Origin of the sequence: Paenibacillus xylanexedens, assembly GCF_007680605.1 — a bacterium.
Taxonomy (GTDB): Bacteria; Bacillota; Bacilli; order Paenibacillales; family Paenibacillaceae; genus Paenibacillus; species Paenibacillus xylanexedens_B.
The window spans coordinates 2,042,618-2,273,303 of sequence record NZ_VEIO01000001.1; the positions used below are offsets into that span (position 1 = coordinate 2,042,618).

Annotated in this window: 210 protein-coding genes, 1 pseudogene, 1 riboswitch and 1 other annotated feature (2 of these 213 cut by a window edge); of the genes and pseudogenes, 40 read left to right on the forward strand and 171 right to left on the reverse strand. The window is 45.3% G+C overall.

Features of this window, described 5'->3' with window-relative positions; genetic code table 11:
- Positions 1–41, reverse strand: the beginning of a protein-coding gene (gene glgA, locus FS818_RS08960; protein ID WP_145331504.1) for a glycogen synthase GlgA. The gene continues 1,390 nt to the left of window position 1, outside the view; the window shows 41 of its 1,431 coding nt (coding positions 1–41); it begins with the start codon at positions 39–41; its stop codon lies off the left edge, out of view.
- Positions 38–2,071 carry a 1,4-alpha-glucan branching protein GlgB gene (glgB, locus tag FS818_RS08965; protein WP_145331506.1) on the reverse strand — a complete coding sequence of 678 codons (2,034 nt, stop codon included), beginning with the start codon at positions 2,069–2,071 and terminating at the stop codon, positions 38–40. Before glgB ends, glgA begins: the two co-directional genes overlap by 4 nt.
- 196 nt (positions 2,072–2,267) lie before the next feature.
- Here glgB and FS818_RS08970 point away from each other — a divergent pair, with 196 nt between their 5' ends.
- Positions 2,268–3,494: a glucose-1-phosphate adenylyltransferase gene (locus tag FS818_RS08970; protein WP_145331508.1), complete on the forward strand. Its 1,227-nt coding sequence runs from the start codon at positions 2,268–2,270 to the stop codon at positions 3,492–3,494.
- Positions 3,495–3,607: 113 nt separating this feature from the next.
- Here the strand turns inward: FS818_RS08970 and FS818_RS08975 are convergent, their stop codons facing one another.
- The 5 genes from FS818_RS08975 to FS818_RS08995 all read right to left on the reverse strand — a co-directional run bounded on the left by FS818_RS08975 (position 3,608) and on the right by FS818_RS08995 (position 9,190).
- Positions 3,608–5,161: a sensor histidine kinase gene (locus FS818_RS08975; protein ID WP_260984601.1), complete on the reverse strand. Its 1,554-nt coding sequence runs from the start codon at positions 5,159–5,161 to the stop codon at positions 3,608–3,610.
- Complete coding sequence (locus FS818_RS08980; RefSeq protein WP_090916668.1) at positions 5,158–5,856, reverse strand: response regulator transcription factor; 699 nt, start codon at positions 5,854–5,856, stop codon at positions 5,158–5,160. The genes FS818_RS08975 and FS818_RS08980 overlap by 4 nt, the downstream gene beginning before the upstream one ends.
- 14 nt (positions 5,857–5,870) lie before the next feature.
- Positions 5,871–7,142 (reverse strand): hypothetical protein, encoded by a 1,272-nt coding sequence (locus tag FS818_RS08985; RefSeq protein WP_145331510.1) that lies wholly within the window; start codon positions 7,140–7,142, stop codon positions 5,871–5,873.
- A gap of 57 nt (positions 7,143–7,199) precedes the next feature.
- Positions 7,200–7,925 (reverse strand): phosphonate ABC transporter ATP-binding protein, encoded by a 726-nt coding sequence (locus FS818_RS08990; RefSeq protein ID WP_145331512.1) that lies wholly within the window; start codon positions 7,923–7,925, stop codon positions 7,200–7,202.
- 83 nt (positions 7,926–8,008) lie between these two features.
- Positions 8,009–9,190: an MFS transporter gene (locus FS818_RS08995; RefSeq protein ID WP_145332822.1), complete on the reverse strand. Its 1,182-nt coding sequence runs from the start codon at positions 9,188–9,190 to the stop codon at positions 8,009–8,011.
- A 221-nt stretch (positions 9,191–9,411) separates the two neighbouring features.
- Between FS818_RS08995 and FS818_RS09000 the strand changes: the two genes are divergently transcribed.
- A complete protein-coding gene (locus FS818_RS09000) occupies positions 9,412–10,332 on the forward strand; it encodes an ArsR/SmtB family transcription factor (RefSeq protein ID WP_145331513.1) in 921 nt (306 codons plus the stop codon).
- Positions 10,333–10,395: 63 nt separating this feature from the next.
- Positions 10,396–11,160, forward strand: coding sequence for an HAD family hydrolase (locus tag FS818_RS09005; protein WP_145331514.1), 765 nt, complete (start codon positions 10,396–10,398; stop codon positions 11,158–11,160).
- Between the two features lie 47 nt (positions 11,161–11,207).
- Here FS818_RS09005 and FS818_RS09010 read toward each other — a convergent pair whose 3' ends face one another.
- The 9 genes from FS818_RS09010 to pdhA all read right to left on the reverse strand — a co-directional run bounded on the left by FS818_RS09010 (position 11,208) and on the right by pdhA (position 23,196).
- A complete protein-coding gene (locus FS818_RS09010; protein WP_145331515.1) occupies positions 11,208–13,520 on the reverse strand; it encodes a type IA DNA topoisomerase in 2,313 nt (770 codons plus the stop codon).
- A 124-nt stretch (positions 13,521–13,644) separates the two neighbouring features.
- On the reverse strand, positions 13,645–14,136 hold the full coding sequence (fur, locus tag FS818_RS09015; RefSeq protein WP_090916681.1) for a ferric iron uptake transcriptional regulator: 492 nt from the start codon (positions 14,134–14,136) through the stop codon (positions 13,645–13,647).
- Positions 14,137–14,505: 369 nt separating this feature from the next.
- Positions 14,506–15,993, reverse strand: coding sequence for a glutamate synthase subunit beta (locus FS818_RS09020; protein ID WP_145331516.1), 1,488 nt, complete (start codon positions 15,991–15,993; stop codon positions 14,506–14,508).
- 595 nt (positions 15,994–16,588) lie between these two features.
- A complete protein-coding gene (locus tag FS818_RS09025; RefSeq protein WP_145331517.1) occupies positions 16,589–17,077 on the reverse strand; it encodes a dihydrofolate reductase in 489 nt (162 codons plus the stop codon).
- 37 nt (positions 17,078–17,114) lie between these two features.
- Complete coding sequence (thyA, locus tag FS818_RS09030; RefSeq protein WP_145331518.1) at positions 17,115–17,909, reverse strand: thymidylate synthase; 795 nt, start codon at positions 17,907–17,909, stop codon at positions 17,115–17,117.
- A gap of 216 nt (positions 17,910–18,125) precedes the next feature.
- Entirely contained in the window at positions 18,126–19,541 is a 1,416-nt protein-coding gene (lpdA, locus tag FS818_RS09035; protein WP_145331519.1) for a dihydrolipoyl dehydrogenase, read from the reverse strand.
- 3 nt (positions 19,542–19,544) lie between these two features.
- Positions 19,545–20,870, reverse strand: coding sequence for a dihydrolipoamide acetyltransferase family protein (locus FS818_RS09040; protein WP_145331520.1), 1,326 nt, complete (start codon positions 20,868–20,870; stop codon positions 19,545–19,547).
- Positions 20,871–21,045: 175 nt separating this feature from the next.
- On the reverse strand, positions 21,046–22,023 hold the full coding sequence (locus FS818_RS09045; protein WP_090916689.1) for an alpha-ketoacid dehydrogenase subunit beta: 978 nt from the start codon (positions 22,021–22,023) through the stop codon (positions 21,046–21,048).
- Between the two features lie 105 nt (positions 22,024–22,128).
- Positions 22,129–23,196: a pyruvate dehydrogenase (acetyl-transferring) E1 component subunit alpha gene (gene pdhA, locus FS818_RS09050; RefSeq protein ID WP_095286477.1), complete on the reverse strand. Its 1,068-nt coding sequence runs from the start codon at positions 23,194–23,196 to the stop codon at positions 22,129–22,131.
- A gap of 254 nt (positions 23,197–23,450) precedes the next feature.
- Between pdhA and FS818_RS09055 the strand changes: the two genes are divergently transcribed.
- Positions 23,451–24,185 (forward strand): alpha/beta hydrolase, encoded by a 735-nt coding sequence (locus FS818_RS09055; protein ID WP_145331521.1) that lies wholly within the window; start codon positions 23,451–23,453, stop codon positions 24,183–24,185.
- A 198-nt stretch (positions 24,186–24,383) separates the two neighbouring features.
- Here the strand turns inward: FS818_RS09055 and FS818_RS09060 are convergent, their stop codons facing one another.
- On the reverse strand, positions 24,384–24,854 hold the full coding sequence (locus FS818_RS09060; RefSeq protein ID WP_145331522.1) for a low molecular weight protein-tyrosine-phosphatase: 471 nt from the start codon (positions 24,852–24,854) through the stop codon (positions 24,384–24,386).
- A 6-nt stretch (positions 24,855–24,860) separates the two neighbouring features.
- Positions 24,861–25,556, reverse strand: a complete 696-nt coding sequence (locus FS818_RS09065; protein ID WP_090916699.1) for a trimeric intracellular cation channel family protein — start codon at positions 25,554–25,556, stop codon at positions 24,861–24,863.
- 190 nt (positions 25,557–25,746) lie between these two features.
- Here FS818_RS09065 and FS818_RS09070 point away from each other — a divergent pair, with 190 nt between their 5' ends.
- Both FS818_RS09070 and FS818_RS09075 read left to right on the forward strand, forming a co-directional pair.
- On the forward strand, positions 25,747–26,388 hold the full coding sequence (locus FS818_RS09070) for a thiamine diphosphokinase (RefSeq protein ID WP_145331523.1): 642 nt from the start codon (positions 25,747–25,749) through the stop codon (positions 26,386–26,388).
- A 338-nt stretch (positions 26,389–26,726) separates the two neighbouring features.
- Positions 26,727–27,227, forward strand: coding sequence for a C40 family peptidase (locus tag FS818_RS09075; protein ID WP_145331524.1), 501 nt, complete (start codon positions 26,727–26,729; stop codon positions 27,225–27,227).
- Positions 27,228–27,360: 133 nt separating this feature from the next.
- Here FS818_RS09075 and FS818_RS09080 read toward each other — a convergent pair whose 3' ends face one another.
- From FS818_RS09080 to metH, 27 genes are all read right to left on the reverse strand, one after another.
- Entirely contained in the window at positions 27,361–28,062 is a 702-nt protein-coding gene (locus tag FS818_RS09080; RefSeq protein WP_186375445.1) for a response regulator transcription factor, read from the reverse strand.
- Positions 28,063–28,207: 145 nt separating this feature from the next.
- A complete protein-coding gene (locus tag FS818_RS09085) occupies positions 28,208–29,257 on the reverse strand; it encodes a ThiF family adenylyltransferase (protein ID WP_145331526.1) in 1,050 nt (349 codons plus the stop codon).
- Positions 29,254–30,021 (reverse strand): thiazole synthase, encoded by a 768-nt coding sequence (locus tag FS818_RS09090; protein ID WP_145331527.1) that lies wholly within the window; start codon positions 30,019–30,021, stop codon positions 29,254–29,256. Before FS818_RS09090 ends, FS818_RS09085 begins: the two co-directional genes overlap by 4 nt.
- An 84-nt stretch (positions 30,022–30,105) precedes the next feature.
- Positions 30,106–30,309, reverse strand: coding sequence for a sulfur carrier protein ThiS (gene thiS, locus FS818_RS09095; RefSeq protein WP_145331528.1), 204 nt, complete (start codon positions 30,307–30,309; stop codon positions 30,106–30,108).
- Entirely contained in the window at positions 30,306–31,556 is a 1,251-nt protein-coding gene (gene thiO, locus FS818_RS09100; protein WP_186375446.1) for a glycine oxidase ThiO, read from the reverse strand. Before thiO ends, thiS begins: the two co-directional genes overlap by 4 nt.
- A gap of 76 nt (positions 31,557–31,632) precedes the next feature.
- Entirely contained in the window at positions 31,633–32,385 is a 753-nt protein-coding gene (locus FS818_RS09105) for a thiamine phosphate synthase (protein ID WP_145331530.1), read from the reverse strand.
- A gap of 226 nt (positions 32,386–32,611) precedes the next feature.
- Positions 32,612–32,721: riboswitch (TPP riboswitch) on the reverse strand.
- A gap of 39 nt (positions 32,722–32,760) precedes the next feature.
- The gene (locus FS818_RS09110) at positions 32,761–34,314 is read right to left on the reverse strand and encodes an ABC-F family ATP-binding cassette domain-containing protein (protein WP_145331531.1); all 1,554 of its coding nucleotides are present in this window, start codon (positions 34,312–34,314) and stop codon (positions 32,761–32,763) included.
- Positions 34,315–34,368: 54 nt separating this feature from the next.
- Complete coding sequence (locus tag FS818_RS09115; protein ID WP_145331532.1) at positions 34,369–35,391, reverse strand: hypothetical protein; 1,023 nt, start codon at positions 35,389–35,391, stop codon at positions 34,369–34,371.
- Entirely contained in the window at positions 35,378–35,929 is a 552-nt protein-coding gene (locus tag FS818_RS09120) for a hypothetical protein (protein WP_145331533.1), read from the reverse strand. Before FS818_RS09120 ends, FS818_RS09115 begins: the two co-directional genes overlap by 14 nt.
- A complete protein-coding gene (locus FS818_RS09125; protein ID WP_145331534.1) occupies positions 35,926–36,324 on the reverse strand; it encodes a hypothetical protein in 399 nt (132 codons plus the stop codon). The genes FS818_RS09120 and FS818_RS09125 overlap by 4 nt, the downstream gene beginning before the upstream one ends.
- A gap of 16 nt (positions 36,325–36,340) precedes the next feature.
- Positions 36,341–36,826, reverse strand: a complete 486-nt coding sequence (locus FS818_RS09130) for an ABC transporter permease (RefSeq protein ID WP_090916729.1) — start codon at positions 36,824–36,826, stop codon at positions 36,341–36,343.
- Positions 36,827–36,887: 61 nt separating this feature from the next.
- Positions 36,888–38,954 carry a hypothetical protein gene (locus FS818_RS09135; RefSeq protein ID WP_145331535.1) on the reverse strand — a complete coding sequence of 689 codons (2,067 nt, stop codon included), beginning with the start codon at positions 38,952–38,954 and terminating at the stop codon, positions 36,888–36,890.
- Complete coding sequence (locus FS818_RS09140; RefSeq protein ID WP_145331536.1) at positions 38,944–40,743, reverse strand: ATPase, T2SS/T4P/T4SS family; 1,800 nt, start codon at positions 40,741–40,743, stop codon at positions 38,944–38,946. The genes FS818_RS09135 and FS818_RS09140 overlap by 11 nt, the downstream gene beginning before the upstream one ends.
- A 34-nt stretch (positions 40,744–40,777) precedes the next feature.
- On the reverse strand, positions 40,778–41,608 hold the full coding sequence (locus FS818_RS09145) for a CpaE/TadZ family protein (RefSeq protein ID WP_145331537.1): 831 nt from the start codon (positions 41,606–41,608) through the stop codon (positions 40,778–40,780).
- Positions 41,605–42,318 (reverse strand): hypothetical protein, encoded by a 714-nt coding sequence (locus FS818_RS09150; protein WP_145331538.1) that lies wholly within the window; start codon positions 42,316–42,318, stop codon positions 41,605–41,607. The genes FS818_RS09145 and FS818_RS09150 overlap by 4 nt, the downstream gene beginning before the upstream one ends.
- A gap of 59 nt (positions 42,319–42,377) precedes the next feature.
- Positions 42,378–43,400, reverse strand: a complete 1,023-nt coding sequence (locus tag FS818_RS09155) for an SAF domain-containing protein (RefSeq protein WP_145331539.1) — start codon at positions 43,398–43,400, stop codon at positions 42,378–42,380.
- 16 nt (positions 43,401–43,416) lie between these two features.
- On the reverse strand, positions 43,417–44,904 hold the full coding sequence (locus FS818_RS09160; RefSeq protein WP_145331540.1) for a serine/threonine protein kinase: 1,488 nt from the start codon (positions 44,902–44,904) through the stop codon (positions 43,417–43,419).
- Positions 44,905–45,090: 186 nt separating this feature from the next.
- Entirely contained in the window at positions 45,091–46,140 is a 1,050-nt protein-coding gene (locus FS818_RS09165; RefSeq protein WP_145331541.1) for an SAM-dependent methyltransferase, read from the reverse strand.
- A 6-nt stretch (positions 46,141–46,146) separates the two neighbouring features.
- Entirely contained in the window at positions 46,147–46,926 is a 780-nt protein-coding gene (locus tag FS818_RS09170) for an ABC transporter ATP-binding protein (protein WP_145331542.1), read from the reverse strand.
- Positions 46,923–47,240 carry a thioredoxin family protein gene (locus FS818_RS09175; protein WP_145331543.1) on the reverse strand — a complete coding sequence of 106 codons (318 nt, stop codon included), beginning with the start codon at positions 47,238–47,240 and terminating at the stop codon, positions 46,923–46,925. Before FS818_RS09175 ends, FS818_RS09170 begins: the two co-directional genes overlap by 4 nt.
- Positions 47,237–47,578, reverse strand: a complete 342-nt coding sequence (locus FS818_RS09180; protein WP_145331544.1) for a cyclic-phosphate processing receiver domain-containing protein — start codon at positions 47,576–47,578, stop codon at positions 47,237–47,239. Before FS818_RS09180 ends, FS818_RS09175 begins: the two co-directional genes overlap by 4 nt.
- 18 nt (positions 47,579–47,596) lie before the next feature.
- The gene (locus FS818_RS09185) at positions 47,597–48,445 is read right to left on the reverse strand and encodes a deoxyribonuclease IV (protein WP_145331545.1); all 849 of its coding nucleotides are present in this window, start codon (positions 48,443–48,445) and stop codon (positions 47,597–47,599) included.
- Complete coding sequence (locus FS818_RS09190; RefSeq protein ID WP_145331546.1) at positions 48,435–49,256, reverse strand: Fpg/Nei family DNA glycosylase; 822 nt, start codon at positions 49,254–49,256, stop codon at positions 48,435–48,437. The genes FS818_RS09185 and FS818_RS09190 overlap by 11 nt, the downstream gene beginning before the upstream one ends.
- Before the next feature lie 7 nt (positions 49,257–49,263).
- Positions 49,264–50,073 carry a TIGR01457 family HAD-type hydrolase gene (locus tag FS818_RS09195; protein ID WP_145331547.1) on the reverse strand — a complete coding sequence of 270 codons (810 nt, stop codon included), beginning with the start codon at positions 50,071–50,073 and terminating at the stop codon, positions 49,264–49,266.
- A 72-nt stretch (positions 50,074–50,145) separates the two neighbouring features.
- A complete protein-coding gene (locus FS818_RS28745; protein WP_186331680.1) occupies positions 50,146–50,310 on the reverse strand; it encodes a hypothetical protein in 165 nt (54 codons plus the stop codon).
- A gap of 122 nt (positions 50,311–50,432) precedes the next feature.
- Positions 50,433–51,377: a ribonuclease Z gene (gene rnz, locus FS818_RS09200; RefSeq protein ID WP_145331548.1), complete on the reverse strand. Its 945-nt coding sequence runs from the start codon at positions 51,375–51,377 to the stop codon at positions 50,433–50,435.
- Positions 51,378–51,453: 76 nt separating this feature from the next.
- Complete coding sequence (gene metH, locus FS818_RS09205) at positions 51,454–54,894, reverse strand: methionine synthase (protein WP_145331549.1); 3,441 nt, start codon at positions 54,892–54,894, stop codon at positions 51,454–51,456.
- A 178-nt stretch (positions 54,895–55,072) separates the two neighbouring features.
- On the opposite strand from metH, the gene FS818_RS09210 reads away from it, so the two are divergent.
- Complete coding sequence (locus tag FS818_RS09210) at positions 55,073–55,618, forward strand: cupin domain-containing protein (RefSeq protein ID WP_090916759.1); 546 nt, start codon at positions 55,073–55,075, stop codon at positions 55,616–55,618.
- Positions 55,619–55,752: 134 nt separating this feature from the next.
- Here the strand turns inward: FS818_RS09210 and FS818_RS09215 are convergent, their stop codons facing one another.
- From FS818_RS09215 to FS818_RS09250, 8 genes are all read right to left on the reverse strand, one after another.
- The gene (locus FS818_RS09215; protein WP_145331550.1) at positions 55,753–56,427 is read right to left on the reverse strand and encodes a GntR family transcriptional regulator; all 675 of its coding nucleotides are present in this window, start codon (positions 56,425–56,427) and stop codon (positions 55,753–55,755) included.
- A 105-nt stretch (positions 56,428–56,532) separates the two neighbouring features.
- Entirely contained in the window at positions 56,533–58,167 is a 1,635-nt protein-coding gene (locus FS818_RS09220; RefSeq protein WP_260989816.1) for an ABC transporter substrate-binding protein, read from the reverse strand.
- A 47-nt stretch (positions 58,168–58,214) separates the two neighbouring features.
- Positions 58,215–59,087, reverse strand: coding sequence for a carbohydrate ABC transporter permease (locus FS818_RS09225; protein WP_145331551.1), 873 nt, complete (start codon positions 59,085–59,087; stop codon positions 58,215–58,217).
- Positions 59,088–59,099: 12 nt separating this feature from the next.
- Positions 59,100–60,029: an ABC transporter permease gene (locus FS818_RS09230; protein WP_260984617.1), complete on the reverse strand. Its 930-nt coding sequence runs from the start codon at positions 60,027–60,029 to the stop codon at positions 59,100–59,102.
- Between the two features lie 645 nt (positions 60,030–60,674).
- Positions 60,675–61,466: an HAD family hydrolase gene (locus FS818_RS09235; protein ID WP_145331553.1), complete on the reverse strand. Its 792-nt coding sequence runs from the start codon at positions 61,464–61,466 to the stop codon at positions 60,675–60,677.
- Positions 61,467–61,493: 27 nt separating this feature from the next.
- Positions 61,494–61,958 (reverse strand): hypothetical protein, encoded by a 465-nt coding sequence (locus FS818_RS09240; protein WP_145331554.1) that lies wholly within the window; start codon positions 61,956–61,958, stop codon positions 61,494–61,496.
- 180 nt (positions 61,959–62,138) lie between these two features.
- Positions 62,139–62,348, reverse strand: coding sequence for a DUF896 domain-containing protein (locus FS818_RS09245; RefSeq protein ID WP_145331555.1), 210 nt, complete (start codon positions 62,346–62,348; stop codon positions 62,139–62,141).
- Positions 62,349–62,443: 95 nt separating this feature from the next.
- A complete protein-coding gene (locus tag FS818_RS09250) occupies positions 62,444–62,821 on the reverse strand; it encodes a LysM peptidoglycan-binding domain-containing protein (protein WP_145331556.1) in 378 nt (125 codons plus the stop codon).
- A 293-nt stretch (positions 62,822–63,114) separates the two neighbouring features.
- Here FS818_RS09250 and lexA point away from each other — a divergent pair, with 293 nt between their 5' ends.
- Entirely contained in the window at positions 63,115–63,741 is a 627-nt protein-coding gene (lexA, locus tag FS818_RS09255; RefSeq protein ID WP_090916776.1) for a transcriptional repressor LexA, read from the forward strand.
- A 156-nt stretch (positions 63,742–63,897) separates the two neighbouring features.
- On the opposite strand, the gene FS818_RS09260 is transcribed toward lexA, so the two are convergent.
- Positions 63,898–65,202 (reverse strand): aldehyde dehydrogenase, encoded by a 1,305-nt coding sequence (locus tag FS818_RS09260; protein ID WP_260989817.1) that lies wholly within the window; start codon positions 65,200–65,202, stop codon positions 63,898–63,900.
- Between the two features lie 504 nt (positions 65,203–65,706).
- On the opposite strand from FS818_RS09260, the gene FS818_RS09265 reads away from it, so the two are divergent.
- Both FS818_RS09265 and FS818_RS09270 read left to right on the forward strand, forming a co-directional pair.
- Positions 65,707–66,018, forward strand: a complete 312-nt coding sequence (locus FS818_RS09265; RefSeq protein ID WP_145331558.1) for a hypothetical protein — start codon at positions 65,707–65,709, stop codon at positions 66,016–66,018.
- 52 nt (positions 66,019–66,070) lie between these two features.
- A complete protein-coding gene (locus FS818_RS09270; protein WP_145331559.1) occupies positions 66,071–66,412 on the forward strand; it encodes a hypothetical protein in 342 nt (113 codons plus the stop codon).
- Positions 66,413–66,674: 262 nt separating this feature from the next.
- On the opposite strand, the gene glnA is transcribed toward FS818_RS09270, so the two are convergent.
- The 44 genes from glnA to FS818_RS09490 form a co-directional block, all read right to left on the reverse strand.
- The gene (gene glnA / locus FS818_RS09275; RefSeq protein WP_145331560.1) at positions 66,675–68,003 is read right to left on the reverse strand and encodes a type I glutamate--ammonia ligase; all 1,329 of its coding nucleotides are present in this window, start codon (positions 68,001–68,003) and stop codon (positions 66,675–66,677) included.
- Positions 68,004–68,133: 130 nt separating this feature from the next.
- Positions 68,134–68,547 carry a MerR family transcriptional regulator gene (locus FS818_RS09280; RefSeq protein WP_056689944.1) on the reverse strand — a complete coding sequence of 138 codons (414 nt, stop codon included), beginning with the start codon at positions 68,545–68,547 and terminating at the stop codon, positions 68,134–68,136.
- Positions 68,548–68,629: 82 nt separating this feature from the next.
- Entirely contained in the window at positions 68,630–69,883 is a 1,254-nt protein-coding gene (locus tag FS818_RS09285; protein ID WP_145331561.1) for a methionine gamma-lyase family protein, read from the reverse strand.
- Between the two features lie 86 nt (positions 69,884–69,969).
- Positions 69,970–71,256, reverse strand: coding sequence for a GTPase HflX (gene hflX / locus FS818_RS09290; RefSeq protein WP_145331562.1), 1,287 nt, complete (start codon positions 71,254–71,256; stop codon positions 69,970–69,972).
- Between the two features lie 111 nt (positions 71,257–71,367).
- Complete coding sequence (locus tag FS818_RS09295) at positions 71,368–72,339, reverse strand: AAA family ATPase (protein WP_145331563.1); 972 nt, start codon at positions 72,337–72,339, stop codon at positions 71,368–71,370.
- 114 nt (positions 72,340–72,453) lie between these two features.
- Positions 72,454–73,017, reverse strand: coding sequence for a ribonuclease FAU-1 family protein (locus FS818_RS09300; protein ID WP_090916821.1), 564 nt, complete (start codon positions 73,015–73,017; stop codon positions 72,454–72,456).
- 298 nt (positions 73,018–73,315) lie between these two features.
- Positions 73,316–75,970: a transglycosylase domain-containing protein gene (locus FS818_RS09305; RefSeq protein WP_145331564.1), complete on the reverse strand. Its 2,655-nt coding sequence runs from the start codon at positions 75,968–75,970 to the stop codon at positions 73,316–73,318.
- A gap of 167 nt (positions 75,971–76,137) precedes the next feature.
- Entirely contained in the window at positions 76,138–76,380 is a 243-nt protein-coding gene (gene hfq, locus FS818_RS09310; RefSeq protein WP_090916826.1) for an RNA chaperone Hfq, read from the reverse strand.
- Between the two features lie 498 nt (positions 76,381–76,878).
- Positions 76,879–77,835 (reverse strand): tRNA (adenosine(37)-N6)-dimethylallyltransferase MiaA, encoded by a 957-nt coding sequence (miaA, locus tag FS818_RS09315; protein ID WP_145331565.1) that lies wholly within the window; start codon positions 77,833–77,835, stop codon positions 76,879–76,881.
- On the reverse strand, positions 77,816–78,601 hold the full coding sequence (locus FS818_RS09320; RefSeq protein WP_145331566.1) for a class I SAM-dependent methyltransferase: 786 nt from the start codon (positions 78,599–78,601) through the stop codon (positions 77,816–77,818). The genes miaA and FS818_RS09320 overlap by 20 nt, the downstream gene beginning before the upstream one ends.
- A 17-nt stretch (positions 78,602–78,618) precedes the next feature.
- A complete protein-coding gene (mutL, locus tag FS818_RS09325) occupies positions 78,619–80,859 on the reverse strand; it encodes a DNA mismatch repair endonuclease MutL (protein WP_145331567.1) in 2,241 nt (746 codons plus the stop codon).
- 22 nt (positions 80,860–80,881) lie between these two features.
- Complete coding sequence (mutS, locus tag FS818_RS09330) at positions 80,882–83,743, reverse strand: DNA mismatch repair protein MutS (RefSeq protein WP_145331568.1); 2,862 nt, start codon at positions 83,741–83,743, stop codon at positions 80,882–80,884.
- 202 nt (positions 83,744–83,945) lie between these two features.
- Positions 83,946–85,196, reverse strand: coding sequence for a putative amidoligase domain-containing protein (locus tag FS818_RS09335; protein ID WP_260989818.1), 1,251 nt, complete (start codon positions 85,194–85,196; stop codon positions 83,946–83,948).
- A gap of 216 nt (positions 85,197–85,412) precedes the next feature.
- The gene (locus tag FS818_RS09340) at positions 85,413–85,973 is read right to left on the reverse strand and encodes an outer spore coat protein CotE (RefSeq protein WP_123065763.1); all 561 of its coding nucleotides are present in this window, start codon (positions 85,971–85,973) and stop codon (positions 85,413–85,415) included.
- A 72-nt stretch (positions 85,974–86,045) separates the two neighbouring features.
- Positions 86,046–87,026 carry an aromatic acid exporter family protein gene (locus FS818_RS09345; RefSeq protein ID WP_145331569.1) on the reverse strand — a complete coding sequence of 327 codons (981 nt, stop codon included), beginning with the start codon at positions 87,024–87,026 and terminating at the stop codon, positions 86,046–86,048.
- 354 nt (positions 87,027–87,380) lie between these two features.
- Positions 87,381–88,145, reverse strand: coding sequence for an ABC transporter permease (locus FS818_RS09350; RefSeq protein WP_145332825.1), 765 nt, complete (start codon positions 88,143–88,145; stop codon positions 87,381–87,383).
- Between the two features lie 80 nt (positions 88,146–88,225).
- The gene (locus tag FS818_RS09355) at positions 88,226–89,020 is read right to left on the reverse strand and encodes an ABC transporter ATP-binding protein (RefSeq protein WP_145331570.1); all 795 of its coding nucleotides are present in this window, start codon (positions 89,018–89,020) and stop codon (positions 88,226–88,228) included.
- Between the two features lie 6 nt (positions 89,021–89,026).
- Positions 89,027–90,034 carry an ABC transporter substrate-binding protein gene (locus FS818_RS09360; protein WP_145331571.1) on the reverse strand — a complete coding sequence of 336 codons (1,008 nt, stop codon included), beginning with the start codon at positions 90,032–90,034 and terminating at the stop codon, positions 89,027–89,029.
- A 172-nt stretch (positions 90,035–90,206) separates the two neighbouring features.
- Positions 90,207–91,085 carry an alpha/beta hydrolase gene (locus tag FS818_RS09365; protein ID WP_260989819.1) on the reverse strand — a complete coding sequence of 293 codons (879 nt, stop codon included), beginning with the start codon at positions 91,083–91,085 and terminating at the stop codon, positions 90,207–90,209.
- A 100-nt stretch (positions 91,086–91,185) separates the two neighbouring features.
- Positions 91,186–92,229: a hypothetical protein gene (locus FS818_RS09370; protein ID WP_145331572.1), complete on the reverse strand. Its 1,044-nt coding sequence runs from the start codon at positions 92,227–92,229 to the stop codon at positions 91,186–91,188.
- A gap of 83 nt (positions 92,230–92,312) precedes the next feature.
- Positions 92,313–94,325, reverse strand: a complete 2,013-nt coding sequence (locus FS818_RS09375) for a tetratricopeptide repeat protein (protein WP_145331573.1) — start codon at positions 94,323–94,325, stop codon at positions 92,313–92,315.
- Entirely contained in the window at positions 94,318–96,093 is a 1,776-nt protein-coding gene (locus FS818_RS09380) for a carbamoyltransferase C-terminal domain-containing protein (RefSeq protein ID WP_145331574.1), read from the reverse strand. Before FS818_RS09380 ends, FS818_RS09375 begins: the two co-directional genes overlap by 8 nt.
- Positions 96,090–96,359 carry an acyl carrier protein gene (locus FS818_RS09385; RefSeq protein ID WP_145331575.1) on the reverse strand — a complete coding sequence of 90 codons (270 nt, stop codon included), beginning with the start codon at positions 96,357–96,359 and terminating at the stop codon, positions 96,090–96,092. Before FS818_RS09385 ends, FS818_RS09380 begins: the two co-directional genes overlap by 4 nt.
- 52 nt (positions 96,360–96,411) lie before the next feature.
- A complete protein-coding gene (locus FS818_RS09390) occupies positions 96,412–99,102 on the reverse strand; it encodes a hypothetical protein (RefSeq protein WP_145331576.1) in 2,691 nt (896 codons plus the stop codon).
- Positions 99,103–99,117: 15 nt separating this feature from the next.
- Complete coding sequence (locus FS818_RS09395; protein WP_145331577.1) at positions 99,118–99,777, reverse strand: dTMP kinase; 660 nt, start codon at positions 99,775–99,777, stop codon at positions 99,118–99,120.
- Positions 99,778–100,947 (reverse strand): nucleotidyltransferase domain-containing protein, encoded by a 1,170-nt coding sequence (locus FS818_RS09400; RefSeq protein ID WP_145331578.1) that lies wholly within the window; start codon positions 100,945–100,947, stop codon positions 99,778–99,780. It abuts the gene before it with no gap.
- Positions 100,948–100,982: 35 nt separating this feature from the next.
- Positions 100,983–102,551 carry a bifunctional metallophosphatase/5'-nucleotidase gene (locus tag FS818_RS09405; RefSeq protein WP_145331579.1) on the reverse strand — a complete coding sequence of 523 codons (1,569 nt, stop codon included), beginning with the start codon at positions 102,549–102,551 and terminating at the stop codon, positions 100,983–100,985.
- A gap of 37 nt (positions 102,552–102,588) precedes the next feature.
- Complete coding sequence (locus FS818_RS09410; protein WP_145332827.1) at positions 102,589–103,428, reverse strand: ABC transporter permease; 840 nt, start codon at positions 103,426–103,428, stop codon at positions 102,589–102,591.
- 5 nt (positions 103,429–103,433) lie between these two features.
- Positions 103,434–104,222 (reverse strand): ABC transporter permease, encoded by a 789-nt coding sequence (locus FS818_RS09415; protein ID WP_145331580.1) that lies wholly within the window; start codon positions 104,220–104,222, stop codon positions 103,434–103,436.
- On the reverse strand, positions 104,206–105,210 hold the full coding sequence (locus FS818_RS09420) for an ABC transporter ATP-binding protein (RefSeq protein WP_260984583.1): 1,005 nt from the start codon (positions 105,208–105,210) through the stop codon (positions 104,206–104,208). The genes FS818_RS09415 and FS818_RS09420 overlap by 17 nt, the downstream gene beginning before the upstream one ends.
- Positions 105,200–105,829: an anthranilate synthase component II gene (locus FS818_RS09425; RefSeq protein ID WP_145331582.1), complete on the reverse strand. Its 630-nt coding sequence runs from the start codon at positions 105,827–105,829 to the stop codon at positions 105,200–105,202. The genes FS818_RS09420 and FS818_RS09425 overlap by 11 nt, the downstream gene beginning before the upstream one ends.
- 4 nt (positions 105,830–105,833) lie before the next feature.
- A complete protein-coding gene (gene pabB / locus FS818_RS09430; RefSeq protein WP_222128812.1) occupies positions 105,834–107,231 on the reverse strand; it encodes an aminodeoxychorismate synthase component I in 1,398 nt (465 codons plus the stop codon).
- Positions 107,212–108,102: a phosphatase PAP2 family protein gene (locus FS818_RS09435; protein ID WP_145331583.1), complete on the reverse strand. Its 891-nt coding sequence runs from the start codon at positions 108,100–108,102 to the stop codon at positions 107,212–107,214. Before FS818_RS09435 ends, pabB begins: the two co-directional genes overlap by 20 nt.
- Positions 108,103–108,115: 13 nt before the next feature.
- Positions 108,116–108,832, reverse strand: coding sequence for a DUF2461 domain-containing protein (locus FS818_RS09440; protein WP_145331584.1), 717 nt, complete (start codon positions 108,830–108,832; stop codon positions 108,116–108,118).
- 42 nt (positions 108,833–108,874) lie between these two features.
- Positions 108,875–110,047: an aminoacyl--tRNA ligase-related protein gene (locus FS818_RS09445; protein WP_145331585.1), complete on the reverse strand. Its 1,173-nt coding sequence runs from the start codon at positions 110,045–110,047 to the stop codon at positions 108,875–108,877.
- Between the two features lie 69 nt (positions 110,048–110,116).
- Positions 110,117–111,532, reverse strand: coding sequence for a class I adenylate-forming enzyme family protein (locus tag FS818_RS09450; protein ID WP_186375447.1), 1,416 nt, complete (start codon positions 111,530–111,532; stop codon positions 110,117–110,119).
- Positions 111,513–112,559, reverse strand: coding sequence for an aldo/keto reductase (locus FS818_RS09455; RefSeq protein WP_145331587.1), 1,047 nt, complete (start codon positions 112,557–112,559; stop codon positions 111,513–111,515). The genes FS818_RS09450 and FS818_RS09455 overlap by 20 nt, the downstream gene beginning before the upstream one ends.
- Positions 112,544–114,193: a carbamoyltransferase family protein gene (locus FS818_RS09460; protein WP_145331588.1), complete on the reverse strand. Its 1,650-nt coding sequence runs from the start codon at positions 114,191–114,193 to the stop codon at positions 112,544–112,546. Before FS818_RS09460 ends, FS818_RS09455 begins: the two co-directional genes overlap by 16 nt.
- A 34-nt stretch (positions 114,194–114,227) precedes the next feature.
- Complete coding sequence (locus tag FS818_RS09465; protein WP_145331589.1) at positions 114,228–115,076, reverse strand: PEP/pyruvate-binding domain-containing protein; 849 nt, start codon at positions 115,074–115,076, stop codon at positions 114,228–114,230.
- A 69-nt stretch (positions 115,077–115,145) separates the two neighbouring features.
- Positions 115,146–116,153 (reverse strand): hypothetical protein, encoded by a 1,008-nt coding sequence (locus tag FS818_RS09470; RefSeq protein ID WP_145331590.1) that lies wholly within the window; start codon positions 116,151–116,153, stop codon positions 115,146–115,148.
- Positions 116,146–116,472, reverse strand: a complete 327-nt coding sequence (locus FS818_RS09475; protein ID WP_186331636.1) for a PEP-utilizing enzyme — start codon at positions 116,470–116,472, stop codon at positions 116,146–116,148. Before FS818_RS09475 ends, FS818_RS09470 begins: the two co-directional genes overlap by 8 nt.
- A 5-nt stretch (positions 116,473–116,477) precedes the next feature.
- On the reverse strand, positions 116,478–116,738 hold the full coding sequence (locus FS818_RS09480; RefSeq protein ID WP_145331592.1) for an acyl carrier protein: 261 nt from the start codon (positions 116,736–116,738) through the stop codon (positions 116,478–116,480).
- 5 nt (positions 116,739–116,743) lie between these two features.
- Positions 116,744–118,027: a coproporphyrinogen-III oxidase family protein gene (locus FS818_RS09485; protein WP_145331593.1), complete on the reverse strand. Its 1,284-nt coding sequence runs from the start codon at positions 118,025–118,027 to the stop codon at positions 116,744–116,746.
- Between the two features lie 472 nt (positions 118,028–118,499).
- Positions 118,500–120,014, reverse strand: coding sequence for a carboxypeptidase M32 (locus tag FS818_RS09490; protein ID WP_145331594.1), 1,515 nt, complete (start codon positions 120,012–120,014; stop codon positions 118,500–118,502).
- A 224-nt stretch (positions 120,015–120,238) separates the two neighbouring features.
- Here FS818_RS09490 and FS818_RS09495 point away from each other — a divergent pair, with 224 nt between their 5' ends.
- From FS818_RS09495 to FS818_RS09510, 4 genes are all read left to right on the forward strand, one after another.
- Positions 120,239–120,814 (forward strand): beta-class carbonic anhydrase, encoded by a 576-nt coding sequence (locus FS818_RS09495; RefSeq protein WP_090916851.1) that lies wholly within the window; start codon positions 120,239–120,241, stop codon positions 120,812–120,814.
- A gap of 173 nt (positions 120,815–120,987) precedes the next feature.
- The gene (locus tag FS818_RS09500; RefSeq protein WP_145331595.1) at positions 120,988–121,554 is read left to right on the forward strand and encodes a PadR family transcriptional regulator; all 567 of its coding nucleotides are present in this window, start codon (positions 120,988–120,990) and stop codon (positions 121,552–121,554) included.
- Positions 121,555–121,652: 98 nt separating this feature from the next.
- Positions 121,653–122,153: a hypothetical protein gene (locus FS818_RS09505; RefSeq protein ID WP_090916855.1), complete on the forward strand. Its 501-nt coding sequence runs from the start codon at positions 121,653–121,655 to the stop codon at positions 122,151–122,153.
- 5 nt (positions 122,154–122,158) lie between these two features.
- Positions 122,159–122,440: a YxcD family protein gene (locus tag FS818_RS09510; protein WP_090916857.1), complete on the forward strand. Its 282-nt coding sequence runs from the start codon at positions 122,159–122,161 to the stop codon at positions 122,438–122,440.
- A gap of 99 nt (positions 122,441–122,539) precedes the next feature.
- Here FS818_RS09510 and tyrS read toward each other — a convergent pair whose 3' ends face one another.
- From tyrS to FS818_RS09535, 5 genes are all read right to left on the reverse strand, one after another.
- Positions 122,540–123,802 carry a tyrosine--tRNA ligase gene (gene tyrS / locus FS818_RS09515; RefSeq protein WP_145331596.1) on the reverse strand — a complete coding sequence of 421 codons (1,263 nt, stop codon included), beginning with the start codon at positions 123,800–123,802 and terminating at the stop codon, positions 122,540–122,542.
- A gap of 349 nt (positions 123,803–124,151) precedes the next feature.
- Positions 124,152–124,394 (reverse strand) — a binding site (T-box leader).
- 145 nt (positions 124,395–124,539) lie between these two features.
- On the reverse strand, positions 124,540–124,986 hold the full coding sequence (locus FS818_RS09520; RefSeq protein ID WP_145331597.1) for a DMP19 family protein: 447 nt from the start codon (positions 124,984–124,986) through the stop codon (positions 124,540–124,542).
- Entirely contained in the window at positions 124,983–125,450 is a 468-nt protein-coding gene (locus FS818_RS09525) for an Imm63 family immunity protein (RefSeq protein ID WP_145331598.1), read from the reverse strand. Before FS818_RS09525 ends, FS818_RS09520 begins: the two co-directional genes overlap by 4 nt.
- A 127-nt stretch (positions 125,451–125,577) precedes the next feature.
- Positions 125,578–127,047 carry a protein adenylyltransferase SelO gene (locus tag FS818_RS09530; protein WP_145331599.1) on the reverse strand — a complete coding sequence of 490 codons (1,470 nt, stop codon included), beginning with the start codon at positions 127,045–127,047 and terminating at the stop codon, positions 125,578–125,580.
- 159 nt (positions 127,048–127,206) lie between these two features.
- On the reverse strand, positions 127,207–127,515 hold the full coding sequence (locus FS818_RS09535) for a Dabb family protein (RefSeq protein ID WP_145331600.1): 309 nt from the start codon (positions 127,513–127,515) through the stop codon (positions 127,207–127,209).
- A gap of 211 nt (positions 127,516–127,726) precedes the next feature.
- Between FS818_RS09535 and FS818_RS09540 the strand changes: the two genes are divergently transcribed.
- A complete protein-coding gene (locus FS818_RS09540) occupies positions 127,727–128,578 on the forward strand; it encodes an AraC family ligand binding domain-containing protein (protein ID WP_145331601.1) in 852 nt (283 codons plus the stop codon).
- A 5-nt stretch (positions 128,579–128,583) separates the two neighbouring features.
- A complete protein-coding gene (locus tag FS818_RS09545; RefSeq protein WP_145332829.1) occupies positions 128,584–129,513 on the forward strand; it encodes a DMT family transporter in 930 nt (309 codons plus the stop codon).
- Positions 129,514–129,645: 132 nt separating this feature from the next.
- On the opposite strand, the gene FS818_RS09550 is transcribed toward FS818_RS09545, so the two are convergent.
- A complete protein-coding gene (locus tag FS818_RS09550; protein WP_145331602.1) occupies positions 129,646–130,368 on the reverse strand; it encodes a pseudouridine synthase in 723 nt (240 codons plus the stop codon).
- A 310-nt stretch (positions 130,369–130,678) separates the two neighbouring features.
- Between FS818_RS09550 and FS818_RS09555 the strand changes: the two genes are divergently transcribed.
- The 4 genes from FS818_RS09555 to FS818_RS09570 all read left to right on the forward strand — a co-directional run bounded on the left by FS818_RS09555 (position 130,679) and on the right by FS818_RS09570 (position 135,195).
- Positions 130,679–131,896 (forward strand): MFS transporter, encoded by a 1,218-nt coding sequence (locus tag FS818_RS09555; protein ID WP_145331603.1) that lies wholly within the window; start codon positions 130,679–130,681, stop codon positions 131,894–131,896.
- Between the two features lie 108 nt (positions 131,897–132,004).
- Entirely contained in the window at positions 132,005–133,243 is a 1,239-nt protein-coding gene (locus tag FS818_RS09560) for an aspartate aminotransferase family protein (RefSeq protein WP_145331604.1), read from the forward strand.
- A 73-nt stretch (positions 133,244–133,316) separates the two neighbouring features.
- Positions 133,317–134,354, forward strand: a complete 1,038-nt coding sequence (locus tag FS818_RS09565; RefSeq protein WP_145331605.1) for a zinc-dependent alcohol dehydrogenase — start codon at positions 133,317–133,319, stop codon at positions 134,352–134,354.
- A gap of 85 nt (positions 134,355–134,439) precedes the next feature.
- Entirely contained in the window at positions 134,440–135,195 is a 756-nt protein-coding gene (locus tag FS818_RS09570; protein ID WP_145331606.1) for an HAD family hydrolase, read from the forward strand.
- Between the two features lie 167 nt (positions 135,196–135,362).
- Here the strand turns inward: FS818_RS09570 and FS818_RS09575 are convergent, their stop codons facing one another.
- The 5 genes from FS818_RS09575 to FS818_RS09595 form a co-directional block, all read right to left on the reverse strand.
- Positions 135,363–135,545, reverse strand: a complete 183-nt coding sequence (locus FS818_RS09575) for a YjfB family protein (RefSeq protein WP_145331607.1) — start codon at positions 135,543–135,545, stop codon at positions 135,363–135,365.
- Positions 135,546–135,678: 133 nt separating this feature from the next.
- Positions 135,679–135,939, reverse strand: a complete 261-nt coding sequence (locus tag FS818_RS09580) for a hypothetical protein (RefSeq protein ID WP_145331608.1) — start codon at positions 135,937–135,939, stop codon at positions 135,679–135,681.
- A gap of 37 nt (positions 135,940–135,976) precedes the next feature.
- Entirely contained in the window at positions 135,977–136,837 is an 861-nt protein-coding gene (locus FS818_RS09585; RefSeq protein ID WP_186331635.1) for a Cof-type HAD-IIB family hydrolase, read from the reverse strand.
- 51 nt (positions 136,838–136,888) lie between these two features.
- Positions 136,889–137,065 carry a hypothetical protein gene (locus tag FS818_RS09590; RefSeq protein ID WP_260984581.1) on the reverse strand — a complete coding sequence of 59 codons (177 nt, stop codon included), beginning with the start codon at positions 137,063–137,065 and terminating at the stop codon, positions 136,889–136,891.
- 84 nt (positions 137,066–137,149) lie between these two features.
- Positions 137,150–137,686 carry a GNAT family N-acetyltransferase gene (locus FS818_RS09595; RefSeq protein WP_145331609.1) on the reverse strand — a complete coding sequence of 179 codons (537 nt, stop codon included), beginning with the start codon at positions 137,684–137,686 and terminating at the stop codon, positions 137,150–137,152.
- Positions 137,687–137,885: 199 nt separating this feature from the next.
- Here FS818_RS09595 and FS818_RS09600 point away from each other — a divergent pair, with 199 nt between their 5' ends.
- Positions 137,886–139,046: a S8 family peptidase gene (locus FS818_RS09600; RefSeq protein WP_145331610.1), complete on the forward strand. Its 1,161-nt coding sequence runs from the start codon at positions 137,886–137,888 to the stop codon at positions 139,044–139,046.
- Positions 139,047–139,182: 136 nt separating this feature from the next.
- Here FS818_RS09600 and FS818_RS09605 read toward each other — a convergent pair whose 3' ends face one another.
- The 10 genes from FS818_RS09605 to licT (FS818_RS09650) form a co-directional block, all read right to left on the reverse strand.
- Complete coding sequence (locus FS818_RS09605) at positions 139,183–139,581, reverse strand: RidA family protein (protein ID WP_123065790.1); 399 nt, start codon at positions 139,579–139,581, stop codon at positions 139,183–139,185.
- Between the two features lie 299 nt (positions 139,582–139,880).
- Positions 139,881–141,323: a 6-phospho-beta-glucosidase gene (locus FS818_RS09610; RefSeq protein WP_145331611.1), complete on the reverse strand. Its 1,443-nt coding sequence runs from the start codon at positions 141,321–141,323 to the stop codon at positions 139,881–139,883.
- Between the two features lie 62 nt (positions 141,324–141,385).
- Positions 141,386–143,299: a beta-glucoside-specific PTS transporter subunit IIABC gene (locus FS818_RS09615; protein WP_145331612.1), complete on the reverse strand. Its 1,914-nt coding sequence runs from the start codon at positions 143,297–143,299 to the stop codon at positions 141,386–141,388.
- Positions 143,300–143,642: 343 nt separating this feature from the next.
- Positions 143,643–144,482 (reverse strand): BglG family transcription antiterminator LicT, encoded by an 840-nt coding sequence (gene licT / locus FS818_RS09620; RefSeq protein ID WP_145331613.1) that lies wholly within the window; start codon positions 144,480–144,482, stop codon positions 143,643–143,645.
- A 155-nt stretch (positions 144,483–144,637) separates the two neighbouring features.
- The gene (locus tag FS818_RS09625) at positions 144,638–144,943 is read right to left on the reverse strand and encodes a hypothetical protein (protein WP_145331614.1); all 306 of its coding nucleotides are present in this window, start codon (positions 144,941–144,943) and stop codon (positions 144,638–144,640) included.
- Between the two features lie 186 nt (positions 144,944–145,129).
- Positions 145,130–146,218 carry an acyltransferase gene (locus FS818_RS09630; protein ID WP_145331615.1) on the reverse strand — a complete coding sequence of 363 codons (1,089 nt, stop codon included), beginning with the start codon at positions 146,216–146,218 and terminating at the stop codon, positions 145,130–145,132.
- Positions 146,219–146,314: 96 nt separating this feature from the next.
- A complete protein-coding gene (locus FS818_RS09635; RefSeq protein ID WP_145331616.1) occupies positions 146,315–146,896 on the reverse strand; it encodes a 5' nucleotidase, NT5C type in 582 nt (193 codons plus the stop codon).
- A gap of 137 nt (positions 146,897–147,033) precedes the next feature.
- Entirely contained in the window at positions 147,034–148,497 is a 1,464-nt protein-coding gene (locus FS818_RS09640) for a glycoside hydrolase family 1 protein (RefSeq protein WP_145331617.1), read from the reverse strand.
- 16 nt (positions 148,498–148,513) lie between these two features.
- Entirely contained in the window at positions 148,514–150,439 is a 1,926-nt protein-coding gene (locus FS818_RS09645) for a beta-glucoside-specific PTS transporter subunit IIABC (protein ID WP_145331618.1), read from the reverse strand.
- A gap of 197 nt (positions 150,440–150,636) precedes the next feature.
- Positions 150,637–151,479 (reverse strand): BglG family transcription antiterminator LicT, encoded by an 843-nt coding sequence (gene licT / locus FS818_RS09650; protein WP_145331619.1) that lies wholly within the window; start codon positions 151,477–151,479, stop codon positions 150,637–150,639.
- A 268-nt stretch (positions 151,480–151,747) separates the two neighbouring features.
- On the opposite strand from licT (FS818_RS09650), the gene FS818_RS09655 reads away from it, so the two are divergent.
- Positions 151,748–152,764 carry a hypothetical protein gene (locus tag FS818_RS09655; RefSeq protein ID WP_145331620.1) on the forward strand — a complete coding sequence of 339 codons (1,017 nt, stop codon included), beginning with the start codon at positions 151,748–151,750 and terminating at the stop codon, positions 152,762–152,764.
- A 72-nt stretch (positions 152,765–152,836) separates the two neighbouring features.
- Here the strand turns inward: FS818_RS09655 and FS818_RS09660 are convergent, their stop codons facing one another.
- The 4 genes from FS818_RS09660 to zwf form a co-directional block, all read right to left on the reverse strand.
- A complete protein-coding gene (locus tag FS818_RS09660) occupies positions 152,837–153,940 on the reverse strand; it encodes a metallophosphoesterase (protein WP_145332831.1) in 1,104 nt (367 codons plus the stop codon).
- A 280-nt stretch (positions 153,941–154,220) separates the two neighbouring features.
- The gene (gene gndA / locus FS818_RS09665) at positions 154,221–155,639 is read right to left on the reverse strand and encodes an NADP-dependent phosphogluconate dehydrogenase (protein ID WP_145331621.1); all 1,419 of its coding nucleotides are present in this window, start codon (positions 155,637–155,639) and stop codon (positions 154,221–154,223) included.
- Between the two features lie 66 nt (positions 155,640–155,705).
- Positions 155,706–156,371 (reverse strand): fructose-6-phosphate aldolase, encoded by a 666-nt coding sequence (fsa, locus tag FS818_RS09670; RefSeq protein WP_090916923.1) that lies wholly within the window; start codon positions 156,369–156,371, stop codon positions 155,706–155,708.
- A gap of 45 nt (positions 156,372–156,416) precedes the next feature.
- Positions 156,417–157,940, reverse strand: coding sequence for a glucose-6-phosphate dehydrogenase (gene zwf, locus FS818_RS09675; protein WP_145331622.1), 1,524 nt, complete (start codon positions 157,938–157,940; stop codon positions 156,417–156,419).
- Positions 157,941–158,052: 112 nt separating this feature from the next.
- Here zwf and FS818_RS09680 point away from each other — a divergent pair, with 112 nt between their 5' ends.
- Complete coding sequence (locus FS818_RS09680; protein ID WP_123065806.1) at positions 158,053–158,958, forward strand: LysR family transcriptional regulator; 906 nt, start codon at positions 158,053–158,055, stop codon at positions 158,956–158,958.
- Between the two features lie 120 nt (positions 158,959–159,078).
- Here the strand turns inward: FS818_RS09680 and FS818_RS09685 are convergent, their stop codons facing one another.
- From FS818_RS09685 to FS818_RS09710, 6 genes are all read right to left on the reverse strand, one after another.
- Complete coding sequence (locus FS818_RS09685; RefSeq protein ID WP_145331623.1) at positions 159,079–161,085, reverse strand: chemotaxis protein CheA; 2,007 nt, start codon at positions 161,083–161,085, stop codon at positions 159,079–159,081.
- A 14-nt stretch (positions 161,086–161,099) separates the two neighbouring features.
- The gene (locus FS818_RS09690) at positions 161,100–161,525 is read right to left on the reverse strand and encodes a chemotaxis protein CheW (RefSeq protein WP_145331624.1); all 426 of its coding nucleotides are present in this window, start codon (positions 161,523–161,525) and stop codon (positions 161,100–161,102) included.
- A gap of 21 nt (positions 161,526–161,546) precedes the next feature.
- Positions 161,547–163,139, reverse strand: a complete 1,593-nt coding sequence (locus FS818_RS09695) for a methyl-accepting chemotaxis protein (protein WP_145331625.1) — start codon at positions 163,137–163,139, stop codon at positions 161,547–161,549.
- Positions 163,140–163,695: 556 nt separating this feature from the next.
- Complete coding sequence (locus FS818_RS09700; RefSeq protein WP_145331626.1) at positions 163,696–164,370, reverse strand: hypothetical protein; 675 nt, start codon at positions 164,368–164,370, stop codon at positions 163,696–163,698.
- 171 nt (positions 164,371–164,541) lie between these two features.
- Positions 164,542–165,126, reverse strand: coding sequence for a cupin domain-containing protein (locus tag FS818_RS09705; RefSeq protein ID WP_145331627.1), 585 nt, complete (start codon positions 165,124–165,126; stop codon positions 164,542–164,544).
- Between the two features lie 191 nt (positions 165,127–165,317).
- On the reverse strand, positions 165,318–166,385 hold the full coding sequence (locus tag FS818_RS09710) for an ankyrin repeat domain-containing protein (RefSeq protein ID WP_145331628.1): 1,068 nt from the start codon (positions 166,383–166,385) through the stop codon (positions 165,318–165,320).
- A 130-nt stretch (positions 166,386–166,515) separates the two neighbouring features.
- Here FS818_RS09710 and FS818_RS09715 point away from each other — a divergent pair, with 130 nt between their 5' ends.
- Positions 166,516–167,523: a serine hydrolase domain-containing protein gene (locus FS818_RS09715; RefSeq protein WP_145331629.1), complete on the forward strand. Its 1,008-nt coding sequence runs from the start codon at positions 166,516–166,518 to the stop codon at positions 167,521–167,523.
- A gap of 181 nt (positions 167,524–167,704) precedes the next feature.
- On the opposite strand, the gene FS818_RS09720 is transcribed toward FS818_RS09715, so the two are convergent.
- The 5 genes and pseudogenes from FS818_RS09720 to FS818_RS29480 form a co-directional block, all read right to left on the reverse strand.
- Entirely contained in the window at positions 167,705–168,727 is a 1,023-nt protein-coding gene (locus FS818_RS09720; protein WP_145331630.1) for a serine hydrolase domain-containing protein, read from the reverse strand.
- 10 nt (positions 168,728–168,737) lie between these two features.
- Positions 168,738–169,454, reverse strand: coding sequence for a DUF1361 domain-containing protein (locus tag FS818_RS09725; protein ID WP_145331631.1), 717 nt, complete (start codon positions 169,452–169,454; stop codon positions 168,738–168,740).
- 233 nt (positions 169,455–169,687) lie between these two features.
- Positions 169,688–170,632, reverse strand: coding sequence for a sigma-70 family RNA polymerase sigma factor (locus FS818_RS09730; protein WP_145331632.1), 945 nt, complete (start codon positions 170,630–170,632; stop codon positions 169,688–169,690).
- Positions 170,633–170,687: 55 nt separating this feature from the next.
- Positions 170,688–171,134 (reverse strand): carboxymuconolactone decarboxylase family protein, encoded by a 447-nt coding sequence (locus tag FS818_RS09735; protein WP_145331633.1) that lies wholly within the window; start codon positions 171,132–171,134, stop codon positions 170,688–170,690.
- 574 nt (positions 171,135–171,708) lie between these two features.
- Positions 171,709–172,225 (reverse strand): annotated as a pseudogene (locus FS818_RS29480) (cupin domain-containing protein); the annotation flags it as partial.
- A gap of 182 nt (positions 172,226–172,407) precedes the next feature.
- Here FS818_RS29480 and FS818_RS09745 point away from each other — a divergent pair.
- A complete protein-coding gene (locus FS818_RS09745; protein ID WP_145331635.1) occupies positions 172,408–172,725 on the forward strand; it encodes a hypothetical protein in 318 nt (105 codons plus the stop codon).
- A 112-nt stretch (positions 172,726–172,837) separates the two neighbouring features.
- Here FS818_RS09745 and FS818_RS29485 read toward each other — a convergent pair whose 3' ends face one another.
- From FS818_RS29485 to FS818_RS09780, 6 genes are all read right to left on the reverse strand, one after another.
- A complete protein-coding gene (locus FS818_RS29485) occupies positions 172,838–173,923 on the reverse strand; it encodes an SMI1/KNR4 family protein (protein ID WP_313960462.1) in 1,086 nt (361 codons plus the stop codon).
- 23 nt (positions 173,924–173,946) lie between these two features.
- Positions 173,947–175,248, reverse strand: a complete 1,302-nt coding sequence (locus FS818_RS09760) for a hypothetical protein (RefSeq protein WP_145331636.1) — start codon at positions 175,246–175,248, stop codon at positions 173,947–173,949.
- A gap of 26 nt (positions 175,249–175,274) precedes the next feature.
- Positions 175,275–176,006 carry an SMI1/KNR4 family protein gene (locus tag FS818_RS09765; protein WP_186375450.1) on the reverse strand — a complete coding sequence of 244 codons (732 nt, stop codon included), beginning with the start codon at positions 176,004–176,006 and terminating at the stop codon, positions 175,275–175,277.
- A gap of 77 nt (positions 176,007–176,083) precedes the next feature.
- Positions 176,084–176,644, reverse strand: a complete 561-nt coding sequence (locus FS818_RS09770; protein ID WP_145331638.1) for a hypothetical protein — start codon at positions 176,642–176,644, stop codon at positions 176,084–176,086.
- On the reverse strand, positions 176,641–177,291 hold the full coding sequence (locus FS818_RS09775; protein WP_145331639.1) for a hypothetical protein: 651 nt from the start codon (positions 177,289–177,291) through the stop codon (positions 176,641–176,643). Before FS818_RS09775 ends, FS818_RS09770 begins: the two co-directional genes overlap by 4 nt.
- A gap of 31 nt (positions 177,292–177,322) precedes the next feature.
- Positions 177,323–177,931 (reverse strand): FmdB family zinc ribbon protein, encoded by a 609-nt coding sequence (locus tag FS818_RS09780; RefSeq protein ID WP_145331640.1) that lies wholly within the window; start codon positions 177,929–177,931, stop codon positions 177,323–177,325.
- Between the two features lie 499 nt (positions 177,932–178,430).
- Between FS818_RS09780 and FS818_RS09785 the strand changes: the two genes are divergently transcribed.
- The 3 genes from FS818_RS09785 (at position 178,431) to FS818_RS09795 (ending at position 180,700) form a co-directional block, all read left to right on the forward strand.
- Positions 178,431–179,423, forward strand: coding sequence for a multicopper oxidase domain-containing protein (locus FS818_RS09785; protein ID WP_145331641.1), 993 nt, complete (start codon positions 178,431–178,433; stop codon positions 179,421–179,423).
- A gap of 44 nt (positions 179,424–179,467) precedes the next feature.
- Positions 179,468–180,151 (forward strand): Crp/Fnr family transcriptional regulator, encoded by a 684-nt coding sequence (locus FS818_RS09790; RefSeq protein WP_145331642.1) that lies wholly within the window; start codon positions 179,468–179,470, stop codon positions 180,149–180,151.
- A 123-nt stretch (positions 180,152–180,274) separates the two neighbouring features.
- A complete protein-coding gene (locus FS818_RS09795; RefSeq protein ID WP_145331643.1) occupies positions 180,275–180,700 on the forward strand; it encodes a YlbF/YmcA family competence regulator in 426 nt (141 codons plus the stop codon).
- A 153-nt stretch (positions 180,701–180,853) separates the two neighbouring features.
- Here the strand turns inward: FS818_RS09795 and FS818_RS09800 are convergent, their stop codons facing one another.
- The 5 genes from FS818_RS09800 to FS818_RS09820 all read right to left on the reverse strand — a co-directional run bounded on the left by FS818_RS09800 (position 180,854) and on the right by FS818_RS09820 (position 186,282).
- Positions 180,854–181,579 (reverse strand): ZIP family metal transporter, encoded by a 726-nt coding sequence (locus FS818_RS09800; RefSeq protein ID WP_145331644.1) that lies wholly within the window; start codon positions 181,577–181,579, stop codon positions 180,854–180,856.
- 191 nt (positions 181,580–181,770) lie between these two features.
- On the reverse strand, positions 181,771–182,766 hold the full coding sequence (locus FS818_RS09805) for a glycoside hydrolase family 43 protein (RefSeq protein ID WP_145331645.1): 996 nt from the start codon (positions 182,764–182,766) through the stop codon (positions 181,771–181,773).
- Positions 182,767–183,684: 918 nt separating this feature from the next.
- The gene (gene rsiV, locus FS818_RS09810; RefSeq protein WP_145331646.1) at positions 183,685–184,569 is read right to left on the reverse strand and encodes an anti-sigma-V factor RsiV; all 885 of its coding nucleotides are present in this window, start codon (positions 184,567–184,569) and stop codon (positions 183,685–183,687) included.
- Positions 184,569–185,081, reverse strand: a complete 513-nt coding sequence (locus tag FS818_RS09815; protein WP_145331647.1) for an RNA polymerase sigma factor — start codon at positions 185,079–185,081, stop codon at positions 184,569–184,571. The genes rsiV and FS818_RS09815 overlap by 1 nt, the downstream gene beginning before the upstream one ends.
- Before the next feature lie 478 nt (positions 185,082–185,559).
- Complete coding sequence (locus FS818_RS09820) at positions 185,560–186,282, reverse strand: YwiC-like family protein (protein ID WP_145332833.1); 723 nt, start codon at positions 186,280–186,282, stop codon at positions 185,560–185,562.
- Positions 186,283–186,365: 83 nt separating this feature from the next.
- Here FS818_RS09820 and FS818_RS09825 point away from each other — a divergent pair, with 83 nt between their 5' ends.
- Positions 186,366–187,067 (forward strand): Crp/Fnr family transcriptional regulator, encoded by a 702-nt coding sequence (locus FS818_RS09825; protein WP_145331648.1) that lies wholly within the window; start codon positions 186,366–186,368, stop codon positions 187,065–187,067.
- 185 nt (positions 187,068–187,252) lie between these two features.
- Here FS818_RS09825 and FS818_RS09830 read toward each other — a convergent pair whose 3' ends face one another.
- From FS818_RS09830 to moaA, 6 genes are read right to left on the reverse strand one after another with little or no spacing between them, the layout of a single operon-like run.
- On the reverse strand, positions 187,253–188,764 hold the full coding sequence (locus tag FS818_RS09830) for a nitrate/nitrite transporter (RefSeq protein ID WP_145331649.1): 1,512 nt from the start codon (positions 188,762–188,764) through the stop codon (positions 187,253–187,255).
- On the reverse strand, positions 188,765–189,478 hold the full coding sequence (narI, locus tag FS818_RS09835; protein ID WP_145332834.1) for a respiratory nitrate reductase subunit gamma: 714 nt from the start codon (positions 189,476–189,478) through the stop codon (positions 188,765–188,767).
- A gap of 14 nt (positions 189,479–189,492) precedes the next feature.
- Positions 189,493–190,149, reverse strand: a complete 657-nt coding sequence (gene narJ / locus FS818_RS09840; protein WP_145331650.1) for a nitrate reductase molybdenum cofactor assembly chaperone — start codon at positions 190,147–190,149, stop codon at positions 189,493–189,495.
- Positions 190,150–190,166: 17 nt separating this feature from the next.
- The gene (gene narH / locus FS818_RS09845) at positions 190,167–191,639 is read right to left on the reverse strand and encodes a nitrate reductase subunit beta (RefSeq protein WP_145331651.1); all 1,473 of its coding nucleotides are present in this window, start codon (positions 191,637–191,639) and stop codon (positions 190,167–190,169) included.
- The gene (locus tag FS818_RS09850) at positions 191,629–195,345 is read right to left on the reverse strand and encodes a nitrate reductase subunit alpha (protein WP_145331652.1); all 3,717 of its coding nucleotides are present in this window, start codon (positions 195,343–195,345) and stop codon (positions 191,629–191,631) included. Before FS818_RS09850 ends, narH begins: the two co-directional genes overlap by 11 nt.
- Before the next feature lie 41 nt (positions 195,346–195,386).
- Positions 195,387–196,388, reverse strand: a complete 1,002-nt coding sequence (gene moaA, locus FS818_RS09855; protein WP_145331653.1) for a GTP 3',8-cyclase MoaA — start codon at positions 196,386–196,388, stop codon at positions 195,387–195,389.
- 325 nt (positions 196,389–196,713) lie between these two features.
- On the opposite strand from moaA, the gene FS818_RS09860 reads away from it, so the two are divergent.
- From FS818_RS09860 to FS818_RS09875, 4 genes are all read left to right on the forward strand, one after another.
- Positions 196,714–196,947: a DUF2249 domain-containing protein gene (locus FS818_RS09860; protein WP_145331654.1), complete on the forward strand. Its 234-nt coding sequence runs from the start codon at positions 196,714–196,716 to the stop codon at positions 196,945–196,947.
- A gap of 126 nt (positions 196,948–197,073) precedes the next feature.
- On the forward strand, positions 197,074–197,727 hold the full coding sequence (locus tag FS818_RS09865; RefSeq protein ID WP_145331655.1) for a DUF2249 domain-containing protein: 654 nt from the start codon (positions 197,074–197,076) through the stop codon (positions 197,725–197,727).
- Between the two features lie 13 nt (positions 197,728–197,740).
- A complete protein-coding gene (locus tag FS818_RS09870) occupies positions 197,741–198,973 on the forward strand; it encodes a hypothetical protein (protein ID WP_145331656.1) in 1,233 nt (410 codons plus the stop codon).
- A gap of 25 nt (positions 198,974–198,998) precedes the next feature.
- Positions 198,999–199,298: a metal-sulfur cluster assembly factor gene (locus tag FS818_RS09875; protein ID WP_145331657.1), complete on the forward strand. Its 300-nt coding sequence runs from the start codon at positions 198,999–199,001 to the stop codon at positions 199,296–199,298.
- Between the two features lie 245 nt (positions 199,299–199,543).
- Here the strand turns inward: FS818_RS09875 and FS818_RS09880 are convergent, their stop codons facing one another.
- The 6 genes from FS818_RS09880 to FS818_RS09905 all read right to left on the reverse strand — a co-directional run bounded on the left by FS818_RS09880 (position 199,544) and on the right by FS818_RS09905 (position 207,951).
- Complete coding sequence (locus tag FS818_RS09880; protein ID WP_145331658.1) at positions 199,544–199,885, reverse strand: cupin domain-containing protein; 342 nt, start codon at positions 199,883–199,885, stop codon at positions 199,544–199,546.
- 194 nt (positions 199,886–200,079) lie between these two features.
- On the reverse strand, positions 200,080–201,099 hold the full coding sequence (locus FS818_RS09885; protein WP_397351732.1) for a diacylglycerol kinase catalytic domain-containing protein: 1,020 nt from the start codon (positions 201,097–201,099) through the stop codon (positions 200,080–200,082).
- Positions 201,092–201,295 carry a hypothetical protein gene (locus FS818_RS09890; protein ID WP_145331659.1) on the reverse strand — a complete coding sequence of 68 codons (204 nt, stop codon included), beginning with the start codon at positions 201,293–201,295 and terminating at the stop codon, positions 201,092–201,094. Before FS818_RS09890 ends, FS818_RS09885 begins: the two co-directional genes overlap by 8 nt.
- Entirely contained in the window at positions 201,292–202,335 is a 1,044-nt protein-coding gene (locus tag FS818_RS09895; protein ID WP_145331660.1) for an SPFH domain-containing protein, read from the reverse strand. The genes FS818_RS09890 and FS818_RS09895 overlap by 4 nt, the downstream gene beginning before the upstream one ends.
- A 186-nt stretch (positions 202,336–202,521) precedes the next feature.
- A complete protein-coding gene (locus tag FS818_RS09900) occupies positions 202,522–206,892 on the reverse strand; it encodes a glycosyl hydrolase 53 family protein (protein ID WP_186375451.1) in 4,371 nt (1,456 codons plus the stop codon).
- A gap of 339 nt (positions 206,893–207,231) precedes the next feature.
- The gene (locus FS818_RS09905) at positions 207,232–207,951 is read right to left on the reverse strand and encodes a YceI family protein (RefSeq protein WP_145331662.1); all 720 of its coding nucleotides are present in this window, start codon (positions 207,949–207,951) and stop codon (positions 207,232–207,234) included.
- Positions 207,952–208,143: 192 nt separating this feature from the next.
- Here FS818_RS09905 and FS818_RS09910 point away from each other — a divergent pair, with 192 nt between their 5' ends.
- On the forward strand, positions 208,144–208,830 hold the full coding sequence (locus FS818_RS09910; protein ID WP_090917028.1) for a response regulator transcription factor: 687 nt from the start codon (positions 208,144–208,146) through the stop codon (positions 208,828–208,830).
- Positions 208,815–210,293 carry a HAMP domain-containing sensor histidine kinase gene (locus tag FS818_RS09915; protein ID WP_145331663.1) on the forward strand — a complete coding sequence of 493 codons (1,479 nt, stop codon included), beginning with the start codon at positions 208,815–208,817 and terminating at the stop codon, positions 210,291–210,293. The genes FS818_RS09910 and FS818_RS09915 overlap by 16 nt, the downstream gene beginning before the upstream one ends.
- Positions 210,294–210,364: 71 nt before the next feature.
- On the opposite strand, the gene FS818_RS09920 is transcribed toward FS818_RS09915, so the two are convergent.
- Positions 210,365–211,177, reverse strand: coding sequence for an AAA family ATPase (locus FS818_RS09920; protein WP_145331664.1), 813 nt, complete (start codon positions 211,175–211,177; stop codon positions 210,365–210,367).
- A 351-nt stretch (positions 211,178–211,528) separates the two neighbouring features.
- On the opposite strand from FS818_RS09920, the gene FS818_RS09925 reads away from it, so the two are divergent.
- Positions 211,529–211,681 carry a DUF1540 domain-containing protein gene (locus tag FS818_RS09925; RefSeq protein WP_090917035.1) on the forward strand — a complete coding sequence of 51 codons (153 nt, stop codon included), beginning with the start codon at positions 211,529–211,531 and terminating at the stop codon, positions 211,679–211,681.
- A 193-nt stretch (positions 211,682–211,874) separates the two neighbouring features.
- The gene (locus FS818_RS09930) at positions 211,875–213,332 is read left to right on the forward strand and encodes a 4-hydroxyphenylacetate 3-hydroxylase family protein (protein ID WP_145331665.1); all 1,458 of its coding nucleotides are present in this window, start codon (positions 211,875–211,877) and stop codon (positions 213,330–213,332) included.
- A 62-nt stretch (positions 213,333–213,394) separates the two neighbouring features.
- On the opposite strand, the gene FS818_RS09935 is transcribed toward FS818_RS09930, so the two are convergent.
- From FS818_RS09935 to FS818_RS09945, 3 genes are read right to left on the reverse strand one after another with little or no spacing between them, the layout of a single operon-like run.
- On the reverse strand, positions 213,395–213,961 hold the full coding sequence (locus FS818_RS09935) for a nitroreductase family protein (RefSeq protein WP_145331666.1): 567 nt from the start codon (positions 213,959–213,961) through the stop codon (positions 213,395–213,397).
- A 45-nt stretch (positions 213,962–214,006) separates the two neighbouring features.
- Entirely contained in the window at positions 214,007–214,870 is an 864-nt protein-coding gene (locus FS818_RS09940) for a hypothetical protein (RefSeq protein ID WP_260989821.1), read from the reverse strand.
- Positions 214,819–215,271 (reverse strand): flavodoxin, encoded by a 453-nt coding sequence (locus FS818_RS09945; RefSeq protein ID WP_145331667.1) that lies wholly within the window; start codon positions 215,269–215,271, stop codon positions 214,819–214,821. Before FS818_RS09945 ends, FS818_RS09940 begins: the two co-directional genes overlap by 52 nt.
- 255 nt (positions 215,272–215,526) lie before the next feature.
- Between FS818_RS09945 and FS818_RS09950 the strand changes: the two genes are divergently transcribed.
- The 3 genes from FS818_RS09950 (at position 215,527) to FS818_RS09960 (ending at position 217,644) form a co-directional block, all read left to right on the forward strand.
- A complete protein-coding gene (locus FS818_RS09950; RefSeq protein WP_123066097.1) occupies positions 215,527–216,390 on the forward strand; it encodes a class I SAM-dependent methyltransferase in 864 nt (287 codons plus the stop codon).
- A gap of 2 nt (positions 216,391–216,392) precedes the next feature.
- Complete coding sequence (locus tag FS818_RS09955; protein WP_145331668.1) at positions 216,393–217,124, forward strand: RluA family pseudouridine synthase; 732 nt, start codon at positions 216,393–216,395, stop codon at positions 217,122–217,124.
- Positions 217,125–217,287: 163 nt separating this feature from the next.
- On the forward strand, positions 217,288–217,644 hold the full coding sequence (locus FS818_RS09960) for an MGMT family protein (RefSeq protein ID WP_145331669.1): 357 nt from the start codon (positions 217,288–217,290) through the stop codon (positions 217,642–217,644).
- A 140-nt stretch (positions 217,645–217,784) separates the two neighbouring features.
- Here FS818_RS09960 and FS818_RS09965 read toward each other — a convergent pair whose 3' ends face one another.
- The 10 genes from FS818_RS09965 to FS818_RS10010 form a co-directional block, all read right to left on the reverse strand.
- Positions 217,785–219,302, reverse strand: a complete 1,518-nt coding sequence (locus FS818_RS09965) for a DHA2 family efflux MFS transporter permease subunit (protein WP_145331670.1) — start codon at positions 219,300–219,302, stop codon at positions 217,785–217,787.
- Complete coding sequence (locus FS818_RS09970; protein ID WP_260989868.1) at positions 219,299–219,688, reverse strand: MarR family winged helix-turn-helix transcriptional regulator; 390 nt, start codon at positions 219,686–219,688, stop codon at positions 219,299–219,301. The genes FS818_RS09965 and FS818_RS09970 overlap by 4 nt, the downstream gene beginning before the upstream one ends.
- 425 nt (positions 219,689–220,113) lie before the next feature.
- On the reverse strand, positions 220,114–222,600 hold the full coding sequence (locus FS818_RS09975) for an FAD-dependent oxidoreductase (protein WP_145331672.1): 2,487 nt from the start codon (positions 222,598–222,600) through the stop codon (positions 220,114–220,116).
- Positions 222,593–222,910, reverse strand: a complete 318-nt coding sequence (locus tag FS818_RS09980; protein WP_145331673.1) for an ArsR/SmtB family transcription factor — start codon at positions 222,908–222,910, stop codon at positions 222,593–222,595. Before FS818_RS09980 ends, FS818_RS09975 begins: the two co-directional genes overlap by 8 nt.
- A 286-nt stretch (positions 222,911–223,196) precedes the next feature.
- A complete protein-coding gene (locus FS818_RS09985) occupies positions 223,197–223,643 on the reverse strand; it encodes a MarR family winged helix-turn-helix transcriptional regulator (RefSeq protein ID WP_145331674.1) in 447 nt (148 codons plus the stop codon).
- 226 nt (positions 223,644–223,869) lie between these two features.
- Positions 223,870–226,332 carry a DNA gyrase subunit A gene (gyrA, locus tag FS818_RS09990; RefSeq protein WP_145331675.1) on the reverse strand — a complete coding sequence of 821 codons (2,463 nt, stop codon included), beginning with the start codon at positions 226,330–226,332 and terminating at the stop codon, positions 223,870–223,872.
- A 12-nt stretch (positions 226,333–226,344) separates the two neighbouring features.
- The gene (parE, locus tag FS818_RS09995; RefSeq protein ID WP_145331676.1) at positions 226,345–228,324 is read right to left on the reverse strand and encodes a DNA topoisomerase IV subunit B; all 1,980 of its coding nucleotides are present in this window, start codon (positions 228,322–228,324) and stop codon (positions 226,345–226,347) included.
- A 76-nt stretch (positions 228,325–228,400) separates the two neighbouring features.
- The gene (locus tag FS818_RS10000) at positions 228,401–229,390 is read right to left on the reverse strand and encodes an ABC transporter permease (protein WP_145331677.1); all 990 of its coding nucleotides are present in this window, start codon (positions 229,388–229,390) and stop codon (positions 228,401–228,403) included.
- Positions 229,383–230,348 carry an ABC transporter ATP-binding protein gene (locus FS818_RS10005; protein WP_145331678.1) on the reverse strand — a complete coding sequence of 322 codons (966 nt, stop codon included), beginning with the start codon at positions 230,346–230,348 and terminating at the stop codon, positions 229,383–229,385. Before FS818_RS10005 ends, FS818_RS10000 begins: the two co-directional genes overlap by 8 nt.
- Positions 230,349–230,686, reverse strand: partial view of a GDSL-type esterase/lipase family protein gene (locus tag FS818_RS10010; RefSeq protein WP_145331679.1) — the final stretch only. The gene runs 538 nt beyond the window's last position; the window shows 338 of its 876 coding nt (coding positions 539–876); the start codon falls outside the window, past its right edge; the stop codon is at positions 230,349–230,351.

Here is a 230,686-nt window from a genome sequence, read left to right on the forward strand (position 1 = left end):
ATAAACGGATGGGCCTCTGCTGCTGCAAATAAAATATTCATACTTGTGTCCCCCTATTCGGTTTAAGCGTGCTGTTCCCTTTTTTTTCTGTATTTTTTTCTGTATTTTTTTCCATCTTTTTTCTCGATTTCACGGAAGCGCTGCCTTCAGCGACGGGCTCCGTTTTCCGGCGTGTATTCTTTTTTAAAATAACGATACTTAGCGGTGGTAAGTCCAGTTCCAGGCTGTTTGCATGCCCGTGAAATGGAATCTTTTCCGTAGGGATCAGCATATCATTAATTATCCCTGAACCACCGTAATCCGAATGATCACTATTCAATATTTCGGTATACATACCGGGACGCATGACGCCAATCCGGTAACGCTCCCTTTTGACAGGCTGAAAGTTAATGAGCACAAGGAGTGTATCCGCAGGTTTTTTTCCTTTGCGAACATATGAAATGACACTTTGGCCCTGGTCATCCGGAGTGATCCACTCATAACCGTCAAAGGAATGATCAAGCTCCCACAAAGCTTTTTCACGGACGTACAGCTCAGATAGCTCGCGCTCGAATTTGTGCAGGCTACGGTGACTATCATAGTCCAGCAAAAACCAGTCCAACTGATCTTCATCTTTCCATTCGATGAACTGTCCGAACTCTCCACCCATGAACAACAGCTTTTTGCCCGGAAATGTCATGAAATAACCGAGAAACGCGCGCATCCCTGCGAATTTTTGCTCATAACTTCCTGGCATTTTGTTCAGAAGGGACTTTTTACCATGCACGACCTCGTCATGAGACAGAGGAAGCACATAATTTTCAGAAAAGGAGTAAACCACCGGAAATGTCAACAAATGATGTTTGGAAGCACGTTCATGAAAATCAGATTCCATGTAATCTAACGTATCATTCATCCAGCCCATGTTCCATTTATAGTTAAAACCCAGACCACCTTTGTCCACCGGCATGGTAACCATCGGCCATGCACTGGATTCTTCAGCCATCATTAAAGCATAAGGATAATATTCGAAAACAGTTGTATTCAACTGTTGTAAAAAAGCGACAGCTTCTTTATTCTCCAGGCCGCCTTCATCGTTCGTACGATATTGTCCTGGCTGCTTTTCAAAATCAAGACGAAGCATACTCGTGACCGCATCAACACGAAGTCCATCAAAATGATACATTTCCATCCAGTACAGCGCGTTCGAAATAAGGAATGAGCGAACCTCGGGTTTGGAATAATCAAAACTAAGTGTTCCCCATCCCGGTTTCTCGGCTAACATTGGATCTGCGTACTCGAACAGCGCTGTACCATCAAACAGACGTAAACCATGCTCATCTTTGGCAAAGTGAGCCGGTACCCAATCCAGCAATACACCAATGCCAGCCTGATGTAGCGTATCCACCAGATACATCAGATCTTTGGGTTGCCCGTAGCGGCTTGTAGGTGCGTAAAAGCCCGTATTTTGGTAACCCCATGAAAGGTCATATGGATGCTCACTAAGGGGCATCATTTCGACGTGGGTATAATTCATCTCAAGCAAATAAGGAACGAGCAAATCCGCCATCTCACGATAGCTATACAGGCTTCCATCGCCCTTGCGCTTCCATGTACCCAGATGCATTTCGTAAATATGTAAAGGTTTGTTGTACATCGAGCGTTGTTTACGCCTCCACGCACCGTCATTCCATTTGTAACCTTCAAGGGAACTTGTGATTGACGCTGTCTGGGGACGGACTTCTGCTTCAAATGCATAAGGGTCTGCTTTAAGGATTTCAGTTCCGTTTTCCGTTAAAATGCGAAATTTGTATAAAGTACCTTCTTCAATTCCCGGAAAAAAACGACTCCAAAATCCAGATTCGGGTATCTTATATAAAGGTTCCTTTTCCCCTTGCCATCCATTACGGTCCAGAGCCAGTCCGACTTCTACGGCATTGGGAGCCCACACGGTAAAACGGAACCCTTGACGGTGATCGCGAGTCTCAGGATGCGCGCCCAACATTCGATAACTGTGATGAAGATTGCCTTCATGAAATAAATAAATAAGATCAGATAACTTATCCGGTTGTGCCAACGGTTCAATAGCCAAGGGATCACCTTCTTTTCTCCAGAAAATAGATATAACGCTAACCATTACCCCATTCTAGCCAAGTTGAAAAGAAAAATGCGTTGTTTTAAAAAATGATGTTTTTTTTCAGAATTTTTACAATAGCTATCGTTTCAGAGGCTTCGCTTTCGTTTACTAATGTACTACACTGCACAAATATTTTGGGAGGGAAACGATCATGTTTAATAAAGATTGCATCGCTATGCTGTTGGCGGGAGGAGAAGGAAAGCGATTAGCTCCTTTAACCTCAAGGATCGCAAAACCCGCTGTACCGTTTGGCGGGCATTACCGGATTATCGATTTTCCTCTCAGTAACTGCGTCAACTCAGGGATCGACACTGTAGGTGTTCTGACGCAGTACCAAGCGGAATCACTGCACGAACATATTGGTCAAGGAGAGCCATGGGCACTTGGCGATTCAAATGAGACTGGAATCTCCTTGCTTCCATCTTATCATACAGGAAATGACGAATACTTGGGAACTGCGGATGCCATATATAAAAATATGGACTATATTGACCAGCAAAACCCCGAAAATGTTCTAATTTTGTCGGGTGACCACATATATCATATGAATTACCGCGAGATGCTTGAATCACATAAGGCTAATCATGCAGCAGCAACTATTTCCGTAATGGAAGTGCCTTGGGACGAAGCTCACCGCTTCGGAATTATGGCTGCAGATGAAAACATGCGGGTAACCGAATTTGCCGAAAAACCGGCTGAACCAAAAAGTAACTTGGCCTCCATGGGCATATACATGTTCAATTGGCAATATCTGAAACGTCACTTGCTTGAAGACGCTGCGAATCCACATTCCAGTCATGACTTCGGAAAAGACGTCATTCCACAGATGTTAAAAGAAACCAATTCACTTTATGTATATAACTTCAATGGTTACTGGAAAGATGTCGGCACGGTGAAAAGTTTATGGGATGCGCATATGGATCTGTTATCCAACGAAGAGAACTGGAGCCTGCAACGAGAAGACTGGCCTATGTTCACCCGCGAATGGCGCTCCAAACCAAGCGCGATCAAAGCAAGACAAACTCAAATGGAACATCTGGCTTCCATGGTTCATGACTCTTGCGCTATTGAAGGCCGTGCTGAACGCTCCATTATTTTCTGCGGTGCCGAAGTTGGCAAAGGCTCTGAAGTGCTTGACAGTGTCATTATGCCTAATGCACGCGTAGGCCGCGGTGTTCATATCGAACGCGCAATTATCGGCGAAGGAGCCATTATCAAAGATGGTGCCATTGTTAGAGGTACAGCCGATGAGATTGTTGTCGTTGGCCCGAATGAAATTGTCGCACCTAAACCAGCCGTACGCACGCAACCTGTACGTATTCTCAAAGAAGTATATGAAAAAAGCGGTCGTCTTCGTGCTGGTGAGTTATCCTCATAATTTCTTTAGGACGTACCATAAATGTAAAAAGGCGAGCCATGATGGCTCGCCTTTTTGATTTCACTATATACGATGTTCGTTATCTGCTACAGCAGTGTCCGTGGCCAAACGAATTAGCGCTTCTCGCCTTCAGTTGATGGGTCATGAGCCTGTATTTGCTCATTTTGGTCTGGCTCCGTAGTGGTATGTGCCGGTTTTTCCGGTGTATCAGCTTCATTCAGTGCTTCCTCATCCGTCATATCTTGTCCAACTGAAGCTATCTCCTGATTAAGCATAGGCAAGGATACGGTCACCGTTGTCCCTGAACCAAGCTCACTTTGCATCGTAATGGTGCCCTCATGCAGTTCCACAAGCTCTTGAGTAATGGCAAGACCAAGTCCCGTGCCTCCATTTTGGTGGTTTACCTGGAAGAAACGATCCCTTACCTTAATCAGGTGTTCTTCGCTGATCCCGATACCTGTATCCTGCACAACAGCCACAATCTGACCATTCTCTTCTTTGACCGTAAGGAATATCCACGAGTTCTCATGGGAGAACTTGATCGCGTTGTCCACAATGTTTAAGAACACCTGCTTCAAACGATTCCCATCGCCGTATACATTGTAGGCACGTGTTTCGTCTGTCTCTAACTTCAGATGTACCTGCTTTTGTTCAGCTTTGGCCCATACGTTCAGCATGGTCTCTTGTACAACCTCACGGATATTAACCGTGCCTTTCACAAGCTTCATCTGGTTCTGCTGCAGTTTGGAGAAATCAAGCATCTCTTCTACCAACCCGATTAGCCGCTCTGTTTCCTTCGCGATAATCCCCATGCCAATCCGTGTCTCTTCCGGATCGTATCCACCTGAATCAAGCGTTTCACTCCAACCCTTAATACTGGTCAGCGGTGTGCGCAGTTCATGGGAAATGGACGAAATAAAATCGTCTTTAATCTGGTTACTACGTACGATTTCATGGGCCATGAAGTTAAGCGTTGAAGCGAGTTCGCCCAGTTCATGTTTATAATTCCCTTTGACCCTGACATCGAGCCGTCCTTTCGCCATCTGAGCAGATACCGCTGTAATACTGTTAATAGGCCTTACAATGGAGTTGGCCATTCCAATACTGATAATTAGCACGATGGCGAGTACACCAACGCCTACGGCAATAGCCAGTAACCCCATGACTAGTAATTTAGAGTTTACAGATTCGAGCGAAGTCAGATAACGTACAATGTACGTATTTTCACCACCAAGGTCGAATTTATTGGCAACTGCCATCACCGATTCGCCGGTGTTGGGTTGTCTGCCAATCCATCGTCCCATATCCCCGTTCAAAGCCTGCATAACGTCGCTCGTTTGTAACATCGCCCGATCTGATTCAAATGCCGTCGAACTCGCCAGCACGCGGCCGTTCAGATCCAGAATCTCCAGTTCAGTATTGTCTAATGCAAGTCGAACAAGGAGTCTGGACAAGTTGTTGTTGCCGTCTTCTCCATTACTGGCTCTGGCTATTGGCTCAAGGAAGTCTCTGTTATTGGTAATGTGCGTGCTAATGGTATTGTAAATGCTCTCGTAATAATACCGCTGCACAGCTAGCATAAACACAAACTCAACAAGCACCAGAGCGAGGAAAACGACAATAAAGTAGTGTAATACGATCTGCCGCGTGATCCCCTTTTTGATCATTGATCCCGGCCCTTCCATTTGTACCCGTGACCCCATACAGTTTGCAGGTATTCAGGCTCGGAAGGATTGTTTTCAATTTTTTGACGTAGACGACGGATGTTCACATCAACAATTTTAGGATCACCCATATATTCTTTGCCCCACACATGGTCCAGTAGCAAGTCACGGCTCAGCGGCGTATTTTCTTTTTCCAGGAAGAACTGAATTAAAGAAAATTCCGTAGGTGTTAATTCAATGGCTTCATTATTCTTTTTAAACTGTTTGGAAATCAGATCCAGTGAAAACGGCCCCGACTGGAACGTTACTTTAGCCGCAGTTTCACGATGTACATTGACACGACGAAGAAGCGATTGAATCCGTGCAATCAGTTCAGTCGGGCTGAACGGTTTGCTTACGTGATCGTCTGCCCCTACTGAAAGAGCGTATACTTTATCCTGCTCCTGGACTTTGGCTGTCAGGAAAATAATACCGAGCCGTTCGTTCGTTTCACGAATCCGTCTGCATACTTCAAATCCATCAATGCCAGGAACCATAACGTCCAGCAGGGCAAGGTCAATATCGGGGACAGATTGCAAAATGCGTAAGGCCTCATGACCATCGCCCGCTTCCAGCACTTCGAATCCGTTTCTTTTTAAATTAATGACGATAAAACTGCGGATGGATTCTTCATCCTCAAGAATAAGTACTTTACTCATCAAGTTCTTCCTTTCTATTCAGCTGAGAAGTTTTTGCTTAATGCATCCTTGCCCGCCTCAGATTGTGCAACACGCGATGCAATCACCCGATCTTTTGTTCGAGTAATTTCCTTCCAGCTCTTTCCCTTTTCAAGATCCCACTGAGAAAACGTGAAATATTTGATTTCGGCCACGGTTTCATCCGTTTTGATCATCTTAAACCGAATGTATTTTTCCTTCTCCGATTTGGTGTCAATCGTGATCTTGCCATACCATTCAGGCTTCAAGTTCAAATGGAACAAATCCGCATCATCCCGGAACTGGAACGACACAAACTTTTTCCCCTCTTTGCCATCCCACTGGTAGAATGTATAAAACCACATGCGCGAATCAAATACGTAGTGCTCCCAACCTTTTGGTGTTTCTTTTAATCCAAACTCAATAATACCATCATTATTCACATCACCGCTTAAAATTTTGTCATCTCTGTACGTTTGATCCGGTGATTTAAAAGCACTAACGAGTTTATTGTCTTTCACATACATGATCTGTGTAAACGAACTGCGATCATCCAGATCCGCATCAAGTACAATTCCCATTTTTCCATCAGCGATCTCACCGCCAAGAGCGTTGTACACTTCTTTAACCGTATAGTCGGTAACAACACGATCCATTTCCTTAAAACTGTCATCCTGATACTGATACAATGCTATGCTGGAAAAACCACTGGCGTTTAGCGAAACAACAACAAAGTCACTCTTGCCATCTCCGCTTAAATCCAGCGCGTTACCCTGCATATCATCGATAATCACCTGATTGTAAGGCACGCCGCCCAGCACTTGTTCCAGGACTCCGCCTTTATATGAATATGCTGTTAAGGCTTTCTGATCCTGCAGGCTGACACCAACGATAATGTCCGGGTTCCCGTCATTCGTTATATCCATCACTTTGAACGATTCAAGCTCATTGCCTGGTACATCAAACGTCAGTTTTTTGACCCAGGTTCCACCCTGCTCTTCCAAAATCATACCGTGGATACGTACATTCTCATTGGGCGTCTCGTAAAAAACAATGGCCTCGCGAATACCGTCACCGTTCAGATCTTCCACACGAATCATGCTGGTATTGCTCATATCTTTGGGCCGAATCAATTTACTTTCAGGCGGTGTTTCCTTCTGCACAATATTATACAGTTTCTCTTTGTCCGTAGACATCATCGGCGGCTTCATTAGAAGCTTGGGGTCACTGATCACTGTACAACCACTTAGCACGGTTCCGAGCAGAACAGCCATTGAACCCGCTACCATGTAGCGTCCCCATCGCGAATTAAGCAATTTCATCACTCTTTTCATTAAGCACTCATTTTAAATCTGATTTTTCTCCTGCTGTGTCAATCTCCGTCCTCGTATATCAAAAGCGATCCTGCCTTCTGCGATTCCCCAGATTCGCGAAGCATGTTTCTCTGCTAGTTCAATCGGTAACACGGCAATGACCGTAGCTCGTTCCTCTTCACACAATTTGCGTAACGTTTCCAGCACGGCATCAGCCGTATGAGGATCAAGTCCGATGACAGGTTCATCCGCCAGCACAACCTTGGCACCATGAGCAAGCGCCCTTGCGATAGCAACACGTTGCTTCTCGCCGCCGCTCATTTTTTCAGCAAGCTGATGCGCTTTATCCAGTAAACCTAAACCTTCGAGGTGGTCCATCGCTCCCATGTAGTCATCCGAACGCACCATGCCCGTTGCCATCCTCCATAATGGAGTCTGGCCAAAACGGCCGATAAGTACATTCTTCAGCGCCGTTTTTCTGGGATATAACTGCGGGTTCTGTTCCAAGTATGCCCATTCCCGCCGGATTTTCTGTTTACCGCTCCAGCCCTCTTTCAAAATATCGATGCCGTCAACGGTAAAACGCCCCGAATCCCACGTCTCCTTCATCGCCAAACATTTCAGCAACATGCTTTTGCCGCTCCCGCTGGAGCCGACCACCGCAATCATTTCCCCTTGCTGCATATCAAAACGAATATCACGTAGAATCGGAATACGATCCGCTCCAACGGATTTACTCAAGTTCTCCACTCTGATCATCGCGATGTCTCCTCTTGTCCATGTTTTTCCCTACTACTAGTGTACTCGGAAATGGACATCAATTTCCATGCGAACACCAGCTTCTATTTTAACACAAATTCCGCTTCGCGTTTACGCCGAAATAATAGACCTGTGATACCAAAAATCAAATACATTGAACCAAGCATCGTAAACATACTGCCAGGTGAAACCCAGTTGATCAACTGACCTCCCAGATTCGGTGCCACGATACTTCCGATCGTAAAGTGAAAGGACGCTACCACATTGGCTGCAGGTAACAAAACTTTGGGTAAAATATCTGCGGCATAAGCGAGTCCCAGCGAGAAAAATGAACCTACGAGTCCTCCCGCGATAAGCAACAGTACAAGTGTCAGCCAGAAATTCGTACCCGCTAAAGGAACCAGCATAAAAGCTAAACCGCCGCCCATTCCGGCTATCATTAGAATTATTTTTCGACCATATCGGTCACTTAATATGCCGAGCGGAAGCTGAAGAAATAGTCCACCAATCCCTATAAAAGGAAGCAAAGTGGCAATCTGATCGGTATCATATCCCACACGAAGTCCGTAAACGGGAAAATTGCTGTTCATGCCCGCTTCCATATAACCGTATAAAAGAGCTGGCAACAGTGCGTACCATGCCCAAGCGAAACTGCGCCGAAAGCGTCTCTCTGGAAAATGAGCATGTCCTGCTTTTTCCGGCTTGGTATCCGGTAGCTTCATCAGCACCAGAATGAGTACAGCGGCCATGCCAACAAACAGTACCAAAAATGGAACAGCATCACCATACCTGAGCAGCTTGATTCCTAATGGCCCGATACTGAAACCCAGTCCGTAAGACATGCCGTAAAGGGATATATACCGTCCTCTCTTCTCTGGCGCAGTGACTAACAGTACCCACAGCTGGGCTGCATAATGTAAAGCACTGTCTCCGATGCCGACAATCAGGCGTAGCACAAACCAAATTTTAATATCAGGAAAATACGGGAACAGGATCAAGGGAAGCATAACCAGAATTAAGCCGCCAACAATCAGTTTTTTGAATCCAAGTGCTCCCAGTAAACGTTCGGCTGCCAGTGTCATTGCGAATGATCCAATGTAGAGCGCAGCGGCATTTAACCCGTTTAACCCGGGAGAAACCCCTTGCTGTTCCAGAAAAATGGATAAGACAGGTAGCAACAATCCCTGACTGATCCCCGCCGCAACGATCACGGTAATTAAAATCAAATAATTAAAAGTTGAGGGTGATATTTTAAATTTGAACATCAATGCCACGGCATTTCATTCCTCCTGCAAGCGCAAACAAAGAAAAATCGCCATTGCTGACGATCTCCAGGCTGTTATTTATATGGGTGTATACTTTCTTTATAAATCGGGTCTAAACTCCGAACTTGAACATTATAGTGGACAACGCCCGGTAAAACAAGCCATAATAGTACATAAGTCGCTGTGAATACCTAGATGTGACGGGAGGATTCTGCATCATTATGGCTTATCACGTTAAAATTGATGTTTCACCGATATATGAGATGCTCAACAGCTTTTTGGTTTATGTCACGAAAAAGTGGATCCAGCATCTGGACATTGGTCCTGAATGGATTCTGGACGTTGAGCGCAAGCTAAGTTCCAACGTACGTGCTGCGCTTGCACCCGCTGCTACGTGGCCTTTTGACGATTTCGATGTCCTGTTCGCCTGGGCAGCATATAAGAATAACACTTTAGAGAATCAAGACTTTCTGGACATGCTCACAGAGCTTTCGGCTGACGAATTATTTGCGCGCGTTTCTTCATTAATGCCTTCACTTACGATAGAAGAATCGACGCGTATTCGGAACAGCTACGTCCCATTACTGCGACTATGGGATCAGCACTATTGCCGGAACATTAGCGAAGATCATCGTGTATGGCTTGAAGAGGATGCCGAGGAGAAGCGCATTTTGCTCGAAAAAATGGGCCCTGAACTGTTGATAGAATATGCCACAGCAGGTGTTATTGTGGAACCCATCGCTGGATTAAACGAAGTGATTCTGTTCCCAACGGTGCATAACCGTCCTATTAACATGTACTGCTTCTATGAAGGTATGATGATTATTCAGTATCCCGTAGATATACCGGAAGAGAGCGAAGATGAGCCGCCAACGTGCTTGCTAAGATTCACACATGCATTGGCAGACCCGGAAAGACTTCGCCTGTTAAGATACGTTTCGGACGAACCGAAGTCACTCTCGGAGATGTGTGAGGAGCTTGGCAAAGAACAAGATCCTGTCAAAGATCAGGTTACAGCTCTTCGCATTGCAGGTCTACTGCGTACACATTTATTAGGAAGCAATCGTAAAGAAAAATATAGCATCAGACCTGACGGAGTATCTGAACTGAATATGTTTTTAGAATCCTACATTCGCATCTAACGAATTAATTGATCAAGATAGTGAATGATCCGCAGGCAAGCGTAAGCAAGGAGTGAACTAGCGTTGACCTCATTTAAACAACATATCTTGTTTGACCTTGATGATACACTCGTATATTGCAACAAATATTTCAATCTCGTTCTGGGAGAGTTCTTTGAGAACATGCAGCAATGGTTTGACGGACATGCTCTGACCACGCAGCAGATTCGGGAGAAACAGCTCGAAATCGATGTGACCGGAGTGAACAAAGTCGGATTTGCAAGTCACCATTTTCCACAGTCCCTGATTGATACGTATCGATATTTTGCTCGAAAATACGAGCGTGCGACATCAACCGAAGAAGAAACATATTTAAGCAAACTGGGCATGAGTGTTTACACCCAGGAAGTTGAGCCTTATCCGCATATGGTAGAAACGTTGGAAGAACTGAAATCTGCCGGGCACTCTCTTTACTTGTACACTGGCGGTGAGACCGTCATCCAGCAACGGAAAATTGATCAGATGAAGCTTTCTATCTATTTCGATGATCGAATCTATATTCGTCAGCACAAAAATATTGAAGCATTGGAAGGCATCCTGTCCAAAGGGCCGTTTGACCGGCGAGCAACATGGATGATTGGCAATTCGCTCCGCACAGATATTATGCCTGCCGTGAATGCAGGAATTCATAGCATCTATATCAAACAACCCAATGAATGGCAATATAATATTGTTGAACTGCAGCCGAATCCGGAAACTTCGATGTATACCATCACAGCACTGGAAGAGGTCCCCAAAGTCATTCATGAGGATATCGAGCAGAAACAACAAAAAAGAACCCTTGGGTAAAGGGTTCTTTTTTTACTTTCAACTATAATAACTACAGCCGCCTATGGCTATACTTCCTGTTTTTCACCGGATAATTGACCCGTGACCACATCTTTTAAAATAATACGTGCCTTCACCGTGCTTCCATCCTTGCGTTTGAACGAGAGAACTTGCGTACTGCCCTTCTCTACCAAAGACTTCAGCATCGTACTTGTTATTTTTTTGCCGGCGTATTCTTTCCAAACGACAAATGTACATCCTTCTTTGAAACGGGAACAGCCATACCCCTTCTTGCCCTCAATAATATGCCCGGAACAACCAGGTGAAGGACATGAAGCAAGCACTTCACGTACACCAGAACTTGCAGTGCTCGATTGCGCAGTTGTACCTTTGCTTGAAGTAACGTTTGCTGTTGAAGTCCTGGTCGCTTTGCTACCACTCGTTACCTTGTTACCTGCTTTGTTACCTGCTTTGTTGCCAGCTCCTCTCCCTTTCCCCTTACCTTTGCCTCTCGCATCTTCACCAAAGGCATCAGCAGCAGCGGGAGCCTGGACACGCACTTTTTCAATGATGGATAACGTGAATTTCTTGACGTTTTCCATGAACTTGTCCTGTCCAGCTTCACCTTTAGAGATTTGATGTAACCGACGCTCCCATTGCCCCGTCATCTCAGGCGAGGTCAACAAATCTACACCGGCACGGCGGATCAATTCAATCGCTGTTCGTCCCTTGAGCGTCAGTTGCATCTTTTTCCCTTGCATCGTAATGTAACCTACGTTTTTGAGACGTTCGATCGTAGCCGCTCGTGTAGCCGGGGTTCCCAGACCGCTATCCTTCATCGCATCACGGAGTTCTTCGTTCTCGATCTGTTTGCCTGCACTCTCCATTGCTTTGAGCAGTGTGCCCTCGGTATAACTTTTGGGCGGTTGAGTTGCTTTCTCCTTGAATTCACTCTTCGTACATTGAACAGGCAAGTCAGGCTGTACAGCAAAAGCTTTGTCCGTCCATTCCTCTGCTTCCTCTTCTTCATTGCTATTTTTTTTCGCTTTTTTCTTACCAGAAGCACCTTGTTCCTGATCGCCAGAACCCAGCACTACTTTCCAACCGATGGATAATAGCTCCTTTACAGACGTTTTGAACTGATGTTTCTCGACCTCCGTAAGTACCGTATGCTGTTTATACTCGGCGGCGGGATAGAAATGAGACAGGAAACGTCTCACGATTAAGTCATATATATTCTGCTCTTCCTTGGACAGTGTCCCTGGTCGTTTCAGTGTTGGCAAAATCGCATGGTGGTCTTCCACTCGACTGGGATTGCAGACCCCTTTGTTATTTTTATGCACCAATTCCGGTTTTGCGCCCAAAGCCAGCTCACTGTACGTTCCGTTTTTAAGCAAATTCAACGTTTTGTGCATGCCTTCAATGTTCTGCTCGGTTACATAGTTGGAATTTGTACGCGGGTACGAGATCACTTTATGTTTTTCGTACAGGGCCTGTGCAATATCCAGTGTTTTTTTCGCCCCATAACCGTATTTTGCATTTGCTTCACGCTGTAAAAGAGTCAAGTCATACAACCGGTATGGATACTCCTTGGTTTGTTTGGCTTCATATTTAATAATCTGACCTGTCTTACCCTTTACACTGTTTGCAATAGCCTCTGCTGTTGCTGCATCCGTAAGTTTATCTCCTTGACGTAAACCACGGTATTCAACACCTTCCTGCCGAAACCAGGCTGCCACTTCATAGAACGTCTGTGACTGAAACGCTTCAATCTCCATCTCACGGTCATAGATGAGAGCCAACACAGGTGTCTGCACTCGTCCAACAGACAGTAGTGCATTATGCCTTGTTGTAAACGCCCGTGAGGCATTCATGCCAATTAGCCAGTCCGCTTCACTGCGTGCACGGGCAGCATAAGTCAGATTTTCGAATTCTGCGGCATCTTTCAATCCATCAAATCCACGCCGAATACTTTCAGCTGTCAAATCCGATATCCACAGACGTTTTACAGGCTGGCGCAACTTCAATTGTTGCTGGATCAGCGCAAAAATATATTGTCCTTCCCGCCCTGCATCACAAGCGTTAACGATCGCTGAAGCACGCTTTGCGAGTTCTCCGATGATTTTGAGCTGATCCTTTGTCCGCGGATTCGGTACAATTTTGAATTGATCCGGAATGATCGGCAAGTCCGCAATATTCCAGCGTTTGTATTTCGAATCATAGGCATCCGGTTCAGCCAGTCCAAGCAAATGCCCAATCGCCCAGGTGATAATGTACTGTTCACCTTCCAGATACGTGCGATTATTTTTGGCTTTTGGTTCTATGACGGCGGCAATGGTTCTCCCCATATCGGGTTTCTCCGCAATAACCAGTGTCTTCATCCGTCCATCTCTCCTCCTAAACCGCCACTATGACGGCAAAAAGGGGCCTTCCGCCGACGGAAGCCCCTGCTTCTGAAACTTATTATATCAGATTTTGGATTCAAGAGCACCTATTCCGGATGAATTAACCAGCCGCCGGCTCATCAAGCTCATGTTTTTGTCTGCACTCTTTACACACACCTTGAAAATCAAGTCGATGATCGGTCACAGCAAAACCATACTGACGCAAAACCTGTTGCTCCAATCGAAGCAATCCATCTTCCATAATTTCTTCCACACTGCCACATTCCGTACAGATCAGGTGATGATGATGGTGAGAGCCGTCTGTGCTACGCAAATCAAAACGTGCAGCTCCATCGCCGAAGTTAATTTTCTCTACAACCTGCAAGTCACTGAGTAGCTCTAACGTACGATAAACGGTTGCGAGTCCAATCTCCGGAAACTTTTCTTTTACCAGAAGAAATACTTCTTCTGCGCTAAAATGATCTTTCTCATGTTCCAACAACACACGCACCGTCACTTCGCGTTGCTGAGTTAACTTGTATCCTTTATCAACCAATTGGCTTTTGATTTGGTCAATTTGCTCTGAAATGGACTTGTCCCGATTACTTGCCATACGGGTGCACCTCCGTTACATGTTATGTTACCTGTTCTTACTTAAACGTATTTGTAATCATGTACTCAATTCATTGTCATGTTTATAAGACAGCATCGTCAAAGTTAGAATTCTATTTCCCATTATGAATCAATTCGACTTTGGCCTTATTTATAATAATTATAATCTAATAATAAGTCTTTATCTTAGAAAATGCAATGCTCTTATTCACATTGTCATCAGAAATGGAAAAATTCACGGAAGATATATTGACCAAAATATATAGCAAATACCCCTCGCGTATACGAGGGGTATTCATCGCTTTGTTCATAATGTAAATACTTTATGACGTAAATTAAGAAGACACAAAGATTGAACGATGGTACTGGTTTATACCAGTACTGTTGCTCCCATCAAATATTTATCCACTTCACGAGCGGCTTCACGCCCTTCGTTGATTGCCCATACCACTAAACTTTGACCACGGCGCATGTCACCAGCTGCAAATACTTTATCAACGTTGGTGTTGTATTTGCCGTAACGCGCCTTCACGTTCGTGCGGCGATCTGTTTCAAGTCCCAACTGCTCAACCAGTGTTTGCTCCGGTCCGTCAAAACCGATCGCAATCATCGCCATCTGCGCAGGGAATACACGCTCTGTACCTGGAATTGGTTGATAAATTTTGCGGCCTGTCTCATCAACAATACGTTCGATTTGAATCGTGTGAAGTTCTTTAAGATTGCCTTCTTCATCACCCACAAATTTGGTGGTCATGATGGAGAATTCACGTGGATCCTCCCCAAACAAAGCTTTTGCTTCTTCTTGTGCATAATCCAGAGTATAAACATTTGGAAATTGCGGCCAAGGATTGTTAATTGGATCACGCTCAAGCGGAGCCTGAGTATGTGTACCAAATTGCGTGATCGTACGGCAACCATGACGCAACGATGTAGCCACACAGTCAGAACCTGTATCCCCGCCACCAATTACAATGACATCTTTATCTTTTGCAGAGATGTAGTTGCCATCCTCCAGGTTGGAGTCCAGGAAGCTTTTGATGCTTCCATTCAGGAAATCCATCGCATAGTGCACACCTTTCAGGTTAGCACCTTCAATGTTAAATTCGCGTGGCTTGGTTGCACCGCCACACAGAACAACAGCATCGTAATCATTAACAAGTTGCTCAGCCGGAATATCTTTTCCGATCTCTGTATTCGTAATAAACTGAATTCCTTCGGCTGCGAGCAGGTCTACACGGCGTTGTACCACTTTTTTATCCAGCTTCATCGTTGGAATTCCATACATTAATAATCCGCCGACACGGTCTGAACGTTCATATACCGTTACCTTATGTCCAGCCTTGTTCAATTGAGCCGCTGTTGCAAGTCCCGCCGGACCTGAACCGACTACGGCTACACGCTTGCCTGTGCGCTTCTCCGGTGGCTGTGGTACAACCCAACCTTCTTCGAAGCCTTTTTCAATAATAGCTTCTTCAATCGTTTTGATCGTTACTGGCTGACCAATCAGGCCCACTGTACATGATCCTTCACAAGGAGCTGGGCAGATACGGCCTGTAAACTCCGGAAAATTGTTCGTTTTGTGAAGACGCTCCAGCGCTTCCTTCCACAAACCGCGATAAACGAGATTATTCCATTCTGGAATCAGGTTATGAACCGGGCAGCCTGACGTACCGCCAGTCATATCTATACCTGTATGACAATAAGGGGTACCACAATCCATGCACCTTGCACCTTGTGTTCTGAGTTCTTCTTCAGCCATATGTTTATGAAACTCTTCCCAATCCTTGATGCGCTCCGCTGGCTCTCGATCGGCAGGGAGCTGCCGTTTGTATTCCATAAATCCAGTAGGTGTAGACATCTTACGTTTCCCCCATCCGTTCTTGTCTTAATCCCTTCATGCGTATGCTCTATATGAAATGGATTACTCTTTTACTTGAGTTTTTGTCTATTGTATCACAAAATCTACTCAAAGATATTTCAATTATAGTAGCATTTACGACATTGAATATTAAATGGATTATCCGCATAATTATTTGTATTTTATACATCATAGCGTTCAACTGAACGTATGGTCAATAGCTTAAATTTGGTCTTAAACCAGAGTATAAAGTTTTTTCACAAGCGAAAGTTAAGAATAAAAAAAGCAATAACGTCATATAAATGTAAGATAAATTGTCATTAAAATCAAGCTTTTCAGTGAAATTTAAACTCATTTACGAAAATCAAACTCGATTTAAAGCTTTACAACGTTGAAATCCTACAGTTTTTAGACTATTCAACCATAAACGCAAGCTGATCCAATGTATATTATGCAAAATCCACCAGTCGTTGTGTCACATTGATGTAATGAAATAACACTTGAAATAATTGTTCACATTCAATAGAAAAACATTGTATTAAAAAAGACACTGCTCACGGAAAATTTCTTGTGATCAGTGTCTTTACATGTTTTTCTAACGTTTACGCTCGTAAAACTCGAATGTAAAAGGATATACGTTTTTCTCATCCTGCTCGCCTTCGATCTGCTTCTTTAACTCCCATTCGCTCCAGTTCACTTCCGGGAAAAACGTATCTCCCTCAAATTGCTCATGAATCTTGGTGACGACGAGCCGATCTGCAAACGGTAGAAACTCCCGATATACCTGAGAACCTCCAATTACGCAAAGCTCTTCACCTTGAGCAGCCTTCAGACCTTCTTCAATCGTATGTACGATCTCTGCTTGATCCGCTCTATAATTCAAGTCCCGAGTCACAACAATATTACGACGGTGAGGGAGTGGCTTGCCGCCGAATGATTCCCACGTATTACGTCCCATAATAATCGTTTTGTTTATCGTTTGCTGCTTGAAAAAAGCCATATCTTTTGGCAATCGCCAAGGAAGAGAATTATGATGTCCAATCACACCATTCTCTCCCATTGCCCATACCAATTCAATACTCAAAGGCCGCACATCCCTTTCATTGAATACGTTATTGTGTTCATACTGCAATCGGTGCTTTGATACCTGGATGATGTTCATAGTTTTCAAATTCAAAATCTTCAAATTTGTACTCAAAAATCGAATCAGGCTTACGTTTAATCACCAGCTTAGGCAAAGCAAACGGCTCACGCTCTAGTTGCGTTTTCACCTGCTCCACATGATTGGAATAGATGTGCACATCTCCACCAGACCAGATGAAGTCGCCCACTTCCAGGTCACATTGCTGTGCAATCATATGTGTCAGAAGGGCATAACTGGCAATATTAAATGGCAGACCAAGGAACGTGTCCACGGAACGCATCGTCAGCATACAAGATAGTTTACCCTCAGCCACATAAAACTGAAACGCAAAATGACAAGGCGGTAATTTCATGTTGTTAATTTCGGCCACATTCCACGCACTCACCAGATGACGACGGGAATCGGGATTATTTTTAATGGAATCTATAACAGCAGCGATCTGATCTATTTTCTCCCCGTTTGGTGCTTCCCATGTTCGCCATTGTGAGCCATACACCGGTCCAAGATCGCCATTTTCGTCTGCCCAATCATCCCAGATCTTCACACCATTTTCTTTCAAGTAGGCAATATTCGTATCTCCGCTCAAAAACCACAGCAACTCATGAATAACTGACTTCAGGTGAATTCGTTTGGTCGTTACAAGTGGAAAACCTTTGGATAAGTCATAACGGAGTTGCCTACCAAAGACAGACTGTGTCCCTGTTCCAGTTCGATCTCCTTTGTGAACGCCGTTGTCCAATATATCTTGTAATAAATCGAGATAGTTTTTCATGTTGGTGTCTCCTCGCATCTCTATATATGTTACGTACCCATACCCAACTGGGCCACAGACTTCTAGAGGTCTGATCATTTAATTAGTTTACCATACTGAGCAGATTGGCAAAAGACTCGAAACTTGATCAAAAAAAGAGACAAGCAACGCGATTAGCGTCACTCGTCTCTTTCGAATCTACATATAATGCCGGACGAATCCGTTGCTTCGATGATCTTAACGGGAGATGATGTGGATCGGGTGACCCATTACCAATTCCGCTGCTTCCATCACGATTTCGCCCAGAGTTGGGTGAGCGTGAATAGTAAGCGCCAGATCTTCCAAAGTTGCGCCCATCTCGATTGCAAGACCAAGCTCAGCAATCAAGTTGGAAGCTTCCAAACCAACGATTTGGCAACCCAGAACAAGGCCGCTTTCTTCGTCAGCAACGATTTTTACGAAGCCTTCAGCATGGTTCAAAGATACGGCACGGCCATTACCCGCATAAGGGAATTTACCTGCTTTTACTTTATAACCTTTTTCTTTAGCTTCTTTCTCCGTATAACCTACGCTGGAGCACTCAGGATCTGTGAACACAACAGCTGGCATACATTTGTAGTCAACTACAGATGGTTGTCCAGCGATTGCTTCCGCAGCCACTTTACCTTCATAAGAAGCTTTGTGTGCCAGAGCCAGACCAGATACGATATCACCGATTGCGAAGATGTGTGGAATGCTTGTGCGACCTTGGTGGTCAACTTTAACGAAACCACGCTCGTCAACGTCAACACCGATCATGTCCAGACCAAGTTCTCCGTCTGTATTAGGACGACGTCCTACAGTAACGAGCAGGTAATCTGCAGTTACTTCTTTGGACTCACCATTTACAGAATACTTAACAGTTACATCTTTATCCGTTTGCTCAGCGCTTTCCGCTTTTGCACCCGTTACGATTTCGATGCCTGTTTTCTTCATGTTTTTAGCTACAAGGCTAGTCATGTCTTTATCGAATCCTGGCAATACCGTATCCAAACCTTCGATGATTGTTACTTTAGCACCGAATTTGGAGTACATTTGACCAAGCTCAGCGCCGATATAACCGCCACCGATTACGATCATGCTTTTTGGTACTTCAGGCAAGTTCAATGCTTCTGTAGAAGACAGAATGCGTCCGCCAAATGGGAAAGGTTTCAGTTCGATTGGACGGGAACCTGTTGCAATGATTGCATTTTTGAACTTGTAACGTGGTGACTCGTGATCGTTGAATACACGAGCTTCGTTTTCGTTGATGAACATACACTCACCGTTGAAAACTTCAACTTTGTTGCCTTTGAGCAAACCAGCTACGCCGCCAGTCATTTTCTTAACAACGCCGTTTTTGAATTCTTGAGTTTTAGCAAAATCTACTTTTACGTTCTCAGCGGAGATACCGAAAGCATCGCCGTGAAGAGCGGACTCATATTGATGTGCAGCAGAGATCAGAGCTTTGGATGGGATACATCCACGGTTCAAACATACGCCGCCCAGCTCGGATTTGTCTACGATCAATACGCTTTGGCCCAGTTGTGCAGCACGGATGGCAGCTACATAGCCGCCAGGTCCTGCACCAATTACTAATGTGTCGATATTGAGAGAAGCGTCGCCTACTACCATATCTTACACCTCCATAACAAGCAGCTCAGGGTTAGCGAGCAGCTGTTTAATGTAATTCATAAAGTTTTGTGCTGTTGCGCCATCGATGATACGGTGGTCGAAGCTCAAGGACAATGCCATTACAGGTGCTGCAACAACTTCGCCGTTTTTGATAACCGCTTTTTCGCTGATGCGTCCTGTACCCAAGATAGCAACTTCTGGGAAGTTGATGATTGGAGTGAAGAACATACCGCCAGCAGAACCGATGTTACTGATGGAGATTGTGCTTCCTCTCATTTCATTCGCGCTCAGTTTGCCATCGCGTCCACGAGCTGCCAGATCACGGATGGAATCAGCGATCATCCAGATGGATTTACGATCAGCATCTTTGATTACAGGAACGATCAGACCGTTATCTGTATCTGTAGCGATACCGATGTTGTAGTATTTTTTGTACACAATTTCATTTGCTTCTTCATCAATCATTGCGTTCAACGCCGGGAATTGACGGGAAGCTGCAACCAATGCTTTAACGATGAATGGCAAGTAAGTAACTTTTGTGCCTTTTTTCTCTGCAATTGGTTTCATGCGAGTACGGAATGCAACCAGTTCAGTTACGTCCACTTCGTCCATGATTGTAACGTGAGGTGCAGTGTAAGCCGATTTAACCATTGCATTGGAGATCGCTTTACGGATACCTTTGAAAGGTACGCGCTCTTCTTCAAGGCGTTGATCAGCTGCTGCAGCCGCAGGTGCTGCGGATTTTTTCTCTTCTTGAGCCGGAGCGTCGGAAGAAGTTGCCGTTGCAGAAGAACCGCCACCGTTTTTGAAGGATTCCACATCTTCTTTGGTTACTTTACCGTTGTTGCCAGTGCCGTTAACCTGAGCGATGTCTACACCTTGCTCACGAGCAAATTTGCGAACGCTTGGCGTAGCCAAAACGTCTTTTGCAGGAACAGCAGGAACGCTGTTGTTGCCGCCTTCTTGAGCTGCATTGGAGCTTGAAGTTGCTGCAGAAGAACCGCTAGTGTCAGCTCCACCTTGTGCTGCGTCTTTCTCTTGTGCACCTTGGTCTTCAGCAGGAGCGTCGTCTTGCTCAGGCAGTTCGCCTTCTGCGTCGATAATCGCTACAACTTCACCAACGTGGCAGATTTGACCGTCTTTGGCGAAAACTTCAGTTACTGTTCCGTTTACCGGACAAGGAACTTCAACAACCGCTTTGTCGTTCTGTACTTCCATGATGATATCGTCGTCAGTTACTTTGTCCCCGACTTTGATGTGCATCTTGATGATTTCGCCTTCGTGAAGGCCTTCGCCCAGTTCAGGGAATTTATATTCAAATTTAGCCAACTGAAAAACCTCCTTGATTATTTGCTCCATCCTGAAAACAACCCTTAGCTCCACAAACCAACTGTTACTGCGAGTGCAAATAACTGTCAATCAAGGGGCTAATGGCTGTTTACAGTGCAGCTGTGCTGCGATGTGAATCACCATACTGCGCCTTGCGGCATGTCAGATGATTGAATTAGAAGTTCATGACTTTGTTAACCGCAGCAACGATACGCGCCGGGTTAGGCAACCATGTATCTTCGATTTGTGCAAAAGGATATACTGTATCCGGGCCAGCTACACGCAGAACCGGTGCTTCCAAGTGCAGGATTGCTTTTTCATTGATTTGCGCAATGACTTCAGCTGCAACACCTGCGCTCTTTTGAGCTTCTTGTACAACAATGGCACGGTTTGTTTTCTTAACGGAAGCAACAACTGTATCGATGTCGATCGGGCTGATCGTACGAAGGTCGATAACTTCAACTTTGATACCTTGTTTTTCAAGCTCTTCTGCAGCTTTTACAGAAGTATGAACCATCATACCGTAAGTAACGATGGTAACATCGGAACCTTCACGAACAACGTTCGCTTTACCCAATTCAACAACATAATCTTCTTCAGGTACTTCTGCACGGAAAGCGTGGTACAGGTTCAAGTGCTCCATGAAGAATACTGGATCGTTGTCACGGATGGAAGCGATCATCAGACCTTTCGCATCGTAAGGGTTAGAAGGAACTACCACTTTAATACCCGGAGTTTGCGTGAGCAAACCTTCCAGAGAATCTGTGTGCAATTCTGCCGCTTTTACGCCGCCACCAAATGGTGTACGGAATACGATCGGAGAATTGTATTTACCGCCGGAGCGGAAACGCATACGAGCAGCTTGAACTACCATTTGGTCAAGGGCTTCGAAGATAAAACCTACGAATTGAATCTCAGCTACCGGACGGAAGCCTTGAATACCCAAACCTACAGCCAAACCGCCGATTGCGGACTCAGCCAGTGGTGTATCAAATACACGCTCTTCGCCAAACTCTTTTTGCAAGCCTTCCGTTACACGGAAAACGCCGCCTACATTACCAACGTCTTCACCGAAAAGCAGAACGTTAGGATCACGTTTCAACTCTACGCGAAGCGCATCACGAATTGCTTCTTTCATGTTCAATTGTGCCATTTGCTTCATTTCCTCCTTAAACATTGACAGTTCACATTTGAATTCATACATGTATACCGAGACACCAATGCTGGCGCCGGACGTTTATGCTTTATCGGAAAAAACTTATTGGAAATCAGCTTTTTGCTCTTCCAAGTGCTTAGGCGTTTGTTCGAACATGCTGTCGATCAAGCCTGAAATCGTCATTTTCTCGGTTTTTTCCGCTTTTTTGATCTCTTCGTTCACTTTTGCTTTTGCTTCTTCTTTCACACGTGCTGTATCTTCTTCAGTCCACAGACCTTTTTTCTCCAGATATTTAGCAAAACGTGCGATTGGATCTTTTTCGCTCCACTCAGCCTCTTCTTCTTTCGTACGATACTTGGAAGCATCATCGGAAAGGGAGTGTGGACGGAAACGATAAGTTACCGCTTCGATCAAAGTAGCGCCTTCTCCATTACGTCCGCGTTCAGCAGCTTCCTGAACCGCTTTGATAACAGCGAAAATGTCCATACCGTCAACTTTAACACCTTTGATCCCTGCTGCTACCGCTTTGTGAGCGATGGACAGAGCTGCCGTTTGTTTAGCAAAAGGAGTTGTGATGGCATAACCATTGTTTTGTACAAAGAAGATCACTGGCAGTTTGTATACACCAGCGTAGTTCAGACCTTCATAGAAGTCACCTTCGGAAGATCCGCCATCACCTGTGTACGTGATAACTACTTGTTTTTGTTTCTTCAATTTGTAACCCATAGCAATACCCATTGCGTGCAGAATTTGAGCACCAATGATGATTTGCGGCATCAATACGTTAACGCCATCTGGAATTTGTCCACCATGCTGGTGTCCACGGGAGTACAAGAATGCTTGATAAAGAGGAAGTCCGTGCCACACGAGTTGCGGAATGTCGCGATAGCCTGGAGCGATAAAATCTTCTTTTTCAAGAGCAAACTCACTACCTACCATTGTAGCTTCTTGACCAGATACTGGAGCATAGAAACCAAGACGACCTTGACGGCCGAGGTTTACTGCACGGTCATCCCAAGTACGGGTAAATACCATGCGATACATAATTTCTTTTAATTGATCGTCGGAAAGCTTAGGCATCATGTCTTTGTTAACAATTTCGCCGTCAGGAGACAGCACGGACAGAGCTTCTACATCCTCCGTGTATACTTCATAAGGAACCTTGCTCATTTTTTTCTTCACCTCAACAAAAAATTTGAATATCAAGTTCCGCTGTTATATTATTATTATACACCTGTTTCACTGCATACGTCAAAGAAATCCGTAATATTTTTATGTTTCCTTTTGGATTGTATGTATAACAGGGGTTTAATATTGGTATAACAGCATAATACATGATTGCGTGTTTGACCCATCCCCGCACCAGGTTAATCTTACCGTATTGCGCGGGTGAATGCAAAAATAACCCGGAAAGGTGACGTTTTATGACGGATTCCCGCTATTTGAAACGTACAATTGTTAAGGAAGAGATTGAAAGCCGTTATCTCGGCGAGAAACGAACCTTGCGTATTTATCTTCCCCCAGGCTATAACGAACTGCTTAGCTACCCTGTCGTATATTGTCAGGATGGCGAAGAGTTTTTCAACTTTGGCCGAATCGCTACCACCGCTAACCGCATCATTTTGGATGAAGGTGCCGAACCTTTCATTATTGTAGGGGTTCAAGTGGACGTTTCTGTAAGGACGCAGGAGTATGCTCCCTTTGGCAGCCGCTTTGAAGCTTATACGAAGTGCTTTGCAGAAGAGATTATTCCCTATGTAGAAGAGAAATATCCTGTAAGACGCTCGCCGCAGGAACGTGTTCTTGCTGGTGATTCATTGGGAGGCAGTGTTTCATTGCATCTTGCACTGAAATATCCTGAGCTGTTCACCCGCGTTATCAGCATGTCCGGTGCCTTCTACTCCGCTTCTCAGGAAATCTACGCTGCAGCCGAAGACTTGTCCTGGTTGTCGATCTGGATGATTGTAGGTTTGCAGGAGACCGCCTTCGAAGCCGATACCGGAACCTATGATTTTGTACAGCTGAACCGGGATACGCGTGATCTGCTGGAGAAACGTGGTGCTCTCGTCTCCTATCAGGAAAAAGACGGGAATCACCAATGGGGCTTCTGGCAAAAGGAACTGCCTGATGCCTTGCTTTACTTTTTGCAAGAAGGCTAGTAGAAAATAGTTTAGTTGAACAGGCGGCTGTATAGCCGCTTTTTCTTTTTTAATATTTAGTGGCCAATACGTTGTTACCGCTTACATTCATGCCCTGAAAAAGAAGCAGGAGTTCAACATGTTCCGTTCCTGCTACTTTGCCATTTCACCAATCATAACGGGTTGCTCAAATCTGGCTTGTGTTTTATCTGAACAGGATCAGGTTAAAGGATGCTCTTCTTCAATTCTGTTCAGCAAGACATCACAACCTGCATTCACCAGCTCGTACACTTCTTCAAAGTTCCCTGTGTAATACGGATCAGGTACTTCTCTCAGCTTTTCGTGCGGTAGCAAATCCATGAACTTGATAATCTCCGCCTCTTCTCCTCCTGGCAGGCTACGTACATTCTCTGCATTAGAATTATCCATACATATAATGTAATCAAATTCAGTGAAGTCTGCACTCACGAATTGTCTTGCCGTCATGTTGGCATAAGAGATTTGATAACCGTCAAGCAACTTACGGGTACCCTCATGCGGAGGTTTGCCCACATGCCAGTTGCCTGTACCAGCCGAATCAATCCGGATATGTTCGCCAAGCCCCTTCTCCATCACCTTGTGGCGCATCACTGCTTCCGCCATAGGAGATCTGCATATGTTACCGAGACATACAAAAACAACGTTAATCATAATAAGTTACTCCCCCTTGCTCAAAGTCCCTTGAATTACGGATGGTGCATGTTGCGGAATAAGTTTCTCCGGCTTCAAAACAACGGTTTCGTTAGGCGTCAACGAGCGGCGCGGCAGCTTCCATTTGTAGTGCACAGAACACATCCGGAAAAAGACGACTGTTGCAAAACAGATGAGCAAACCAATGTTTGTTGTAAACCACCCCATTCCGATGGCAAACCCCGCTGCCATTGCCCATACCGCATAGATTTCATCACGAAGAACAAGTGGTTTACGCCCAGCAAGAAGATCACGAATGATACCTCCGCCAATACCCGTCAGTACAGCTGCAACGATTACGGCACTGATGGGATGACCCATATTAGCCGCATACAATCCGCCCTGAATTGCAAAGGCAGCCAGTCCAATTGCATCAAACAAAGCTTCCGTCCTTTTCCAGTGGCTGATCCACTTCAAAGGCAACACAAAAGCAACAGCTACAGAAACCAGCGCAAGCATGATTAACGAGCCCTGACTCCATAATGTTGTTACAGGCACACCAATAAGCACATTCCGGATGACTCCGCCTCCGAATGCTGTCACGAGCCCAAGTACCAATACACCCAAAATATCATATTCCTCTTCCATAGCTACAAATGCACCAGACATTGCAAATGCGATCGTACCGATAATGCTGAATACTTCAAAAATGTGTAAGTCCAACCTGTTCAAACCTCACTTTTCAAGTCATCTCCATGTCGCTCTCCCCATTGTATCCGCGACTACGGAAATTGTGCAACCACATTTTGTCGATTATACTGGTTTGGTGTATAGTTTTATAGCTTAGCGCAGGATTAGCTTCAATTAGAAAATCAAATAGTTTCCCTCTATAAATAAGGAAGGATGAAATAGAATGGACTATAAACGGATTGTCATCTTCACAGGTGGTCAACTCACGCAGGAATTCCTTCAGGAGATTCAGCCCGATGACGTTATTATTGCGGCAGACCGTGGTGCCTTGTATTTAATTGAGCATGGCATCAAACCACACATCGCAGTGGGCGACTTCGATTCTATAACTGAAGAAGAACGAGAGATCGTAAACAGTAACAGTGTAGAATTCATTGCTTGTGATCCGATCCATAAAGATCTGACAGATACCGAAATGGCTTTTGAAACTGCTCTGGATCATGAACCCACTCATATTCTCATCTTTGGTGCAACAGGCACACGAATGGATCATACCCTCGCGAATGTTCATATCATGGTTCGTGCTATGCAACATCATATCTCCTGTGCGCTTCAGGATGAGCACAATTTTATGACGTTAACTACTTCCAGTGCTGTTGTCGAGCAACGCGGGTTTACCTACGTCTCTTTGCTACCATTAACACATGAGGTCACAGGGATATGCCTGGAAGGATTTATGTATCCTTTGGATCACGCCACCATACGTATGGGACAATCCTTAGGGATCAGTAACAAGCTACTGGACACTTCAGGCACAGTAACGATTGATAGCGGCCTGTTGCTCATCATTCAAAGCAAAGACTGAACACTAAAATACGAATATAGCAAGGAATTCTAAAGATTTACGAAGGTCGAATTCTACAGCTCCATGTTCAGTTATTACGTTTTTGTAACCTTTTTTCGTGTTCTGAATCAATCAAAATGAAGAAATCTCCTTGATAATCAAGGGGATTTTTGTTTTATAACTATTTCTGGATTCGTCAATGATTAATTTTTTGACATTTTTAATCGTATTTTAATAATCACATCTAAAGTACTGTCCTATCAGCTTTTTTGCTTATGTATCCAATTTCTAGGGTGTTACAAACCTGTTATACTCGCTCTAGCAACTTAACGAAAACGAATTTTGGAGGTACTAACTACATGAAAACAAACTTCTTCATCCAAAAGGCCGTAACCGTCGGGTTGTGCGCTACACTAGGTTTTGGAGCTGTATTAATGACAAATGCACCTGTTGCACAAGCCGCAACGGCATCCGTATCAACAGGACAGCAAATTGTAAACTATGGTAAAAAATTCACTGGAACTCCATATAAATTTGGTGCTTCAACAACGACAACCAGATACTTTGACTGTTCTTCTTTTATGAAGTACATTTTCAAAAAATATGGTGTAGATCTTCCGCGCACTTCCGCACAACAATCCAAAGAAGGTAAATTCGTCTCTAAATCCAATCTTCGTGTTGGTGACATGGTATTCTTCTCGAGCGGCAGCCGCTCTACGGGTTCTAATGTTACTCACGTTGGTGTTTATGCTGGAAACGGCAAAATTCTTCACACGTACGGCTCTCCAGGTGTAACCCTGTCTGATCTGAACTCCGGTACGTGGAAAAGAACGTACATTACAGCTCGCCGCGTCCTGTAGTCCATCTGACTCTATAAAATCTAAACTGACGACCGGATCAATTGATCCGGTTTTTTCTTTTCATATCATCCTATCTTTTAAATACCCGGATTAATCCTTGTTTCAAACTGGAGAATGGTGGAATATTTAAAAATCAGTTATCCACCAACATATAACCTATCCCTCGAACCGTCCGAATTAACTTTACTTCTCTGCCTTTATCCACTTTCACCCGTAGATGTTTAATGTAAACATCAACAACGTTTGTATCCATGGCAAACTCATACCCCCACACCTCGCGTAAAATATCTCCCCGTGTGCACGCTTCATTTAAATGCAAAGCTAAAAACTCCAATAATTCATATTCTTTCGGAGTCAGGTTCAGATACTGTCCTCCACGGCTCACTCTTCGCGAGCGCAGATTAAGTCTGAGGTCTTGAACTATAATGATTTCCTCGCCTTCATGAGAAGCACTTGCAAACAACCGAAGCAGGCTACGAATTCTCGCAAGCATAACCTTCCAATGAACAGGCTCCTCCATAACATCATTCGCTCCGAAATCAAGCCAATCAATGACCCGCTGCGGCGAAACTTCAGGAATAATTACGATTAGAGGCGTGGATACACTCGGATTCATCCAGCGCTTCAATGCAATTTTATCCTGTTCACTGTGATGCATATCCTCAGACGCTCGATCCACTAAAATAATCAGATGCGGACGAACAGCCTTAAAATCCATTAAGTCGTTCAATTCATACCATTCTACATGCTTTACCTCATAACCCTCGTCTTGCATAACATGCTCTATATGTCGCACTAATTCCCCAGTACCCACTACTATGATCGCTGTTTTCATCATTTCTCACCCGGCCCGTCTGGTTTCCGTTGCTACTTGGCATGGATTGTACCGTTAGGATGCCATAAAAAGAAAAAGTCCATCCCCACGGGGAACAGACTTTGTCAATGAATGAGTTTTAATATTTCACATGATTGACTGAGGTTTAGCCGAAATACCGATGAACCAACGTACGTGCCTCCGACGTATCTTTTGTGCCATGAACAAGCACACGCCCATCCTGAAAAATGACCAACCGATGTTGACCTGTTGTGAATGACACCAGAAAAGGATTCATTTCCACTTTTCCTTCACCAAGACGTTCCAATCGATCTGCTGTCTGCGGAAGGTCCAGTTGTATGCGGCGCGCAGGACGAATCTGAACAGTATCCCTACCACATAACACATCGGTTTTCTCCAGATTGGATGCAGAAAGAAACGGGTAGGTAGCTGCCGGGCTACATGATGCACATTCTTGCTTTTTGGCCCCATCTACATTAATGGATATGTACTCGTTCCTCCACACATCGAATGACAGCAATTTACGCCGAAGAGCAGCTGTGTTACCACTTAGCAACTTCATCGCTTCCGCTGTCTGATTGGCCGTCACCATTTGCACCGCTTGAGGAATGATGCCCGACGTATCACAAGTATCCCCACCAAGTGGTACTTCTCCTAAGAGGCAGTTTAAGCAAGGTGTTTCCCCAGGCAAAAACGTATACGTAATGCCATAGCTACCCACACATCCTCCGTAGATCCAAGGTATATTGTGTTTCTGTGCCATATCATTAATTAGTAATCTTGTATCAAAATTATCCGTTGCATCCATGATTAGATCGGCATGCTCAACTAGCTCTTCAAGTTCATCCACGCGCACATCCATTACTTTGGCTTCGATGCGAACGGTTGAATTGATTGCTGATAAACGTTTGACAGCCGCCATCGCTTTGGGCATGCGCTCAATCGCATCCTGTTCAACATAAAGTTGTTGCCGCTGGAGATTACTCCATTCCACATAGTCCCGGTCTACAATGGTAATTTGCCCGACACCGGAACGCACTAACGTTTCTGCAATACCCGTTCCAAGTGCGCCGGCTCCGATAATTAAAACATTGCTGTCTTGTAACTTCGCCTGACCCTCTTTGCCGAGCGGAGCATATCGTTCCTGTCTGGAATAACGATCGCTCTGCTCCGCATGATGTAACTGATCTGTCATAAATGAACCATTCCTTCCGCCGGACTGCTTGCTGCTGCATAACGTTTCACCGGAATCATGCCTGCCGTATACGCCAGTCTGCCCGCTTCGACCCCGAGCCGCATCGCTTTTGCCATGACAACCGGATCGTTTGATCCAGATACGGCTGTGTTAAGCAATACACCATCCGCCCCGAGTTCCATGGCATAAGCGGCATCTTTGGGGGAACGTAACCCTGCATCTACAATAACAGGCACTGCCGCTTGCTCTATGATGATTCCGAGATTATAAGGGTTAATAAGCCCTCTACCTGCTCCAATTGGTGAAGCTCCAGGCATGACTGCATGTACACCAAGCAATTGAAGGCGTTTAGCTAAAATTACGTCGTCGGAAATGTAAGGCAACACGGTGAATCCTTTTTCGAGCAAAATGCTACAAGCCTTGTACGTTTCAAGCGGATCAGGCAGTAACGTTACTCCGTCTCCGATGACTTCGACTTTTATCATATCACAAAGCCCCGAAGCTCGCGCAAGCTCAGCGATCCTTACAGCTTCTTCCGCAGTCGAAGCACCCGCCGTATTGGGTAGCAATGTGTATTTGCCCAAATCCAGCGTATCCAGAAAATGTTGCTTGCCCGTATCCTCCAGATTCAGACGACGTACAGCAAAGGTCAGCACTTCAGTACCTGAAGCTTCCACGGCCTGACTCTGTACTTCCATATCGCTGAATTTGCCTGTTCCAAGCAACAACCTTGACTCAAACGAGTATTTACCAATCGTTAACATCTTCTAACCTCCTAGGTTTTAACAACTTCCCAATACCAACTACCAGATCAACAAGATTCGACTCTCGCCTGTGAAATCCTTTACTCAGCCCCCTCCGACAAAATGAACAATCTCAATCCGATCTCCTTCTCTTAGCGTGGTTGTTCCATGATGATCTTTGGTCAAAATATTGCGATTCAACTCAACTACCACGGTTTTCACTTGCAAGTTGAACGATTGCAGTAATTTGTCGACACGATTTAACCCATCGTCAACCTCCATCTTTTGGCCGTTCACAATAATGTTCACAGCATAACCTCCCTTCTGTTCATTCGATCCGGCGATAACGCCTCAATCCCAATCTCTTCAGCACTCTTGCCCTCCAGCATATCTGCGATCCAGCGACCTGTTATTGCACTAAGCAATATTCCATTACGAAAATGTCCATACGCTGTATATAAGCCAGGTATTTGCTCGTATTTCCCTATATACGGAAGCCCATCAGGGGTAGAAGGTCTTATACCTGCCCATGCACGCACAAAGTCCGCCTCCTTGATTCCCGGTACCCAATAACTTGCCGCTCCAAGTAATCGTTGCACACTATTCGCCGATACGCTGTGATCTTTTCTTCCTGGCAAACTGGTTGCGCCAATCCATACCTCTCCGTTGGCTTTCGGAACAATATAGACATCTTCTGCATATACCGTGCGATCGGGTCTGCCTCCGGCCTGATCTGTAAGGAACCGAACGGCCAACATTTCACCTTTCACCGGACTTGAAGGCAAAGTGCCCCCCACTTGATGCATGAGTTGCTCCCCTTGTAAACCAGCAGCTATGATGATATGTCTGCAACACACCTCTCCCCTAGCCGTCATAATCCCTTGAACACCATGCTTATCTACGATCAGCCGAACATCTTGAACTCCCTCCAAAATGCGGGCACCCATCATTTCAGCCGATCTCGCATAAGCTCTTGTCAATGACACGGGCAACGCTTCGCTCTCCAATGATCGGTAATAAGCGCCGTACGTATCCCGATTCAACCATAACGCTTTTCGTTGCACCGTGCTTCGATCCCACCAAAGTTGTTGCACTCCCGAAGTGGTATTTCGTCTATCCTTGTATTTACTTAGATCACCGTATGAACGAAACGGTGTGATAAATCCGTTGCGCCGTAAGCCAAGATCCATACCTGTTAAAGCGGATATTTGCTCTTTGTGCTTATGCAACAACTCCCTGCTTTCATGTGCGGCTTTTGCCATGAGTGGATGAGCAAAATCCTCACTGTCTGCTGCCAGCATGCCGGCAGCCGCACAGGAAGCTCCGCTAGCAATTTCCGACTGCTCAACAAGCAGTACTTCCCGACCTCTGGATGCCAGTTCAAAAGCAATCGCACAGCCTATGACTCCACCGCCTACAATGATTGTTTCTGCATGACAGGTTTCTTGTGTCTTGGATAAATTCGAATTTTCAGATAGAGCCAGCAGCTCAAACTTATTTTGATCATACGATGAACCTATCACTTCCTCAGGTTGACTCGCTTTGCTCTGCACCATTTTGTCATCTCCTTGTTTGAACAACATTCACATTTTCTCGGGTTGGCATCATTTCCGGCTCTTGACCGGGAAACATTCACTTCACCGCGTCCACGGCCTGTTTAAGAAGCGCAGCAGCATAAGCAGGGTTCGCATGTTTTAACACACTTGAGATCACAGCAGCACCCCTGGCTCCCGCAGACCTGACAGCCTGAATGTTACCCGGATGAATCCCCCCTATTGCAATAACAGGCACCTTTACACTGGAGCACACTTCCGACAATGCATCTAATCCCCTCGCTACAGAATCAGGTTTACTTGCACTTGCGTACACATGCCCGAAAAAAAGGTAATCCGCGCCATACTCTTCGGCAATTCTCGCTTCATGCAACGAATGCACCGATATCCCCAACCTGAGCCGTGGATCACGCTTGTTCTCCGGCGTTACCATTACTTTTGCCCTTTCCAGCATATTTTGGCTCCAATGTACCCCTTGATAAAAATGACCTGACGAATATAGGTTCGCACCGTTGATTACAATGCGGGAAGCCGGAACACCCGCTTCTGCCATCAATTTGGCCCAGTTAAAACATTCCTGTTGCGAAAGTTGCTTTTCCCGGATATGAATGTAATGCACATAAGGCCAAATATCTTTGGCTGCTTTCAACATGGCTGACTGTTCCGCATTATTCGTAGATATCACATGTAACTCAAAAAAGTCTTGCTCTTGTCCACACATTGGTACAGATTTATCTGTCCGCTGGTGCCACTGGTTTGTTGAAGTTTTACCTGATTCATGAGCTTCATAATCAAACATCAACGTATGCAACCTCGTTTTCGCTCCTTTCATCTACAGGCTTGGAGGAGTTGTAATGACAAATATAAATCAAAAAAGCCACTCCCGTAGGGGAGCGGCTGCGTATAAACAAAGGTTCAGTTCAATCACAAGCGTGTGACATATACCTTTTAAACAGTTTGATAGTCAAGTTGATAACTGTCTATTCGATATTGAAACGCTTGGCATCACGATGTAAAAAGATCCTATTCTTACGTTAAGAATCATTTATTATCGTTTTCGCTGAAACGCGCCACTTCCCTACGCTGGTATGATCCAGATCAGGTGCAAAGGGTCCGGAATCGCATTTTTCCATCTCAGCCGCATCGTGCGGCCCCCCTAGTGTTCATATGAAGTTGTAGCCTATATTACCACAACCGGTTTTTTTTGTCATCGTGCTTTTTCGGACCACTCTTCTACATTCCACGTTTTAGTGACCCAGCCTTCATAAAAATCCGGTTCGTGCGATACAAGTAAAACGGTTCCCTTATATTCTTTCAACGCACGCTGCAGTTCAGCTTTTGCCGTGACATCCAGATGGTTCGTCGGCTCATCAAACAAGACCCAGTTGCTTTCACGCATCAACAGTTTGCACAGTCGGACTTTGGCTTGCTCCCCACCGCTAAGCATGTTAAGTGGACGCGTAATATGCTCATTTTTGAGCCCGCAACGTGCAAGATGTCCTCGTACCTCGTTCTGCGTTAGATGTGAAAACTCGTTCCATACATCATCGATCGGTGTAATATTTCCGGCTCGCACTTCCTGTTCAAAGTATGCCGTCTCCAAATAATCTCCAAGAAACGTTTTTCCGCTAATTGGCGCTATTTTACCCAGGATCGTTTTGAGCAGTGTCGATTTACCTACACCGTTACATCCCACAATCGCGATCTTTTCTCCACGTTCGATCGTCATGGTCATCTTAGGTAGTAATGGATACGTATAACCGATCTCAAAATCAATACCTTCAAAAACGGTTTTGCTACTTGCGCGGGCATCCTTGAACTTAAATGTTGGTTTTGCTGCTTCGTCTGGTCGATCGATTCGCTCGACCTTTCCAAGTTGTTTTTCCCGGCTTTTCGCCCGGCCAGAGGTCGAAGCTCGAGCTTTGTTGCGTTGAATGAAATCTTCCTGTTTTTTGATGTATTCCTGTTGCTTCTCGTAGGCATCGATATGCTGTGCTTTCTGCATATCTGCCATTTCAAGAAATTTCTCATAGTTGGCCGCATAACGCGTCAATTTTGCAAATTCCAGATGATAAATGACATTAACCACTTCATTCATAAACTCTGTATCATGGGAAATCAATAGAAAGGCATAGGGGTAGTCTTTCAAATATCTTGTTAGCCACTCAATATGCTCTACATCCAGATAGTTTGTCGGCTCATCCAATAATAGGGCGGTAGGTTTCTCCAACAACAACTTCGCGAGCAGGACTTTCGTACGTTGTCCACCACTGAGCGTAGCAACATCCCGATCAAGGCCAATTGCATTTAATCCCAAACCGTTTGCCATTTCTTCCACTTTCACATCAATCAGATAAAAATCGCCCTGTTCGAGCTGCTCTTGAATATCGCCCATTTCTTCAAGTAACTGCTCAAGTGTGTCAGGATCAGCATCAGCCATCTGATCGGTAATTGCCATCATTTGCTTCTCTAGTTCCAGCAGCGGCTGAAAAGCATCTTTAAGCACATCACGAATAGTCTTGCCTGGTGTTAACTTGGTGTGTTGATCCAGATAACCATATCGAACTTTGGGCGTCCATTCCACTTTACCGCTATCCTTAAGCAATTTTCCGGTGAGGATATTCATTAATGTTGATTTTCCGGCACCATTAGCTCCAACCAGACCAACTCGTTCTCCAGCAAGCAGACGAAACGAAACATTTTTAAATAACGTACGGTCTCCAAAATTGTGACTGACGTTCTCTACTGACAATAAACTCATAAGATGAGACTGCTCCTATCTATATACATTACTTTTAGTTCACGTTCCAAAACCCTATTCTAGCACAGGTTCAGTCTTTTCTGAAAGTAATGACACATGGGCGGAGCAATCATATTCGAAATAACCTCCGGCGGCTGCCTGCCTTGCAGTTGTAAACACCTCTTCAGCACGAAACCCAGGGTTACAGGTGGCAGGATAATGATATTTTATGCCAGTTGCGGGGTCAATCCCGCCAACAACAGCCGTTTTTTTGACCAGCCGGCCTCCACCAATGGCATAATTGTTAATCCTCTGACCCCCTACAGCGATCCCCTGTATAAAAGCCATAATGCCCGTATCATTGATTGAGTTGTACCAATCTTCCTGTGGGACCAAAGGCATCGTGAATATATAAGAGACACCATTTTTTCTGGCAAACTCATTATGTCGATTGATTACGCCTGCAAGCTCTTCCTGTATTCGGGTCACGATCCGGCTACGCCGAACCTGTTCAAAAGTTGTAGAGTCCTGAAGCAATGTAATCGTGGAATCAGAGGCCAGCTCCTGCTGAAATCCTTCGATCCATTTTCCTGCACCAGCATCATAAGCATACACATAACCGTCAAGTGTGAAATTAATGCTATTTCCGTCTGAATCTGAATATGTATAAGGTTTTTTTGGACTCCACACATGGTTATAAGACTTTTCTATCTCCCCGGTCATCTCGGTTTCCTTGGCAAAAATGTAATAACCATCGTAATCCAGAACTACAATCGCTGGAATATAATCAAACATATGTTGGATCGCCGCTTGGTCATCCTGTATCCCCATGTTTAATGCCATCGTTTGAGTAAAGGTGGTTAACGCCAATTCCTTATCTGCTTTAACAAACTTGGCAGAATCATAACCTGCTTCAGCATGTTGTTTTTCATTCTGGTGCATGACCGCGCCAGCATCCATCACTGCGGTTTGTAACGCTGTTTTGTAGCGATAAGCCAGTTCATTGGCCTCTTGGGCATCTTGCGTATGAAACGAGAGGATATAAAATAACGGGAAGAAAATGAGTACAAACACGATAGAAAGCTCAGTAATCTTCATTCAGTACCATACCTCCATAAGAAGCAAAAACCGCAGAAGCCTGAACTGTACCTTGTAACCATTCTCGTATCATCATGGAAGGTGTGCGATTGGTACTTTTTAAACTGACGGTGAAGAAGTCACCCATACTGAGAGTATATCTGCGCCCAGGATCATCAATGGACAATGTGCTGGACAACGGATATAACCGCTCCTGAATCTGTGACGAGTAGTATGCATCATAAACAACCTCGTATGTGCCCGTGAAGCTGCTCTGAATCATCGGATCTGAATACTGGGGGACATATTTTTTGTGTAAATGTTCCATCGATATGTCATAGTTATTACCCGTTTGGGCTAACTGTTCTTGAAACTCCGCTTGCATTCGAGGTGAGATATATCCCTTGGTGCGGACAGCATCCACAAATCGTGTAACACTCTGAGTCGCTGTCAAGCGTGCAATATCATCCTGACGTTCAGCAGTCTCGGCCGCTGGATACACATAGAGCAGTAAAACGGCAAGCAATACCGCAAACAATTTGGATACTGCATTAATCACTGCCTCTCTACCTCCTTCCAAAAAGAAAGCTTTAACAATTCACCGGATGCACTTCGGTTATATTCAACTCGATAATTCCTATACAACTCAACCGGAATCATAGCTGATCGATGTTCAAGTGGATTAATCACGTACTCATGACCGTCAACCTCAACCCGAACGCCCGTGCCTGTCATTTGCCGCACCGTATGCAGAACCTCAGCTCCGGTGTATGCGACCAAACCATCTGTGAGAAGTGTCGTATGAACTCTTCCTTCCATAGCCGCATTTGTTTTCACCCTCTCGTTCAAGGCTTCGTTTAAAATACGGATGTTCCACTGCCCGTACAGGCAGGCTGTCACAAAAAGGACAACCGCCGTACAGAACAGCATCAGATGCTGCGTGTTCCGGGACATATTCAACCAGCTCCAGTCAGGATTGCTGGAAAATCAGACCTCTAACCACATTGGATCGGTCTTTAACGATAATGGCCTTAAATTTACCGCTAGGATTAACATATTGATTGTCCTTTTCACTCATTGTCTGATTAATACTGCCTACTTTGTCATCAGGTGCAATGACAGAACCATAGTCCGCGTTATTCACATCCTGAGAGATGTTGAGCTGATTACCGTACCACTGTCCGCCTTTGTTTTTCCCCGTAATAACCTGGATGCCAAACTGGTCCTTATCCGCATATTTACGTAAAGCATTGGTCACTTGTGATCCACTGATGGTTGTTCCGTCATACACCGTAAATGCTGCCTGAGAAAGCTCGGTTTGAATATCTGCAAAATTATTTTGCGCTGTTTTGGTTGCCTCCTGTGCCGAAATAAATAACAAAACTACAATCGTAATCAAAGCAATCGTTAAAAATATCCCCGCTGCCACCTTTAAAGCACTTGATGCATTATTCATACTAAATACCCTCCTAAAGTGTTATGAATGATTACTTTCAGTTCTTCGTAAAAGCCAAGCACTACAGTTTCTGGATTTGTTCATAATACATGCTCATCTGCACAAAACTCATGCCTACCAGGGGAATAACGAGGTACATGAAGATCAATGCATACATAGGTGTAAAACCAATTGCCCTTCCCCACCCTGCCTTGATATCAATAATTCTGCTATACTCCTGTTTGCGCTGTTCAAAATAAAAGGCCATCATGCTTTCTAAATCATCAAAAGCTTCACGAATGGATATTTTACCTAAAGCCAGCTGCAGTTTATCAATCAAACGTTGAAATTCAGGCAAACCCACCTCCTCTTTTAATTGTTCAAGTGCTTGTTCAGGGCCATGTTCGAAGTGCAACAAACACTTTTGTAGTGGCCTTTTAAAAATGACAGCGAATCGATTAAGCCATTCTACGATTTCCTCGACAGACATCCGATCCATCTCTCGTAAAATCGAAATGACCGTCTGAAATTGATAGATTTCATGCTTCATATCCAACCTTCTCATTTTGCGCTGGAACAACATGAGCCAAACGGGCAAATTATAGCCCCCTATCCCTATGAGCAGCGCCAAAATAATCTCCCACCAGCGCACATATTGGTTGTTATATGCTTCAATCTTGTCTATAATCCGCTGAATTGTTGCTGTCTGAGCATCATGATCAAGCTGGGCTGGTGCAAGCTGCAACAGCGCATTCGAAATATCTGCGTATGTGGCTGCCCGCTTCATCTCAACATACGCCATAACTTTTCCATCCAGTGCCGTCTTCTCTCGGGCAACTTTCAAATCTGCCTCTGACATTGCACCAAACATGCGGTCATCCCTGATTGGATCGTGTAATATATGATTACGCTCGACTTGATGTAGCAAAAGAATCAAGCCCACTGTCAGAACCAGACCACTAGCGAATAGCAATAATCTGCGAATAGCTAACCATTCATATTTCAGCTCGGTACTGCTCTCTCTCATTAACCTGATCGTCTGATTGTAAGGAGTTGTTCCAGGCTTGGCTGCAAAAAGCATCGCCAGCCTCCGCAAAAAAAGTTGCTTATACAAAAAGCGATCCAGACTGGATTGTTTCTTCCCGGAGCGGTAGCGGGTTTCATCATATTGCTGAAGACGCTGTAATAGCAAGTAAGCAACAATGATGATAATGTATATGGATATTTTAGTGATAAAACCAAGTTTGCTACGATAAAAATCATCCATCGTCGGGAAACTGACCCGAGCCCAACGCTCAATTGGCCCTGTAAACAGTACAGGTACAAGAGCGATCACGTTTAATCCTTGTAGCAGATAATCAAGCCTGTCACGCCTTAATATCTCCAGGTGTATCTCCTGAGTCAGATTACCTAAACCTTGCAGATAGATGGAGCCCTGCTCCTTGTCCTTATCTCCGAACTCCATCACCATATAAGATACACCGGCAAAACCTTTGAGAAAGCGGTTAGGTGCCACTTCATAATATCGTTCAAGTGCTTCATTGGGGTCGGGAGAAGTCAACGCTTCGTATATTAGCCTCACTTGCTCGGCGGCTTCTCCTGTACCTGCTTCGGACGCTTCATAGAGCGCTTCCTCAACCATGCCATGCTGATGATACCGATGTCTTACATCGGCGAACAAATCTAGCATTTGCACCAGCAGTTTTTTCTCCATACGGCTCAGGCACATATCTAACACAAGACTGTTCAGCACGATAGCACACAGCGTAGCCAGAAGAATAAAAGCGATACCTGGCTGTAACCAAAACAACACTGTACTAACACTTCCGTACCCGCCCATAATCATCAGAACAACAGTCATCGTGACTCTGCGAAGCGCTGGTTCATCACTGGCATAACGATATGAGATTCTTTTTTGCACTTGCAAAATATACGTTGAAAGCAAGGGTATCTTCATCCCGACTTGATATGCCTGCAACAGGAAACTTCCCCAATCTCTATACTTCTTACCTTGAATATTCACGATTTTTCCCGCAGCGTACATCAAGGTTGACTCTCTTTGCCTCAGCATACGAAGAATGATCAGCGTGATGACTAAACCAACTACACAAAAACTGATTACAAACAATAATAGCCATTTAATGCTCATAGGTTTCACCCCAGTGTTGTCCAATAAACCGCCCAAAATTCTCGGCATCTGGTAGCGTCATCTGCTCCTGCATATCTACGATGCTAGAAGCCGAGATCGGAGCAGTAGCCACATATTTTCCTTGGCGATACTCTACGACATTTTTAAATGTGAACCCGGTCCTTTCTTCCATACTTTCCGCTTCAAGGGAATGGGGAATACATTCCGTAATCCGCTCAATATATCTGCGGCCCTCTGCGTCTTTTTTCATATGAACATCAAAGTTAATGACGCTGACAACCTGTTCTTCGGCAATATGTTCATGCTGAAACATGCCTGTTTTAAGTAATGAATTCCGGAGTGAAAACACCAGATCACGGAATGTCTTGGCGTGATGCGTAAACAGGGTAAACAAACTCGCCACCTGTGACATCTGAATCATCCAGGCAGCCACCTCATCACTCGCAACCTCACCAAGAATGTTTACTGTACCATCTGTTTTTTTCTGTAAATCCAGTCCTTGCTGACCCGATATATGTTCCGTTTCCCGAAAACTCAGAATGTTACGGCGACTGTATATCCGTCTTAATTGCAACTCAAATGCCATCTCCTGTACACGCAAAGTATAGGAAGCATAGATATGTTTTACCATCGCCATCAGCAATGTTGTTTTACCGGAGCCCTGTGCACCGGTTACTGCCGTGATCCGGCTACCTTTCATCAAATATTGCAATAGCTCTATTGGTAATTGTGCGTTGTTACCTGTAATCAACTGTTCTAGGGAGGCGTTGGGAATATCAAACTTCCGAACAAAGAATGCCCAGGATTCCGCAAAAGGAGGACGCACAACGACAACACGCGAGCCGTCTTTCATCTCATTCACTTTATAACCACTTGCTTCCGATAATTGACCAGGATAATTGTATTTATATATGTTCTGACACACTCGTTTCAACTCCCGGATACTGCCAAAGCTTAAAAAAGACAAATGAATAGACTTCCCTTTATAAAAAATCCATACACTCTCCATCCCGCTTAGCGGTTCCTCGTTATGCTCATCCTCAAAAGCATGTTCCAAAAGATCATTCCATGAAGCGGGTACATAATTTCCCGTATGTGGCAGTGTTTCAAGAGCACCGCTTACCCCTCCGCTGACACCATCGATCCGCTGATCCCTGATTTCATCCACTACCGAGAATCCTTTATATTGTTGATAGATACGCTGCACGATAATTTCTACCTTTTCTCTGAATCCCAATTCCCGGTATTCACAATCAAAAACATGCTGGATATCCTGATCGGAAATATAGTAACTTCCGCCATCTTCCGAGCCTTCTTCCAGCCTTAGTTTACCTAAATCATAGGTATCAATCATTCTGGAAAGAGCATCTACCCCAAATTGCTCACGGTATAAATAAAAGATGATCTCAAAGCGATCTTGCACGCTTAACCGTTCGGGTTCAGCAAACATCATCACTTCGTCGACGTTGGATTTATTCAAACCAATACTTCGTGTCAACAAGTCACTAATCAGGTTTTTGACATACGTCTTGTCACTGATGCTTCCTGATACACAGTTTTTGAGCGCTTTTCTCATCTCAGCACGTTGATTGATTCTACGGCGATACTCTTCTTCATGTAAACCAGCATCGGCAAGCTGACTATGGCTTATTTCATGCAATGAATTTTTCACTTGTTCAATCAATGTCTCAATCGTAAAGGACTCCTGCTCAGGTATACGTTCATTTTTTTCCCGCATATAGGCTCGATACTTGAAGCATACATACCATATACTTGTAATTAGAATCATTGTGATGAAAATCGCATTCCAGACCACTAGAGATTCAGGCTCCCCTTTCCAGCCTCTTCAGCACAGTACGCTTCCCCGTACCATCCATAATCAGGCGAGCGAGTTCAGCCATACCTGAAGCAAAACTCCCTTTTTGAACTTGTTTTTTCTCAGTCAGACTCTCAAGTTGCAAGTATCTGGCGACATCTCTTCGGTTGATGGCATCCAGATACCCGGTCGTATACGGGACTGCCGAAAGACTTCCCTTGTATCTGAAACCACGCTTTATATTGGAGAGTGTAGCACGAGAATGCGAATCATATTTATTGATAAGTACATGTAGCTTCCGTTCCGTTATTTGTTCAGGCAGGATCTCTTCGAAAAAGTGTTCCAGATTCCTCATATTCTGATTCAGAACAACGACAACATAATCTGCCTGCTGCACGATAAGCGGTGAATCATCATTAGATTGCCCTGCATCCAGAAGCACAAGATCATAACATTGATTAGCAGTCTCCAGCAGTTTTTTTAACAACTCCCCTTTTTCACTCACAGAGCGCTCATTTCTATACACGCTCCCAGTCAGTAGATCAAGCCGATCTTTCAACAGCGGTTTGGTGTAATCCTTCAAATTGTGCTTGTTAAGGCTACCACTAATAAACAGCCGTTCGACAGCATCCCAACCATTTTCTTCGAAAGAATACGAGACATCGACTGAACTCTTCTCATCCCGAAATATGCCTGATTCCACACCATAATTTGCCGGACCTGTGTTAACAAGCAATACTCTGGCTCTATATTTTAATGCTGTTGCATATGCACCCATTAATGCACTTGAGGAACATCCCGTTTCCGCAAATGGACTCCAAAAAGCAATCGTACTCATGCCCTCATCCTCCCCGCTTCTTTGATCGCACGACGGCTCCGAACACTCTCCCACCCGGTCAGTTGTTCCACAACACGACATAAGGATTTTTTGTAATTTCTGGACAGTGGGCCAAGATGCACACGGTGATAATGTTCATTTTCAAGCCTAACCGCAGTGCTAAGCTCATCCCACGGGAGGATGAGGGACTCCCCGGTCCACCGAAAAGGACCACCCTCAAGATAGGCCCAAAGATAATGGGCTTCAAGTTTACAATCCACGCCATTAATCAGCATTCGTTGAAAAGCCAGCTCTTCAGGAAGCTCCTGCTCGTTGAATAACTGTTCTAACCAACCTTTACCCCGTTCCAGATTATATCGTTCATAATCGCTCACCCAGACGCGAACTTCTGCGGTATGCCATAAATGACGTGAAGCAAAGTGCAAGGTCTCGATGTCATATAACACATAGTCATAATTATCAAGACTCTCACCGTTAATCTGCAGATGCTGCTCTACCGCCATTGAAGTAACAAAATGACACGCAATATCAAATCCCTCGAATTCCACAACTCGTAAGGATTGCTGATGATCTCCAACACTGTATCCATATTTTTGTTGCAACGTACCGTCCACCAAGAGAACCCGCTTACCTGTTGAAGCCAGTATTTTACTCAGATATAACATCAGATCATTTTTCTCACATAAACCTGCAAAAATCCAAATGTGCACTGATCAGCGCCCCTCAATCTCATTTTAATGTTGTTATAAGAATCAATGATCTAATCGATTTACTCGTTTCCCGTCAGCAATTGCTGTTGGTCGTTCAGAGTTGAAGATTCGATAGCGTCTGATTCCTCTCCCGTATAATCTGTTTCCCTATTGCCTGATCCGTCGTTCCAAATCGTTCCGTTAGCTCCAGATGAATCTTGAACTTTTGGCCTTTTATTATACGTAACAGAAGATTGTGCCACATCTTGTTCGACACCATTAGATGGAGCTGACATGGAGGCAGCTAGAGAACTTTCGAGTGAACTTCGAACTTGTCTCGACAATTCCTGCTCGGCATGACGCACAATGTTGGGATCACTCTCCAGTAGCTTTAACACTTCGGAATTGGCTGGATATGTCGGAATAGCTGCAGTCTGGAATTGTGGTTCTACATAGGTTAGAGCGTAGATTGAAGCTTTATGTAAATAGGCATCCACGATTGCACTGGATAACGACAAAATTTCTTCTTCTGTCATCGTAATCCATAGTGTTGCTGCGTTTAACCGTTCCACCTTTTTCTTGGACAAGAGAATGTAGTCTTGACCTGTAGGAAACTGAATACGTACGTCGACCATGTCTCCTTTGGCAAGCGAAGATGGTAGCAATACCACTTGCAACTCTCGATTTCTTAAATCAGGCGACGCAGGTGTTCCTTCATACACCATCTCCGTTGTAATCGCCGTTCCTTTTTTTAGCTCAATTTTAGCTGACTGCCCTTCCAGCTTCTTCGAACTAGACCATAGATTGCGTGGAGCCTGAGCGTCCGGTATCGCAATCAGTTTCAGATCCTCTGGTGAGATAAGTTCTCCCGCTTCGATATCCCTGATGGTTACCCACCCTTGGGCACCAGAATTCCACTGCTGCAACAATTTCGCTTCTTTCTCCTCATACGCTGACAGATAACGGGCCTCCATTGCTGACCTGACATCCTCTTTTGTGCTCATCTGATATACAACGTAACCTCCAAACATCATACCAACAGCTCCTGCTCCAATCAGTCCTGCATAAATCAGTTGACGACTTTGTTTTCTTAATTTGGACAAAAGAGGCTCTCCTTTCCTAATCTCCTCTACTCATGTACTTTTTAAGTGAAAAAAATGAACGTTTTGAGGTCTGCCTTACCATTAAGTGCCCTAGAATTTGTGAGAATACCTTATCCATATGAACATCCTTGTCAAATGGGTCCAGCTGCAGTGGTAATCCGTATACGTGGGATGTATCCAGTGTTCTACGTACACGCTCCACTGCGTCTGTTGCGGCGAGCGGAAGGCAGTAGATCCATTTCTCCCGGGGAAAGCGATAATGTGTGCGTACAAAAGCTCCAATCTCTGCTTGTTTCCATTCAGCACCAGAACCAATAATGATAGGCAGATCTGCACGCAAAAACTCCTCTAGTCGATTCTGATCCTGTCCGCTTCCTAGATCCATCACAATAAATTGATAACTACCGCCCAGCAGGGATAAAATATCGGCCCGGCCAGACTGCTTCCAATAATGCACGCCATCCACCGCAAACTGCCTGCTTGACGCTACAGGTTTACCACCTAGCGCAATGTGCTGGATACGTGTAAATGATTGAGAGCGAGGTGACATTTCGATCACCGCGACCTTAAAGTTCTTCCTCTCCAGATAATGACTGATCGCTATCGCTGTATGAGTAACACCAGCACCAGCGGAAACCCCCGTAAGAGCAATCACTCTCGTGCCCCCACCAATCGTTAGCTGTTGATCTGCAGGCGAGGACATCATTCCCGGTATTCGAAGTAGCTCCTTTCTTACCTCATTCGCCGTTTGAAACCGTTCATTCACATCATATCGCAGCAACCGCCTAACAACAGGGATATATGTTCGCGGGATATCGCTTCGTATAGAACTTTCCACGCCTTGAATCCATTCTGTGTATGCCCCACTCGTCATCAGGTACAGCATCAGGGCTCCAAGACCATATAGATCTGAACGGGCATCTGACTGCCCGGAGCCGTATTGTTCTGGTGCCGCAAATCCCGCAGTCCCGAGTTTTACCGTATCTTCAGCATGATTCGTTTTATAACTGCGGGCAATACCAAAATCAATCAAGCGCACTTCATGCTCTGGTGTAATCATAATGTTGGACGGCTTCAGGTCCCGGTAAATAACAGGAGGATCCAATTTATGCAAATAACTTAGAACATCCAGTAATTGAAGCACAAATTCCATCAACTGCTCCACCGGAATTTTACCCCGGCACTGTTTGAAGTAGTCACTCAGCGTTAACCCTTCAATATATTCCATGACAAGGTACGTATAACCGTCATCGTCAGGAGCAAAAAAATCAACAATCTGCGGAAGTCTCGGATGGCGCAATGATGTCAACAGAGCCGCTTCTCTCTCCATACTGCCTTCATAGGGCATCTTCGTGACACTTTCCTTCACAGCCCAGATCTTCCCTGGCAGCTTCAAATCCTCTGCCTCATACACATGGCTCATTCCTCCTGAACCAAGAATCGATAGGATACGATATCTGCCTCCCAGCAGGCTCCCGCGTTCTAGCCTCGCCGGATGTCTCATAGGTATACCTCCTTCCAAACAACATAAAAAGGGAAAGCTTCACCGATAATGAGCACACTGGACTTCCAGTCATGTTCACTTCGGGATGCTTTCCCTCAAATTTATTGTCGTTATGGTTAATATTGGTATCATTATAGTACACATAATCAACCGTTGTAAAGCAGAATATTTTACAAGTTTAATGACTTAATATTTAATCATATATAATGTGATCTCTTCACGATTATGAAACAGCTGCTTAGAACGCTGAATCTGCATCCGTGAACGCTCAAACGTATCGATCACTTCTTTTATAAGCGCAAGTGGTTTCTTGTGAAGCAATTTCACCGTAACAATGGCTGTCCCGCCGGATTGGAGACTATACAGAAGGTCAGATACCAGTCTGCTCATCAGCTTCGGACTCCAGCTCATATCACATACAAGCAGATCGAATTCACCTTCGCGGAAACGCACATCACCTGCATTTTTTTTCAAAAACGTCAATTTAGGTGAAGCGAGCAAGGTTGCATCCATCTTCGCCGGGTCTACTGCTGTTACCTCAAGCCCGCGCTCAAGCAGGAATGATGTCCATCCCCCGGGTGCTGCGCCAATATCAAGTGCCTTGTGAAACGAAGTAAAATCAATACCAAACGTTTGCTCCGCTTCAAGCAACTTAAATTTGGCTCGTGAGATTTGTCCTTCTTCCTTCTGAAAACGGATCGCTCCACCACTCCAGTCGGACAGATTCTGTTCCGGTCTGGATACACCTGCATATAACATATCATTAGCAGCAAATACCGAAATGACATATTCCGCATCCCGAATAACCCATTCACAGCCCAGATCACCCAGTTTTTCTGTCAGCATTTGTTTCAATGAAGCTGCGTTTTCGCGCCAAAAAGAACCCTCCGTTTTGCGAGTTTGCAAAACGACCTGCGCACCAGACAATTCCTTATGGTTCAGAATAAATGCAATCAATTTCTCCAGTGACTGCTCTGCATCCTCTGTATTCTCTTGAAATTGAACAGGCTGGATGTGACGCAAAAACGTCGGAGACTCTTGCAGAAGTCTAATCGAGACTTCTTCCTCTGCAACTGGTAAACCAGCCAGTAGAATCTCGCCTGGAACCAGAACCGTGCTCTTCACTGCTCCAAAAGTGCGGCGCAATTCCTCCTGCGCATAAGGTGCAAAGCCGTGATTGGCCGTGCATATAAAACGGGAAAAGTCTGTTTCTCCCGAAACCGATTGTGTACTCAACTTGTGTTACCCTCCAGAACGTACGCGTATCCATGGACGATCCTCATGCCACTGGACTTCCACCGGAATATCATACGTATGCTTAATTGTATCTTCTGTTAAAATCTCGTGTTTTGGCCCCGCCGCAGCAATGCGTCCATCACGGATCAATGCGACATGAGTAAACAACGGCACGATCTCTTCCACATGATGGGTGACGTACACCACCGTCATATTCCGCTTGCGCAGACGATCAATCTCAATCAGCATCTTTTCACGTTCATACAGATCAAGGCCAGCACAAGGCTCGTCCATAATAAGCAACTTTGGTTCTGCCATTAACGAACGTGCCAACATGACTTTTTTGCGTTCTCCCTGGGATAACGTTCCCAGCGAGTGATTTGCCAATTTTGCGAAACCCATCTCATCCAGCAGTTGCATCGCCTTTGTTTTCACTTCATCTGGAATCGTCTGATAAAAGCGCAAAAAGGCATAGGCTCCTGTAGCGACAACCTCCCACACCGGATCACGTAAGGTCAATTTTTCGATCAGTGTTTGGCTGATATAACCGATCTCTTTGCGTACCTCCCGGACATCACATTGCCCGTACACGTTACCGAGCACTTCAATGCGTCCCGAACTTGGAAACATATATCCATTCATCATTTCCAGCAGTGTGGTTTTACCTGATCCATTACGCCCCAGGATAACCCAATGTTCCCCTGGTTCAATGCGTAAATGAACGTCATCAAGTATTTGATTTTCTTCGCGACGAAGCGAAATGTTCTCCATCACTACAACACTCATTTTAATACCGCCTTCCGAATCTCATTGAGCAGATGCTCAACCGAGTTCATCCGATAGACCATCCTGGGTACATCTTGCTCACCATCAAACAACATTAAAGCCGGTACACTCGAAATCTGGAACTGCTGCACAAGCTCCGGAATATCATGAATATTCATCTCATATAAAACACCTTCTGGCAACATATGCTCAGCAACCTCCAGCATACGGCGTGCCGCTGCACACGTTCCGCATAACGGAGTATAGATAAATACAGCTTGAGGCAACCCTTCCCATACACCGCGCATTACCATTTTAGACGTAATCGGCTTCATAACTTCTCAGCCTCCGCAGCCACCCGCAACATGACTTCACCTGTCATCGGACCGTTATGAATTATAACGGATTCAGGTTTGTTGCTATACAACATCTCGTACATCTGGCGTTTTCCATACATACTCGACGTATGTAAATAGATCTCACGCGGATAGAGCCCTTCCCGTACAATCGCCGCAGCTACTTCACCGCCATTCATCGAATCCGGCCCAAGTTCATAGTCCAGTGATAGAATGTCTACTTCGCCATCTCGCAATAACAAAAGGCATTCCTCAGCATTGCTAGCCAGAACAAACCCTTTTGGACAAGAACGATAGTCATCCAGAAAAACATGCATCGCCTCGCACCTCCCCACTTATAACCAGGAACGCATGAGCTGTATATCGTCACTGTGCGTTCCGTCTTCTCCTGTTTCCGTCTCCATTACAACAACCGCTTGCATAATATTTGGTGATTGCAGAAGTCTCTGCATCGATTCATAGCCAATCTGTCCATGACCAATTCTCGCATGTCTGTCTTTGTTCAGACCGGATGCATATTTCGAATCATTGAAATGAACAGCCGCCAGGTCATCCCAATATCCCAGCTGCCTGCCTTTTTCCAACAAAACGTTCTCATCTCCAGCCTTCCACATCCCCGAAGCAAAAGCATGACATGTGTCGAAACAAAATGCAATATGTTCAGGGTATCGACTCAGCTTGCGAATCTGGATCATTTCTTCCATCGTTGTCCCCATGGGTCCATGATCTCCTGCCTGATTTTCAAGCAAAATCTTGGATTCGCCTTGCCACCCTTCCAGTGCAGTGTCCAGACAGTGAATCAAATTACGATACCCCTCTAGCGGATCTTTCGTTTGTATATGGCCAAAATGAACAACTGTTCCAACCGAACCACATGCATTAGAAATCTCAAGATCATTGCGAATCGATGAAACAATAGCATGAAACCCCGCCTCTCCACGGGTCATGCCCAGTGCCGGATTCGTAGGATAAGGTGAGTGAGCAATGGATGCCATACCATGTTCTCCACACCAGTCCCTGCACAATGCAGCATCTTTCCGATCAAGACTTTTCAGACTAAGACTGCGCGGATTTTTCGGAAAATACTGAAAAGCCGTCGCTCCCATCTCATATGCTCTCTTGGCCGCCTGTAAAAATCCGCCTTTAGTGCTGACATGTGCGCCGATGCCGGTTTTAGGCCTCATGCTGACATTGCGGACAGAAAAATGCCTTTTTGCCCGTAATTTCAACTCGTTCAATAGTTCCCCCGCAGCGAGGACAAGTTTCACCCTCCCGGTCATAGACCCGGCACTGCTCGTCAAATTTTCCTGTTTTGTTGTCTCCCTGCATTAGCGGCATTTCCATATAACCGCCCTCGTGCGCTGCCTCGCGTAACACCGATTGCATAGAGTGATACAGTCGCTCTGTCAGTTCAGTTGAGTTCGCAATGTTCTGCGTTTTTGAGCTTGGTCTAAGTCCCGCTGCGAAGGCGATTTCATCTGAATAACAATTGCCGATGCCAGCGATAATATGTTGATTTACCAAGGTTGTTTTGAGTGTTCCCCTGCGACCTTTAAGCAACGTAGCAAAACGTTCTTTGTTCATGCGACGATCCAGAGGCTCCGGACCTAAATCAGACATAGCTTCTTCCGTTTCCTTGGAAGACATCAGATGCAGATACCCAAGACGCAAACCGATGAAGAACAGAATATGTTCTCCGAATTGAATCTCTACCTGTGTGGTGCGGTCAGGACGCTCGTCCTCAGTCCCCCAGAACAACATGCCACCCAGCATAAGATGCAACACAAGACGTTTGCCGTTTGCAAGGTGAAAGATCAGATGTTTAGCGCGCCGTTCCACAAATATAATCCGATTGCCTGTTAACTCATCTATAAACACATCAGCGGTCGTATTGATCGTCTTTTCACGGTTCACAACTACCCCTGTAATCGGTAAATCAAGGATATGCTCGGACAATAACGTCCTGTAATTTTCCATTTCCGGTAACTCTGGCATTCTTTATCTACTCCTTCTTGGAAGCCTGGCCTGCCTTTTGGGCTAACCATGCAGTCAGTGTATGCAAATCTTCAAAAATATGATCTGGACGCGCCTTCGCAGCTTGAATATGTCCATCCATATTTTCATGTGTAGTAATGCCTGTAAGAACAAGTATCGTTTCACAGCCTGCTGCCACGCCTGCAGCAATATCCGTGCGCATATTATCTCCGATAACAGCCACTTCTTCTGCCTTCAAGTTCAACCGGCGGATGGCTGATCTCATAATAATGCTTGAGGGTTTACCGATCACCGTTGGCTGCACGCCAGTAGCCGCCTCAATCGCAGCCCCAATCGTGCCCGCGCCGGGCGTTAATCCATCATCAGCCGGAAGCTGAAGATCAGGGTTAGTCATAACAAACTTAGCTCCCCCATTAATCCAGCGGAGTGCCTTCGTTAATTTTTGATAGGTAAATTCGCGGTCGATTCCTTGGATCACAACATCTGGCTCAGCCTCCGTCAGAATTAAACCCGCTTCTTCAATGGCCTGTAACAGCCCGAGTTCCCCGATACATGCCACCTTCGCGCCGGGAAAATCTGCAGCAACATATTCGGCCGCGGCAACCGCAGAGGTACATACCTCGGAAGCATCCGCTTCTATCCCCATGCCATTCAAATGATCAGCCACACCTTGGGGTGTACGGGAAGAATTATTCGTTACAAACAAATAAGGAACTCCCTGCTTTCGCAACGTTCGAATCAGCTCATCGGCTCCATCAATACGATGCCTGCCATGATACAATGTACCATCCAGATCGATCAGATAGGCCTTAATCATACATTGCACTTCCTTTCTCCATTCTGTTAACATTTCATCCCCTTAACAAAATCAGGCGATGCAAACAAACCTTTATACTATGTATTCAAACATGTAGGATGGTTCAGTCTCATAGTAAGGAGCACACAACAAGTCGAACCGGATCGAACACGGACGTTTTAACTCGCGCGCCTTCTGTACAAGCTTGTCATTTCCTGCGCTTTCCCGGAAAATAATTCGGAAAATTTCCCTACTCATATTGCCCATCCTACACGCTTTCTGAACAGATTGCAAAAGGGACCTCGGGAACGTTTCTCCCTCAGTCCCGTCTCACTCGCCGGTTGTTGATATAGCCTGCGTCATGAATCAAGGCCACCGCTTTATAGCGAAGAATCATGCTTCCCATGAACCACAGAAATCAGTTGGTGCTCGTTCGCAAGTCTTGTGTTCGGGAAGATACTCTTGGCTTCTTCGAGTAATGGCTGAAGCTGTTCCTCATCTTTATAACGGGAACTGAAGTGAGTCATAATGAGCTGACCCACATTTGCCGCTAGAGCCGCTTCCGCCGCTTGTCTGGACGTACTATGATAGTACTCATGAGCAGTTTCGGCCAGATCATGCATAAACGTCGCTTCATGTACAAGAACATCCGCATTCTGAGCCAGAGGTTTCACGTTTTCGCAAGGACGCGTATCACCCAGAATCGTAATCACCATTCCACGTTTCGGTGCTCCCAAAACATCCTCAGGACGAACCGTATCACCACTATCCAGTGTAATCGTCTCTCCGCGCTTTAACCGCCCAAACAATGGGCCTGGTTTCAGACCGTACGTTGCTAGTTTAGCCGGATCAAGACTACCTGGACGATCTTTCTCCGTAATCCGATATCCATAGCTGTCAATACGGTGTTCGAGCAGGGCCGATTCGACGATAAAGCTGTCATCTTCAAACAGTACCCCGCCTGTATGCTCCACAATATTCAAATCATAATTCAAACGAGACTGGCTAATCTCCATCGTTGTTGCAATCATGCGCTCCGTCCCTGGTGGTCCATACACCGTGAGCGGAGTCGTTCCGCCCTGATATGCCCTGCTTGACAGCAAACCAGGTAATCCAAACACATGGTCACCATGCAGATGGGTAATAAATATTTTCTCCAATTTGCTTAGTTTAAGCGGAGAACTTAAAATCTGGTGCTGTGTCCCTTCTCCGCAGTCAAACAACCACAGCGCTCTGCGCTCATCCAACATGCGTAGTCCGATGGACGTTACATTCCGTTGCAGCGTAGGTACACCAGCATTAGTTCCCAGGAAATATAGTTCCATTCTGGATCGCACCTCTTTCTGTTGCCAGCAAAAAACCTCCGACCATGCGGAGGGCTTGCCTGAACAACTTATCAATTTATGCTTTTTCGACGTTAAAATATTTGGCCTGCGGATGGCTGAATACCATGGCGGACACCGATGCTTCAGGTTCCATCATGAAACCTTCCGTCAACTCTACTCCGATATCTTCAGGCTGCATCAGCTTGAATAACGGACCCTGATCCTCCAGATCCGGACAAGCCGGATACCCAAAGGATACTCGAATCCCCTGATAACGTGCGCCATGACGTTGTTTCATCGTCATATCAGCCGGGTCTGGGAAACCCCAGATATCCCTCATCATGTGATGCACACGTTCTGCCAGCCCTTCCGCCACTTCCAGTGCTACAGACTGCAACGCATGCGAGCGTAGATAATCCCCTTGATCCTTCCATGCCGTCGAAAGCTCGCGCACACCATGTCCCGCAGTGACAACGAGGAAGCCCACGTAATCCATTTCACCGGATTCAACTGGCTTCAGGAAGTCGGAAAGACACAGGAACGGCTCCACCTTCTGGCGTGGGAACGTAAAGGTATGCAGGATATTGCTCGTATCTTGCGGATCATAAATGATGACGCTATTGCCGCTCGACTGCGCCGGGAAGAAACGATACATCGCATGAGCCTGAATGATTCCGTCACGAACCGCTTCTTGCATAATGCCATCAACGACCGCCTTCAAATCCGTTGCCTTAGGATCACCCGCAGCGAGCAATTGCTCTACTGAACCACGAAGTCCCAAATGATGCCCGAGTAGCATCTGCATGTTCACATAAGGCAGGATGTGTGATAACGGGTAATTCCGCAATGTATGACGCTCGAGATCAGGGGGTACAAGCACTGGATGATCAGCTGAAATGGCTGAGCGTTCTACCCGGGTTAACTCGGGTAGTGCTTGAACCTCTCCCGCATTTGAAGCATCGGCTTCTTTTTCCGCATCCATCTCAGCCTGCATCACTTCCCGAGTTACTGGATTCATCAGCTTATTGGCCAGATCCAGACCATCCATTGCATCCTTCGCATAGACTACCATGCCGTTATATTCAGGGCGTATCCGGTTTTTGGTAAACTTACGAGTCAATGCCGCTCCACCTACCATGATTGGCACATCAATACCAGCCGTGCGCAGATCCTGAGCGGTAAGGATCATCTGCTGAGCAGACTTAACGAGCAAACCTGAGAGGCCAATAGCGTCCACTTTTTCTTCTCTATATGCCTCAATAATACGCTCTGGTGGTACTTTTATACCCAAATTAATGATCCGGTAACCGTTGTTGGACAAGATGATCTCTACCAAGTTTTTACCGATATCATGTACGTCCCCTTTAACGGTGGCGAGAATGATCTTACCTTTAACAGAAGTTTCGTTCTTCTCCATGAACTGCTCCAGATATGCGACTGAAGCCTTCATAACTTCGGCACTCTGAAGCACCTCCGCGACAATTAACTCATTGTTGTTAAAGAGACGTCCGACTTCTTCCATGCCCCGCATCAACGGACCGTTGATGACTTCAAGCGCTGAATATTTGTTGAGAGCCTGCTCCAGATCGGGCAACAAACCCTCTTTGCTTCCTTCGACTACATAAGATGCGAGACGTTCTTCTAATGAAAGGTTCGATATTTTTTCTTTTTTCTCTACCTTTTTGTTACGGAAAGCGGCTACGAACGCAGCCAGCGTATCATCATTCGTATTATATAAAAGCTCTTCCGAGAGTCTGCGTTCTTCTTCCGGAATGGATGCGTAACGCTCCAGCTTTTCTGTATTCACGATGGCATAATCCAGACCTGCTTTGGTGCACTCGTACAGGAAAACAGAGTTTAACACCTCACGACCTGCCTCAGGCAGACCAAAGGAAATGTTACTAATACCCAAGATGGTATGGCACTCTGGTAACGCTTCTTTAATGATACGTATACCTTCGATCGTTTCTTTCGCAGATCCGATGTACTGCTCATCCCCCGTACCTACCGGAAAGACCAGTGTATCAAAAATAAGGTCTTCAGGCTTCAAGCCGTATTTATTCACCAGTAAATCATAGGAACGTTTGGCTACTTCAAGCTTGTCCTCGCGGCTGATCGCCTGACCACGCTCGTCAATCGTTCCGACAACTACGGCTCCGCCATATTTATGCAACAAAGGTGTTACGAGCTCAAATTTCTCTTCTCCATCCTCAAGGTTAATGGAGTTAATTATTGCCTTACCTTGAGAATATTGAAGCGCTGTATCAATAACCGCCGCGTCTGTCGTATCAATCATCAGCGGAACCTTAACCTTTTTGACAACAAGTTCAAGGAACTTGATCATATCTTCTGTTTCCTCGCGGTCAGGGTCCTGTACGCAGACGTCAACGATGTGTGCTCCGTTTTTCACTTGAGCCCGGGCAATTTCGGAAGCTTCCTCATACTTGCCCTCGACAATTAGTCGTTTGAATTTCCGTGAACCAAGCACGTTGGTGCGCTCACCAACCATATAAGGACGATTGTCCTGTTCGACATATACCGGTTCAATTCCTGACAATGCAGGCGGGTGTGTTCCGTTCAATTCCCTTGGGGGGTACTTGGCAAGTGTATCACGCATGGCACGGATATGCGCTGGGGTTGTTCCACAGCATCCTCCTGCAATGTTCAACCAGCCCTGTTCTGCAAAAGCACCAATCTTCTGCGCAAGTGAATCCGGTGATTCATGATAGTTACCATTCTCGTCAGGCAGACCTGCATTCGGATAACAACTCACAGCTACAGAAGCCATGCCAGACAAAGAACGAATATGGTCACGCATAAACTCCGGACCTGTCGCGCAGTTTAGTCCCACCGAAATTGGGTTAAGGTGTTCTAGGGATATATAAAAAGATTCAATGTTCTGACCGGCCAGAGTCGTACCCATAGGTTCAATCGTTCCTGAGATCATAAGAGGTAGCTTAATGCCACTTTGATCAAACGCTTGCTGAATGCCAATACTTCCTGCTTTGACATTGAGAGTATCCTGTGAGGTTTCAAGCAGTAGCGCATCAACGCCTCCCTCTATTAAAGCAAGGGCCTGCTCGAAATAACTGTCCACCAGCTCTTGGAATGTCACCCCGCCAGTCACAGACAACGTCTTGGTTGTTGGCCCCATCGCTCCGACCACATATCGTGGTGACTCAGGTGTGGAGAAACGGTCTACCGCAGCTTTCGCGATTCTGGCCGCTTCGAGATTTATTTCGCGTGCACGATCTTGAATATCGTATTCAGCTAGTACAACTGAAGTTGCACCAAATGTATTGGTTTCGATTAAATCGGCACCAGCTTCCAGGTAATCCTCATGAATACGCTGGATCAAGTCTGGGCGGGTTAGCACCAACATTTCATTACATCCATCCAGATCTTCGCCGCCGAAATCTTCGCTGGTCAGATCCACTTGTTGAATCATTGTCCCCATTGCGCCGTCGAGGATTAATATTCGTTGTTTTAATGCATCGTGTAGACTAAGCTTATCCAATATCTTCACCCCCGCAAAACGTTAAATCTTAGTTTAACAGAAACTTACTTAATGTGAAAGATCGGTTTTGCTCCCGAAAGGTCGCGGATTTGCAGGAATGAAGCAGAATTGTGAATCGACAAATTTTGAGCAATCCGATATAATATCAATTAATCCAAGTGGAAAAGAGGGAAAGCGCATGGCTGAAATTGTTATCCGAAATACGAACGAACGAATCACTGGAGACGAGAACGTTCGAAATTTCTTGAACAAATATGACGTATTATATGAGAAGTGGGACGCTTCCAAATTAAACACTGAACTGCAGAACAACTTCGGCTTAACGGATGATCAGAAGCAAGAAGTTTTAGAAACCTTCGATTATGAGATCAAAGACCTGGCGGCACGCCGTGGTTATCAAATCTGGGATGTTATCACCCTTTCCGAGCAAACACCAGACATCGAAGAGAAGCTGGCCAAGTTCGAAGAGATCCATACACATGCGGAAGATGAGATTCGTGCAATTGTTGCGGGTAAAGGTATCTTTGTCATTAAAGCAACTGATGATACAGGTTACTTTAATGTAGAATTGTCTCCGGGTGACGTTATTTCCGTTCCTGAAAACACACCGCACTTCTTCACCTTAATGGAGAACAAACAGATTATTGCGGTTCGCTTGTTCATTGAAAAAGATGGCTGGATCGCCGATCCGTATCCTGATCCAACGTTTATCAAAAACGCCTAACTTTTATTAAAAAGTTAACATGCTTAATTAACCCCCTGCTCATAAGAGTCGGGGGTTACTGTGATGATGCACTCTATTCGCTATTTAAGTGTAATCCGTTGTTTGCACTGGAGTTACTGCCTCTTAATTAAGCACTAGATGAAATAGTGAGGATACTTGTCCTTTAAAATCTCCTGCTCGTATACTACAAGCCTGAGATGCGCTTCCATGACCTGTGCCGCTTCCTCCGTCTGACGCTCTGTAACCAGCCTTAGAATGTCTTTATGCTGAGAGATAATCACTTCAAGATTCGAGTCTTCTGCTAAACGGAGTAACCTTAATCGATTAAATGGCATGTTCAACTGTTGCAACATTTTCCACGTCCGCAGCTTTCCAGTGCCCTGAAACAAAATCTGGTGGAATTCCTCATCCAATTCGAACAGTCGATAGAAGTTCTTTTTCCCAATGCAAACTTCCTGCATAGCAATGTTGGTTTCTAATTTGAACATGTACTCTTCATCAAACGAAGTACATGCTAACATGACAATTTCCTTCTCCATCTTCTCGCGCATAAACCTGCCTTCTTCCACATGGTCCAGGTTAATATGCGAAACAATAGTGCCACTCTGTGGAATGATATCCAGTAGTTCTTCTTCGGCAAGCTTCATAAAAGCTTCTCGTACTGGTGTGCGGCTCACCTGTAATTCATCTGCGATCTCTTTTTCAGAAATTTTAGTACCTGGTTCAAGCTCCAGATGAAGAATTCGTTCTTTGAGCAAATTATAAGAATATGCCCTGGTAGAGCCTCTTGTTTTCTGATTAAATGCCATGCCTTGACCTCTTTCTCTCAGCCATATTCCTTTCATATTAGCACAAACTACCGCTCCACATAAATAACTTTAGCGAAACGGTAGCTCGGCTTCCAATCATATAAATTATTGTTTATTTTCCTTATACGTCTTATAAGTGTCGTTCGCCATCTTCACATAATTGGACAAGCCCTGACTCTCCAGCTCCTTTAGGAATGTATCATACTCGGATAACTTTCTTTCACCTATTATGAACTTCAACGTATTCTGGTCTGTGTAGTCTTTAAGCGGCGTGCTCATTAGTGTTACACGTTCACGATCTTCGGAAGAATATGGGATAGGCGGTTCAGCCGGAATCACTTCTTTGATCTCTTTCATATTTTTCTGGAACACAAGTTCTTCTTCGCTAAACATGGATTGAAGCAGGTCCGTTGTACCTCCGTAAGCAAATACGCCGCCAGAGAAGCCAAAGTCAACGCGAAGGTCTTTCGTGCCTTTAGGGTTCAAACCATTGTAATTAATATCATCAGCCAACTTACGTTTGCCGCCTTCTTTGGTATACGTTTCGTTCTCTACGCCCCATTTCGCAAATTCCTGCCCTTCATCACTGTAATACAACCAATCGATAAATTGTAAAATAGCTTTGAAATTGTCACTATCTTTAATCTTCCCGGAAATCATCACACCGTTTTCGAGTCTGGAACCCGACATCAACTGCCCTTTCGGCCCTCCCGGAACTGTGATCTTAGCAATCGAGAATTTCCCTTCACCCAACGTTTTATTCATATCATTTCGATGCAGTACAAGTGTCTGTGAGTTACCGTTAATAATAAATGATTTACCCGAAACGAATTTTTGAGTAGCTTGATCATCGTCTTGCGTGAAGCTTTCCTTATCAAGGAGTCCTTCTGCAACCATTTTGTTAAAAAACGTCAGCAATTCCTTGTACTCTGGCGTCGTTGCCGTGGACACAAATTCATCCTGGTCGGCTTTGTAGGTCAAGCCATTTCCATATCCCCATCCAGCCTTAGTCCCAAAACCCGTAGCTGCTATGCCAAGTGTACTGTTGAATTTGAAACGGTCTGAAAATGGAATGGAGTCCGGATAGATTTCTTTTAATTTTTTTGCCGCGGTATACAGTTCATCCCAGGTTGTAGGAATGGCAATATTATTTTCTTTAAAAATATCTGTTCTTATGATCAGTGTATAATCAGGCCATACTTCCTCATGTAATCCCGGTAAGACATAATACTTGCCGTCCTCCTGACGCAGTCCCTCAAGTTCAGGTTCGAGTTTCCACTTTTCAATTTTGTCCTTGAAGTTTGGCATCAAATCAATGTAATCACTGATCGGCAGAATCGCTCCAGAAGATACGAAAGCAGACTCTTCACCCGGATAAGTCTTTGGAATAACGAGCGGAGCGTCTCCAGAACTGATTAACAGCGATCGCTTCTGTGGATAGTCACTCATCGGCACGATGGTTGGCTCCAACGTAACTCCTGTCATCTCCGATATTTTTTTGAATAACAGCCAGTCTTTTTTATAAGGATACGTCGGATGATCACTATACAAAATAGAAAGATTAAATGGTTCCGTCGCCTTGAATGTTTCGCCCACATTATAACTCTCCATGGCTGATTTCGTGCCCACTTCGGTAACATCCGGGCCAGTCCCGGCACCACTGCTACAAGCAGTAAGTACAGCCGACATGGTCATTGCCAGAATCATCTTACCCATCAGTTTACGAGGCTTTCTTTTCAATCCATTCATCCCCTTTTGTTTAGTTTCCAAACCTATGTGTGAAAAGGTTACTGCTTAACAGAACCCAGCATGATACCGGTTACAAAATATCGCTGTACAAATGGATAGATGGTTAAAATAGGCAGGATCGTTAACACCATCGTTACCGATTTGATGTTGGCAGCAATCTGCGTGAGATTGTCCGCAGAGGTCGCTCCCGCAGTGGCACCACTCGTTGCTCCGGCAATCATATTACGCAAATAGATCGTGACCGGAAACAGCTCTTTTTTGTCCAAATACAAGAAGGCAGGGAACCAGGAGTTCCAATGTCCAACAGCGTAGAACAGCACCATCGTGGCCATGACCGCTTTACTGAGAGGCAAAATGATACGAAGCAAAATACCGTATGTGTTCAATCCGTCAATGGCCGCTGCTTCCTCTAACTCTTCTGGCATGTTCTCAAAAAAGGATTTCATGATGAGCATGTTATATATGCTGATTGCACCCGGGACAACCAGTGCCCACATGGTGTTATTAAATCCAAGGGAATTGATCAGAACATAGTTAGGAATAAGACCCCCGCTGAAAAACATCGTAAACACGGCAAACATGGTCAGAAATTTACGCCCCATCAATCTCTTTTTAGATAATGCATAAGCAAAAATCGTCGTCATAAACATCGAGATTATAGTCCCTACCACTGTGTAAATGATCGTATTTTTATAGTTCAACCAGAACATGTTGTCCTTTGAAATGGTTTTATACGTTTCAACATTGAACCCTCTCGGGAACAAGCTTACCTTACCTGAGTTAATGTACGCTTCACTACTGAAGGATTGCGCAACAACATTCAGGAATGGATATAGTGTAATAAAAACAATAAATAGCAAGAATGTTACATTAAACACCTTAAACACCTTGTATGATCGTGATTCTCGCATAGTGTTCCTCCTTTACCATAAACTTCGTTGTGTCAGTTTGCGTGAGATAGCGTTTACAGTGAATACCAGAGTTAGTCCTATGACCGATTCGAACAAACCAATGGCCGTAGCATAACTGAAGTTGCTGGATTCAAGACCTACACGATACAAATAAGTCGATATTACATCGGAAGTCTCATAAATAAGCGGATTATACAAAAGCAAGATTTTTTCAAAGCCTACAGCCAGGAAGTTCCCCATGTTTAGAATCAGTAACGTAACAATCGTTGGCAAGATGCCTGGAATGGTTACATGGATCGTTTGCTTCCAGCGATTCGCTCCATCGATTCTTGCTGCTTCATACAAAGATTCATCAATCGTAGTTAGCGCTGCCAGATATAAAATAGCTCCCCAACCCATACCCTGCCAGATTTCAGAAGAGATATAGATAGTTCTGAACCACTCTGCACGTTGCATGAATGGAATGTGATCGCCAGTAAAAAATGCAACCAGACCGTTGATCGAACCATTCACTGCCGTTAATTGCAGAATCATACCGGCTACAATAACAATGGATAAAAAGTGAGGCAGATACGATGCTGTTTGCACAAATTTTTTGAATCTTTTGCTCTTCACCTCGTTAAGCATCAGTGCGAAAATAATCGGCACGGGAAATGTAAATAACAACGAAAGCCCGCCAAGCATAAGTGTGTTACTGAAAACTCGCCAGAACGTTGGGTCCTCAATGAACATTTTGAAATATCTTAACCCAACCCAGGTTTCTCCAAAAATACTGCCACCCGGTACAAACCGTCTAAAGGCGATTATATTGCCTAACATCGGGCCATATTTGAAAATAATCAGATAAATGATGGGAAGAACGAGTAGCGAGTACAACTGCCAATCTTTACGAATCAATATGGTAGCTGTTCGCAACTTGCTTTCTTTGCGTGAAGATATCATCGGTATCGTTGCCTTAGATGTTTCTGACTCCATGTGTCCTTCACTCCGATCCATACTTGATTAAAAAAGATGCTTTTGTCGTTGTTTGACAAGGATTTCTCTCTCCACGTGTTGTAGAGGATATCTGTCTATTCGGTTCACCTCCCACTACGAAATCAGAAATGTAAACGGTATCAATTTGAAATATATGTATATCCAAGCATATTCAATCATGCGAAACCTGAATGAACCTACATTTCTTGAATGTCGTTGAATTGATCAGTTATTATATAAAGCGCTTACAAAATGATGATTAAATCATTCGCCTTTTTCTTCTTTCATGCATAATTCAATTTCGTTCGTTTTGTCATGCATCTGAAAATGTACTTTTAGTTTAATCAGTGAATGGTATCGAAATATTGTAGAAATATAAAACTAGTTATACTAGTATGTTAGTTGTATTCTAAAGCAGCTTTTTTTTAATTTCAATAACTTTTCATTAAAATTTTAAATAATCGCCCCTAACAATGCATTAAAAACACTCTTAAATGGATTGAATTAAAACAAAAAAACATTGGTTACGATACATGAACAAACGATCATTCATGTTATAACCAATGTTAATTGAACAGCTATTTGCGCGAAGATTTTATGTCATCTATGTTTTTAAAAATTTGCGATAAGCCCCTCTAATTCAGACAAATGTTTAATCTCGTGGTTTGGTGAGTAATTTTCATTATTTATTTTGTTCTCGCGGTTAATCCATACTGCACGAATACCTGAAGACAACGCACCACGAATATCTGTTGTTAACTTATCGCCCACCATCATACTTTCTTCTGGCTGAACACCCAGTCTACTTAGCGCGTGCTCAAAAATAGATGGATCTGGCTTACCTTTACCAAAGCTACCTGAGATAATAATCTCATCAAAGAAAGGAGATAACTCCGGAACACCATCAAGCTTCTCTTGCTGTAAAGCAGGACATCCATTCGTCAAAAGTAACAATTTGTACTTTCCTTGCAAATGACGCAACGTATCCATCGTTTCTTCATATACATGAGGTCTCGATCTACGTTCTGCACCAAACTGTGAGGCCAAGCGCTCCGCAAGCTCCTCTTGATCGACACCCAGCTTTAGTAAACCGCGGCGCCAAGACTCCTTACGATACATTGGAGCCAATTGTTCAAGCTGACGAAATTCCGGTTGTTCTCCTCCCGTAAAGTTCGCCCAAAGTCCTTCAAATGGGTTAATCCCAATCATTTTGGTAAAAGGAAACGTTTCGTAAGATTCATATAGTTCACGTGCTTCGTTACGAACAGCTTCTTCAAGAGCTTCAGCATTAACACCTGTTTCTGCAGTTGCAATTAGACAAGTTTCATGAAAGGCTTCTCGAACACTGCGCTCGTCCCATAATAAAGTATCATCCAGGTCAAACATAATTGCTTTCAACGCCATTCCGATCATCCGTCCTTTACACGTTAATTACTTATCAATCGTTTCTACGGTAATCTGGTGTGCCTTTGCAAATTTCAGCAAGCGCTCGGTAATTGCTTCTGTATCGTAACGATTTAACAACTTTGTGAAAACCCATCTTTTTCCACGGCTGTTGTGTTCAATAACAACAGTGCCCGGCTCAAATCGGAACTTGATAATATCGTCAACCCCGATAGACCTCTCACGATTCCCCTTTGTTGTAATGATTCGGTTACTGCTAATTTTAATGTAAGGACGGCGCAACATAAAAATGACAGCCAAAAATACATAGAGAAGCATTGTAACCCAATCCCAGGTTGTCATCGGTGCTTTTACTAAAAAAGTACTCATGAACAGATACAAAAACGCCAAACCAATTAAAAAGATGGGGAACAAAAGGCTCCTGCCTTTATAAATATCCTCACCTGGATTTCCTGTGATTGGTTGACCGCTTTTTTTACGTTGCTGATTCAATTGCTTCGAATTTTTCCGAACCGTTCTCTCGAACGAACGCCGCGACATGTGAATCCCCCTTATGTGTCTTGTATCGGCTTACACAATTACTTTGCAAACCGATGTTCCCCCTTATAGTAAGCATCCCCAGCTAACATGAAGAAACCTAAATATCATAAAGATATGTTTAGGTTTCATAAATTAATGTTTGAGTTTGCCTTGGTGGCCTTGGCCTTTGTCGTCGTCAACAATCTCAATTGAATCGAGTTGCTGTCTGAAGTTGTTACGAATGTTACCCAAATAAATCTCTCTCAACTTGGCACGTTCAGCAAGTTCTTCCTCTGAGAGTCCAGCGGATTTCTGCTTGCGAGCTAATTCGTTAATACGTGCTACCAGACTATCTATATCCAAGCTTGTCCCCTCCAAAAATACAAAGTCATATTAACTTTGACATGAGAAAGGCGGCTTGTCAAGTTGGTACGCGATAACCCACAGTGATCAGCATCTTATTTAACAAACTGAGGTAATATTAGAACTTGTCCTGTCTGGATTGTTGCTGATTCAAGCTGATTCACTTTTTTAATTGCTTCTATATATACACGTGTATCCATCGACGTTGGTTTATGTTCCAAAGAAATACTCCACAATGTTTCTCCTTGTGATACAGCAATCTTACCGCCAGGTAGTAGATCATTCTCGTTACCAGCAAAGACAGTTAGCACTGTACTACATCCAATAAAGATAATTAATGAAGCAATTGCCAGTTTAATCAATCCCTTAGTGAACTTAAGACGTGTCACGAACGTTCTGAATTGCCCTATATTAGACTTTACTGCTTCTGAATTTACCGGTTCGTAAATGCTCTGATACGTAGAATATCTCATTTGCCCCGCCTCCAAACGTTTGTTCCTATCTCTTGAAATCAATATAACACGAACATTTGTTTTGTTCAAGACTTTTTTAGAACAATTGTTCGCTCTTTTTCCGACATTAAAACATCTTTTTTCGTATTGAAAATTTTCGTAAAGAACAATTAAACTCTCTTTTCCAAAAAACTAATGAGTCTGAATCGAAAATAATATAAAAATAGTATGATTTCTTTAGAACTTATGTTTGTACGAACGGAGGTTCTATGTTATAATTTTCCCAAACGTTACTAAAATGGGGTTGATACGGTATGTCGAAGATATCCAGCAGGCAACAGGCTATCCTGGAGTTTATACGAAATGAAGTCCGTTTGAAGGGGTATCCTCCTTCCGTAAGAGAGATTGGCGAAGCCGTTGGACTGGCTTCCAGTTCCACAGTGCATGGACACTTGGATCGTTTGGAGAAGAAAGGGTTAATTAGACGTGACCCAACCAAACCAAGAGCGATTGAATTGTTAAGCCAGGAAGAGTCTGAGCATTCTCATCAGTTCGCCCACAGCGTTGCACGAATTCCGGTCGTGGGTAAAGTAACAGCTGGTGTGCCGATTACGGCAACTGAAAATATTGAAGACTATTTCCCTCTTCCTACACATTATGTAGGGGAACAGAAAGTATTTATGCTTTCCGTTGTTGGAGACAGTATGATTGAAGCCGGTATTGTTAATGGAGACTATGTAATCGTTCGTCAGCAACAAACTGCTGATAATGGGGACATTGTCGTTGCCATGACTGAGGACGATGAAGCAACAGTGAAGACTTTTTATAAGGAAAAGGATCACATTCGCCTTCAACCGGAAAATGCAACATTGGAACCATTGCGGTTGAAACACGTTAGTATTCTAGGCAAGGTTATTGGTCTTTTCCGCGATATTCATTAATGCATATTAGTTTAATAAATTGCTAATACGTTCTACCTGATAGAATACGAAAGAGGTTGCCCTGATCAACAGGACAACCTCTTTCTTTTGCTTTAATAGTTGCAGTCATATCATTTACTAACAAACTACTCTAATAATTGAATGCGGAACAAGAGATCATTTAGTGCGTTTCAAAATGCTTTTGTGATGTGAGAATACTTCAAAGCTTTGTTGTCCATGGTAAGAACCCATGCCACTCTCTCCCACACCCCCAAATGGCAAATAATGCGAGGTCATGTGAGATAGAGTGTCATTAACACAGCCTCCACCAAAAGAAACCTGATTCAATACCTGCTCCTGTAATGCTTCATTCTCAGTAAACAAATACAAAGCGAGTGGTTTAGGTCGACGTACGATTTCATCGAGCATTGGATTCAAATCACGATACGTAAATACGGGCAGAATAGGTCCAAAGATTTCTTCCTGCATTACTGGCGAGTCCCAATCAACATCGCCAATAACTGTCGGTTCAATCATAAGCTGATCCCGATTTGAACGCCCCCCCATTAAAGTCTTGCCATTCGTAAGGAAAGCGGACAAACGATCAAAGTTACGTGCGTTAACGATATGGGGAAAATCTTTATTTTGCATCACATCATCCCCAAATTTATCGCGAACCTCGGCTCTGATTTCCTCCATGAGTTGATCATGTACCAGTTCATCTACTACTAAATAGTCCGGTGCAACACAGGTTTGACCTGCATTCAGAAATTTACCACGCACAAGACGTTGTGCTGCCAGTTTCAGATCAGCATCCTGATGCACAATGGCTGGACTTTTACCGCCTAACTCTAACGTCACTGGAGTTAAGTGCTCTGCTGCAGCTTTCATGACAATACGACCAACCCCTGTGCTGCCTGTAAAGAAAATATAATCGAATTTCTCATTAAGCAGTGCTGTACTCGTTTCAACCTCTCCTTCCATAACAGCAATGTACTCCTCAGGGTATATGTCCTGGATAAGATCGTTCATTAAACGAGACGTCGCTGGTGTAAGCTCAGAAGGTTTGATCACAGCACAGTTCCCTGCAGCAATTGCACCGATTAGCGGCCCAAACGCCAGTTGGAACGGATAATTCCAAGGTGCGATAATCAGAGCAACTCCATAAGGCTCAGGGTAAATCGTACTAACCGCGTCTGGCATTGCCGAGCTCGTTGGGACGTTACGTGGTGTAGCCCACTCACGCAGATGTTCCAGCGTGTAATCCAATTCACCCAATACAATGCGAATCTCCGAGCCATATCCTTCAGCCTCTGATTTATTAAGATCAGCACGAAGCGCATCCAGAATACGTTGCTGGTACTTCTCAATCCCTTCTCTCAAGTTTTGCAAAGCCTGAATCCGATACTCCACTGGTTTAGTCTGTCCTGTATTAAAAAACGTACGTTGTGTAGTCACAAGTTGTTTCGCTTGGTGTTCCAAAAATATCATCTCCAATTAATTTATAAAAATTATATTGTTCAAAATTAAATCAATTATATCTTTTATATATGAAACTATCAACATAGTTTTGAAACAGGACACATGTCAAAAGACAAAATAAGTGGAAAGCATGACGCATACTTCTTTATTTTTTCAGCGATTGCTTGTATGTTCTTAACTCTTTTATGAATTTTTCAGACATTGAATTTATCATACTTCTGACTCTCCATGTTCTTATTTGAGTTTAGTTTTCATTTAGAGATTTCACAATAATATAACTATTTACTTTGCACAAATATAAATCATACCTTCTAATTTATTTAATGCAGAGGCTTGACATATTGATTTTTGACTTTCTTATTTTATCTTCATATATGTTTGGATGTTATCTGAGGATAAATATAGTAAACCGTGTAATAAATGTTATTATTTTACATTGAATAATATGGTAGTTTTTAAGAGTGAATTTTCATTAATTCATTACAAATTTTAGGAGGTATTTGTATGAAAAAGAAAATGTATTCACTTGGAGCTTTAACTGTTATTGTGGCAATCGTCGCTGTTCCAACATCATTTGCTGCCGCTTCACCTTCTTCTCAAGATTCATTAACTTCACAAAGTATTACGATTCAGGCAACCCAGAAATATGTACGATACTCAGACGTTAACAATAAATATGGAAATGCAAGTTATGTTCCACAGACCTACACTTATGCTGATGGGGTTTGGTATGGAAGACTAACATTAACATCTACTACCTTTTCAAACGGATTATATTATGGAAACTATGAGGGTTACGTAACTAAGATGGAATAATTTATTCTTTTAAAATGAATTTATGAGCATAATAAAAGGGAGCGAAGATTGTATGATAAAGAAATTACTTGCTAGCTTATTAGCTGTATCTGCATGTGTTTCAATTGGTTCTACGTCCTTCTCTGCGGATACTAGTATTTCAGCATCTGTTTTATCGCTATCGGAAATTTCCCAAGTGACAGCACCTCAAGCGTTTTTCGAGCGAGACATTTACCTAAAAGTAGGCCAGCCTGGTCAATGGTATAGCGGCTACACTTATGATGTAATCTATAGTGATGGCGCTTGTGATATTGGCCCTGATTTTTTGGTGACTCCTATTCAACCTGGGCTCACAGTTGTAAGTGCAAACCATGGTAGCTATATCATTCTTTTTAAGTTTCATGTAAGCTATTAGCTATTAACGAACAAACAAAGTGGGGTTATTTTAATGCCCCTGTGTCGAGTTTATTAAAATAGAGTAGCTACTGCTAGATAGCCCTCAATAGAGTAAATTAAATGCAAGAATAGCGCTCCTATGAGGAGCGCTATTCTTGCATTTTTCCTGCATCTTATTGGATGCGGGCATTTTGTGGGCACTCACAAATTATTTCACCTAGAAATGTTTTACCCACAAAAAGAAAAACCCCTCACGCCAGGTGGCGCAAGGGATTCGGGGATTAGTACAACGTGATATATTGATCGCGTTCCCATTGGTGGACTTGTGTTCTATACATGTCCCACTCAATTTCTTTCAGCTCGTAGAAGTGAGCCAGGGCGTGGTCGCCGAGAGCGTCACAGATGACTTCGCTGCGAATCAATTCGTTCAATGCTTCTTTCAGGTCAGCTGGCAAGCTAGGAATGCCTTCTTCCACACGCTCTTCTTCTGACATGATATAGATGTTGCGGTCAATCGGAGCTGGTAAGGAAAGCTCACGTTTGATTCCGTCCAGACCCGCTTTCAATAAAACAGCCAAAGCGAGGTAAGGGTTAGCGGCTGGGTCCGGGTTACGAACCTCAACACGAGTACTCAGACCGCGTGAAGCTGGAATACGGATCATTGGGCTACGGTTACTTGCAGACCATGCTACGTAACATGGTGCTTCGTAACCTGGCACAAGACGTTTGTATGAGTTCACAGTCGGGTTAGTGATTGCGGCAAACGCACGTGCATGCTTCAGCGTTCCAGCCATGAAGTGACGTGCAGTGCTACTCAGGCCCAGCTCGTCCGACTCGTCAACAAAAGCGTTCTCATTGCCACGGAACAAGGATTGGTTACAGTGCATACCGGAACCGTTCATACCAAACAACGGTTTTGGCATAAACGTAGCATGTAATCCATGCTGACGTGCAATCGTTTTAACAACGAGTTTGAACGTTTGGATCTGGTCTGCCGCTTTCAATGCATCCGCATATTTGAAGTCGATCTCATGCTGACCAGGAGCTACCTCGTGGTGAGAAGCTTCGATTTCAAAGCCCATTTCTTCGAGCGTAATAACGATATCACGACGACAGTTTTCACCAAGATCAGTTGGTGCAAGGTCGAAATACCCACCTTGGTCATTCAGTTCGTTTGTTGGATTTCCTTTTTCATCGGTTTTGAACAAGAAGAATTCTGGTTCAGGACCAACGTTAAAGGAAGTGAATCCCATTTCTTCGGCTTCCTTCAGGTTTCGCTTCAAGATGCCACGTGGATCACCTGGGAATGGGTTGCCATCTGGCAGATATACGTCACAGATCAAACGTGCGACGCGATTATCCGATACCCATGGGAAAATAAGCCAAGAGTCAAGATCCGGATAGAGGTACATGTCGGATTCTTCGATACGAACATAACCTTCAATGGAAGAACCATCAAACATCATTTTGTTATCCAAAGCCTTAGTTAACTGGCTTACAGGAATCTCAACGTTTTTAATCGCTCCCAGCAAGTCGGTGAATTGCAATCGAACGAATCGTACGTTTTCTTCTTTGGAGATGCGGAGAATGTCTTCTTTTGTGTAACTCATGATTCCTCTCCCTTTCTTATCTGCGTATTTGGCTTGCATGTTATATTTGTACATTAGAATGTTCCACGGGTCAAGGAGTCTGACATCAGAAGTTTGAAATTTACCTCACCCGCCTCGTTAGGTGAACCGATTATTTTTTATTAAAAAAACGAGAAAGTTCACCTTGGATGAGAGATACTTGACCTGGTCTTTTGCCTGACACCAGCTGTTGCTTCAGCAAGCGGTGCAGTTGCGTATCGGACAGTTCTCTACGTTTAACTTCCGTATCCGGCGTAATCACCGTTGCTTCTTCAGACTCTTTCGAGACAGGATTCATCACTTGCTTAATACCTGCAATGTTAACTCCTTTTTCAATCAGAGCTTTAATCTCTAGCAATCTCTCAACATCGTTAAAAGAAAACAAACGCTGATTCCCTGAAGTTCTTGCAGGAACGATCAGACTATGCTGCTCATAATAACGAATCTGTCTCGCGGACAGATCGGTAAGTTTCATTACGATACCGATCGGGAATAAGGCCATATTTCTGCGAATTTCGTCGCCCATGTTCATCAACCTTCCAGTCATCTATTCTTGACCCTATTGTACATTTAGTTGTTACAAAGTGTCAATGACATGTTAGATAAACTCACAATAATTTACGATCTTTCATCGCTTGTAATGCCATCAAAACGCCATATTTAACATGAGAGTAAGTCAATCCACCTTGCATATAACCGATAAAAGGCTCACGAATCGGTGCGTCAGCGGATAACTCCAAGCTTCCTCCTTGGATAAACGTACCTGCCGCCATAATGACAGGATGCTCATATCCAGGCATATCCCAAGGCTCAGGCACAACATGGCTATCCACAGCTGCTGCTTGCTGAATGCCTTGCACAAAGGCGATTAGATGCTCCGCAGAGCTGAATTGCACCGCCTGAATCAGGTCAGTACGCGGCTCATCCCACGCAGGCTTGGTGACGAATCCGGATGCAGCAAACATTGCCGCAGCAAAAATACTTCCTTTAATCGCTTGACCAACAATGGTTGGAGCCATGTAAAGTCCTTGGTAGATGCCTCGGGTTGTCCCCAGCATAGCACCGACCTCTCCCCCAATACCAGGTGCAGTCAAACGATACGCTGCCAGTTGTACATACTTCTCTTTACCACATATGTATCCTCCGGTTTCTGCTAGCCCACCACCAGGATTTTTGATCAACGAACCTGCCATCAAGTCCACACCTACTTCTGTAGGTTCGCGTTCTTCCGTAAATTCGCCGTAACAATTATCTACAAATACGATAACGTCTGGTTTCAACGATTTAACACGTGCCACCATATCTGCAATTTCCGCAATTGTAAACGAAGAACGCCAGTCGTAGCCGCGAGAACGCTGAATGCCTATAACCTTCGTTGCTGGCGTAATAGACTTCTCCACCGCTTCCCAATCCACTTGCCCTGCATTTGTAAGTTCAGTTTCAGCATACCCAACCCCGAAATCACGGAGAGACCCCGTTCCATCACCAGGTTTGCCAATTACTTTGTGTAATGTGTCATAGGGTTTACCTGTGATGTACAATAGTTCGTCTCCTGGACGCAATACGCCGAACAGAGCCGTACTTATCGTGTGTGTTCCTGAGGCAAAATGAGGACGCACCAGTGCCGTTTCTGCACCAAACACATCCGCATACACCTCGTCGAGGACCTCACGTCCGCGATCGTTATAGGCATACCCCGTGGAGCCGGCAAAATGATAATCACTTACTTTTCTGCGCTGAAAGGCATCAATTACCTTCCATTGATTGTGATCTACAATACGATCAACCTGCTGAAGTTGTCCCTCAATCTGACGTTCCACCTGATGTTGAAGTTCTAGAATAGTTGAATCAAACCTTGCCATCTTGCTTCATTCCCCTTTTATAGCACGAAACTGACGCATTCGAATCAATTCTCGTGTCGACTTATCACATTAATATGTCATGAATATTACAGTTCGATGAAATCTTCGAGTAAATATGCATACTTCTTATACTCACCTTTTTGTAACTCGACTTGATAGATGACATCGTTCTCATCATATTCCGTTCCTACAACGTCTCCGATTTTATAGAGTACAGATGTCAGATCCCCACGTTCCGCCGGAATACGGAATTGCTTCGTATCGCCTGTCAGTTCGGCCTGAATCAATTCACGAACCTTGATCAAATCCGATTCATCAAGTGCACTTATTTTAATATGCTTTTTATCCAAAGGAAGCATCTGCAGTTGTTCCGGCGTGCAGGCATCTTTTTTGTTATACAGAACAAGCTGAGGTTTGTCCCCTGCACCAAGTTGCTGCAAAATGGCATTAACTGTGCTCATCTGATCGTCACGCATTTCGGATGAAGCGTCTACAACATGTAAAATCAGATCAGCTTCATTCGCTTCTTCCAGTGTCGCGCGGAAAGCCGCAACCAGATCATGAGGTAAATTCTGAATAAAACCAACGGTGTCCGTCAGTACAATTTCTTTACCACTCGGTAGCTCCATCGTACGTGATGTTGGATCGAGCGTAGCAAACAGCTGATCCTGAATATATACATCCGCAGCGGTTAACTGCTTCAACAACGTTGATTTACCTGCATTCGTGTAACCTACTAAAGCAACTTGAATAATCCCTGCTTTTTTACGGCGCTCTCTGTGCAGTTTACGATAACGTGTGACCTCTTCAAGGTGACGCTTTAGATCATCGATTCGTCCCCGGATATGACGACGGTCTGTCTCCAGCTTGCTCTCACCCGGGCCTCTTGTCCCGATTCCGCCGCCAAGTCGTGATAGATTTTTACCGTGCCCCGACAAACGTGGCAACAAGTAGCTGTGTTGCGCCAGTTCCACCTGAATAATGCCTTCTCGTGTACTGGCACGCTGTGCAAAGATATCGAGAATCAGCTGTGTACGGTCAATAATTTTCAGATCCAAAGCCTCTTCCAGATTTCGGACCTGGGCGCCAGATAATTCCTGATCAAATATTGCTGTCGTTGCTCCCAACTCGTCCGCAACCAGACGAAGTTCCTCCACTTTACCTTTACCGATAAACCATTTCGTATCCCTTGTTTCCCGGTTTTGAGTTAATATACTGAGAACTTCAACTCCTGCGGTTTCAGCCAGCTTCACAAGCTCCTGTACTGAATACTCGTGATTAATGCCTGAACGCTTCACTTCATCGGTAACCAGGCTGACTAATATTGCTCGGTCCTTTTTGGTTGTATCTGTATCGTGCGTACCAATTGTCATATATATCCCCACTCCCCTGCTCGTATAAATACATTAAACCACGAAAGCTCCGTGGCATAGTCAAAGCCGAACCGGTTAGCCCGGCCGGCTCTGTTAAAAGGTTATTATCGCTTACTTTCGTTCAAACTTCAAATCCTCCGTACGAATAGTCATCAGCTCCAGCTTACCCGGACTTCCATCCGAGTACTGCTCCAGCAAACGAACCGCCTGATGCCGAATTGATCTCTCGATTGCATTCCTTACATACCTTGCGTTACTGAACGCATGCAACGAATCATTCTTTTCCTGAAGAAGATGTTGCTTTAACTTGAGTATGGTCTGCGGCATCAAAATATAATCACGCTCTTTGGCCATAATCTCCGAGATTTGGATCAACTGGTCAATCGTATAGTCTGGAAATTCAACCTGAATCGGAAAGCGGGAAGGCAAACCCGGATTCGTTTGAAGAAAAAAATCAATTTCTTCCGAGTATCCCGCCAAGATCAGAATAAACTGGTTTTTATGGTCCTCCATTGATTTTACAAGTGTATCGATCGCTTCCTTGCCAAAATCCTTCTCCCCGCCGCGAGCCAGACTGTATGCCTCATCGATAAACAAAATGCCACCAAGGGCTTTCTTAACTAAATCTCTGGTCTTCTGAGCCGTATGACCAATATATTCCCCCACAAGGTCAGCACGTTCCACTTCAATAAGATGTCCTTTGTTCAAAACGCCCATCTTCTGAAACATTTTGGCTACGATTCTGGCTACCGTGGTTTTACCCGTTCCGGGGTTGCCTTTAAAGATCATATGATACACGTGTGCACCGCTTAGCAGACCTGCCTCGGAGCGCATCTGCGCAATCTGAAGAAACGCATAAATTTCGAACACCAAATCTTTGATATTTTCGAGTCCAACCAGTTGCTCAAGTTCACCCTGAATTTCCTGAAAATGCGCATGCTTTGTTATACTTTTAGCCGCTTGCACCGAGAGTGCTTCATCTCTAGCGAGTATTTGAGGTTCTTGGTTACGCAATACCACATTAATTTGCCTGGATGGTCTGCCTCCCGGTTGCCCTCCTGCAGCCATGACCCGTCCGTTCATTCGCCATCACCTCTATTTTATCGGGCTGATCTCTCCTGATTATTAATGTATTCTATCAGGTGTCCAGATATTAGAAGGATGTACAAGAAAAGTTCCGGTCAGAAAAAATTCGTTTTAGACCTGGATGTTTTTGCGAAACTCACCGTTCTCAAACAACGTTTGTCTGTGCTTCAGTGATAACTGAAAGTATGGGAACACATGAGCATCAATGGCATGAAGCAGTTCCTTCGCCGTTTTGTTCGCGAGATCATAATCTCCGGTTGTAATATGTTTGCGAGACAAGGCATCCTCAAGTTCATCCTCATCCAGCAAAAAGATCTCGCCGTCCTTCAGCACAACAACGTCCAAATAGAGATCATCAAACCACGGAACGCCCTGGTCCGTAATTCCCTGGCTACGGCAAGTATCAATGTACCATTCTACAATTTGCTGCTGATCATCAAACATCGCTGTAACAACAAAGTGTTCTCCCTTCGGATAATACTGTAGCCAGGAATATCCCTTGTCAGCGATACAGAAAGTTGTACCTCCATACGTCTTCCACAGAGGTTCTTTCAAATCCTGTATGGTGTACAGCGTAATGTAACCTGTGAAAATTTTGGACTGAACGAACCGGCATGTAAATTGTCGGTTCGTAATCCGGCGCCAGTTTGCGCGATCCCCGAATTTCCGTTTCATACGAACCCCTCTTTGCCGACTGCAGATCTATGATCTGCATTTTGGATTGGTGAACATTTATACGTCTGCTAGAGAACTATGAATATGCTCTATACAACGTATTACGAATAGCTACAGCTTACCATATTTAAAGGATACACTCAAAACTAAGCTTGTTATGTCGCTATTCATGTGTATCACATGATCTTGGATATTGAATTGCAACCTTCCTTTTGTTCGTGCAAAACAAAAAACGGCTTCACCGGCGAACCGGGAAGCTGTTTTGAGTACACATATATACTATTGTGAAATAGGTTTCTTATCCTCCCGAGCCGGATTGAGGGGCAGAAGGAGCTTCTGCTCCTCCGCCGTCTCCACTGGTTCCACTATCTGGGGGTGTAACGACTTGACCCGGTGTACTCACTCCACCATCACTTGAGCCGTCACTTCCAGGATCAGTCGTTCCTTGCCCTGGCGGAGTACCACCACCGTCCGGTTGACCATTGCCAGGACCCGATCCACCATTGTTACCATTGTTGCCATTACCATTACCATTGTTGCCATTCTCGCTTCCATTACCATTGTTACCATTCGGGTTACCATTATCGCCCGCGCCCGCTCCATTGTCCGGATTATCCGTGCCTGGCACTTCAGGATCAGTACCTGTTTCAGGATCTGTACCCGGATCTGGTTGCTGCGGATCAATCTCCTGAGCCTCGATCATAAGCGAAATGGTATTAGATGGACTGGTTTCCTGTGCGGAAGCCGTATCATAAGCCGTTACATAATACTCATAGGTTAGCCCCGGTAGCGCACTTAAATCCTGCGCACTTGTTGAGCCAACAGCGTCGATTAGATGAGTAAACTGAGCTTCCGAAGTCTCCTTCCGGTAGACACGATACTGCGTATTCGCATCTCCCGTTCCAGTCCAGCTAAGTGAAACGGTCTGCGTAGATGGATCATAAGATCCATTCAATCCGCTCACTGATAATGTCGGTTGCTGTGGTTCCTCCACGGGAGGAGGTGCCTGACCGCCGGCTGGCGTTTTGAACTCTTTCACAGGGACACCTTTTAATGCATCTCCCATGACTTTGGCAAAAAACGCTGCCGACAGCTTACTGCTGTTCTTAAGCATATGTTTTGCATCCGGATTGTCATATCCCATCCAAACAGCACCAGTCCACTCAGGGGTGTACCCGACAAACCACACGTCACGGTTCGAGCTGTTACCGGCAATACCACTTTGCACCGTTCCCGTTTTACCGGCTACTGGCCGATCCAGACGAGCGGAGCGTCCGGTACCGTCATTTACTACGTTTTGCAACATCTGTGTAAGCTGATATGCGTTCTGTTCGCTCATTACACGTTTGGTTTCTGATTTATCATGTTTGTAAATGGTTTTATCGCTACTATCCACAATACTTTTTATGGAATAGGCTTCCTGATACTCACCAAGGTTAGCAAAGGAGCTGTAAGCTTGAGCCATCTCCAGTGTATTCGTACCTTTGCTGAGACCACCAAGAGCGATTGCCAGGTTTTTGTCCTGGTCCGTCAGCTGAATGCCTACGCTTTTAGCAAAATTAACTCCGGTATTTACCCCGATCTTATCCAGCAACCATACAGCTGGAATATTTTCCGATTTTGTTATGGCATCGGTCATGCTGATCGTAGAAGAGTATCCATGCAGGTTACCCGGACAATAGTTTCCGAAACACTGCTTCTCATTGCTCAGCGGCGAGTTCGCACTGTATTGTCCTGTCTCGAGAGCCGGAGCGTAGGATACAATTGGTTTAAACGCTGATCCTGGCTGTCTCCGGCTTTGCGTTACGCGGCTATACCCTTTGGTCTGATAATCTCGTCCGCCTAACAAGGCAACAAGACTGCCATTTTCATGATTCATAATGACCATCGAACCTTGAACCTGTTGATCATCCTTGCTTGCCTCAAACAAACTGTCATCCGAGAAAGCATTCTCCACAGCTGTTTGAGCCTGTGCGTCCATTGTCGTATAAATTTTGAAACCGCCAATATTGAGATCGTCTTCTGTCATGCCCGTTACACGCTCTGCTTCACGGAGCACATAGTCAATGAAGGCTTGATACTTTCGATCTTTCTCCGGTGGCGTATATTTATAATCGACGGCCTTCGCTTCGTTCATCTCCGCCTCAGTAATGTAACCTTGCTCATACATTAATTGCAGTACTACACCACGGCGAGTCTTGGAATCATTCGGATTGCTCAGCGGATTATAAGCAGATGGGCCTTTAGGCATTGCAGCCAGTGTAGCAATCTGCCACAATTCAAGATCCTTCAGGTTGCTTTTCCCAAAATAAAACTCCGATGCTGCCTTGATTCCGTAACGCTGATGGCCAAAGAAAATCCGATTCAGGTACATCGTCAAAATTTCATCTTTTGTAAACGTACGTTCTAGAGCAGTTGCAATAGATACCTCTGTAGCTTTTCTGAAAAATGTCTTGTCACGTGATAGGAACATATTTTTGGCCAGCTGTTGGGTCAGCGTACTACCGCCCTCTACCATGGAACGTGCCATGATATCTTTGACGGCTGCACGACCAATGGACCAGATATCTACTCCTTGGTGCTCATAGAATCGTTTATCCTCTGTAGCCACAAAGGCTTCTTTGACCAATTTCGGAATATCATCGGATTCCACAGGTTCGAGCTTTTTGATTGACAATTCGCCCATAATATTTCCATTGCGATCATATACCTTTGATGTTTCGTTAATCGTTGTTTTATTCATGTTAGCCTTAAGCAATTTTTCACCATTTATCAGAATAAACAAATACCCCGCTAATGCAAAAAATATGGCGATTGCCACGGTGAAAAACAAAGTCCATCCAACGCGTTTTCCCGTAATTTTTTTCTTTTTAGAGGTCTTAGGTTTCGCTTTCTGGTTTGACTTGTTATTGGTGTTGCGATTATTAGACCTCGATAACGGATCGTTTGGCATGTTACCTCCTGACTCCCTTTCAGTTGCATGTTTTCTATTTCTCTGGCGAGCACAAGCTTATATTAAACCTATTTTGCCCGGAATGAAAAGAACAACCCTTATTAGGTTGCTCTGTTTCAATACCTATACTTGTAGACGAAATGGTGTGTGAAAAGGTTTCGAATTTTTTAAGCTTCGCCGCCGTTGTCTTGCTGCATCAGCGATACGCTGCGTTGCGGCGTGAACGTGGAGATGGCATGCTTGTAGACCATTTGCTGGCGTCCGTCGCTGTCAATGACGATCGTAAAATTGTCAAATGCCTTGATCGTCCCGCGGATTTGGAAGCCATTGGTCAGATAGACCGTAGCCGGAATGTTTTCTTTCCGCAGTTGGTTCAAGAACGTATCTTGGATGTTGATGGACTTGTTCATTAGCCGTACCCCCATTGGTTCATTTGAATTCGTAGTGTAAGTATTATTCAATATCGCTGAGTAGCTTTCGTGCTATTATATCATGAACAGTTTCATATAATCCACAAAAACCCCTTGTCCCTTTTTCACATCTTCTAGAGGAGAGGCTATGAAATTAGTAGACTTATCCATTATACACTGCCTTACAGATTTGCAAAAGAGGAACAAATTTCACGTAATAACTGTATAAACAGCCTCCACTAAACAAGTTTTGGTGCGTTATACCGTGTTAAGTAATATCACACTACTACTAAATGGTTCCAAACAGGAACAGACAAGTCCCTCCTACCTTCGATCTCAAAACCTCAATTTTCCGAAGAATGATCACTTAAATCTTATCCTGAAATCAGCGATTTGAATCATATCGAGAGATTACTTTTTTTCATATATGGGTACCTACTTAAAAAAATAAAAAACCTCCAGCTTTTCATCGAAAGTAGAGGTTTCGTCTGACTAAGTTTAATTCCATGTATGTGTAATCAATTCACTTACTTGCTTATACTGGCCTTCGAAATTTCCCGTGTCCGTCATGTCCACCCACTGAATATCTTTCATATGACGGAACCAGGACAGCTGACGTTTCGCAAAGCGGCGTGTATCCCTTTTAAGCCATTCCACTGCAGCATCCCAGCTAACTTCGCCTTGCAAATATGCTGCAATCTCCTTGTATCCCAAGCCCTGCATAGAAATATGACCTCGCGCGACTCCGCGGTCTATCAACGCTTTTACCTCATCGACCAGTCCTTGCTCGATCATCAGATCGATTCGTTCTTCGACTCTTGCGTATAACTTCTGGCGATCCATCGTCAACCCGATGATGAGCAGATCATAAGGAGACTCTTTTTTCTGAACAGCCAGCTGCTCCGACCATTTCTCTCCTGTAAGGTGGAAGATTTCGAGCGCACGTACAATTCGCCGCTGGTCATTCGCATGGAGACGATCCGCACTGGCTGGATCAACTTCCCTGAGCCGATCATGAAGTGCCTGCGCCCCATGCTTCTGAGCATAACTAAACTGCTCTTCCCTGAAAGCTTCATCTGAACCACTGTCCGAAAATTGGAAGCCATAACAGACCGATTCCACGTACAACCCCGTACCACCCACGATAAAGGGCAGTTTACCCCGTGCATGAATTTCAGGAATCAAACGTGTGCAGCTTTCCTGAAACTCGGCTACGGAATACGGATATTCCGGCTCATGAATGTCAATCAGATGATGGGGAATGCCCTTCATTTCTTCCGTCGTTATTTTCGCCGTTCCGATATCCATCTCACGATAAACCTGCATGGAATCTCCCGAAATGACTTCACAGTTAAAAGCCTGTGCCAGCTCAATGCTCAATCTTGTTTTGCCTACAGCTGTCGGTCCAACCAGCACCAGCAGCTTTGGCTTTGTTTTAACTTCCGGTTTCAACATTAATCACTCCGTACAAGGTTTTTGCATTCGCCCGATCCAGCACCTGGAATCCAAGCCTCTCAAACTCTGCGCTGCCGCGTTTTTCTTTCATGACCACTCGCTTGCGGGCGACTCTCTTCGCCTCTATAATGCTATCTTCCGCTAATGCATGGGCATTCGCATAGTTCCGTAAAGGCTTGATTGCACTCGAATCCAGCATCGGTTCACGAAACATTGGATCAAAATAAACCGTATCACAGCTATGGTCAGGCAAGGAACGAAGCATTTCCAGATGATCCTGATTTCGCAGTTCAATGCGCCGGAACGCCTCGTCTATGGATGGTTCGTTGCTCTCATAATGAGACATGCCATCAAGTAGAAGTGTATAGAGCGGCTCGGAGCTTTCACAGGCTATCACACGCCCTTGAACACCTGTCGCCACCGCAAAAACGAGTGAATCCGAGCCGAGCCCTGCGGTACAATCCACAACCGTATCTCCTTCACGTACAGCACCCGCTTCCAGCATCGGATCAGGTTCTCCCCGTAACACACGTTTGGCACGTACGAATCCCATGCTCGGATGAAATTCAAGCTCGGATGCATCTTTCCGGAACAAGCGCGCTCTCCCTTTCAGCACCACCAGAATCTCCTGAACCTTATACCGCTCAAGCAATTTGGGCAGAGATGTTCTGTTACGTGCTACATAGGTGCCGCCAGTTGCAGCAGCCAGTGCACGTGCACGTTCCACGAGAGAAGCCGCTTCCTTGTCACCCGTTGTTATATACATAATATCCCCCTATAAAACTACATCACTCGTTTAAATAATTTTTCCAGATCATATGTGGAAAAAGAAATCACAATCGGTCGCCCATGCGGACACGTATATGGTTGCCGGCATGAACCTAAACGCTGAATCAAAACTTCAGCTTCCCGGTCGGTAAGCTTTTGATTCGCTTTGATGGAGGCTTTGCAGGAGCACATAATCGAAGCGGCTTCACGCATCTTAGCCACATCAATGCTACGCTCACTTAGAACCCATTCCGACATTTCCTCAATTATGTCTTTTTCATCCCCTTTGGGAAACCAGTAGGGGTGAGAACGCACACGGAAGGTTTGGCCGCCGAAATGCTCCAGATATACCCCCGCTTGTTCAAACCAGGCGAGTCTTGCTTTTAGCTTTTCTGTCTCGGAAGGTGTGAATTCAAGGGTAATTGGTAACAACAACTCCTGTGAGGCTTGAGCCGGATTGCCAAACTTCTCGTAATAGTACTCGTAATTTACCCGTTCATGCGCTGCATGCTGGTCGATCAAATATAAACCTTCATCGTTTTGTGCAATCAAGTACGTTCCGTGATGCTGACCAATCAGACTAAGTTCAGGGAACGCAGGCATAGAAGGATCTGCATGCATGGCAGCAGACAGTTTGGCTGGATCAGGTATCGATGCTTTTTTCCAGCTTCGTTCCCCTTTTTGACCTGCCGAAGTGTAAGGCGTACGGTTTTCCCTTACTGGAGCGCTGTAGGATGGCGCACGATACGCTTCGGTTTGACTCTCGCTAGCCGCTCGGGTCCCAGTTGTGCTCGTGGCAGCTACTTCGCCGGCATGAACATCTGCACTTTCACCCGTATTGTTCCGAGACTGTTGGCCTGGGTGATCGCCGCTCAGGATCTCCTGCTCAGAATCATTCCTTTGATCAAACTGGGCTCCATTCAACAGATCGAGCGAACCATACGCTGGAGTAGATTCCGGTGGTGCTTCGGGCAAAGGAGCCGATTGCGAGAAATCGGAAGAACTTTGCTGTAATGCTGGTTCTGACCCATTTCCTGCACCCGCTCCTGTTCCTGCAGGTATTCCTCCTCCTGGTTCAATTTCCGCTGGTGCATCCAGGTCAGAATGATCATCTTCTGAAACCGGTTTTCCAAGCGGCCCTTGTTGGCCATATCCTTCACTTACTTCCTGCTCTTTCACGGGTCCACGAGGGAACAAAAATTGTTCCTGGATAAATGAACTGTCATCTCCACGTCTAATTTGCTGTTTCCGTACTTGCGGAATCAATACCTCTTGCCTTAATATCCCACGTAGCGTGGTTTCCACAAACTCGTATAGCTCCGCCTCTTTGCTAAAACGAACCTCCAGCTTCGCCGGATGAACGTTCACGTCCACGAGTGAAGGATGCATTTCCAACTGCAGTACCACGAGTGGAAAACGATTAATAGGGAGCAACGTGTGATAGGCTTTCAGAATCGCCTGATTTAAGCCATAGTTGCGAATATATCGTCCATTCACAATCGTTGACATCCCCGCACGATTCGCACGTGTCCATTCCGGCAGACTGATCAGACCGCTAATTTTGTAATCCAGATTTTCGCCCTCAATGGGAAGCATCGCTTTTGCCGCACTTGTACCATAGATTGCCGCAACGACTTGTAACAGATCGCCATTACCCAGCGTTTGCAGCAGCGTATTCTCATTATGGCGAAGAGTGAACGAAATATGCGGATGCGACATTGCCATCCGATACAACACATCCGAGATGTGCCCCAGCTCGGTCTGAATGGTTTTCATATACTTTAGTCTTGCAGGGGTATTGTAAAATAACTCCTTTACCACAAACTCCGTCCCTTGTGGCGATGTTGCATCCTCGTGCGTGCAGAGCTTTCCGCCTTCAATCACGATTCGCCGCCCTCTTCCGTCGTCTCCACTAGCGGTCAGCACTTCCACCTTGGAGACGGCTGCAATACTTGGCAGTGCCTCTCCACGGAACCCGAGACTTGTGATCTGAAACAGATCACGTCCGTGGGTTATTTTACTGGTCGCATGGCGGTAGAAAGCTGTCTCCAGATCATCCGGCTCTATGCCTGAGCCGTTATCCTTTACCCGGATGCGAAGCAGACCGCCTTCCTCCACTGCCACTTCAATCTTGGATGCCCCTGCATCCACTGCATTCTCCAGCAGTTCCTTTACGACAGATGCAGGCCGTTCAACAACCTCACCTGCCGCAATCTGATTGGCAATATGTTCATCAAGCACATGAATTTTCGCCACAGATTCTCCTCCTCCCGGTTACTCAGGATAATTGCTGTGCCTTTAATTTAAGTTCATTTAATATTTGCATCGCCTGTAAAGGCGTCATATTCATCACATCAATCTCTTTCATATGACGGATCAATTCGCGTGCAGGTTTATCCTCTACCACAACTGTTCGTGAAGGCTGCACAGCTGCGGGCTCCTCGTCATCGAAAATGGATAACTGTACAACCTCCTGCTGCCCTTGACCGGACAAGTTTTTCGTACCGGACTTGGCAATGTTGTCTCTGCTGGCACTCGCGTACGCTGTCGTCTTTTCCTCAGAAGAGGCCTTCTCTTCTACCGCCGCCGTTTCCATTACGGCAACATATTCACTTCGATTTTGTTCCGGAATGAACGGGTCGTCCGCAGCATTGGAAGATTCCATACGGCTCGCTGCTTGCGCTTCTGGCAGCTGTCTAGATGACGTTCTGCTGTCACTCACAAACTCACTGCCGACCGCTACCTGAGAAGCCGCTTGTTCGAAACCATGCAGTAGTCCATTAGCACGCTCAATAATGCTATCAGGGAGACCCGCAAGCCTTGCACAATAGATGCCGTAACTGCTACTTGCAGCACCCGCAATCAGCTTGCGCAGGAAGTTAACTTTGTCTCCGCTCTCCTGAACCGCCATCGAGTAGTTCGCCAGCTTGTCCAGACTTTCCTCCAGGTGAGCCAGCTCATGAAAGTGGGTGGATACAAGCGCCTTGCAGCCGATCACGTCATGTACATATTCAATGACTGATTGTGCAATCGCCATGCCTTCACTCGTGGAAGTCCCTCGGCCCAACTCATCGATAATGATGAGACTGCGTGGCGTTGCTTTTTCGGTCATGACCTGGATGTCAGCCATCTCCACCATAAACGTACTCTGACCGCCGATCAGATCATCCGCAGCACCGATCCGTGTAAAGATACGATCCATGATCGGAACTTCAGCTTGACCCGCAGGTACAAAACAACCAATCTGCGCCAGAATCGAGATGAGCGCCACTTGTCTCATGTACGTACTTTTACCAGCCATATTGGGTCCGGTAATCAGCAGAATACGTGCCTCTTCCTCAGTCATCGCTGTATGGTTTGCAATAAACGCCCCATCACGCATGACGGCTTCCACGACCGGATGCCGTCCTTGCTCAACGACCAGATTATATCCATCCGTCAGCACGGGGCGCACAAAATTACGCTCTGCACTAATGACTGCAAACGATTGATATACATCAATTTCAGCCACTTGCTCAGCAAGTTTCTGTAACCGTGCAATCTCTTGATTAAGACGTTCACGTAGCTCTGCAAACAGACCGTACTCGATATCGACCATTTTGTCCTGAGCTTCAAGGATGAGTGTCTCCTTCTCTTTCAGTTCAGGTGTAATATATCGTTCTGCGTTCGCAAGGGTTTGTTTTCGCTCATAACGTCCTTCAGGAAGTGAAGCAAGATTTGATTTAGTGATTTCGATATAATAACCGAACACTTTGTTGTACCCGATTTTCAGCGAGCGAATGCCAGTAGCTTCACGTTCTCTTGCTTCCAGCTCGGCAATCCACTGTTTGCCATTCACCGAAGCTTCCCGCAGCTCGTCCAGACGTGCGTGGTATCCTTCCCGGATTAAGCCCCCGTCTTTGACCGACACCGGGGGTTCATCCACGATAGCTTGTCCAATTGCATCGCGCAAATCAGCGCAATCATCCATCATTTCAGCGATATGCTGAAGTGTTGCAGACGAAGATGAAGCACAGTGGTGGCGCAGACTAGGTATTTTGTCCAGTGACGATTTGAGTGCATTTAGGTCACGACCGTTCGCATTACCAAAAGCAATACGTCCCACCAGACGTTCCAGGTCATAGATGTCTTTCAGCTCAGCTCGCAGATCCTCACGCAGAATAAACTGGTTATATAAGGTGTCCACTGCTTCCAGTCGTTCATTGATCTTTCCTTTTTGTAAAAGAGGTTTATCCACCCAGCGCCGCATCATGCGGGCACCCATGGACGTCTCCGTGCGATCCAGCAACCACAGCAGGGAGCCCTTCTTCGAACGTTCTCGCACCGTTTCTACAAGCTCCAGATTGCGACGTGTAAACGGATCAAGAATCATATAATGATCCGGCTCATACGTAGAGATTTGTGTCAATTGTCCGAGCGAGCGCTTCTGCGTTTCACTTAGATACGAGAAAAGACGCGCTACACATGCTTGACGCTCCGGCTCCAGCCTTGCCCACACCGACTCACCAAACTGCTGACGCACGAGGTCTTCCTTGCTTTTAGTCCATGCGGTATACACTACCGGACGCCCGATCGGCGATGATTCGGATTCTACGAGCTCCAGCAGAGCTTCGTCTCCAACAAGTTCAGACGGCTCATAGATGCCAATTTCGTCCTTAAGCCACTCCTTGGAATAGGGGACAGATGTGACGTAAAGTTCTCCTGTCGAAAGGTCACAGGCAGCAAGAGCGAGCGTGTTTTGGTTACCCGTTAGACATACCATGTAGTTGTTAGACTTGTCCCCCAGCGTCTTTCCTTCCATCACCGTTCCGGGTGTAACTACACGAACAATCTCGCGGCGTACCATGCCTTTGGTTACTGTCGGATCTTCCATCTGCTCGCAGATGGCTACTTTATACCCCTTCTCAATCAGACGCTGTATGTAATTTTCAGCCGAATGATAAGGCACGCCACACATCGGAATTTTGTCGTCTGTTCCTCCGTTGCGCGCTGTTAAAGTGATTTCCAGTTCTCTTGCAGCATTGATTGCGTCATCGAAGAACATTTCGTAGAAATCACCTAATCTGAAAAAAAGAAATGCATCCTGTGCTTCGGCTTTTACTTGCAAATATTGTTGAATCATTGGCGTGTACTGAGCCATGATATCGATCCACCATCCGTTCCTATGATGTCAGGAAGAATGTTCCCTGGAAGGCAATAAGGCGGTCAGGCACCAAGATCACGCACCTCCGCCTTATGTTCGGCTATCCGCCTCTTCCTTCATGGGCTTACTGCTTCATATCTTCCGTATCTTAACGTATTAAAAGTCCTATATTTCATTATAACAAAAAAACGCTGCTTCTTCATGAGCCTGCCCGAATATTCCAGAGTTTACGGATATCCCGGCTCTCATCCCAGGTATGGCCCCGTTTGAATTGCCGCATGAGAGGCGCCGCATATCGTTCATACCTAGCGTATCCGGGTAGCTGTTTCAGATCATCCATCAGTGACGGGATACAGGTCATCATGACATCACGCTGTCCTTCGTAAAACGCGGAATGAACATTCTCCTCTGCTAAAGGACGCTGTTTTAACAGATCGTAGTGGCATGCAATCAGACCCGCAAGAGCAACAACCCCTTTCGCCACAACCGGAGAGACAAGAAAACTCGGCAGTGTCCGATATTCGAATCCACCATAGGATTTCAGGCGAAAGTCACCTAACGTTCCGTACCTTGGTCTTCTTCCTGATCCGCGTGGATCTTGCAACACTGCCAGTGGTAGTGCCAAATAATTATCCAGAGCACGGAGTAATCCCCCGGTTAGCTGCAAGCCACTAAAATGAATGTGACCACCCAGCGGCAATCCCCGTTGCGGCATTCCCCCTGCCTGCCAGATCAAAGAGGAGTCACTGATACTGCGTGAGGCAGCCGCGAAGGCTCGCAACAGATGCGACAACAATTCACGCGGTTCTGCACTCGGAGCTGGACGAAGCTCGGCAACGGGGTACACCCGTCTGCCACCAATCGTTACTGAATCACAGCCTGCGATACCCGTGCGTTCGAGATAACGCGAGGCAGGTACTATTTTGGACTCAGGCATTTGTACCAGTAGAAACTCTGGGTCCATGCCCAGCACAGGAACCCGGTTTTCCTGCCGCTCTTGATCCAATAAACTTAGATGTTGCTTCCAACTTGCCTTGTATAAGGAACCGAGGTCTGCCGAACCTTTCCAAGGGCTAGGCTCCATGGCAATGACTGCACACCCGCCATTTCCCGAAGCTTCCAAACGGACGGCCCCGTGATCTAGTCCCAATGTATACAAAGTCTTGATCGCAAGACGCTCTACCCGTTTATAAACAGATGATGACGCTTCACGGTCCAGTTCGCTTTCCTGTCTCGCTCCCATTCCGCTCGTGTCTCTGCGTATGATCCGAATGGCCTGAAGGCAGCTAATATGCACATCATACCGCACACGGAGTCCAGCTTCCCGCTTACGCTGCTCACTCATGGACAGCACTTCGATCCCTGCCTGTTTTAGCCGCGTTATCCGTTCGCCAGCGCGCAGACGTGTATAAGCCTGAACATCCTTTTCGGCTTCTTCCATGACGTCCATTCCGTCCCTCCTTCCGCCATGTTCTTGCTTATCAAAAATAGACCCCGCAACTGCGGAGCCTTCCCGTTAAACTCTTCAGGCACATAATCAGGCTCGTCACAACCCATTTTTTGTACTTTATGAAAGAAAGAGGGCTTACGCCCTCTTCTCCGCACCTTATGGTGCATATGATACCTTAGGTCATGAACATTCACTTTCCCTTTTCGAATGAGCGATTCACAATTCATCATCCAGCAGGTCTGGATCGAGATCATCATAGTCTCCATCCGCGCTGCCATAGTCATAATCCTTGTCTTCGTAATCACCGCAGCCATCTGTGCATACCTTGACACAGACTTTCGTTTCAGCCACAAGCTCTACAGCGAATTCCCGCTCAACCCGGATAATTACGCTGCCGCCGCCCGCGGACACTGTGGCTTCCACACAGCTAGGCTCCTGCGTTGCATCCGCAGATACCTCTACAGTGGAAGTCCGGTGTTTCGGGTCCAGATAGGACAAAGGCACATGTTCTACATACGATACCGTTTCTTTAGCTACATCTGTCTGCGAATTTTTGTCGTAGGAATACCAAATGTTGATATCGTAAGTACCAATAACTTCAATCCCGTCCCCCGCTGATACGGCTTCATACTGGTGGTTGATAATCCAAGCCCCCAAAATACTGGTCGGACCATTTGGCGGAGTCACGGTATGTGTTACGGTAGAGAACTTACGACCTTTGCCGCAGATCGCCTTCGTGATAATCTCTCTACATTGATGTTTATGACTCAATGACATCTTTAAACCTCCTCCATACAATCATTCACTACAAGTGTATGCAGGACATCCGTCTAGGGTGACAACTATTTTCTATGATTCGTTTACAGATTGGGAGCGATCCGAGATTGGAGAAGGCGCTTTGTCCTTCTTGGCGATTTTCAGGTACATGGAGAGCTCCCGGCACAGCTGGAGAATAGCGGAACGCATTTCGAATTCTTCCCTAGTATCCGGCAATTCCATTTGTCTGAATTCTTCCTGCACATCGGCAAGTAACTTTTCCGTTCGTCCCGTATATGATTCGGTCAACACATCCTGACTAAGCTGGTCGAACAGCTCCGCCACCATCTCGGCATGCGGCATTTTCTGATAGACCTGGGATACAAGGTGCATCATGTGCTGTATGGAATCCAGCTGGGTTTTACGCATATAAAAGTACACGCTCCAGCCCTCATTGGGATGAATGACCTGGTTCTCCAGTGAACGTTTGGCCGCTTCAATCCCCCCGAGTACGGCTTTATCCGCTTCGATTAATTCTTTGCCTGCCCATACTTCATTGGGATTACGCAAAGTTGTCGCGAACTCCCGGAAAATTTTCGAGAACAATTCATCAATGCGTTTGCGTATCCTGAACATCTGTGGATCTGCCGCAGGCATATAAGCCAGATTCACAACCATCGCTGAACCAAGGCCAATCAAGAGCAGCGCAATCTGTACAAGAATGACATGTACATCCATCTCTCCACCGCTAAACACCCGAAACACCACGACTGAACCGGTCACAATGCCTTCCTTAAATCCGACCCGAACAATCACCGGAAAAGCCGTGAGTATGTATACTGCCAGCACCCAATAATGGAAGCCGAGAAAGTGAAAAAGTACACTTGCAAACAAAAGACCAACCACGGATGCAAAAAAACGTGCCGATATCGTTCGAATACTCCTTTTTCGTGTGACATCCACACCCAGAATCGCGAGCAAGCCTGCTGACGTTGGGCCTGGCAAACGGCACCAGTCCGCAATGAGAACAGCCATCAGCGCCGCGATTGCCGTTTTAATGACTCTAAACCCCATTTAACATTCCATCTCCTCTAAGCTGTACAAAAGTTCGTGGCCCGTATGTCCCCTGTTTAGTATGACTCAACTGGTTACAAACTAGACGACATCAACCGGCATGCACAACACATGCCGGTCACAGAAACATGCCACGAAGAAGAAACACTGCCCTTTCAATGGCGATAACAGAAAGAGCCTAAACCTGATACCGACCTATACTCATCCCCTGTTTTTCTGCCCGGCATGAAGGTTTTCCTTCCATCAAATATCCTACTTGATTTTACAATTGGGAGCAACGTGACACCTCTTGTGAAATTGTAAACATATGATGAACATTTGTAAAACCGTCCTGTTCGTTAACCTAATTTCGAGCTATGATCTGCGACCAGAAGATAGAAGCTTGCGTTCTGCATATACAACCAGTTGATACATCGCGGTAGCTACGGCTGCAATAATAAGCAGGCTTGATAATACAAGGGTGAAGTTGAACACCTGGAAGCCGTAGATGATTAAGTATCCCAGTCCCTGTTTGGCGACCAGAAATTCACCGACGATGACCCCAACCCAGGCCATACCCACATTCACTTTTAACGTAGATACAATTGTGGGGAATGAAGCAGGAAATACAACTTTGGTAAATATTTCAGATCGTTCACCGCCAAACGTGCGAATAACCTTCACATAGTTGGGATCAACTTCATTAAAGCTGTTGTACACAACAAGCGTTGTAATGATTACCGTAATAGAGAGAGTTGTCATCACAATGGCTGTAAATCCCGCCCCGAACATGACGATAAAAATCGGACCGAGCGCGACTTTGGGCATACTGTTGAACACAACCATGTAAGGATCAAGCACTTTGGACAAAAAAGGGGACCACCAGATCAGAACAGCAAGCAACGTTCCGACAAGTGTCCCCAGTAAAAATCCGACGACCGTTTCACCTACGGTTACCCCGACATGTGCCCATATTTCGCCGCTGACGACATCCTTGCCAATCTGGGCAAAGATTTTACTTGGATAACTGAAGAGCAATACATCAATCCACCGTAATCTGCCCGCCAGCTCCCAGAGTATAAACATAGCGACTAACATGGACAGCTGAACCGCAAAAATATGTTGCCGCCATCTGACCATTTTACGGTTATGGTCATGATGAAGTTCCTCCAGCCAAATTTCACGAACTTCCTGCTTTCCTTGATCTGGAATTTTCTGACTCACGTATCTTTCTCACCTCCTCCAGACTGAACAAGTTCATCCCAGAGTGACTGGAACAACTCATTAAACCCTGCCTGCTCTCTTGCATGGAAAGGCTGTGCCAGCCTGATCTGTTCAGGGATATCGAATTCACGCCGAATGCGTCCGGGGTTGCGATCAAGTACGATAACCCGGTCGCTAACTGCAATGGCCTCAGACAAATCGTGTGTGACCAGCACGGATGTTTTGCCATACTGTTTTAACGTATCCGATACAAGATCTTCGAGTTGCAGTTTGGTTTGATAATCCAAGGCAGAGAACGGCTCATCAAGCAAGAGTATTGCTGGGTCTGTCGCCAATGTTCGAACGAGGGCCACCCGTTGCCTCATGCCACCCGACAATTCGGATGGGTACTGCTCTTCTGTCCCGCCAAGACCCATACTGACGAGAAGTTCACGGGTACGATCTCTGTGCTGCGCGTCCAAATTCCCTGTCAATTCAAGCCCAATCAGTGCATTATCCAGAATCGTACGCCATGGGAAAAGATAGTCCTGTTGCAACATGTAACCGATGCGGGCAGAAGGTCCCTGAACACGCTTGCCTTCGACTTCAACCTCTCCTCGGGTGGGCTTCAGAAGTCCAGCGATGATTGACAATAACGTCGTTTTGCCACATCCGCTGGGTCCCACCAGACTGACGAACTCCCCTTGCTTGATCTCCAGATTCAAATCCTCGATGACTAGTGAGGCCTCGCGTTCATTGACATACACTTGAGAAATATTTTCCAGTCGGATCACATTCCCGGAATCAGGCACCGCCGCTCACTTCCTCCCCTGGATCGCCTGTTCTGCAAAAGACGGATTAACAATGGTGTTCAATTCAACCCGCTCTTTTAATTCTCCGGCGGCCTTCATGACACTCAGCAGATTGTTCCACTCATCCCCATCAATGATTGGATCTACAGCATATGTGGCTTGTTCCTTATACCGGTTTACACTGCTGGTTAGAATGGCTGGATCAATGTCTTTGAAAAACGGGGTAATCACTTGTGCAATCTCCTCCGCTGTATGGGAATCCACCCAAAGTTGAGCCTTGTGCAATGCATTCGTGAATTTTTGTACGAGTTCCTTGTTATCGTTCAGATAACTTTGTTTGGCCATAAAAACCGTATAAGGCAGATTCCCGCTTTCCGTTCCGAACGATGCCACCACTTTACCTCGGCCCTCCTGTTCAAAGATCGATGCCTGCGGTTCAAATAGCTGTACGTAATCCCCTGTGCCTGAAGCAAAGGCAGATGCAATATTCGCGAAATCCACATTCTGAATCAGTTCCAGATCACTTGACGGGTTAATGCCATGTTTGTTTAAAACAAACTCCCCGGCCATTTGCGGCATGCCACCCTTGCGCTGTCCGAGAAATACACTTTGCCTCAATTGTTCCCAATCAAAGCTGTCCTGGGCATTTCGAGCGAACAAAAACGTTCCGTCCTTCTGGGTGAGCTGAGCGAAGTTAATGACCGGGTCTTCCGCTCCCTGTTGATAGACATAGATGGACGTTTCTGCACCTACCAGTGCAATATCCACCGAACCCGCGAGCAATGCTGCCATCGTTTTATCTCCACCAGCCGTTGTTTGAATATCTACTTCAAGCCCTTCTTCTGCAAAAAAACCTTGAGCCGCAGCTACATATTCCGGTGCGTAAAATACAGAACGAGTCACTTCACCAATCGTAATCTTGGCTTCATTCTCTTCCCTATTGCAGCTCGTCAGCGCTACAATGAGAATCAACAAAATTACAATACCCCGGACAAACCATGGCGTATATTTCATTCAATTTCCCTCCTTTTCTGGGTTCAGCAGTTTCTCTTTACTATGAATATGCCGAGGCCCAGTAAAAGGTTAAGAAGATTTATCCAAACGACGAATGTAATAACAACTGAAGATAAATATCCGGGTTCTCATAAGTCATCTCATGATAGCAACAGGATGCAGGCCTCCTTGTTTAAGATTTGAGGTATCGATTCAGAAAACGGATGACCTCCTGATAAGCTGACTGTACTTGAGCCGTTGAAAAGTCCACATCAAAACCGTGACCTGCTCCTTCTATCGTTACAAGCTGGCTGGATATGCCGGATTTAAGCAACTGGTTGTGCATCAATTGCGATTGCTCATAGGGTACATCCGTGTCTTGTGTGCCATGAAGAAGCAAAGTTGGCGGATAGTCAGGATGGACAAGTTCGATCGGATTGAACTTATCCTGCCAAGGCTTGTTCTTGTCGAATTTCTCACCAGTAACTTCCTCAATCCAACTCCCCTTCTGTCTACAGTACTGATAATAGGCATAACGCCTCCATCCGCTTTCGGAAATCGGACGTTCAGACAATGCAGCAATCGCCTTCTGCCGATCAATCGTGGGCAGGCTGGAATAATATGTACTCGGTTGTGCAATCCAATCTTCCGTTATACTGCCATATCCGTAGAAAGATACGATCGCTGCTGGGGCCAACTCCCGCATGGTACCGATCATTAGACTTGCGTAAGCCCCTGCTGAACTGCCCATGACTGCAAAGCGAATCGTATCACAACCCAGCAACTGAGATGCCTGATGCTTGAACCACACTACAGCATCACGAAGATCCTCTATGATTTCATGAAGCTTCACTTCTGGGGCGAGTCGGTAATCGAGACTAATTACATGAAATCCGGATTGATGAAATAACAAGATTTGCTCCTTCGTTAACCACTCACGAGTACCAAATATGAATCCTCCACCATGAAAATATAATATTGCAGCTGTTGAACGCTCCGATTGGCATTTATAGATGTCCGCATAAATCTGGCACCCGTTTGCCTCCTTATACATCACTGTTACTTTTTCCAAGGATTTGCACCTGCCTTTATGGATTGAAATCAAAAAAAGAGAGCCGTATGCTACCACCGCCCTCTTTCTAATGATTAACTCCGTTTTGGTATAGACTCTGCTACTGCTGTTGCTGCACACCTGTATTCACAATTAACCCCCAGCCAAAAAACTCTTGCTGTGAGACCTCGGCACGAATCGTATTTTGGCCCCCTATCCAGCTTATTGGGATCTCTACAAAATGATCTCGTATTCGACCGTCGCTTGATGGCGGGTTCCAGTTCCAGCCCCCTTCGTAGACTAGTTCATCATTAATCCACATACGCAGGTGATCACTGAATCCGAAAGACAGCATGCTTTCCATAGGCTCGGCTATATTCACTTCGGCCTGTACCTGTACCTTACTTCCGGGCTTGACCTTGTACAACCGGTTCAGATTAAGAACCCCGTTCTCCTCGACCATTGCCTTTTGCCAAGTTTGTGCATCTCCTGATTTCAATTGATCCTGATACACATCGGAAACCTTCCATTCTTGAACGACAAAAGGACCCGTGCGTTTAGAGTCGGCTTCCACCGTTCCCGTTAATAATGACGTATCGCTTGGAAGCTGTGGTAACGGTGCAGTCTCAATCTCCTCTACGGTGAGATTACGGATATAGCTATGCAGGAAATTCCATACACCGACACGACCTGCTTCTCCTCCATGTTGCAAGTTGCGTATGACTAACTGGGGCTGGGGATCTTCATCCAGATACACAATAGCCCCTTCGGGTTGAACCTCCACGGTGAACGTATGCCAACCCCCCGTTGTATTCGGAAGTGGCTTCTGATATTCCGGACCATTGTAGATCTGCCAGGTCATTGAGCCGTTCATCACAGGATCATATTGAATCTCAACCGGAGCAAGATATACAAGCTCATAATTCGCTTCATCTCTAGCCCCAAACACAAAGCCGATGAACCCTACCTCTTCCGGTAAAGCAACCTCTGCTTGCATTCGAAAGGATGGAAAAGGAATCTCATCACGGAGAAAGATGGCTGTGTTCATCTGCTCCATATACAACGCAGGGCTCCCTTTCCATTCACCAGGTCTAGCCCCAGATTGCCCCAGATCCAGTTTGTTCAGATCGTTCCACATGGGATAAAAAAGCTTGGTCATGGTCATACAATGCACTCCTTACATAGAATTGGGTATCTACCGTGAGCGACAGATTACACTCTTCGTTACTATTGGATGAAGCACATCCCTTATCCTTCTTTCAAAGGATAAATATTACAAATTTCCAGTTTGAAAATATCCCCGTAAACCGGCCTCGCACGCTGAATAATCTGCTCATACGGATCGAACTTTGCCTGGATGGCACTGGCCATATCTTCAACAACCTGATCGATGTTTGGCCAATGGAACGTGATTTGATTAACCCCGCTGTCCAGCAACAGTCCTCTGTCCAAGGAAAAGGAATGACTGCTCCAGTGCTCATTCAATAATGTCTCGAAAACCGTAACTCCATTCACTTTGATTAATACCTGATTGTCATCTTGAGGGATATGTTGTCTTCGAAGCGTCAGATTTACCAAAAGTTGCTGTTTGGGATCAGCGATGAGATAAAAACTTGAGGTATGACTCCGAGCACTGTAATAAATTTGGTTACGATGGTTGTAGTCTACTGACTTGGAGCCCGCAAAAACATTAAAATAACTATTTTCTCTGTAGTACGTTTCAAGCAAATCCACTGTTTCCCCTAACTCAGGCGCATGTTCTCTGATTCGCAGATCATTAATCTCTGACTCGATATCCCTGCCTGCTTCCTTTAAACATTGCAACATCGCTTGTACGAGATCCATGTCCATGACCATACAATCCCGAAATTGACGTAAAATCACATATTGAGGGGTGCATATCGTCTTGTAGCTCTGATTTAACAACCAAGGCGTCTTTCTGGCAGACAAATCGGCAAGAGCAACGAACCAATCCGCGATCCCTGACCAGTGCTTCATCGCCTCACAACAATGCCAATACAGCACTTCATAAGGTTGATCTCCGATATGAGCACTGTGGATTGCTGCATAAAAATGAGCCTTGCTTTGGGTCTTTGCTTCTGGTTTTATCCGATTATTGAGGATAGAACTTGGCAGTTGATCATGACCAAGAGCCTCACAGATGGTACTGGCGATCTCACTGACCATGAGATGTATCCCTTCCGGATTCAGATGACAATAATCCAGAAACAGATTAAATCCAGGTAGACCCCCATTCAACTCGCGGTTAAACACAGCTGGCAGGTCAATGACTTTCATTTTATATTTATGGGAATACGTGAGCAGTTGATCTCGAATGAAAGAAGTACAGGCAGGTGGAGGACCTAGACGGTATACACTTGTATCCCGTGCCCGCTCAAGCCATTGACGCGCTTCTCTGGTTTGACCTTCTCCATATTGTAATCTGCCCAGCAGTTCGTAACCTTTCGGATTAGCACGGTTTAGCTCAATGAAACGATCCACCAGCTTCTGCACTTCTTCTAATTGACCTGAATGGACATAGCGATCCAACTGGTTGCTCATTTCCAGCCAAAGCCTTTGTTCTCCCTGAGGCCAAACAAGTTCCCGATCAGACTTGCTACTTCTCCAATCTTTCAGATTGAATTCGGGAATGACCAAAATAACCGGGATGCCTTGAAGTACATATTGCTGATGAAGCTGTTCCAAAAAAGAGACAATAAACCCTTCGCTCTTATGTTCGAAAACAGCCTGAATGCCTTGAAACCGTTCCTCGCCTCCGCGATTCAATACATCCAGAACCTGATGCTTTTCTTCATCTGTTAAACCCCATAATGACTTCCGCCAGTTATCACCTGCATATACAATGAGCACGTCCGGTTCCAGTTGAATGCATTCTGTGCAGACCTTCATCAGATCTTTCAACTTGATACTGACTCGAGCAAGATCAATCACTTCTACTTGTACCGACTCTTCCACCTGTGACAACATTTGCTCCAGATAGGCAGAGGGCCTGAAGAACGGATCGAGTAAAAAACCTCTTGCTCCTGACTCTCCAGCATACACAATCCGTTTCCCACTTTTACGGGCGGTAATCCGGTCCACCTGTGCCCAATGACAGAATTCATTTGCAAAACGGGGATCTCTTCTGTAAACCATACCTTCCGGCTCCATCGTTCTTCTCCAAATGCCTACCATAGACTCCGGTAATTCAGACAATAACGCTGAAGTTCCTTGCTCTATACCTGCTGTCACTTCAGACATATAAGCTCTCCCCATTATTCAAAATTTGAAGTACCTCAGGTGAAAATCTTCTTTCCGTCCTCTGAACCACAGGCCGAAGCGCCTGTATGGAGCTTTGGTAAAAATCCATCGCATTATCATTACATGCCCGCTCAACAATGTATCTCCCACATACAAGTACATCCAGTTCACTGGTAAAGAACAATGCAAGGGCATCTGCCTCATTGACGACCTGTGGTTCTCCTTTTCGCTGCATTGGAACCTGCATCAAAACTGAATAACCACTCCAATGCTTGAATCTGCTCAAGAGTTCAGCGTATCCTGAATCATCTGTTTCCTGGATGTCACACGCATCTGCCAATTGGTCTGCATACATAATACCTGGCAAGTCAAAGCCTCTACGTAAAGATACTCTGGACTTCATGGATAGCGGAAACTCACGAAGGTCAAAAACCAATTCGCTATCCCCTTCCAGAACAATAGCCCTCAAGGGAATAGGCACTCCTTCCGAATTCAAAAGCTTATGCACCCGATTTCGCAAGCCGACTCGCCCTGGGTCACCTAAAAGGACAAACTTATCTGCTTCATGTACACGCTTACGAGCACAAGAGGCAGACCAGCCCACAAGCTTACCTTGATGTAATAACGCTGCTAATTGTTCAATCAAATCAGATGTTTGCAAGCAGTAGGTGTATTTCAAACCTGTGGCCTGAAGCAATTTCTCGATCTGACGATCCTTCCGAGAGCCAAAAGAAGCCTCAGTCTCCCGAATCTTGGAATCATTAAACGATCCACGCGAATCCTGTGTATACTCTGTGCTAATCGTCATTGCTGCTCCGATTGCAATACTGGAAGAATGACTATAATTTTCAGTGAGAACCTTACGATAAGGTCCGTTTCGACGAATATATTCCATCAGTGCAGGTTGATTAGCTCCGCTCCCAGACCAGCACAACGTTTCTGCAGGTCTTCGATAAAATGACAATTCCACAATACTCAGCACGCGTTCTTCAATTACTTGCCATAAGCTGCAGGCAATGTTGCAGTGCTCCAGTGTAATTTCTCCATTGATATGCCAATGAGAGCATCCAAACAGTTCCATACATAACGTTACAAACCAGCTTTGAACCTGGAGCGGATTCAAGTATTCAAGTTGCATTTCATAATGACCGTTAGCGAAGTTGTCAAGCAATTGACGGCATTGCTCTACATATACGGGTTTGCCCAGCCTTGCCAGACCATCCAGTTCACTAGATGCCCTCTCTGTATCTATACCAAGAAACGTATACAGAAATAGTGACAGCCTGTCTAAAAAATAAAGTTCATCCGATTGATGCATATGAATTTCTTGCGCCCGGGTTCCTTCTCCTAAGTAGACTGAACCGTTTTCCGAACCAGCTAAGCCCGGCCAATGGGTATATAACAGGTTTGCTTCTTCATATCCGGAATGAACATATACTGACATTGCTGAAGCAAGAGGAGCAGAACAATGGTGAACAGGGCCGGTATATCCAAGCCATTTGCCGATATCCATCTCGGCCTGTTGTTGCAACCTCTTCTCCGAGTGTACTTGTCCAGTTCCATCTACCCAGACTAACCTGTCAATATCGGTGATGGAGAGACCCGCATGGTCCAAACAAGCTCTGAACGCTTTGCCTGGTATCCCCCCATGGTCAAAGGTACCTCTCAGTTCAGCTTCTTCGTATACGGCACGAACCGCTCCATTTTGAATCAGACTGCATGCTGGTTCTCTACCATACAGCGTTATACCAATAATGTTGAGATTCATCCCACTTTCCCTAGCTTTTCATGGACAAATAAAGAGATCTTCTCCACATTTGTGAAGTTTTCAAAAACGAGCGCATTTTGATCCACAACAATACCAAATTCATCTTCCAGATCAAACAATACATTCACAATTTTCAACGAATCAATGCCGTGGTCATTTTTGATATGTGAAAGAACAGATACCTTATCCGGATTATATAGAGCGTTGCGACTTACAACCTCGATTACTCTCAATTTAATCTCATCTACAGTTAAAACGATTGACATGGATATTCATCTCCCTCATTTATATCAGTTTGGCCTGGTCTTTTCACCAGTTTTAATCCATATAGATGTACTTCTCCTTATGCCAAATAATCGCCTTGTAATAAAATGCCGGATCGGTATCGAACCGCTCCAAAAGATTAAGCAAATGAGGCTCTACAATAGCATCATTCCAGATAACCCATAGCAGAAACTTTCCGGGATTGTGGGGATGGACTGTCCGTAACAAGCCAAAATAAGGGCCAACATACGTGACGTTTTGCCAAGTCAGCGATTCTTGATCTGCGCTCAGGTCAGAAAATAAAAAACTGTTGCCCCATCCGGAATCCGTCATGTTCCGTAAACAAACGATATGAGAATGATGCAAACTCTCCTGGGTAGCTTCCTCAGGTTTGACCCATGAATATCTGTAATTTCTGGCTCGCTCACGCAAAGGCTGGCGTAATAGTTGAAGCAGTGTGCGATGTGCCCCTGCCCCTGGATTCCCGGTTGTTCTTGGCGCGCCCGCAACAATCGTGCATTCTTCAGCATATAAGGCTTTAATGCCAAGAGCCTCACGATCGGGTCCCCATTGATTTCGATGTAGGTCGAATTGCGCTGCTGTAAGTTCCTCAACCCAGCTTGATATCCCTTGCTGATTTATATGAATGCGGACAAGAGTGTATAGAGAAACTTCGATCTCGATCGTTTGTTCAGGCAGATCAAGATGAACCACCTCTTCAAGCTCCATGTCCTGACGTTCAAGTAACAAACGAATCACAGTGGCTTGTCCAGGCTCAATACGAATCTTATCAGGACTCAAGATGTCTGCCCGCACTGTTGTTGGCTGAGTCAGGTTTCGAACCTTCTCCACTTTTAGCCAAGAAGATGTATTATAAATGGGTTCTTGCATATGGAATATCACATTCCGGGGATTTCGTTCTCTGCGCAATTGACTTATCCGTTGAATCAGCTCGTTGGACAGGAATACTTCGACGGATTCTTTATGTGAAAAATGATCAAAGCACCATACGCTGGAATTGCCGATATGTTTTGCTGAATCCAGAAGCCTCGTTGTATTGAAGATATCATCTTCCACATTTAACAACTGGTACACCGGTGTCTTGCCCAGATTTTGCAGCATAGTATAATCCGGTTGATTTATGTCGGCGCGCGGCGCACCAACAATGTTAGCTACAGCGGCGAATGTGCCTGGGAAGCGGGATGCTAGTCCAAAAACGCGCAAGGCTCCAGAGCAGATCCCTACCAGATATACGCGGTCACGATCCACATTGTATTCTTTGATCAGCGCTTCGACACTCTCCACAATTTCCATCTCATTAATGTAATCCTTGTTAAAACCACCACGAGCATACATACACCCAATGATCACATCGTCAAAACGGTTTCGGTACAAATCATCGGTTCCTTCAGGTATGGTGTTCACCATTGTTCCAAAAGGCATGTAAAACACCAGCGGCATGGACTGCCCCCTGTTGTAATTACGAGGCAAAAAGACATTATATGCTACGTAGGCGCCATCCACCGGACTGGAACGAAGCACCGTGCGTACGCCGCGTGGTTCTGGCTCTATCGGTTCATCCGGCTGAGTCAGCTGGCGCGCTGTCTGGCGAAACTGCCGTAACAAATGGTCATAGATACGATCATAGTGCAACTCCAGTTTGCCATGATTCAAGCCCCGGTCATTCTCGCATAACCCGGCCAAATAAAGAAAATGTTCACTCATTGGCTCCGTCAGACCCTGTTCACTCATCAGTCTAAGAAGCTGATCCTTTGTTGCTACATAATCACCTGCAAAAATAAAGGCATTGGATACTACAGCTACGGCGTTGTCTTCAAGTCCCTCATGCCATGCAAGTTCATCAGGCACCCTTTGCACTCTCAATTCGATGACTCCGTCAGGCACATGCCGCAAATCCAGCCTAAAGTGCTGATAGGTGGAAATATAACCGTCGTACTGTACCTTCCCATAGGTGTCCAGCGCTTCAATATAGAGTTTCTCCAAACGTCCGTTGCCTTGAACATAGGGGAAAACAAAGCAATTCACCATTTTATCCGCATTAAATGTTCGTTCAGGCAATACATAGAATTGTGCAGACATGTTTTCTGTTTTTTCCCTGCTGAATACCATCTGGGTAGAATCTGTCTGATACAGTTGCTCCACGGGTTTGCAGGACAATGTGAAGCCGTACTCCCCTTCAGGCATGCTTCTGGAAGCCTGCGTTACTTTCCTTTCAACCAGAATCGTATTGATGCCTTTTCGAAACGTGCATATGGTCTGAACCGGCTTGATGTGCCGCCAAGATGTACTTGTGAGCACAAGCCTGCCATTTAGCCATAAGGTCACGGGAAGAGATGAGCGCGTAAACATATAGATGTCTTGTTCCGTTGAGCAGTATACCGAGCACAAGGCATACAAGCGTTTGTCTGTTCCATGATCAAACAACGATTCGAGTACATTTTCTCTGCCATCTGAAGCTTTGTAATATCTCCAACGTTGCTCTCTCTCCTCTTCTGAGGTAAACGAAAGTTCATGTTCAAGCATTACGGCACTATCCAATCCGGATGTGCACAGACGCGGAGTTTCTTCTGAATCATGTTCTGGTAGACCTGTGCTCCTCACAATCCAGCGATGTAAAAAGCAAGGCTGGTCACCTGAGAACGTAACCGGATAATGGCAGCGAGCCAAAATTCGTTCCAGCGTAACTTCCATTTCTTCTGTATCTGCCACCACATCTATATACATTTCATCCCACCTCGCTTAATGTTCAACGAGCATTATGTCGCGAATATAAGTGTCCATCCAGATCTTCATATCCAGGCATCCTTCATTCATAGTGGACACTCTTCCTTCTGTGAGAGGGTTCGAAGGATGGAAGAGACATAGATAGATCCGCCGGCAACGCCGAAGATAGAATAGCTCTTTGTTACGAATATTCACACTGCTTATCAATGCAGCATTTGTATGGAACAGTTTTTTGCCACGGGTTGCAATTCGTTTCTGGCACAGTTCGGGCATCTGATCTATAAAAAATATGAGGTCTGGTTTGCGCACAAACTTTGATATGCATCTTCCCAGATAAGGTTTGGCTCCATTTGCACGGTCTCTGACTAGTCCTGTATACACATAACGATCACAGAGTACGATATTACCCATCCATAATCTGGGAATAATGATAAAGAAATAATCCAAAATGAATCCCCACCACTGTAGCAGACTGTATAAGGACGCCGGGATCGTCTGTTTTAACCCAAGCCACCGGGTAAGGGCTCTTAACCATCGATTTGAATTCCACTCGTACACATACACGCCATGCCCCAATGATTCAACATATTCCTGAAGCTGGTTTATGGAGCTGCTCTTCCCGCATCCACTAATTCCTTCCACTACAATCAAGCCTTTGCCTTTTTGAAAAACCATTTATCGGCCCGTTACTTGCTCATTCCGTGTAGTCCAGAACTGATTGCGTGCTGACATCACCTCGTCATTCACACGAAGAATTCTCGCAGTGTCAAACAAGCGGGTGAAGAAGTCGTCCTCCCAGCGGGCTGTGCTCTGGTTCTCCACGCCATATTCATCCAGATAGGCATGATCCCCCGGATCAAGCTCATCCATAACAGCTACTGGAATCACGTCACCATAGATAAAATTCACATAATAGAACGCGTAATACACAACCTTCTCACAACCATGTTCGTGGCAGAACTCAACCAGTTTCGTCCAATTGATGTCATTGGCATATCGTTCTACATACATCAGGATATCTGCGAACTTATACAACTTGAGATCTCTCAGATCAGCAATCCAATTCAGCATGACCGCTTCCTTATAAAGGTGACAGCTGAGCTGGATGAGAAAATCCTCATAGTCCAAAACATGACAAGGATAACCGAGCACTTGAGTTGCACGAGCACGAGATAACAGATCAGGAGTAGATATGTGGTACGGGCAGTTTCCTTTCCACAATACGTCATGGTTCAGATCCACCTGAAGCAGACTTACAAACGGATGATCCGTCTTTTTGAGGCACTCCTGCAACTCATGTGTTGCCATCTGATGCATCATCTTCTGTTTACGAGAGCCTGGTATAATTTCCTCCGTATTCCTGTCATACTCTCCCTGAATATAACCCATGCTCTCAAGTACACGAACAAACTGCTCACTTTGCTCAACGGAAATAAGCAGATCCAGATCGTTGAATGTTCTTGTCTCAATCGATGGATACACGTTCGCGGCTAAATAATTTCCTTTCAAAATGACAGCATGAAGTCCTTGCTCTTCGAATTTTTGATATATGGCTCCGAGCTCCTCGAAATAAAACTGGTTGCGCATGGAGAACACTTGACTTTGGTTTTTCATAACTTTAAGCACTTCTTCCTCTACCCTGTCCAGCATTCCAATTCGTTTCAGATGATAAAACATCATATTCAGCACCCGGTGTGTAAGACCTTGATAGAGAATGTCCTTCCATTCCAGATAACCGCTGAGCAGTTTTTTTGCTTCATCCTCATGCTCCTGTGTCCAGACTCCACGAGAACATAGAATCACCAGTTGTCTTTCAGGGGTCAGATCTTCAAACTGTGTCACCATATCACGGCCTCCTCTAAAGTTTAAGTTTTATCGCACTACTCATACCTCTGATTGGTTACCTGGATTCTGCCATCCGTTCCAGGCTCTATAACCTTGTGTTTGCGTAAATAATCGGCCAGTACATTCATCAGCAATTCATCCACACTGAGCAGAGAAGCATCCTTAAACTCTTCGAAATTGTCACCGCCATTGTATAAATAATCGCTTAAAGCAACCTTGTATTTTCTATTCAGATCTAGTGGTTCATCGTTGAAGGTCACGCTGATGACCCGTTTGCCTGCGGGCCTCGAAGCATCAAATGCATAACGAATACCCGATACCTGGAGAAAAGCCCCATTCGTACCATTGGGATAGGCGTTCAGACCACGCTCTATTGCTTTATAGATTCGATCTCCTGCAACCTCTGCCACAACCAGCGTATTGGAAAAAGGCAATGATCGGTTTAGCTGGTATAGGTTAATCTCACCTGCACTTATACTTTCACGAATTCCTCCGCCATTAATAATGGCAATCTCTGCTTGACTTCTTTCTTTCATCGCATCGGTTAACACATTAGCAAAATTCGTTTCTCTTGTTCGAATCGAAGTCCGCGTACCGTCCAGCTCCACACTCGATGTACCCACGACTTCTTTTGTTTCTTCCATCGCCATTTGATAGTATTTTTCCACCACTGACATCATCGCTGCATCCCCTCGACTACCATCACTCAGGGAACGTACATTCCACGAAATATCTTGTAACTCTCCTCTGTTAAAATACAGTGTTGCGTATCCGACATGAGTGGTCCATGCCCCCGCCTCAGCAATCCAGGTTTTTCCCACTCGAACTGGATGTGTATAAAGGTTGTGCTTGCGCCCGCTCAAGATCAGATCGATGCCTTGCACTTCGCCAGCTAATGCAACATCCGCATCGTCTCCCAAGTGGGACAGTAATACAATGACATCGGAGCTTTCTTTCAGCTCATCGACTAGTCTTTTCGCCTCTTCAACAGGATCAGTAATCTGTATTTCATCCTGATGCTCCGTACTGAAGCTTCGCTGCGCACTTGGGGTTAGCAATCCGATAAACGCTATCTTTTTTCCAAGCACCTCTTGCATGACATACGGCTTGAACAACCGTTTTCCATCTTTATAGACGTTGGCAGCAACCATTGGAAAATCAAGCTGTGACTGTATCTCCATCAGACGATCGAATCCAAAGTTAAAATCATTGCTTCCGGGAACCATAGCGGTGTATCCCATCATATTGGCAACTTCCAGAACACCCTTCCCCTGTTCCACATTGGCTTCATTCGTTCCATGAAACATATCTCCCGAATCCACGATTAACGTATTAGGATCACTGGCCTTCTCACTCTCAAACATGGCTTTGACCAAGGGCATGCCCATAACGCCATAAATATTTTCCGTCGTATATTGTCCCCAGGCATTATCTTCAAATCTAAGGTGTCCATGAATATCAGCCGTGTTCATAATGGTAATTTTCTCGTCATAATAGCCAGAGAGCAGCTTCACTTCGTTCCAGGAAACATTTTTCACGGCATAATAGATGCCAAACGAGATAACCAGAACCCCCAGCAGAATCAAATTAATATATTTTTTCAACGCTCTGTCCTCTCCCGGTATGCACTCTTACACCGAATTAATAGAGCGCATTACCTGTACTTGAATATCTACGAAGTCCTTGTTTCCAGACCAGAAAAACGATGCCAAACATGACAGCTGCCACCAAAGGATTGAGAAACACCATATCCTTCCAATAAACGTCCATCTCGGGTTTCTCCAAGTAAAACTGGGCCGGAAAATAATTCACAAATCCAAACGGCATCACAAAGATCAATACCTTCTGAATGATGCCCGGATAAAAACTGAGTGGATACGCTGCAATTTTCCTTGAATTAAAAAAAAGCATATTACGCAAATTGGTAACTTTTACAGTCCAGAAGCAGAAGCTAGATGCCAGCATGAAGATCGAGGCCTGAATCAGCGCTCCCCCCATGAGCATCACCAGGTAAAAGCCAATTTGTCCTGCCGTCCACTCAATCTGAAGTTGTGACGCTGTGCTGCGAAGCAGGATGATGCCAAGCACTCCATGTCCTAATGCCGCAGTGTAGTCAACACGCGAAGCCACAACCTGAAATAGAATGCCTACGGGTCTAACCAGGTATCGGTCGAATTCTCCGGAATACACCAGATCCTCGAAGTCACGAATCCCTGTAAAAAAGAAAACAAACAAACTATAGGATAAGAACAAAAAGCTATATAAAAACAGAACCTCGTTAATATCCCATCCTCTAATCTCTACAAAACGGTTCAAGAGCAGAATTAAAATAATGACACCGGATAATTCCCGAATAAGAACCGCGGCTGCAATTAGACTGCGATCGAACTTGTATTGCAACGTCACCTTTAACGTCAAATGAAAGTATTTCAAAAATAGCTTTACGTCCCCAATTCCCGGGAACCCACGTGAGCGCTGCATCACGATTAGCCCCCCTGAACAACTAATTTATATGAAGCACGTTTCCACAAAAAGTGACCCGCTACCGTTAAAAATAGTAGCCAGAGTACCTGTTTCATCAGGCTTTGCCACATTTCTCCGGCTGGCATCTGACCTAGATAAATAGAGATTGGAATAAAAAATATCGTATCGAACGGAGTCAGTTTGATATAGTCCACCAGCCATTCTGGAAAGTACCACAGTGGAATTACAGCTCCGGACAGAACCATAACCGCGGTTTCCTTAATGGTGATCAGACTGAATGTTTTGTAGAACCAGAATGCGCTTACCCAAATGATAAAATTAAGACTATACATCACCAGATAACCTAGCATGATACTGATCAGGAAGATGCAAAACATAAACCACGAGAATGGAGGAAGAATCTTGTAAACAACCGTATAAAAAAGCAGTGTAGGAAGCAATAACAAAATGATGCGGTACACCAGCCCTCCGAGATGGTAGGAGAAGGTATAGAGTCGAAAACTGATCGGACGTAGCAGGTCAGAAGTAATCAGCCCTGACTTGATTTTCTTTTCAATGACATATTCATCCATTGTAAAAATATGAAAAAGAGACAACGCCAAGATGACATACGTGACCGTCATACTGAATTGCAGATGATCCAGTGTGCCCTCCTCATCATAAATGGCTCTCCAGATCGAAATATTGACAAAAATGGTGACGATCGCTCCGAGAAGACCAGCAAAATATTCCGTACGAAAGACCAGGTTGCTTAAAAAGGACTTCCTGGCGACTTCAAGATACGCCCTCATAAGCTTGTACACCTTCGCCTTCTTCGTATAATTTCTTAATGATTGTCTCGATATCTGTCTCCTGAACAGTCAAATCCATCACCACATATTCACTCATCAGACTGGAGATCAATTCAGAAGTTGTAATTTCATGAGTATGAAATGAAAACGTCTTACTGTTGCCCTCCTCATGTACAATCTGAGCTTTAGCAACATGTATGGATGGGTAGGACTCGGCAAACTTTACCGTCAGACGACGCTCATGATCATACAGACTTCGTATTTCGGTTAGTGCGCTATCACAGATGATCTTACCTCGATCAATCACAATCATCCGTTCACATGTTTTTTCAATATCCTGCATGTCATGTGTCGTGAACAACATCGTGATGCCCTTATCCCGGTTCATCGCTTTAATACATTCGCGGATCTTTTCTTTGGCTACAATATCAAGTCCAATCGTCGGCTCGTCAAAAAAAAGAATCTCTGGATCATGCAGTAATGAAGCTGCAATATCAGCACGCATTCGTTGCCCGAGGCTCAGTTGTCTGACAGGACGAGACATAAAATCGTCCAGATCAAGCAGTTCACGATATATATTCAGATTTTTCCTAAATGTGGCATCCGGTATTTTGTAGATTGCTTTCAGCAAATCAAACGTATCCTCCACGGGAAGATCCCACCATAACTGCGTTCGCTGACCGAATACAACGCCAATGTGGGATACATACTTTTTCCGATTCCGAAAAGGGTCCATATCTCCAACTGTAACTCGGCCTGAGGTTGGCGAAAGAACGCCGGACAGAATTTTGACGGTTGTCGATTTGCCTGCTCCATTGGGACCAATAAAACCAACCATCTCGCCTGGCTGAATGGAAAAGCTGATATCATCTACAGCCCGTTTTTTCAAATACTCAGGCATAACCAGATTTTTGACGGCTTGTAGGAACCCTTTTCCATTTTTATGAACCTGATAGTCCTTGACCAGATGCTCCACCTTAATGAGCACGATTCAACGCCTCCATTTCAGAGCCACCTCTTGGGTTGTTCAGCCGAAAGACTCCAGCCATTTCCAGAAAATTATGAATCAGTACCTTCCCATACTGGGACAGAATGGATTCAGGGTGGAATTGCACGCCTATCGTGCAAAATTCACGGTGTCTGACGGCCATAATCGTGCCATCAGCAGTAGTAGCCTGAACTTCCAGACATGCTGGTACTGTCTCTGGAGAAATACATAGAGAATGGTACCGCACGACCTCGAATCGCTTCGGCGTTCCTGCAAATATCCCTTGACCATCATGGTGGATCATCGATCTCTTGCCATGAACGACATCGGGAGCAAGATCAATGGAGGCGCCTAGTGCTGCTCCAATAGCCTGAAGCCCCAGACATATACCAAAAATCGGAATCTGACCATTAAAAGCACGGATAATGTCAAGACTAATTCCTGATTCGACTGGATGACCTGGTCCTGGTGAGATGATAATACAATCCGGTTGCAGGCGTCTGACATCCTCAATCGCAAGTTTATCGTTTCGAACAACCTGAACATCTGTACACATCTCCCCGATATATTGGTAGAGATTGTAAGTGAAAGAGTCATAATTATCAATTAACAACACCATAGCCTCACCTCTCCAATAACGCCTTTTGTAATGCCCGTCCTTTAAATAACGTTTCCTGATACTCGTTCTCCGGGATGGAATCCCATACAATTCCCCCACCTACTTGATACCGAGCCTGTTGTCCCTTGACCAAAATGGTACGGATGACAATGTTCATGTCCATATCACCATCAAACCCGATGTATCCGATGGAGCCGGTATATACGTGTCGGCGAGAAGGCTCCAGTTCATCAATGATTTCCATTGCACGAACTTTGGGCGCACCCGTAATGGAGCCCCCAGGAAATGTAGCCGTCAAACAATCTACGGCGTCTTTCCCGTCTAACAGGTTACCCGTAACCGTGGAAACCATATGAAACACACTGGAGTATGCCTCTATGGCAAACAGCTCGGGCACTTCCACCGAACCGAACTCGCATACACGCCCAAGATCATTTCGCATCAGATCTACAATCATTAGATTTTCGGCCTGATCCTTAACACTTTCTGTAAGCTTTTTCCGATTTAATTCATCTTCCTCAGGCGTATCCCCCCGAGGCATCGTACCTTTAATAGGACGTGTCTCAACAACACCCTCTCGCAATTGCAGAAACCGTTCAGGCGAGCTGCTTACAAGCTGAAACTCTTCGAGATCCAGATAAGCTGCAAAAGGAGCAGGGTTAATCTTGCGCAACGTATCGTATAGATTCAGCGGATGACGATTCAGCGGCGCAGTAAAACATTGGGTCATATTGACCTGATAAATGTCACCTTTTCGAATATAGTCCTTGATCTTACAGATCGCCTGATCATACTCCTCCGGAGTAAAATTAGCTTCAAGCTGTACTTCATTACCAAGATAGGCGTCATCCCATGTCGACGTGTCCGTTACACTTCCGTTGATAATGCGCTCTTTCAATTCCTTAACTCGCTTACGTGCAGTGTCCATATCTCCTTCAGGCAAACCTGCAGATACCGCATAACATTTTTCAGCATGATGATCCATCACGATGATTCCGTCGTAGAAACCCATCATCATCTCTGGAAGATGTAACTCGTCGACCGCTGTTTTGGGCAAATCTTCGATCTGATGGCAAAGATCATAGGATAAGAAACCTACAGCCCCGCCAACAAACGGAAGACCTGTGCGATGTTCAATGTGATAACTTTTCAGCGCTCTCTTTAACTCATCGAAGGGATTACCTTCTCTGATAGAAACACCGTTCTCATCTTTTATTTCAACGAGAGATGACTCTGATTGAATAACGAGAAAAGGGTTCGCACCGATAAAAGAATATCTTCCCAGCCGATCATCTTGTTTTGAACTGTCCAGCAAGAAACTGTATCGTTCTTCACAAAATAGCTTATAGGTGTCCAATGCGTCATACGGATTATCAACCTCTTCAAGATACACTTGATCCATTGCTCTTGCTCCTTCCAGGTACACACTTCGTCACGGAAATGTTTAATACCGTATACAACAGCGGAATCATCAGAAAAACCAGGGTTACATGAATCATTCCCTCAGCAAACTTACCTAAAGGACTCCCGCTGTAGAACGGTTCGATCCACCGGTTCAGCATGACATAGATGCCATACCCCACCACAGCTGTTGCGATCCGCACCCAGTAGGATACAGGCTGCCTGAAATGTAGCCATCGCTGATCCAGATAATAAATAACCAACACACCGATGATATTTCCCCCCGCCAAGTAATATCCTTTGTTACTCATCATCAACATGCCAGACAGAATCACAGCAATTATGGCAAGCAGTTTCCACTCCTGCCGACCATCTCTCTTTTCCAAAGTTCCGAAGATCCACTCGCCTACGATGACACCACCTATACCCGCAGCCATAGCACCAACAACATCAACGGGCGTATGGGCTCCCAGATATAGCCGGGATACTGCTACCAGTAAGATGACAGCTGCACCTGCCAGATAAACTGCTGTATAGCGATAACGACGCATCATGGTAGTCGAATAGGATACTGCGCTCTGCACATGACCGCTTGGGAAGGAATAGCCGCCAATGGGAACCTCATTTAAGGTGCGGATATCGATCTGTCCGAATGAACGCGGTATACGAAAAATATTTTTTAACACCGCATTGAGCAAACTGTTGAGATAAAAAGAAAAACCCATACGGTACGCCAATTCCTTGTGGATACACCAGTAGCTGAAGATCAACAAACAAGCAAAAAAATAATCATCGCCAAGCTGAGTAACCAGTACGAAAAATCGATCCCAAAACGGCGAGGCAAAAGACTGCACCCATCGAATCATTTCCATAGCAATTTGCCCCCTAGGATCGATTCACTACTGAGCTTGCCATTTTTTGCTCTTCCACTTTGCACAAATAATGATAGATTGGCTCCAGTTGTTTGAAGCCTGTTAACAATTCATCTGCAATAACAGAAGAAAACAATCGCTGTATATCCGTGCTGTTATGTACCAGATACAGGTTTTTACGATCAATCCACTCCTTCAGCTCACTAGGCAAATCGGGATGGAGCGAGCGCTTATACTTGTCCCCTTCAATTTCATACCTGCCTTCATCGCTCATTGGCTGAATCGTTTTGTAGAATACATCCAAATTAGCAAGCACCTTGGCTCGGAATATATCCATAGACTCCCTGTTCGCGCTGTAGTACCCCATACCGTATCGGAATGAAAGAGGCGAGATTTCAAAAAAGAAGGAAGGTGCCTCCAGCCAATCTGCTTTGGGACGTTTGAATGTAAACCACATGGTTGAACGATATAACGATTTATCTTTTGAAAAACGGGTATCCCTGTACAATCTCGAAATCGTTTTGTTCACTGAAGGAGTGACTTCGAACAAGGGATCAATCAAGAGCAAGTCAGGGGCGAGCCCGCTGACCAGTTGCTTGAATGGATCAAGTAGCAATTTCTCATATCGGGGTTTGTTTTCCTCATACCACGTCTTGCTGTCGTTTTCTCGAACCTGTTCCAAAAATTGAAGCGCCTCTTCTGTAAAACCTTGAAATTCCGGTCTGTTCATTGACTCACTCCTTGTCGTATCATTCGACTTAACCCAGCAGATCTATGTTCGAATTGCCATGCAGGATGTAATTCGCTCTATCATTTCCTCAGCACGTTCCAAACCGATCTGAGCAAGAATGCCGTATACAAACCTCTCCAGACCGAAGGCAATACAGCCCGTGTGCACGTTGCGTCCATCAACTGCTTCGATGCTGAAGGATTCGGCAAAATGAGTTCCATGATAGTTGAAAGAACCTACTGACAATTCCTTTTTGTTGTAAGGTAAATATAGATTTAACTCGTATTTAAGTTTTAACTTTTGTTGCAGCATTGCTTTTGGACTATATTCATTTGTAAAAAAAGGATCATTCCCCGTTTTGATATTGGTCTCAACCTGAATCGATTGAATCAATTGCTGAACCAGTTCGATCCATTCCTCCCTCACCTGCAGAACCTGCTCATGTGAACCAATGATGACAATCTCTCTCATTGAAAAATCCAGCAGACGTTCCACCCGGTTCATATTCACGGATTCATAACGCTTGCACTTGCCAACGGAGGTTACAATAATCGGCTCTTTCAGATCGATGATTCGTCCCTCATATTGTTTGAATACATGAGGACATACTGCGAGTTTGTTTACGAGCCGCGGTTCAGCAATGTATTCACTGTGATAACAGTCGCATCCATCAGCGGCTTCTCGAGAGAACGTTTGAATCAAATCGATATCCTCTCTTAAATGGGATGCAAACATGAGATGATTGGGGAACTGCGATACATAGTCATACTGATTCAGCGTATCGATGCCGATCAGATCTGGATAGATGTACTCGGCGGCCTGGTATCGATTAGACCAATGTACGATGAGGTGATCTAATGCCTGATACATTTTTAGAAACTGCTTTCCAAACCCGACAAGTCCCTGCTCGTACGGCACGACCCATTGTTGATCTACCAAGGCTTCGTACACATCATACGTCGGATAAGCTAGCGGATTTTGTTGTTTGAAGCGTATCTCTTGGGGTACATCTCTGTATCCGCCCTTCATTTCTTCCATCATTCTCTTAACAATGGCCTCTGTCTCATCTGCCCTGGCAGAGGGCACCTTAAAAGAAAGAGTCGAGCCGTCATCTTCAATATCCCTGATCTCACTGGATACATAGGCAACCTTGTAACGCAATGTTTTGATAAAGTCCTCATCCTGAACGGGAATTAGCAATTGTACTGTTCGCATCGCTATACGCCTCCATTTCTTCTGGCATAGCTGTGATAGACCAAAGCCCTCGCTACCATTGAGAACCTTTTATTTAGAATGATTCTGTTCCAAATCGAGCAAATATTTAGCTTGTATTTTGCCTGTTTCCGACTTCGGAATTTGCTTCACGATTCGAACATGACGGGGTACCTCCAGAGGCAATAACGCTGACTGACAATGTTTTCGCAATTCCTCTACCGTTACTCTGCTGTCAGGCCGCAATTCCACAAATGCATTTACACTTTCATAAAAACCTGCATTAGGTTTACCCAGCACAACCGCCTGCAGTACATCAGCATGCTGTAACAAAGCCTCTTCCACGACGGCTGGACTAACCTTAATGCCTCCCACATTAATGACTGGCCTGATTCTTCCTGTAAGTTCAACCGAACCGTTTTGTCGAAGAACCCCCTTGTCTCCAAGCAAGTACGGGCTAGAACCTCCAGACACAGAAGCATTAGTCCAATATCCTCGCATAATTCCTTTGCTATGCAGAAGCATCCCGGCTTCCGTTAATTGAATAGCTCGGCCCGGCAACAGCCAGCCTGCGCAGCTCTCTGTTTCGTGGACAGGCATGTCCCGATATATACAAATGGTGCCGGTTTCGGTACTACCATAGTTGTTAGTTAGCAACATCCCAAGATGTTGGTTAACCTTCTCTCTCAGGTTACGAGTGAGCGGTCCGCCAGCTGAAAACGCAATCTCCGGATATGGAAGATCTGCCCCGGGAGCACTTGCAATGAATTCATATTGAAAAGGCAGACCATATACTACGACAGGCTTCAAAGCGGCCCATTGTTTCCGACAATTGGATGGATAAAAATCACGAGCCGCAAACACCGCTGAACCACGAACTAGAGGCCAGATCAAGCCTCCACAAAATCCATACGAATGATGGAATGGAGCCATGTTGTAAAATATACCTCCCGTCGAAACGGAAGAAGCTTCTTCCAGCGCGTTCACTTCATCTTCAATTGAACTCCAGCTTCGAATCACGAGTTTGCTTCGTCCAGTCGTGCCCGAAGTAAACTGGCCAATCCAGTCCCCTTCGGGACTATAGGTTTCAATCACTGTTTCAGGCGGACGGATGAAGACGTGGAAACCATATACTTGATAGGCATTCCACTCCACAGTCCGTTCATCCAAGTGAATGGGATGGTCCGAGATCAGCACAGAGCAAGGACTCTCATCAAGGGCTGCTTTGAGTTCAGATATTGGCCATTTACTGCTAAAAAAGACAGGGGGCCTGGAGACACGAATTGCGCTAAACATGGCAACTGTGAAGCATATCCCGCCAGAGCAAGATATGCCTACAGCACCCTTCGGAGCTTCGCGAAGCAATGAATACAGCGGCTCTGTTCTGCGTTTCATTTCCGTCCCACTGATCCAGTTCCCCAATTCTTCTGAGAGAAGTTGCTGTTCAGTCTCCAATCGTTCAAGAAGCTTATGGAGAATCCACTGCATACACAGCACCCTTCCCTTCGTTCTCATCAGGTTGTGTATTCAGCGTAGCCCAGTCAGGCAAGGCATTTACTTCTTCGATCAGTCCCGTCGGCAGTTGATCACCGATCCCTCGAATGGTTTGCTCGAACTGCTCCTTGCTACTGAAACCGCACAGTGCACTTGCCACATTGTCCTGTGCAAGCAACCACCCTATCGCAACAGATATATAGTCAAGGCCAGCACTGTCGCAAACGTCGAAATATCGCTCAAGGGCTGTCATTTTCGTAGGGTCATCGGTAATTTTCTTCATCCACTTATTGCGATAAGAAATCATGCCACGGGAGTGTTTCTGCGCCTGTCCTCGATATTTTCCGCTCAATAAGCCTTGAGCAAGAGGAGAGTAAGCAACCAGTCCAATGCCTGTTTCGCGGCAAATATCCAATACCTCTGTTTCAGGACGCTGGAGAACGTTATACTGAACCTGATTGGCGACAATCTGGACACGCGCTTCTTGAGCAAGCCGAGCAAATTGCCGAATTGCTTCCGCAGGCCACATACTGATCCCAACATACAGAATTTTGCCCTGATTCTTCAGCGTGGCCAGAGCATCCATCGTTTCTTCCAGAGGTGTGTCCGGATCATAACGATGACAATAGTAGATGTCCACATAATCTGTTTTGAGCCTCGACAGACTTTTACTGCAACTCTCCATCACATGTTTGCGTGAAAGCCCGGCATCATTCGGCCATTTTCCGACCCGAGCATGGACTTTCGTGGAGAGGACATATGAGGAACGACTAATACCTGATAGCGTGTCGCCGAGAAGCGTTTCTGACCACCCTGGTAATGCACCGTACATATCAGCCGTATCAAAATGGCATAATCCGCGTTCAATCGCTGCCTGAATAATAGGCCTGTGATCTTCACTTTTGGAGAAATTGAGCCAGGTACCTATGCCAAGGGTGGACATTTTCAATCCCGAAGCACCTACATTTCGGAAGGGTAGCAATTGCTCCATTTGCTTCCTGTATATCAATTTCCTTTCCATAACAGATGCCCCTCAATATATAGAAATTCTAGCGGTGACGCGTAAAAAGAACGGATTGCTTCCTCTGGACGACACACAACAGGCTCCCCGGCAATGTTAAACGAAGTGTTAATTACGGCCGGGAACCCTTGCTCTCTTTTTAATACAGACAATAAATAGGCATATGGATCTGCTGAATTGTCTGCAACCGTCTGCACACGGGTCGTTCCATCCACATGAGTAACAGCCGCCAGATTCTGCCGATCGCCTGTTACAGGTAACGTAAACAGCATATATGGCATATTGAGTCTTTCGCCGAATACATTGTCCGAGTACTCTTCCAGCATGCTAGGTCCGTATGGTCTCCAAGCCTCTCTCTTCTTCACATTAAGATTGAGGGAGTCTTTGTTGTCCAGAATAGACGGATTACCGAGGATGCTTCGATGACCAAGAGCACGTGGACCCAGCTCAGCCCCCCCGGAGAACCATGCGCCTAGCTTACCCTGTGCAATCCATCTGGCTGTTTGTTCGATGCTGTTGCCTGATATGTATTTCAACCCGAGTTGATCAAGGAGTCCACGAACAGCTTGAGGACTGAAACTCGGTCCAAGACCAATATCCTTCATCGGGCGCAGGGATCTGCCTGTCTCCCTGAACCATACCTCTGCAGCAGCACCTATAGACGCGCCCGTATCATTTGCAGGTCCAGGGACAAAGATGTCTTCAAAAATCCCCTCTGTCCACATTTTCCCATTGGAAGTACAGTTAAGCGCAACCCCTCCAGCAATACAGAGCTTGTCCTCTCCGGTCCATTTCTTCATCAAACGCCCCAAATGCAAGATCACGTTATCCAGTGTTAACTGTACACTCGCTGCCATTTCGATGATGCGTTCATCAAACTCCGTTGTCTCAATGGCCCGACAAGAAGACAGATCATACTGATGCGACCTGCGATTAGGAGGACCAAAATCCGCAATGAAACGCTGTACCCACCATTGTGTGATATGCTCTTGCGTAGGTAACTCGGGCACATCCATCTCATAACCTTCTTCGGTCAATCGAATATACGGCAACACACTCCCCTTTCCATAAGGCGCCAACCCCATTAACTTGCCAGCCTCCAACTTGGAAAAGCCCGCATATTGAACGGCTCCTTCATAAAACAATCCAAGTGACAACAGATTAGACATCGTTGCCAGACATGTAATGGTTCCATCCGCTTGCCCATGAAAGAGAGAGGTTCCGGTTTGTTCCCCCGTCCCGTCCAAAACCATAATGGCTGCAGATTCAAACCCGGAAAAGCGGAAGGCTGAAGCCGCATGAGACAGATGATGATCTACATCAACAATACGCTCTGGCCCTAGCTTTGAACCGAACAAGTCTGAGGGGAAAAGCGAGCGTGGGCTAACATCATGACCTAACAACGTATGATCCGTAATCCTCTTTCTTTCCCATGGGTAAGCCACAACATCCACATCTGACAGTGACAGTCCCCTGCTCTCAAGACACCATTTGGCAGCATGAACCGGGAACTTCCCCCAAGCCCGCTTGCTTCGAATTAATCGCTCTTCCTCTACCGCGCATACCAATTCTCCGTCTTCAATCAGACAAGCAGAACTGTCATGATAGGGCGCAGACACTCCCAAAATTCTCAAAACAGATCACCACCATGTGTTAAGTTAGATTGCTTCATGACTCACAATCACTTCGGAAAGCCGATGGAGAGGCGAAGGGTCTTGATTGAATAAGCCACAACTTGCCATTCTTGTCTTCTGCCCATTCCACTTCCTGATCATTGCCAAACATTTGTCTGACAGCCTGTGCCATGCTAGCAAGGCTCTCTAACAACTCTGGATAAAATACAGGACCTAGACGTTCTTCTGTTGTCAACGGCCGTCGCTTCACACCATTCCCCTCTTCATCAGGTACACAGACTTCGGTTTGCGTGCCAGGCCGCATCTGTGTGCAAGTGCCATCCGTTATGGAAGCGGTGATAAATTCGGGATTTACCAGACCGGATACAATATCCGTTGCCAGTCCCCATGCTCCTTCAGCCATAAATAGCTCCGGTTGCGGACGTCCCGTGATCATCACCCCGGCGCGGCAGGGACTTATCAACTGCTGAATAATAATATTCATTTTCATTTCGGCAACACCGATCTGTTTAGCATATTTACGTGCCAAATCTGAATGTAGTGCCTGTAAGCAGACCTCCACAGCATCACAAAGGGCATCGATTCCCTTCACTCCGAGAATGCTCTCAAAGATGCCAGCCGCACTGGCATGAAGATTGTCCTCGGCCGACGAGCTAGACCTCACTGCCAATGTGACTTCTTCGGATGGAAAACAGGTTTCCATTATTCGCACCAACTCTTGCCTGAGTTGTGAACGATGCTTCAAAATCCACTCATGAGGAATCACGATAAACGGCGGGACTTCTAAACCGCCTGCTGACGCAACGCCGAGGCGCCAGGCTTTTCCGCCAATATGCTGCATGACTTCCTTCGAAGCCATTTCCATTGTAAAAATCCGAGCCAATGCCTGATGCCCCCTTTTCCCAAAGACACGCCTTCAAGATGAATCCAGGTCATGTTCAGTGAAAAACTTCTATACACCTAGCTGGATGAGCAGAGCAACTTCCCTTGAAGTGAGACTTCTGGAGCGTCCCTCATTCGGCTTGCCACTTCGAATCTGTTCGTAGACTTGCTGTGGAGGCAACGTAGGTAAGCCCCGATAAGCACGAAGGGGGGATTTGCGAAACCAGAAAATCTGCGCATACTTTTCTGCTTTCTGTTGCCAGTCCCACTGATCTACCATGCCGCTAACCTGCCTTGTACGGCGGATTATATCATCCACCATCTGTTCCAGAACTACCGGATCATGGACTGACACACCATCTACTGATACATGCCAGGACAACATCGACTGGTTCAGTCTGCCAGAATGATAAATATGATCGTAACAGTCCACTTTGACATCAGCTGACTTGTCATATTCACAACAAGTAGTTATTTTACCCGTTGTCATAAGAAGTTCTTTAGGCCATACCTCTTGTGGATGTAAATTATGAAACTCCCGTATCACCAACATCGTATTTTGTTCAGTCATATAAGGTCCATGGACTGATTTGGCAGCATCATGTCCACGGAATAATACAGCTTCCGTGTACATAAACAGAGCAGCCTGCAATTTGTGGATAAGACTTGAATGTCCTGTGTTCCGCTGTTCTGCTTCAGGCAACGATGGGCGTTTTAGAACATTAGAGCCCTCTCTGTTAAAGACATCACCGGACTTTAATGTTTCTGCTGCACGAAGCATTTTTACAATGAAAGCTCGTTGTTCCTCAAGCGGCATACGCTTCCGGCGCAATCCAAAAAGAACGACATCTATCAAACGAAACAATCTGCCAGGATAACCAAAAATATTGGCCAGCCGTTCGGGCCCTTCTTGATCATCCCAGATTACATTCAAATCCTCTATGAATTCCTCGGCAAACACATCTGCGAACAAATGCATAATGGACGAGATCCGTAAAGGCCAGTCATCATAATCATTGTAACCCCAGGCCACTTTGAGCGATTCGCGATAACCTGACAGAAGGGAATCGTTATCCAATCACGACCACCTCACCCTGATCGGCATTTACTTCAATGTAACTTCCGTCAACAATCGCAGAAGTGGCTTCACTTACCTGAGTCAGGCAAGGAATTCCAATTTCACCTGCCACAATACATATATGTGCCATAACTGCACCGCTTTCACAAATCAATGCCCCTGCATCTAGCAGCATTAACGAGTACTTGGGGTTGCTGTGTGGAATTACAAGAATATCGCCCTTTTCGAATTCGCGTTCATTACCAGGACCCGCAACATAAGCTTTCCCTTTATATACACCTGGATTAATCACAATCCCCTGCAATGTTGTTGTCTTCATCCCCATTACCTCGCATTGACTTTATTCAAAATATAGTTACAGAGCCGATCATACTTATCAAACAGGTCTGGGCTTAGATCATCATCAAAAACGGCTACACCAAATCGCTGCTCGATGGCAACAACCAGTTCAATTAACTGAACAGAATCCAGCCCGATGTCCCGTAGCAAAGAGGTATCATCGTGCAATTCTTCCTGAATCTGAGTGGAAGCAAGTCCATTCGATAGAACTTCTCCCAATTCTTTTTTGACATCCATGAGTAACATAACAATCAACCCTTTCGGCTAATATGGGCAAGCATGTCTTCCTGAAGATGCTCAGGGTAAAAAAATCTGGCTACATCATCAGCAAAATCATAATATTCGGGATCAATATAAAGCTGCTTTTCATCTAGATGAATTAGTCCTTGACTGGTTAACTCCTCGATTTTGGCTGGCAATACACTTGTTATATCCAGTCCAAAATTTTCAATAAAATGCTCCCGACTCAACGTCAGATTTTTCAAACTCATGACAATGTACCGTGTAATCTGATCCTGCTTACTCAATTTATAGGATCTGGAGATCGGCAGTTCCCCTTTGGAAATTTTCTCAACATACTCATTCATATCTGCCGTATTTTGAAACATGGAATCTAGAAAATAGGAGTGCGAAGAGAGCCCTATACCGAGCATTTCAGCCCCATACTGAACATTTTGACGATGTTTATGGATATATTTCGGACTGGTAACAAAACTGGAATTATTCCACATAAAGTAACCTTCGGCTTCAAGAAATTTTCGAGCCCATCTGAAATTGGCAGCCTCTGCATCATCACTGACTAACATATCCGGATTCTGTCTCAGTTTGCGAAACAGTTTGGTATTAAAAAAAACCTCCATCTTATAAATCGAGATGTTTTCCGGTCTAATCTCGGACAGCAAACGGACCGTGCTTTTCCATGATTCCTCGGATTCGTGCAACATGCCCGACATAATATCACAGTTCACCCAGTCAAATCCTGCCTGACGCACCCGCTCATAAGTTCCGTAAAACATATTACTCAGATGGTTTCGCCCATTTTCTTTCAGTACAACATCATCCAGGCTCTGCACTCCGATGCTGACCCGATGAACACCGAGTCTTTTGAGCGTATCCAGCTTCTCTTGCGTAGCCTCACCCCCGGGTCTTACCTCGACATTAAATTCAAAATCAGGCGTTTTAGGAAATACCTGCTCAAGCGCCTCCATAATCTGAATGAAATGTTCCGAGGAGAGCATTGTGGGTGTACCCCCACCGAAATACAAGGTTTGCATGGAGCAGGATTGGATTTCCGGTTTGTCCCGTAACAAAGCAATTTCTTGCAATAAAACGTTCACATAGGCCGTAACTTCATCTCCACCTTTGGACTCTTCAATACGGTAATAGCAGAAGTTACAGCGCTTTGGACAAAACGGTAAATGAACGTAGACGTTAATAGGCCGTCTTTCCCAGATCGTACTCACATTTTTAGCCGACAGCACACTGTACGGCGGATACGTTGTTACAAACGTTTCACGCTTGAGCGTAAGCTCCATACTTTCCCCACTCCCTGAAATTAACTTTTCGAACCATTTAGATTTAAAACCGCAAAAAAATTGTATAATTCATGTTGTTATAAGAACTATCAATCTAAACACAACCATGTTTTCACATGAAATTGATAGCACTTTTCAGTGACGATAAAAAACGCAACGTACAACAAAACGCCAGAAGAATGCAACGTTCACTTCTCTTCGGCTGGGTGTGTTCACTCGGAAGTATAAAGAGGAGTACCAACAAATTGTTATGTGAACCATAAGCATAAATTTCGTATGTATTCCCTGAGAGAATATTACAATATATTCTATTTAATTACAATAGTTTACTTTTATTTTTTTATCTGACTTATGTCAAGTACTCCCTGAAAACATTGAGGAAACAAAAACACTCCACAGATCGGTTTTTTAGACCGGCTTTGGAGTGTTTCTGTGTAATGCCACAAGCTTTACTCTTGTATTTGCTCGTCCATTACAGTTGATAAATCTCAGCATACTTGGCTTCCAAATAGTCCGCCAAATAATCCGGATTCAGTTCTTCCCCTGTTACGGCAACAATTAATTCAGAAGGAGTGCGGCTCTTGCCATAACGATAAATCTTGTCTGTAAGCCACTCTTTAATTGGAACCAGGTTACCTTCGGCAATCAGACGATCAAGCTCCGGCATCTCCTGACGTAACGTATGCATAATCTGTGCAGCATACATATTGCCCAAAGAATACGATGCGAAATAACCAAAATCTCCACCGGACCAGTGTACATCCTGAAGCACACCCTCACCATCGTTCGTCGGCAGAATTCCGAGGTATTCCTTGTATTTGGTGTTCCACGTTTCTGGCAGATCCTTCACTTCCAGCCCTTCATTAAACAGCATTTTCTCTATCTCATAACGAATAATGATATGCAGATTGTAAGTCAACTCGTCCGCTTCAATTCGGATCAGCGAACTCTCCACCCGATTGATTGCACGATAGAAGTCTTCCAGCTTCACTTCGCTTAGCTGCGGGAAATGCTGCTGTAAATCTTTATAATAACGCGTCCAGAAAGGAAGACTGCGTCCAATCATATTTTCCCAAAGACGGGACTGAGACTCGTGGATCCCCATCGATGTGCCTTCAGCAAGAAGCGTACCGGCGAGACCCTCATCAATATTTTGCTCATACAGGGCATGTCCGCCTTCGTGCAGAGAACTAAAGATCGCACTGGTTACATCATGCTGTAAATAGTTAGTCGTTATTCGAACGTCACCGGGATTCAAACCTGTAGCAAATGGATGTACACTTTCGTCAAGACGGCCTGCTTCAAAGTCATATCCCATCTGTTCCAGAATAAACAGACTGAACTTCTCCTGCTGTTTGGTGTCAAAAATTTGATTCAGAAAATCAGTATTAGGCTTATTCTCCGCCGCATTGATTTTCTCTTGTAGTGGAACGAGACGCGCTTTGAGGCGGGCGAATACAGCATCTACCTTTTCCACAGTCAATCCGGGTTCGTACATGTCCAGTAGTGTATCATACCTTGTATCCTGGACACCCCAATAGTCGATAAACTCCTGCTTGAGCTTCACGATGTCGGTGAGATATGGCGAGAATCCGGCATAGTCACTGTTATGTTTGGCATCCTCCCAAGCCGTCTCCGATTTGGCAGTAAGTACAGTATACGCCTGAACTTTCTCAGGTGGAACCGACTGACTGCGATCATACTCCTTCTTGCACTCCTCCACTTGGCGGCGGTCGGTGTCTTCGAGTTGCTCCAGCACATCCGGCTCAGTCAACGTATCTAGATATGCTTTCATCTCAGCGGAGGTTTGCAGTTTGAATGCCTCAGTAGAGAGCAAGCCCAGCGTCTCCGAGCGAGTTGGAACGCCTTTTTTCGGTGCTCCTGTGCGTAAATCCCAGTGAAGCAAACCAATGGCTTCGTGATAACTTTTTATTTTACGGGCCAGAATAAGGAAAGATTTCAAATGTTGCTGTGTTTGTTTGTCCATTGTTACCGCTCACCCCTTCAAAAAAATTTGTACACCCTATTGATGATACTTTTTGCATTGCGTATAATCAACTTTTGACAGAAGTATATTGCATTATGCTTCTAAAAAAAGGATACCGTGGTCTGATGACTGCGATATTCTAACTAAATCAAAGGCGTGTAGGACAAGCTGCATCTCATGCAAATGGCCGTGCTCGTCGTATTGGATAACAGGAGGCAATGGACATGAACAACATTCAAGAGATTTTGGCTTACAACAAATCATTTGTCGAGACTAAAGAATACGAGAAGTATACGGCTAGCAAGTTTCCAACCAAAAAGATGGTAATCATCACTTGTATGGATACCCGTCTTGTAGAGATGTTGCCGAAAGCGATGAACCTGAAAAATGGCGATGTAAAAATCATCAAAAATGCAGGTGCGATTATCTCCCAACCTTTTGGTAGTGTTATGCGTTCTGTATTGGTTGCTATCTATGAATTGGGCGCTGACGAAGTGCTGGTAGTAGGTCATACAGAATGTGGTATGGCTTCCCTGCATGCCGAAACGATGATTGGTCACATGACAGAACGTGGAATTTCCGAAGAGGTCATGTCTACGCTTGAAAATTCCGGCATTCGTCTGCAAAAGTGGTTGCGCGGGTTTGATAGTGTTGAAGAAGGGGTAAAAGGAACTGTGGACGTAATTAAAAAGCATCCATTACTTCCTCCCAATGTACCTGTTCACGGCATGGTGATTGACTCTGCTACAGGCGAGCTGGATCTTGTCGCTGACGGGTATGGACAACAGGCATCTCTCTAAATGGTTTGGAGTGCGGACCTTCTTGGTTCGTACTTTTTTTTGTCTAAATTAAGGCAGTTATCCTGTCAGGTTGTCAAACCATACAGTTTCAGTGTACACTTTTATGAAAGCGGTCAACGAAACAAGAAAGGGTTGTTTCGTTGGCCCAGCCCTAATATTAAGGAGACATGTGCATGAACATTCTTTCCTACGGATTGCTCGGGCTGCTTACCCGCGAGGAGTCTTCCGGTTATGATCTAATGCTGAAGATTCAGCCGCATTGGCAGGCCAAACACAGCCAGATCTACCCACTCCTGTCCAAGATGGAAAACGAAGAGTTACTCGCCTCCCGCTGGGTACAACAGTCTGACAAACCGGACAAAAAAATGTATGCAGTTACGGAAAAAGGCATTCAGAAGTTACTGGAGTGGATGGTTACCCCGGTTACGGCGCCCGTTACGCGCGATGAATTTAATCTTCGCATTCTTTGTGTAGGTATTGCCGAAGATGGAAGCATGAGACGTATCCTGAATGAGCGGAAAAGCTGGTTCATGGAGCGTATACGGTATTTCGAAGAATTGAAATCACGGATACCGCAGGATAATCTTCGGGTAGGCAACCGGGATTTTGGAAGTTACATTTTAGTGCAAAAAGGGTTAATGCATGCCCAGACGGGGTTGGAATGGTGTCATTGGGTCACCCAGCTTCTCGATGGTCAAGCGGCTATTCAAGACCCGAGCCCAAGTATTTCAGAAATTTAAATTAATTTTGAAACGTTCCAGCAGGTTGACCCGTATTACTAGAGTAAGGCCCATTTTGGGAGTTAAACAAATTTAATCAGGGGGTTACGATCTATACAATGAAGAAAAAATTCGGAATTAAACATCTAATGATGGTTTTCATGGCATTCACACTACTGTTCGCAACGGTTGGTGTTACGAATCCGGACAGTGCTGATGCAAGACGAGGCGGCGGTGGATTCAAATCCGGTACGAAGAGTTATACGAACACCCCTAAGAAATCAGACAATAACGTAAGTCAGTCCAATTCCCGTAACAATTCCAATACTGGCGCAGCGGCAAATAACCGTGGTGGATTCTTTGGCGGTGGCGGCGGCTTCATGAAAGGTATGATGCTGGGTGGTCTGGCAGGTATGTTGTTCGGCGGACTGTTTGGCGGTATGGGAGCACTGGGTAACATTCTTGGATTGCTCGTGAACGTAGCTGCAATTATGTTGATTGTTATGCTCGCTATGGCATTGTTCAGAGCCATTACAAATCGTCGCAAACCTGCTGCGGATGGTCGTTATGACCGCCGTGACGATCGTGATGATGATCGTAACAGAAACGGACGGTACTAAGCTCTATGGTTCTAAGTATGGACGAGATTGTGAATGCAATCTGCATTCACATGGCAGAACGTAAAGGCGTACGTCCTACGGACGTAAATGTGGAGCTAAGCTGGGAAGAAGATACCGGTTATTCCGCAGAAGTCTGGATTCAGGGTCGCAGTCAGTTCCTGGTGGAATCCAACATGATCGAAGCGATTCTTCGCTACTTGCACAGCGAGTACAATATTCGTGCGTATCGCGAAGATGTTACTCTCGATCTGGATGAAGAGATCACTGCGATTGTCAATCAACATTAAAATACGGCTAGCTACTAGCTTGTTATACAAAAGACCGTCTCCCCTCTGTCATCTGACAGCATGGGAGACGGTCTTTTTGGTTGCTTGATCTGAAAATAACTATGATTGAAGCTTAACCAGGCTGTAGTTCTTTTTACCTTTACGGATGATGATAAATTTGCCGCCAATCGCGTGCTCTGCAGATACCGTAAATTCAAGCTCCGTAATTTTTTCGCCGTTCATAGAGATGGCGCCCTTGGTCACATCCTCACGAGCTTGACGTTTCGATGGCTCCAAACCAAGATCCACAAGCCAGTCTACAATATTTTTAGCTTCACCGTCTGTTTCGTATGTTGGCATTTCCTTGAAGCCCTGCTCGATCTCATCTGCTGTCAGGGAACGAATATCTCCGCTGAACAAAGCTGCTGTAATACGTTTTGCCTGTTCCAGCATCTCTTCGCCGTGAACGAACTTGGTCATTTCCTCTGCCAAGGCTTTCTGCGCTTCACGTTTATGCGGCTCTGTCTCCACTTTCTCAGCCAAGGCTTCGATTTCTTCTTTGCTCAGGAATGTGAAGTATTTCAAGTATTTAATCACATCTCGGTCATCTGTATTCGCCCAGAACTGGTAGAATTCAAACGGCGTCGTTTTATTCGGATCAAGCCAGATCGCACCGCCAGCTGTTTTACCAAACTTCGTACCGTCCGACTTCAGCATCAGTGGGATGGTCAAGCCGTAAGCTTTGGATTCTGAGCCTTCTTTTTTACGAATCAGATCCAGACCGCTCGTAATGTTACCCCATTGGTCAGATCCACCAATCTGTAGTTGTACATCCTCCGTTTGGAACAAGTGAAGGTAATCAAGAGATTGCAGAATCTGGTAGGAGAATTCCGTGAATGAAATTCCGCCTTCAAGACGGCTTGCTACGACATCTTTTGCCAGCATGGTGTTCAGGTTAAAGTTTTTCCCGTAGTCACGCAGGAACTCGATGACGTTAATCTTATGTGTCCAGTCGTAGTTGTTAACCATGCGAACCTGATTGTCGCCTTCGGTAACAAACAACTTTTTCATCTGTGCCGTTAACGCGTCTACATTCTCTTGCACTTGCTCCAGCGTCTGCAAAGAACGTTCGGACTGACGACCACTCGGGTCACCAATCGTACCCGTTGCGCCGCCAATGAGGATCACCGGACGGTGACCGGCCAGCTGGAAACGTTTCAGCATCATAAACGGAATCAAGTGTCCGATATGCATACTGTCACCTGTCGGGTCTACACCGCAGTACAGGGAGATCGCTTTGCTCTCCGTCAGTTCACGTAGCCCTTCCGCATCCGTTTGTTGATTAATGGCGTCCCGCCACTGTAGTTCGTCAATAATGTTCATTGTTATAACCCCTTTTCTATCATCAAAATTCAGTCATGACTTACGTTATATAAGTTGAACTAAAGATTTTACACCGTCCACTTCGATGACAGAATAACCTGGAGAGTAGCGGTTATCCCCAGATTTTTTTGGATTCCCTTTGCCAAGGGGAAAAATCCGGTGATAAAGGCGAAGCGTATGCTTCCGATGCTAGCTTTCTTTCAGAAAGCTTTTAGCTTCGTTTTTTCAGGTTTTTTCTGTCCTCTCCGTTAAAGTGTTAATAAATAGTCAACTTATATAGTGCAGACACACCCTAACATTGCCAACGGTATTTTTGGACACAAAAAAATCGCCGCCTTGTCTTCACAGACACAGGGACGATTAGAATAACCGTGGTACCACCCAAATTGCATGGACAACCTCTCCGAACATTCATATGTTCAAAAAATAGCGATCCATACCACTTTCAGCAAGTTATCGTTTGCCCATCCGCTTGGCATTACCCAAGTACTCCAGAGTGTAATTCGCAGCCCTTGTATGTATCAGGTTCCATCACCCCCTGACTTTCTGTAACAGGGACAAAGCCGCTACTGCGCTCTATCAACGTAATTCATGTATTTAATTATAGCCAGTATAGCGAAACGTTCCGCACATTGCAAGCGCTAGTATTCCGATAATGAACAGGTCCATATCAAAGATATCGTACTGATCCGGGAAAATAATGCATGCTGGAAGGCAATTTATCCTGCCAAAATAAATTATAACGTGATTTGAAGCTGATCATGGTAATAAGCGTAAGCCTTCGTTGCAACCTGATCTTCGTTATTCCAGAGCTGCTGATCCAATTCATCAAGAAGTTCTTCTTGCTCCGTCTCCAGATATTTCGGGATGTCCCATAACCCCGTTAGTCTAGAATCGTTTTCCAAATGCTCAAAACAAGCATACTGCTGCTTCACATTACTCAAAACCTGGTTCGCGCCGATCGTTTCAAGTGCCTTGCAAGCGATCTTATACGCCTCTTCTCCCCAGTTGCAGAAGAATTGCATAAAACCACCGTTATAAACATCTGCCTCAAACAGCCACAACGCTGCAATCTCTTGTTCCGTCTGGGAAAGCGCAGTCCATCCTTGCACAGACTGATTCTTTTTCTCCACAAAAGTCAATGCGTAATCATACCACACATCCTGAATATCCCGTTCGCTCATATCGAAGATTTCCCCTTCCTGGGATGAACCGTTTCCAGTTCCCTTCGTTTACCCTCTAGATGCCAGGTTAAGTATGGATCACCGATCGCTTGAAAAGCTGCCCGTACATTATCTTCGATCTCTTGCCACACTTCAGTTGTATAATCGAGATGAGTGTTAACATTATCGACACCATACTTCTTAAGCAGGCTCACATGTGCGGCTGTAAAAATCATATCTTCCAGCAACCAGTAGAGGACCTCCTCCACGTGCTTCAGCTTTTTAATCAGGGACGGTACACCGCGTTCATAGATTGTAACAATATAATCTCCACCGCCTATTTCGACATAGGGTGCACCTTCCCATTTGAACGACTCATCCAATCGGTTCACATAACTTTCCATCTGTTCCATCGGGTAAGAAGTGCGTGATAACAACTCAAGGAGTTGCTGGGCTAGCTCCTCCATGCTCAACAGATTGGACACAAGATTCACCTTCCTTCTCTAACATTTAAGGTGTGAGATCAACCTCATATAATCGATTATAATGGCTCCCAATGAAAAAGCTGCCTCTTGGCAGCCCTCACCTTTTCCTCTCAGGTTCACAGAGATGTTAAGTCCCGCAGAACGTCTTATACGAAGGGTCACAGGACACTGGAATCGCACCAAATGCTTCCTGTTCCGGCGTATAAGCATAAGGACGCTGGAGAATATCCAGCAAAGGCTGGATCAAGCTGTAGTCTCCGTCCTGCTCGGCTCGTTGCAACACCTCCTCTACCTTCTCGTTCCTCGGAATCACAACGGGATTGTTTCGTTTCATCTGCTCCAACACTTCATCGCTGGATTCCGGTTGTCTACCTAATCTGTCTTGCCAGCGTGAATGCCACTCCTTGAAATCAGACTCGTCACTAAGTGTGAGGGTTTCCAGTCTGTTCAGTGTCAGAGCCACAAACGTATTCGTGTAGTCCGCAGCATGCTTTTCCATCAGTTCAAGCAGATCCTTAATCAAGGTCTCATCTTCCGCTTCTTCCTTAAAAAGACCGAGCTTGGCACGCATCCCCGATAACCAGTGGTGGTGATACAATTCAGAGAACTGTGCAATGGCATCCTGAGCGATTTGTACAGCCTGCTCTTCATCTTCATGTAGCAACGGCAGTAATGTCTCAGCAAAACGAGCCAAATTCCAGCCCGCAATGTAGGGTTGATTGCCATAAGCATATCGGCCTTGCCTGTCAATTGAGCTGAACACCGTCGCCGGGTTATACGTATCCATAAAAGCACAGGGACCATAATCAATCGTTTCCCCGCTAATTGCCATATTGTCCGTATTCATGACCCCGTGAATAAAACCTACGTGTTGCCATTTTGCGACAAGCTGCGCCTGAAGTTTGATCACTTCCTGCAGGAACCTTAGATAACGCTGTTCGTTACCCTCTACTTGCCGGAAATGACGACGTATAGTGTAGTCTGCGAGTGCACGTAAATCCTCTACTGAACCAAATTGGGCTGCATACTGAAAAGTTGCAACTCGAATATGACTGGCCGCGACTCGAGTGAGAATAGCCCCCGGGCGCTCTGTTTCACGATAAATGTTCTCTCCTGTGGAGACAACAGCCAAGCTTCGTGTCGTAGGAATTCCCAGACCAACCATTGCCTCACTGATAATATACTCCCGAAGCATCGGACCAACGGCAGCGCGCCCGTCCCCTCCGCGGGAATACGGCGTCCGTCCTGAACCTTTTAACTGAATATCAACTCGGTCCCCTTGCGGAGTAATCTGTTCACCCAGAAGTAAAGCACGTCCATCCCCAAGCATATTAAAGTTACCAAATTGATGACCTGCATACGCTTGTGCAAGGGGCTCGGCTCCGTCCGGTATGTTATTCCCCGCAAAGATAGCTGTGCCTTCGGGGCTGTGCAACACATCTGCGTCCAACCCCAGACTGACCGCCAGTGTTTGATTAAAAATGATCCAATCTGGAGACTGGACAGGCATAGCTTGTTGTCTTGTATAGAATGTTTGAGGCAGTTCTGCATAACTGTGTTCCAGATTCCAGCCTGCGTTTAAATCGCTTTTTTCCATGGGTCGCACTCCTTCTCCTAACTAAGGAAATTTTCCTTTTATCTTCATGTAGCATTTGTGAACCCATGCTCATTTATGTCGTCGCATGAAAATTTCAAAGTAATAACAGTTCTTGTCTGACGTGATCATCCGGCATGAAACCAAGTGCTTATTGGTATTTTACTTCGCAGGGATCGGATAATCTGTTACAATCACGTTCTCAATCCAGCCATCCAGAGAGGCTACGAATGCCCGATGTGCAGGGTGCGGACCGTATGCTCGCAAGGCTTCCTGATCTTCAAATGTCACTCTTAATCCAAGGGTGAATCCTTGAATGCGATCGGTTTCCTCCGTTACATTCACGCCAGCCGTCAGATCAACAATCCCGGGAATTTGATCCTGTAACGCAAGTAACTGAGCTACAAACTCCTGTTGCTTCGCAGGTGTGATTTTATCGTTAAATTTAAAAATAACCAAGTGTTCAAACATATCAGCCCATCTCCTTATCCATTGAAGGAAAACCATTTATTGAATTGGCGGAAAATCTTTCATCTCTACCCTTCTTATTTTAAATTAAACATAACCTGAACTCAAATAGATGTTCTCGATTCACCGCTCCGGTATAATAGCAATATTGTTCAAGAATTCAGCCTCAGGTGCACGTTATAATCACCTAAACATACCAGAAGGAAGGTGCATCATGAGTCGAGAAATGCGAACCGTCGTTTATGATCCAGATTTGCAACTGGAAGCTTATCAGTTTGAAGGCATCATGCAGAAATTTCCCAATCATTTTCATGACTATTATGTGATTGGATTTATTGAAGAAGGGAAACGGCATCTGATCTGCAACAACGAGGAATACCTATTAAACAGCGGTGACATCATTATTTTCAACCCCCAAGATCCTCATGCCTGTGAGCAGGTAGATGGAAGAAAATTGGATTACCGTTGTATCAATATTCAGCCAGAAGTTATGCTGGAGTACGTGCGTGAAATTACTGGACAGACTTATCTGCCGAGATTTACCACCCATGTTCTATACCAAAGTGAACTGGTCTCCTCGCTCCATGAGCTGCATCAGCTCATACTTGAGGAGCAGCCTGACTTCTGCAAAGAAGAGATGCTTTTCTTACTACTTGATCAACTCCTGAAAGATTACACGGATACAGAGACGGCTGAAGCTGAACAAAATATAACGTTGGAGATTCGGCAACTGTGTGATTATATGGAAGTCCATTACTCGGAAAACATCAGCTTGAATGAATTATCCGAGCTCTCGGGCATAAGCAAATACCATTTACTGCGACAGTTCGCTCGTCAAAAAGGCATACCTCCCTACCGCTATCTTGAAACGATACGGATCAATCAAGCCAAACGCCTTTTGGAACAGGGACTACTGCCTATAGATGTTGCTGCTCAGTCGGGCTTTAGTGATCAAAGCCATTTCACCAATTTTTTCAAAAAACTGATTGGTCTAACGCCCAAACAATATCGCCGTATTTTTAATCACGGTGCCGAGAGTACACGATTGCAGGAAAACAAGCGATGACTTTAATGCGTAATCACAACCATGTTGCCGGACACCTGCTTGCCTTATTTACCATTCTCATCTGGGGAACCACCTTTATTTCAACAAAAGTGTTGCTGAAAGACTTTACCCCTGTTGAAATCTTACTGTTCCGTTTTCTGATCGGTTATCTCGTCCTGTGGATGATCTATCCACGTACTCAGAAAGTTGTTTCTTGGCGGGAAGAAGCATTATTTATGGGTGCAGGTTTATGTGGAGTGACCTTGTATTTTCTCATTGAAAATATGGCTTTGGTATATACGACAGCGTCCAACGCTAGCATCATTGTATCCGTCGCTCCTTTCTTCACTGCTGTACTTGCCCACTTTTTTCTGGACGGAGAAACGTTAACTCGCCGCTTTCTAATCGGATTTGGCATCGCGATGTGTGGTATTATTCTTGTTACACTAAACGGAAGCTATATGTTACAGCTTAATCCCTTAGGTGACTTGCTTGCCTTTATCGCTCCTGCTGTGTGGGCAGTGTACTCGGTTATGATGCGTAAAATAGGGTTACGAAACTACAATGTTATAGGCGCAACGCGTAAAGTGTTTTTCTATGGTCTGCTATTCATGTTACCAGCGTTCGGTTTAGTTGAATTTGACCTGAATGTCGCAAGATTCACACAACTCACCAATTTATTGAATTTTCTCTTTCTCGGTGTAGGCGCCTCAGCCCTGTGTTTTGTGACATGGAATCAAGCCGTTAAGCTACTGGGAGCGATTCCAACAAGTGTATACATCTATCTCGTACCTGTGATTACCGTTGGTTCATCTGCATTCTTTCTTCATGAACGCATCACCTGGGTGAGCATACTAGGCGCATCCCTTACGTTGTATGGATCTTACATTTCGGAGAGCACGGCGAGAAGGAAAAAACACAACCTATTTTCGGCAAAATTACGCCGCGACATATAAATCACTTCTCGTTAGAAGTTACGTAAAAACGTGCACAATGTAAAAACACGATCCCTGGCAAACGGGGTCGTGTCTTCTGTGTCTTTTTCTATGAAAATTAGCTTATACCACAGAGATTGGGCAAGCCCATCACTACTCATCCCCTGCTTCATCTTGATCTAGATCTAATTGAGACATGAGCAAATCCAACTCCTGTTTCTCCAAATGTCTCCATTCCCCTCTTTTCAGTCGTTCATCCAAACTAATATTCATAATGCGAATGCGCTCCAACTTTAAAACCCTGTACCCCAGCGCTTTGCACATTCGGCGGATTTGCAGATTAAGCCCTTGTGTCAAAATAATTCGAAAGACGTTCTCGTCTTGTCTATACACCTCACATGGTTTGGTAACCACATTCAGAATTTCCACGCCTTGTGACATCGATTGTAGAAATGCATCAGTGACCGGCTTGTCCACGGTGACGACATACTCTTTCTCATGATGATGCTCCGAACGCATCATTTTGTTCACGATATCTCCGTTATTCGTGAGCAAAATCAACCCCTCTGACGCTTTATCCAGCCGGCCGACTGCAAAAATGCGTGAAGGATAATTCACAAACTGAATGATATTGCCCTCAACCTGTTCAGCTGCCGTACAGGTGATGCCAACAGGTTTGTTCAGAACGATATACACGTCCTCCGGATTCCGCTCCGGAATCTCCTCCCCATCCATCAGCACAATGTCTCCTGGTGCAACCGTATCTCCTTTTACACACACCCTGCCGTTGATTGTAATTCTTCCGGCTGCAATACGCCGAGTCGTTTCCCTGCGGGAGAAATGTCCCGTCTCACTTATGTATTTGTTGATTAACATATTTCACCGCTTCTCATTATTTAATCTGTATTTCCCTAAGTCTTTCATTATTTTGATCAATCATTCCGTTTACCTTATTAAGCGCTGAACCTCATCTTCTCATGAAATGAAAAGTGACGCAACTGAGTCATCTTCGACATAAATCTTGTAGTCGGACAGGATGAACCAAAAAAAGAATGGCCTCGCCAAACTTTAACATAATTTTACAATAAAAAGCTTGTACAATTTCAAAATTATGGTATAAGTTAAATATAAAATAAACATTTATTTCAATTTATAAAAATGTTATCCACTTCGAGGAGGTAGACATTTGAAAAGAATATTCGTTTTAAGCTGCGGATTCTATCTGTTGATTGGCATAACCAGCGTCGTACTTGGTGCGCTTCTACCCGTTTTGCTACCCCATTATGAGCGCGGTTACAGTGACGGGGGATTTCTACTATTTTTGCAGTTTCTCGGGTTTCTTGTCGGTGTACTTGTGTCCCCTTCCATGACGGCCAGAATTGGTCGACAATGGATGCTCACCCTCGCGTTGATCTGCATTATTGCAGCTTATATAGTGCTCGGATGGTTGCCTTCGTGGAACGTCCTGCTTCTGTTGACCATTATTGTCGGGTTTGGCTCAGGCATCATTGAACCTTCCGTCGGCGCCTTCACGATCGAATTTACAGAAAATCAGAAAGCGGTTGCCATGTCCAAACTGGATGTATTTTTTGCCCTCGGCGCACTGCTCATCCCCGCGGCAGCTGCCCTGTTCATCTGGCTGGATCAGTGGCACCTGACGTTCTTCACGGTTGCTACATGCGCGCTCATGCTCATGATCCCGTGGGTCACCATGCCTCGGCCTGCTGCACAATACCTCGAACAGGCTGGAGAAAATACGACACAACAGGGGAAAAACGGGACAAACAAAGCCAGTTATTCCAAAAAACATCTGGGGTTGCTCTCCCTCTTCGTTGTCTTTTTCTTTGTTTATATGGGACTGGAGCTCGGATTGATGAATTTCCTGCCCTCCATTCTGGTAGAACGTTTGGAACTGAAAGAATCTATCGCCTCCCTAAGTGTATCCATTCTGTGGATTGCCATGATTGTCGGACGCCTTTTCTCTGGCAAAATCGCTGAAGCCGTCAATTATATGCCCTTCTTGATCTGGAGCACGATAGGTACATTGCTGTTTACGGTATCTATGATATTCGTGTCCGGTCAATGGGTAACATATGGGCTAATCTTTGGCACAGGATTATTTATGTCGGGTTTATTCTGCATCGCACTCGTCTATGCGAATGTGCTAATTCCTGGCATGACGGAAAGGACAACGAGTATATTGATTGCCTCCGGCGGTATTGGCGGTGCCACGTTACAGTATCTCACGGGTTGGAGTATGAGCGCATGGCCGATCGTCGGCACCATCATGATTTTAGCGGGATTTTGTTTGCTTTTATTGCTGACGTTGATCCTCTCCCACCTGTGGAACACTCGAAATGAATCATTGAGCTCTGCATTCCCACAACAAACCAAAGAAATATAACTTGTAAAGCCTACTGACTTCAACACTTGAAAGGGGGGATGCCCAAACCGTCCGGTATGAATCATATTGTTCACCTAGCTAGTACACTAAACTATTGGAGGAATCCGAATGCAAACTTTAACCAATAACCGCTTTACAGTCGGAAAAGGGATTAAGTTGATTGACGATGCAGGTGTGGAATATCTAGATGGCGTCTCGGGCACGTTTAATCTGTCCTTGGGATATAATCATCCACATGTAGTCAATAAAATTCAGGAACAAGTCGGCAATCTTACGCATATGTCTTCCTCCTTCACGGAACCTTACGTCAATGAAGTATTGGAACACTTGATTGAGTATGCTCCGAACAATATCGATGCCGGATGGATGCGGGATATTACCGGGTCTACGGCCAATGAGTGTGCAACTAAAATTGCCCAGAAGTATACAGGATCAACGGACATTATCAGCTTGTACCTTTCTCACCATGGACAGACCCAATTCGCAACGGGCATCTCAGGTAATGCCTTTAGACGCAAGCGTTTTCCCAACTCTTCAGCTCCTAATGCGGTTCATGTACCCGCACCATATTGTTATCGTTGCCCGTTCAAAAGTGAAAGTAGCGAGTGCGGATATCAATGTGTTGAAGCGATATCTGATGCTATAGAGTATGCCAGCTCAGGCTCGGTCGCTTGTATGATCATTGAGCCCATTCTCGGAAATGGCGGCAACATCGTTCCACCGCTAGGATATTTCAAGCGCCTTCGCCAATTATGTGATGAGAACGACATGCTTCTCATTGCTGATGAAGTCCAAACGGGGGTCGGACGAACGGGTACGATGTTTGCGAGCGAATTATTTGATATCCAGCCCGATATGATCACACTTGCCAAAGGCCTTGGCGGTATCGGTGTGCCTGTAGCTGCAGTTCTGATGCAATCCCGATTAAATGTACTGGAAAAACACGAGCATTCTTTTACCTCAGGCAGTAATCTCATCTCGGTCACCGCTGCCAAGTCCACACTGGAAGTTGTCTCAGAACCGGGATTTCTGGATGCGGTCAAACGAAAGGGAATTTTGCTTGGCGGACTGCTACAGGAGCTCGCTCTGAAATATCCTAGCATCGGAGAAGCCCGCGGAGTGGGACTCATGTGGGGGCTCGAAATCGTAAGTGACCACAACGAGCCCGATACTCCTAAAACCAATGCAATCATCGACCGGGCCTTTGAAGATCAACATTTGATTCTGCGCAGTTCACGGTACGGCTTCGGCAACGTCGTTAAAGTACGCCCTTCTCTGACAACGACCGAGGACGAACTGGTCGAGATTGTGGATCGATTGGATTCTGTCCTCGCCAGCGTTCATTAATGATCGGAAGTTATTTTAGCATCGAAATGTAGTTTGAAAAAATGTAGTTCCTACAAAAAAAGGAGGTTCCATCATGCTTGCATTAGTATATAAATCGGCATGGGATGTCGCACTCGAGGAACGACCTGTTCCCGAAATTACCAGAGATAATCAGGTGCTTGTGCGTATACGGGCAACCGGGGTTTGCGGAACAGATTTAGGCATTGTTAGCGGAAAATATCATGCGATTCCTTCCGTCATTCTTGGACATGAATCCGCAGGTGAAGTAATTGCTGTCGGCTCCGCCGTCACCACTTTGCAACCAGGAGATCGTGTTGTCATCGATCCCACATATTACTGTGGTCAATGCGACATGTGCAGGACAGGAAGGCAGAACCACTGTACTCACAAGTCTGTTACGGAAACGGGAGTAAGTGCAGATGGCACGTTCACGGATTATTACGTGACAGAAGATCGCTTCTTATATCCATTAAAAGATCATGTTAGCTACGAAGAAGCTACCTTAACAGAGCCGCTAAGCTGTATGTTGACAGGCATTAACCAGATTCACTTGTTGCCGAATTTCAGAACGATTATCCTTGGGGCTGGACCCATTGGCATTCTGTACAGCTACGCACTCGCTTCCAAAGGCGTAACGGGAAGTCTTGTCGACATCTCCGAAGAACGCTTAGCTATTGCAGGCTCCATTGCACCAGAACGCTGGCAAGTTCATGCTTCCTTTGAGCAAGCCATTACAGATATCGCTCCGACAACCGGACAAGTCGATATGATTGTAGATACCACTGGTGTTGTAGGCACTCAAGTATTATCACAGCTCGCCAGTGGCGGTTATTTGATGCTGGTTGGTTTACGGGATGGAAATACGTCCTTTAACCCGAAGGAAGTTGTGGATCGCAGCCTGAAAATTATCGGCTCTATTGACTCGCTTGGAACGTTTGCCACCGCACATTATATGATTGAACAACAGATTATACCTGCCAAAAAAATTATAACCCATTCTTTTCCGCTGGAAGATTATGAAGAAGCATTCCGCACACTTGGATGCGATATACAGGAACGCACCTTACAGGCCTCCTCTCATGCCATCAAGGTTGTGTTGCAGTCCAATTAATTCATTTTTCATAGCTTGCTGGAATGCTGCAGAAAAAGCAGTTACACTAAAACATATGGGACATCATTCAGAGGAGGAATGCTGCATGACAGCAGATCAAGTGGCTGGACGTCTGGACAGGAATCAAATAGAGGATGAACATCGTCACGTTTCGATTCAAGGGGTCATCTTTGATATGGATGGCGTTCTCATCGATAGTGAGCCGATTTATTTCGAGATAGAGCGGAGTTCATTTGATCATTTCGGGGCCGCTGTGACGTTGGAAGAACATCATTCTTTTGTCGGTGTCACGCTAGAATCCATGTGGCAACAAGTCATCGACAAGTATCAGGTCAAGGTGCCGCTGGAAGAGATTCTTGCGTATCATCAGCAACATGTCATGGAAAAGATGTTAGCTCATGCCAAGCTTGTGGCTATGCCTGGGGTAGAACGGTGGATTCGCTGGCTACATGAGCAACACATCCCGATTGCCGTTGCTTCCTCTTCTCCTCGGGCACTCATTGATCTAATCATGGAGAAAACAGGATTGGGTGCGTACTTTGATGTTCGCCTGACTGGTGAAGAGGTTGAACACGGCAAACCGGCGCCGGACATTTTCCTTGCAGCAGCCAGCCAGATCGGCATTTCTCCAGCCCATTGCCTCGTTATAGAGGATTCACGCAACGGGGTTCAAGCTGCCAAAAGTGCAGGCATGCGTTGCATCGGCTATCATAATCCGGGCTCGGGCGATCAGAATCTCTCCAAAGCTGATGTGCAGATTTCCAGTTACGATGAGTTATGGACTTTGAAGGATACGTTGCCTTTTGAAAGCTCTACACCGGACTTATCCAGATCAGTTTAAGATAGGTCTTGTTATAGGACCTGTTTATTGATTCAAGCTTACTGAATTTATCAGGCAAAACAAATGAGAAGCAGCTCCAATTCCCGCGAATTGAAGCTACTTCTCATTTTGCTTGTTGCACGTTTTGTGTAACACATCCATAATTGTAAGCTTTAGCTCAAACTCACTTATACGGAAATATCAAGACTTCCGCCCAGATTAGGGTGGGGAGCTGGGGCCGACTTCAACATCTCAGCCATTTGCTGACCTTGCTGCTGTGCCATATCTTTGGTCATTGACATCACTTGCAGACTTGCTGCCTGAGCTAGCGAAGCCTGACTCTTTGCCATAGACAATGCTGCGATATCCATCAAGTACACTCCTTTCGCCTTGTCTTATGATTTCGTATACCTCTTCATATATCGGTCAAAGAAAAAACAAATGTTATACGATATGTAATAACGTTCAAAGTTATTCATCCGTACTATTCCTCATCGCATATTCCTACCCTAGATATGTGAATAATCCACCTGTTTCTTTGGCCCTCATTGTAACTTTGACCCCCATTTGCTCAGGCTCTGGATAAACCGATTTAATCTCAGCGATCATGTCCTTCGCCATTTGTTCAACCTGCTCTAGCGTAGTATCCTTAGGTAAAGTTCGTATTCTCAGAATCTCATGTTTTTGAAAAAAATCTCCATGATTCTGAGTCGTTTCATGACCCCAAGCACTAATTTCAAATTCCACTTTGATTATTTCTGACATATACTCTTCTCACCTCTTCAATTCAAAGTGAATAGAATTATACCTCTATTAACCCATGCTTCACAAAACTATGATATAGTCCATCCTCTTCCACGGAGCCAGTGATATCGTCAGCAATAGCTTTCAGGCCTGGCTTCGCATTGCCCATCGCAATCCCCACAGCACAGTACTCCAGCATCTCGGCATCATTCATGCCATCGCCGATGGCCAATGTGTCTTCTCTCGACATTCCCAGATGCTCTAACAGATCCGCAATCGCAATCGCTTTGTGAATTCCCGGAATCATCAATTCCCCGCTACCCTCTCCAAACACAGGTACGGTACACTGAATCACTTCAAATTTGCCTTCAAACTCCTGTTTGATTTGTTCAAAGGGAACCACCGGGCTTTCCAGAAAACAGACCTTGTTTACGTCGTCTTTATACAGATCGGCTTCACCGTAGGTTAACCCTGCAATAAACGGATGAGGTTTAGTTTCCTTTTTCTCCCGGGCAACTGGATCATTCTCGATATCACCATAGATACGGCGTTCCAAATGGGATTGAAGATTACTGCTTGCGTACAATGCTGAATTGGATTCAAGATAGAAATCAATGCCGTGCCCATTGAAGAAATCAACCATATGACGAACATCTTCTGCCGTTACTTTTTTATGATATAACACGTCAGAACCATACTCCACGTATCCGCCGCCTGCTCCAATCAATCCGTCGAAGCCTACATCCCAGATCGAATCATAGATCTCAGCCTTGGAGCGGCCTGTGCATAAATACAGCAGATGTCCATTCTTACGCGCTTGTTTACAAGCCTCTTGAGCAGACAAAGGGATGTTACCGTCATCGTCTACCAATGTGCCGTCAATATCAATAAATACGATTTTTGGTTTTATGCTACTCATCTGTCATTCCCCCAGTTGTATTCTCTGTCTGAAACCTTCCGTTTCAATGTGCTATGCGTTCCGAGGTGTTCGTTGATCAATCAACTTTTCCAGAAATTCGGCAAAAGAATCGGCATATACTTCCGGCTCTCCATTAAAGTAATCTAAACGCATCACCTTGAACTCTCCGTGTTCATCAGCCATTCGTGTATCAAAATAGTAATATTCATCCTCATCCGGGATAAACATTCCAGCTTTCCTGAACTTGATGGTTCGGGAACCATTTTAACGCCTTTGTGTGGGCTAGTTTCTCAATCAGACTTGTGTACATTCTTACATCTCTCCGATCTGAAGGTTGATGGGTTGATCCATATGCACGATTTGCCATTCATTTTCTTCTTCCGTAATACATGTAAACCCTTGACGTTCCCAGAAATCCACGGCTCCAGGCAGAAAACGATGGGTATGCAAATATAACGTTGTATACTGCATTTTAGTCACGATTCGCTTAAGTTCTTCTACCATCAGTGAACCGATGCCATACCTGCGGTAGGCAGGATCAACGTAACATTTTACAATCTCAGCTGCTATGCGTTTAGAGTAACGACCTTCAATAACCTGAATTCGCCCATCATAAGGAACAATGCCAATCGAGCCGATAATACCTGCTTCGCCCGCTCGTGCAATCACAAAAACAGTATCATTCCGGTTCATATAATGTTCGTTGAACTGCTCAAAATCCTTAGGCAATACGCTATGATCCATCATCGGAAACACTTCACTACGCACACGCATCGCAAAATCAATCGTTTCCTGAATCTCATGGGATTGAACAGGTCTTACTTCAGGCTTCATCTGATGTTCTGTCAACCATATCACAATCCTTATTTTCGATTATAAAATACTCCTCTTCATCTTAACGAATTCTAATAAACCTATCAATTGAGCATATTTCAAACCTACGAGTCTAGCTATACTTACGACCAATTTGGAAGCAAGCCCGCGCATTTTCATAGATTCCGCATAGGATAAGGCGTGTCAGAATCCAATATAGAAAGGGGTAAAGCCGATGTGGTTATGGTTAGGCATCTTGGCCGTTTTCATTTTGATTTCCACCTGGGTTACCCTTCGTTATGTCGACCAAAGGGAAGCAAATAAATTCGATCCTCACGCCCCCCATCAACTGTTACTCAAGTTCAAAGAAGGTACAACCCCTGATCAGATGCACACCCTTCATCGAAAAACGAAATGCAAAGTCGCCGAAACCTATGAAGACCTCGGGTGGTACCGAATCGAATCTCGCAAAAAAATGCACCGGATGCTCAAGCAGTACAAGCATCATAATCTCATAGAACATGCACATCCCAACTATCTGGTTGAAGCTTCATTTATACCTAACGATCCCTTCTTCCCTTATCAGTACAATCTCACCAAAATCAATGCGCCTGCTGCATGGGATATCAATCAGAGTAACAGCTCGATTAAAATTGCCATCATTGATACGGGTGTACAGTTAAATCATCCTGAACTTGCATCCAAGCTCTTGCCCGGTTACGATTACGTCGATTATGACAACATTCCGGAGGATGGAAACGGACATGGCACCCATGTTGCCGGCATCGCTGCTTCCATTACCAACAACGGTGTTGGCATTGCAGGTACAGCACCTCTCGCTTCCATCGTTCCGCTTCGTGTGCTGGACAACAACGGGCAAGGAACCATTGGAAACGTGGGCAACGGGCTTGTTTTTGCAGCCAATAACGGGGTTCAAGTAGTCAATCTTAGTCTGGGTGGACCGACAGGAGATGCTTTCCTTCAAGCCGCCGTTCAGTATGCATGGGATCGAGGAGCTGTCATTATTGCAGCAGCAGGTAACGACAATACGTCATTCCCGATTGTTCCTGCGTCGTATGCCAACGTCATCGCTGTTGCATCGACCAACTCTTCCGACTTGAAATCAAATTTCTCCAACTATGGCTCCTGGGTGGATATGGCTGCACCGGGTGATACCATCCTCTCCACCTATCTTGGTGGTTCGTACGCTTACCTTAGCGGAACGTCTATGGCCGCTCCTCAAGTTGCCGGTGTGGCTGCTTTACTCGCAGCTCAAGGCAAAACAAATGCCCAAATCCGGGATGCACTTTGTTTCGCTTCAGACCCCGTATCCGGTTCAGGCATCTATTGGACGTACGGAAGGCTGAATGCTTATCAAAGTGTGCAAGTCCCTTAATGATGCGTGTGTTCATTTACCGCTAACATAATTGGTCGACCCGTGTTGACTTATATTTGATCGCCAATATGCAAATAAAACGATAGAGCTTCTACAAGATAGAAGCTCCATCGTTTTTATAGAAATATTATTGGTTTTACAGCTTTGCAGCCCAAATTTCAATTTCAATCTTGATCTCAGGTAGACCTAACTCTGTAATATATCCAATCGTCATTGCCGGATAATCATGATCGAATAATTGCTCCCATTCGCCGTACAGGTAATCCCAGTCTATTTTCTCCGTTGCCCATACATTCACTTTTATAATATGTTCAGCATGCAAATCTTCGGATTGCATAACGGTTTTGATATTGTGAAATGTATTGGTAACTTGTTCATTCAACGTATTCGGAAATTGACCATTCACATCTACGCCAACCTGCCCTGATGTCACAAACAACTCTGCATTCCTCGGAATTTTTGTGATATGCGTATAATTCCCTACAGGGGATGGCATATTGGTTGGATTTTTTCTCGTAATTTTTTCATTTGTCATGTTCATTACCTCATCATTCCTAAGATTTTTCTGCGGTTTTTTATTGTTTTAATCTCCATTTGGGCAGACTTCTCCCGTGTTTTGGATTCTAAAAAAATACCGCAGTGGAGTATCCATATCCTGAAGATATAAACGCAAGTGATTTTTTCTTCATGGCTGATGACTCCCCCTTCTTAGTTGACAAGATTTTCTACATTAATAAATTATAATAAAAAACATAACACGAGTCAAACGGACGTCAAGCCAATGATTCCTTATCAAACCAAAAACAATCCCGTACGAACGGGATTGTTCTTGGTCTAGAAGTATTGTGCTCCATTATTTGCAATAACCTCTTTGTACCAATGGAAACTTTTCTTTCTTACGCGGCGAAGTGTTCCGCTTCCATCGTTATTTCTGTCTACATAAATGTAGCCATATCGCTTCTTCATCTCACCCGTGCCTGCACTAACCAGATCAATGGGACCCCAGCTGGTGTACCCAATAAGTTCTACCCCATCCTGAATCGCTTCGGCCATTTCAGCGAAGTGGCTATTCAGATACTCAATGCGATAGTCATCTTCAACCGTATCATTATCCAGCAACACATCGGTTGCACCGAGTCCATTTTCGACAATAAACAATGGTTTGCCGTAACGATCATGAAGCTGGTTACACGTAATACGAAGCCCTTTGGGATCGATGGTCCAGCCCCATTCAGACGCTTGAAGATAAGGATTCTTCACTGATCCAAACACGTTGCCTTCGGTGGAATCCTTCAACACTTCAGGATCAGCACTTGTACAACGGCTAGCATAATAGCTGAAACCAATGTAATCAACGGTATGTTGCTTCAAAATTGCGGCATCTTCCGGTTGCATCTCAATACGGATATTATTCTCTCTGAAAAAACGTTTGGTATAACCCGGGTACTCTCCTTTGGATTGTACATCAATAAAGAAGAAGGATTCCCGGTCTTTATCCATCGCTTTCCACACATCTTCCGGATGTGAACTGTAAGGGTAAACCATACCTGCAGCCAGCATACATCCAATTTGTGCACTTGGAATAATCTCATGACAAGCTTTGACCGCCAGCGCACTTGCAACGAGCTCATGGTGAGCCGCCTGATACAATACCTGATCTTTGTCCTCGCCTTCCTCAAGCACAATTCCTGCGCCGATATAAGGAAGATGAAGCAGCATGTTGATTTCGTTAAATGTCATCCAGTATTTCACTTTATTTTTGTAACGAGTAAACAGTGTTTTGGCATAAGTCTCGAAAAATTCGATCATCTTGCGGTTTTTCCAGCCGCCATAGTTCTTCACCAAGTTCACAGGCACATCAAAGTGACAGATGGTCACGACGGGTTCAATGTTGTACTTCAACAATTCATCAAACACATCGTCATAAAACTGAAGTCCCGCTTCATTGGGTTCTGTATCATCGCCATTCGGGAAAATCCGTGCCCAGGCTACCGAAAGCCTGAGGCACTTGAATCCCATCTCGGCAAATAATGCGATATCTTCCTTATACCGATGATAAAAATCAATCGCGTCATGGGAAGGATAAAACTCTCCTTCTTTGGGTTCAAACGAATCCAGGTTACCTAGTGCAATCGGAAAACGATTGGCTCCAATCGGGATCAGGTCAACCGTCGTTAACCCTTTCCCCCCTTCAAGATATGCACCCTCCAGCTGATTCGCCGCGGTTGCTCCTCCCCAGAGAAAACCATCCGGGAAAGCCTTCATTTTTTCAAACATCGAATTACTCCTCCTATTCATCATAGGTATTTATGATCCGCTTCGATCAGTTCAAGCACGTATTAATTGAGTACTGTCAGCAGTTTATCCTGCTCGTTCACAGTCTGGCTTTTGGTAGGGACAACGTCAAGATAACTGGAAGTATTGGTGATGATTACTGGAGTCACGATTTCGTAACCCGCATCTTTAATCGCTTGCAGATCAAACTCCATGATCAGATCACCTGCATTGACACGGTCACCATCTTTGACATGTGCAGTGAAGTGTTGGCCTTTCAATTGCACCGTATCTTGACCAATGTGAATCAGCATCTCTACTCCATCATCTGTCACAAGACCAATTGCGTGTTTGGTACGATATACGGTTTGCACAACGCCTGTAATCGGGGACACCACTCTACCACTGGTTGGACGAATGGCAATCCCTTTACCCATATGTTCCCCAGCAAACGTAACATCGTTAATTTCTTTCAGTTCAACCACTTCACCAGCCATTGGGCTAACAATTTCATAACGGTTATTAGGGTTAGGATCAAGTACAGGTGCCGGAGCAGCTGTTTTTTCAACTGGATCTTGGAAACCCACAACATAAGTCAGGATGAAACCAAGAATGAATGCGATAATTGTAGCTGCAACAACCCAGAAGAATACGGAATTCATTCCTTCTGTAGGACTTACATAGCTCGGATAACCGAAGATCCCAAGACCGCCAATGATGTAGCCTTTTGCTCCGAACAATCCAAGGATACCTCCACCAATACCACCAGCAATACAGCTCATGATAAATGGTTTTTTAAGTGGCAGTGTCACACCGTAAATCGCTGGTTCAGTAACACCGAAGATACCGGAAATGAAAGCAGGTGCACCGAGTGTTTTAATCTTTTGGCTTTTCGTTTTCAGCATAACTGCAAGCACTGCACCGATCTGAGCAAAGGACGCTGCAAAAGAAAGTGCCAGAATCGAATCATAACCAAGCGTCGCAAGGTTAACGAATACCAATGGAACGAGTCCCCAATGAAGTCCGAACAAGACGAACACTTGCCAGAAACCACCGATTACAAGACCTGTAAGTAACGGACTCAGTCCGTAAATGGAAGATGTAAATGCACCTAACAGTTGACCTGCCCATGTCGCAACCGGGCCAATAACCAAAAATGTAAGGGGTACAATAACGAGCAACGTACAAAATGGAACCAGGAAATTACTAACTACTTTAGGCATAACCTTTTTGAAGAAACGTTCAATTTTGACTGCGAAGAACGTGGCTATGATAATCGGAATAACGGATGAGGCATAATCCATCAAAATGACCGGTATACCTAGAAATTCGATCCGAATCGGTGATTCAAACAAGGTACCTGTAAACAATGTGTATAACGGCTCACCAGCGCGGATCCCCGCAAGTGTCGGATAGACTAACGAAGCACCGATGGCCATACCCAGGAACGGGCTTCCGCCGAATTTTTTAATGGCTGTGTATCCTAGGAAGATCGGGAAGAAGTAAAACAAACAATCTCCAATAGCGTTTAACAACGCATACGTACCTTCCGTATTATTAATCCACCCTAGGGACACGAACATCGCTGTGAAACCTTTGATCATCCCTGTCGCCGCAAGCAACCCGAGTACTGGAGTAAAAACACCGGAGATCATATCTACGAAACGGTTAAACAAATTGCCTTTTGGACCCGAGTCTGCATCATCCGCATCGACTTGACCTTCAGCAGACAAATTGCCCGCTTTAACCACTGCTTTATATACATCCGGCACTTCATTGCCGATTACAACCTGATATTGCCCTCCACTTTGCATTACAGTGATGACTCCTGGCATATTTTTCAGTTCTTCTGTTTTGGCTACGCTTTCATTTTTTAGTTTAAACCGCAATCTGGTTACACAATGGAATACACTGTTTACATTTTCAGGCCCACCAACCCGTGACAGAATGTCCTTTGCCAATTGATCGTAGTTGCTCATTGTCATTCTTCCTCTCTAAGTAGACTCCCCATGCCTGTGAAACAAAGAAAACCTGAACTACTGAACAATCACAACGTACCGGAAATCCGGAAATCAGTCATGTTATTCAGCAATTCAGGTTTTGCCCTTAACGGTTGCAACCCTGTAAGGCTGTACACATTGATATTTGATTAATATTGCTTGGCAAGCACATTAATTCATCCTTAAACCTTGCGGTGCGGAATTGCCTGATTGAACAGTAACAATCCGTTTGATGATGTATGCGCTTACTTCTTGGAATCATCATAGTACATCTGAACTACATTTGCAAGCACTTTTTTATTTGTTAAGTTAATCCGAATAATTACTCAGAGGTAGCGTTGACTACTCTCTCAATATGAATCGTTAAATACATCATTTCTTCGTCAGTCAGTTGATAGGTGTAGTTACTTTCAATAAATTTTTTGATTTTAACGGAACACTTGTATGCGTCCGGGTATTTTTTTTGAATCATCTGGAACAGTTCGTCATCATTGTTGCTCTTGTAATGCTTCCCTTTAACCATCCTTTGAGCGAAGTATTTTAGATGAGTAACGAAACGGGTATAGTTTAAGGCATTCTCGTCAAAATCCATTTTGAAGTGATATTTGATCACGGTGAGAATCTCCTGCATGACCTGCGTCATGCTACGGATATTCGGCATCTCTTCGTTAAGTGCTGCATTCACAAAATGCAATGCCATAAATCCGGCCTCATCCTCCGGCAAAAGCACCCCAAATTGATCACAGATCATATTTAAAGCTTCAAGTCCTACTTCATACTCGTCCTTATACAACTGCTTGGTCTCCCATAACAACCCATTGCGAATTGGAAGATTGTTACGATAGCGCTCGATGGCAAAGTGAATGTGATCCGTCAGATGCAGATAGATGCTCTCGTTTAACTTCTTTCCGAGCTTCAGCTTGGCATAAGCAATAATTTCTTCGGACACTTTCATATATTCAAGCGGAATACTGGAAATTAATGCCTTAAAGTTTTCCTGCATATCTTCATTCTGTAAAGTAAAGATCTTGTCAACATGCTGGTCAGAGATCAGATCACCCGTCTTTTTTTGAAAAGCGATACCCCGGCCAATAACAATAACTTCCTGTTCATCTTTGATGGCGACTACCGCATTATTGTTTAACACCTTCTCGATTCTCACTTCATCACTCCAATATACAGAAAAAGGCAAACCATACCTGCGACTTAAGGTTACTGGACATGCCCTTATCTCTTCAATGTGAACTATATGTGCGTTCATGGTATTACATTTCACTGTTTTATGCAACTAAAAAACGCGAACGGCCTGGATTGGGATTATGTTTTTTTATGTTTGTTGTCCCGCTCCAATACCGCTTCAATCTTACGATTAATAACCTCCATTCTCTCGGATGAGATTCGATCTATATCTTTGTATTCCTGATCCGCCTCGTAATCTTCTGATTCTTCCCTGCTCATTAATTTCAAATGATTCTTGATCGCCTGAATATCTTCACGCATATACATCGTCTGCCTGTATTGATCTATAACCACTGCAAAGATGATACCACCAACAATGATGGGGCCGTAAGGAAACCAAAAACATAAAACGACACCAACTAACAAAAGCATTAAAAAGTACATCCTTTTCCTCCTGTTTAACACAGTATATATTCATTCTATTTATTTCATTCATTTCTTTTGAAGGGTATTCTCTAATCATACCTGTCTCGTAATCAATAAAAAAGAGATTTCCAAATCTCCTTGTTAATGGGATTGAAATCTCTTTGTACTTTTTCACATATTTTATTTAAAGTGATGAACGTATATTTATCGTCCGATGAGCACCCATCCCCATTTTAATCGACGCAGACCCATAGCACAGAGCCAAGAGAATAACAGTGCTGCAATGTAAGATAACACAATTCCGAGACTGAAGTGACGGGCAAGATCATCAGTAAGCTCGCGTCTCCAGAACAGTAAAACCAAAGGATGAATTAAAAAGATGCCAAATGCCACGGTGCCCAAAGAATCCATAAATCGAGATACTCTATACTCCTTACGTCGTGCTCTTGTACCTACCCGTTCACTCAGAATCAGGAGCATCAAACAAGCAGAAAGTATAAATATATTTCGAATAAGAAACAGCAATACATAGGTCACAATCGGCCATTCTGCCAGTGTTGTTTTAATCGTTCCGGTGGCATACATGGAAATCGTTGCTCCACATATTAGTGCGACCATCAGTGCATAACGGTAATGAAGTATTTTTTTCGTCGCCCATTCGAAGTTCAGGCCAATCCAGGCTCCAAACCCAATCACAATAAGATAACTCGGAAGCAAACTGCCTGTTCGCTCGAAGTGAAACTGCAAGTGCAAGGCATAGAACAGTGCTTGACCCGCTATAAAGTATAATGGCATATAACGTCTAAACCAAGGGTGTTTTGTTAAGGAAAGTAACCAAGGAAAAACAATGTAAAATTGAAGAATAATCAAAAAAAAGTATAAATGAGTATGTGCCGTTCCTTGTACCAGCTGTTTGACAAGCTGCATACTGCTCTCCAATGGTTCTTTGCCAGCCAGCCACTTTTTGATGACAAAATAGATTAGAGACCAAGCAACGTACGGTACAAATATATAAAATAATCGCTTCTTGTAAAAAGAAGCCGTCCAGCCCTTCTCGTTTAGCTTGGCACTATAGTTATAGAACAAAACCAGTGAAGATAAAAACAAAAAAGCCGGAACTGCAAATTGCAAAAATGTATTCCAAAAATAAAACAGATCATGATCCCATGTATTTTTGGGATAATGCGCAACAGCAGTTGATGTTGCATGGATCGCTACAACTGCCATAATCGCGATAGCACGATAGAGATCGAGATACTCTATGCGCCGGGGGCGATTAACCGGTTGACTCATACTTGTAACCTCACTTGTGTCTGATAATAGAAAGATAGTCTCCGGCAATTCAGATTCCAAATCTTATTTTAATCACCTGTCCGAAAGATTACAATCCTATTTTTTATCGTTTTCGACAAATGATTTATGTAGAAGTTCATCTATGAATATTTTCGCTTCTTTCCAGGAAGACATTTGAGGAAAATCATGCTGCTCACGATGTTTTTTGTTCCAAGGGTGGGGAATGCAGATTACTTTCCGACCACTTTCCATTGCTGGAATCAGGTTATGCGGCCCGTCATCGATTAAAAGATCGAATGTGAGCAAGTTTTTTCGTTTGCACGTAATAAATTGCTCTAGCTTGATAAACGGCATATGCATCTGCAGCCAATTCCACTTCTCATTGACCGTTCTCGGTTCCGCTGCTGTAACAATAATGAGATCGTATTCTTCGTTTAACTTCTGCATCTCTTCTACGACATACTCGTCATATAATTCCAATTCTTCAAACAGACCAGGACGCCCGTAAAACACCTCATGGGTACTATCAGGGTGACGCAAGTGCGTTGTGTCCCAATCGACCATATCCTCATATTGGAGCAGGTGTGTTGGGAAGCTCCTGTTGTTATGGTAGATGGCCCGCTTCACCAGTTGGCAAATGGTGTCATCCATATCTACAGCGATAATCGGTTTTCTCATGTTCATTCCTCCCTGATACGAACACAGTATATCATCTCATCCGGGATTCAGTCATTCATTTTCATAGGAACAATGATAAAAGGCTTTGCTCCGTAGCAACATTCTACGAAGCAAAGCCCGTTACGTTCATATCAGGATCAATCCAGATCCTTACCGTTAGAAGCAATTACTTTTTTATACCAGCCAAAGCTTTTTTTCTTATACCGGTTCAATGTCCCCTGTCCGTTATCATCCTGATCCACGTAGATTACCCCATAACGTTTGGACATTTCCGAGGTAGATGCACTGATAATATCAATGGCCCCCCAGTTCGTGTATCCCATCAGTTCTACACCGTCCATAACCGCTTCCTTCATTTGTGTAATATGTTTACGGAGGTAATCGATTCGGTAATCATCCTGAACAGTACCGTCCTTCTCTGCCTTATCTTTCGCGCCGAGCCCGTTTTCAACAACGAACAACGGCAATTGATAACGATCATACAGCTCCTTCAGTGCAATACGCAGTCCAACCGGATCTAGCTGCCACCCCCATTCTGTGCGTTCCAGATTCGGGTTTTTGATGGTACTGTACAAGTTGCCGCCTGTAACCCCGTAATCCTCGGGATTCACCGCAGAGACCAGCGAAGTATAATAACTGAATGAGATAAAATCTACTGTGTGCTCACGTAATATTTGCTCGTCTCCAGGCTCCACGACCACGTTAATTCCATGATCTGACCAGTAACGAGCCATAAACGCAGGATAACTGCCGCGAACTTGTACATCCGTATGCAGCAGGTTGAGTTGATTGTCGATTTGAGCTTGTAGCACATCTTCCGGATTGGACGTCGCCGGGTAATGGATCATACGGGCCAGCATACATCCAATCTGGAACTCCGGGTTAATCTGACGTGCTCTCTCAGTCACCAAACTACTGGCTACAAACTGATGATGAAGCGCCTGATAGGACGCCTGCATAACGTTATCCACCCGATCCTCAATGATGCCACCACCTGTAAACGGCTCAATAATCGTCGTGTTGATCTCGTTGAACGTCAGCCAGTATTTCACCTTATCCTTGTACCTAGTCATGACGGTTTCCGCATATCTCACAAAATGCCCAATAACCTCACGGCTTGTCCAACCGTTATATTTGAGTACAAGTGACATTGGCATCTCGTAATGTGAGAGGGTTACCAGTGGCTCAATATTGTATTTCCGAAGCTCGGCGAACACCTCATCATAAAAACGAAGTCCTTCTTCGTTTGGCTGCTCATCATAACCGTTCGGGAAAATACGCGGCCAGTTAATGGACAGACGGAATGTCTTGAAGCCAAGCTCGGCAAACAGGGCAATATCTTCTCTGAAACGGTGATAAAAATCAATACCGTACCTTTTCGGATAACCTTCCGAACTGTGATGTGCCATCGCCTTCTCTACCTTGGCAGTTGTGACATGCATCAATTCCCGCAGATTCGTGTAGTCCTTCTTCTCAAAATAAGGAACCATGTCTGCCGTAGACCATCCCTTACCGCCGACATCAAACGCCCCTTCGGCCTGGTTGGCAGCAATAGCGCCGCCCCACAGAAAACCTTCGGGAAAACCTTGCCGATAGTTCATATCCATCTCTCCTTGTTTACAGATTCGCTTTTAGAACCTTCTCACCCATTTTGATATCTCCCAGCAGTACGGGAGTAATCTCTTGATAATCGGCTGTATTCGTCACAACCATGGCGGTTGTTATGTCATATTCCTTGGCAATCTCATCCAGTTCAAAGGTTAGCAATAAATCACCAGCTTTTACGCGAGTCCCCGTTGTTACATGGGCTTCGAAATGTTGCCCACGCAACTTCACCGTGTTGATCCCAACATGAATGAGCAGCTCCATACCCTCATCACTGCGGAGAACAATCGCATGTTTTGTTTTGAATACATTCATCACGGTGCCTGTAACCGGGGATACCAGTTCACCCAATGACGGAACAAACGCAACACCTTTTCCCATCAATTCATCACCAAAGGTTGGATCGTTTACTTCTTGCAGCGGAATGGATCTGCCTGTCATCGGCGCATAAGCGATAGCGTCACCCGTTGGTGCAGGGGCACCAGGTTCTTCCACGTTAACAGCTGCTTGGACTTTAGTTGCCTTATCTGTTGTCACGTTAGCGTTAGACGCACCTGGCGTGAATTTGGCCAATTCCTCGGCATCCCCCTGCTCTTCTTTGATTCCGAAAAGGATCGAGACAATCGTACCAACAACAAATGCAATAATCATGCCCCCGAAGGAATACAGGAACGTTTGTCCAACAAGAGATGGAAGTCCGGGAAGTCCACCATTTCCTGCAAGTACGTAGGCTTTGGCGCCAAAAGCCAAGGCGAAACCTCCACCTACTGCACTACCGATCATCGCAGCCGCAAATGGCTTTTTATATTTCATGTTAACCCCGTACATCGCCGGTTCGGTTACACCCATCAGAGCCGTGAAACTCGTTGAAAGAGCAACGGTTTTGAGTTTTTTATCTTTGGCGCGGAAGAATACACCAAGAGTTGCACCAGCCTGACCCATGTTAGAGATGAATGTCAGAGGCAGGAATTTATCAAAGCCGAGTGTCGCAATGTTACTCAAAATGATGGGTACAAGCGCATAATGCATACCTGTCATGATAATCAGTGCCATGGCACCGCCCAGTACGATACCAGCGATCAAGCCACCTTCGTTCAGCAGCCAGTTAATGCCACCGGACAATCCGTTACCCACAAATGTACCTAATGGACCAATCGCAATCAGAGTGACTGGAACCATGACCAGAAGCGTAATCAGCGGCACAAGCAAGAGCTTGAGCGCTGCGGGGATCATGCGATCCACCCATTTTTCAACATAAGACATCAACCATACCGCCAGCAAAATCGGAATAACGGATGAAGCATAGCTTACCGCTGTGACCGGAATGCCGAGAAACGCCACTGCTTCTCCGCTGGAGAGCAAGGCTCCCATGTCGGGATACATCAAGGCTGTGCCCAGTGCAATCGCTACAAATGGATTACTTCCAAATTTGCGGGCAGCGCTAACTGCAATTAGCAGTGGCAAGTAATGGAACACACCGTCACCAATCGCGGACAGGATACGGTACGTATCTGTTCCAGCGGACATCCATTCCAGCGAAACGAACAGGGCCAGTAAGCCTTTTAGCATACCTGCTGCTGTTATGGCCGGAAGCATGGGAGCAAATACACCTGCAATCGTTTCGAAGATGTTCAGGATCACATTTTTGCTTTTATCCGATTTAGCTTGCTTGTTGTCTGCGTTTTGCTGAATGGACGGTTCTTCCTTCACCATCGCATCAAAAACGTTGGACACGTCATTACCGATAATGACCTGGAACTGATCCCCCGAAATGTTGGTGCCCATTACTTTATCCAGCTGTTTGAGCGCGCCGTTGTCGACTTTTTCATTGCTTTTCAGATCAAAGCGCAGCCGAGTAACACAGTGATACACGGAGTTGATATTTTCTTTTCTACCAACGGCTTTGATGATTTGCTGTGCCGTGTCTTGATGTTTCATCTTCATTTCCTCCTTATTTTCCCCATAAAAAATACCCGAACAAAAATACGCAGATGTACCTGCATACTTTCATTCGGGTATTGCCTGATTGAACAGTAACAAGCCCAGTGAATATGAAACTAAAAATGAAACGGAAATATGTGATGCTCAAACTGCACAATCTCATGACGCTACCCATCATGGCGTTTAGGAAAAAGTCACGTTTCCCGTTTGGTTTTCATGAGACGCTCCAGATGCAGGGTAAGGTACAGTTGCTCCGAGTGAGTCATATCGTATTGATAGTTTTTATGGATAAATGTCTCGATTTTGCCGATACATTTGAACGTCTCCGGATAGTTTTTCCTTACCACCTCATACAGATACTCTTCCGCATCATCATGAGTCGAATGAGTAATAACTCGCTGACAGAAGTATTTCAGATGTGTGATAAAACGGAAATAGTTCACGCTATCCTCATCCAGTTCGACATTAAAGTGATATTTGATAATGTTCATAATTTCCTGAAGCAACTGCATCAGATGTGTAACATCATTCATGGAGTCGTTGACTTCCGCATTGATGAAATGCAGAGCAATGTTACATATTTCATCTTTAGGGAATTCGATATCCAGTCTTTCCTTTAGCAAGGTCAACGCTTCTTTGGCCACATCGTATTCTGCCTTATAGAAATGTTGCACTTCCCACGAGAGCGGATTGCGCGTAATCATTCCCTTCTCCATACGCTGAACAGCAAAATGAATGTGGTCAGACAAGGAGACATAAATCCCGTCACTGATCGTTTTACTCAGCTGCGTTCGTGCCAGCGTTACGATGTCATCGGTTGCCTGCAGCATTTCAATCGGGACTTCAGCTACGATGGATTTGAATTTCTCATAAATCGATGTATCCTGAAGACGAAACACCTTTTCAATTCGCTCTTCGTCAATCTCATCGCCAGCTTTGAACTTAAATCCGATACCCCGGCCGAGGATCAGCAATTCCTGATTTTTGTCATCCACCGTGCTGACGATATTGTTATTAAATATCTGTTTAATAATCATAATGGACCCACCTGGTTTTTTTTGAGACATAAAAAAGGGCAAAACCAAAACAGAAATAATAAAAATCATTTCCATTGTGGTTTTGCCCGCTTTACCGGTAACAAGCCTCGGAAGTAGTTTAGCATAAGCTGAAAACGGTGTCAACTAAGAGCACAAGGTAAAAATATAGAGTATGCAACATTTTCCTTTTCATCCACGTTAATAGTGTATCCAATTACAAATATCTAATGCAATTACAATTACATTAACGTAACAGGAGGAATAACCCTTGAAAAAATTGGTCTCAATCACCGCAACGATCACTTCGATGTCACTATTATTATCCATGGCTCCTGCCGCTTGGGCAGAATCAAAACCCACTTCGGTCGTTCAGGATGTTTCAAATACGCTGAATCTGGATCAAAAAGTGACGAAACAATTAACCGATGCCATCACGGCACTGGCTGGAAAGCAAACCATTCAATTCACATCGGCTGACACTGCATTTGAGGATTGGATTGTCAACAGTACATTAACTGGCGCAGCCGAGGCTGATGTCACTCAGAATTATAACTCCAAAAAGGCAAAAGTTACTTCTACCTTAATCTCTTATAAAGCCGATGATCTTAACAAAGTAATGGATCAAGCTTTGTACAACAAAATACAATCGTTCCTGAAGTCGTTTGATAAGGACAAAAAATTTAAAGCGGATGCCTTCTGGCGTGTTAAACAAGATGTAAACGACAGCGGACTCAAAAACTACTGGGTGATCTGGGGACATGACCAAAGTTTATACGTCGATGTGGATCATAACAACGAATTGTCAGCAAGCATTCAATATAACCTGAAAGATGCACGAGCTGCGCTTACGAACAAAGCTCGAAACTCACTCAAAACCCTTGGCATTGCATCCGTTAAGGCATTTGATTATGCACTTCTTACCAAAGAAAACAAAGATACGCTCTGGATTTACAAGGATGACAGCAGTGTGAACTCAGTGCACATTGGAAGTAGCACCGGCAAAGTGTGGAAGGTAGACAATGAATTCGGCAAGGACTGGAACAATGATGCAGATTTCAAAAAATCTTTTGCCAAACCTAAGCTAAGCAAAAGTAAAGCCCTCTCTGCCGCGGCTCCCAAAATAAAATCAATTTTTGGACTTCAGCTGAAAGGATATAGCGTTCGTATACAGGATAACCAGTACACCTTTACAAAAAAAGGAGCCACCACCCTCATCGGTAAAATCAATAAAAAAGGTGCTTTTTATTCGTTTGAAGCCATTCCCGTGAATGGAGTAAGGAACTAACGGTACGTTTTGTAGAAAAAAGCTTTGTAGGAGAAAGCAAAGAAGCCCCTTCTACCACGAAGGGGCTGTTTTTTATTGCGCAAAGGTCACGTTAATCTGCACAATCTCGGAACGACTGCTTGTCCGGATTGGCGGTCCCCAGAAACCGTATCCTGAGGTTACAATCGAGTGCATGGAGCCCTTTTGCAGATAACCCCAATCATTTTCATAGATCGCTTGTGTTATAAATTGAGCCGGTGCAATCTGTCCCCGGTGGGTATGGCCCGATACGACTAAATCTACTTTGTTCTTCTCGGCAATATCCAGATCGTACGGCTGATGATCCAGCATGATTACTGGCTGATTCAGATCTGTATTTTGCATAAGCGTTGCTACGTCTGCCCGATCTTCTTCCGTTCGGTCTTTCCGTCCGATCAACGTAATTTTGTTATCCAGTACGATCTTGTCGTCATACAGCACCTGCATATTGCTTTTTTCCAATGCGGCGATCAGATCCTGAATAGGTCCATCAAATTTGTCATGGTTCCCCAATGAAGCATATACGCCATAAGGAGCCTTGATTTCACTAATAATGTCGGCAATGCCACTCTTCTCATACATCGCCAGATTGTCATCGATTAGGTCACCCGGATATAAAACAAGGTCTGGCTTGAGGGCGTTGATCTCCTCTACCATCCGTCTCGCATGAGCTGGACCAGATAACAATCCAAAATGCATATCCGCAGCCATGACAATATTCAGCTTGTCGATGCCTTCCACCTTTTTATCAATCTGAATGTTATATGGTCTGACGACTGGACTGTACGCGTTGAAAATTCCGTATCCCATTGTAGAGATCAGTAAAACCAGCGTAACTACACCCGCCCATTTATGAGCGTGATGTCTAGGAATTCGCGTCAAACGCAGAAGCCACAACGTCAGGTGTACTACAGGTAAGATGAGCAATAATAGCGAGAAAACCGCCAGCCAATAGGAACCGATGACACCGAGAAACGAAATATTGCCAAATATGCGTGCCAGAATAAAGGAAGCCGCTAGAAAAACCAGTGCTACGATATACAACCAGCGAAATCTGGTTGCCACTACGGGTTTCATCCAACTCCAGCCGCTCCAGCCTATGTAGAAGACTAATAATCCATATACGAGCAAAAACAAAATACCTACGAGTACAAACATGCCTGGCCTGACCTCCACCTTCAAAAAGTTATATACTGCAATTTTAACGGATACAGTTCCGTCTGAACCAGTATAACGTAAATGGTGGTGTCTCAGCATCTTTTACAGACTCCAGATGCGTACATTTTATTACAATTTGATGATAATAAATTTTGAAGAGTCTCCGCCTCTTTATTATCAACCATACATACAGAAATTTTGCCAAAATAAAAAACACCTCCGCAACCCTCCCCTGAGTAGACTCAAAAGGATTGTTGCAGAGGTGCTTATATTTTAAAAATTACTCGTTGGTATCCATCCATTGGAAGTGGAATGAACCTTCTTTGTCCACACGTTGGAACGTGTGTGCGCCGAAGTAGTCACGTTGTGCTTGCAGCAAGTTTGCTGGCAAACGCTCTGTACGGTAGCTGTCGTAGTAGGACAACGCGCTGGAGAAGCCTGGTACCGGAATACCTTGTTTCACCGCAGCGGCTACCACTTCACGCCATGCATCCTGGTAGGATTCCACGATGTTTTTGAAGTATGGATCAAGGAGCAAGTTTTTCAGGGCTGCATCTTTGTCATATGCTTCCTTGATGTTTTGCAGGAACTGCGAACGGATAATACAACCGCCGCGGAAAATCATCGCGATGTTGCCGTATTTTAGATCCCAGCCATATTCGTCGGATGCGGCACGCATCTGTGCGAAACCTTGAGCGTAGGATACGATTTTACTTGCGAACAGCGCTTTGCGCACGCTCTCGATGAATGCTTTTTTGTCACCGGAGAATGCTTCTGCCTTAGGTCCGTTCAGAATTTTGCTTGCAGCGATACGCTCGTCTTTCATCGCCGACAAGAAACGGGAGAATACGGATTCCGTAATCATGGACAATGGTACGCCGAGATCCAGCGCGCTCTGGCTTGTCCATTTGCCTGTTCCTTTTTGTCCAGCGGCATCCAGAATGACATCAACCATCGGTTTGCCTGTTTCCGGATCGTATTTGGAGAAGATATCCGCTGTGATCTCGATCAGATAGCTGTCAAGTTCACCTTGGTTCCACTCTGTGAAGATTTCATGTAATTCTTCTACGGAAACGTTCAGTACGGATTTTAGCAAGTGGTATGCTTCACCAATCAACTGCATGTCACCATACTCGATGCCGTTATGCACCATTTTAACGTAGTGTCCCGCACCGTCAGGCCCGATATACGTACTGCACGCATCATCGCCTACTTTGGCAGAGATTGCCGTCAGGATCGGTTCTACAAGCTCATATGCGCTTTCCTGACCGCCTGGCATAATTGCAGGACCTTTCAGTGCGCCTTCTTCACCACCGGACACGCCGGCACCGATGAAACGGAAACCTTTGGCTTCCAGCTCTTTGCTACGACGCTGTGTATCAGGGAAGTACGCATTACCGCCATCGATAATGATATCTCCTTGATCCAAATGAGGAAGCAATTGCTCGATAGTCGCATCCGTTGCTTTACCCGCTTGTACCATGATCAGAATTTTGCGTGGTGATTCCAGAGAAGCTACGAACTCTTCGATGGAAAACGTTCCGATCAGGTTTTTACCGTCTGCTTCTTTCAAGAGATCATGTGTTTTCTCCGGTGAGCGGTTAAATACCGATACCGAGAAACCTTTACTTTCAATGTTAAAAGCCAGGTTTTTCCCCATTACTGCAAGTCCAATGACACCAATCTGCTGTTTACTCATTATGTCCTCCCGAGACTCCATGATTTATATATATATATTGATAAGCCTTTTCCACACGTAACGCTGTTATTGTACTGTTTTTTTCCAGTCTGCTGCAAATTTCTCCATCCCTTGATCTGTCAACGGGTGTTTGGAGATTTGTTCAATGACTGCAAATGGAACTGTTGCAATATGTGCTCCAGCCATCGCTACACGTGTAACGTGATCCGGATGTCTCACGGATGCAGCGATGATCTGTGCATCCAGATTATGTGTGCGGAACAGTTCAGCTACTTTGGCTACCAGTTGTACGCCGTCTTCGGAGATATCGTCCAGACGTCCCAAGAATGGAGATACGTATGTTGCACCTGCACGAGCCGCAAGCAACGCCTGATTCACAGTGAAAATCAAAGTCACGTTTGTTTTTACACCTTTTTTGGTCAAGTAACGGCAAGCCTCCAGACCCGCAAGCGTCATTGGCAATTTAATGGTGATGTTTTTGTCATTGTTGTTGATTTTGATCAATTCGTTCGCTTGAGCAATCATTTCTTCAGCAGTCAGCGCATCTGGCGTTACTTCAGCGGAAACAGACTCCACTTCAGGCACAAGCTTCAGAATTTCTTCGATGCGGTCTTCGAATTTCACGCCTTCTTTGGCTACCAAGGAAGGGTTAGTTGTTACACCAGACAATACACCGATTTTGTATGCTTTTTGAATGTCTTCCACGTTAGCTGTATCGATAAAAAATTTCATGATTAGATAACCTCCGATTAGTTTGATTTTTTAAGTTGTTTTGAATTAGATGTTGCCGTTAACTGCCATCGGCACATCACTGTCTTGCTCAGAAATCAGTTCATTCGGTTCGTCGAACCACCAATGGTGACCTTCCGCCTCAAGCATGGCATCCGACTCCGCTGGTCCGTAACTTCCTGCCGGATATAAATGAAGTGGTAGCAGGTTTTCATTGAATGCATCCAGAATCGGTTGCACCCAAGCCCAGGATAACTCAACTTCATCCCAATGTGCAAAGAAGGTTGGATCACCATGCAACGCATCGCGAATCAAGTTCTCATAAGCTTCAGCCAGATCTCCCTGATTAGGAGCAAGATCAATATGAACGGGTTTGAACTCCCCTTTATTCTCAGGATCACTTGCGTTCAGTTGCAGTGTCATGCTTTGATCCGGGCTCATCTCAATAACAAGTAGGTTAGGTTTCGAACCGTTGTTCTTGATCAGGTGACCTTGGCCTGAAGGTTCTTTGAACTCAATCACGATTCGTGTTGATTTCTCCTTCATTCTTTTACCCGTACGGATGTAAAACGGAACACCTCTCCAGAAGAAATCATCAATTTGCAGCTTCGCGGCAATAAATGTGTCATTCATGGTGTTCTCGGCAACACCTGGTTCATCTGTGTAGGCATGTACCGGTTTTCCTTGAATGCTACCTGCAGCGTACTGTCCACGAATGATGCTTGCACCGACTGTTTGTTTCTGCAGTGGCTGAATGGACTCCATAATATGTTTTTTCTTCTGGCCCACTTTTTCGGAAGTGCTGTTATATGGAAGCTGAATAGCCATCATCATAAGCAATTGCAACATATGGTTCTGGAACATGTCACGCACAGCACCTACATGATCATAATAGGATGCGCGTTCTTCAACACCTACAGTCTCATTTGCTGTAATTTGCACGTTAGAGATGTAACGGTTGTTCCAGAGAGCCTTCATAATCGGGTTGCTCTGATGAAGTGTCTCCAGCTTCTGAACCATCGGTTTACCTAAGTAATGGTCGATCCGATAAATCTCTTCCTCTGTGAATGATTCGCTCAGCTTGCGGTTAAGGTCGCGAGCCGACTGCAAATCATGACCAAATGGCTTCTCAATGACGAGTCGTTTCCATCCTTGTGTTGAACCAAGCCCGCTTGCCTGAATATTTTCAGCGATCGGTTCGAAGAATTCCGGACCAACCGAGAGATAAAACAAGCGATTGGACGGAATGCCAAGTTCAGCCTCTCTTTGCTCAACCAATTGCAACAACTTTATATAATCTTCCTTATGTGTGATATTCAATACACTGTAGCGAAAAGCTTTTACAAATGATTTAACTGATTCATGATCTCCTTGACGTCTGGAGAACTCATGCAAAGATTTTTCCACTTGCGCTTGGAAAAATTCATCCGACCATTCTCTGCGGCCCATGCCGATCAGGGAGAAGGTTTCGGGAAGCTTTTTCTCAAGGTACAGATTATATAGGGCAGGATATATTTTTCTTTTGGCTAAATCTCCAGTAGCACCAAATAAAACAATTGTTGTTGGTTCCATCTTACCGTGCTCCTTCCAAGTAACTCTGGTTTCTTTGTTGTAGTTACACTATAATACGTTTTATAGCTATACAAGTAATTAATATATTTCACAGGAGCTATAGACGATATCTATGACAACAAATTATGAATTATATAAAGTCTTTTACTGGGCTGCCAAAACAGGCAGTCTGACCCAAGCCGCCAAAGCCCTTTACATCACACAACCCAGCGTCAGTCATGCGATCAAACAGTTGGAAGACAGCTTCGGACTAACCTTGTTCTATCGAAATTCCAAGGGGGTTGCGTTAACTCAGGAGGGTGCCAGCCTGTACTCCTATATTGAACAATCCCAGATTCTCATCTCGCTTGCAGAAGAAAAAATGGCTGCGCTAAAAAATCTGGATAACGGGGAACTTCGGATTGGCGGTAGCGACTCCCTCTTCAAACATTACATGTTATCGTATCTGGAGGAGTTTCACATTCAGTACCCTAACATCAAGCTGCATCTAAGCCATGGAACGACGCCGGAGGTCATTACGTTTCTGAAAGAAGGCAAAATCGATCTTGGCGTTGTCCGCATGCCCATCGTTGACCCGCAGCTGGAAGTACGTGAGAGCATTCAACTGAAGGATTGTTTTGTTGCCGGTGAACGATATGCCCAACTGAAGGGAAAAGTGCTAACCCTCGAACAGTTGCTTGAACATGAGCTTATTCTGTTTTCCCGGAACAGCCGGGTCCGGATGGCAATTACGGAACTTTTCAATCATTATAATTACACGTTAAAACCAGAAATCGAGGTCGGCAGCGTTGACCTTCTGATTGAATTTGCTCGCCGGGGCTTGGGGATCTCTTATGTCACACGAGAATTTATCTCCAAAGAGCTGGAAGAAGGCTCTCTCTTCGAGATTCAGCTTGACGTTCCTCTTCCTCCTTCTCATGTGGGGATCATGACGAAACGGAATATGCCGATCTCTTCGGCTGCGAATCACTTTATGGACTTGATTTTCAAAGGGCAGGCGGACAGCCCGAGAACATGATCATCCGTTGAGAACAAGATAAAGAGCATCAAGGCCCTGCATGCAGGATCTTGATGCTCTTTATCTTCTTTATTTCAAAAAAATTATAGTGAGTACTGGATGAAGTAAGTTCTTTGACTTTTAATGGCTGACTAGATAAGAAGCGTCCAGAATGAGCGCCACTTTACCGTTGCCCAGAATGGTTGCGCCAGAGAGATGATTCATTGCTCCGAGGTATGTTCCAAGCGACTTAATGACCACTTCCTGATTTCCGATGATCTCATCCACTGCATAAGCCGCAATTTTATCGACAGAACGCACAATGACGAGTGGAATCGTCTTGGACTTACGGTCGGTTCGCGGGTACTGCAACTTGTCGCACAGTCGGTAGAAAGGCACAATACGTCCATGATTCAAAATGGATTGCTGTCCCTGAATCATCTGAATCTCTTCCGGTTTAATGCGCACGATCTCGGCTACATTATACATCGGGAGAATTAGAACCCGACCAGATACGTTCACCAGGAGACCCTTAATAATCGCCAAGGTAAGCGGCAACCGAATGGTGAACGTCGTTCCGACACCAACCTCTGTATCAATATCGATGATGCCATTCAGCCTTCCGATCTGGCTTCTTACGATGTCCATGCCCACACCGCGGCCTGATACATCACTAACGGTTGAAGCCGTGGAGAACCCCGGTTCAAAAATCAGATGAACGGCTTCATGTTCATTTAAACGAGCCGCTTGCTCTTCAGTTATAATACCTTTTTTCAGTGCGGAAGCCTTAATCTTCTCCCCATCAATCCCCTTACCATCATCGGAGAAACGTATGACCACATGATTTTCCTCGTGGTATGAGGTCAGTTTGATTCGTCCTTTGGCAGGCTTGTTCTGTTTGGCACGAACATCGGCACTCTCAATGCCATGATCCGCACTGTTGCGAATCAGATGGATTAACGGATCACTGAGTTCTTCGATAATCATGCGATCCAGCTCAGTCTCTCCGCCTTTAATGACCAGTTCAATATCTTTCCCCAGCTTCTGCGATAAATCCCGAACCAGCCTAGGAAACCTGTTCAACAATTGATCAATAGGCAGCATCCGCGTCTTCATAACTCCGTCCTGCAGTTCCTTGATGACCCTGCCCATATGATCGGACACCCCGCCAATACTCTGAATCACTGGGGAAGGCTCCTTACGGGCACCCGTACGGCTCAAATCAGCAAGAGAGGTCTGATCAATAAGCAGCTCACCGACGAGGTTCATCAAATGATCCAGTCGCTCCACACTTACGCGAACCGTAGGCTGGGTTGACTTCATCTTGTCTTCCTGAAGAGGCACTGACGTGTCGGGTTTTTCTATTCCAGCTGTCATTTCGGTCTCTATTAATTCAGATGTTACAGCAACCTCTTCTGTCGCCAAAACATATGGCCCGACATCCACACTCCGAATATCCGAATCTCCGGATAACGCACTCTCAATCTGAGCTTGATCCAGAGAAGAAGCTGTAATGATCACGAACTCGTTATAATGCGCCTCTCCCAGTTCCTCATCAAGCCCCTGCTTTTCAATGGATGTCGCTAGTACACTTCCACATACATCTTCAACCCGTTTGCACAAAATATGATATCTAGCTGCTTTCATCAAACAATCCGAGCTTAATACAATGCGAATGGAAAAAATCTGCTGACCTGGTTCAAGTGCCTCATTGAACAGATTCGACTCCACAGATTGTAGAACGGGTGACTTGGCTTGCTGAGCCGAGGCCGGTTGATGAATCATGTCCTGTATTTCTTTGACCACTGCACGGAAATCAGTATAACTTTCGCCTTGCACATATTGATCCCTAAGCACTCTCATAGCATCCAACGAACGAAAAAGGGTGTCGATGAGTTGTGCGGTAATTTCAGGTTTCTTAGATCGAACCCATTCCAATGCATATTCGACTTCATGTGTCAGATCACTTAATTCACGAAAATCCATAGTCGAAGCCGAGCCCTTAATCGTATGAGCCGCCCGAAATAAGGTCTGCACAAGCTCCACTGACGGTGAAAGTTCAAGTGCAAGCAAGGACTGGTCCATCCGTTCCAACTGATCATTCAGTTCTTCGATAAATATGTCGCGATAGGCGGACAAATCCATCATGGGTGCATTCCCTCCTAACCGCCCAATATTTCATCCAGCTTCAAAATACCAACCAGATTCTCTCCTTGTTGCCCAACGCCCTGAAAAAATGTTTCGAGATGACGTCCATGACCTCCAGTAGGCGGATGTATTTCCGAATAGGTTGTGACTTTGCTGACTCGGTCTACAATCAAACCGATATACTCATCCTGATAACGTACCACAATGATTCGGGTTGCCCGGGTATCCGATTCATCCGCCATGCCGAGCAAGTTACGCAGGCTCATGACGCAGACAACTTTACCACGCAGGTTCATAACACCTTTGATTTCGGTACGACTAAACGGAATATCTGTAATACTTTGCATTTTTATAATTTCATGAATTTCTTCGATTCGAATGGCACAGGTCTCTGCGCCGACGGACAGTTCGATATATTGTTCTTTCTGAAGTGAAGACATCGTTTCACCCTCAATTCCTTATTATGACTGGGTTTTGAAAGCTGACGCAGATTCAGCCAACTCTTCTGCAAGATGTGCCAGTGATTGGCAAGTGGCCGCCGTTTCTTCCGATGCCGCCGCAGATTCCTCACTGGATGCAGAGATCGACTCTACCGAGCTCATCACCTCAGCAGCTTGTGCCGCCTCTTCCTCACACGCAGCCGCGATTTCATTGACCTTCTGGGAAGAATTGTTGACCATTTCAATGATCTGATCAAAAGCTTGTCCCGTTTTGGACGATTGCTCCACACTATCCGAAACGGCTTGCACGCTTTGTCTCGTATTTTCCTGCATCACTTTAATGATCGTTGTAATTTCTTTGGTCGCTTCACCACTGCGTTCAGCAAGCTTGCGAACTTCATCCGCTACAACAGCAAATCCTCTTCCCTGCTCTCCTGCACGCGCTGCTTCAATCGCTGCATTCAATGCAAGCAGGTTCGTCTGCTCCGCGATGTCGTCAATCACTTCGATGATGTCACCAATTTTGCGTGAATCTTCTTCAAGCTTCGCCATTTTCATATTCACGGCTTGCATACCTTCCAGGGAAGTCTGAACGACATGACCACCTTCACGTGCCGTTTTCACCGTATCATTGGACAACTCCGCCGCTTCTTCAGCACTCGCAGCCACAGAGTTGATCGCCAGGGACAACTCCTTAAACAATTCGGAGATATTCGCCGCTTCGCTCGATTGACTTGTGCTTGTACTTGCAATTTCCTGTGTACTTGCAGAGATTTGTTCAGACGATGCTGCAACGCTCTGTGAATTCATGACAATGTTATTAATTAATTCTCGCAGATTATCTACCATGCGATTAAGCGCAAAGGCCAGTTGCCCAACTTCGTCTTTCGAAGAAATATCGGACTTCAGAGTCAGATTTCCATTAGAGACTTCTGTAGCTAGACCAAGCATAGCCATAAGTGGTCTGGAGATGGAACGGGAGATGATAAATCCGAGGATAATACTGAAAACAATAGACCCAACGACCAGAGCTACGGTGACTTTGAATGCACTTGCATATGCTGCTTCAGACTTGATATTGTTCTGTTCCGCCAGTTTTACGTTTAAATCTACCATTTCACCCATCGTAGCGAGGGCTTCATCACCAGGAGGTTTGAGTGTATCTTTCAAGAAAACGATAAATCCTTGATCATTATCGTTTTTCGCGAGCTCTATACCTTGCTCAAAGATTCGCATGTAATTTGAGTACTGTGTATCGAATTTGCTAAGTAGCTCGCTTTCTTCGGGGGTCGTTGCCAGAGGACGGTAGCCATCAATTTGATTCTTAATGTTATCTTTAATAGTACTAATATTATCGACAATACGGTTTTGCTCTGCGGCAGTCTTCTCAAAGTTGAGATCACGAATGTTAACTCGCATTCTCTGGTAATTCATTTGGGCTCCGCTTAATTCTTTTACTGAAATTAGATTGCTGTTATACATTTCTTTCATGTGCTCATTGGTACTTCTAAGTGTCGTGATTGAATACACTCCCAGAATCGCAAGAATCAGAGATACTACCAAAAATGCTGAGATAATCTTTGTTGCTGTTTTCAAGTTGCTAAACCACTTCATTTTATCTCCCCCTAAGTTTCTTCGTGTCTAGTTATGTAAATAAAGTTTGCTAATCCATTCTATGGATCGCTCTCCAGACAACATACGATGTATTTCGACATAAATATTAGAAAACTGAATAGATAAATTTTAATTTTGTAAACTTTCGTTTATATGTAAAATTTAAATGATAAATAAGACTCTTGTTTTTATAATATTAAGCACTTTAAATTTAAATGTAATAGCACAATCATTCATATTAACGAAATTTATATATACATTTTTGTACATATCTCTTTTTTTTGATGATGTGATCTCAATGTTATCTTTTTTACTTGGACCTATATGTTAGTTCATAGTTCTTTTGACTAATTCTTATGATATCTAATCAAGATAGTTCTACTCACCTGTTCAAAATATGTAATAAACACGACTTAAGACTAATAATAAAATTAAAACATATGATTCAATTGAACTAAAAAACAATCAAATTCACTATACAGGAGTTTGATTGTTTTCTAGATTCATATGCAATTTTTAAGCTACTTTGATCCAATCGAAATACGATTTATTCATATCATTCCATCTGCTCCAGCTCTGTCAGACGGGCTTTAATTCGCTGTGGAATAAGTTCAAATAGCTTGTCCCATGTCATAAACATCTCCGGTTTCAACAAATACTCTTCAAACTGCATCGAGGGTACAAATGCTTTGGTTTGCAGATATTTTTTGACTCGCGCATCGATCTGTTCACTGGTTTGAAAAAACGGTTCAAACATTTCATTTACAAGCAAGCCATCACATCCCGCCTCAGCGCCTGCTACACTATACAGATTAGGCAACAACTCAAATACAACCGGCAATGGTGAAAAGGCGTGTTTCCCCGGCTGGGAGTACAGGCACACATGATGACCAACCAGATTAACTCTATCTTTTAACAGCCCTCTTAATACTCTCCCATGAAAGCTGGCTTCGCAATCCACGACTTCTCCATCATGTCCCACATACACCCATACATGCTCCAGCTCATAGAGATGTCCGATCTCGTAATCCCACCATATCGCATATTCGATAACATACTTTACTGCTTCAGAAGGAAACTGTAGCTCTCTGCGAAAAGATGGAGACGGCCCAGAATGCTCAAGCACGGACACGCCAACGAAATCCGGATAAAAAGGCTCATTCTGATCAAACATGATTACTGGTGCATAACTTAATGCTGTTTCCAGCCATTCATTTTTAGCAATAGTCATAGAAGAATCCTCCATTTTCATTGTTGTTACTCCTATAGTAACAGAGAGAGGGCGAATGGCGTCAACTTATGCAAATATAAAAACCTGCAACCGAATCCACGCAGCTGCAGGTTAAGGAAGGATATTCAATTAAGACAGGTTAATCAGCCCGGATGATTTCGGTTATTAACGTTATTCCCTTGTCGCCTTAGAAGCCTTGGAAGCTTGAACGGAGGTATCCGAAACGTCTGTTCCACAACCAATATCAGGGCCAAGAATGGCATCATTTTGGATGGACGCAACCGCTTTGGCATAAGCTTCTTCATCCAGACAATATGCGCGGTGAGCGACCTCCGGCGGTGTAGCCGCAAGAAAATCTGCCCCAAATACAATATCTGGTGTCGGTTGATCAAATATGGTCAGTACATATACGCCATCGGTCTCCGCAACAAACCAATGAAACCAGCCTTTTGGAAAAACAACCACTTGCCCCGGCTTCAAACGATACGTTATCCGTTCACGTGTGAACGGATTAAACACGGATGCGGTAATCTCACCGCTGATGACTACGACCATCTCGGTTACATTGGGGTGCCAGTGGGGCTGCACAATAATTCCTTTACTCAGATAGACATTAAAAAAACCATTTTCAATCGTTGGTAGCTGCTCTCCAAATAACTGAGTCACGTAGTTGTTTGGATCTCTCCGGTAATTCACCACAGCGTTGGAATCTGCGGCTAGTGGAACATTGGGGGATTTCAAGATCGGATTGATCATCAGTTATATTCTCCTCCTTGGGCAAACATCTCGTTGTTGTACTGTATGCTCAAGAATGTTGAGATAATACTGTATCCGACTATGAACGTTTAATTAAGATAAGCTGTCCCGTCTGTGCATATGAAGAATCCAAGCATGTTTTTAACTAACCATAGTTGAAATTAGTTGAAATTTCATGTAATTTAGATGGATTAATTAAAAAGACGTTCGATGTAAACCTCAGGCTCGTCCAGAAATTGTTCGAATGTGCATAGCGTGCCCTGTTCCTGATGTTCGATATCGGCATATCCTATCATCTTTTTCCTTGGATTCCAGACGATGAGCATATGAGAGTACTGATCCAGATCAGAGGATAAACGAAGCAGCTTCTGCCTGCCCATCTTCATCTCCACCGTATCTGTTAACGAAAAGAATTCAATATAACCAACGCCAGCGGGACAGCTTGGCAGGTCTATTCGGCGTGAACCTTCGGTCATAAAACGGATTAACGTTTCGGGGAGCTTGTAAGATTTTAATGCATGCAGTTTATTGCTCAGATTATGGAACTCCTCAGGCTCGTGTGATTTCAAGTATTCAGCCATTTCATTATTTTTCTGACTGACCGCAATCGTGTAGGCCCGCTCCCCGTCCTTCTCCTGCAACGTCACATCCGCACCTTGTTCGACCAAATATTTGACCATTCGCATACTGTTCTGGCGTGTAGCTACGGTGAGCGGTGTCGCCTTGTATGGATAAACCATATCCGGTTCGTTGTAGTTGATGTCCACACCCTCATCCAGCAGGTATTGAACCGTTTTCATATCATGATCCGATACTGCTTTTCGTAACGTTTTGCCGCCATATTTCCGAATGTCCAGCCCAAGCTCGTTCAGCACCGAAATATTCTTTTTGTTCCCGTAGTAAGCCTCGTCATATGCACTTGATTTTAACCGGCTTACTCCGTTCAATTTGGCTCCTTGCTCAACTAAATAACGAATCACATCTGCTCCACCGTAGCGCGCCGCATATAAAATGGCTGGATGGTCTTTGGCATTGATCTCGGCCCCACGCTCCACAAGAAGTCTGACAACCTTCGACTGATTACAGATCAATGCCAGGTCAAGCGGACGAAGCGTAATGTTTGAGCTCAATGCTATTTTTTCTTCCAGATCCATACCTTGCTGTATACATGCTTCAACGCGGGCAACATCTCCTTGATAGATAGCCAACGCTTGGTCAGGCAAGGTTTTAAACGTGCCTTGATTACCGATTTTGTACACAAGGTTCCCTCCTTTACAGCGATAATAATGAAATCCATGTTTGTTGAGCTACCCAAATGAATATGCTAACATAGTGGTCAACCCTTTGGAATCTACATACTAAATACACAACGAACCCGGAAAGGACACTATGAATTCCCTAAACCTTCATCATACATTGCAACAGATCATTCCACCGCTGGATCTTAGAAGCTGTCTGGTCAGTGTAGGCGGGGAGATCGTTTACAAGCACTACCGGAATGCACAGGCTGAGACAGATATCGCTAAAATTAATTCATGTACCAAGAGCATCATCTCTGCGCTCATATGTATCGCCATGGATCAAGGGCTACTGCCTGATGCAGGCTCGCCCATATCTGCCTTTTTCCCGCAGCTCACTTCTGATCCTGACCCACGTAAACCAGCAATTACCCTGGAGCAACTGCTTACGATGACAGCCGGATTTAACTGGGATGAGTTCGGCGGACAAAATTCGTTTCCACGGATGACACGTACGGATCATTGGGTCAATTTCGCTTTAGAACAGCCTTTGCGACATGAACCCGGCACACATATGGAATACAATTCGGGAGTTTCCCAGATTCTATCCTCAATATTAATGCAACATGTCGGCATGAGTGTAGCAGCGTATGCAGAGCGTTATCTATTTGGCCCACTCTGCATTCAAGATTATGAATGGGAGCAAGATCCCCAAGGTGTACACACGGGTGGATTTGGTCTGAGACTGCTGCCAACCGACTTGCTCAAATTCGGACAACTCTACCTTCAGGAAGGGAATTGGGAAGGACAACAGCTTATTTCCAGCCAACTCGTCAAACGTTCAACGCAGCCCTTCATCACGGTCCCTCCGCCAAACCATGGCAGTTACGGCTGGCACTGGTGGGTGGACCAATATGGAGATGAACATCTCGACGATAACTCGGTACCCCAACACCAACCCACGGATTCAGAGCGTCTCAAATCACTAGATTATTACTACGCCAGAGGATTTGGAGGTCAGTATGTATATATTGTTCCCGAGCTGGAACTTGTGACCGTGCTGACCAATGACAAGCGCAAGAAGGAAAAGCCGCCCATCGACGTATTCCCCAGATTCATTGTGCCTGAATTGTGGAAGCTAGCTAACTTTTCCAATTGAATTGACAATGATTCCGACTGAAATATTTTAAACATAAACCCTTGCCTACATTGTGTGATCGTTATGGTTAACGGCAAGGGCAACTTAGACATTGGGAATTAACCTGTTACGGCATTCTGCCTTCTGTCCGTTTCTGGGCAATGGTCTACGATCCCCATATTTTCCAACCTCACCACTCCTCTTACACCATGGCTTCCTCTACAGCCAGCGTTATCGGATAAGGCCCTGACTCCTGATTCGAAATAACCACAAGTTGAATCCCATGCTTGGGATACACGCCAGACATAAACGAAACACCTGGGTCAAAACCCATAACATGAGCCTTAAATATTTCTTTTTCACGCAACTCCAGCCATATCCCCAACCCATAAACCTCCTCGTCCTCATCGTGCGCGTGGGGTGTCAACAAATACCGTGTCATCTCCTCACCAAGCAACGTATGCCCCAGCAGAGCATCCCAGAAACGAATCATATCTGGTGCGGTTACATAGGCTCCACCATCTGCTCCACCTTGAACGGGGACGGAAAAAATATTACTTGTCCACGTCCCGTCGTCAGCATCGATATATCCAATAGCTGTGTTACGCGGAAGCTGATCTGTCAGGAAATAACCTGAATCTTGCATGCCGGCTCGTTTGAAAATATGTTCCTCCACGTATGTTGTAAAGGCCATGCCGGTGTATTGCTCCACAATGAGTCCGAGTACGATAAATGCCGCATTGTTATAATGAAACTTCTCACCCGGAGCAGACTTCATGGGCAGATGTTGAAACATGGGCAGAAAATCACTAAGCTGTCGCATCGTGTACACGGGTCTGTCTTTCCACAACGCTGAAAAATCATCCATCACGTCCTCATCAAAATAATCCGGTACGCCAGAATTATGGGTCAGTAACTGGTGCACTGTAATCTCTGAATCCCACGACGGAAACGTAAGGTTTAGGACATCCTTTAATTTGGAATCTAACGTAAAATGTCCTTGCTCAATCAACTTACATATACTTACAGCTGTAAAAACCTTACAGCCCGAAGCAATACCAAAACGTGTATTCACATCATTCAGCAGTTCATCACTACGGTTCGCATACCCTCGCACCATCTGAAAAAGGGTCTCACCCTCCTGTTTGCACAGCACAACACCCGAAAAATCCTTTTGTTCCATAACCTCTTTGACTTTTTCCCTGACTTTTACTGCATCCAGCATATCGAAGCACCTACGCTTTCTTATCATTGGTTTGTAAACTTCGTTGATCTGGCCCAGACCCTCTCGCATTCAGCAAATAATATAACGTGAGATAGATAGTAAGAAGAAACGTTCCAAAGAACATACAAAACGCCAAGGAGGGCCGGCTAACACTTTCGTGCATCAGCCTGATTAACAACTCGCGATTGGTCAATGCATCCCAGCTGTTTAGCCGGTACACCCGTCCAAGCAGAACACCATAACTGCCAAGAGCTGTTCCACCCAGTACAAATATCCATGACGCCGCACGTCCCAACCGATCATAGATGACTTCCTGAATCTGATACATCGATAGGAAGCCGATCAGCAGTCCTGCCCACACAAACATCAGCACAACCATCAGATCGTACCAGTAGTGAAACTCGGCAAGGCTTCCGGACAAATACCTTGAACTCCTAGATGTTAGATGCAGTAAATCCGTAACGATATACGAAGAGTTGGGGAAAAACAACAGCCACATCATCGCACTCGGTATCCCGATCCATACGGCTCCTTTCCATTTCAAACGGCCCAAACCATAGGTTAGGGATGAGAATACAAATGGAATCCAGCCCAAAAACAAATTCCAGATCAGGAAACGGAAATACCGCTGATCCAGCCAATCGGCCGCTATGTAATACAACCCCAGCGTAATAACCGTAACTGCACTAAGAAAAACAAACATGTGCACATAATTTAGTTTTCTCAATACGTACAACCTCACTTGTGTTGAATTCAAAATCTACTTCATTCATGGCATATATTTACTATTTATGAAATCTATTAGATCATACCATGTATAACCGTAGAATCAAATTTATGATAGATACAATAGAATCGATTACACGGTATATAAAATAAAAAAACGACAGCCCTTTTTACAGGATCATGTCGCTTAACTTTTGAGAGGTTACAGTTAATTATTTCATTACTATTATTAGTTCATGATTGCACAGTTGTCAGTTTGTTTGGATTGACAATAAGATACACGCCATGGATTCGCTTCCCTGAAGCATCCATTTCCAAACATAACACTTCATTGACCTGCCCGTCTTTCATTAAGGTGAGCTGAAGTTCTCCATTAATAAATGCAGGTTGCCACTCTCTTTCTCTTAACGAACGAAACACGCTAGGAGAGGTAAGGATCGCGAGCACACCCTTGTGTACATGCATTGTTCGCATAATCGTGCGAACTACGCCGCCACCATCCGCTGTGAATACAGGCTCATCTGTCAGCAGCTCCAGCATAGCTGAAACGTCATGTTGTAGAAACGCCGTGGTGAAACGGCTAAGCACTTCTTTTTTAGTGTTCCAATTGGCGTTCGCATGCTCCATCGCGGGAAGTTGTTCAGGCAAATTTCGTCTGGCACGACTATAAATCTGTCGACAGTTGCTTTCCGTTTTCCCCAGCCATCCAGCTATCTCCGAATAGTCATGCTCAAAGGCTTCACGTAGCACAAAAACGGCCCGTTCCAGGGGTGACAGACGTTCAAGCATCACCAGATAAGCGTACGAAATCATTTCTTTTTGCTGTATCGTTTCCTCTGGCGTATTAACTAATTCATGAACACCAAGCGGCTCGGGAAGCCATTCCCCGACATAATGCTCCCTCTGGTTACGAGCAGAGTTCAACAGATTCAAACAGCGGTTCACGATGAGTTTTCCGATGTAAGACTTGGGTTGGTGAATAAGCTGATTCCTCAACCTCTGAAGTTCTGCGAAGCAGTCCTGAACGATATCTTCCGCCTCAGTCACACTGCCCAGCATACGATATGCAATGGAGAAGGCATATTTTTTATACTGTATATACAATGCACCAACATCCAGAGAAGACGGTTCCGGCGTATGCTTATGTTGATTAGAATCAGAATTAAGATTGGACTGCATAGAATCGCCTCCTCTGGCTTGGTTCGTCTATCGTTTATTTTTCTCGTTTATCACGTTAGTTAAAACATCCTGGATACATACCTGTCGTAATGGCAATACGGTTCCAACTGTTGATTGAATTAATCGCCATAATCAAATTAACGATTTCTGTTTCGCTGAAGTGTTCACGAACTTTATTATACAGCTCAAGCGGAACTCCCTGCTCCGATATTCGCGTCACAACTTCGGCCATCTCAAGCATAACACGTTGTTTCTCCGTAAATATAGGCACTTCATGCCACACACTGAGCAAAAGAATATGATCCCCATAATCGCCCAGCTTCATCAAGTCTTTAGCATGCATATCTATACAAAAGGCACAGCCATTGACCTGAGAGACACGGATTTTCAACAACTCATATAACACCTTATCTTCAAATTGCCCGGATACATATTGCTCCATCGCCATCATAGCCCTGAAAGCTCCATGGTTGGCCGCTCTGTAGTTCATACGTAAATTCATATTCATTCTCCTCCATTATCTGGTCTACATACTGAAGACAAATAACGAATGGAGTTTGTGACATCTCGTGAGAAAAAATAAAAAAAAAAGCGCTCTGAGTTGAACGCCCTTATCGTTATGATACTGCATTATGATACTTGGATACTTCATCATAAGGATTATGCAATCATACCAGATTTGCTCATCAGAAAGCACACGGTAGTGAGAACAAAATCGGAAATAGATTCATACAAACAGGAGTAATTAGAGGACTATTATTCGATTCAGACCTTATCATCTGAGTTCAGTTGCACCGGGAGTTCGCTATAGTAAGGGCATCCTGGTTCGTGGATAATACGCGGATCTACCCAAGTACCCCAGTGTGGAAGACGGTTTACATAAGGGGGCATGTTGGGTTGCATGTTGGGTTGCATATTAGGCTGCATATTGGGCTCGATGTTGGGTTGCACATTAGGCTGTAAGTTTGGTTGCACATTCGGTTGAATGTTTGGTTGGAGTTGAAGTGGTTCGATGTTAGGTTGAAGATTCGGTCCCACATTAGGCATATGGTTGGATACAGGCGCGATCTGCGTTTTACAGTCTTTTGGCGGGCCGATAATTACCGTTTTCTGAATGGGGGCCAATGCTTCCTGCACTTTATGTTCATCCAGACAATAGGTGTGTGCCAGCACTTTCGCAGGAGTCAGTCGCAAAATATCAGAGCCGAAGATCGCTTCAGGCACAGGAGCATCAAAGATCGCGAGCAGATGTGTGTGATCTTTCGTCGCCACTTCATAGTGCCACCATCCTTGCGGTACGTTAGCGGTTTGCCCTGGTGTAATGGGGAAATGAAGCAGTTCATTCGTGAACGGGTTAATGAGGGAAACAACCGCTGCGCCGCTGATGCAATAAACGAGTTCAGTTGCGTTTTGATGAATGTGAGGTTCAACGACATTGCCTGCACTCAGAAAAATATCCAATAAAGAGGTATTGCCCAACGTGTTGAGCTGTTTTACCGAAAGTGCATTGATGTAATTATGCTCATCTTTCTTGAAAAGAGGATTGTTGCTCAGATCATACGTAAACTGTGTGGTCGGTAAAGTGAAATCCATGTACGAGGTTGCCAAAATAAAACGCCTGCCCTTCGCTCTCGGTTTAGGTGATACCCTATACCTCAGCGTATGCCCAGCGCCCAGATTGGTGAGCCCATTTCGACTGGGCTAAATCGTTGTGTCAGCGAAAGACGAATCCGCATAGGCTGATATCATCAATCCAGACATTGGAGGCTTGTGATATGTCATATGTTCCGGGTTCCACATCAACCCAGCAGTCTGTAGGCTATCCTTATCCTTATTATCCGCCACCTCCCCCACCACCACCTTACCCTTATCCGTATCCCTATCCTTATCCACCCGTAGTGCCTTTTCCTCTTCCTTTTCCTATAGGGGGGATTGGACCAGGACCATGGTGGCACGGTGGTTATCCAGGGCATTATCCGGGATATCCGGGAGGCCCGCACGGTGGCGGTCCAGGAGGCCACGGGAGCCATGGCGGACCCGGCGGGCCTGGAGGTCCCGGCGGATTTCATGGTCACCGTTTTTTCCAGTGGTAGAACCTGAAGGATTTACGTTTTAGCCAAAAGGCAGGACTGCTTCAACAGCTCCTGCCTTTTGGTTATTTGATCTTTTTATATCCATAGTGGCGTACAACGAATATCTAGAGCCCTAGTATTCAATCTCATCCATTAGATTCAAATTGCGGATAGACATCCGGAGAAGCTCCGTAAACGATGATGTAACGTAATAAACAAAGTCTGGATCATGCACATACATAATAATCTGTCCGTATGTCCCCGCCTCTGCTGGATCAAAATCAAACATCAAGTAGAGCGAACCTCCAGCCATTGTGGCAAAAGGAATCCATGATTTATGGAACAAATACGGTTTGATCTCAGGATCTAACTGGCGAATCTCTTCATCCCCGTAATGCTCCTCCAGCTTCTCATCCACATCACAGAAATATTGTTTGGTCTCCACAATCTCATCAAGTGACATTAGATAGAACGGTTGACAAGACCCCTGCTCCACATCCCCCGGGTACAACATATGCAGACCATAACCACTGCCATCCGTATGGCGGTAAAAAGCGCGGAAATCAACGGGCAGACGTACCCCATACTGTTTCTCGAACTGATCCAGTTCAGTCTCGGATACTCCTGCTAATTGAAGATACGTGTCATACAATGACCGGATCTCTTCATCTTTTATTTTCCGGTCTAACAGATGGTTCAATTCTATCCGCAGATCATTGATAACCGTATTCCCTCCAGACTTCATATCCCCGTCACCTTCCCCTTTCTCCGCACTTCGGTCCAACACATATTGTTCATATCCCCAGAACGCTTCTTGTTCATCGCCGCCTTCAATAAGGATCATAACTGCATAAGAGAACAGATTAAGCCATTCCTCCATCACTGCAACCTGCTCATCTGAGATGAGATGATTACTGCGAAGCATACCCTCCGGTTCTACAGCCCAAGCCCTGGCCAGATGAGTAATGCTCCATAGGCAAGCCATCACTTCCCGATCCAATGCAGCATTCGAAAGATCTGTAGAGAACACGCGTAAAATACGCATTAATTCATGGAAGTTCTCTTCAATTAATTGACCGCGAAACGGACGTAAGCTACCAAGAAAGCCATGTTGCATTTTCGGATGATTCACATCATCGTGAGCAAAGGCGTGATATTTTAACAACACTAGAGCCTCTTGACGTTCCATCTCATCATCCTTTAGCAAAATCAAATTCATTCATTAAAAACTGCCAGTCTATGCTACCAGCGTAGCGGCTCCTGCTCACGCCATAATACGTAACGCTCCCGTTCACGCAGCGTACCTGTGCCAATTCCGTATTCGTCCATCCGTTCCGAACCCAGTTCAAGGATATGCAGCATACCGCCATATGTTCCCACAGCAAGCTGGGACTGCTCCGATGATATAGCCAGGGAACAGATCGTTGAGCCTACAAAATGACGCCACAGTTCTTGTCCTTCACGGTTGATGCAATACAAATAACCGTATGCATCACCAATCACCATACCTGCCTCCATCTCAATCATGGTATACACACGTGCATTCTCTTCCATAATAGGCCACTCTTCATTCTGTTTACGAACAGCAATACTGTCTAGCGGAACCTGAATCGTTACTCCATTGTAGAAATGGCAGGCATTAAACCAGACAACCTGATTGTCCTGACTGAATGCCGCACAATGCGGATAACTCGACTCCGGCTCCACCTGATACGTCTTGTTGTTTTCCCGATTCAGCACCATATGACTACTCATCTGGCTCCCCCAGGCAATCCAGCGCTCATCCGAAGATACTGCGGCATGTCCCATAGAAAGCTGGGTGTCTTCATATTCGTACTCCTCAATCTCCGCCATATCGGGATGAAGAATAATCACCTGTTCCTGCTCTACCAGATAGATGCCGTACCGGGATTGAAGCAGCAGCGCCTGTCCTTGATCCATGGGGGTCAGCTTTTCAATCGTGTTCTCGGGATGTATCGTATCTGCCAAGGATTCAACTTCAGGCAATTGAGCTTTGATCCGATCCTTGATCTTGTGCCAAGGGTAGAATGTCACCTGCTCTCCCTCCAGCTTGCGATCCGGCTCACGAATGACGCGAACACCTTCATGATTCGCCAGAGCAACGTAAGGGCCGCCTTCTGAACAGCCTGCAAACGTGTAATCCGGACTACACCACCATCCCTGCTGACCCATCGTGTATACCTTCCCGTTATTCGACAACACTCCTGTATTACAGAGCATCGTATCCTCATTCAAGTAACCTACAACTTGCACGGCCTGCATCGAATCCTGAAAATGATTGCTCAGCGGCCACGTCGCCGCAGGCAATTCTTCTCGAAGTCGCTCCACTTCACCCTGAAGATTAGCCTGTTTCACCATTTTCATCACTTTGGAACCGAGCGAATAACGGGCATCATCTGCCAGCTCAGATTCATCCGGGTGCTCTCCCTGAAGCATTTTATGTACAAATGCATTTACATCGCTGGCATACCGCTTGCCTTCCTTACGCCACTGTTCTGCAATTTCTGAATCCAGCCAATCCATAAAATCCCCTCGCCCTCTGCTGTTCTCTACCTCAATGCAGTGCAATGATGTGCCTGCAAAAACTGTTGTATCGCCTGCACCTGCCTCTGCGCTTTATGCGCCTCCGTGGCATGATTATTTTTTTCATAAAATAAAGCAATTTCCCGCTCACTCGCCATATTAAAACGAACATACCCGCCAATCATGGCGCTGAACAGCTTGCATGTATATTCATTATCAATAACCAGGTCCCATGAAAAGTGCGACTCGCACAGATCTGCCAGTTCTTTCATTGATACTCCGTGCTCTTTTCCCGTAAAATGATAAAAAATATGATGCCGCTCCTCGTTCCACGGTTCGAAATACGCTGGTCTGAACGGCTTGTCCCTGCGGTAATATCCACAGTAGATATGGTCAAGAATATCAGCGAAAGACGCCTCGTTCGACGGCCATACCGTAATCTGTTCATCATGCCGCGGGAGCCAGATCAGACCTTCCACATCTGCATGAACAACCAGGAAATCGCCGTCTACTGAACTTCCAATGCTAATGCACTCTTGCAATTGGGACTGGCTAATGACAGTTGCTTCTGTATGCTCCCAAAGATCATAATCTGCAAATGGTTTTAAAACTTCAGGATCAGGCCGCTGAATGTTCATCCAGCCTGAATAAGTCCCTTCTCCGTATTGTTGCAGCCAGCGTTGATAAGCCGAAGGCAGACGAACAGCTTGTTCTTGCTCCACTTGTTGCAACTCCTGATGAGAGACAGGCTTTAACATGTGAGACACGATATACATTCAGCATCAGCCCCTAACATTAGAATCATCAAATTCATAAGATCGATGGGCAAAACACATTAGGCCAACTCTTCCTGTACGATTTCAGTCTCTACGCCTTTACGATTACGAATGCGGATGGCAAAAGCATCATAACCATTACGCTTCACCTCATTGAAATGCACACGTTCACCTGTAATCAGCTCATACGTCCCATCCGGCTCAACATCCTCGCCAAACTCTTCATCCCATGCCACGTTGTAATATGCCGTCAGAAAGACTTCAAATGTATCCTCACCCTCAACGTCAAGATAAGGACGAAGCGGCCTGTTGTTCAATTCTTCCTCGGGATACGTCTCACACACCATCGCATCGTAACCATGCTTCGCCGCATCAATGAGCAGATAACGTTCTCCAGTAACCGCGTGTTCTGCGTAAACCAATAACGGTGTCATATCATGCCACATAATCAGATCATCTTCATCCAGGTCACCATAATAAAAAATATGAAACTGATCATGTCCATCGCCGGTTTGCAGTTTTCCTTGCCATTCCACTTCATGCGTTTTTTCTGCCGCCACGCTCTTTGTCAGCCCTTGCAGATATACAGGTCCATGCTCTACACCATACATATTCATCATTTTACCTCCGCTTTGTTCATTCGAATGGTGACAACCTTATGCTCATCATCCACGGTCAATTTGGCATCAATGCCCAGCTTTTCACGAAACAACGCCGTAATATTCAGGTAGGGATCACGGGCGGCTTCCGTGCCGCGATTGCTGGACCGGCTCATGCCTTGATGAATGATAGACTTCACCAGCTTATCATCCCCTTTACCCGTTTGTTCATAGGTATAGATTATCTTTCCCTCGCGGTCCAGCAGCGTGATTACCGTAACAAAGTCATTGGCATTGGTGTATTTGTTTTCACTTTGCACATACACATGATCGCTTTGCGAGTAATCGATCTGACCTGCTAAATACGGGTTATCTCCCCCTGGTTGAACTTCGTACTCCTTATAAGCCAATTGAAACAAATACTGCAGACCGCTCGTGTCAATACGGTAATACAGCTGGCGATCGTCTCCTCGTTTGTCCATTGCTGTATATCCGTTGATCAGCGGCCATGTCTGATAAGATTTACCTTCGACATCCACGGCAACGGCGTAGCCCGATAACACCTTTTCTTTTTGAAACACACCATATGTCTGCATTATAAAATAAGCAGGTATGCACAGCATGGCAAATACAAGCAGAAAAACACTCCATTTAATTCGCTTATTCATCTTCTTTTCTCCTGTTCCTGATGGTTATCATTTATCTGACGTTATGTTGCATTTTGGTCAACACGCGGGTTACAGCTTCCCTGTTCTTGGCCTCCTTGATGTAGACAGGGATACTGTGTGATGCGGTCTTCTGAGATCTGCCCCCATATTTCACACGTAAATCAGCCGATACATACTGCAGAAGATAATTCAGATGTTTCCGATTGACCGCCCAGATCTGCTTGCCTCGGATGTAATCCAGAAAATAAAGTTCCAGACCAAAAAGCGGGTCCCTGCCCTTTTGAATTTCGTTGTAATAACCTCGACTGACCTGCCTTTTGTGCAGTGTAGCTCGATTGTTCGCCCCGCAGTGTGGACATGTAATATGGACTAGCGGATGAGGTGTCATCTTCTCATCCGTTACCAGCACCGTAAACCACCGCTCACATACTGTACAATATCCCTTAGCTGCATACTCGTAATCAGCTTCTTTGACTGCATGAGCGTAGCACTGACTACATCTCCACTGCACTTTTCCATTAGAGCGCTCGATATAAGCGTACCCGCCGCATTCTGGACATTTGACATCAACTCGCTCTCCCCGGTAAAGCACAGAATAAAAGCTGTATTTGTATGCCCCTTCGTCTTCGAAACGTTTCAAATCCAACCTCTCCCTTCCATCTAATCTATTGATATATAAGTTAAACTATTTTTTTACACATTAACGGAGAGGACAGAAAAAACCTGAAGAAGCGAAGCGGTCGCCTGAAAGCTTTCTGTAAGAAAGCTGCATCGGAAGCATACGCTTATCACCGGATTTCCCCCTTTGGAAAAGGGAATCACAAAAATCTGGGGATAACAGCGATTGGAAGGTTATTCTGTCTTTGGAGTGGCCTGTGTAAAACCTTTAGTTTAACTTATATAGATCCCATATCGTTCCATTTAACCATCTATAAAATTATATGAAACTCTTTACCCAAGCACAACAAATGCAGGCGCCCTGTCTCAAAATACGTCCTTAGTCCTACACAAATGTGTTCTTCATCACACCGAACATCCCATTGATAACGTAATCTGGACTTAGGAGATTCATGAAATATGACTCGCACAAGTTCGTTTTTGTGAAAATCATCACTTGCTAATCGAAAGGTAGTGAATCTATGCTCTCGTTCCCCAATATTTATAAATACACGCTGATCCTGACCATCTTTACTGCTGCACTCTCTCATTGCAGTTCGACAAGTCCAACTCCGCAGAGCCAAAATGAAGAAGCCTTTTCAAGCACTGCGCCCAGTCAGCCGCCCGTTGATCCGGTTATTCGTAGAGATGGCCAAACCGTATATATCGAAATGACCTCTCAAGTGACAGATATTGAAATTTCAAAAGGAGTCATCTATAACGCCTGGACGTTTAATGGAACGTCACCTGGCCCAGTCCTGCGTGTGAAGGAGGGCGATACGATCGTTTTTACGTTGAAAAATAAAGATACGCGTATGAATCACTCGATGGACATGCATGCCGTTCATGCTTCTCCGAGCAGTAAATTCATTGATGTCATGCCGGGGGAAGAAGGTACTTTCACTTATCCGGCCTCCAATCCTGGCGTATTTATGTATCACTGCGGTAGCAAACCAACTCTAGCTCACATTGCCAATGGCATGTACGGCATGATCATTGTTGAGCCCAAAGCAGGATATCCTTCGGATCACCTCGTTGATCGTTCGTATACCCTTGTGCAGAGCGAATGGTACAAAGAGCACGATTACAATTCTTTTGTTAACGGGGAACCCGAGTATGTTGTTTTTAATGGCAATACCTACACTTTGAAAGAACATCCGCTACTTGCCAAAGTAGGAGATACCGTTCGCATTTATGTTAGTAACGCTGGTCCAAACGAAGTCTCTTCCTTCCATGTTGTAGGTACAATTATGGATCGGGTATACAAGGACGGTAACCCCAGAAACATGGAGTACGGAATCCAGACGGTTATGCTACCTGCCAGCGGAGGCGCAGTCGTTGAGTTTACTGTCACTGAGGAAGGTGACTATCCCATCGTAACCCACCAATTCAAACATGTAGACAAAGGTGCTTCTGCCGTGCTCCGTGTCACGAAAGATGGTAAAAATCACGGTGGTAAGACCATGGCTCATTAACAAGCAAAAACATCCATCATTAAACATAAAGAGGTGACTAAGAAATGATTTGTACCCATGGAAAAAACGATGCTTGTTTCACCAAAGTTTCGCTTTTTCAGCATCTGGACCCTGCGGACGCTACATTGCTGACCTCGCTTCTCCATACCCAAAAATATCATAAAGGAGAATATATCGTTCAAGAAGGCGAACGTTCAGACACCCTCTTTGTGATACATCAGGGCAGTGTGAAGCTCTCCAAGTATAATGAGAATGGTAAAGAACATATTATTCGCTTTCTGTTCTCCGGTGATTTTTTCGGACAGAATTCATTACTACATCAGACACCGCATCAATCCAATGCGGAGGTTCTTGAGACCTCGTCGATATGCTCTATCCGCAAAGAGGATTTCGACCAATTACTTGAGCAAGACCCCAAACTTGCTTACCATTTCCTGCTTGCCATCACCCGTCTGCTCAATGAGACCGACGAGTGGAACAGCTCTCTCAGCGCTATGACGACGGAGCAAAAAATCGCAAAGCTTCTTCTCGATTTTCATACCCGGAATCATGCTAATCCTGAGATCCGACTGCCTGTTTTCAAAAAGGATATAGCCTTGCTCTTAGGAATTACTCCTGAGACGTTAAGCAGAAAATTAAACATGATGCAACATCAAATGCTGCTTCAAGTAAACAGCAATGAGATTCGGATTCTGCAGCTACAGGAGTTGAAAGATATGATCTCCTGATCGATTCATCGTCTGCTTGCATATGTAAACTATTTAACCCAGGTTGTGAGTATCGTCACAGTGAACGTCTGATTTACATTATAAAGTGATTAACAAGAAGAGAATTTTCAGGAGGCTAACCTTATGACGACTACCGTTGTTAAATTGGACAAACAACTCATTATGCATAAAATGCAGGAGCTTTGCTCCCTATTGTTACAGGATGAAGGCTACAAAGAGATGCGTGAGATGATCGACCAATTTGCCGCAGATGAACAAGCGACAGAGCAGTATGAACGCTTCATGGAGAAACATCAGGCACTCGAAGAGAAAGAACGTCAAAATATGGAGTTGCTCGAATCGGAGATCAAAATCTATGAAGAAGAAGAACGTGCGCTCTACGATCATCCGCTGATTCGCAGATTTATTTATGCACAGCGTGAGTTCAGCCAATTGCACCAGCAGATCAGCCACTATTTTACAAAATCCGTTGAATTGAATCGACTGCCAGAAGCCAAAGAACTAGGTAAGGAAACCTGTGGCTGCGGTGGAAGCTGCTCGGGTCATTAATTTCAATTTAAAGTTGAAACTTCGTCAATCTATAAGAAAAGAGTATCCCATTCAGAATTGAACTGATGAGGATACTCTTTTGCTTTGATAGATCCAGACTTCGGTTGGATACGATCTCAGAGTTTTATATGATGTTCCAGAGCACACCCCAAACTAAATATCCAGCAACAAGGACACCAGCAGTCCCATCGATGCGATTAACCCTACCACAGGGCCTCCTTCTTCAAAAGCCTCAGGCATCATCGTAGAACAAAGCATGGCTATAATGCCCCCTCCGGCAAAAGCACCAATCGCTGCTCCCATCTCCTTAGGAAGTTGCTCCAGGAACAGATATCCGCCTAAAGCGGCAAGTGCAGAAATCAGTAATACACCCAGCCACATCAATAGAATTTTACCTTTGCTATATTTACTATTCTTCAGTCCAACTGTACTCGATAAACCTTCAGGAATATTACTGACAAAGATCGATACCACCAGCACCACACTGACTCCTTTACCGGCCAGCAAACTGGCACCCAGCATGATCGATTCGGGAATGGCATCCATCACTGTTCCTGCGAATATACCGAGCCCGCTTTGCTGGCTTGAATCCTTCTTGCTGGAACGTTTCCGATCAGACCCGCCTTTGGCTGAGATCAGCCAATCAAACAAGGTGTACACCACAGCTCCTGCGGTAAAACCAATCGCGGTTGGCAACATGCCTCCATCATTCAATGCATCTCCAAGAAGTTCAAACGTTGCTGCACCAATCAGCGTGCCTGTTCCAAATGCCATAATCCAGCCGATAGCCTTTTTGGGAATCTTCATGAACAATGCGGCAAGGGCTCCAATTACAACCGCCGAGGCGGAAATGCCGCCCCACATCAATGCAGTCCACATTCGGGTAAGCCCTCCCTTGTTTCGGATTGTTTTATCTCACATTAACCCGGAATGGCAGATTAAAAACAATCACCTGCTTCAATGGATTTTATGTTCAAACTGCGCTGTATGCTAAGAAAGCAGCCCCGTCAGGAGCTGCCTCATGTCATGCCGTATCTTGTAATCTGATCTGATTGAGCTAACCCGCCGGCTTACTCGGCATCCGGATAAGGATTGATCTTCTGGATCGTGCCGTCTTCGTTGTATTTCAGCTCGGAATATTTAACGCAGCGCTTGTGGTTGACGCCTTCCGACAGGGAGCTGTCGTGATAGAACAGATACCACTTGTCTTCAACTTGCACAATGGAATGGTGGGTTGTCCAGCCGATAACCGGAGAGAGAATCTCACCCTTGAACGTGAATGGCCCCATCGGGTTCTTGCCGATCGCATATACGAGCTTATGCGTGCTTCCTGTAGAGTAGGAAAGGTAGTAATAGCCGTTATATTTATGCATCCATGGGCCTTCAAAATATCTCCGTTCCTCATCCCCGGCCAGAATTGGATTCCCGTCTTCATCGACAATCGATATCTCGGCAGGTTTACCCTGGAAGGACAGCATGTCTTCGCTAAGCAGGGCAACTTGCGGTCCAAGCGCCGGCTGGTCAGGAGCAGGTCCTTCTGCATCTGGCACGAAGCTTCCGGTCTGCCATTTCTCCAGCTGGCCGCCCCAGAGTCCGCCGAAATAGATGTATGACTGATTGTCGTCATCCACCAGTACGGCCGGATCGATACTGAAGCTGCCTTCCATGTAATTCGGCTGCGGCGTGAACGGCCCTGCTGGAGACTCCGATGTTGCCACTCCCAGTCGGAAGATGTCGTCATGATCACGTGCCGGGAAGAACAGGTAATAGGTATTGTTCTTATAAGCGGCATCCGGAGCCCAGAGCTGCTTGGAAGCCCACGGAATATCTCTCAGATGCAACGCTTCGCCGTGGTCGACCACCGGGGAATCGAAATTGTCCATCGAGAGCACATGATAGTCTTCCATTTTATACTGGTCACCATTATCGTTGCTCGGCTCGTCATGATCGAGGTCATGGGAAGGATAGATGTAGATTTTGCCCTCGTAGACATGGGCGGACGGGTCCGCAGTGAAGATGTGGGTTACGAGCGGCTGGTGGGGCTTAGGTAAATGTTGTTGATTCATAAGGCATCTCCTTTGGTATTGGAATAATAGAATCCTTCGTAATAAGCAGGGCTGGCGTTATCTGTACCGTTGTCCGAGGGGTGAAGTTCAGGACAAAGCCCGTCTCCATTATGAGATGGTACTGGCTGAGGCAGGCGAACATGGGAGGCGCCTCATCGTCCAGCGTATAGGACTTCCCGCCCTCGGTCCGGAAATAGCGCTCAAATATCCGGCGATTACGGGATTAAGGTAATTCTTTGAATGCATCGTACCTCCCTTTGAAATAGAAGCAAGCGCTTACAATATCTAATGTAATTGTACTAGCTCTGCTTGTTCTTTCCTATACTCATACTAAAGATCTTCCCCCGAAAAAATGTACAATTTCCCCTATTCGATTATACTGGAAATATGCACCAATCGCTCGTTTTTTGTAGCTGAATCTATTTTTTAGATTATGTTCGATACAGTTCTGTCAGAGGCCTTTTTTTACCCTCTATGCATGCCTTAAGACCAAGATCAAAAGACCGCTGACGCAAATGATTGCGGGCGGCCTTTTGCTGTAATCAAATATGAGTGCGTGCAGAAGGAGCAAAGCGCGTTGTTTAATTTCCTGCGTGAGAGATCGTGATCTGACCGTGCTTGTCTTCGATGACCTTCAAATTCAGAATTTCAGTCGGAAACTCATGCCGGAAGCGGACACCCTCAGAATGCCTGCCAAGCCGGCAACGGCTAAGGTTTTGGTCCAATTTGTTTTATATTGCATCGTTTTCATTGTAATTACCTCCTGGTGATTAAATAAGATTTAGTCGGTTGGGATCATTATCGAGCGGGCTCACTAGAGGCAATTTTCTGCTCTCTTAGATGGGGCTCGTGTCGTTGATTTCCAAAATGCGTACCCGCACAGTTCGCTAAAGAGAGATTACGGGAGCAAAACAGCTTTTATTGGACATATTTGTTGCTGATGAGCAAGTTCTGGATCGCCTCCGTCGGAATCGTAAACTCGACAACGCCCATAGAGCCGGGCGCCACGTCGTATTCATCGAAGCTGATGACCAGCTTGCCGTCCCGATTAATGTAGAAATTCTGGTCTTTCGCGATGTTGTGGAACAGATCATCCTCCGGTATATCCGGCTCGATCCCCGGCTGATGAACCCAATAAACCTTGCTTGGGTCATCCTTCATCTGCTGACGCATTTGCTCTTTTATATTGTCGCTGATCACTTGAATATAGCGGTCATCGCTGAAGAGGCTCGGCAGCGTGATAACGATATGGTTGACTTTGTCGATCGTATCGTAATTGCGGGATTCGGCGGAGGATCCGGCTGATTCGACGACATAACGGGAGAGAGTCAGAAGCCGATCCGTATCGGTGACGACTTCATAGCCGCTTTCCAGCGCGAGATGCCCACCTCCGGCTTTTTCCAGTTGGGCTACTTTATCCTTGAAGCCCTCATACAGCTTCTTATTTTCCTCCAGATACTTGGTATTTAGGGACTGTTCCAATTCAGGATCGCCGGTGCCGGCAATGCCGGGCGTTTTAAGATGCACATCGGTCTTTTCGTTCTGTTCGGTATATTCCCGGATGGTGATCACCTTGACAATCTGCCCGAGCACCGGAACTTCAGACAGCGTCTTGGCGAAGGCCGGGCTGGCGTTTACGCTGACAAACAGCAGGATGCAGGCAGCCGCAGCGCTTGCGAGCCAGGGCATCGCCTTTATTTTTGTTCGCCGGGAGGCGATCGTTCTGTTCACCATCTGATTTAATTCATCGGGAATAGGAATGGACTCATACTCCTGCTTCATCCTATCGAGCTTGTTATGCATTATCGTCTCTCCTCTTCTTCATCTTCCTCGCTCATATTCACCCGAAGCTTCTGCAGTCCTTGATAGAGCCTTGTTTTCACGGTACTGAGATTCTCGTTAAGCACTTCGGCAATTTCTTCGATCTTCATATCTTCAAAAAAGCGGAGGATAATCAATATCCGGTATTTTTCCGGTAGCTCATCCAGTGATTTTGCCAGATCCAGATCGGTATAATGGTCTTGGCTGTTTGGCAACACAACCTCCAGTTTTTCTTCGTCCATGATTTGGATCTTCTTCTGTTTTCGTATGAAATCCAGGGACGTTGTCACAATAATCCGGAAAAACCAGCTCTTTAATGAACCCGTATTCTTCAGGTTTTCGATGGACATGAACGCTTTGTGGATGGCATCCTGTACGATGTCAAGGGCATCTTCTTTGTTACGAACATAGCTGTAAGCCAGTCGATACGCCCTTTCCTGGTTTTCAGTGATGCATTGGATTAGAAGCTTTTCCAGCTTCCGGCCGACTCTCATTTAATCAGACACTCCTTTGGGCCCGCGCGGGCAACCATCAATTGCAATTGTCTTACGGAAGCAAGACGGGCAAGTTGTTCGAAAAGTTTGATTTTCAACAAAAAATTTCAGCCACCGTGATTTTTTCTGCGAATTGGCGGGCCAATCAAGCCGCGTAACAAATAAAAGACCCCAGCTTCACCGGGGTCCTGAGCTCATTTTATTCACTTTCATATTCTCGGATATGTAATGCGGAATTATGCCCTCGAAGCCAAACGAACTTTTGTAGCAACAGATACTAACCCGTTTTGACCTAGTCTTCATCTGCTTTTTAGAGATATACTCTATTTCATCTAATCGGTAATGGGAACAACTTCTTGTCCCTTGACATGTCTTCATGGTTGGTAAACGTTCAGCATCATTCCATGTCAATCCGATGACGATGTGACCTATGTCACCTGATGTAGACTTAAATCACGTTATGATAACATGATGTGATTTATAGCAGGATGAACCAGAGCAGGAACTGCACCGCTCCAATGATCTCAATGATGCCCACCTTCATAGGACGTAGCGTTTGACCTGCATATCGAAACGCTCTCGCAGCAGAATAGACGAAGGCCAGCCCCATCCATGGATACCCAACGATAGCCGGAATGAATAGCAGTATAACATGCACAAGACGTGACAACCTGATCCAGCGAGGATTGTTGCGTTCCCGAAAGACGGATTTCACAAAGAACGTACTTCCCGTAAAATGTAAAAAGGAAAATAATACAACGATCAGCATGCCATAATCCCATTCACCACTGCCAATTAAATAAGCTGCTGCTCCGCCAAGGGAGAACACTAGCATCGCACAAAGGTCATTGGTCAGTGACCTTTCTGCCTTATGTCTCACATGCCAGATGTTAACCAGGAGTAGTCCTACCAGCACAGGTCCAAACCATAACAGCGAGGATTGCCCAACGACGGCCGGTATAAGACAGACCAAAGCTACCGTGCCGTATATGGCGGCCCATGTATATAAGCGATGCCGATTCGCGTTTCGTTTGAGCGACTGTAGCAAAGGATATGCGGTCAGATATAGGCCAAGCCAGGCTATGAACAGAGGCACATGAAGCCACTGGGGGCTACTTGCCGCCACACCTACGAGGAAAGGCACACTGACCATCGCCCACCCACCGTGCTCATGAGGGATAACGATTGATTTTAGGTTCATACTTGCGTTGATTTTCAATTCAATCATAACCTCCTATCCGATTTATCATTACAAAATTAGAGCTTTAGAGAGGATGAACTCGTATGACCCGTATAAATAAAGAAAACGCAGCAGAATTCCTGCAGCAATTCCCTATTTTTCAGGATCTCAGCCCTGAAGAGTTGAAACAAGTTGAAGAAATCGCCATATCCCGCAGCATCAGCAAAAAAACAGTGATCTTTAGTGAAGGCAGTGAAAAAGAAGCGGTGTTTTTCATCCGTACCGGCATTGTCAAAGCGTACAAAACAGACGAGAACGGACATGAACAGATTGTCTCCTTTCTCAAAACAGGAGATATGTTCCCACATACCGGATTTTTCAATGCGCATCCCTATCCCGCTACCGCTGTTGCGATCACGCCGACAAGCCTGCTAGCGATTCCCGTCCGGCATTTTGAACGTCTTATGCTCAGCACACCTTCGATTGCCATCAAAATCATGCGTGTACTTGGCGATAAAATACGAGAATTACAAGACAAATTACAAGTGCTTTCCGGTCAGGATGTGCGTAATCGTGTGCTCTCCTTTCTTCTCATGCTGGCAGAGCAGCATGGTCAGAAACAAGCAGATAAGATTGTCATTAATCTGCCCGTGACCCACCAGGAATTTGCCAATTCCATAGGAACAACAAGGGAGACAGCCAATCGACTGCTGAACCAGCTTGCGAAAGATGAGTTGCTTGAGGTTGATCGTAGTCGCATCATCATTCATAACCTGCAGGCTTTAAAGGAGCAACGAGACGCCTGAGCATAACGATAAGGCGCTACATGCATTTTGCTTATTCTTTCTTCTTGCTTCTTTCCTCTTCTTCTATCCGAGTATGGAGACTGCTACTTGGGCAAAAAGAGACCTTAACTACTGTAAATCAAGTTAAGGTCTCTTGCTGTATGTTGGATCACTTTTACAAAACCTGTTCCGTTTATGTGATTCGCTCAGGCAATCGTAAGATCGGGTTTACTCATGTCACTGAACATACCGGCGTAATATTTGACTTCCCCAGCTTCATTACGAATCGCTGTAATACTAAGCCATTCCTGATAGACCTCACCGTTTTTCTTCCGGTTCCAGATCTCTCCCTGCCAGTATCCTTTGTCACGCAGTTCCTGCCACAACTGATCATAGAACTTTTTATCCTGCTTGCCTGATTTCAGCATGCTTGGCTTCTGTCCGACCGCTTCTTCAGCCGTATAACCTGTAACTGCCGTGAAGGCTGGATTCACAGAACGAATAATACTGTTCGTATCCGTCACCAGAATCGCTTCAATCGTATTCTCTAAAATGCTGGCAGACAATTGAAGTTTCTCCTGATAGAACATCCAGATGACAAGCACGAGACTTACCAGTGCAACCTGGGATAACGCCATGAATCCAATCGCATAATGCCCTGTCATACTGTACAACAGTGTCAGCATCAATGGAGGAAAGAAACCACCCAAACCACCCATAGCTGAGATCATACCATTCGCGATACCTGCTTGTTTAACGAAATACATTGGCACCAATTTGAAAATCGTACCGTTACCTGTCCCCGCGCAAAGCGCTACAGTCAGACAGCCCACTGTATAGATATAGAAGGATGGCGCGAAAGATAACACAATCGCCGCTACCGTCAATCCGCCAAATACAAACATTAATATTTTGAACGGATTAAATTTGTCACCCAGCCATCCGCCAACCGGACGCATAATTGTTGCGACCAGGATGAATCCTGCGGTGCGAAGTCCGGCATCAACCTTATCCATCTGGAAATTGGTTACCAGGAAATTCGGCAAGTAGACGGTGAACGCCACGAATGAACCAAACGTTAGGAAATAAAAAAGACACAAGAGCCACAGTTTATTATTGCGTGATACTTCTTTTAGCTGCTGCATCAGAGGAAGCGTGACACGTGTTTCTTTTTTGTCTCCCAAAGCAAAGTTGAGTGCCGCCATACCAATTAAAAGAATACTGTAAAATAATACGGTCTTGGACCAACCCACTTGAGCAGCAACCAAAGGAGCTCCAAACGCCGAAAGCGCCGTACCCAGGTTACCAATACCATAGATCCCGTTAACAAAACCGTGACGCTCTTGGGGATAATACTTCGGTAACGAGGTTACTCCAACAGAGAACACAGCTCCACCGATCCCGAGGAAAAATCCCCCAATGACCAGATCACTGAAAGATGTTGCGCGGCTTACCCACCATACTGGAGCGAGTAACAATACAAAGCTGATCATGAAAATGTTACGTGCCCCGTAGCGGTTCGTCCAATACCCAATCGGAATACGGGCAACCGAACCGATCAATACCGGAATGGCCGTTGCCCAAGCCAGCTGTGATGACGTAAGTACGATGTCTTCTTTAATGAAAGGCATGAGTGATGACAGAATCACCCATACCATGAAACCGAGAATCAGACTTGCGGTTTGCAAGGGCAGTTGAACTTTACCTTTTTGCTGCATTTACATCGCCCTTTCCTTATTTTGTTCTTGATTCTGATTCGGATACACGGCTCCGTCTCTTCTGCGATACAGCACGTAGCTACGTCTGAGATAGCCGAGAGGCATACTCAGCATGTGAACGAGGCGTGTGAATGGGAACACACAGTACAGCACAAATGTAAGTAAGATATGAACTTTGAAGTTCATTGGCACAGTTTGCATTAGAGCCGGATCAGGTTGGAAGACCAGAAGTCCGCGCAGCCATGGATTAATTGTTGTACGATAATCAAACCCACTGTGGTTTACCGCATTAGCGGATGTTGCCAGAATGCCAGTCACGATAACAATGATCAACATGGCGAGGGCTAACCAATCCCCAGCGCTGCTTGTTGCGCGCACTCTACGAGCCGTATAGCGGCGTACCAACAAAATAACCAAACCGGCAAATGCAATAATTCCTGCCGGTAATCCGCCGAACACAGCGCCCATATGATAGGCTTCGTCACTCAGACCGATCCAGTGGTAAAATTCGATAGGTACTAGCAAACCTGCAATATGTCCGCAGATGACGGCGAAAATGCCGATGTGGAAGAGTAAACTTCCCCATCGTAGCAACCGTTTCTCCAGCATCTCACTTGATTTGGATGTCCAACTAAACGGATTGGTTACATATCTCCAGATGGTCGCCGTGATACAAAACACGATGACCATATACGGGAGAGCACCCCATAACATGAATTCCAGTGTACTCACCGACTGCCCCTCCTCATCAGCTCAACGATCTCGTTCAGACCGCCAAGCGGTTGTTTCTGTTCTTCTTTGCTTAGTTCAGGTACGTCCGAAACTGACGGCTCGGGTATCACCTGTAACATCAGCGTAAGGAGCGGCCCGTATGGACTGTTTTGTCCTGCAATGCTTTCGGTCATCGATACCAGTGCTTTATGGCAACTATCCAGAACTCCAATGGCATCTTGCTCAGGAGCCTCGGCAATGAATTCAAGCACCATGGGCAAGTAATCCGGGAGTTCGGTAGCTTCCATATAGAAACCAGCCGCTTCATATCTGCGCTTCAAATCAATTAGTGCTGGCCCGCGATCCCTCTCATCGCCATACAAAGCATAGGTGAGATAGAGATTCGATTTTTTATCAAAGTCAAACGAACGAACATAAGCGTCCTGCCACCGAATAGCATCTAAAGCCTGCGCACTACTGATGAAGGTTAACACGGTCTGCTTCACTTTTTCATCAGAGATTGAATGAACAGCTTCCTGTACGCCATGTAATCCCTCTCTCCACTCGGTATCTGGATATTGCAGCAGATAGGAGATCAGTTTGCAGACCATTCGTCTTGTTTCCGTGTCGTACACCGGCTTTACGATTGGTTCTGGATCGATATCAATTGTCATCGTTGTTGTCTCCTCTCCTATGAGAATACGCCGCAAGAACCCGGGCCGCCTGCAAAGTCAAGACCGCAGCTGCCTTGTTCACTGAAGAGATCCGCCACTTCCTCACGGTGAGCTGGTGGGATCACAAAACGATCATCGTATTTCGCTATAGCGAGCAGACGGTACATATCTTCAACTTCCTGCGCACTCATGCCTACCATATCCAGCAGGTCGGACTCACTTGTTTTGCCGGTTTGCTGGTTACGCATATGAATCCGCATGACAGCCATTTTGCGCAGTACTTCACGAATACGTCCTGTATCTCCAGCAGTAAGCAGGTTTGCCAGGTATTCAACAGGAATACGCATGTTATCAATCGCCGGGAAAATATCGTTTGCTTCGAGCGAACTTCCTTGGCCTTCTACCCGGTTCGTGATCGGGCTCAGCGGCGGAATATACCATACCATTGGCATTGTGCGGTATTCAGGGTGAAGCGGCAGTGCGATCTTCCAGTCAATCACCATTTTGTAGATCGGGGACTGCTGCGCTGCTATAATCCAATCCTCTGGAATGCCTGCTGCCCTTGCTTCACGGATGACTTCAGGATCATTCGGATCAAGGAAAACATCCATTTGCGACTCATACAGATCCTTTTCATTCTCAACCGATGCCGCCGCTTCAATGCGGTCTGCATCATAGAGCATCAGACCGATATAGCGGATACGTCCGACGCAAGTTTCGGAGCAGATCGTTGGCAGACCCGCTTCAATCCGCGGGAAGCATAGTGTACATTTCTCGGCTTTGTTCGTCTGCCAGTTGAAATATACTTTTTTGTAAGGGCAACTGGATACGCAGAATCTCCATGCTCGACAAGCATTCTGGTCGACCAGTACGATACCGTCCTCTTCCCGTTTGTACATGGCACCCGACGGACAAGAGGACACGCAAGACGGGTTCAGACAGTGTTCACAGATTCGCGGCAGGTACATCATAAATACCTGTTCAAAATCCATTTTGATCGATTCCTCGACACCTTTCATGTTCGGGTCTTCCATCCCCGTTATATGAGCACCGGCGAGGTCATCTTCCCAGTTTGGACCCCATTCCAGTTTCATGTACTCTCCGGTGATTTGGGATTTCGGTCTTGCGACCGGCTGGTGTTTTTTCTCCGGACTGTTGGTCAGTTTTTCGTAATCATAAGTCCAAGGCTCGTAGTAGTCGTCAATCGTTGGTTGATCCGGGTTGTGGAAAATGTTAAGCAAACGTCTAGCACGTGTACCGGATTTCAGCTCCAACTTGCCATTTTTCATCTCCCAGCCGCCGCGATAACGCTCCTGATCCTCCCACTGTTTCGGATAACCGACACCTGGTTTCGTTTCGACATTGTTAAAATACATGTACTCTGCACCTGGACGATTCGTCCAGGTGTTTTTGCATGTAACGCTGCATGTATGGCATCCGATACATTTATCCAGGTTCATGACCATACTGACTTGTGCTTTAATCTTCAAGCCAATCCACCTCCTGCAGTTTTCTAATGATGACGTTCAGGTCACGCTGGTTGCCTGTCGGGCCATAATAGTTGAAACCATAACTTAACTGGGCATAACCACCGATCATATGTGTTGGTTTCACGTGAATACGAGTTGGACTGTTATGCGTACCACCGCGTGTCTGTGAAATTTTCGTACCCGGAACGTTAATGTGACGGTCCTGAGCGTGATACATAAAGGCTACTCCGCGCGGAATCCGGTGTGTAACGACTGCTCTTGCCACAACGACCCCGTTACGGTTGAAACATTCGATCCAGTCATTATCCGCCAGACCGGCGTCCTCAGCATCTTCATGATTCATCCAGATCGTTGGACCACCACGGAACAAGGTCAACATCGGCTGTGCATCATAGTACATACTGTGAATGGACCATTTATTATGTGGTGTCATGTAGTTCAGCACGATTTCTTTGCCGCCCTCAATCGGACGTTTACTGTTTGGATGGAACGGTGTATGTTTCAAAATCGGTTTGAAGGTCGCCAGCGTCTCACCGAACTCACGCAACATCGCATGGTCGATATAGAATTGCTGTCTGCCCGTTAATGTACGCCATGGAATCAGACGTTCCACGTTGGTTGTAAACGGTGAATACCGCCGTCCGCCTTTTTCCGATCCGCTGAATGCAGGCGATGTAATGACTGTTTTCGGTTTTGACGTAATCTCGTCAAACGTGAAACACTCCTCCGAGCGCTCTTCTGCCAGATCCTTCAAGTGAAGTGCCGTCTTCTTCTCAAGCGACTCCCACGCACGTACAGCCATCTTGCCATTTGTGGTGGTAGACAGCGTCAGAATTGCTTCAGCGACGTTACGATCTGTACTCAGATCTGGACATCCTTGTCCAATACCATCTTTTCGGTTAACACCAAGAATGCCTTTCAACTTCTCATACTCCTCGGTTGCAGACCATGAGATACCCTTCGTACCAATCGGTTTATCCTTCACATTAGGCCCGAGGCTGATCATTTTGTTGTAAACCGCAGCATAGTCACGTTCCACGACCTGAATATGCGGCATCGTTTTGCCCGGAATAGCTTCACATTCTCCAGCACTCCAGTCTTTGATCTCACCATACGGCTGCGCGAGTTCATCCGGTGAATCATGCAACAGCGGTGTAGTCAAAATCTCCTTCTGCGGTCCGTCAAATTGCTGTGCAGCCATGTCGGAGAACACACGAGCAATCTCCTTGAACGTATCCCAGTCGGAGCGGGATTCCCACTGTGTGGCTACTGCCGGGTTGAATGGATGCACAAACGGGTGCATATCCGTACTGCTCAGATCGCTTTTTTCATACCACGTGGCTGCTGGAAGTACGATATCGGAATACATTGCTGTACCCGCCATCCGGAAGTCCATATTGACCATAAGATCCAGCTTGCCTTCCGGAGCATGTTCCACCCACTCCACATGCTCTGGACGAAGTCCCAGATCATCATCATTCAGCAATCCGTTCGTGGCACCAAGCAAATGCTTGAGGAAATACTCATGTCCCTTGCCTGAGCTTGAGATCAAGTTTGCTCTCCAGACAAACAGCACACGCGGGAAGTTCGCCGGGTCATCAGGCTGTTCAATGGAGAATTTCAGATTTTTATTTTGCAATTCGGATGCCACGTAAGCCCCGATCTCTTCATTCGTTTTTGCTCCCGCATCCAGTGCATCCTGATGCAAATCAATCGAATTGCGGTTAAATTGCGGATAAGATGGAAGCCAGCCCATGCGTGCAGCCATAACATTATAGTCAGCAACGTGCTCGAAGCGCGAATCACCCTCAAGTGCCGAGGTCAGCTCTCCGACCTTAGTCTCCTCATATCTCCATTGATCTGTTGCAAAATAGAAGAATGATGTTCCGTTCTGCAGACGGGCAGGTCCGCTCCAGTCACGGGCAAACGCAATCGTCTGCCAGCCTTCCGCCGGACGCAGTTTCTCCTGACCTACATAGTGGGCCCAGCCGCCGCCATTGACACCTTGACAGCCAGTCATCAAAAGCAGGTTGATAATGGCACGATAGATGACATCGGAGTTGTACCAGTGGTTGATCCCCGCACCCATAATAATCATGGAGCGTCCCTGTGTATCGACGGCATTTTGTGCAAATTCACGTGCGATCTGAACGACGGTATCCCGGTCAACCCGGGTGATTTTTTCCTGCCAAGCCGGTGTAAATGGTTTATCCTCTTCCGTTTCCAGAACGACGCCTGCAACGATTTCATTAGAGTCTGCTGAACAAGTCATTTCACGGTCAACCCCGTACTTCGCCAGCACGAGATCGTATACCGACGTAACCGTAATCCAGCGATCATCAACCCAGATGCGGCGAACCGGGATTTGACGTTCCATTACGTGACTTCCTTCGTCATCGAAGTAAGGCAGTTGCACGGTTACGAGATCATGGTGCACACCGAGCATGGAAAGTCTTGGATCGATCGGCTCGCCGGTATCCACCTGCTCCATTTTGAGATTCCATGTACCTTCTTCACCCCAGCGGAAGCCCATACTGCCTTTTGGAATCGCATAAGATGCCGTATTTTCGTCATATACAAGGGTCTTCCATGCCATGTTGTTGCCCTGGATGCCCAGGTCTTCCCCTAGCAAGAAACGGCCTGCAATGTTTACGCCATTCTTTTCTTCGACAATCAATAAATTCGGAAAGTCCGTATATTGCTTCGCATAGGACATGAAGTAATCTGTAGGATGATCCAGATAAAATTCTTTCAGGATAATGTGTCCCATTGCCATGGCAAGCGCGCCATCTGTACCTTGTTTTACGGACATCCATGTGTCTGCAAACTTCACATACTCCGCATAATCCGGACTGATGGATACCACTTTGGTTCCTTTATACCGTGCTTCTGCCAAGAAGTGGGCATCCGGCGTACGGGTCATCGGCAGATTGGAACCCCAGACCAAAATGTATCCAGAGTTATACCAGTCGCTGCTCTCCGGCACGTCGGTCTGATCTCCCCAGATTTGCGGAGATGCCGGCGGCAAATCCGCGTACCAGTCATAGAAACTGAGCAGCGGTGAACCGACTAGCGATAAGAAACGTGATCCTGCAGCGTAACTGACCATGGACATCGCTGGAATCGGGGAGAACCCAATGATACGGTCAGGGCCGTAATCTTTGATCGTATGAATCATGGAAGCAGCAATAATCTGTGTTACTTCGCCCCATGACGCGCGAACCAGTCCTCCTTTGCCGCGTACCGATTTGTATCTCTTCACTTTGACCGGATCATTCGCGATACTTGACCATGCTTTTACTGGATCACCTTGAGTTTTCAGAGCCTCACGCCACATTTCAAGGAGCGCACCACGCACGTAAGGATGTTTCACACGTAATGGACTGTATAGATACCATGAGAAGCTTGCTCCACGCGGACATCCACGCGGTTCAAAATCGGGCATATCAGGTCCGGTTGATGGATAGTCCGTCGCCTGTGTTTCCCATGTCACGATGCCATCTTTCACATAAATCTGCCAGCTACACGAACCCGTGCAGTTCACGCCGTGTGTAGAACGCACCACTTTATCATGTTGCCAACGACGGCGATATACTTCTTCCCAGTCCCGGTTTACCGGGGACATCTCACTCCAGCCTTCTGCGTTTTTTTCACGTTTGGCAAAATACTTCAGTTTGCCCATCCAGGGCATGCTTTTGCTGCTCATTGTTGTCCTCCCACAATTGTGACCTGTTGATGCTGGTCTTCCTATCCTCCAATCTGCGACATATGCCGCAGCGTAGGTGTTCCGTTAATCTCTTGCCCTTTTAAGGCTTTTACCATGTCATGAGTTTCGGGTTTGGAGCCGAGCGCCTTGTAAAATAAATCCTGCACCGCTTTGTCGTTACCAACGAGCGGGCGAACATTGTACTCATCCGACCAGTACAAACAAGGCTTAATGTTACCGTCGGCCGTTAACCGGAGCCTGTTACAGCTACCGCAGAAATGGCTGCTGACCGGATGAATCAGACCGAATGTTCCAGCGGCTCCAACGATCCGGTAACTATCGGCCGGACCATTGCCGTACACATCCCCGCATCTTTCGTAGTTCCACTTGGCTCCACAAGTGTTCAGTACATGTTCAAGTGGCAAATAACTCGACTTCCAACCGGTTCCACTGTCTCCGATAGGCATGTACTCAATAAAACGAACATCAATTGGATCTTCCAGCGTCATGCGTAGAAAATCCTCCACCTCATCGTCATTTACACCCTTCATCAGTACAACGTTTAGCTTGATTGGCTTGAATCCAGCCTTCTGACTGGCTTTGATGCCCTCCAGTACGCGATGTACCTTACCACCCCGCGTAATACGCGCAAATCGCTCCGGCTTGAGCGAATCCAGACTAATGTTCACGCGTGTCAGACCTGCAGCTTTCAGCATCTCGGCATGAGCCGCCAAATATATGCCATTGGTTGTCAATGCAATGTCTTCAATCCCCGGAATAGCGGATAACATGGCAACCAGTTGATCCAGCCCCTTTCGAACCAGAGGTTCTCCGCCGGTCAATCTCAATTTCCGTATGCCTAGCGGAGCAAGTGCCTGGACAATCGATGTAATTTCTTCATAGGACAGGATACGTTCCGTCGGTTCAAACTGCATTCCTTCTTCCGGCATGCAGTACACACAACGCAAATTGCATCGATCCGTAACCGATATACGCAAGTAATCATGTACACGTCCATACGGGTCTATTAGCTTTGATTCCATTCACGTACCTCCTTTCTCTCGGGTGCTGTCATGACATCGGCTGATGGAAAAACACTCGTTACCTCACATGTACTGTCAATCATGGGCTTAAGCATAATGATGTCCGGCTCTGCTAACTGTGCAAAATATCACAAGAGCTGAAACATAACGCATAGTTGCATATTTACGAAAGCTCCGCAAATCTTTTCCGAACTGGATTCCAGATCAAATAAGGCGAGATTATGACAAAAAATAAAGGTGTGAGCAGGCTCACACAGCTCCCCAGTCTGCTTTTCTATAATCAAATTGCAACAACCACACTAATACCAATCTGGAGGAATGCCCCATGAACACATACGTTGCAACGATTAATGCCACAGAGTATCCACCTCATTTGAAACATAAAGTCATCTTTGAAACGTTCGAAGCTCTTCAGCCCGAAGAAGCGATGTTGCTCGTTAACGATCACGATCCAAAACCGCTCCGCTTCCAGTTTCAATCGACACATCCTGACGGCTTTGACTGGGAATATATCGAACAGGGTCCTATAACGTTTCAGGTCAAAATCACTAAACGATAGATTGGAGTTGAACGGGAATGGCGCACCAGTACGGAGGAATGGCCGTTTTATATGAATCTTCGATCAAGGTTGTTCAGCAGACGGAAGCAGCTACGGCAGTCAGCATCGAAACGGATGTGAACGTTCATGCTTGAAACCGACGTTAATATTGTTGAACTGGACGTACGCCCTCATCTGAGCAAAAAACTGGAGCCTTTTCAGCTCATTATGGCTACCGTTAAAGAACTGAAACACGAAGACGTATTGCTCCTGCATGCGCCGTTCAAGCCGACTCCACTACTTGGCATTCTGAAAATGAAAGGATACTCCAGTACATCGGAGCGTCTTGAATCCAATCATTGGTTGACCACATTTGTTCATAAAAAAAATAAAACCGCTGCAGCGAAAGTCTCTGCGGCGGTTCAATCCCATACTTTGGCTCGATATGAATTAACTTCATCGTCGATTGAGGATTCGGGTTCAGGGAATGCCGTAACTTCCTGTGAAGGGCAACCTCCAGCAATAGCTGAAACTTCGACATCCGAGGTTTTGTCAGATGAGCCCATAACAGAGGAACTGAAAGAGCCGACCATTGTACTCGACAATCGCGGACTGGAGCCGCCTCAGCCAATGATGCGCACATTAGCTGCACTTGAACGTTGCAAACCGGGAGAAGTTATCCTTATTCATAATGACCGCGTGCCCGTTTTTTTGATCGAGGAACTGAATCAGCTCGGTTGTCTCTACACGGTTGAGGACCAAGCGGATGGCACAGCCAAAGTCAGAATTGAAAAAGGGTAAGGGGGCAAAAGCCATGTCCAGGTTGCCGTTTCTTTTTATCATCACGGGCATCGTTGGATTTGTAATGTATCACGCCTTCTCCTTGCTCTCATTGACAGGCTGGCTAGGGGATGAATTGAGGGGACCCGAAGGCTGGTTTCATGCACATTTGTTCGTGCTTGGGTGGGCCACCATGCTGGCGATGGGTGCCGTTTATCAATTGATACATGTCATTTTGCAAACGAATATATATAGTACATTGCTTGGTTACTGTCACTATTTCTTGTTCACCGTCGGTGCTACAGGCATGTTGATTGGTTTTACTCGCACAGATGTAATCTGGATTGCAGATTCAGCAACGATTGCACTATCCGGCATCTTATTATTTGGCGTGAACATGGCTGTCACCCTCTTCCGGGCTTCACAATGGAATCCGGTGACGATTAGTGCAGCATGTGCCTGTCTGTACCTTGTACTCACCGGATTATCCGGCATGCTGATGGGACTGAATTTTGCTTTTGGCGACTGGAATGGTCTGCATCAACGATTGTTTGGCGCACATATATGGATGGGAACCCTTGGGTGGTTTGGCATGTTAATAACCGGATTCAGTTACAAAATGCTGCCGATGTTTTATTTGTCCCATGATTTCTCTATCCGACTTCAAAAAATCGTACTAATCTTGTGGAATGCCGCTGTTATCATCGGAGTAATCGCATTCCTCACGGGCATCCAAGGAGCCTTACTCTGGTTTGCGCTTTTGCTTTTGACAGGAGCACTGATCTGTTACGTATACCATCTGGAACAAATTCAAGAAAAACGCCATAAAAGCAACCCTGGCCCCGGAATCCGCTGGACGGTTTACGTAAGCCGTGCCTTGCTCGTATATTCCATGGCTCTGTTAATCTATAGTGCGCAAGATGTAGAGCTGCTCCTTGATTCACGCGTTGTGCTTCTGACTGGCTGGGTATATCTTGGAGGCTGGGTATCTCTGACGATCCTCGGTTATGCTTCCAAAATTGTGCCTTTTCTATGGTGGACCCACAAATACGGCAAGCTTGCCGGACGTCCAGGCACTCCTCTCATGGCTGGCATGTTAAGTGAAAAAAGGATCAAACGGGGAATACTTGCGATGGTCGCAGCCAGTCTGCTCTTAGTCAGCGGTATTCTAATCGATCTGGCGGAAGTGATGATGGTTGGCGGAACATTATTGTCTATGATCTCTATCGTGTATATTTCAAATATCGCCTTGGTATTCAGACGTTAACAAGATGGATTGGAGCGTGGAAAAGATGGAACAGACCTCACAATTGCTTGAGTATTTAAAAGAAGTATATGACCCCGAGCTTGGTGTCAACATCGTTGACCTCGGCCTTGTGTATGAAGTAAAGGAAGAACCTGAACGCATTCAGGTGCGAATGACGCTGACTACACCAGGCTGTCCGCTACATGACACCATCGTTGGTGCGGTGAAATGGGTTTTACAAGAAAATACCGACAAGACCGATATTGACGTGGAGGTGGTATGGGAACCGCAATGGTCTCCGCAGCTGATGTCCAGAGAAGCCAAAGAAATGCTCGGATACTTTTAAACCGTGCTGATCATCAAGGATGTTGGCCAAAGCATTGACGTCCAAACAACGCAATCTAATCGACAACAAGAACAACATAAACATAATCACCGATACTAAATGACGTACTCAAGTGCTGAATCGATCAGGGCATGGGTACGTTTTTGTGTTTGTTTTTCAGCACAAAAAAAGAGACCCCTAGCGGAGTCTGCAATTACTGATTACCTATTTATTTTATTCTGTTCTTTTCTGTTCTTTTCTTTATATTAGATATCTTTAGCGTAAGAAGCTTCCGGCACTCTACTCAGTACCACAAATAAGCGAACTTCCGTATCACTTGTGTTATGAAATGCGAATTCCGTCTCTCCTCCGCAGGATACCACATCTTCTGCCTGAATCTCATGCTCTGCTCCGTCCAGAATGAGTGTACCCTTGCCTTCAACGACGAGCAACGTGAGGTCTGCACCGGGATGTTTGTGAACGGGAAGCTGTTGTCCTGGCAGAAAATGAAGCACGAAGGTTACACCGCCTCCTTGTTGAGATAACACCCTTTTCGTGAAACGTTCCGTACTGTAGGCTTTAACTTCTTGTAATGACGTGATACTCATGGTATTCATCCTCCTGTATTTGTTCTGGTTATGTGTTTATCTTAACGTGAAAAAACCTGCAACTCCTTGATTCAAATCAAGAAAACACAGGTTTGGATTTAGGATTTACATTTTCAAATATCACTGGTTTTATATATGAGCAAATACAAATATCAAAATAATAGAGATGAACGTTATATATAGAAGAAACTCGATCAAATCACCAGGCGCCCTCTCTTCTCTGCCAGACCAATCGTTGCGTGCACACCCGAGTTAAATTCCAGAAAATCCTGCTCTACCCCGTCACTGAAAATAACTCCATCCTCCGGCATCTGTGAAACGATGTGCAGTGGCTGCTTCCCGTGTATCTGTCCAAACACAAGATTGGCCGCTGTTGTTCGGCTTGGGAACGGTTCACGCACTGTAAAATACAGATAAGGGGCATCCCACGTAAATTCATTCTTTCTCTCCCCTCTTTCAGGCATCGTTCCTGTTATTTCAAATGATCGTTCTTCACTGGTCAGACGCTCCCCATCTACCGTGCTTATTTGCTGCCAAGCCGCCGAATGGACAATACCTGAAGCACCAGCCAGCACACTCTTGAACCATCCGGTTGATCCCATACCTGTAGATACAATAATGCCACTGGACGATTGCTGTTCCACCTTGGCTCCCAATCGCACTTCATAACGTGCAGACACATGTGTCTTCCGACCAATAAATAAATCATTGACCCCGTACAGCACCTGTCCGTCATTTAACTCAACTTTGGCGAGTGTAACTTCCTTAAGCGCGCGCCGTCTAAGAATCACGTCTGGAACAATGAAGCTTAAATCCTCCACCGTAAAAGGTAATAACACGCCGTCCCAACGCATCGGATCTGGATTCACACCAATGAGAGGCTGCTCGGTAACATATTTCAATGTATTGGCAACCAGACCATCCTGTCCGACCACAACCACAATATCTTGCTCTCCAAATATAAAGTTTGGCACATGCTCTCGGTCAATCATCTGAACACGTCCAAGTTGGCTCAATTGCTGCTGTGCAAGCTGTATCGATTGCTTGTAACGTCGATCTTCTTCGACGTAATCGCTAAAGTCAGCACCAAGACGTTCAATGTAAAACTGAGCTTGCTGTACAGTGTTGTAACGTACAATCAATTCTTCCAGGCGGGTTCTGCGCTTAACCAAAATCAGTTTATGCTCACTCATGGGTTCATTTATTTTAACCATCTGTGATTCCACCTCCCGCCTTCCCTTTGACTCGAAGGTAACCTTTGTTCGTTTTTTTGACTGTTTGACTGGCCTCACTGACTTGTTTCACCAGAGTGGCTTGATTGTCAGACACGTTCTGACTAACTCGACTGGATCGTATAGCCCGTGTTCTGGAAGCGGTAAGATTGGTTTGTTTCCCCCATCCAACAATCATCGTGTTGCCCCTCCCTTGCCTCTTCCTTCTGCTGGTGCCATCAGGCCCTGCAGCAGATCTGGTGAAATATTAAGTTGCCCGATCTTGCCCGCATTCTCAGCCAGTTCCTGGAACGCAAGTGCAATCAGTTTATCCGAGTTCATGCCCATATTGGCCATGGCCTGTAATACGTTCGGCTGTACATGCTGTAGCGAATTCATGACCGCTGCAATCTCATACGCTTTGGCATCTGCTTCGGCATTCTGATTCGCGATGGTGAGCTCGATTAACTGCTGCTTACGCTCTTCCATCGCGGTATTAAACTGAAGCTGCTCCTGCTCCATCTCGTTCTGCTTCTGTTTCACCGAGCGCTCTGCCTGTAATTGAGTTTCCCGAATCTGTTGTTTCTTCGTCTCCACCGCAATCTCGGTATTCAGTTCATTTTCCTTCACACGCCGTTCCTGCTCAATCGAAGCATTACGCCGTACATATAAAGCCTCATCTGCCTGTTTTAAAATTTCTTCCCTCGCCTGTGCCTCCAACGCGCGCATCGTTTCCTTATTTGGCAAAATAGCCAGAATGGATAGATTCATCAGCTCTACGCCCAGCTTTTCCAACTCTTCATGCTGTGCGACTTCTCGTTTCATATTGCTGGCGAGCCGTTCGCTGGATTGAATCGCTTCTTTTAACGGCAACTGCTCCAAATATTTCTTCGTGAGCACTTTTGCAATGGTAATCACCCGCTGATCCAGCTTGTGAGGATCGTCGGACATATATTGATTTTTTCGCAAATTATACGTGTAATTCAGGCTCTGTGTAATTTTGTTGTAATCCATAATGCGATAGCTCAGCTGCCCCTGTACGGTAACCGTCTGATAATCCGCTGTAATCTCTTCAAACATAAACGGCACATCCACCGAAGAAACAGGCAATACAACAACCGAAGTCGTTGGCTCGTAATAATAAAAGGATAAACCCACACCTTCACGTTGTACCCTGCCGTTCTTCACTTTCATTACATATTCACTCGGCTGAAACTTTACAAATCGGAATCCAAACATGGCTCATTCCCCATTTCCCATTAATGTCGTTTTGATATTATCGAAATGATAACAAATGATCTTGATATTGTCAATACGACATTAACGAATTCCATACGAAAAAAGAGACCGAATCATGGATTCGACCCCTTTCTTCTCTACATGTCATTTGCGTCTCATTAAATCAAGTTACCGTTGTTTCAATTTCTAATACAGCTGTTCCATCAATCTCGCTACTGCAACGGCGCCTTGCGCACGATTAGCGGTTTGTTTGGGAGCAAATGTGCTATCAGGCAAGCCGTTTAGTAGACCGAGTTGTGACATGAATGCCACGGCGTCTTTGGCATACTCGGCAATATCTGCTTCATCTTTGAACTTCATCTGGCCGGTGTTTACAGTAGCAGAGTTGTTATTACGTTCTGCTGCTTCCATCGCTCGATGTAGCATAACAGCCATATCCTGCCGGGAAATGCGATCATTTGCACCGAATGTTCCGTCAGCTCTACCTTGAACAATGTTCATCTCAAGACCTGCGCGAACCGCATCCGCATACCATTGATCTGACTTGACGTCTGTCGGTAGTAGTATAGCCGAAGAATCGGTGTGATTTGTTTTTCCAATCCCTTTAACGAGCATCTGTAAAAATTGGGCACGGGTGAGTTCACCCTGCGGTTCAAAACGTGTGTCACTCATACCTGCAATGATGCCTTTGCTATAGAGATGTTGAACCTTTTGAGTTGCCCAGGTATGATGCTGTAAATCGGTTAACGGCACTTCAAGGTTGGTAATGACGTAACTGCCAGGCTTAGACGGCTTGAACGCCATCGTAGCTGTGGTCTGATCATACTTCGTATACATCACAGGATGAAGTTCACCGTTAGTTGAGATGGAGTTGACAACCATCACCGTATGATCTGCTTTGACAGGTTGCACATCGGACAAAAGCACTTCAACCGTTTTGTCAGCCCATTGGATTGACTTATTATTGAGTAGCATCTGCACATCAACTACAGGATGATCGCCAATTTGGGCTTGCTGGTTAACGTTCACTTGTGCTATGGAGCCTTCCGCAACGACAACGTCAAACGTACCTGTGTTCTCTGCAATCGTGAGCGGCAGGGACCGAAGCGGGACCCGAACTGTCGTTTTGCCTGCAACCACCTCGATGGACTGCACTTCCTCCGAACGAACCCATGAAGAGAGCTGACCTGCTGACACTTGGAACGTCACTGCTTTGGAACCGTCTGGTACATCGGCCACAAGCTTCAATGTACGTTTGCCTGTGTCCATTGATCTCAAAGCCTGAGTAAGCTCAGATGCACTTGGACGCACCGCATATGCACCATCTCCTGTTACCGTTCCTTTTACAGTAATGGAACCGCTCGCTGTTTCGTTCCCGGGTGTTGGCTGAGGTGTAACTACCGGATTGTTCGTACTTGTTGAAGGTTCCGATGACCCGGACGGATTACTTGGCTGAGATGGCTGCCCTGTGCCCGGGTTTGTCTGACGTGCCAGTTGTGCCATGGCTTCCTTCAGAAGTTGATCTGCACTGGTGAGCTCTTGTTCCGTAGCTTCCGCATCCAGAACAAGTTGCTGCGCTTGTCCCAGCACTTTGCTGAACACACTCCAGCTTGAAGCCGTGTAATCGGTTTGTTTCAACGCTTCCGCAGCTGTAACGGTTGATTTTAATACGGTCCTGTCACCCGGAATTGTGCCATATGCCTCAAATTCCATGAATCCAACCCATGTCGGGCCAGCTGTAATGGTTACACGAATATAACGCCCCTCTGTTCCCTCGGGGAGAACATGACTTGGGGATGTAGATACGATAACATCACTGGTTGTATCCAATACCGTCTTGAAATGCTCATTATCATCGGAGACATCTATTCTGTATTTGATACCACCGCTCCACATCGACATTTCAAGTTTCCGGAGATTGGCCACCTGTCCCAAGTCCACCTTCCACCAAGTGTTGTCACCCGGACCAAGATCCGTTCCCCATGATGTATTTGGATTATCGTCAATTGCTCCTGACGGCGCATTGTCTTTACCGCCACCATTTCCAGCACTGCTGTATGCAGTAGCGGTTTTACCTGTGGTCAAGGCTTCTAGTTTGACCAGATTTGTAAAAGCTTGTTTTAATGTATCCCGTGCTGCATTTACCTGAGATTGCATAGCATCTGTTTGGTCTCTCACCTGAATAGCCGCCTGTAAAGCTTGCTGTAGAACCGACCAGCTGCGGTGTGTATATGAAGATTCATTTTCCAGTTGCATGAGCTGGATGAATTGGTGCAGTTCCGTTTTATCCACGTCAGACAAGCCCTTAATGGCTGATTCCAGGCGCTCTACCGCTTTATTGGCATCAGTCTGAGTAGCCCGTGAGTTAGCCACAACGGATTTTGCATGTTCCAGTGCTTTACTGAATACGCTCCACGTTGCAGCCGACCAGTTATTCTGTTGGATCTTCTCTGCTTCTGCAATTGCCACTTGGAGCGGTTCCAGTTCCGGTGTAATCACGCCGAGTTGTAACATCACATTTTCCAAATATGTTGTTGCAGCATCGGTTTCCTCTTGACTCACACCACCTGATGTATACGCTCGGGCGTACACCCCTTTAGCTTCAACAATTGCAGGAGCCAGACTGCCCCAGCTTTCTGGTGTGAAATCACTTTCTACAAGCGAGTTAGCACGTGTCATTGCTGCTGCAAGTTGCTGTCGATCTGTCGGCATCTGTTCCAGTCCTCTTTTGTACACATCGAGAGACCATAACGCTCTTCCTTCATACGAATGCCCGCCATTCGCTGGGTACTCATCGTAATCAAACATGCCCTGGTTCTCCCATGCATCGCCTTCGGATGCAATCCAGCCTACACCTGCCGGAATCCATGCCGGCTCCCAGTAGAAGAAACCTGCGCCACGATTATTCGGTACATTGGCGATCAAATCCATGATGCCTGCAATTGCATCGTATTGACCTTGCACTGTTGCCGGGAACGTGGCTCCACCTTGAATGAGCGCTTGATCCGAACCGATAATATTTCCATGCGCGTCCCCGTTTTTATAAGTAAACGGATAAGAAGTTTCAGCTATTATGACATCTTTCCCAAAGGCTGCTGAAACTTCGTTCATCGTTTTCTGCACATCGGCAAATGTACCGTGCCAGAACGGATAATAGGATAGCCCAATGATGTCATAATCGGAGTCGAGTCCTTGTTTTTTCAACTCAGTAAAATACCATTTGAATGTCTCTGCCTTGCCACCTTCAGCCAGATGAATCATGATCTTCGTCCGATCAGAAGCATTAACGTTTCCTTCAACCGCGCGAACCCCATTAATTCCCTGCTTTAGCAAAGCTGCATTTTCCTCAAAATTCACGTCGCTGCTTAATCCATTGAGAAGACCACTGTTGATCTCGTTACCAATCTGCACCATATCCGGCATGGCTCCTGCCTTCTTCAGATCTCCAACGACTTCAACCGTATAACCATACACTGCTTGCTTAAGCTCATTGAAACTTAACTTTTCCCACGCTTTCGGTCTGAGCTGTTGACCCGGGTGTGCCCACTCATCGGAGTAATGGAAATCCAGCAGCACCTTTAACCCTTTTTGCTTCGCGCGTACGGCCATGGTAATGACGTCATCCTTATCGTTATAACCGCCTGATTTTTGTGGGTCATTCCACAAACGCAGACGTACATAATTGACACCTCGATCCTTGAGGATATCAAGCAAGTCCCGCTCGGTGCCGTTGCTATCCAGGTATTTTCCACCTTTATCCTCGATAGCCGTGAGTGTGGAAATATCGACGCCCCTCACATAATCGGAACGATAACCTTGTACAACAACCGTTGCTTCAGGCTTTTTCTCAGTACCATATACCGCACCAGTTACAGAGAATGAACCTGATTTTTCATATTGCGTTGGATCAATGCTCTCCCATGTGACAGGAACGAGACCCGACTTATTATTCGTAAAATTGGCTTTGACTTCCGCCGGCAGAACCGGCGCACTCCGTGCAAATGTACTAACATGAACGGAATCAAAACTGATAATATTGGCTGGTTCCATCCCTTCGGATTCTCCCCACACTTTAAACTCCAGTATTTGTGGCCACGCTCCACCTTCCTTATAAAAGGATATGTTGAGCTTAATGTATCGTACATTATTTTGTTGAAATGTAAGATCAGCAATCTGTTTCGCATCTGCGTTATCACTTTGATCCGTAACGGTAGACCAATGCTGCTGGTCAGCAGACGTTTCAACCGTATACTTCACTACCGTATTGTCCCTCCATGTTATTTCCGCTCCGGAAAGATTGTACGTTTCACCCAGATCAATGATGACCCACTCCGGTTTTTCAGAAGTCACTCCCGTTTCTGTACTCCAATAGGTGCTTGCATCACCATCTACCAGATGCGTTTTATCGCCTCCCCATCGTTTTTCATCCGAGCTCACCGATACCGTTTTGTTCAGCGCGACATTGTTTTTTGCCGCTTCTGCGGGCCTGGCGATCAGACCCAGATCACAGAATAACAACAACAAAACAAGACAGCCGCTTATGTACCTTTTGTTCACCCTTGATCTCCCCTTCTTGTGTTTGTTTGTGCTTGGATCAATGAATGTCATGAATCATCCCCATTGTAAGCGCTTCATGATCCTTAGCAACACGGCATTATGCAAAGGAAACAGCAGTTATTTTAACAATGTCGACTTTTCTAAACATAATCCAGCCTAGCGTAATCCTTATTTTCCAGCCTCAGGGAGATGAACGGTCGCATTCTTTTTTCCGGCAAAAGCATATCAAAAGCAAAAAATCTGTTGCCCGCCCGGAGGCGGAACACAACAGATTTAGTGGGCTTACTATATTGAAATCGTTTATTAGTATAGTTCAATAGAAAATTTCAGATCCTTCTATTATTTCGCCAGCTTCAATTCAAGACGTACCTGGATATCATTTTCAGTGGAAAGCACAACCGAGTGTGGATTTTTCATGCCAAAATCTTCGAATGTAACCATCGTTGTGCCGGACAGCAGCACTTCATTATTTTGATAAGCCGCTTTGGCATCAAACGTAACCTCTTTATCTATACCTTTTACGTTCAGCATACCTTTCATCTTCAAATCAACTGTCTGTCCTTCCGTCCATTCAGAAGGCATTCCTTCGAATGAAGTGGCTTTAAATGTAGCTTGTGGATATTGGGCAATATCAAAGAAATCGGCTTCTTTAACATGTCCATCCCGTTGACCGTTACCAGAATCAATACCGCTCAATTCAATTTTACCTTCCGCTTGTGATTGAGCCGGGTCATTCACATTAATCGTCCATTTTCCGCTAACCTGCTCGTCCACAAAATTCACGGTTTCCTGCGAAGTGGTTACTGAGAAGTATACTTTCGATCCCTGGCTGATATTCCAGTCCCCGTTCAACTGGTCTGCTCCAACCTTTTTATTTTCCACTGCTGTGCCCGTGCCGCTATCTGTAGCTGTACCAGATGCAGCCGCGTTTACCGGAAGTACCTGTTCAATCTCAACATTGTTTCCTAAGTAACTATTTGCAAAGTAATAACCGCCCCCACCAATGATGGCTACTGCTGCTACTCCTGTAATAATCCACGTTTTAGCCTTTTTACTCATCTTTATTATTCCTCCAGTACAGTATGGTTTCGTTACCTCTTGATATGGATAGTAACAGCCCAATGTGTCAGGAAGAAGTCAAGATGAAATTCTTTTTCATTTTTTTTCAAAAAGTGAAAACAGGATTGGCTTTATGACCCGCCTCATGTAAAATCAGTACACAAGCTTGTCTGTGAAAGGAGAACACCCTGTTTGAAATCTGTACTCATCGTAGAGGATGAGCAAGCAATCGCACGCGTTCTAGCTGCTTATCTGAGAAAAGCTGAATTTGAAGTTCATCATGCAGCGGATGGCAAGACCGCTTTAACCCTGTTTGATTCCGAAAATCCTTCTATCGTTTTACTAGACGTTATGCTGCCAGGAATGGATGGATGGGACCTGTTACGAATTATTCGGGAAAAGAGTGCTTGTCCCGTCATTATGTTAACTGCACTGGACGATATTACAGATCGGCTTAACGGTCTGAATGCCGGTGCTGACGATTATATGAGCAAACCGTTTGTACCTGAAGAAGTGGTTGCACGCGTGAATGCAGTACTGCGACGGAACCCCCACTGGACTTCCGGAGGGCAGGACAAGCGTTCTTTTGGCAATCTGGTCATTGACCTTGCGGCTAAGCAAGTGCTACTGAACGGTGCGGAGGTCGCGCTTACACCACGTGACCTGTCTCTTCTTATTTTTCTGTCCGAGTATCCCAACCGCACATTCACTAGAGATCATCTAATTGAACAAGTCTGGGGACTCGATTATGAAGGCAGTGATCGTGCTGTAGATCTATCGATCAAACGACTGCGTCAAGCACTCTCTCACTGGACAACAGACACAGGAGAAATCCGGACGTTGCGAGGAATGGGGTATCAATTTTGGATCGCCAATTAACATCCACCAAACCGAAACGAACGACATCTATTTTGTCACATTGGACACTACGTTACTTTCTGATTTTATGTATCGGCTTCTCCGTAATTGCCGCGGGTGCGCTGTACTGGATACGAACAACATCGATTGAGAAAAGTTTGAAAACGGCTGAGCTACTCGGTTGGGAGATTGCTGATCGAGTAACCGTGAAGGGCAGTCAGCTTTGGGTTCCACCTGACCTGAATACAATCGTAAGCAGCCGGGAGAAGCTGTTTAATACCGATCATTATTTCTGTGTCATGGTACTGGACAATAATAACAAGCTGATTTTCTCCCAGCCTAAAATGAAGCAGGAAGATGTCCATTATCGGCTCTCTGACGACTATCTTAAACCACGCAACAATAAATACGCTGGAGTAACGGTCGATATTACAGACGGGAATCAGACTCTAGGTAAAGTTTGGGTCATGCAGTCCAAGCAATCCATCACGTTCAGTCCTGAAACGATCTGGCTCGTCGCATTGATTTTTGGAGGCCTTATTCTCTGTGGCTGGTTCACGATCTATCTTCTGTCGAGCAAACTATCGAGACCAATTCGACAGGTGGCTTATGCGGCAGAGCAAATCCGAGCCGGGAATTATGATGTAAACCTTGATATTAAAACACGTGAACGGGAAATGAACGAGCTTGTAGGTTCTTTTGGGGATATGGCAACCCGTCTGCGTCAACTCGAAGAATGGCGTGCACTTTCTCTTGCAGGCGTGAGTCATGAGCTCAAAACGCCTGTCACCTCGATCAAAGGATTGGTGATGGCTGTTCGCGACGATGTCGTCAGTCCCCAGGAAGGCAAAGAATTTCTGGATATTGCTCTGAAAGAATCAGAGCGCATGGAACGAATGATTGCGGATCTGCTGGATTATAATGCCATGACCGCTGGAAGTGTTGCTGTTCGGAAGGAACGCACCGACCTGAAGTTGCTTGTAGGCGAGATCATTTACCAATGGAAAATTGCCTATGAAGAACATATGCCAGAAGTTCAGCTTCATGCGCCGTCAGACGCACTATACGTGATGGGTGATGCCCTCCGGATCCAGCAGATTATTGTAAATTTGCTTAACAATGGACTGCATGCCACAATACCTGGCCAACAAGCCCTCTTCCATATACATTTACGCGTAGAGGAAGATATGTTACATGTCGATGTGCAGGACAACGGCACGGGAATTACCATAGAGGATCAGCGTAACATATTCGAACGATTCTATCGGGGAGAGTTGAAAAAACGCCGTAATCGTGGCTTGGGTCTCGGTTTAACATACAGCCGTCTTCTTGCACAGGAGCAAGGTGGTACGTTAGTCCTCGTTTCCAGCAGTCCAGATGGAAGTACGTTTAGATTAAGCTTGCCACGCTGGGTTGCTCAGCAGGAAGCGTCTATGCCAGAGAAAACCTATCGTTCACCTGTCAAAGCGAAATCAGCATTGTAATAAAAAGGCCCGGTATTCCTTACAAGAAGGAAGCCGGGCTTTCGTTATTCGCCCAGGTACTGACCTCACCTCTATCCTTGAAACACTCGGGGCCTGTATTCCTCGTACGCATCAGAGATCAACTGTCTGTGCAGAGCACTGCTTCCAATAATAGCTTTACGCTTTGCTTTCAACACAATCTGCTCCACATCCGCATAGCTGCATCCAGCCAGCCGTTCACAGATATACTCCTCCAGCCTGTGCTCCTGTTCAAACGTTCCAACCAGTTTGCTAATGTACAGTCTGCGGCTATCTTCATCTGGCATCGCGTACGTCATCTTGGTATCAAATCGGCGCCAGATCGCATGATCAAGCTGTGTCTCCAGATTCGTGGCAGCCACCAGGATACTGTCTCCTTCGAATTCATCCAAACATTGCAAAAGTGTATTCACCACCCTTGCCATTTCTTTTACCTCGTCGTTACTTTCCCGTGTCCGGCCAATCGCATCAAATTCATCAAGAAACAATACGCAAGGATTAAGGCGAGCATATTCAAACAACTTGCGTACATTACTTCCCGTTTCTCCCAAGTAGCTGTGAATAAGGGCATCCAGCCTGACCAGTACAAGAGGCAATTCCAATCTCTGAGCCAGATAAGACGCGGTTAACGTTTTCCCTGTGCCGGGAGGGCCAAACATGACCATTTTATTAGGGATGGAAACATCATGTTCCCTGAACTTTTCCTTCATGCCCAGAATCGTGATGAACTCTTCGACAATGCGTTCATTTTCCGCCGAAAAGACAATATGTTGTGCTTTTCGTTTGCATTCCTTCGGCGTGTAGAATGCCGCCATATCGATTCCTTTTGCACGCGGGATTCGGTTTGCGTGATTCATTTTACTCATGTGTATGTGTGCTCCTTCAAGAAAGATATATATCTGTAACCGTGTTTTTCATACCGGATTCTCAGCTATCAATTATTTTAATCGTAATTTTTACTATTAAATAATAACATACAGAACCCTCTTTGCAAAGATCAAACTCCTGATCAGCATCAGTATGTCTCCTTAGCCGCGAATTAGTTGCATGAGAAAGCAAAATTTGCTATTCTGAGAGTGCATCGTTGTGTATAACACAAAAAAGCCCTCCAAATTCATGAGAGCGTGAAAATTGTTCCAGATTCTCAAGCGGCAACTTGCGAATCCGGATCTTTATACCAACGAATGTAAATCCAACTAAAAGTGAGGTTAACAATCATGGCAAAAGACGTATTGTGTGAAGTAAACTCCTGTCGTCACTGGGCTCAAGAAAACAAATGTAATGCTTCTTCCATCTACATCGTGAGCCACGCTTCCAAAGAAGCAAGCGAGTCTGCTGAAACAGACTGCAAAACGTTTGAAGTTAAATAAAAGAATCTGTTTCATTCGAAGGAGCCCACTCGGGTTCCTTTTTCTTTATTTATTGTAGCAAGAATGATAATTATTATCAAGCCCTCGATGCAAATTTTTCACCCGATGGTCCGTAGCACATCAGACAACAACTTTACGTAGTATAGCATAGAAATAAATGTGCTCATGAACCATGACCAAGAGGTGAAGAACTATGCCCGCTAAAACCGGCATGCAGTATTGTGAACGAATTAACGCCCAGACCGTACCCTGCTGGTATAAAGGAGAACTGCTTACTGCTAAACGCTCCGAGCACATCGCCTTCTCCGGTTTGATGAAAACTCAAATGAATATGTACGACCTGCAGTATGACCCACTGCTTACTGAACTTATGACCTATCCTTCTCCTACCGATGGAAAGCCTGTAGGGTTGTCCTTTCTGCCTCCAACCAGCGTCAACGATCTCCGTAAACGCCGTGAAGCGATGACGATATGGGCTCAGGCTCATCACGGTTTTCTGGGACGCTCACCCGATTACATGAACACGGCGATGATGGCGTTTTTTACCGCTGCCGACTTGTTGAACGATCTCTCCCCGCAATATGCTGAAAATCTGAGGAATTACTACGCCTATTGCCGTGATCATGACATCACACTATCCCATGCCTTTATTCAGCCACATGCTAGTAAAATTTCAGGACAGATGGATGCTACTGAAGATGCCATTGCTGCCAAGGTTGTCGATCGGACTGATGAAGGACTCATTATAAACGGTGCATTTATGATGGCCACACAAGCCGTGACTTCAGATGAAATTTTTGTCTATCCATCCCCTTCTCCTGCACCTTTTGATGATGAAAATCCATTTGCTTTTTCGTTTGCCGTGCCTAATGATCTGCCTGGCATCACTCTGATCTGCCGAGATACGTATGCAGCTGAATCCAACTACAATTATCCCTTAAGCTCCAGATATGAGGAGATGGACAATATCGTCATCTTTGACCACGTGCTTGTGCCGCATAACCGCATTTTTTTTGCAGGTCATGAGCAGATGTCTTCGACTCTTTTCAGCGGCAGTAACTTCCATATCCATGCGGGGCATCAAGTGTTATGTCGTTATATTGCCAAAACCGAATTTATGCTCGGCACCATTCAGCTGTTAACCGAAACGCTGGATCTGTCGAACGAGGCGCATGTTATAGAAAAAACCGCACGTGTTCTCGCAGGCCTTGAATCCTTAAGAGCACTTGCTCTAGCTGCTGAGGCAGGCGCAATACCGGACGGACGAGGATATATCCTGCCAGCTCCTAAACCGCTTATGGCTGCCAATCTTCTCTATCCGAAACTGTATCCTGAAATGATCGAGATATTGCAGTTGCTCAGTTCCAGCGGCATGATCATGATTCCACAGGAAGAGGATTTCCAGTCCGAGCCGGCTGACGCTTTAAACGTCTATCTCAAAGGCTCCGACATGGAATCCAAAGAACGAAACGCACTGTTCCGCCTGATCTGGGAACTTGGTGCAGGCTCATTCGGAGGCAGACAGACTCAGTTTGAACGATTTTTCTTTGGTAACACCATTACCGTTTCAAATCGCTTATATAAAGCCAGTTCTCAAGATCATTCTCAACAAGAACGTGTTCGTCATTTCCTCGGAAACCTTGCACGGTAACATTCACTGAATCAAATATCCGTAAGCGCACCCGGCAACGCAGCTGTCAGGCTCGTTGCCCTTCACACCAAATGGTCATATACCGTCATGAGTTCAGAAGCTGGTCTACCTGTTGCCACACTGGATAATCCACACTGCTCACCGTAACCGATATGAAATACGCCGAGCACCCTTTCGCTCGATGTAAGTCCCATCAAGTTCATGAATACGGGATGTTGCTGATAATCATTCATCTTCCAGACCGCGTGTACCCCCTGTTCAGCAGCCAGAATAGAGAATCGCTTGCTCCATGCCTTCGCAGGCAAAACATGATCCTCTGGGGAATTGCCGGGGGCAACCACCACCAAATGAGCCGGGATCGCTTCCGTGTATTGATACGCAGCCCAGCTCCCGTGAGAATCCGCAAGATGAGGCGGATAACTCTGCCTTACAGCTTCCATATAGAGCTGTCGCCCTTCACCCGAAAATAGCATAAAACGCCAGGGTGCCGGACTCATAACATATAAAGATGGATCAGCTTCATCCAGCAGCTTTCTTATGACAGCTTGAGGTACAGGCATGGAGCTGAACTCACATGTTCCTGCTCTTCTTTTTCCATTACCGATATCTTGCCTGAATAACGTTGTCACCTGTATTCCCTCCTCCGAGATAAGTGCTATCAAGAGCTCCGAGTGTCACATCAACCATGTTTTTTGTGGCTTCGTCCCTTCCGTTCTCCAACGGTCCACTTCTTCATGCACACGGATCTTATCTCTTGCGGTAAAGCGCTCTGATTCTTGCTCCTCGGCAACGGGAATGCTGTCCCGAACAAGACGGATGTAATCCATCGAACGCTGTAATGATTGGCGGCCTGGTATGTACCTGATCTTCCGCCCTTCCAGCAGGCAGTAAATTTCAATCATGCCCGGCAACTTGCCAAATGCTTCCCAGCAAAACACGCTGACCATATGCTGAAAGGCTTCCACGACGTTGGCATCATGAACCACCATATATTTCTGAACAAGCAGTTTATCCCAGCCTTCTGGTTGCCAAGCCGCCTGAAAGATGACGGACAAAGACATCTGTAAAGAAGGCACTTCGGTTTTCCATTGTTCATACAAGATCGCAGGCCGCTTCAAATCATCATTCGCTGCAATGGCCAGTGACAATTCATCGATCATTTTCTGCTTTACATCCCAATAATGAAGAACGGAATCAAAACCGTCCGTTTTTCTAGGCCACCATTTTTCGAGTACATATTGAATCGGGATTTCTTTGCGTACGTCAGGGTCCACACTGTAAAAATGATTAATGGCATGGCTCACCGCATATTGTACACGATGTCTCCATTGTAGCGCTGGACGTTGCTCAGCCGATGGTTCAGGGCGGATAAACCGATGCGGGCTACGCAACATCTCTTCCAGCTTATAGTCCTCAAGCAAACGTTCAGGGAGCCCGTCGCTCCCCTGAGCCTTTGCTGTATAGGCATCACGCTGCAGCATTTCGATCAGGATATCTCCGCACCAGCAGTAACAAAACGTCTGCCGAAATCCCGGCATGATTCTTTTTCCTGCTCCAGCGGACTGTATTCAATTTTCAACATCTCTGGTGATACTTCCGCCCCGCGTTCCTTCAGCTTCTCCGCTGTTAGATCGACTGCTCCGCAAAATTGTTCATAGGACGTATCTCCGCTTCCGAAGACAGCCGCTCTCTTTCCGTGCAAATCAAGCTCATCCAGTTCTTCATAGAAGTCCAGAAATTCATCCGGCAGTTCACCATCTCCCCATGTGTACACACCAATCATAAAGCCCTCATAATTCAAAACTTCTGCGGCATTAAAGTCGGTTACAGATTTCAAGTCAACTTCATGACCACTTGCTGTAATGCCTTCCACAATAAGTTCGGCAATCTCTTCCGTGTTCCCTGTCATACTGGCATAAGCCACTAACCATTTAGCCATCTATTGTCCCTCACTTTGGTTTCTTATTATGGATTTAATTCCTTAAAATACGTTCCGAATAGATTGCAAACTGCAATAACAAAATCATAAGTGATAATGATTATCATTGTCAAATTAATTTTATTCAGATTTTAGTTTTATGATGTGTCGAAATTCATCTATACATTGCCCAAATCCCCTGAGGCTAACTGGCGTACAGCCCCTTTTTTGTTGTACAATAGTATCCAAATGAATTTTAAGGATGGATAAACCACTATGTACGTAGCTAAGAACTGGAAAGACTATGAAGTAATCGATACGGGAGGCGGCGAGAAGCTGGAGCGCTGGGGAGATGTCATCTTGCGCAGACCTGATCCGCAGATCATCTGGCCGCTTGAACAAGAAACCCACGAATGGCGCCAAGCTCACGGTCACTATCATCGCAGCTCTTCTGGCGGGGGAAGCTGGGATATGAAAAAGCCCATTCCTGAACGCTGGACGATCGGATATGAAAACCTGAAATTCCATATTAAACCGACAAGCTTCAAACACACCGGATTGTTCCCCGAACAAGCTGCCAACTGGAGCTGGATGATGGATAAAATTTCGAATGCAGGACGCCCCATCTCTGTCTTGAACCTATTCGCCTACACTGGCGGAGCAACCGTAGCAGCGGCATACGCTGGCGCTTCTGTTGTACACTGTGATGCAGCGAAAGGTATGGTTCAATGGGCGAAAGAAAATGTGCAATTGTCCGGACTTGCTGATCGCCCTGTTCGTTTCATCACCGATGATGTGTTCAAATTTGTACAGCGCGAGCAGCGCCGTGGTAACAAATACGATGCGATTATTATGGACCCGCCTTCTTATGGACGTGGCCCGAACGGTGAAACATGGAAACTGGAGGAAAACCTCTATCCTTTCCTGAAATCCTGTATGACGATTCTTTCGGATAATCCGTTGTTTATGCTTGTAAACTCTTATACCACAGGTATCTCTTCAACGGTATTACGAAACATGCTGACGATGACGATGTCTGCCAAGTATGGTGGAGAGATTACTGCCGGAGAAATCGGATTACCGATTACACGCAGCGGTCTGGATCTGCCTTGCGGTATTTTGGGCCGCTGGGAGTCCTGATGATGTCTCATGATGTACAAAAAACTGGAGATATCGAGATTCTGTATGAGGATAATCATTTGTTAGGCATTACGAAGCCGGTGAATGTCCCTACGCAGGAAGATGCTTCCGGTGATCCGGATCTGCTCACTTTACTCAAACAGGATCTGAAAGAACGTTATAATAAACCTGGTAATGTATATCTGGGGCTGGTGCATCGTCTGGATCGCCCGGTTGGAGGTGCCATGATCTTTGCCAAAACTTCCAAAGCCGCTTCCCGATTGTCTGAGACTGTGCGTGGACGTCACTTCCGTAAAATCTATGCAGCTGTTGTTCATGGCAAGTTGCCAGCACGTCAGGCCACATTGAAGCACACCCTGTTAAAAGACAGCAAAACGAACACCGTAACCGCTGTACCCAAAGGTACACCTGGTGGTAAAGATGCCGTTCTAGACTACGAGGTCATCGGAGAAACCGATCGTTACAGCCTCGTGCATATCGAGCTTCATACAGGTCGATCTCATCAGATACGTGTGCAGATGAAAGAAGCCGGCTGTCCACTATTCGGAGATCAGAAATATGGTGCCAAAATAAACAAACCGGGACAACAGATCGCGTTATGGTCTGTCATTGCCGCTCTGCCCCATCCTGTGACCAAAGAGGAAGTTGTGCTACAATCCCTGCCTGCACGAGAGTTTCCTTGGGCTGAATGGCCTTTGGATATATACGAAAAAGCTTTCGCCTTGAAGATATAAACTGCATATAAGCAGATTGGATGAACTAGAAGCAGTAGCTGTCTGCACCTGTAACGTGTCGTTCGGATGCTACATCCGGGCGGCACTTTTTTTAATCGAAAAATCATATAACAACTCTCTCTGTGTATATTATTTTAAACTTCAAAGACAGGAGCCGATATTCATGACCCCGTTCACAAGGCAGGTTGTCGCCATTATTGCTGCGATCCCTGAAGGAAAGGTAATGACGTATGGACAGATTGCAGCCTGCGCTGGAAGCCCAAGGGCGGCAAGACAGGTCGTTCGTATTCTGCACTCTATGAGCCGGAAGGAACGCTTACCCTGGCACCGGGTCGTCAATGCGAAAGGACAAATTGCCATACCTGATGAAGAATCACGCATGATGCAGGAAACCGAGCTCGTCAGTGAAGGTGTGGAATTCCAGCTTGGTGGGAACATCGATCTCCAACGTTTCGGTCATAAACCTGATCCAGACTGGTTACTGCATGATGTGACTTCTATTAAAAATGAAAATAAGTGACAGCACATTTTTTCGTTTGCTTAGTGATATGTCGTTTTCAAAACAAAAAAGAGAACTCTCGTTGCCGTAGAAGATATATCCTACTGGCAGCCTGAGAGTTCTCTTTCTCTTATTTATCGTTAGAGATTTCAAGTCTAATGTTACGCTGTTGCCACTTTTTTAGCCTTTTCTTTCTCTGCGTTTACCGGCTCGGTAGCCGGCTTCGTCTTCTGAATGAAGAAAGCCATAATCAGTGCTGCAATTGTCATAAAGGTGGCCACCGTAAAGGCATAGTTGACACCATAGATGGTTGCATCTGCTGTAGCAGCCAGCACCGCTGTTTTGTTGTTCGGGTCAATTGTACCTGTAGCCATCGTTTCCGCCAGATGCGACTTGAGCTTGCTACTCATGATCGTTACAAGAATCGCTGTACCGATCGCACCTGCCACTGTACGGAGTGTGTTCGACATCGCTGTACCATGTGCATTAAGTCGTTGAGGCAATTGATTCAGACCAGCCGTCTGAATCGGCATCATCAGCATCGACATACCAAACATACGAGCAGTGTAGATAAACATCATGTATCCATACGTGGTGTCAATGGCCAAACGGCTGAGTCCCCATGTGGTAACCGCTGTAATAGCCAGCCCCGTAACGGAGAGCCAACGTGCACCCACTTTATCGAAGATGCGACCTGTAATCGGAGACATAATACCCATTAAGATGGCACCTGGCATCATGAGCAAGCCGGATTCAATCGGTGAGAACCCACGGATATTTTGCAAAAAGATTGGGAGCAAGATCATACCTGCAAACATTGCCATCGTAACAAGCATATTAATAATGGTTGTTAAGGTATACATGTTGTATTTGAAAATACGGAACTCCAAAAGCGGATGATCGGTCGTCAACTGACGAATAACAAACAGAATTAGGGAAATGGCACCAACGACGAGGCAGCTGATGACAACAGCACTTCCCCATCCGTCTGTACCCGCATCACTGAAACCATACAGCAAACTACCGAATCCGAGTGTGGATAGGATTACGCCAACGGAGTCCAGTTTCGGCTTGGACTGACGTGTTACGTTTTTGACAAACGCAATACCAATCGCTGTTGCGATGACGGAGAATGGCAGAATGATGTAGAACAACAATCTCCAGGAATAGTGCTCAACGATATAACCGGACAATGTAGGACCAATTGCTGGTGCGAGAATCATGGCAATCCCCATCGTTCCCATCGCCTGTCCACGCTTCTCAATCGGGAAAATCGTCAGAAATACAACGGTCATCAGCGGCATCAGAATACCGGCACCTGCAGCTTGAATAACACGGCCGACCATAAGAATCGAGAAGTTCGGACTTAGTCCGCAGACTAGCGTACCGATCGTAAATAAAGTCATAGCTGTTATGAAAATTTGCCGTGTTGAGAATTTGGCAATCAAGTATGCCGTAACCGGGATTAACACCCCGTTGACAAGCATGTAGCCCGTAGTAAGCCACTGGGCTTTGTTCGGCCCGATGCCGAGATCCTCCATAATTTTGGGAAGAGCCACGTTCATCAGGGTCTGGTTCAAAAATGCCACAAAGGCACCAATTAGCAAGGCCGCTACAATGGGGCCTTTCTTGATGTTGTCCATCGCAGAAGATGGAGCTGTAGCAGTGGTTGCGCTCATAAGTTGTTCATCTCTCTTCCTTGTAACTTTTCAACCATTAGACTATGAATGCGAAGCAGGTGTTCTAGATCTTCCTTCGAGATTTCCAGTATAGGTGATACACGCTCCATCCAGAGTTGTTGTGTCTCCTGTTGAGCCTTTTCCCCTTTGGCTGTGATCTGCAGCACCACAGAGCGACGGTCTGCATCAGAACGTGTCCGTATGATGTACTCGCCCTTCACGAGACGTTCTACAACAGCGCTCATTGAACTACTACCCATATGGCACAGATCAGCAATCTCGTTAATGCCAAGAGCAGGCCGCTCCTTGAGGATGGATAACACCATAAACTGAATCGAAGTTAACTCTATATCCTTGTTTTCATTCCAGAATGCCCGGAAAAGCATCTGATTCACTTGTCGAAATGAATTGATAATGTAAAATACTTCGTACGTATCCGTCATTGTTTCACCCTTTTACTTATGGAATATAATATTTCGTGTACGAAATATCAGGGGAACAATTACTTATTATAACAAAAATATTTACATAGTCAACTCTTTACATATGATTTCAAGAAAATAATATTAAGACATATTATATTTGATATATACATTATATAAGCAAGCCCAATAGTAGCTAATCAGTTTGGTTGTAGCTTTTCCCTGAACGATGAGATTATGCACCATGGTCTGGACCTTTGACGTTTGTAGTTCTTGTCATCACAGAAGCAAAAAACCTCGATCCCACCTAAGGTGAAATCGGGGTTTGGTTGATAAATTTACGAAGTTTGAAATAAGATCCGTTTTAACTTTTGATTAATATACACATTCTAGATAAACAAATTATGATTCGCCTGATCCGCTTGTCCGAGATAATAACCCACGCCGCCAATAACAGCCTGATCGATCAATTCCTCACGTTGTATCCCCATCAGATCCATCGACATCTGACAAGCTACGATTTCAACCCCTTGAGCGATAGCCGATTGCATGAGTTGTTCCAGCGAAGCGACGTTATTTTTTTTCATTAAACCTCGGATCATTTTCGGCCCTGCACCAAACATATTCATCTTGGATAGTCCCAGCTTCAGACTATTGCTCGGCAACATCATATCAAACATACGGGCCATGCCTGTTTTGACAGGTGCCTGCTGCATCTCTTGTTTTCGAATAATGTTCAACCCCCAGAAGGTGAAAAACATCGTAACTTTCCGCCCGCTGGCCGCTGCTCCATTGGCAATAATGAAGGAGGCGATGGCCTTATCTAGCTCACCGCTGAATACGACCATTGTACTCGCTTTTTCAAGTTGCATTGAACTATTTGTGGCAGGTGAAGCATTTTTGGCCAAAACGGCCTCAATCACCCCGCCCTTATCCCGTTCCAACTTGAGAACGTCAGACCCCGACATCGTTGCCCAAGCCTTCACATCTTCATAAAATCCCGGATCGGAAGCTTTGACCCGCAGGGTCTGTCCGTTTGCCAACTGATCCATTTTTTGTTTAACCTCGATTAGCGGGCCCGGGCAACTCAAACCACATACATTCAGTTCATTATCAATGTGGAGCTCTTGTTGTGCTTGTTGATTGCCGTTAACACCAGTGCTGTTGCTGGTACTGTCATTCTTATTTTTGTCACCGTGGCTACTTCCACCTAATACGCCTGTAGGTTTGAATTGTGCCTGACGATACGTCTTGTAACCTCCGCTTAAATTCTTCACCTGAAAGCCATGCTGACGTAGAATTTGTGTAGCGGTATAACCACGAAGCCCAACCTGACAATAAACCCAGATTTCTTTGGTTACATCCAGCTCTCCAAGCCGCTGACGAAGCTCATCCACCGGAATGGATAGAGATCCAGCGATGTTCCCGTTACGGTGTTCCAGATCACTCCGAACATCTACTAATATGGACTGGGCAACGTCACGTTCTGCAAGTTGATCATACGTGTAAGAATGCACCCGTTCGTCTAAAATGTTTTCCGCAGCATATCCGAGCATATTAACCGGGTCTTTCGCGGATGAATACGGCGGCGCATAACTGAGTTCCAGTTCCGTAAGATCTCGTACATTTCCTCCGAAGTGAATCGCCACTGCAATATCGTCAATTCGTTTATCCACACCTTCATAACCAACAGCTTGTGCGCCTAGAATCTTCCCATCCGGAGCAAAGAGTAGTTTCAACGTAACTGCACTGGAACCGGGATAATAGGAAGCATGAGATGCGGGATGTACGATAACACTGTGATAGTCTTTTTGCATTCGTTTGAGCGTTTTTTCGTTAGTACCAGTAGATGCCCCTGTCAAACCAAACACTTTGATAATCGATGTACCCTGAGTCCCTTTATAGGTGGTTGGAAGACCCGCAATCTGATCAGCTACGATACGTCCCTGTTTGTTGGCAGGACCCGCAAGCGGAATGGCTGTCTGCGTGCCGTGAATGTAATCCTTTACTTCGATGGCATCCCCTACGGCATAAATATGCGGAATACTGCTCTCCATCTTGTCATTAACGATGATGTGTCCCCGCGATCCGAGAGCGATGCCACTATCTTTCAAAAATGAGGTGTCAGGCATAACACCAATGGCCAAGATAACCATATCTGCAGATAATATCGTGCCATCGGGCAATTCAACACCAACACCTTGATCCAACGTACGGAAGCCTTGAACCCGCTGTGAAAATAAAAGCTTTACTCCATTCTGCTCCATCTCTTGAGCTAGCGTAGCTGCGAGTTCCGGATCAAACGGGGTTAACAGCTGATCATTCCCCTCAATCAAAGTTACATCCAGCCCAGCTTCCTTTAAATTTTCAGCCATCTCTACACCGATAAATCCACCACCAATGACAATTGAACTCCGGTTGTTATAAGAACTTATTCGTTCTTTGATTCGATCAATATCCGGAATGTTCCGCACGGTATATATTAATGGGTTCCCTTTCCCTGGCAGATCAGGCACCAAAGGGCGTGCACCAGGAGACAAAATCAATTCATCATAGTTTTCCTCGTATAAACCACGCTCGGCACTGCGTACCTGTACGGTTCGTCTATTTGGATCAACAGCGATAACTTCGCTTTGTGTACGAACATCGATATTAAAACGGTCCTCCATACCTTTCGGAGTCTGTACGAGCAGTCGCGCCCGTTCTTCAATCGTACCTCCAATGTAATAAGGCAAGCCGCAATTGGCAAATGAGATATATGGGCCTTTTTCAAACATAATAATCTCGGCATGTTCGTCCAGACGACGGAGGCGTGCAGCAGCAGATGCACCCCCTGCGACACCTCCTACGATTAACACTTTTTTACGTTTATTCATCTTCGCAATCATCCTTTTCAAATAAAATCATGACCAACTGCTCCACACGAGAATCAGCCAGAACGTAATTGACTTCCAGACCATTTCGCTCCGTAGCAACAATTCCTGCACTGCGAAGCTTCTGCAGATGCTGTGATACCGTCGACTGCGGGAGATCCAGACATTCCTGCATATATGAAACATTACATTTTTTTTTGCGCATCAAACCACGAACGATACATAAACGTACGGGATGAGACAGCGCTTTAAGAAACTCTGCTGGCTCGTCAAACTGTTTTAATTGATTCCGATCAAACGCAGGCAACTCCAAAATAACTCCCCCTAAAACGTTATATTGTAATATTACGATATATTGATTCAGTTGTCAATGTGTGTTCTTTTTACACCATACGCAATACCGAATGGAGTTTCAGTCCTATTGGCTCTACATAAGAAAACTGCCCTGTCAAATAACAAGACAAAATAACAAGACAAAAGCATACTTCTGCCCCTAATGAGCAGAAGTATGCTTATTTATGATTATTGAATCATTCGTTTTGTTTTTCAACATCATCAGATTATTTACTACACTCAATTCACGATCAGAGTTTGCTCGTTTAACCTGAACTTGTTAAGGCCGGCTCTTGCACGTTCGTTTTGGGTGCAGTCATTTTCCCAAGCAGATATACAAGCAATTGTTGATTGTGCATCGAGATGTTGCTCAGTACGGAATTCATAAATTCATTGCGGATCTTAATACCGCGCTTGGTTTCCATTCTGCCCTTATCGGATAATGAAACCCATACAATCCGTCTGTCCTGATCATCACGAACTCTGCATATGAGGCCGTTTTTCTCCATACGATCCAATAACATCGTTACGGCAGCAGGTGTTGTCGCAAGAAATGGAATCAGATCAGACGGTTTCATTTTTTCATGATCTTCAAGCACCTCCAGTACGGCAAGCTGTGCCTCTGTTAACGAGGGGGCTAATTCCTGATCCATATGCAATTTATAATCTTTGGTTAATCTGGACCAGCATTTAGCGAAATCGGAATTATACATCGAACATCACTCCTCCTGGCAACGGATAATCATTTCATTAGCTTAAGTTTTCGCCCTTAAAAGCCGCATTCCTGCTGCATTTTTTCAATTTCCCAGCGATCGACTGTAATCGACGAAGGTTGTTAAACTTCGCTTGATGATGCACTTCACATCCGCCCAAGAACAACAAAAAAAGACTCTTCACCCGACAGAATCAGCACTGCCAGTAAAGAGTCTTTTATCTTTTTTAGGAGGTTGTCCCCGGTTGATTCTCATTAAAATCCTGAATCAGCTCGGTGATTTCGTCCTGTTTGTCCACAGAAACCAGTAATTTACCGATATGTTTACGTTCTGTAAGCGGAACGCTTTCGGATGAGATCGTATGGGCTTGTCCCTCTTTGGTCATCACCGTCAACTGACGTTGTTCTTTACAGTAGAATGCACCTGCAATACGGCTACCGTTTGGTTTAACGCGTTTACCTTCCTTGAATTCAAAGGTAACCACGCCTTTACCACCACGGCTCTGCGGGGCATAGTCCAGGAGCAAGGATCGTTTACCATAACCGAGGTCACTTAATACAGCTACCTCTCCCTCATCTCCCTCTACCCACAGCACAGAGACTACTTCATCCGTATCTTTTAATTGAATACCGCGAACACCACCAGAGACACGTCCCATCGGATTCACTTCATCTTCACGGAAACGAATCGCCATCGCTTCTTTGGTAAGAAGCATAATGTCTTTCCCGCCCGTACTTAGATGTACGGACAGCACTTCATCATCCTTAGCAACCTTGCATGCCGCTACGGCACCGGAACGCTTTGTAACGTACTCCTTAAGTTCAGTTCGTTTGACCTGTCCCTTTCGGGTTACAAATACCAGACTGTGATCTGGTTCCTCGAACGATTTGATCGCCAGTACACTGGTGATCCGATCATCCTTCGCCAGTGGAATCACATTGACGATGGCGGTACCCGGATCTTTCCACTTAAACTCCGGCACCTGATGCACAGGCAGGAGGAAATATTGCCCTTTTTGTGTGAAGACAAGCAGATTCTCCAACGTATTTACTTCAAGCACCTGGGAGATATAATCTCCTTCTTTCACACCGCTGGCACTTCGCTCACCGCCAGAACGTGTAAAGGACTGCATGCTCGAACGTTTGACATATCCTTCTTTGGACAATGTCACAAATACATCTTCTGCGTTGACCAATACTTCGAGATTAACCTTGAGTTCCTCTACTTCACCCTGAATGGCGGAGCGGCGCTCAATTCCGTACTTCTCTTTGATCTCCAGGAGTTCTTTGCGAATGACCTCGATCAGCTTGCGATCACTATCGAGAATCGAGCGTAGCTGTGAAATTTTCTTCATGAGATCATCCAGCTCTTTTTGCAACGAATTAATCTCCAGATTCGTCAAACGATACAACTGCAAGGTGAGAATAGAATCCGCTTGACGTTCCGTGAACCCAAACATCCAGATCAGATTGTTTTGAGCATCCTGACGATTTTTCGAAGCTTTAATCGCTGCGATGACTTCATCCAAAATGTTAAGGGCTTTCACCAACCCCTCCAGGACATGAGCACGGTCTTCCGCTTTCTCCAGCTCATACTTGGTTCGGAAAGTTACTACTTCGCGTTGGTGAGCAATATAAGCTTCCAGAATTGCTTTTAAACCAAGTTGTTGCGGCGCTTTGTTTACAATGGCGACCATATTGAAATTGTATGTGACTTGCAGGTCGGTTTTTTTTAGCAAATAAGCCAAAATCCCTTGTGCATCTGCATCTTTTTTCAGCTCAACAACAATCCGTAATCCTTCGCGTCCACTTTCATCCCGAACTTCTGCGATACCTTCAACCTTTTTCTCCAGGCGGATATTTTCCATCGCCGTCACAAGACGGGATTTGACCACCTGATAAGGAATCTCCGTAATAACGATCTGCTGCTTGCCGCCGCGCATATTTTCGATCTCGGTTTTGGAACGTATGTAGATTCGTCCTTTACCTGTACGATATGCATCCAGGATACCGTCGCCGCCCATAATTAAGCCGCCTGTTGGAAAATCAGGTCCCTTGATGAACATCATGATTTCGTCCAGTTCAATCGATGGTTTCTCCATAACAGCAATACAAGCATCAATCGTTTCGCGCAAATTATGCGGTGGAATCTCGGTTGCAAAACCGGAAGAGATTCCGCTTACCCCATTTACGAGAAGATTGGGATAACGGGAAGGCAACACAACCGGTTCCTTGGCTGTATTATCAAAGTTATCTTTAAACAACACGGTGCGCTTCTCAATATCACGAAGCATCTCCATCGCAATGGGTGACAAACGAGCCTCTGTATAACGCATAGCTGCAGCGGGATCATCATCTTGTGAGCCCCAGTTGCCGTGTCCGTCCACAAGCATATGGCCCATTTTCCATGGCTGTGCCATCCGCACCATACCTTCATAGATCGAGGAATCACCATGAGGGTGATAATTACCCATAACGTCTCCTACCGTTTTGGCAGACTTACGATATGGCTTCTCCGGTGTATTGCCCGAGTCGTACATGGCGTAAAGAATACGCCGCTGTACTGGCTTCAATCCATCCCGCACATCGGGAATGGCTCGATCCTGAATAATATATTTAGAGTAGCGACCAAAACGGTCACCAACGACCTCTTCAAGAAAGGCCGGCATAAATTGTTCTGATAGACTCATTCCAAGCACCTTCTATTCTTCGTACTCTGTAAAGTCGACATTCTCTACAATCCAGCGTTTGCGCGGATCAACCTTGTCACCCATCAGTGTAGATACACGACGCTCTGCTTTGGCTGCATCCACGATCTCCACTTTTAGCATAGCACGTGTCTCCGGGTTCATCGTTGTTTCCCACAGTTGATCCGGGTTCATCTCACCAAGTCCTTTATAACGCTGCAACTCGACATTATTTCCGAACTCTTTCATATAATTCGCAAGTTCTTCGTCCGTCCAGGCATATCTTACCGTTGCCATCTTGCCGGATTTACGAGTGAGTTTATATAAAGGCGGCTGCGCAATATATACTTTCCCTGCATCAATTAACGGTTTCATGTAACGGTAAAAGAACGTAAGCAGCAACACCTGAATATGTGCGCCATCCGTATCTGCATCCGTCATGATAATGATTTTGGAATAATTGCTGTCCTCTACGGCAAACTCCGTTCCGATTCCTGCGCCTATTGCTGCTGTAATTGCACGATACTCTTCATTTTTCAGAATATCCGCCAGCTTCGATTTTTCCGGATTCAACGGTTTGCCCTTTAACGGCAGAATCGCCTGTATTTTGGAATCCCGACCTTGCTTGGCTGAACCGCCTGCAGAGTCACCTTCCACGATAAACAATTCATTGCGCGTAAAATCCTTGGATTGAGCTGGCGTGAGCTTGCCATTCAAATTAGAACTTTCACTGCGCTTTTTCCCTGTACGCATCTCGTCACGGGCTTTCCGCGCGGCTTCTCTCGCTTTGGACGCCTGCACTGCTTTGCGAATCAAGGTCTGTGCAACCTGCGGGTTCTCTTCCAGAAAACGTTGGATGTTTTCGGAAACCACCGAATCAACAGCACTTCGAGCAGTAGCACTTCCGAGCTGATCTTTCGTCTGGCCGACAAATTCCACTTCAGACATTTTGACGCTAATTACCGCCATCATGCCTTCTCGAAGATCATTGCCTTCCAGATTTTTATCTTTTTCCTTGATCATGCTGGTACGCCGAGCGTAGTCGTTCATTACACGGGTGTATGCTGCCCTGAATCCAGTCTCATGCGTTCCACCACCACGGGTCGGGATCGAATTGACAAAGGAAGCAAGCGTTTCTGTATAACCCGCATTATACTGGATTGCCACTTCTACCTCGATATCGTCCTTATCGGCATAGAAGTGTATAACGTCATGAAGTACGTCTTTATTTTCGTTCAAAAACTCGACAAACTGGCTCGCGCCGCCCTCGTACATGAATTCATCCTGGTTGCCTGAACGTTCGTCCTTCAGCACAATTTTCAGACCCGAGTTCAGAAAAGCAATCTCCTGAAGGCGTTCTGCCAGCGTATCATAGTTCAACTGAATTCCATTGTGAAAAACGCGAATATCCGGTTTAAACGTAACTTTGGTGCCTGTGCGATTGGTATTACCCAATACTTCAAGACCGGTTACGGGTTCCCCTACATGTTCGACGCCTTTTTTGTCCTGCCAATATTCGAAACGTTGACGATGGATCTTGCCATCACGGAAGATTTCGACTTCAAGCCACTCTGACAATGCGTTAGTGACCGAAGCCCCTACACCGTGCAGACCACCTGATTTTTTATATCCTGATCCACCGAACTTACCGCCTGCGTGCAAAATCGTAAACACGACCTGGGGAGTGGGAATCCCTGTTTTATGTATACCTGTCGGAATTCCCCTTCCGTTATCCTGAACCGTAATAGAACCGTCCTTATGCAGCGTGATATCGATTTTGGAGCAGAATTTGGCTAGGTGCTCATCGACAGCGTTGTCTACGATCTCCCATACCAAATGATGTAGACCTGAAGTACTGGTGCTGCCGATGTACATCCCCGGCCGTTTCCGAACCGCTACCAGTCCTTCAAGTACTTGAATGTCGTCCGCGTCGTAGCCCGAGGCGCCCTGTCCTCCGCCTGTCGAACCTGCCGACATATCGATTTGCTCGACCATTCATGCTCCCCCTTCTTAACTTGAAACTACAAAAATGCCTGAAATGCAAACAGATGTTTTCTTATCCTTGTCCATTTTAATTCAAGATATCCCGTTTCGTAAAGACAAGGAATGATACAATGAGTGATGCAGCGCCCCAAACACTAAGCACAATAAGGGAAAATCCGAGATTCATGCCTTCAATTGGTGGCAATCCGCCGGACAAATAATCAGGCAGTTCCAGGTTCACCATAAACAAATACTTCGCTGTTTCCCACGAAGCCGCCATGTTGGTTAGAATCGTTCCAGCAATCAGCGCTGCCATCATGATTACGATACTTGCCGCTGTACTGCGAACAAGAACGGATACCATAAAGGCCAGCATCGCCACGATGATACTCACAAACCAGATCAAACCTGCTTGCATCAGCATGTACTGCCATTGACTTACCGCATGTACGGCAGACATATCCACTTCGGTGCCAACCACTTTGAATCCCGTGAATACAGGCATGCCAAAACCTTTGTAACCAAAAACGGCCCCGGATATCCCGTAACAGATCACATAAGCAGAAACGACGATGATTGAAACAAACATGATCAATGTGATCAGTTTGCTTAAAAGCACTTTCCACCGTCTAACGGGGCGAGTCAGCAACATTTTGATCGTGCCTGTCGTCCGTTCTCCTGACACCAGGTCTGAAGCAATGGCCATAATCAGAAGCGGGATAAACAATCCAACGGCATTGTTCATAAACTCCCTTGTAAACGTCACACCGCCCGGTTCTTTCGGATTAATGTTATTTTCCAGGTAGTATTGCATCTGCTGGATATAGACGGTTCTGTACTTTTTATATTCCTCGGGAACCCGATCACTGCCTAGCGAGTTCTGATTATCGGTAATAGCCTGCTGTAATTCAAGCCTCCAGTCACCACCGAACTTGTCTTGATTATTTTGAGCCGATTTCATCTGTGCATACGTGAACATCGGAACAAGGATGGCCAGAACGATAAAAATAATATAAAGGCGTTTCTTCTTGACCATTTTAATGGTCTCATTACGAATGAGCGGCATGATATTATTCAATGGATTCACCTTCTGTCATTTTTAAGAATAGTTGTTCAAGTGTAGGCTGAATCCGTTGTACGCCCTCAACCTGAATCCCTGCCTCAACCATTTGCTGTACCAGCTCCGGTATCCGTTCTTCATGCATCTCGGCAACAACAGCATTCGCGCCGAGCCCTGCAACAATCGTATCATCCATGACATCACCGGGGCGGTTAACCAGCGTAATCCCCTTATCAAGTAACATCTGACGGCCTGCATCAAAAGGTGTAAGATGCCATATCGCCACCTTGGAATGGTCTTCGATCAGTTCATTCACACCACCAACTGCGAGCACACGGCCGGCACTGATGATGGCTACCCGATCACAGAGAAGTTGAATTTCACTCAACAAGTGACTGCTGACGAACACGGCCATTCCCTCACTGGCAAGCTGCTTGATAAATTCACGTAACTCCTTAATCCCTTTGGGATCAAGTCCATTCGTTGGTTCATCCAGAATCAGTAACCGCGGTCTTCCAAGTAATGCCTGAGCAATTCCGAGCCGCTGTCGCATACCCAGTGAATAGGTTCTAACTTTATCATGAATACGTTGATCCAGACGCACAATATTGACCACTTCCTGAATGCGGTCATGATCGACGCCTGGTTGCATCCGGGCAAAGTGCTCCAGGTTCTCCCACCCGGTCAAATATGTATATACCTCAGGATTTTCAACAATGGAGCCAACATATTTGAGCGCTCGTTCGGGATCACGATTCACGTCGTAACCACAGACCGAAATTTTTCCTTCTGTAGGTTTAATCAGATCAACCAGCATACGAATCGTTGTGGTTTTCCCCGCACCATTCGGCCCCAAAAAACCGAAAATTTCACCAGGTTTGACATCAAAAGTGACGTCTTTAATAATCCATTTCCGTCCAATTCTTTTCTTCAAGTGTTGTACGGACAAGACGGAATCATACTGTTTCTCTGCCATTTATTTCGCGCTCCCTTCTGCCGGTTTATTCCCTTTATATTCCTGTGCAATGCGAACGGCCATCTGCTGATAACCTTGTCCATTCGGATGGAAGTGATCAGAGGAAAGATATTCGTCCAGATGGTTCTCAAACAGATCAAAGGTTGGCACAAGGGTCATGTTATCTTCATTATTCAAAATGGACATCGCCGCGTCATTCCAGGCTGCAACAACAGCGTTGCCCGGCTTCTCCAGTTCCTTCACATTACCAAACGGATTATATAATCCGATGTATGCAATCTGAGCATTCGGATTGATTTCTTTCACTTTCTTCAAAATTTCCTGTAGACGTTTGGATG

Bases quoted from the DNA above. Each gene is read 5' to 3' on its own strand.
- FS818_RS09145 (WP_145331537.1), bottom strand. From the start codon at position 41,608: ATGAGTACGATTGCTTTTTGGAGTCCATTTGCGGAAACGGGATGTTCC.
- FS818_RS09175 (WP_145331543.1), bottom strand. From the start codon at position 47,240: ATGAAGCCGATTACGTCTAAAATGGTAATGCGCGGTGTATGGGAAGGG.
- FS818_RS09440 (WP_145331584.1), bottom strand. From the start codon at position 108,832: ATGAACAGACCGGAATTTCAAGGTTTTACAGAAGAGGCGCTTCAATTT.
- FS818_RS09080 (WP_186375445.1), bottom strand. From the start codon at position 28,062: ATGAAAACAGCGATCATAGTAGTGGGTACTGGGGAATTAGTGCGACAT.
- FS818_RS09130 (WP_090916729.1), bottom strand. From the start codon at position 36,826: ATGAATAATGCATCAAGTGCTTTAAAGGTGGCAGCGGGGATATTTTTA.
- FS818_RS09860 (WP_145331654.1), top strand. From the start codon at position 196,714: ATGAACACATACGTTGCAACGATTAATGCCACAGAGTATCCACCTCAT.
- FS818_RS09825 (WP_145331648.1), top strand. From the start codon at position 186,366: ATGACCCGTATAAATAAAGAAAACGCAGCAGAATTCCTGCAGCAATTC.
- FS818_RS09380 (WP_145331574.1), bottom strand. From the start codon at position 96,093: ATGAATCTCAACATTATTGGTATAACGCTGTATGGTAGAGAACCAGCA.
- FS818_RS09390 (WP_145331576.1), bottom strand. From the start codon at position 99,102: ATGTATATAGATGTGGTGGCAGATACAGAAGAAATGGAAGTTACGCTG.
- FS818_RS09820 (WP_145332833.1), bottom strand. From the start codon at position 186,282: ATGAACCTAAAATCAATCGTTATCCCTCATGAGCACGGTGGGTGGGCG.
- mutS (WP_145331568.1), bottom strand. From the start codon at position 83,743: ATGGCTCAGTACACGCCAATGATTCAACAATATTTGCAAGTAAAAGCC.
- FS818_RS09960 (WP_145331669.1), top strand. From the start codon at position 217,288: ATGACCCCGTTCACAAGGCAGGTTGTCGCCATTATTGCTGCGATCCCT.
- FS818_RS09395 (WP_145331577.1), bottom strand. From the start codon at position 99,777: ATGGTTTTTCAAAAAGGCAAAGGCTTGATTGTAGTGGAAGGAATTAGT.
- FS818_RS09505 (WP_090916855.1), top strand. From the start codon at position 121,653: ATGAAGAAAAAATTCGGAATTAAACATCTAATGATGGTTTTCATGGCA.
- miaA (WP_145331565.1), bottom strand. From the start codon at position 77,835: ATGTTGAAACCGGAAGTTAAAACAAAGCCAAAGCTGCTGGTGCTGGTT.
- FS818_RS09705 (WP_145331627.1), bottom strand. From the start codon at position 165,126: ATGATCAATCCGATCTTGAAATCCCCCAATGTTCCACTAGCCGCAGAT.
- thiO (WP_186375446.1), bottom strand. From the start codon at position 31,556: ATGGTGCAGAGCAAAGCGAGTCAACCTGAGGAAGTGATAGGTTCATCG.
- FS818_RS09875 (WP_145331657.1), top strand. From the start codon at position 198,999: ATGGAACAGACCTCACAATTGCTTGAGTATTTAAAAGAAGTATATGAC.
- FS818_RS09800 (WP_145331644.1), bottom strand. From the start codon at position 181,579: ATGTGGACTGCATTGATGTGGGGCGGCATTTCCGCCTCGGCGGTTGTA.
- FS818_RS09070 (WP_145331523.1), top strand. From the start codon at position 25,747: ATGGACTATAAACGGATTGTCATCTTCACAGGTGGTCAACTCACGCAG.
- FS818_RS09370 (WP_145331572.1), bottom strand. From the start codon at position 92,229: ATGACCATGACCAAGCTTTTTTATCCCATGTGGAACGATCTGAACAAA.
- FS818_RS09300 (WP_090916821.1), bottom strand. From the start codon at position 73,017: ATGAAACGGAAATTCGGGGATCGCGCAAACTGGCGCCGGATTACGAAC.
- FS818_RS09285 (WP_145331561.1), bottom strand. From the start codon at position 69,883: ATGGCAAGGTTTGATTCAACTATTCTAGAACTTCAACATCAGGTGGAA.
- FS818_RS09305 (WP_145331564.1), bottom strand. From the start codon at position 75,970: ATGCCAAACGATCCGTTATCGAGGTCTAATAATCGCAACACCAATAAC.
- FS818_RS09975 (WP_145331672.1), bottom strand. From the start codon at position 222,600: ATGAATAAACGTAAAAAAGTGTTAATCGTAGGAGGTGTCGCAGGGGGT.
- FS818_RS09930 (WP_145331665.1), top strand. From the start codon at position 211,875: ATGCCCGCTAAAACCGGCATGCAGTATTGTGAACGAATTAACGCCCAG.
- narJ (WP_145331650.1), bottom strand. From the start codon at position 190,149: ATGACAATTGATATCGATCCAGAACCAATCGTAAAGCCGGTGTACGAC.
- FS818_RS09000 (WP_145331513.1), top strand. From the start codon at position 9,412: ATGGCTTATCACGTTAAAATTGATGTTTCACCGATATATGAGATGCTC.
- FS818_RS09805 (WP_145331645.1), bottom strand. From the start codon at position 182,766: ATGAATCAACAACATTTACCTAAGCCCCACCAGCCGCTCGTAACCCAC.
- FS818_RS09905 (WP_145331662.1), bottom strand. From the start codon at position 207,951: ATGAGTAAAAAGGCTAAAACGTGGATTATTACAGGAGTAGCAGCAGTA.
- FS818_RS09575 (WP_145331607.1), bottom strand. From the start codon at position 135,545: ATGGATATCGCAGCATTGTCTATGGCAAAGAGTCAGGCTTCGCTAGCT.
- FS818_RS08970 (WP_145331508.1), top strand. From the start codon at position 2,268: ATGTTTAATAAAGATTGCATCGCTATGCTGTTGGCGGGAGGAGAAGGA.
- fur (WP_090916681.1), bottom strand. From the start codon at position 14,136: ATGGCAAGTAATCGGGACAAGTCCATTTCAGAGCAAATTGACCAAATC.
- FS818_RS09610 (WP_145331611.1), bottom strand. From the start codon at position 141,323: ATGTTTGAAAAAATGAAGGCTTTCCCGGATGGTTTTCTCTGGGGAGGA.
- FS818_RS09225 (WP_145331551.1), bottom strand. From the start codon at position 59,087: ATGCGAGAATCACGATCATACAAGGTGTTTAAGGTGTTTAATGTAACA.
- FS818_RS09685 (WP_145331623.1), bottom strand. From the start codon at position 161,085: ATGATGGATTTGTCCGCCTATCGCGACATATTTATCGAAGAACTGAAT.
- FS818_RS09695 (WP_145331625.1), bottom strand. From the start codon at position 163,139: ATGAAGTGGTTTAGCAACTTGAAAACAGCAACAAAGATTATCTCAGCA.
- FS818_RS09565 (WP_145331605.1), top strand. From the start codon at position 133,317: ATGCTTGCATTAGTATATAAATCGGCATGGGATGTCGCACTCGAGGAA.
- FS818_RS09045 (WP_090916689.1), bottom strand. From the start codon at position 22,023: ATGGCACAATTGAACATGAAAGAAGCAATTCGTGATGCGCTTCGCGTA.
- hfq (WP_090916826.1), bottom strand. From the start codon at position 76,380: ATGAACAAGTCCATCAACATCCAAGATACGTTCTTGAACCAACTGCGG.
- FS818_RS09345 (WP_145331569.1), bottom strand. From the start codon at position 87,026: ATGGGGTTTAGAGTCATTAAAACGGCAATCGCGGCGCTGATGGCTGTT.
- lexA (WP_090916776.1), top strand. From the start codon at position 63,115: ATGTCGAAGATATCCAGCAGGCAACAGGCTATCCTGGAGTTTATACGA.
- FS818_RS09350 (WP_145332825.1), bottom strand. From the start codon at position 88,145: ATGGTCAGATGGCGGCAACATATTTTTGCGGTTCAGCTGTCCATGTTA.
- FS818_RS09640 (WP_145331617.1), bottom strand. From the start codon at position 148,497: ATGAACTATCGGCAAGGTTTTCCCGAAGGTTTTCTGTGGGGCGGCGCT.
- FS818_RS09720 (WP_145331630.1), bottom strand. From the start codon at position 168,727: ATGCTGGATGCAGTAAAAGTCAGGGAAAAAGTCAAAGAGGTTATGGAA.
- FS818_RS09180 (WP_145331544.1), bottom strand. From the start codon at position 47,578: ATGCATGTTTTTCTGGATGACTATCGTTCTTGTCCAAAAGGGTTTGTT.
- FS818_RS09545 (WP_145332829.1), top strand. From the start codon at position 128,584: ATGCGTAATCACAACCATGTTGCCGGACACCTGCTTGCCTTATTTACC.
- FS818_RS09920 (WP_145331664.1), bottom strand. From the start codon at position 211,177: ATGAGTAAAATGAATCACGCAAACCGAATCCCGCGTGCAAAAGGAATC.
- FS818_RS09715 (WP_145331629.1), top strand. From the start codon at position 166,516: ATGAATTCCCTAAACCTTCATCATACATTGCAACAGATCATTCCACCG.
- FS818_RS09385 (WP_145331575.1), bottom strand. From the start codon at position 96,359: ATGTCAATCGTTTTAACTGTAGATGAGATTAAATTGAGAGTAATCGAG.
- FS818_RS09745 (WP_145331635.1), top strand. From the start codon at position 172,408: ATGTCATATGTTCCGGGTTCCACATCAACCCAGCAGTCTGTAGGCTAT.
- FS818_RS09550 (WP_145331602.1), bottom strand. From the start codon at position 130,368: ATGTTAATCAACAAATACATAAGTGAGACGGGACATTTCTCCCGCAGG.
- FS818_RS09250 (WP_145331556.1), bottom strand. From the start codon at position 62,821: ATGAGATATTCTACGTATCAGAGCATTTACGAACCGGTAAATTCAGAA.
- FS818_RS09010 (WP_145331515.1), bottom strand. From the start codon at position 13,520: ATGAAGACACTGGTTATTGCGGAGAAACCCGATATGGGGAGAACCATT.
- FS818_RS09635 (WP_145331616.1), bottom strand. From the start codon at position 146,896: ATGAGAAAACCGATTATCGCTGTAGATATGGATGACACCATTTGCCAA.
- FS818_RS09270 (WP_145331559.1), top strand. From the start codon at position 66,071: ATGATAAAGAAATTACTTGCTAGCTTATTAGCTGTATCTGCATGTGTT.
- FS818_RS09190 (WP_145331546.1), bottom strand. From the start codon at position 49,256: ATGCCAGAGTTACCGGAAATGGAAAATTACAGGACGTTATTGTCCGAG.
- FS818_RS09140 (WP_145331536.1), bottom strand. From the start codon at position 40,743: ATGATTCTAATTACAAGTATATGGTATGTATGCTTCAAGTATCGAGCC.
- FS818_RS09490 (WP_145331594.1), bottom strand. From the start codon at position 120,014: ATGGACAAACAAACACAGCAACATTTGAAATCTTTCCTTATTCTGGCC.
- FS818_RS09940 (WP_260989821.1), bottom strand. From the start codon at position 214,870: ATGCCGGGATTTCGGCAGACGTTTTGTTACTGCTGGTGCGGAGATATC.
- FS818_RS09570 (WP_145331606.1), top strand. From the start codon at position 134,440: ATGACAGCAGATCAAGTGGCTGGACGTCTGGACAGGAATCAAATAGAG.
- FS818_RS09605 (WP_123065790.1), bottom strand. From the start codon at position 139,581: ATGACAAATGAAAAAATTACGAGAAAAAATCCAACCAATATGCCATCC.
- FS818_RS09600 (WP_145331610.1), top strand. From the start codon at position 137,886: ATGTGGTTATGGTTAGGCATCTTGGCCGTTTTCATTTTGATTTCCACC.
- FS818_RS09645 (WP_145331618.1), bottom strand. From the start codon at position 150,439: ATGAAACATCAAGACACGGCACAGCAAATCATCAAAGCCGTTGGTAGA.
- FS818_RS09680 (WP_123065806.1), top strand. From the start codon at position 158,053: ATGACAACAAATTATGAATTATATAAAGTCTTTTACTGGGCTGCCAAA.
- FS818_RS09510 (WP_090916857.1), top strand. From the start codon at position 122,159: ATGGTTCTAAGTATGGACGAGATTGTGAATGCAATCTGCATTCACATG.
- gyrA (WP_145331675.1), bottom strand. From the start codon at position 226,332: ATGAGTCTATCAGAACAATTTATGCCGGCCTTTCTTGAAGAGGTCGTT.
- licT (WP_145331619.1), bottom strand. From the start codon at position 151,479: ATGATTATTAAACAGATATTTAATAACAATATCGTCAGCACGGTGGAT.
- FS818_RS09815 (WP_145331647.1), bottom strand. From the start codon at position 185,081: ATGAGAGTCGGCCGGAAGCTGGAAAAGCTTCTAATCCAATGCATCACT.
- FS818_RS09625 (WP_145331614.1), bottom strand. From the start codon at position 144,943: ATGTACTTTTTAATGCTTTTGTTAGTTGGTGTCGTTTTATGTTTTTGG.
- FS818_RS09870 (WP_145331656.1), top strand. From the start codon at position 197,741: ATGTCCAGGTTGCCGTTTCTTTTTATCATCACGGGCATCGTTGGATTT.
- FS818_RS09210 (WP_090916759.1), top strand. From the start codon at position 55,073: ATGGCTGAAATTGTTATCCGAAATACGAACGAACGAATCACTGGAGAC.
- FS818_RS09535 (WP_145331600.1), bottom strand. From the start codon at position 127,515: ATGTTTGAACACTTGGTTATTTTTAAATTTAACGATAAAATCACACCT.
- hflX (WP_145331562.1), bottom strand. From the start codon at position 71,256: ATGACAATTGGTACGCACGATACAGATACAACCAAAAAGGACCGAGCA.
- FS818_RS09830 (WP_145331649.1), bottom strand. From the start codon at position 188,764: ATGCAGCAAAAAGGTAAAGTTCAACTGCCCTTGCAAACCGCAAGTCTG.
- FS818_RS09765 (WP_186375450.1), bottom strand. From the start codon at position 176,006: ATGTTAAAGCCTGTCTCTCATCAGGAGTTGCAACAAGTGGAGCAAGAA.
- FS818_RS08995 (WP_145332822.1), bottom strand. From the start codon at position 9,190: ATGTTCAAATTTAAAATATCACCCTCAACTTTTAATTATTTGATTTTA.
- gndA (WP_145331621.1), bottom strand. From the start codon at position 155,639: ATGAGTAAACAGCAGATTGGTGTCATTGGACTTGCAGTAATGGGGAAA.
- FS818_RS09110 (WP_145331531.1), bottom strand. From the start codon at position 34,314: ATGAGTTTATTGTCAGTAGAGAACGTCAGTCACAATTTTGGAGACCGT.
- FS818_RS09985 (WP_145331674.1), bottom strand. From the start codon at position 223,643: ATGTATAATTCCGATTTCGCTAAATGCTGGTCCAGATTAACCAAAGAT.
- FS818_RS08985 (WP_145331510.1), bottom strand. From the start codon at position 7,142: ATGGTAGCGGGTTCAATGGCTGTTCTGCTCGGAACCGTGCTAAGTGGT.
- FS818_RS09850 (WP_145331652.1), bottom strand. From the start codon at position 195,345: ATGAGCAGCAAAAGCATGCCCTGGATGGGCAAACTGAAGTATTTTGCC.
- FS818_RS09280 (WP_056689944.1), bottom strand. From the start codon at position 68,547: ATGGGCGACGAAATTCGCAGAAATATGGCCTTATTCCCGATCGGTATC.
- FS818_RS09615 (WP_145331612.1), bottom strand. From the start codon at position 143,299: ATGAGCAACTACGATCAATTGGCAAAGGACATTCTGTCACGGGTTGGT.
- FS818_RS09520 (WP_145331597.1), bottom strand. From the start codon at position 124,986: ATGAGCGAACGGGATATTCAGGATGTGTGGTATGATTACGCATTGACT.
- FS818_RS09135 (WP_145331535.1), bottom strand. From the start codon at position 38,954: ATGAGCATTAAATGGCTATTATTGTTTGTAATCAGTTTTTGTGTAGTT.
- FS818_RS09160 (WP_145331540.1), bottom strand. From the start codon at position 44,904: ATGAGACATCCGGCGAGGCTAGAACGCGGGAGCCTGCTGGGAGGCAGA.
- zwf (WP_145331622.1), bottom strand. From the start codon at position 157,940: ATGGAACCAACAACAATTGTTTTATTTGGTGCTACTGGAGATTTAGCC.
- FS818_RS09075 (WP_145331524.1), top strand. From the start codon at position 26,727: ATGAAAACAAACTTCTTCATCCAAAAGGCCGTAACCGTCGGGTTGTGC.
- FS818_RS09495 (WP_090916851.1), top strand. From the start codon at position 120,239: ATGAACAACATTCAAGAGATTTTGGCTTACAACAAATCATTTGTCGAG.
- FS818_RS08980 (WP_090916668.1), bottom strand. From the start codon at position 5,856: ATGAGTAAAGTACTTATTCTTGAGGATGAAGAATCCATCCGCAGTTTT.
- tyrS (WP_145331596.1), bottom strand. From the start codon at position 123,802: ATGAACATTATTGACGAACTACAGTGGCGGGACGCCATTAATCAACAA.
- FS818_RS09335 (WP_260989818.1), bottom strand. From the start codon at position 85,196: ATGGACGTCATGGAAGAAGCCGAAAAGGATGTTCAGGCTTATACACGT.
- fsa (WP_090916923.1), bottom strand. From the start codon at position 156,371: ATGAAATTTTTTATCGATACAGCTAACGTGGAAGACATTCAAAAAGCA.
- FS818_RS09530 (WP_145331599.1), bottom strand. From the start codon at position 127,047: ATGGAAAAAAGCGATTTAAACGCAGGCTGGAATCTGGAACACAGTTAT.
- FS818_RS09630 (WP_145331615.1), bottom strand. From the start codon at position 146,218: ATGAGTCAACCGGTTAATCGCCCCCGGCGCATAGAGTATCTCGATCTC.
- FS818_RS09195 (WP_145331547.1), bottom strand. From the start codon at position 50,073: ATGATTAAGGCCTATCTGATCGATCTGGATGGTACATTGTATCATGGC.
- FS818_RS28745 (WP_186331680.1), bottom strand. From the start codon at position 50,310: ATGAGTAGGGAAATTTTCCGAATTATTTTCCGGGAAAGCGCAGGAAAT.
- pdhA (WP_095286477.1), bottom strand. From the start codon at position 23,196: ATGAGCAAGGTTCCTTATGAAGTATACACGGAGGATGTAGAAGCTCTG.
- moaA (WP_145331653.1), bottom strand. From the start codon at position 196,388: ATGGAATCAAAGCTAATAGACCCGTATGGACGTGTACATGATTACTTG.
- FS818_RS09020 (WP_145331516.1), bottom strand. From the start codon at position 15,993: ATGTCTACACCTACTGGATTTATGGAATACAAACGGCAGCTCCCTGCC.
- FS818_RS09265 (WP_145331558.1), top strand. From the start codon at position 65,707: ATGAAAAAGAAAATGTATTCACTTGGAGCTTTAACTGTTATTGTGGCA.
- FS818_RS09415 (WP_145331580.1), bottom strand. From the start codon at position 104,222: ATGAGGGCGTATCTTGAAGTCGCCAGGAAGTCCTTTTTAAGCAACCTG.
- FS818_RS09115 (WP_145331532.1), bottom strand. From the start codon at position 35,391: ATGAAGATTACTGAGCTTTCTATCGTGTTTGTACTCATTTTCTTCCCG.
- FS818_RS10005 (WP_145331678.1), bottom strand. From the start codon at position 230,348: ATGGCAGAGAAACAGTATGATTCCGTCTTGTCCGTACAACACTTGAAG.
- FS818_RS09945 (WP_145331667.1), bottom strand. From the start codon at position 215,271: ATGGCTAAATGGTTAGTGGCTTATGCCAGTATGACAGGGAACACGGAA.
- FS818_RS08975 (WP_260984601.1), bottom strand. From the start codon at position 5,161: ATGATCAAAAAGGGGATCACGCGGCAGATCGTATTACACTACTTTATT.
- FS818_RS09955 (WP_145331668.1), top strand. From the start codon at position 216,393: ATGTCTCATGATGTACAAAAAACTGGAGATATCGAGATTCTGTATGAG.
- FS818_RS09060 (WP_145331522.1), bottom strand. From the start codon at position 24,854: ATGATTAACGTTGTTTTTGTATGTCTCGGTAACATATGCAGATCTCCT.
- FS818_RS09925 (WP_090917035.1), top strand. From the start codon at position 211,529: ATGGCAAAAGACGTATTGTGTGAAGTAAACTCCTGTCGTCACTGGGCT.
- FS818_RS09785 (WP_145331641.1), top strand. From the start codon at position 178,431: ATGCTCTCGTTCCCCAATATTTATAAATACACGCTGATCCTGACCATC.
- FS818_RS29485 (WP_313960462.1), bottom strand. From the start codon at position 173,923: ATGAATTTGATTTTGCTAAAGGATGATGAGATGGAACGTCAAGAGGCT.
- FS818_RS09795 (WP_145331643.1), top strand. From the start codon at position 180,275: ATGACGACTACCGTTGTTAAATTGGACAAACAACTCATTATGCATAAA.
- FS818_RS09760 (WP_145331636.1), bottom strand. From the start codon at position 175,248: ATGGATTGGCTGGATTCAGAAATTGCAGAACAGTGGCGTAAGGAAGGC.
- FS818_RS09770 (WP_145331638.1), bottom strand. From the start codon at position 176,644: ATGATGAATATGTATGGTGTAGAGCATGGACCTGTATATCTGCAAGGG.
- FS818_RS09085 (WP_145331526.1), bottom strand. From the start codon at position 29,257: ATGACAGATCAGTTACATCATGCGGAGCAGAGCGATCGTTATTCCAGA.
- FS818_RS09375 (WP_145331573.1), bottom strand. From the start codon at position 94,325: ATGTCTGAAGTGACAGCAGGTATAGAGCAAGGAACTTCAGCGTTATTG.
- FS818_RS09340 (WP_123065763.1), bottom strand. From the start codon at position 85,973: ATGTCATTGAGTCATAAACATCAATGTAGAGAGATTATCACGAAGGCG.
- pabB (WP_222128812.1), bottom strand. From the start codon at position 107,231: ATGGATCAAGTGTATCTTGAAGAGGTTGATAATCCGTATGACGCATTG.
- FS818_RS09700 (WP_145331626.1), bottom strand. From the start codon at position 164,370: ATGACTATTGCTAAAAATGAATGGCTGGAAACAGCATTAAGTTATGCA.
- FS818_RS09735 (WP_145331633.1), bottom strand. From the start codon at position 171,134: ATGAATTTACGTATGAACTACAGAGCGGCCAACCATGGAGCTTTCAGG.
- FS818_RS09580 (WP_145331608.1), bottom strand. From the start codon at position 135,939: ATGTCAGAAATAATCAAAGTGGAATTTGAAATTAGTGCTTGGGGTCAT.
- FS818_RS09775 (WP_145331639.1), bottom strand. From the start codon at position 177,291: ATGAATAAGCGAATTAAATGGAGTGTTTTTCTGCTTGTATTTGCCATG.
- FS818_RS09445 (WP_145331585.1), bottom strand. From the start codon at position 110,047: ATGCGAACAGTACAATTGCTAATTCCCGTTCAGGATGAGGACTTTATC.
- FS818_RS09295 (WP_145331563.1), bottom strand. From the start codon at position 72,339: ATGAACGGACGGGTCATGGCTGCAGGAGGGCAACCGGGAGGCAGACCA.
- FS818_RS09360 (WP_145331571.1), bottom strand. From the start codon at position 90,034: ATGAAATATACGCCATGGTTTGTCCGGGGTATTGTAATTTTGTTGATT.
- FS818_RS09185 (WP_145331545.1), bottom strand. From the start codon at position 48,445: ATGAGGCCTAAAACCGGCATCGGCGCACATGTCAGCACTAAAGGCGGA.
- FS818_RS09235 (WP_145331553.1), bottom strand. From the start codon at position 61,466: ATGGCGTTGAAAGCAATTATGTTTGACCTGGATGATACTTTATTATGG.
- FS818_RS09880 (WP_145331658.1), bottom strand. From the start codon at position 199,885: ATGAGTATCACGTCATTACAAGAAGTTAAAGCCTACAGTACGGAACGT.
- FS818_RS09480 (WP_145331592.1), bottom strand. From the start codon at position 116,738: ATGTTACTCATGGATGTCAAAAAAGAATTGGGAGAAGTTCTATCGAAT.
- FS818_RS09690 (WP_145331624.1), bottom strand. From the start codon at position 161,525: ATGTCTTCACTTCAGAAAGAACAATATATCGAACTGTCCGTCGGCGCA.
- FS818_RS09865 (WP_145331655.1), top strand. From the start codon at position 197,074: ATGCTTGAAACCGACGTTAATATTGTTGAACTGGACGTACGCCCTCAT.
- FS818_RS09590 (WP_260984581.1), bottom strand. From the start codon at position 137,065: ATGTTTATCCCGGATGAGGATGAATATTACTATTTTGATACACGAATG.
- FS818_RS09485 (WP_145331593.1), bottom strand. From the start codon at position 118,027: ATGGAGCTTACGCTCAAGCGTGAAACGTTTGTAACAACGTATCCGCCG.
- FS818_RS09105 (WP_145331530.1), bottom strand. From the start codon at position 32,385: ATGAAAGGAGCGAAAACGAGGTTGCATACGTTGATGTTTGATTATGAA.
- FS818_RS09320 (WP_145331566.1), bottom strand. From the start codon at position 78,601: ATGTATATAACAACGGGTGACAAGGAAGCGGCTTCTCTCGTGGAACGT.
- FS818_RS09410 (WP_145332827.1), bottom strand. From the start codon at position 103,428: ATGCAGCGCTCACGTGGGTTCCCGGGAATTGGGGACGTAAAGCTATTT.
- FS818_RS09585 (WP_186331635.1), bottom strand. From the start codon at position 136,837: ATGAGTAGCATAAAACCAAAAATCGTATTTATTGATATTGACGGCACA.
- FS818_RS09455 (WP_145331587.1), bottom strand. From the start codon at position 112,559: ATGGAAAGGAAATTGATATACAGGAAGCAAATGGAGCAATTGCTACCC.
- FS818_RS09890 (WP_145331659.1), bottom strand. From the start codon at position 201,295: ATGATTGTTGGATGGGGGAAACAAACCAATCTTACCGCTTCCAGAACA.
- FS818_RS09450 (WP_186375447.1), bottom strand. From the start codon at position 111,532: ATGCAGTGGATTCTCCATAAGCTTCTTGAACGATTGGAGACTGAACAG.
- lpdA (WP_145331519.1), bottom strand. From the start codon at position 19,541: ATGGTAGTAGGCGACGCTTCTCTCAATATCGACACATTAGTAATTGGT.
- FS818_RS09090 (WP_145331527.1), bottom strand. From the start codon at position 30,021: ATGTTAACGATTGGTAAATACTCGTTTGAGTCAAGGTTGTTGCTTGGA.
- narI (WP_145332834.1), bottom strand. From the start codon at position 189,478: ATGTTATGGGGTGCTCTCCCGTATATGGTCATCGTGTTTTGTATCACG.
- parE (WP_145331676.1), bottom strand. From the start codon at position 228,324: ATGGTCGAGCAAATCGATATGTCGGCAGGTTCGACAGGCGGAGGACAG.
- FS818_RS09475 (WP_186331636.1), bottom strand. From the start codon at position 116,472: ATGAAGACAACAACATTGCAGGGGATTGTGATTAATCCAGGTGTATAT.
- FS818_RS09540 (WP_145331601.1), top strand. From the start codon at position 127,727: ATGAGTCGAGAAATGCGAACCGTCGTTTATGATCCAGATTTGCAACTG.
- FS818_RS09400 (WP_145331578.1), bottom strand. From the start codon at position 100,947: ATGGTGACACAGTTTGAAGATCTGACCCCTGAAAGACAACTGGTGATT.
- FS818_RS09170 (WP_145331542.1), bottom strand. From the start codon at position 46,926: ATGAGTGTTGTAGTGATGGAGAACATTTCGCTTCGTCGCGAAGAAAAT.
- rsiV (WP_145331646.1), bottom strand. From the start codon at position 184,569: ATGCATAACAAGCTCGATAGGATGAAGCAGGAGTATGAGTCCATTCCT.
- FS818_RS08990 (WP_145331512.1), bottom strand. From the start codon at position 7,925: ATGATCAGAGTGGAGAACTTGAGTAAATCCGTTGGAGCGGATCGTATT.
- FS818_RS09660 (WP_145332831.1), bottom strand. From the start codon at position 153,940: ATGTTTGTACTCGTAGGTATTTTGTTTTTGCTCGTATATGGATTATTA.
- FS818_RS09425 (WP_145331582.1), bottom strand. From the start codon at position 105,829: ATGGTGTTGTTAATTGATAATTATGACTCTTTCACTTACAATCTCTAC.
- FS818_RS09790 (WP_145331642.1), top strand. From the start codon at position 179,468: ATGATTTGTACCCATGGAAAAAACGATGCTTGTTTCACCAAAGTTTCG.
- FS818_RS09230 (WP_260984617.1), bottom strand. From the start codon at position 60,029: ATGATATCTTCACGCAAAGAAAGCAAGTTGCGAACAGCTACCATATTG.
- FS818_RS09215 (WP_145331550.1), bottom strand. From the start codon at position 56,427: ATGGCATTTAATCAGAAAACAAGAGGCTCTACCAGGGCATATTCTTAT.
- FS818_RS09125 (WP_145331534.1), bottom strand. From the start codon at position 36,324: ATGTCCCGGAACACGCAGCATCTGATGCTGTTCTGTACGGCGGTTGTC.
- FS818_RS09435 (WP_145331583.1), bottom strand. From the start codon at position 108,102: ATGGAAATGATTCGATGGGTGCAGTCTTTTGCCTCGCCGTTTTGGGAT.
- FS818_RS09965 (WP_145331670.1), bottom strand. From the start codon at position 219,302: ATGAGCGCAACCACTGCTACAGCTCCATCTTCTGCGATGGACAACATC.
- FS818_RS09560 (WP_145331604.1), top strand. From the start codon at position 132,005: ATGCAAACTTTAACCAATAACCGCTTTACAGTCGGAAAAGGGATTAAG.
- FS818_RS09950 (WP_123066097.1), top strand. From the start codon at position 215,527: ATGTACGTAGCTAAGAACTGGAAAGACTATGAAGTAATCGATACGGGA.
- rnz (WP_145331548.1), bottom strand. From the start codon at position 51,377: ATGGAACTATATTTCCTGGGAACTAATGCTGGTGTACCTACGCTGCAA.
- FS818_RS09055 (WP_145331521.1), top strand. From the start codon at position 23,451: ATGACGGATTCCCGCTATTTGAAACGTACAATTGTTAAGGAAGAGATT.
- FS818_RS09885 (WP_397351732.1), bottom strand. From the start codon at position 201,099: ATGGTTAAAATAAATGAACCCATGAGTGAGCATAAACTGATTTTGGTT.
- FS818_RS09500 (WP_145331595.1), top strand. From the start codon at position 120,988: ATGAACATTCTTTCCTACGGATTGCTCGGGCTGCTTACCCGCGAGGAG.
- glnA (WP_145331560.1), bottom strand. From the start codon at position 68,003: ATGAGTTACACAAAAGAAGACATTCTCCGCATCTCCAAAGAAGAAAAC.
- FS818_RS09895 (WP_145331660.1), bottom strand. From the start codon at position 202,335: ATGTTTGGATTCCGATTTGTAAAGTTTCAGCCGAGTGAATATGTAATG.
- FS818_RS09970 (WP_260989868.1), bottom strand. From the start codon at position 219,688: ATGCTTTTCCGGGCATTCTGGAATGAAAACAAGGATATAGAGTTAACT.
- thyA (WP_145331518.1), bottom strand. From the start codon at position 17,909: ATGAAAAACTATCTCGATTTATTACAAGATATATTGGACAACGGCGTT.
- FS818_RS09730 (WP_145331632.1), bottom strand. From the start codon at position 170,632: ATGCAGTCCAATCTTAATTCTGATTCTAATCAACATAAGCATACGCCG.